Raw genomic sequence first — 230686 nt, forward strand, 5'->3', positions numbered from 1 at the left:
CTTCCCACAAGCACGTTTCATCTTCATAGATGACGGCATAACTTTTCCCCATAGAAACATCTAAAGCTAGTACATAAGTCATATTATTCCTCGCTTTCTTTTGTATTGAAAGACCATCACTGCTTCATTTCGTGTCTTATTTCCTGTACTCGGACTCATGGTCCCACATACTTAAACCTGATTTAGAAATGACAGTGAGGGAGCTCAGTTTTTGTTTCGGACTCATAGTCCCTGAGGCTTCAGTCGAGCTTCCTTTCACCCTTACTATACCTCTATAAAAGAAAAATAGTAGGTAAAAACCACCGTCGTGGTCTTTACCTACTAATCTTAGTATGTTTTCTTTTCGTATTTCAATGAAAGTATCGTGCATCCTTTTTCAAGACAAATTTCCTTGTGGATATATACAGTCTTTTCATTATCTGATTCATGGATTATAACAAGTCACACAATCAATGCTCTATTTCTTATTGTAACGGACGCATAGTAGGAAATAATAAAACATCGCGAATAGATTGAGAATCTGTTAAAAGCATAACAAACCGATCGATTCCTATTCCTAAACCACCCGTTGGAGGCATTCCATATTCTAATGCTTCAATGAAGTCTTCATCAATTTGCTGCGCTTCATCATTACCTTGTGCACGTTCTTGCATTTGTTGTTCGAATCGTTGTCTTTGATCGATTGGATCATTCAATTCACTAAAGGCATTCGCATATTCATTGCGAGCAATAAACAGTTCAAAACGATCTGTAAAGCGTGGATCATCTTCACTTTTCTTTGCTAAAGGAGAAATTTCAACCGGGTGTCCATAAATAAATGTTGGCTGAATTAATTTATCTTCAACATAGTATTCAAAGAACTCATTCACAACATGGCCAAATGTGCTATATTTTTCCATGTCTATATTGTGTTCTGTTGCTAATTTCCGTGCTTCTTCATCTGACATTTCTTTTCTGAAATCAATGCCGACATATTCTTTGATTGCATCTACCATATGCACGCGATCCCATGATGATGAAATATCAATTACGTCATCACCGTAACGAATTTTGCCTGTCCCCATAACTTTTTCTGTCACAGAGCGAATAAGATCTTCAGTCAAATCCATTACGTCATTCATATCATGATACGCAGTATACAATTCCATCATTGTAAACTCTGGATTATGCGTCGTATCAATTCCTTCATTTCTAAATACTCGTCCAATTTCATAAACTTTTTCTAGTCCACCTACAATTAATCGCTTCAAGTGGAGTTCAATTGCAATACGTAAATATAATTCCATATCTAGCGCATTATGATGTGTAATAAATGGACGTGCAGCTGCCCCACCAGCAATATTATGCAAGAGTGGTGTTTCTACCTCCAAATAATCTTTTTCGTTTAAATATGTTCTGATTTCTTGAATGATTTGGCTCCGCTTGACAAATGTATCAAAACTTTCATCATTACTAATTAAATCCAAGTAACGTTGACGATAACGTTGTTCTACATTTGTTAGGCCGTGGTATTTATCCGGTAATGGGCGTAAAGCTTTAGTGAGAAAAGTCATTTTTTCCGCTTTAATTGAGACTTCGCCTGTGTTTGTTTTCATAACTGGGCCTTCTATTCCTACAAAGTCACCTAAATCAGCTGATTTAAATACTTCATACATTTCATCGCCCACAGTATCTTTGCGTACATAAATTTGTATACGCCCCTTGCGATCTTTGAGATGAGCAAAACCAGCTTTTCCCTTACCACGCTTAGTTACTATTCTTCCTGCAACGATCGCTCTCTCTTCTTTTTCAGCAATCTCTTCCTTGGTAAATTCATCAAATTTATCATGTAACTGTTGAGACAAATCGGTTCTTTCAAATCTGCCGCCGAAAGGATCGATCCCCTTATTTCTCAAATCTTCCATTTTTTCACGACGTACAATAAGTTGATCATTTAAATTTTCTACTGGTGTATGCTCTTGAGTCATTCTCTGTTCTCCATTCTTAGTTAATTTTTTCACTTCTTTTTATAGCAATCAATTTTTCTTTTGATTGTTTTGCGAAATCATCCATGATCTTCGTCGTATCTATCAGACTAGTCGTTCCATCCATTCTCTTTGCAACTTTCGAATTCGTTTCAAACAACACTTTACTTGTATTAAATACCATCTTATCTGCTGACTGATCCTATTTTTGAAGTTATCCTATTATTCATAACGGTTCAAGATTCAGTATAGTCTTAACTTTCCAAAAAGAAATTGTGGAAAACTCACTACCATCTTATCCATCGCCGTTTAGCGATCTTTTTTGCTCAAACTTTTGCAACAGCTAAAGTAATTTCTACTACATACGTATCTTTCATTTTACCATATCCTTTTTACTCTATAAAGACTATTTTGTCAACCTTCTTATTTTCTTGAGGTGTTTTTGCTTTTTTAGAGACTACACTATAGACAATCAGAACAATAAAAAAGGAGACCGGAGTCCCCTTTTAACTATTCGATGATATTGTTTCCTTTTATGTTTTTTTACTCTTCGGAAAATAGTGGAGTAGATAAATAACGTTCCCCATTATCTGGAGCGATGGTCACTGTTTTGCTATTTCGGCCTAATCTTTCTGCTATTTTAATGGCTGCTGCAACGTTTGCTCCTGCAGAAATACCCACCAACAAACCTTCTTCTTTTGCTAAGCGTCTTGCCATTTTCAAAGCTTCATCACTTGTAATTGTAATCACTTCGTCATAAATAGAAGTGTCTAAAACATCTGGAATAAATCCTGCCCCAATACCTTGGATTTTATGCTTCCCTTTTTCTTTTCCACTCAAAACAGCAGATTCTGCTGGTTCAACTGCGATAATTTTAGTTTCAGGATTATTCTGACGCATTACCTTTCCTACTCCTGTAATTGTCCCACCTGTTCCAACGCTTGCCACAAATGCATCCGGGGCTTCTCCATTCAAAGCATCTAATATTTCTGGTCCTGTTGTTGCTACATGCACAGCAGGATTGGCTAGATTTTCAAATTGTCTTGCCATAAAATATCCAGGTTGAGACGCTATTTCTTCAGCACGAGCACCCGCTCCGTTCATCCCTTCAGATCCTGGAGTCAATTCTAATTTAGCCCCATACGCTTTCATTAGATTGCGTCTTTCAGTACTCATGGTATCAGGCATAACAAAAATGGCTTTGTATCCTTTAGCTGCCGCGACCATTGCTAAACCTACCCCAGTATTTCCGCTGGTAGCTTCAACGATTGTATCCCCAGGATTTAATTTCCCTTCTTGTTCAGCTACTTCGATCATATTTAATGCAACACGGTCTTTGATACTGCCTCCAACGTTAAATGATTCTATTTTGACGTATATTTCGCCAGCATTAGCTGGAACAACATTTCGTAAACGAAGTAATGGTGTTTCTCCAATTAATTGAGCTACAGAATCTACTACACGCAAATTATTTTTTCTAGTATCTACCACTTTTTATTCCCCTTTCAGTACTTACCACATTTCAAGTTTAGTTTTTTCTTATTTCTATTGCAAGCAATATCCATTCTCAGTCGTTTTCAAGTCTCGCAAATAAAGATCCTATGCCATTAAGAACAGGCATAGGATCTAACATATCATTTTGCGCTAATTGAACTATCTACTTTGTTTTTTTATTTGTTCAAGTTCCTCTTCATCAAAATGATATTTTTCACCACAAAAATGACAGACAGCTTCTGCTCCTTGATCTTTTTCAATCATTTCGTTTATATCTGCATCAGGTAATGTCACCAACGCTTCTGCAAATCTCTCTTTGGAGCATCCGCAATGGAATTGAACAGGAAGTGTTTCCAATATCTTAGAATTCCCTTTTCCTACTAGTCTATCAAGAATTTCTTCTGGTTTTTCTCCACTATCCATTAGTTTTGATACCAGTGGGATGGATTGTAATCTTTCTTCTAATTCATCAATAGTGCTTTCCTCTGCTCCGGGCATAACTTGAATCATGAATCCTCCTGCTGATTTTACGGTTTCGTCAGGATTCACCAATACACTGACGCCGACAGCAGACGGAGTCTGTTCTGAAGTTGCCATATAGTACGTGAAGTCTTCACCAATTTCACCACTGACCAGCGGTACTTGTCCGGAAAAGGGTTCTTTCATTCCTAGGTCTTTCGTCACTGTTAGTGAACCTTCTGTCCCAACAGCGCCTTTAACGTCAATTTTCCCTTGATCGTTTAGGGGTAAACTCACATGCGGATTCACGATGTACCCTTTCACCTGACCTTTGCCATTACTGTCAACGACAATATACCCAACAGGTCCGTTCCCTGTTAATCGAACAGTTAATTTTTCGTCTCCCTTGAGCATGGCACCTAACATAATGCTTCCAATCATTGTTCTTCCTAAAGCTGCCGTAGAAGCACTCCATGTATCGTGCCGTTCTTGTGCTTCCCTAATTGTTTCTGTTGCATCTAAAACATAAATACGTAATTGTCCCTCATACGCAACACTTTTTATTAAATAATCTGACATCCAAAGCATCCTCCCATTTCGTTTATCCTATAAAAAACAAGGAAGGGTCAAGACACGGTGTCTCGACCCTTAACCTTTACCTTCTTACTTCAAAGAATCTTCGTCGTTGTCTTGTTTTGATTCTTGATCTGATTCTTTATCGCTATTTTCTTCTTCCTCAGAATGTTCGTAAAATTCTTCTCCACCCTCAATACCTAAATCCTCTTTCACTTTTTTAACTGGATTGGATTCATCGGTATCGTCACGTGATTCATCAAATTTTCGTTCGCGCTCTTTTTCTTTTTCTTCTCGTGACTGTTTGACTTCATCAAAAGAGGTTCCCACCTTTTTAGCTTCTTCTTCACGAGGAAATTCTCTTTTTTTATAGTCTTCAGCTGTTGGCATCTTGCCATCTTCGAATAGAGTCTTGATTTGTCTTTCATCAAGTGTTTCTACTTCTAAGAGTTTTTCGGCAATTAATTTATGTTGTTCTTTATGCTCTTCTAAAATTCGTCTTGCTTCATCATGTGCTTCGTTTAAGATGCTCAATACTTCTTGGTCAATCTGGAACGCAAACTGTTCGGAATAAGCTTTGGATTGAGAGTAATCTCTTCCAAGGAACACTTGTCCCCCACCTTCATATTGAACAGGGCCGAGTTTCTCGCTCATTCCGTATTCAGTAACCATACTACGTGCCAATTGAGTAGCTTGTTGGAAGTCATTGCTTGCTCCACTTGATTGAGAATCAAATACCATTTCTTCAGCAACACGACCACCTAACAGTCCCACAATTTGTTCAAACATTTCTTTTTTCGTCATCAAGAAACGATCTTCTCTAGGCAACATGATTGCATAACCGCCCGCACGACCTCTTGGAACGATCGTAACTTTATGAACGATTCGTGCATCATTTAATACCATTCCGACTATCGTATGTCCTGCTTCATGATAGGCAACCATTGAGCGCTCGGTTTCGCTGATCACGCGGTCTTTTTTCGCTGGTCCAGCAATAACACGATCATGAGCTTCGTCTAAATCGACTTCTTCAATCACCTTATTATTTCTTCTAGCCGCAACTAAAGCTGATTCATTTAGCAAGTTTTCTAAATCTGCTCCCGTAAACCCTGGAGTTTGTCTCGCAATAACTTTTAAGTCTACATCATCAGATAATGGTTTGTTTTTAGCATGAACACGTAAAATAGCTTCCCGACCTTTAACATCTGGTCTACCCACCATAACTCTACGGTCAAAACGACCTGGACGTAATAAAGCAGGGTCTAATACGTCTGAACGGTTAGTAGCAGCAATGACGATAACTCCTTCATTTCCTGTAAAGCCATCCATTTCAACTAACAATTGGTTAAGGGTTTGTTCGCGTTCATCGTGTCCACCACCCATTCCGGCTCCACGCTGGCGACCAACCGCATCAATTTCATCAATAAATATAATAGATGGAGAATTTTTCTTCGCATTTTCAAACAGATCACGTACTCTACTAGCTCCTACCCCAACAAACATTTCCACAAATTCCGAACCTGAAATTGAGAAGAATGGTACTCCTGCTTCTCCAGCTACAGCTTTTGCAAGCAATGTTTTCCCTGTTCCGGGTGGTCCCTCTAATAAGACACCTGCGGGAATGCGGGCACCAAGATTAACAAATCTTCTTGGTTCTTTTAAGAATTCTACAATTTCTACCAATTCTTCTTTTTCTTCGTCAGCACCGGCTACATCTGAAAAACGTACTTTGCTCGTTTTTACATCTGCTTCTTTGGCTTTAGACTTGCCGAAATTCATAACACCTCGGCCGCCACCACCACCGGCTCCACCTTGTCCTGCTTGACCCATCATAAAGTAGATGAATCCAACAAAAAGTAATAAAGGCAAGAATGAAATGAGTAATGATCCCCAAATACTTCCTTGATCTTCAGGTACAGAGGTAATATCCACACCTTGTTCTTCGGCTAATCGATTGATTTCACTTACTACAGAATCATTTTGAAGAATTGCTGCTGTGAATTGATTTGTTTCACTTTCAACTGTACCAAATATACTAATATTTTCTTCAGTCTCTACTTGGATTTCTTCTCCATCACGATACTCGCCTGTAATAACATAAACTCCAGCTTCTGGCTGAATAGTAAATGTTTTGATTCGGTCTTCTTCTAAATGTTGAACAAACTCGCTAGAAGAAATTCCTTTAGCTTGTTCGGTATTATTCCCACCGGTTGCCCACGAAGCAATTCCGATGATGGCAATAAAAACGATCACATAGAAGAGGCCATTTTTGAAAAATCCTTTTTTCATGTCTGTCCTCCTGTAATTTCTCTGGTATTTTTAAATAGCATAAATAAAACAAAATTCAGTATACCATATTTGACCTTGCTTGACTATTTATTTATCTTGATAAATTTCTGTCTTGAGTACCCCTACATAGGGCAAATTTCTGTAGTTTTCAATATAATCAAGACCATATCCGACTACAAATTTGTGCGGCACATTAAAGCCAACCCAGTCAGCTTCCATTTTGATCACTCTACCGCTTGGCTTGTCCAAAAGTGTCACGATTTTCACAGAAGCTGCTTTTCTATATTCAAACATCTTCTTTAAATAATCTAATGTTCTACCAGTATCTATGATGTCCTCCACAAATAGAACATGCCGACCCTCTACATTCGTGTCTAAATCTTTAAGGATCTTCACTTCCCCAGATGACTCCAATTCTGTGCCATAACTAGAAACGTCCATGAAATCAATTTCTAGGTAAATCTCCATTCTTTTAATCAAATCAGCCATAAAAGGCAATCCACCTTTTAAAACACCTACCAATAGTGGGTTTTTATCTTTATATTCTTCAGTTAATATTGCTCCTAATTCAACAACTTTAGCTTGAATCTCTTCTTCCGAAATCAAAATTTCTTTTATATCATTATGCATGTCAATTTCTCCTTTTTAAGAGTCACTCCGTTTAGCTTCATAATGGAGTATGTAGTGTATTGTATCAGTTTCTGGCTGAATAGACAACGCTGATTCTTTGATTCCCGCTACCCAAAGTATAATCCCATTTTTGTCCGTTACTATTGGGACTCTTTCCCTTTTTTCCACAGGTATCTTTTTATCAATAAATATTTTTTTTACTTTTTTTGTGCCCGTCTCTTTCCCTTTTAAAGACATGCGATCACCAGTCCGTCTATTTCGGACTGTTAATGGCAAAATGATATCTTCGGGATTCACATAAATACTGTGAGAAAATGGAGAAGCAGGTAACATAGACTCTTCTGAAGAGTAAAGGCCCATTTTCCCTCCATTTGGTAAGGAAATTGTTTCGTCAAGATTGAGCGTCATCTCATAATTTTCAACTTTTTTTCCATATCCAATAGCTGCTGTATGTTTTTTGAAATAAGCCCATTCATAAGACTTTTGAATAATTAAACTCCCTGGAAAATCAACTTGACTATTAGGACCACTTTGAATAAGCCATCGTCTAATTTGTTCAATTTGACTTGATTTAAATGTTCGATTTTCTCTTTTATAATAATCATTCAATAAATATAATAAAATTTGCCTCTGCAAGGCAGGTGAATGTTTTTCAAACCGTGGAAGAAGCAGCTTTTCTTGACCGTTTTCCACTGCGTGACATTCTTCCAAAGCTTCCTTAACAATAGGAGAAACGAGCTCCAACACATCTTGTAGATCTTGTGCAAATTGAACGATGTGTTCTTCCACGTTCGGATTTTCCTGTTTAATTAGCGGGATAATTGTATTTCGATAACGATTTCGGGTATAACTTCCACTGATGTTCGTTTCGTCTTCAAAATACATTAATTCTTGATGATTCGCATACTCATACAACTCTTCTTTTGTGTAATTTAATAATGGGCGAATGAGTTTGCCTCTATTAAAAGATCGAATTCTATTTATTCCAGTTAAACGATTAAACTGACCACCTCTTACAAAGCGCATTAAGATTGTTTCTACTTGGTCAGCGCGATGATGAGCAGTTACCAAAAATTGAGCGTTCGTTTGAAGCATGATCTCCTCAAAAAAATCATAGCGAAAAGCTCGAGCGGCTTCTTCCATGCCTGCTTGTGGGTGTTTTTTTTTAGACCATTTCTTTGAATAAAAAGGGACATCTCTTTTTTTACACCATAAGCTTAATTCGGCTTCTTCCTTTGCCGAAATTGGACGCAATTGGTGATTAATATGCGCAACAACAACCTGTGGCCTTAGATTTTGAGGCAAATTTAAAATCAAAGAGAGTAAACTCATCGAATCTACCCCACCCGACACAGCTACAACGAGATTGGTCTCTGTATTCCAACTTTGATCTCTTTTACATTCTTGATTGAATTTTTCCTGTAACTGCATGAGCTTTCCCTCATTTCATCCGCTTCTTTATTAATGATTTAATAAAAAAAAAGGGACTCAGACTGACCGAGACCCCTTTAAAATTGATTGTTTACTTTACAGTAAAGCTTTAGTCGCGACGACCTCCACGACCTCCACGTTTATTTTCGGTGCTTCTTTTTAAGGACGTAAGACGATCTTCACTATCCTTTAAGAAAGAACTCATCAATGAGTCAAAATCCTCTTTTTTATTTCCTCCACTGCTTCGATTACCTTGTGAAGGGCGGCTAGCTGGACGATAACTACTTCCAGATTTCCCGCGATCAGTAGTGGTTGCTCTCGGTTTAGATGGAGCAGCTTCAGCTGGTTTGTCTTCGGCTTTACGTATAGACAACCCGATTTTCCCATCATCCCCTATACTTAATACTTTAACGGTGATAACTTGACCGACTTCTAATTCTTCGTTTATATCTTTGATATAGCGATCAGATACTTCACTAATGTGAACAAGCCCTGTTTTACCTTCTCCTAAATCAACAAATGCACCAAAATTTGTAATCCCAGTAATTTTACCTTCTACTTTATTTCCAATTTCAATTGACATATTAACTAGTTTTCCTCCCAAAAAAAATATAGATTAAGTATACCACGCATCTCTAGATTAGAAAAGACTACTTAGTTAATTTCGTGTATCTTATCAAACACCCTCTTATTCAGCCTTTTCTTTCGCTTCTTGAGTCACTTCAACAAATTCAGCTGTTTTATCATCTGGGAAACTAAAAACTATTTCGTTTTCTTTTGTCATGTAATATTCACTTCTTGCTAATTTAACAATGTAGTCTTCATCTTCTAATAGGTTCGCATAATAATCTAAATCATCTTGATACTGTTTGACAGAAGCAAGTTCGATTTTTGCTTCTCCTTTTTCAGTTGTTAACTCATCTACTTTGTTGTTATTGTCTAGAATTTTACTTGCTAGAAAGATAATAAAGAAAAAACCGATAGAAAAAATGAAAAGCGCTCTTTTTTGAACTGTACGTTTTATTTTACGTTGTCTATGCGCTTGAAGAGTTTTCTCTTTGATAAACTCATTATCTAAGCGGATGATTTCCGCTATTCTTTCTTTCATCAATCTTTATCACCCTTCCCTTGAAAACATAGTCTCATTATAGCAATATTAAACAACGTTTGTCTAACAACTTCTTCGATTTTTCACAATAATTTTAATCGCTTTCATTCGCATAGGATTCATCAAGAATAGTATACAACTCTTTCACTTCTTCTTTTTTTGTCGAATCCTTTATTTTTTCAACTTTTACTGTAATTGTTTTATTCCCAAATTTGATTTTGATTTCATCATTTTCTTTTATATTTGTAGAAGATTTCGCTGTGATACCATTCACTTCAATGCGTCCTTTGTCTGCTATTTCTTTTGCTACAGTCCTTCTCTTTATGATCCTGGAGACCTTTAAAAATTTATCTAATCTCATTATTGCTTCTCCTTCCTTTCTTTTCGTTTGATTTCTTGCCACAATTTATCAACTTCTTCGGGGGTAGTAGCTGTGATACCGTCAAAGACATGTGGATGCCGTCTTTTTAATTTGTTGTTTAGAGTTTCTATTATATCTTCCATAAAAAAGTATCCTGTTTTTTCTCCGATTGAAGCGTGATAAAGTACTTGCATTAATATATCGCCCAATTCTTCTATCATGTTTTCAATATCCTCAGATTCTACAGCTTCTTTAAACTCCTGAGTCTCTTCCAGTAGGTAGGGCACTAATGATGTGTGACTCTGTTGCCGAATCCATGCATCCCCATTTTCTCCAGTGATTTTATCCATATTATCTTGGAGCATAGAGAAACTTTTAGTTCTTTTCTCCATTGGAAGAGGCGGAATATACAGGGACAGAAGATTGTATATGCCCTCTAGTCTATCTAGTTCGTAAAGAGGAATCCAGCGAACAGTTTCCTTTTTCCCTCCTGCTTCATTTACTAGTGCAACTAAAAAATCATCTGGATAAATTTCCATTAAAGATAGTTTTACTTCGCTTGCAATATAATCATTAAAAACTTGCATGATGACAATTTGCTGACTAGAATTGATTTCATCAGGATTTAAGTCAAATGAATCAAGCAGTTGAAACCCGTCAATTGGGTCTTTTTTTACTGCTTGAAATAAATCATCCAGAAAGCTCTTTCCTCCTAAAATATTAACTTTCACATCATTCGGTTGGGATAAAAGTAGCTGCACCGTTTTTTCAGCAACCATCGGATGGCCCGGGACAGCATAAACAATATCTTCTGTCTTAGTACGTTCCAGTAGATCTTCTACGATTGCTTGGTAAACTTTGTCAAAGTCTTTTTCTTCTGCTTCATAAAATGAATCATAGAAATGAAAGTGAACACCTTCATTCTCCAGTTCTTCTACAGCCGGATGCAATTTTGTTCGTGCAAAAAGTTTTTTGTCTGTTTCTTTGAGTAATCGGTATACATTCAAAGGCATTTGATCTAAGTTGCTCGGACCCAGACCTATTATTGTGATTTCATTCATTTTTTAAATCCTTTCACTATTTTTTCCCAAAAGGCAATCGGATTCGCTCTCTTAGCTATTCTTTACTTCCCATTTCCTTATCCACTTGGAACTGACTGATATTTTTTGAAAATATGAGGAGATAATCCATCCAACTCGCAGATTCCATCTGTGGTCGGATTTTTAAGATAACCGATAGTTGTTTATTATCCGTATTCATATCTACTTTCAAGGGAATGTCTTGTAAAGCTTTAAACACTTCTTGAAGAGGTAATTGGCTGGTTCCTACTTCCGAGAATTTCACGAACAACGATCGTTCAGTCCGTTTGATTGTTTCAATCAAAGCTTGCTCGCTGTACATTTTTAGTAACCCTATATTTAATAAATCCGTTACTTCTTGAGGATAATCTCCAAAACGATCAACTAAATCTTCTTGGATTTCCCAGTATTCTTCTTCGGAACTGAATTCCCTAATTCTCTTATAAATTTCAATTTTTTGTCTTTCGTCTTCAATATAATTGCTCGGAATATACGCATCTAATCCTAAATCGATTTCAACTGTCGTTTTTTCTTTTGGATTATCGCCTTTTTTACGAGCGACAGCCTCAGACAACATTTGCGAGTATAAATCAAACCCAACAGAATCGATAAATCCATGTTGTTGTTTCCCCAACAAATTTCCTGCACCACGTATGGACAAGTCTCTCATAGCAATTTTGAAGCCCGATCCTAGTTCCGTAAAGTCTTTGATAGCTTGCAACCTTTTTTCGCTTACTTCAGTTAACACTTTACTCGGTTGATACATAAAATACGCATAAGCAACACGATTACTACGTCCTACTCTTCCACGCAACTGGTAAAGTTGCGAAAGCCCCATATAATCAGCATCTTCTACTAAGAGTGTATTCACATTGGGCATGTCCACACCCGTTTCAATGATGGTGGTGGTAACAAGTATATCGTATTCACCTTGAACAAATTCGAAAAGCACATTCTCTAATTGTCCCTCACTCATTTGGCCATGGGCATAAGCGATACGCGCCTCAGGAATCAATTGTTGGAGTTCATCTACTCTTTTTTCAATTGTGGCAACACGATTATAGAGATAAAACACCTGCCCGTTTCGAGCAATTTCACGCTCAATTGCTTCACGAATAGCACCTGCGTTCATTTCCATTACATAAGTTTGAACAGGATATCGGTTAGCTGGTGGGGTTTCGATAACTGAAAGATCTCTTACCCCTAACATAGACATGTGCAGCGTCCTTGGTATAGGAGTAGCGGTCAGTGTCAATACGTCCACTTCTTCTTTTAGTTGCTTCAATCTCTCTTTGTGTTTTACTCCAAATCGCTGTTCTTCATCTACAATGAGCAACCCCAGGTTTTGAAATTTAACATCCTTTGATAAGACGCGATGTGTACCTACTACAATATCCACATAACCTTTTTCTATTCCTTTAAGGGTTTCAGTTTGCTGTTTACGGGTTCGAAAACGACTTAGCAATCCTATCCCTACAGGAAAGTCCTGAAACCTTTCTAACATTGTTTCGTAATGTTGTTGAGCGAGAACAGTTGTTGGAACCAGAAAAGCAACTTGCTTTTGATCTTGTATTGCTTTAAAAGCAGCTCGCATAGCCACTTCTGTTTTACCATATCCAACATCCCCTACGATCAGTCTATCCATAGGTTTTGCTTTTTCCATATCTCTTTTTACTTCTTCAATACTACGTAGTTGATCTTCTGTTTCTCTATATGGGAAAGCTTCTTCAAATTCTTGCTGATAACCGTTATCTTTTGAAAACCCATATCCGACTTCTTGCTCTCTGATTGCATAAAGCTCAATTAATTCATCGGCAATATCTTCGACGCGACTTTCAACCTTGCGTTTAGTTTTAGCCCATTCTGTACCACCTAATTTGTTGATACGTGGAGTTTTCCCTTCAGAAGCCACATATTTCTGGAGTAAATCCAATTGAGTTACGGGTATGAATAATTTAGAATCATTTTTATAGACTATAGAGAGATAATCTTGGTGTACCCCATCCACTTCTAATGTTTCCATACCCGTATACCGACCGATACCATGGTGGATATGCACAACAAAATCGCCCGCTTTTAATTCAGAATAACTCTTTAGCCTTTCGGCATTGGACAGATTTGTCCTTCTGACCTTCTTTTTCTTTACTCGATTAAACAATTCTTTTTCTGTTATAACAGCTAATTTTTCTTCTGGAAGCTCGAATCCCGTTTGTATTGTACTTGGTATAACTTGTATTTCTCTTTCTTTGATGTCTCCATTTTTCGAAAGCTGTGCTTCCATTTCAAAATCCTTTAATGTTTGTTGTACCTTTTCGGCTCTTTCATCATCAACAGTCATAACAACGACTGTATAGTTTTGCTTTTTCCAACGATCCATTTCTGTTTTCAACAAATGCATTTGGCCAAAAAATTGTTGCATTGCTCTAAACTGAAAAGGATGAATGGAGTCAAACCGTAAATTCCCCATGCCTTTTTGAAAAATTGCAAAGTAAATCAGATTCTGATTTACTTTTTTAATTTCAGTACGAAAATCATTTGAAAAAATTTGGGTGGAAAGAATTCTTCGATCTTGAAGTCGGCTGGCAACCCACTCGGATTCTTCTTCTTCCAATCGTCTATTTGTTTCTATTATACGCGGGTATTCATCTATCAATACAATGGAATCTTCACTTAAGTAATCCACAATAGACGAGTATTCCGGATAGATAAAATCGACAAACAGACCTAAATCGTCATGCATCTCTCCTTCCTGCATCAAACGGATCATTTCATTCATATATTGAGAGAGCATTTTTTTTTCTTCATCTGTTTTTATTTTTTTTAATTCTTTGGCTAAGCTTTTTTCTAAGTTGAGTGCTGCGTTTTTCAATAACGATGGCGAATAAATTTGCTCAGAAGCTGGAACAATAGTTATTTCTTCAATGTTTCTTATTGAACGTTGTTTTTCTGCATCAAAAAAGCGTAATGAATCAACTTCTGTATCAAATAATTCAATACGAACAGGGTTTTCTTCCGTTAAAGGATAAATATCGATAATTCCACCGCGGATGCTGAACTCTCCAGGGGAAGCTACTATTTGTTCTCTGGCGTATCCCATCTCAACTAAGTGAGTCAAAAGATCGTGTGGTTCTACTTCTCCACCTATTCTGATTTTTAATTGAGCATCTTCAAACAAAGTTTTGGGTGGTAAAATTTTTCGTAAACCAGCAACAGGTGTAACCACAATTCCTGGTTGATTGTTTATGATGAAATTGAGTGTCTCCACTCTTTCTGCACGGGCTTCCGGAGAGGCAAATGCCATTTCAGCATGGATCATTTCATCAACGGGAAATAATTTGACTTTTTCTTCTGGAAGAAGCCCCATCAAATCTTCGACTAACTGATTCGCATGAAACAAATTTTGAGTAACAACCACAATTTGTTTCTCTTTTCGTTCTACTAGTGAGGCCATAAATACAGTACGAGCAGACCCAGATAGTCCCGTGATCAATTGAGTAGTAGCTTGATCCATATTGTCAACAATTTTTTGGACTTGAGGCAATTGTCCAATGTATTCTGTTATAGTTCCCACAGTCCTCCTCCTTTCCTCGTTAATTAAACTTCGTCATTGTGTCCACAAAACTATGTTGATCTATCCAGTAAGTTAAGGCTTCCGCACTTTGCTTAACAGAACTTAACATCTCGTCATGCGTATTTTTCAAAAAGGGGCTCAATACATGTGAAACTACCGATTGATTCGTTAGCGGGCGTCCGATCCCTATACGAATACGGTTAAAGTTTTGCGTTCCAATGTGCTGAATCACACTTTTTATGCCATTGTGTCCACCCGCGCTCCCTTTTTGTCTTAGCCGTATTTTACCTGTTGGAAGATCCATATCATCATATATAATGACTAAATCGCTCACTTCAATATCAAAATAATCCATCAAAGAACGAACGGCTCTTCCTGAGTCATTCATAAAGGTCTGTGGTTTAACGATTATTACTTTTTCATTTCCAATAAATCCTTCTCCGTAAACTGATTCAAATTTCGTCTTATTTAGACCGATTCCATGTTGATGAACAAACTCGTCTATTGTGATAAATCCAATATTGTGTTTTGTTTCTCGATACTTAGCACCTGGATTTCCTAGTCCAACAATCATTTTCACCATATATATACCCCTTTAGTTTTTCTTTCCACCAGAAAAAGCTGAGCAAAGTTTTTGCCCAGTTTTTCTCTTTTTATAGTTATTTAGGTAAAAGTATACCATAATGAGGTCTAAAAAACCTGACTCGATGACCCGGTTAACAATTCCCTATTAGGTTTTCTTTATAAACTGTGCTTGACAATTGGGACAAGTAATTTTGACCTTGTTTTTTCCTTTTGGCACTCGTATTTTTTGTTTGCATTCAGGACAACTATAGTATTTATATATCTTTCTCTGCATCCATTTGATTTTTAGTGTGTTGAACACGTTCCCCATTTTTTTAGATTTACGTTGGACTTTCCCTTTCACTTTCCGGTAAAACTGTAATTCTTTGTATCGTCCCAGGTGATTGCGAGACAGTGCGCGCATGTAAGCATATATCATTAACGTGAATCCAACTGTTGAAAATAAGGTGATTTGAGTTATCAAGGCACTTAACATGAAACCTGCGCTGGAATACATCAAGAATTTAGAAAAAACATCGAATCCGTAGCGACCACGCATGAATTCCATGACTTTCTCTGCACTTTTTAGAAATTTTGTCTGCACTTTCTTTCCTACTCTCTTTTAAATATCTTTAATTAATTTTATGCATTCTACGCCATCTTCTATAAACCGAGTAGAGTTTTGTACATATCCTATTTTTTCATAAAAAGGAACAGCTGTCATTTCACCATGAATGAGAGACTGCCGGCACCCCGCATCCTTACCTATTTTTTCGATTTCTTCTACAATTACTTTACCTAACCCTTTTTTACGTTGCGAAGCTAGGACTGCAATCCTTCCTGGACGGATCACTCCCCCTTTCATGGAGTATCTTCCCGTTGCAATCGGATGATTTTCGTCATAAATGACAATATAATTTGGTTTTTTTTCGTCTACTGAGTCAAATTCTTCTTGAAGAGCAATTCCTCTTTCCACAACAAAAACTGCCATTCTTACTGAAAATGCCCCAGCTTGATTCCATATTTCATTTCCAAGATGTATTTTCATTTTTTTCGCTCCTTTAACCCTAATTATAGATAAAATAAGCGGAAATTAAAGAGAATGTTCAAAAAAAGCTCACTTCAACTAAGAAGTGAGCTCTTTCCTGAATTAGTCAGTTTTTATTGTTTTGGTTCCAAATCTTCTATTGAATCAATATCCATATAAGTTGGAACAACCATTCCGATTTTTGCTCCTGTTAAATTCGGACCTAAATCTACTAGATTTTCTTTATGATTGTTTAAGAAAGCCTCATGAGTGAGAGGTAACCATGCAGCTAATGATGCATCTGCTTCTTGAGTTGCAAGAGCTTCAAACATAATTGCTGGATCTACAGTAGAAACTTTAACTTCAAATCCGTGACTTTCAAGAACATTTTGAATCACAGAGGCAGAAGAACGTTCAGTATCCCATGGTGTCGACACCAAAGAAATAGTTTCACCGTTTCCTTCTTCAACGCCTTCAGTCCATTCAGTTACGATTTCTTGATTGTCATCTATCCAGTTTTGAGCAGCCACTTCAAAGGAAACATCTTGTGCCTCTAGCATGACGCTTTCCATATCTGAGGTTTCCCACTCAAATGCATCTAAAATTTGAACTGCATTCGGCATATCTTCTTCAAGTCCTAATCGGGTAAGTGTATTAATTCCTTCAGATTCGCCCATTGCATTTTTAGGATCTTCTAAATATTTCAAATCATATTCTTGGAACATCCAGTGAGGAGTCCACCCTGTTACTATGATTGGTTCTTCATTCGAATATGCTTGATCAAGTAAAGTAACCATTCCTGCTGTAGAACTTTCATCTAACTCCCAACCTTCTAAGTTGTCGTACGCTTCAATCGTATCATGAGCTTTAGCTGTAGTACCTGCGCCAGGCTCGATCCCTGTAATAGTGTAATCTAGTTCTTCACTTATACTTGCTCCATCACCATTTGAATCTGCTTCTTCACCATTTCCACAAGCTCCTAGTAACAACGCTGCTGAAACACCCATACTTAATTGCAATTTTCTTCCTTTTAACATCCAATTCCTCCTATTTTTTTAACTATACATACTATCTGTGATTCGCGATTTGCTGTAAAAATTTCCGCTTAGTAAAATTTGTTATTCACCCTAATCTTTTTAGCACGAAAAAGCAAATGAGTGAATTCTCATTTTTTCTTAGTTGAAATTCTTGGGATTCTGTCAAAATCCCGGCACGACACACTCTTGCCGAAAAAACTCACTTTCATAACCCTATCACACATAACCAAACCATGCAAATTTACGATACTTTCATTAGCTTGTTCTTATGTTACGGATGTTATATTATGAATTTATTATCCCGGTAATTGAATAAAAAAGCCAAATTGTTGTGATTGGAAAATCCTTTATATATAATCATGGTAGAGCTTACAATTCATAAGGATCGGAGGGTAGCGTTTCGCATTTTTATTCGGTTTAAAAAATCTTATGCAAGATGAGGAGAAATAGCATGAAAAAAATTGGTGTATCCATTTATCCAGCTAAATCAACATTTGAAGAGAATAAAAGGTATCTAGATCAAGCGAAAAAGTATGGCTTTTCAAGAATCTTTACAAGTCTTTTAGAAATTGAAGGAGATACTCAAGAGGTCATCGCTATGTTTAAAGAGATTATTCGCTATGGAAATTCGATTGATATGGAAACCGTTTTGGATATCAATCCAAATTTATTTGGACAGTTAAATATCAGTTACGATGATTTATCTTTTTTCCATGATATGGGGGCATCAGGAATTCGATTGGACCTGGGCTTTAGCGGTGCGGAAGAATCTTTAATGTCAAAAAATAACTATCAACTCCAAATTGAAGTAAACATGAGTAGTGGAACTAATTATATAGATCAAGTAATGAGTTTTCACCCGAATATAGAATTACTTACTGCTTCCCATAACTTTTATCCTCAACGTTATTCAGGATTAGCTCAGGATCATTTTGAAAGAACTACTCAACAATTCAATCAACACCGATTGCATACTGCGGCTTTCGTAACATCCCAAGAAGGAGAATTAGGTCCTTGGCCAGTACAGTCTGGACTTTGTACGCTTGAAGCCCACCGTGATTTACCTATTGCTACCCAAGTTAGTCACTATCAATTAATGAATTCGATCGATGATTTACTGATTGGGAATGCCTTTGCCTCTGAAGAAGAACTAGAAGCAATGTCTAAAGCCTTCTTTAGTGCACATCCTCAAATTCCGATTCAGTTTAATGACCAGGTATCAGCCGTAGAGAAAGAAGTCATCTCAAAAGAAATCCATCAATATCGTGGTGATCGGTCTGCTTACATGATTCGTTCGTCTCAAACAAGAGTCAAGTATAAAAACAGTGATTTCAGTCCTCATTCTACAGGTCCGATCGCTAAGGGCGATGTTCTTATATGTAACGACACCATGGGTCAATATAAAGGTGAAACACAAATTGCTTTAAAAGAAATAAGCGACGACGGGTCTCGAAATATCGTTGCTAAAATCCCCGCAGAGTCTTTATTTTTACTTGATTATGTCAAACCTTGGTCTACCTTTGTTTTTGTAGAAAAATAAATATAATTTAATGGAGGTCAGTGTATGTTAGAAAAAGTTGAAGCTTGGGCAGCAAAGGTTGCCGGGCAACGCCATTTAAAAGCATTACGTGATGGAATCGTTCTAGCTATGCCTTTAATCATAATTGGATCTGTTTTTCTAGTATTGGGAAACTTACCTATACCTGGATATATTGAATTACTACAAGAATTAGGAATTACCGCATGGTTTGGAAAAATCGTCAGTGCCTCATTCGGAATTATGGCATTGGTTGCTGTCTTTGGGATCGCCAACAGTTTAGCGCGTGATTACGATGTCGACGGCATCTCTTCTGGTATCATTGCCATATCAGCTTATATTCTGGTCACTCCCGATTTAATAGCAGAAACAGGCTCAGGAGTAAATTATACTTATCTTGGAAGTACTGGACTATTCGTAGCTATCGTCGTGGGCCTCATTTCAACTGAAATTTTCACATTCTTCATCCGTAAAAATTGGATCATTCGGATGCCTGAAGGTGTCCCACCGGCAGTTAGTCAGTCTTTCGCGGCACTTTTACCCGGTTTTATGGTTATTCTTTTCTGGGCGGTAACCTATATTCTCCTCGAGCTTTTGGGAATTGAAAATATACATGATTTGTTAACGAATACTTTAGGACGTCCATTGAGCTTCATAGGCAGTAGCATCTGGGGAACGCTATTCATGGTCGGTTTGAATTCTTTCTTTTGGTTTCTGGGTATTCATGGGGCGAATACAACAAATCCTATTATTCAACCCGTGTGGCTTCAAAATACAGATGCAAATCGGATGGCATTCGAAGCTGGTGAGGAATTACCAAATATCATCACGAATGAATTCATGTTGAATTTTGTCTGGATGGGTGGTGGCGGCGCCACTATTGGTTTAGTTATTGTGCTTTTCTTCATGAGTAAGAGCAAACAGAACAAAGCAATGGGTCAACTTTCATTCTTTCCTGGAATCTTCAATATTAATGAACCCGTCCTGTTTGGTCTACCAGTCGTATTAAATTTCAAATTACTTATCCCTTTCATTTTAGCTCCAATGGCAACAGCTCTAATTACTTACTACGCAATGCTTTTAGGCCTTGTAGCAAAACCTGCAGGGATCGTTGTTCCTTGGACGATGCCCCCCATCATCAGTGGTTATTTAGCAACCGGTGGCAAATTGAGCGGAGCTGTTATTCAAGTAATCACAGTCACCGTTTCAACGATCATATACTATCCTTTTGTTCGCTTAACTGATCAGGAAAAATATAAAGCAGAACAAAAAACTGATGACTCAGCATCTTAAACTGTCCTTCTTGTCTTCTATGTTACATTGTTGTTATCTGACTTTATGAAAAGGGGGAGCATATGGAAATTCAATACAATCATGTCCGTGAAAAAAGTAGAATCTTCGCTGAAACCGATTCAGGAGAAACAGTTGGGCGTATAGAATATAAGGAAAGTTCAGACAATACATTCACTATTCTTCATACTGTGGTAAATAAAGAATACAGTGGCCAAGGAATTGCACGCCAGCTAGTTGATCATATGGTAGCCTTTGCCCGAGCTGAAGACAGAAAAATCATTTCTGAATGTTCCTATGCTAAACACGTTATCGATAAAAATCCCGAATACCATTCAGTAAAGTACACTAAATGATGTTATTCAAAAAGCGACTCTTCAAGAAAAACTTGAAGAGTCGCTTTTTGTTTTTATTTAACTTCTACATCTAAAGACAAATCTTTCCCGTTTGATTCAATTACATTTTTGTACCAGTAGAATGATTTTTTCTTCGAACGTTCTAGGGTACCCTTTCCGTAATTATCTCTATCTACATAGATGAATCCGTAACGTTTTTTCATTTCGCCTGTACTTGCACTTACTAGGTCGATACATCCCCAGGTTGTATACCCCCATACTTCTACTCCATCTTTGTTAATTGCATCACGCATAGCTTCAATATGCTCAGCTAGATACTTGATGCGATAGTCATCTTCTACATAACCATTTTCATCTGGTGTATCTACTGCACCCAATCCATTCTCAACGATGAACAGTGGTTTTTGATAGCGATCGTACATTGCATTCATCGTGATCCGCATTCCTAGTGGATCAATTTGCCATCCCCATTCGGAAGCCTCAAGATAAGGATTTTTAACTGTGCCCATTAAGTTTCCATCTGTAGCATCTTCTTTTACAGGTTCAGCAGAAGCAATACGGGAAGCATAATATGAAAACGAAATAAAGTCGACTGTGTTAGCTTTCAATATTTCAGCATCCTCTGGCTCCATTTTTATTTCTACGCCTTCTCTTTCCAACTCTTTTAATGCGTAAGCTGGATATTCTCCTCGAGATTGTACGTCAATAAAGAAGTAGTTTTCACGGTCTTTCTGCATTGCTTCAAACACATCTTCTGGTTTTGGTGTCAATGGGTAATATTGACCCGCTGCAAGCATACATCCTACTTTATTTTCAGGATCCACTTCATGTGCTATTCTTGTAGCAATTGCACTAGCAACTAATTCATGATGAGCTGCTTGATACTTTACTTGCATTTCATTCTCGCCTTCTTTGAAATACAGACCGGCTCCCATAAAAGGTGCATGTAGAATCACATTTATTTCATTAAAAGTTAACCAATACTTTACTAAACCCTTGTAGCGGTTAAACAATACTGTTACAAGATTTTCATAAAAGTCGACCATTTTACGATTTCTCCAGCCACCATATTCTTCAATTAAGTGCATCGGAACATCAAAGTGAGTAATGGTAACCAATGGTTCAATATTATGTTTATGGCATTCTTTAAATAAGTTTTCGTAAAATTTTAGTCCTTCTTCATTCGGCTCTTTTTCATCACCTTTAGGAAAAATCCTTGACCATGCAATCGATAAACGATAGGTCTTGAATCCCATTTCTCCAAATAAAGCAATGTCTTCTTTATAGCGATGGTACATATCAATAGCTTCTTTAGCAGGATAAAAATGATCTTCATCAAATTCAATATGTTTTTGCTTCCCTGTTATAATTGGATAACGATCTTCTCCAATTGGAACGACATCGACGTTAGCTAATCCACGTCCACCTTCATCGTATCCACCTTCACATTGGTTAGCAGCTGTTGCTCCCCCCCATAAAAAACCTTTAGGAAATCCTTTTGTTTCTATCATATTATTTGTCCTCCTATTAATTTTTGGTTAAAAAAGCAAAATGTGGAAACCTTTTCATTAACTGTCAAATTTTTTAACTCGCTCTAAAATTTTATACAATTAATGAAATTAATTTTCAATTTGACCAAATCTTACCACAGGAACATTTTTCCTGCAAGCCTTTTCTTTACTTATGACTCTCGTTTAGAGTCGAATTCCGGTATTTTTTTTGGTACACTATTACAGAAAAAAGAAAGGGAGGCCATTATGAACTGTAAGATTTGTCAATCTCCTACCATTGAAAAAGTAGACCCTCATCACGGGACTGTTTTTCATGAATGTAGTGCCTGTTTATTTATCAGTCGTGATTCCACAGCTTATATTAGCCAGGAAGAAGAGTTCCAAATTTACGAGAATCATAATAATTCAATCGATGATCCTCGCTACGTCGATTTTTTTATGAAATTTCTGACAGCAGCTGTTTTCCCTTATTTAAAAAATGATCAAAGACAGGCTCTTGACTTTGGGAGTGGTCCTTCACCTGTCTTGGCTCAATTAATGGAAAGAGACTTTGAATTTCTCTATACACTCTATGACAAGTTTTATGAGCCCGATCCACATTATTCCAATCAAAAATATGATTTGATCACCACGACGGAAGTAGTCGAACATATTGCTGACCCTATTCCAATTTTCAAAGAGCTCACATCCTTACTAAAAGAAGATGGAATCTTTGCTGTGATGACTTTGTTTCACAAAAAAGATCCGGAAAAATTCTTTGGATGGCACTATATGCGTGACTTATCTCATGTTTCTTTTTTCACTCCTGAAGCAATGGAAATTATCGCTGAAAAATGTGGATTACAGATCATCTACTGTGACAACTATCGCTATACAACGTTCAAAAAGAAGTAACTTTTTAAGAAGAGGGGACAACTGGTTTTTTAATGCGGATTTTCTCCCCCTAAGTTGTTTCCGCATCAATGACTACAGCATCATGAAATAGATATCGGCTCTAGCTTTTAGAGTCCGTTACAAAAGAATTAAAAAGAGTAGAAGCTAGAACAAAAAAGTTCCGGCCTCTACTCTTTTTAATAAAGTGTTACCGCTAACAACGCTAACGTCATTCTCATTTCAAGAGGAAAGTGCTAAAGTGAATTGAGTAATGTTAAAACAAATCCCACTCTGCTGGGTATTGCTGAAGTTTTTTATTGTGATAGTAAATAAATAAGCTAATGTATAAGGAGGAAAGTGATGAGGCAATGGATCAGATCCTGGTCTGATTTGTTTCTCCAATAATTATGAAACTAGCTATACTACCTTTAATGAGCACACTACTACTATTAGCGTCCTGTTCTTCACCCGAGACGAAACAGGAGTCCTTTGATCCTTTTGAACAAGAAAGTTTTACCCTTTCTCCAACAGAGGGAACAATTCGTGATCACTTTGTCATAACCGTTGAAAAAAAACTACTGAATGACACTGTTGAAGAAATCAGTATTGATGCTCAAGAATTAGGTATTGAAGAACCGTACATAATGGATCTAGAATTAAATCAATTTTCATTAGCTGTTTCTGATACTATCGGACCCGGTGAAAAAACAATTACACTTACCGTTTTGGATACTGCCGGGGATAGCATATCTTATTCGGATTCTGTCCTGATAACCGAATCGGATAACCAGCAGATGGACGATTTTGATTGGGACGAAGCTGTCATTTACTTTGCGTTAACAGACCGTTTTCACGATGGTAATTCAACTAATAATGACCCTCAAAATATTGGCTACGATCCTTCCCATTTGGAAACCTATCACGGCGGTGATTTTCAAGGACTGATCGATAAAATGGAATATTTAAAAGAACTGGGTGTGAACACGTTATGGATAACACCTATTGTTGATAATATCGACTGGAATTTAAGGGGACAAGTTGGTGACGATCAATACGGTTATCATGGCTATTGGGCCAAAAATTTCACGCAACTGGATGAGCATCTAGGAGATATAGAAACATTCAAAAGATTGATTGATACAGCGCATGACCATGGAATAAAGTTGATGGTAGATGTCGTGTTGAACCATAGCGGATACGGTTTGAAAGAAATCGATCAAAATCCAGCTATAGAAAACTTTCCGACAGAAAAAGAACAGCAACGGTTTGCAGGCATGTTGCGACTAAATCCAATTGTTGATCACCCTATAGAAGGGGAGCTCTCCGGTCTTCCCGACTTTCGAACGGAAGATCCTGCTGTCCGTCAGCAATTGATTGAATGGCAAAGTGATTGGATCGAGCGAACCCGTACGACGAGTGGAAATACGATTGATTATTTCCGAGTAGATACCGTAAAACATGTAGAAGATACAACTTGGAAAGCCTTTAAGAATATGCTTGTTTCCATCCAACCTGACTTTAAAATTTTGGGAGAATATTATGGTGCAAGTTTGAACGATACAGGAGGCTATTTATTGGATGGAGAAATGGACAGTTTACTCGATTTCGAATTCAAGCATTTAGCGGCTCAATTTATTAACTGGGACGTTGAGGGAGTGAACGAAGAATTGATTAGACGGAATGAAACGATCGACTCCACTCACACTTTTGCGCAATTTTTATCTAGTCATGACGAAGACGGATTTTTATATAGGTATGCCGGTCACGATGAAAGCAAATTAAAAGTAGCGGCTTCACTACAATTGACGGCAAAAGGACAGCCTGTAATTTACTATGGTGAAGAAATCGGGCAAACTGGAGCAGCAGCAGGAAATATGGACGAGGGTGAATATGGAGAAAATCGTTATGATTTTGACTGGGATAAAATAGAAACAAATGATTTGCTTGATCATTATAAGCAGTTGCTGTCAATTCGCAAAAAACATTCACTCGTATTTGCAAAAGGAAACCGGTCTACTGTACTTGGGAGTAACGATGAAGGGTATGTTGTTTTTTCCAGAGAATTTGAAGGAGAAAAAGTAGTGGTTGCCTTGAACACTAGAGAAAATGCTAAAAAAATTAGTATCCCGTTACCAGAAAACACTTCTGGAAAATGGACAGATAGCTATTCGAACATTTCTTATTCATCCGATAAAGTAGGTGCAATTGAATTCCTACTACCGGGTCGTCAAGATGGAGGGACCGCTATTTTAGTAAATGAGGAATGAAACATTGCAAATCATGATCAAGAGCTATGAATCCATTCCAAAAAACCCCATTAGCTTTTTTCAAGCTAACGGGGTTTTTATGTATAATTATTCTGTGGTTAAAGTAATCGGTTCTACTCGACTCAGACCTTCAATATCTATATCTGTCTGTCCAGCTTCTAGCGATTCATCAACTGCTAAATAAATTTGTTTTTCTTCCAAAACAGCAGAAACGTATTCAAAGTCACCTGCATCGGTTAACTCTAATTCTTCCGTTACTTCTCCGTTTTCTATTACATATAAAGACTCTGCATTTTCGACATATCCTGTGATCGTTGCATTACCTGATTCATCTGCAACAGCTGTATATCCTTGTTCCATCCATGAAACGCCGGAACTAAAATCTAAAGTAGGTTTAGGTGCTTCATCATTTTCTGAATCTTCTTTAATTTTATTAATAATGTCATTTGGATCTTCTACTTCTGATTCGGCTGTTACCGATGTGTCCATTTGTGCGGTTGTATCTTCCCCTTCTTCTGTTGCAGTATCTTCACCACAAGCAAAAAGAGTTAAAGAAACAAGAGCCAATGGGCCCACTAATTTTTTGAACATGATACATCCCTCCATTTTTCTATCGACTAAATTATAGCACAATAAGAAAGGAGGAGCTTACAAAACCACTAGAAAATGTTTTTTTTTTACTATTCTCTCATATACATTCATTATACTTTAATAAATACTTAGAATGAAAGTTTTTCGGGCTCTGGACCATATTTGTTCGCTTTAGAATCTCCTGAACGGATAAGGAATATAAGCAATGCAATTTGTCCAAAAATGGGAATGAAAAAGTATAGTAAGTGCCATGCGCTTCGATTAGTATCATGCAAACGCCTGATCATCATACTTGCTGATGGAATGATCAGAATAAGCACCCAGACAAAAGCGACTTTTTCTATAAACGGAAACAGGGTACCAAATAAATTGAGTGTAAATTCTAATCCCCACAATACTAAATGAGTCATCCAATAAACAGACGGGCTTGTTCTTCCTTTAAATTTGAAGCTTTTTTTAAAAAAACTTAGAAATAAATGCTTGGCCACGATGTTCTTCCTCTCTTGATTCAACTGAAACCATTGTACCAAATCCTATACAAATTTGTAACCGGATTATTGATCTTGATCTCCAAAAACCGAATTACGCCATTGATCTACTTATATGATTTCTCATCTCTGATTTTTTCTACTTCTTCGGCAGGATTATCCGGTTCATTCTGAATTCTTCTTTCTTCCGTATGATACTGTATTGACTCAAGCAATGGAATCAGGACCGCAGCTACAAAACCAGCAGCAAATCCATTATTATACAAATTTACTCCTCCGTGTAAAAAAGAAGTATTCGTTACAACGGATAGATGTATCGCTCCTGCAACCATCCCAACGAGCATTCCGTATTTCCCGGCAATCGGGGCAAGCGTGGTGCCAAATAAACCAGCTATCATGATAGCAGTACTGCTCATATCATACTGATTTAAAATACCCATAAGAGAGATTCCAATTAATATGGGCAATACATTTTTTACATGCTTTCCAAAAGCACCAAATCCCACTACAGTTAAAATACCTCCAATTACAGGTCCATTCAACTCCCCACCGTGAAAGTAGACATACCCTAAAGATACATAACCTAAAAATGCCATATTGATCAGTGTAATTCTAAATCCATCCAAATCAATAAAATCAGTAGAAAGTTTTCCAGATCGCTGCAACAATTTTTTGTATCCCGTTAATGACCATGAATTCATAATCAAACCTACAAGAAACATTATTGTAAACAAAAAAATTAACAGTGGGTATAGCGAATCATTATAGCCTTCTGCCAAAAGTGAAACAAGTTCTATGTCATAACCAAAAGCCCGAATAATAGAGGTGAAAATAGTTCCCACTACTCCACTAGTAAAACCGACATTATAGACACTATATCCTTCTGTAAAACGAACACTGTGATTTGCTAACGGAGGGAGAATAAATCCGACCATAAACCCTACAGTACTACCTAATAGAATTCCGAGAGCCAGTGGCAAATTCAAATTAAAAGATATTTCACTTACCAGAGGTCCTAAAGCAGTTCCAAAAAGAGCAGATAATAATGATTTTTCTGCAGGCATTCTGACATATTTCGCGTAAGAAAATGCTCCTAAAACAATTGGCATAGAATTATATAAATTTTTTCCAAAAAAAGCAAAAGCCGAAACTGTCAACACACCTGCAATCACTGGTCCGTTAATTTTCGCTTTAGTCAATCGGACAATACCTATAGCATGGAGAACCATCAAGGCAGAATTGAAAAAAGTAGCTCCAACACTCGTTAATGCGAAATAGTCCGTGATCAGGTTGGCTGGAGAAATTAGAATGGTCCACTGACCATGAAGTATTTCAGAAGGCGAATTAAATAAAAAAGCAACGGCGAACAAAAAGAAAGCGTATGCAATCAAAAACAAGACTTTTGTGTTTTCGGAAATTAATCTACCAATATAAATTTGGTTCAAACTGGTTTCTCTTTGCTTCACGCAAGCCCCCCTTTATTCTATTGTGTAGCAATTTTATATTCATCTAAATTTTTATTATAGTTTAGATAGTATAACAAAAAAAAATCGTCATGAAAACACTTTTTTTAGAGTCTGTTTACTTGCTACTGGACTCCTTTTTTATACTTTACTATTTTTATGATTCACTCTTATATAATCTCAATCAACAGAATCCGATTAAACTAGACTGCAAGAAAACTGATCGATTCCCTTGATTTTGTTTGTAGACGTTGCTACCTTATTCCTATAGAATATATAGTGGAGTCTTTAAAAATCTTTCTCCTGATTTAGTAAACTGAACCATGTCTTTCAAAGTAGGTGGATTTTTTGAACAAACAATTTCCCATTTTTTCTTTTTTGAATAAAGAATTATTCTCTCATATATCTTTTAGCTTAGTGAGTATGGTCGGCTTATCTTTTTACATTGTTGTAGACACTTTATTTATAGCCAATGGAATAGGAAAAGATGGCTTGGCTGCTCTCAATATAGTCATTCCAGCTTATAACGTTATCAATGGCATAGGGATTCTATTGGGTGTAGGAGGGGCTACACTTTTTTCTATCAATCGAGCACGCAGTCAACATATAAAAAGTGCCACTTATTTTACTTTTTCTCTATTGCTCTCATTCTTAATTGGATTGGTATTTACATTCGTTGGGAGATCCTTTTCAGTAGAATTAGTCCGTCTATTAGGCGGTACTGGTTCTCTCGTTCTCATGGCTGCAACATATTTGCGAACATTTCTTTCTTTTTCCATTTTTTTTATGTTAAATCAAGTAATGATCAGTTTTCTGCGGAATGATGGCAACCCCAAGCTGGCAATGATTGCGATGATTACGGGGAATCTTTTGAATGTCATTTTAGATTATGTATTTATCTATCTTTTTTCTTGGGGAATGTTCGGGGCAGCCCTTGCAAGTGGACTGAGTCCTACGATAAGTACTCTTCTTACTCTTCTGCACTTCTTTCGCAAGAATCACCATTTGTCCTTTGCTAAACCAACAAGCTTCTTTTCCACACTTAGAGAAATATTTTCTTTTGGATTCCCTTCTTCATTTACGGACTTCTCATCCGGGTTGGTCATTTTTTTGTTCAACAGTGTATTTCTTACCTTATCCGGAAACACAAGCATTGCTGCATACGGGATCATAGCAAATTTATCATTAATTGCAGTTGCTTTATTTTCGGGGATCGGACAAGGACTTCAACCATTACTAAGTAGAGAATACAGCACGGGCAATCATAAAAACAGCAAATATCTCATCAAAACTGTGCTCTTTATAAGTATGGGAATGGGACTCTTTTTTTATTTAGCCGGAGTTCTCTTTACAGATACTCTCATTACTTTTTTTAACGCTGAAAATAATTTAGAATTATATTCAATTGCTGAACGAGGCATAAACTTGTATTTCCTTGCATTCCCAATAATGGGTATAAATATAGTTGCTATTTCTATCTTTTCAGCTACTGCTAAACCACGGCATGCATTCTTTTTATCCCTCATGCGTGGTATCGTAGCCGTTGTTCCTCTCCTGTTCATTTTATCAGTTTTTTTGAAAATGGACGGTGTTTGGTTAACAGTTCTGATGAGTGAATTCATTACTCTTTTCTTTACAATTTCTTTTCTGCATCCTTTGATTAAGTGAACCCTAAACATACTGTCGCTTTTTTCAAAAGGAAAGTTTTCCTTTTGAATTTTTTTTGGTATACTTTTAGAGGGTATGGAGAACAAATTTAGCTTTTTTCAATAATCGAGGCAATTGCATGAAGATATTAAAAAATGTTATTCAAAAAAATGATTTTATTTTCCATCATTTTTTTGAAACAAATTTATTTTATGAACTTAACAGTGAGGAACTGGACCGCTTTTAGGCGGCTCTTTTATTCTGTTTTTATTTATACTTAGGAGTGAAAAAATGAAAGTAGATTTTTACAACTTAACCAAACAAGACTCTTTGTTTAATAATATGGTTGAGGCAATGATTATTCATAAAAAACCAGAGCAGACCTTAGAAAATTGTCTGCAAACGTATACAAAAAAGGATATGTTAGTCATTGCTGAATATCAGGCCGCATCTGTTAAAAAAAGTTACCCCAAGGCAGATGTAGCTGCCGATTTGTCAGCTCATATGATTTCTTTATTTAAAGATGCTATCCCATATTTGACTAAAGATGAAACGGATATTCTTGAGTCCTTGTCAGAAAATACTTCTTTTGAGAATATTGAGAGTTTACCTTATTCTTTACGTACTTTATATTCTTTCATTCTCAATGGGATATTGTATTTATATTATTCAAACGGTACATTCTCATTAGTTTTTCCAGAAGAATTAAAAACACTCTACACTAATGAAAGTCATAAACAAGAGGTTAGCAAAAGCCTCTTGACAAACCAACAGTTGGACACATATTTAGTTGCTTTCACTAAGCTATATGGCGTGTTCGACTTGGATCATCTTCATTCAGTCTGGAATCGCAATCACAAAGATCAGCTCCTCACACTTGAAGATATTCAAGAAAAAATTGTAGAACTTGCCAAACGTTCAGATATTTATTCTTTATCTTATAAATTGGTTTTTTCTACCCACTATCTTGATATTTACCAAGCAAAAAAGCTTTACCAAGAAGCCCGCGGTTACCGTTACTTCACACCAAAAGAAGTATACATTCGTAAATGGGCCGAAGAAGAAAGTAATAAACGGTCAACTTACTTCAAAGAAATGCAAAAGTTCCTGCAAGAGGTCGTTCCAAATAAATTAGTTGATAAAATGGCTCATTCTATTGCGATAAGCTGTAAATTTGAAAATCAACTACAGGATGTACTAAACGAACTTAAAAATGCCTATCATTTCGAATTTCTAACTCAAGAAGAGATAGAAGCTTTTGCCGGACGATACATGGCTTTAGCAAGTAATACTCGAAAATGGATTTATCGTGGGCATACACCTATGGAAATTAATCGATCTAAAAAAGAGAAGAAAGCTTCTCAACCATTAGACACAAGTCAACCTGTTCATGTACCAAAAGTAGGAAGAAATGATCCTTGTCCATGTGGCAGCGGAAAAAAATACAAAAAATGTCATGGCAGATAATATTCTTAGCGTACAAGACGAGTTTAGTTTTTTGAAATGGTGAGAGTACCTTTGACACTATTGAGAAACCTTTATTCCTGTAGTAAAAAGAGCGTGAGTCAAAAGGCGTTCAGACTCGAATAGAGCTCCGTATACTCTATCCATAAGTTGCTGAAACATACCGACTATGGCATTGTGAAGCGGATGTCGGGTCTGCTTTTTGATGCACGTTTTTGAAAGAGAAGTTCGTTAAATGAGTAGAGGCTGGGACTTTTGTCCCAGCCTCTTAACTATATTCTTTTACTCTATTTGAAAAAAATTATTCCATACTTTTGTGAACGGGTGCAGGTGATAAAAAGCTGGCTATACTTGCAAATACCGGCAACGCGATGGAAACAAGTAATATCTGATTGTAACTACCTAAATAATCATAAGCCACCCCATATGGGAATGGTCCTAGAGCAGAACCAATAACCATTGCTGCCATTGTCAATCCTCTAATTTTACCTAAATGCATCCTGCCAAAATAGTTCGGCCATAAAACACCAGTACTTACCGTATCAAATGCCATGAAGAATCCTTGTAAAATTGCGAACCCGATCAGATAAATATCATTATTAGCGAATATCAACAGGAAAATAACTCCTGCATAAAGTATATAGTTAAACCCTTTCACTATATGAACAGGGACTCTTTCCACTGTATAGCCAGCAAACACCGTGAGCACCATTTGAGTAATTGCAATCGTACTCAGTAAGAAAGCAGCGAATGTGGCTCCATATCCTTTCTCACCGATGATCGAAACGATATGGAAAGTGATAGCTGTATTTAATAAGGATGGCACAGCCGATACAAATAACATCAGCCAAAATGATCGTGTTTGTTTTGCCTCTTGCAAAGTCCAGGAAACAGCCTCCGAGGCAGGTTTCGCTTTACTTTTATTCAGTTCACTTAATTTTTCAGCCCCATCCGGTAACAGCCCAATATCTTCAGGTCGGTTCTTCATAAAGAAGAACGCAATTGGAAGAAGAATGAAAAACATCATTGCCGCCCAAAACAACCAAGCTATAGAAAGGCTATAGTTTTGAATAAGATAATTATTTAAGGGAGGGATAAACGCCGCACCCATTACCCCACCGTAAGATATAAAAGACAAAGCTCGGCCTCGCTTAGACACAAACCACTGGGGAATAAGTACGTTTGGTATCAGAGTAAGTGATCCTTGACCAAACATTCGAATAAATAGGAATCCGATAAGAATCATCCAAGGTGCTTGGATCATGCTCATCCAGATCAACGTAAGTCCAAATAATAAAGCCACCGTTATAGTTGCTTTGCGTTGTCCTTTTTTATCGATCAAGTTTCCGACAACGGGCATAAAAAATCCAGATATCAATGTTGCAATCGAGTAAAAACTAGATATTTGGCTTCTGCTCCATCCGAATTCTTCAATGTAGAAATCTATAAAAATAGAGACCGAATAAGTTTGGCCGGGTCCCGAAAAGAAAATGCTCAAGGCACCAATAAAAACAATGATCCATCCATAATAAAATTGTATTCCTATTTTTTTCATAACCGTCCTCCGTTTTTTGCATTCTAAAAAATCATACGGGAAACCACTCCATTCCACAAGGAAATTCGTTTTTCCAAACACAAAACCTTGTCTGCTTTGAAGATAGCAGACAAGGTTTTGCATATATCCATTGATTTTTCGTGTTCACACTATTTTGTGTCCCCGTGTTCACTGAACCATTGTTCGATTGCCTCTAAGCGTTTCATGCGCAAATTAGGTAATCCATTTCGCGATAGACCATGGCTAGATTTTGGAAATGTCATCATTTTTGTCTCTATTTTCTGGCGTTTCATTGCGATATAAAATTGTTCCCCTTGTTCAAGAGGGCAACGCAAGTCTTCCTGACCGTGTATAAGAAGCAATGGGGTTGTTGCATCTTGTGCATAAGCTAATGGCGACATTTTCCAGAGAGCATCTGTATCTGTTAAATCGGCTCCGAGTTGATAAGGGACGAAGAACGGTCCTATGTCACTCGTTCCATAAAAACTGATCCAATTTGAAATCGACCGTTGCGTTACGGCTGCTCTAAATCGATTCGTATGTCCGACGATCCAATTCGTCATGAATCCTCCATAACTTCCCCCTGTTACAAAGAGTTTCTCTCTATCGATATTTGAATGATCGGCGAGCACAGCGTCCGTTCCTAACATCAAATCTTCATAGTCTTTGTCACCATATGCATTGAGTATGGAAGCTACAAATTCTTGTCCATAACTGTTTCCGCCGCGTGGATTGATCATGATCACGCCGTAACCTTTGTGGACTAAAGTTTGCATTTCATGGAAAAATGTTTCCCCATAAGCCACTTGCGGTCCTCCATGAATATAAAGGATAGCTGGGTGTTTTTTTGTATCATCGACTGGAGAAAGATACCAGCCTTCAATGTCCCAATCGTCTGCACCTTTGAACCAGAATCGCTCAGGTTCAACTAACTGATGGGAGGCCATATACTCTTCATTTGGATTGTACAAAGAGCGCATAATCGGATTTGCCAAATCTATTTCAGCTAACTCACTTGGATTTGAAAATGTTGAATAACCGACTACCAATTTCATGGAATTTCTGTCGAGTGATGCATCTGTTAGATGGACAGGTTCATCAAATAATAGCTCCTGAGCACCCTGTATTTCCCCTTTATAGAGTTGCAATTTCCCCTGATGGGAGACAGGATAAAGATATGTTTTATCTGTTAACCACTCGATTTCTACTCCCTTTGTTTGTTGTTGAAAATCTCCAACGAGGACATCTCCAATTTCTCGATCCAATTCGGTCGTCAGACAGCTAAGTTGATTCGTCTGTAAATTATATCCGTATATTTTCGTTTGAGTAACAAAACCATAAGTATAATCATGTCCCGCTAATAGCAAGTAATCTTCAGAAGCATTCATCGCGCCATAACTAAATTCACCGTGTGGTATACTTTCGGATAAAGAGCGTTGTTTTTTTGTTTCTGTATCCAACCAGTAAACCGTTCCTCCAAAATCCCATTCATCTTCTTTGTTTCTTTCATCTGAAATGATTACAAAACTTTCATCTTTTCCTACATAATTTAATTGGACAGATTTTTCTGTTTCATATATTAATTCACTGCTTTTTGTAGACAGCATAATTTTTTTGAGCTGGAATACTTTTTCTCTATCTAAAATTCCCTGACCATCCAATTTATACGTTACTTCATCATATATTGCTGGTTCTGGAAGCTCTTTTTTTTCTGAATCTTTTTCTTTGTTTTTGGTAGATTTACTTGTCTGAAAGTAGATACTCGAGCTATTTGGTGTCCATTTAAAAGATTGGACACCCTCTTCTTCATCTGTTAAGGAAAAAGCTTTTCCTCCTTCTACAGACATCACTTTCAATTGCATTTTCTTTTCTGTTTTTTCATTAGATAAAAAAGCTAACCATTTTTTATTCGGAGATAATTGAATCGCTGTATTAACTGAGCCAGAGTCTCCCCATTCCTTTCGTTTTTTTGTTTGCTTATTCAAGCTAAAAATTTTGGTTTCATACCGGTTCTTTTCTTGATTTATCTGTGTCTCTAAATAAAAAATCTCTTTATCTCCACTTACAGGTTGAGAAATGTTTTTTAACTCCATTAAGTCCTCTTTAGTAACTGCTCCCACTCTATCTCCTCCATTACACTATTTTTCTCCTGTTCAACTCATAGTAGTATCATTTTCTCATTTTCTCATTTTTCATTCTTTTGAGCAAGTTTCTTTTCAAGACTGAAAGAGTTTAGAATAGCAGAAATTTGATATTTATGAGAAAATACAGTCAACGAAATAAAGAAACAAACAGTGGTCCGGTTCCTAATAGTAAACGGGGTGTATACGAATGCATATTGGAATGATCATTCAGTCATATAGTGGAAACACATTAGACGTTGCCAATCTATATAAACAAGTATTAGAAAAAAACAATCACCATGTGACATTGGAAGTGATCACTACAAAAAATAAAAATGCACAGGGAAATGAACCGATCGAACTAAATCACACACCTGATCCTTCACTTTACGATTGCTTGATTTTTGGAGCTCCAGTAAAGGGATTATCTCTTTCACCGATCATGATAGCATACTTGACTAAAATGCCTTCATTAAAGAAGAAAAAAGCTGGTATATTTATTACGGAATACCTACCTTTTGCTTGGATGGGTGGAGCTAAGTCCTTAGACCAACTATCTCAATTAATTGAAGAACACCAAGGGACAGTTGTTTATAAACACGTAATCAATCTTGAAACTCGCCGTCAACCTGAAAAGATAATCGAGTTGATTGCCCGTTGTACTGATGATTTTTAATTTTCAAGAAATTTTCAGAAAATAAATGATTTTGCCTTTTTGATTCTCTAAAAATGGAGTATACTATATTTGTCAGAATAAAGGAGGAACTACAATGGAACTTCAGAAAAATCGCAAACATCAAAAGATCATATTAATTGGGGATGGTGCAGTTGGTTCTAGCTATGCTTATTCATTAGTTAATCAAAATATCGGTCAAGAATTGGGCATTATCGACGTCAATCGAGATAGGGTCGAGGGCGACGTGATGGACTTAAATAGTGCATTAGCTTTTACTGCTCCCAAGAAATTGTATGCCGCTGAATATGAAGATTGCCATGACGCAGACCTAGTTGTTTTAACTGCAGGTGCTGCTCAAAAACCTGGTGAAACTCGTCTAGACTTAACTGAAAAAAATTTATTGATTACTAAACAAATTACCAAAAAGGTTATGGAAAGTGGATTTGATGGAATCTTTTTAGTTGCTAGTAACCCTGTAGATATTTTAACTTATGCAGTATGGAAATATTCTGGTCTTCCTTCCAATCGCGTAATTGGCTCGGGAACTTCATTGGACAGCGCCCGTTTCCGTCATGAATTAGCTAAGTTATTAAACGTAGATGTTCGAAATGTTCACGGATATATATTAGGCGAACATGGCGATACAGAATTTCTCGTCTGGTCCCATGCGAATATTGCTGGTCTGAATATCACTGAATGGATTCGAAACAATCCTGAAATCAATGAAGAAGCCCTTGTTGATATTTATTTTTCTGTACGTGATGCAGCCTATAGAATCATAGAGAAAAAGGGAGCTACTTTTTATGGAATCGGTGTTTCTTTAGCAAGGATCACACGTGCAATCTTAAACAACGAAAATGCGGTGCTCCCTCTCTCTGTTTATTTACAAGGAGAGTATGGTGAAGAAAATATATACATTGGAACTCCGGCAATTATTGGAAGAAATGGTATGGAAAAAGTTATTGAAATCCCTCTAAATGATGCAGAAAAAGATCGAATGGCTCATTCTGCTGATACTTTGAGAAGTGCTATCAAAGCTGTTGCAGAAAGAAATACAGAACTCAGTGACTTGCTTCCTATTTAATCTAATGACATTCTAAAAATCAGATGGACTCTATTTCACTAATCATATACAGTATATAAATTTCTTGTCCTAAAAAAAACCAAGGATGAACAATGGAAGTAAAATTCCCTAGTTCACTCTTGGTTTATTTTTTGCATTTCTATCCGTACTAATCGTTTCACTAAGTCTGCATCAAATTTTATTCCTGCTTGGTTCATTAGCAGGTTTTGGACTTCCTCCGCTGTTTTTCCTGATTCTAGCGATTCTATATAAAATTCAAGTAAGCTTAGAATTCTTGAAGCAAGTGGGATTTCTTCTCCTATCAATCCTTCCGGGTTACCTGATCCATCTATATATTCATGATGATACAATACCCATTTAGCAAAAGGTAAATACTCATCTATATTTTTTATCAATGTAAACCCTGAAACAGTATGCTTTTTCAACCACTCATTAGATTGTTCCCTCGACAGTTTTTGTTTTTCAGGAAGGACTATTTTACCGATATCGTGAAAGAGAGCTGCTTTCTCTAAATTCTCAATTTCATCAACAGTCCATTGTAAATCGATAGCCATTGCGACCGCTAGTTTCCCCATCCGTTGACCGTGCATATGGGCTTCTTCTTTCCCATCCTTGAATGGGGAAAAGATATCTGTGTGTATCCTTTGAATCAGTTGTTTTCGACTAGTCAGCTTGTTCATGTACATTTGCTGATCCGCCCGATTCATAACTGCTTGAATATTTTGCTTCGAACTAGTCTTTGTAGCCGCACCGATAGCAACCGATAAATATATCGGGAACCGTGATAACGAATTGCATTCGTCCTCAATGTCCATCATTAGTTTGGCAGTTTCTTGCTTAGAAGTATTTGGAAGCAGTAACGCAAACTCATCTCCTCCATAGCGGCAAAATATGCCTCTATCTCCAGCACGATCATGAATGATTTTTGCGATCGCAATTAACAGTTCGTCTCCTTTTTGATGACCAAAGACATCATTAGTGAATTTCAATCCATTCAAATCAAAGTAAATAATTGAAAGCGGAAAACAGTTCTTTTTATTCCACTCTTTTAATTTTTCACTAAAGAAACGGCGGTTGTATAATCCGGTTAACATATCGTGTGAACTTAGGTAGTCAATATCTTTTTTCCGCTTCTCTTGATCTGTGATGTCTCTACCGGAAGCAAATATCTTATTGTCATGGGTACTTGCTTTCCATTCGATCGAACGAATTCCCCTTTTTTTTGAATGGTAGTGATTTATGAAAGATCCCTTTCTTTTTGTTTTTAAACCAGCAATGATTTTTTTGGTTTCTTCTTTATCTTCATCCACTATAAACTGCATAAAAGACTTCCCTAATAAGTCCTCTTCTTTATATCCCAAAATTTTCTTCCACGTTGGATTGGCCTTTAGAATATTTCCATTTTCATCAGAAATAGCAAATAGATCCATTGTGACCGAAAAAAATCTTTCGAGTTCTTGCTTGTGCTTCTTTATTTGCAGATTGGATTCGTAAATCTCGTTTACATCGTGTACTACGCCAATTATCTCGATGACCTTCTCATTTTCGTCCAGGACAGGTTCAGCTTTCGTAGTGAACCACTTCCATTTTTCATTTAGTGTTTTCAATCGAAAGTTGACTACTTCCTGTTTCTTCTTACTTGCCAGAAGTTTTTGAAAAGAACCTTGGACTTTTATTTTATCTTTTGGATGAATAAAATCCGAAAAATACACTTTTTCTGCTTTTACAAGATTAGAATCGATGACTTTTTCCCATCTTGGAGAAACAAATTTCACTTCTCCATTAGAAGATATCCGATAAACTAAATCATACGTATTTTCGATCAATAGCTGATATTCCTTACTTTCTCTTTGGGCTTCCTTTTCTACTTCTCTTAAATGTGTGATATCTCGATGCGTCCCGAACATCAATAGCGGGTCTCCATTTTCTGACCACTCGACAACAATTCCGCGGTCCTCGATCCATATCCAATGTCCTTTTTTGTGTTGCATCCGAATTTCTATTTCATAGACGCCCTCTTTTTTCTCAAAAACGTTCTTCAATTTTTGTTGAACGCGATCCTTATCTTGCGGATGCAGAAACTGATAAAAGGTGTGAATGGATATATCTGGGAACTCATCTAATGAATAGCCAATGAGCTGGGCCCAGCCTTCATTATAAAAAGATTTTCCAGTCTCTACGTTCCACTCCCAGGCTCCCATGCCTGTTTTTTCAAAAATTTCTTTGTATCTTATCAGTTTTGGGGGGGACACTTGCTTAGAGTTTTTTGTTCTCGAATCCCTGATCCTTCTGTTTATCATTTGGCTAGAGCGCTGACTACTCGATGTGGGACCGCCCTTCTCTTTAAAAGTTTTTCGTTTGAATCGAGAGTCTCTTCCATTACTCATCCCCAGTTCCCCCTTCAGTATTGTTCTGTCCTATTTATTCTATGTAAAGCGAAATAGACCGAGGATTAGCCGTTTTGTATTTGGCTGGGATCTCCCGGTCATTTTCTATAAAGGAATAATTACCTCTTCTTCAGGGCTTTCTTCTGAATTGATGGCTTTTATTTCTATAATCAATCGATGTGGAAGGACTACCGCCGTATCTCCAGGTCGACTTATCCAGCCTTTTCTTACACCCAATTGGTCTGGACTGTTGTCTTCTTTATTTCGTATGCGTGTTCCATCTACCTCGATCACGTTATATTGGTCTTTTGACGGGTAAAGCGTGAACTCTTCATGCACAGTATCTTCCGACAATTCCACACTGTATACTTCTTCACCGTCAATAGAAACGATTGCAATAATACGTGCTTCTTCTCCAATGGATCGAGACTGCACCCCGTATACAATATGAGGAATAAAAGAGGCAACCATCAACGTCACTACGATTATAATATCGAGTATTTTGACGAGTTCGAGCTGCTTTTTAATTTTTTCAAACATAGGCATTCTCCATTTGTAAATAAGCTCGCCTTCTGCAGAAAGCGAGCTCTAACTTAGTTTACATTTATTCTATAGTTTCTTCTGAATGAGCCACAAATTTCTTTTCAAATAGCGGACTTACAGATTTATTTTCATGAATTCGCTTGATCGCATCACCTAGTAGTTCTCCAACACTGACTTGAAGAATTTTGTCAATCTGCTTTTCTTCAGGAAGATAGATTGAATCTGTAACGATCAGTTTTTCAATTGCTGAATTTTCTAATCGTTCAATAGCTGGTCCTGACAATACAGGATGTGTTCCACAAGCATAAACGTGTTTAGCCCCTGCATCCTTCAATGCATTTGCTGCTAAAGTTATCGTTCCAGCAGTATCAATCATATCATCGATCAATACACAAGTTTTCCCTTCAACATTTCCAACAATGTTCATGACTTCCGATACATTTGCTTTTGGCCTTCTCTTATCGATAATAGCGATAGATGATTTTAAAAATTCAGCCATTTTACGTGCCCGTGTTACTCCACCATGATCTGGAGAAACTACAACCACATCATCTCCACACAATCCGTTATCTAAAAAGTAGTTAGCTAATAGAGAGGCCCCAAGTAAATGATCCACTGGGATATCGAAAAACCCCTGAATCTGAGAAGCGTGTAAGTCAAGTGTGAGAATCCTATGCGCTCCTGCAGCAGTAAGCATATTAGCTACTAATTTCGCTGTAATAGGTTCTCTTGAGCGTGCTTTCCTATCTTGACGAGCATAACCATAATAAGGAATAACTACATTAATTGTTTTGGCGCTAGCACGTTTTAAGGCGTCAATCATGATCAATGTTTCCATCAAGTTGTCATTGACTGGTGCTGATGTCGATTGGATAACATACACATGATCTCCACGAATACTTTCTTCGATGTTAATACGTATTTCTCCATCACTAAATTTAGTTACTGCAACATCCCCTAATTCGACACCTACGTCTTTTGCAATTTCCTCTGCTAAAGGTCTATTTGAGCTAAGTGCAAACAACTTCAATTTTGGATCGGAATAATTTTGTGTCATGATGTCCTCCATGTCCTTTTTTAATTAATTCATACTACCTTTTATCCTATGCAAGATTGTGAAAAAAAGCAATAGTTCACAAAAATTTTTCCATTTATTCTCATTTATGTGGCATATTTTTGAAATAATCTTCTTTATTCACTTGTCTTGCACGTGCGATAGCTAAGGCTTTCGAAGGTACGTTATCTGTGATTGTTGAACCTGCTGCAATATAAGTGTTCTCTTCGACTGTTACAGGAGCAATTAAATTTGTATTGCATCCAATAAAAGAATTATCTTTCACAATGGCTTTATGCTTATCTTTTCCATCATAATTCACAAAGACAGTTCCACAGCCAACATTGATATTCTCACCCAATTCTGCATCGCCCACATAAGTTAAATGACCGATTTTGGTGTTTTTCCCGATGCTAGCTTTCTTGATTTCTACATAATTTCCTATATGGACGTCCTCTTTTAAATCTGAACCCGGACGTAAATGACTATTTGGACCAATGTCTGATCCATTTGCTATGGTAGATTCTTCAATTGTGGAGCTAGTAATGGACACACCATTGGCAATACGACTATCACGAATAACAGAGTGTGCACCAATGAAGCAATCTTCTCCGATAAGAGTCTTTCCTTTTAAATAAACATTTGGCTCGATCACAGTATCTGCACCGATTTGTACATCTCTTTCGATGTAGGTTGCTACTGGATCTATAATGGACACACCATTTTTCATATGCGCATGGTTGATTCGGGCCCGCATTACTCGATTCGCTTCAGCTAATGCCACACGATCATTTACACCAAGCGCTTCTTCTTTATTTTCCAATTGATAAGCGGAGACTATACCGCCCTCATTTTTCAGGATTTCGATTACATCCGGGAGATAATACTCTCCTTGTGCATTCTCATTTCCAACTTTTTCTAACGTTGCAAACAATGCTTCATTGTCAAAGCAATACGTTCCTGTATTTATTTCTTTTACAGCAGCTTCTTCTGTTGACGCATCTTTTTGCTCAACGATTTTTTCCACTGCCCCCGATTCTCCTCGGATAACTCTTCCATATCCTGTAGGGTCTTGTGCATATGCAGTGAGGACCGTTGCTTTCGCTTTGTTCATTTCATGGTGCATGGCTAGTTGATTCAATGTATCGGCTGTTAGTAAAGGAGTATCTCCGCATATAACAAGCGTAGTTCCTTGTTTGTCAGCCAGTTGCTCTTTTGCTTGCATCACCGCGTGAGCCGTCCCTAATTGTTCTTCCTGTATAACATATTCAGAACGCTCGCCTAAGTACTCTTGTACTTTCTCCGCGCCGACACCGACCACTGTCACAATTCGGTCCATCTTAGCCTCTTCTGCTTGATCCACTACATGTCCCACCATTGGCTTTCCAGCAACGGGGTGAAGGACTTTATACAATTTTGATTTCATTCGCGTTCCTTGACCAGCTGCAAGAACTACGGCATATTTTGGATTCATCTAATTCTCCTTACTTTTTTTTTACGAAATTTCTCACTCAAACTCTTTTAATAATAGCCCACACCGATGCTCTTTTCAAGACCAATCACACCGAAATCATGCATCTCTTTACTCTGGTTCTTTTTGTAAAAAATTCCCCGGTTTCACTTGGATCGTTTTATCCGCCACGCTGACATCTTCGATCAATAATAGCGAGCGATAATTGTGTACTGCCCGCTTACCGTGAAACACACTTTCTGCAAATACTGTGGCTCCAACTAGCTCAGCTTCAAATTCTTCAATTAAACTACGCATACCATTTAAAGTACCGCCGCCTTTCATAAAGTCATCCACAATGACCACACGGGCACCTTTTTTCAAACTTCTACGTGAAAGCTCCATTTTTTCTACACGCTGAGAAGAACCGGACACGTAATTCACACTTACGGTAGCTCCCTCTGTTATTTTAGAGTCTTTGCGCACGATAACAAACGGAACATTTAAATAATTCGCTACTGTTTGTGCGATAGGAATTCCTTTTGTTGCTACGGTCATTACTGCATCGACCTTTTGATCAATAAATTGACTGGCAATGATTTTCCCTAACGGTTTCAATACTTCCGGCGAGCCTAACAAGTCGGATAAGAAAACATAGCCACCTGGTAACAGTCTTTCCGAATCAGATAGTTTTTCACAAAGCCATAAGATAAATTCTTCTGCATCTTTTTCACTCACTTGTGGGATGTAGCGGACTCCTCCTGTAGCACCAGGAACGGTTTCGATCAGTCCGATATGTTGTTCCTTAAACGTTCCTTTAATAATCGTTAAATCCTCACTAATTGAAGATTTCGCTGCTTCATATCGTTCTGAGAACAATGTCAAAGGAATCAATGTATGGGGATGTTCAAGTAAATAGTATGTCATATCGATCATTCGTTCACTTCGTTTATATTTCACCTAGTTCACCTCTTCTACTTTTTGATTCACATTTGTGCATACGGATTCTTTCATTTCTAATTATACGCTTTTAAGGGCAAAAGTAACAGACATTTGCCACCAACTTTAACAGAACGTTCGTATTTCCTCTTTATATTTCGCCAATTCAGCTCTGCACGATAAGAAACTGCTTCCATATATATTTTAAAAAAACACGGACTTCTTTAAAAAGTGCAAAGAAGTCCGTGTTTTTTCTGATTTCTATTCTGTGCTTATGCTTTCTTACTTGCAAACTGTTTAAATACGGTCACAAATATAAAAATACCAATAAAAATAAGCGCGATGGTGGCACCTGGAGGTGTTCCATAATAGTAAGAGACGACAAGCCCTGAGAACATCCCGATCAAGGAAATTCCAATTCCATAAAGGATGACCCCTGTGAAGCTTTTACTTAAGCGCAAGGAGATCGCTGCCGGAAGAATCAGGATCGCTGAGACAAGTAATGCGCCGAGAATCGGCATGATCAAAGCAATCGTCAACCCTGTCAACAAATTAAATAAAATGGACATCCATTTTATAGGTAATCCTGAAGTAAATGCTGCTTCTTCATCAAACGTCAACACGTACATTGGTTTTCTAAAGAAAATATATAACAGCAGAATGAGGCTCGTCAAACCGGCTATCATATATACTTGTAATGATGTGATCGTGACGATCGAACCGAATAAATATTGTTGGATGCTGACAGTAGAGCCTCCTTCATTCAGACTCATTAAAACGAGTGCGACAGCCATACCACCAGCCATCAGCATGGCGATTCCTACTTCGGAATATGTTTTATAAATCAGTCTCAAGTATTCAAGTAAAACAGCAATGATTGCTACGACCAATAAAGTAGTCAATGTGGGATTGACCCCTAAGAGGAAACCTAGGGCTACCCCAGCAAGAGAAACGTGAGAAAGAGTATCTGCCATCAAGGATTGTCTACGTAAAATCAAGAACAGTCCAAGTATGGGAGCTGCCAGTGAAATCAGCAGGGATGCTTGGAATGCTCGCTGCATGAATCCATAGAGAAACATCTCCACGGTGACCCCTCCTTTCTCACCAATTGAATTTGTTTATCGGCATATTTTTTGATTTCGTCATGATCGTGTGTCACCATGAGAATACCTTTTTTATGAACTTCACTATTGTGTTTCAGTAATTGATAAAATTCTTCTCTCGATTGTCGATCCATCCCCGTAGTCGGCTCATCTAATACGAATAAATCAGGATCGGTAGCAAAAACACGCGCAATCGATATGCGCTGTTTTTGTCCTCCCGAAAGTTCGCCGATTTTTTTGTGTCGCATTTCCCACATGCCCACAGATTTCAAAGCTTTTTCTACATGGATTTCATCTTCTTTGTCTAAACGCTTGAACCATTTCCCTCTTGGATAACGTCCAGAGCGCACCAATTCTAATACTGTACTTGGAAATCCCGCATTAAAAGATGCAACTTGCTGCGGGATATACCCGATGATCAGTTTTTCTCCTGCTTCATTTCTAGTAGCTAGGTGAACGTTTCCTTTAGTCGGTTTTAATAAACCGAGTATGTTTCTTAACAGAGTGCTTTTGGCTGCGCCATTTTCACCTGTCAGCATTACAAATTCACTTGGATCGACCGTAAAGGATATATTTTGAAGTACGGGTTCATCTTCGAAATGAAAGGATAAATCATCAACTTCAATATAATGCATGTATTTCCCTTCTTTCTCCTCTATTATTCATTTAATTGACTCAAGGCAGCCAAGTTTTCGCGCATGATACTCAAATAATCCATTCCTGCTTCTCTTTCAGCGTCTGTTACACCTTCTAATGAATGCAATCCTTCTGCTTTTACACCTGCTTCTTGTGCAACTGTTTCGGCAGTTGTGGAGGCCGTGTTTTTATTATAAAAGACCGTTGTCACATCTTCTTGACGAATATATTCGCTTATCTCAGCTATACGAGAGGGATCTGGTTCTATCTCGGTAGACAATCCTGAAATAGATACTTGTTTTAACCCATAACGTGCAGCTAAATAGCCATATGCATCGTGTTGCGTCACAAACGTGTTATTATCTAGATCACTTAAAGTCGTTTCAAACTCTTGATGCACTGTTTCTAATTCATCAATAAAAGTAGCTGCTTGTTTCTCGTAAATAGCTTCGTTTTCTGGATCGGCTTCAATGAAACCAGCTTCGATCGTTTGGACCATCTCTTTGGCGAGCACGGGGTCTAACCAAACATGCGGATCAAACGTGTGGTTATGTTCATCTGCTTCTTCTTCTTCGTGATCGTGCTCATCCTCATCGAGCAAGTTTGTTCCGGACATTTCTTTTAATTCAATGGACTCAGAAGCTTCAACAACAATAACCTCTTCTGATTCGATCGCTGTTAAAGTATCTTCTACCCATGTTTCCATATATGGACTACTGTAAATAAATAAATCTACTTGATTTAATTTTGCCACATCTTGTGCACTGGGTTCAAATCCGTGTGAATCCGTTCCTGCACTGATCATTAAAGATACATCAGCCAAATCGCCTGCGACTTGTTTCGAAAATTCGTACACAGGATAAAAAGTTGTCATGACTTCTAATTTGTCTTCTGAATCCACTCCGTTTTCAATTTCATCATCTTCGGATTGTGCACCACAGCCCGCTAGGATCATTCCCGCAGAAATACTTAAAACTAATTTAAGACTTTTATTATTTTTCATTCTGTTCTCCTTTGGCATTTATCTATTTTTCTGTCTAAATCGTAACGATTACGATTTACGAATTCTAGTGTAGCATGCCTTTCCTCTTTCCGTCAACAGTTGATTCTTAACTATTCAATAAAAAGAAAGACTTCCCTAATGGTATGCAGATTATAAACTGCCCACCATAAGGGAAGTCGCACATGTTTTTCTGCTCATCACCTATTTCAGTGTCCGAACTAGGTAGACTTCATCACAAAATCCTTTTAGCCCATTCACAACACGTTTTGCTCGTGAATGATGTTTGCATAACCCATAAATGGTTGGCCCCGTTCCACTCATCAACGCTGTATCAGCACCAAATTTCAACATTCTTTCCTTTATCTTTTCAATTTTAGGTTGTTGAAGAACCGATATCCCTTCTAGAGCATTGCCGGCACGTTTAACTAAATCAGTATAACTTTGTGCTTCAATGGCCTCTAAAATTGCTTGTGTATCAAAATGCGGCAGTTTTTCCACTTCTAAGTTTTCAAAAACTTTCCAACTGGATAGTCCTTTATGGGGTTTGACTAACACTACCCAACAAGGAGGAATATTTTCTATTAATTCGATTTTTTCACCCCGACCTGTAGCATAAGCCGTTTTTCCATACACACAAAAAGGGACATCTGAACCAATTTCTTCTCCCAGTTCTGCCAGCTGATCAAGTGAAAGATCCATCTCCCACAGACGATTTAGCCCTCTTAATGTAGCTGCAGCGTCACTACTTCCTCCACCTAGACCCGCAGCAATCGGGATATGTTTTTCAATATGGATAGATACGCCCTGTGTTATTTTAAACCGGTTTTTCACTAACAAAGCCGTTTGAAAAACTATATTTCGTTCATCGTGCGGCATAAAGCTGCTATCTGAAGTTAATTGTATCGTACCCTCTTCTTGTAGTGTAAAAGTAAGCCAATCTGCTAAGTCGATTGAAGTCATAATCATTTCCATCTCATGAAACCCATCCGAACGCTTACTCAATACGTCTAAAGACAAATTGATTTTCGCAGGTGCTTTTTCGATTATTTCCATTTTGATCCTTCCTTTTTTCTTCTTATCTTCACTATAGCGAGTCTTTGGGTGAAAGAAAAGAGATACCTTTGAAAAATAGATTGTTTTTTTATTTTGTATTCGCAGCTTGATCACTAACAGGGCGACCCCGATGTTGGGAATTTTGCCATTTTTTTAGGTTCAGCACCCCAATCACCCCAGCGAATTAAGCAAAAAAAAATAACGCAGAGGTCACGACCTCGCGTTATTCTCTTCTAAATTTTTAGTTAAATGAATTCAATTTCAACGGAATGTGTCAATACGTCTGTGTAACTGTAAGAAACTCGTTCAAAAGAATTCTCATCTTGATTAAGTTTCACAACGAACACTGCAGGATAAGTTTCGGTTAATATTCCTTTTCGTTCTGTTTTCTTTTTCCGACCGGTTTGCGCTGTTAACATTATCTCTTTACCCAACATTGTATCGAGCTGATGTTTTATTGATTGTAATGTAATTGGCATCGTTAGTCTTCACCTCACAGATTATGAACTTAGTATACCATACATTTCAGAAAAATTAAAGTATAGCACAAAAAAAAGTGCACATCAATATAAAATGACCGACCCGGTGAATAAATTTTCCTTATTTTTTTGATTTAGTGCGCTAATGTCCCGTTTAGCAAAGGCATTGGCCAATTTACCGAATTCTTCAATCGTCAAAGTTTCTCCACGGCGAGAAGGATCTATCTCTGCTTCCTCTAGAGCAAGGACCATCTTATCTTTCGTTTCTGTATCTTTACCATAGGCAGCTTGTAAATTGTTCCAGATCGTTTTTCTTCTTTGAACGAATGCATTTCTTACTAACTGAAAGAATACAGGAGGTTCAGATAATAAAACGGGTGGGACATCTCTCTTTGTTAGATGGACAATTGCCGATTCCACATTGGGCATCGGATTAAAAACCGTTTTGGGCACCGTAAAAGCGACCGCCGCCTCCATATAATACTGAACAGCAATGGATAATGACCCGTAGGCTTTTGTCCCCGGTTTAGCTGTGATCCGTTGAGCCACTTCTTTTTGCATCATAAAGACCATTTCATCAATAGGTAGGTCTGCGTACAGAAATTCAAATAAAATAGGCGTCGTGACATAATAAGGCAGATTTGCGATGACCACTAACCGTTTTGCATCGGGCAATTCCCGTGCCACAGTTTCCTTGATGTCAGCTTTTAAGATATCATCATGGATCACAGTCACATTTTGATAGGGGGATAACGTATCCTCCAAGACAGTCAGCAAACGTTCGTCGATTTCAAATGCCAGCACATGCTTGCCGTGAATCGCCAACTGTTCCGTTAAGGCACCTATGCCTGGCCCGACTTCGATCACATTCGTCTGTTTGTCTACATTTCCGGTTCGAACGATTTTATTGAGAATATTCGTATCCACAATAAAATTTTGCCCCAAACTTTTTTTTGCACCCAAACTATACTTTTCTAAGATTTCTTTTGTACGGCTAGGTGTTGAAATAAATTTTTCTCCCATAGATTTCTCCTTTATTCTCTTTCCTTATCCGCTTCGTCCCTAGCGTCAATTGCATGCAACGCCTCACAGACGTCTACTTCTTTAAATCCAAACATATTTAGCCGCTTCTCTAACTGTTTCCCATTTACATAGCCGATTCGCAAAAAATCTCCCAATCGTATCCGTCTCTCTTTGGAGTTTGGTTGCCCTGTTAACCCTTTTCTCAGGAGAAAACCTTTCGTAATACGATCAGCTGTTTCTCCCGCTATTTCTTCTTGATAAACACCCTCTAGTGCCTTTTCAATAGCCTTTTTAGAAGCATGTTCGATACCTAAACTTCCTTTATGCTTCGGACGAGCTTCCGCTTGGGATAAAAATGCATGTTTGACACCCGGGACCGCCTGAGAAATAATTTTGCGGATTTTCTCGCCGGGAAAATCAGGATCCGTGAAGACGATGACACCCCTTTGCCCTTGCGCTTTTTCAATTAAATGGAGTATGCCATTGTCTATAGCTGATCCCCGTGTTTCAATCGTGTCTGCTTCAAAAAATTGCTTTATTTTTTTTGTATCATCGCGTCCTTCAACGACGATTATTTCTTTTATCTTTTTCAACTGGATACCTCTTTTTTATTTTGCTTTCGTGAATAGTTTCAAAGCATTTTCCGTCGTTTGCTTTCCTATTTCTTCTAAAGAAACTTCGCGTAAACGAGCAATTTCTTCAGCCACATAACGAACATATGCCGGTTCATTTCTTCTTCCACGATAAGGTGCCGGGGTCAAGTAAGGAGCATCGGTTTCAATCAGTAATTTGTCTTTTGGGACTGCCTTGGCTACTTCCTTGACTTCGGGTGCATTTTTAAACGTAACAATGCCATTCAGCGAAATGTGCATACCTAAGTCTAAAAAAGCTTCCATCCAGTATGTGTCTACATTAAAACTATGCATGATACCGCCCATATCTTCTACATGTTCCTCTTTTAAGATACGATAGGTATCTTCCGTAGCTTCACGCATGTGAATGCTGACAGGAAGTTTTAGCTCCTTTGCTACACGCATTTGTCTTCTGAATACATCGTGTTGTACCGATTTGGGGGCTGAATCCCAATAATAATCAAGACCCATTTCACCCATTGCGACGACTTTTGGTAATTGCAGTTGGGTGACCAGCTGTTCTTCTATTTTATCTGTATACGTTGCGGCCTCAGTAGGATGCCATCCAATAATACTATAAATAGAATCATACGTATTGCTCAATTCTAAACTCTTTTCAATTGTTTCCGTATCAAACCCTACTACTGCCATCCGACTGACTTGCAACTCTTTGGCATGTTCAATAAGCGTTGCCGCTTCTGGAAACAACTGCGGAACATTGAGGTGAGTATGTGTGTCAAATAACATTCGCTCATTCCTTTCGTGATAAACAGAAAGAGCCAGGATAGTCCTAGCTCCGTCTGTTTATTGGATTCTACTGCTCAGTAACAGGAGAAGCTTGTTCCAAATAATCCCTGTAGTTTTTTACGCAACAGACGAACCGTTTGGCATATTTTTCGGTGCTTCTATAATTTGAAGATTTCCTTCAGCATCTTCAGCCGACAAGATCATTCCCTGGCTGATTTCTCCCCGCATTTTACGCGGTTTTAAATTTGCGACAATGATTACTTTCTTTCCGATCAATTCTGCTGGATCAGGATACCATTCAGCTACTCCGGATAGAATTTGACGTTGTCCTTTATCCCCTGCATCCAAACGGAAGTTCAGTAGCTTGTCTGCATTCTCTACGGGTTGGCAATCAATAACTTCTGCCACTTTTAACTCCATGCGGTCAAATACATCGTATTTGATTTGTTTTTCTTTTTCAGAAACTAATTCCGTTTCTTCAGGATCCCAGACTTCTTCCACTGTATTGCCTCCCATTTGCTCTTTGATATAAGCGACTTCTTCCTCTTTATCTAATCGAGGGAAAATAGGTGTTCCTTTTTTGATCACTTGGGCCCCTTCAGGGAAACTACCGAACGCTAATTTCCACGCTGCTAAATCATCATTCGTCAAACCTAATTGTTTGGCCATTTCAACAGGTGCTTGTGTAGTAAAAGGCTGCAGCAATGTAGCCACTAATCGTAAACTTTCAGCCAGATGATACAAAACACTATTTAATTGGTCTGCTTGTTCTTCCTCTTTGGCTAGTACCCATGGTTGTGTTTCATCGATATATTTATTTGTACGGGAAACATAGGCCCAGATAGCCGCTAAAGCAGAACTGAATTGCATAGCTTCCATTTTTTCTTCGTACTCTGTTACTGTATTTTTTGCTAATTCACTTAATTCGTGGTCAAACTTCGTCACATTCCCTTGATAAGCAGGAACGGTCCCGTCTACGTATTTGTTCATCATTGCGATCGTACGGTTCAACAAATTACCAAGGTCATTCGCTAAATCATAATTGATACGCGCAACAAAATCTTCCGGTGTAAAGACACCATCACTTCCAAACGGTACTTCGCGCATCAAATAATAACGCAAAGCATCTAGTCCATAGCGTTCGACAAGCATCTCAGGATAGACAACGTTCCCTTTAGATTTCGACATCTTGCCATCTTTCATCAATAACCAACCATGTCCAAATACTTTTTTAGGTAACGGAAGATCTAAAGCCATCAAAACTACCGGCCAAATGATCGTGTGGAACCGAACGATTTCTTTACCGACCATTTGAACATCAGCTGGCCAATAGGTTTTGAATAAATCGTCATTGTCAGTTCCATATCCTAAAGCCGTAATATAATTCAATACCGCATCGATCCATACATAAATGACATGCTTGGGATTATCCGGAACTGTTACTCCCCACTTGAACGTGGTCCGAGAAACGGCCATATCTTCCAAACCTGGTCTGATAAAATTATTTAGCATTTCATTTTTGCGGGATTCAGGTTGAATAAAGTCTGGATGTTCATCATAATACTGAACTAAACGGTCAGCATACTTACTCATTTTAAAGAAATAAGATTCTTCTTTTATAAGTTCGACGGGATGTCCACTGTCTGGAGATTTTCCGCCAGTGACATTTCCTTCTTCGTCTCTTTGGACATCTTCCAATTGTGTTTCTGTATAAAAAGTTTCATCCGGAACGGAATACCATCCCTCGTATTCGCCTAGATAGATATCTCCCTGTTTCAGCAAACGCTGAAATACTTTCGCAACAACTTCTTCGTGTTGTTTATCCGTCGTGCGAATAAAGGCATCATTACTGATATCAAGTGTTTTCCACAACTTTTGAATATCCTTAGCCATTTGATCCACATATTCTTGAGGAGAAACATTTAATTCTTGCGCTTTTTGTTCAATTTTTTGTCCATGTTCATCTGTCCCTGTTAAATAAAACACATCAAAACCCATCAAGCGTTTATAACGTGCCATCACGTCACATGCAATAGTTGTATAGGCATTTCCAATGTGCAATTTTCCACTTGGATAATAAATCGGAGTGGTAATATAAAATGTTTCTTTAGCTTCCAAGTTTTTGCCTCCTAGATTCTTTCGGCTGTTTATTTATCCATTTTATGTCATACCTACCCATTATAGCACAAAACCAAGAAGGGAAAAACGGCCCTTCTTGGTTTTGTCATAGAATTTTCAATTCTTTTAGCGCTTTATAAATCCCATCATTGTTGGCTGTATCGGCAGTTAAATATGCTGCATTTTTAGCTGCTTCATGCCCATTCCCCATAGCAACACCTCTACCTACAAATTTCAGCATTTCTACATCATTCAGTCCATCACCAAAAGCTACTGTTTCATCTGAAGTGACCGAATACACAGTCAATATTTTTTCGATTGCTGCTGCTTTTGACATACCTTCCGAGATCACATCCATGCCAAACCGATTTGCACGTGTAAAATGAAGATCAGGGAATTTGGAGCGATAATGAGCATCTTTTTCTTCCTGAGCCTGAATAATAACTTGATAAATGGTTTTATCTCTGTAAATCTCTTCTTTTACCGCTCTATGGCGAACTTTACGTGCAATTTGAAAAATGATTGTCCCGGGAATGAATTCACCTATTCCTCTCAAGACTTTTAACAATGAGCCACGGCGCATAATTTGAGCAATAGAGTTTCCAAGAATTTCATCTTCTGTACATAAAACTACTCCATCTTTTTCTATAGCTGCGAATTGGACAAGTTTATCTACCGTTTCATATTCTAGAGGATTTTTGTAAAAGACTTTCCCCTCTAACATAATATACTGGCCATTCATTGCCACAAAGCTATCGATTTCCAATTCTTTTCTGATTTCCTCTAACAACACGGGTGCTCTTCCCGTCGCAATGATAGGAACGATCCCTTTTTCTTTCAATTGTCGTATAGCCTTTTTCGTTGAAGAAGGAATTTTATTTTGCTGTGTGACCAATGTTCCATCAATATCAAAGAAAATTAATTTTACCATGTTTACTAGACAGCCTCTTTTCCATTTCGATAAGAAAAAAACTCAAAATTTCCTTCTCTCTTTTTTCTTCTTTAAAACAGACGAGTTTTCACTCCGCATTGATTCACTCTCCTCGTCCAATTCCGTTCCTCTTGCCTTTTTTCATTCGTATATATCATCTGGATTTGCCCAAATGATTTCTGTGATGGCTTCTAAAATAACTGGATGTAAATCAAGAGCGATCAGTGCAGAAATTGCCCGAGAACTTGTCGTTGCTTTCCTGATGGCCGAATATATTTTTTCTTTTAGTGCGATCGATAGCTGGGCTTGATCAAGAAACTCATACAAATCTCTACGGTAATCATTTCTACACATCCGCGTTTTATTTAACTGGATCGTATAGTCTGTTTCTACTGGCATCTCCGGTATTTCTAAAGTATACACTCCTTCGTGGCGAGTGATCGTCACAGGAACTTCTTCTTCTTCCACCCAGACAATAGGATCTTCACTTATTTTAAACCCGACCAGCGAAAGTTTGAACTTCCGTTTTACTGGTAGAGAAGAGAGATCCCCTTCAGGGGCAGAAATATGGATCGTGGCGAATTCCTCTTCTCCATGCCACTTCATGCTTATTCGTGTGATTGCTTTTTCTGGATCTTGTCCGCCCCCATCATCTTCTATCAAAGAGAAGCTTCCATTTGATCCGGCAAAAATCCGAATATCCATCTTTTTAGGATTAGTCAATGCATTCTCATATGAATGGTTCATGGGCACGATCGCTCCAGTTTTAGCCAGCACAGGAATCGTATCTAACGGACGGAACATATCTAGTTTACGGTCACCCTCATAAACTCTTCCGTTGAAGAAATCTAACCACAGTCCTTCCGGTAGCCACATTTTTACGTGAGCCATTTTTGCTTGTTTATTTATCGGTTTCGTGATCGGTGCCACAATCAGCTGTGTCCCAAAATAATATTGATTTTCTACCTGATAGGCTTCATCCGTCCAAGGGTGATGATAATACATTGGGCGCATCAAAGGTAAATTATCCGTATGGTTTAATACATTCATTGTATATAAATAAGGAACCAATTGATGCCGTAAGCGTAAGAATTCCCGCACAATAGTTTGTGCATTTGGTCCATATCGCCAAGGTTCTTTCCCACTAAAATCTCCATTTTGGCTATGCAGACGATTGATGGGAGAAAAAACTCCAAATTGGACCCATCTGACATACAATTCATCATCTTTCGTACCAGACATGTGTCCACCAATGTCATGACTCCACCAACCATAGCCAACATTAGATGCAGTGGCTGTAAAGTACGGTTGGAATGCTAATGTATCCCAAGAGGAGACAGTGTCCCCGGAAAAACCGATAGGATAGCGATGCGATCCTAGTCCTGCATAACGTGAGAATATCAATCCGCGCTGTCCATTGCGCGTTAAATCCAAATAATGGTAATGATTTAACATCCAAAGCGGATCCAATCCTTCTACTTTCGTTATCGATCCTTGTTGCCAATCGATCCACCAGAAGTCTACACCTATTTTTTCATGTGGATGATGAAGAAAGCGAAAGTAAGCATCCATGAAATCAGGGTCAGCAATATCGAATTGAATAGGATCTTCATTTGCACTATCGACACCTAGTTCTTCAGCCATTTCTTCATAAGCTGCTTCATACGGTTGCACACCATTTGCAGGATGTAAGTTTAGCGTTGTCCGTAGTCCCTTCTTTTTCAACCACGACAAAAACTCTTCTGGTTCTGGAAATAAATCAGTATTCCATGTATATCCAGTCCATCCACTTCCGTATTCAGGTGGAACATCTGTCACATGCCAGTCCATATCTAGAACCGCCACTGAAAACGGATAGCCATTTTTCTCAAATTGATAGATCAACTTTTTATATTCTTCTTGAGAATACGGATAGTAGCGGCTCCACCAGTTTCCGAGAGTGTAGCGCGGAAGAAGTGGCGGGGATCCTGTTAGTTGGTAGTAATCCCGAAGTACACTGAAGTAATCACGTCCATGTCCAAAGAAATACATATCAACAATATCTTTTTTGCGTTCGTCTACCCAACCATTGCCGTTCAAAATCATTGAACGACTATCGTCAAAAATGGCATAGCCGTTTTTATTCATTAATCCTTCCTCTAATTCGATCTCCCCATCCGAAAAATCGAGTGTGCGGGCAGTCCCTTTCAATGTTTCAACGTCTTCTCCATAATACCAAGTCGAATGATACAAACTATAATTCCCTAATGCTTCAGCACGAAAATTATGCTTGGTAAACCCGCCTTTTTCTTTTTGGAAAATGATGTGCACGAAAGATGTAATGATTTCAATATATTCTTCCGATTCTTTTAATTCGAATTCAGGTACAGGAAAGTTTCTGTTTAGGACCGTCTGTGTTGCACGATCCTCAAATGATCGTGCTGGATCGTATTCTAAACGAATCAGCCGGTTCGTTAAAACCGTAAAACGATAGTTTTCCCATATAACCATCGCCTCTCGGGAAGCTTCAGGAGACGCATCGAGTCTTTTTGCTTTATCAATCGGTTTATCCATCTGGATCATCCTTTCTAATAAAAGCTTGCTAACTTTATAGTATCATATTCTTCCGTATTTTTTGATTAGAAACCCTGAGAAGTGCATATCATCTAAAAAAATCGGCCCTTCTTTCTTTTCACTTGCAGGAGACAAAAAAGCCAAACGAATTGAGCATTCGCTTGGCTTTTTTTTACTTCTCTACTACTTTATCGCCGATTTCAACAAAAGGAGCCAATTCAAATGCATTGGCTTCGATCACATAAGCTGCTTCACGATAAATTTTACTGATACGTCGCGGTCTGACATTTTCCATAACTGCCAGGACCTCATCTGCACCATTAAAAAAAACAATGTCAATGGGGAAGTGCATAAAAAATGTGTGCACACTCGTGCTCGGAACAATTTTCAATCCTGTTTTTTTACTGAGCGTTTTTTTTCCCAATAAACCCTTTAATCGCCCAAAGAACGTTTGAGCTACAAGAAGCTGTTCGATCAATACTGTCTCAGTAGTTTGATTGATCAGCTTTGTGGTACCGTAATCAGCGCTCACTTAATAGATCCACTCCTTCATCTCGTTCTTGTATATCCGTGCTTTCGGCGTAATAGTGGAATACAAATGAACCGGTTGTAAAGGTTTCTAAATCGTGTAATTCGCTTGATGTATAAATTTCCGAACCCAATCGGAAGATCCCTGGACGAGTAGTCCTTAAAATAACATCGGATAGAGGTAACTGCTTGACTAACGCACGGTACCCATCCCAAAATTTCCATCTTCCGTCCTCATAAGAACGATGCAAAATAATTTGGTATTGGGAGGTCGTTTCAGGAATGATGAAATCAGCTTCTTTGTCCTCTTCATCAAACGAAATGATGACTTTTTTCTTCCTTAATCTTCCTACATCCAGTTGTTTTGTCGTACCTACTTGTCCTTTATAGCGAGAAAAGTATTCTAATCTGCCAGTTACCAATGTCTTGGGGTGGACAAGTACAGCATGTAGCAAATAGCCTATAAAAATAAGCACAAGGGGAACTGCAAGGACAAATACGATCCACGAACGATTATTTAAAATCCAGATCGATCCCATTCGTCCCCATTCTTGAAGCCGATTATTCGCTCGCAATTCAAATGAGAGCGTACTTTGAGACAATTGGATCAATTCACTTTCAGAGCGAATCCTTACCGGGATATTCATACTCCCTTTAGCTAAATCTTCGTTCAATTGAATCGTGATTTCTTCTTTCCACGTTCCATTAGCCGGGACCTGGATCGATTCGTTTAAGACTGTTCCAAATCCTGAATCGATTGAAATATATAATATTTCATTTTCGTAACTTTTATTTTCAAAAGCGATCGGCAAGTTAACTGTTGAACCAGGAACCCCATGAATCGAATCCACTGTCACAAAGGGACGAATATTGTTGGAGTGGTTCACTTGGAATGTACTCACTTCTTTTTCGATTGAAAAAGGCTTCCCATTCATCTGGCCACTAGCCTCCATTACCGCTTCGACTGTTCCGCTTTTCACTAAATTAACGTATCCTGTATAAATGCCATCAGCTTGGTGGATATCGCCGTGATTGCGCAAGCCATCATCACTCAACTGGACCATTGAAGTCGTCCCATCTTCATGATGGAGATACAAACGGACCGAATCAATACCAATCGTTTCTGATTTTTTTACAATAGTTCCATTGTATTGTAGGCGTGTACTCACAATGATGTCTTCTCCATATTTGAAATTGGAAAGTGAACTTGGGAAATCTGTTTTGATGATGGGCAAACTTGAAATAGAGATTCTCGTTTCTTGTTTTGCAATCACTTCATCTTCGAATAGAACTCGCACTTCAGTGACATGATTACCTGTTAGATAATCCTGGTCGATCTCTCCTGTAAATTGTTGGACCTCATTACCATATAGTTGGGTCTTTACCACATCTTTGCCATTTTTCACTAATGCAGCTTCCACAATGGCTCCTTCAGGTATATCCCCCGTAATATGTACCTCAAACGGTATGTTATCTAAGCGATTGTATTGTTGCTGGGTGCGTGGGGAAACAACTTCGAGAGTTAAATTCGGCGCTGTATAAGCAAGTACATTTACTGCTGTTTCTCCTTTGATGTCAAATGTCCATCTTCCTTGGGAAAGATAGCTTTCTGGTTTTAATTTGAATAATGTGTACTCAGGTGTCTGCACTTGATCGAATAGTTTTCCCAGTGGTACTGTGTCTGCGTTCAGTTTAGGTGTTACCGTAAAATTCGGATTTTCGCTGGCAAATAAAATAGCTGTTTCCCTTTGGTTACTGCCTAAGTCGATGCTTACTGATTCTTGAGCTTGGGTATTCTGCACAAATTTTTTGATTTCCTCTTTTTGTTGGAGTGTGTTTATCCATTCAAACCAGGTGATCCGCATTTGATGTGCCGTGTTCACGCGCTCCAGTTTCCCATTTGTCATTTCCACTATGGTTTTTGTCTCAGCTGAAGGTTCGTCTGCAAAACCTACCGCGTACACGCGAATTTGATCTGCCGCTAAAATCTCTCCTTTTTCTTGTGCGGTTTCAATGGTAAAAGCCTGTTTACCTGTTTCAATTCCTGCATCTCCATCTGTGAGGAGTAAAACGACCTTCAAAACCCCAGGCATCGTCATTTCGGATAATTGCGCGTGTGCCATTTCGATAGCAGCTAGATAATTCGTCTTGCCTTCGTTGTCTATATTATCAAACCGATTCGTTTTCAATCGTTTCAGGTTTTCAGCGGATCGAACAGCCTGCATTTCAAATTGCTCCACAGCTTCGCCATTGAACGATACAAACCCGACGTGATCTTTTTCATTCAAATTATTTAAAATAAAAGAGAAGGCTTCTTGCTGCAAGGCAGCTCTGCCGGCTTCATTCATGCTTTGGGAAGTATCCATTACAATCGATACTGCTACATGGTCGTGTGTCGTTGCTTGAACTTCAATTGGAGAGAAGAACAAAAACAAAGAGAAGAGAGACAAGTAAGAAACAAGCTGAGTCAACCAATTATTTTTCATTTTTTCTCCCTCCTCATAATATTTGGAATAAGTTGATCAATGCTGGACCTAAAATCACGACGAATAATGCCGGGAAAATCAGGAAGACCATTGGAAATAACATCTTTACGGGTAATGTATTGGCTTTTTCTTCTGCCCGTTGTCTTTTACTGCGGCGAATGGTTTCAGACTGAATTTTCAATACCGATCCCATATTGGTACCCATTTGTTCGCCTTGGATGACAGCAGAGACAAAGTTTTGAACATCATCTATTTTTGTCCGTTCGGCTAATCCACGTAATGCTTCACTTCGGGAACGTCCATTGACCATTTCGTTTAATGTGCGCTTGATTTCATCACTCAATGGGCCCCGCATTTTAGAAGCCACTCGTTTGAGAGCCGTATCGAAACCCAACCCAGCTTCCACACTGACATACAATAAATCCAAAAAATCCGGGAGTTGCAGTTGAATAGCTTCTCTTTTTTGCTGTGCACGAACGCGTAAATAGGAACGCGGCAATTGTATACCGATCCCCAATCCGACTATACTCATCAAGATGGCCAAGCCACTGTTTTGTCCGCGGATCAAAAAGAAAATCCCCGCTCCAAAAATTATCCCTGTGAGTGTCTGCAGTGTAATTAAAGCTGAAACTGTTAGTTTTCTGGACACGCCGCTAGTTTGAATGAGTTCTTCATACCGTGTTTGAAATGTTTCAGGTGTGATACCCGAAAGCGCCTTACTTATCATTTGAAAAACCGGGGCCACAAACCGTTCATAGAGTGACCCTTCGATATAACCTTCTTCGTGGTGAGTCTCTCTTTCTTTCTGGTATTGAAAAACGGCTAATCGATTTCTCGTCTGCTTTCTCTCTGCAAAGAAAAGAGTATACGTAAACACTACGAAGACAAAAACGACTACAAAAATTCCTATGTATAAAATCAGTTCCATCTTTTACGCTCCTCTCTACACTTTCATGTCTACCATCCGGACTAGAATGAATATACCGGTAATTAAAATCACTAGCGCGCCACTGACCAGCAACAACCCGATCGTCGTTGTAAATAATACACTCATGTATTCAGGGTTCATCAGATATAAAACAGCTCCCATCGCGAAAGGCAATAGGCCCACGACCCATGCGGAAATTCTTCCCTGGGCTGTCATCGTTTTTATTTCTGCCTGTAATTGCATGCGTTCGCGAATTGTTTTAGCTAAAGAATCTAAAATATCCGCCAAGTTCCCCCCTACTTGCCGTTGAATAAACACAGCTGTTGTCAACATTTCAATGTCTGGGTGGGGATTGCGCTCCGCAAAGTTTTCTAATGCGGCTTCCAACGACTTTCCTAAGCGATTATCCCGTAAGATCTTCGAGAATTCTTCTGAAATGGGATCCCCTAAATCACGGCTAGCCACATTCAATGCCTGTGTAAAACTAAACCCAGCCCGCAAACCATTAGCTAATAAATTAAGCGCCTGTGGTAATTGCTTATTTAATTCTTTTTGCCGTTTACGCGCTTGTGCACGTAAATAATACCGGGGGATGAAAAGCCCCAATAAGGAAATAACAAAACTAAGTAAAGGAGAAAAATTTAGTAGAAACACAAAAGCGAAGACGACCAACGCAGATACAAAGCTCACTAAAACATACTCTTCTGGTCGGATTTTCACGTGTGATTGTTGGATCCTGACGAGTAATGATCGATAAAAGCGACTATCTTGTATGCGTGTCATGAATGAACGATACTCTCTTTCACTTTCCAATTGTTCTATTTCTTCCACTTTCTGTTCCGCAGATCGATTTCCTTTTTCTTCTTGAAACAACCGTCGCCGAACGACCATGCGTTCAGCAAAAAATAGAGTATACACAGAGAAAATAAAAAGAAGACTTGCTATAAAAATGATGCTGATCATCCATCCAGTCATATCTTCTCTCCTCTCTACATTTCTGGTTCAGTAAAAATACGGGTAGACAATTGTTCACCATTGTCTTTGATTTGTTTCATAAATGCCGGGACTACCCCTGTGGGAATGTGCCTTCCGATAACTTTTCCGTTTTTATCTACACGTTCTTGCTCAAAGACAAATAAGTCTTGCAAGGTGACTGTTTCACCTTCCATGCCGGTCACTTCACTGATTTTCACGACTTTACGTGTGCCGTCCATCATGCGGTCTACCTGAACGATCACATCGATAGCGGAAGCTATTTGTTCCCGAATGGCACGTGTAGGCAATTCCATCCCCGCCATCATGACTAACGTTTCCAATCGAGATATGCAATCTCTTGGTGAGTTGGCATGGATGGTCGTCAAACTTCCGTCATGACCAGTATTCATCGCTTGAAGCATATCGAGTGCTTCGCCACTTCTGACCTCGCCGACTACGATCCGGTCGGGACGCATGCGCAATGCGTTTACAACTAAGTCGCGAATGGTCACACGTCCTTTCCCTTCGATATTCGCCGGGCGCGATTCAAGGGTCACAACATGTTCCTGCTGCAGTTGTACTTCAGCAGCATCTTCGATGGTAATGATGCGTTCATCCCCGGGAATAAAACTGGATAAAGCATTTAGTAAAGTCGTTTTCCCACTTCCGGTCCCCCCCGAAACAAGCATATTCAGCTGACCTCGAACACCTGCTTTTAAAACCGTTGCCATCTTCTTGTCTAAGGTTTCAAATCCAATTAAATCCTGCACGGTAAAAGGATCGGCCGCAAATTTTCGAATGGTGATCACCGGTCCGTTAACGGATAGAGGGGGGATGATCACATTGACACGCGAGCCATCTGGTAAACGAGCATCGACCAAAGGAGATCCTTCATCTACTCGTCTGCCCAAAGGGGAAATGATTTTATCGATGATCCGCATCACATGAGCATCATCTTTAAAAATGATATCTGTTTGCCGGATTTTGCCCATTGTTTCGATAAAAATCAAATGGGGGCCGTTGACCATGACTTCATTCACAGCTTCATCTTGAAGTAATTCTGTGATGGGGCCAAAATCAAATATTTCATTCATGACATTTTCTTCAATGTATCCTTTATCGGCTTGAGAAAGATACACGTCTCTCTCGCCTAATGTCCGATTTAAAATGCGAATGATCGTCCGGCGGATCTGATTTTTTTCTTCGTCGTCCCCTCCGACCATTTCATCGGTAATTTCATCGATCACCAGTTGTAAAACAACTTCTGTGATTTCCGCAAGCTCTAGTCGTTTCGCTTTTGAAATGGTTGGTTCGTTGGTCGTGAGAGTGGTCTCTTTTTTCTTCGAATCTGTTTGTTGGGTGGTTACTTTAGAAAAATCGAACGATCTATAGTCCATTGTCTTTCTCTCCTTAATGTAGTCCTTTTCCGCCAACATCCATTACGAGTTTGCGTGCAAGAGATTTGATCCGCTTGCTGGCACTAGACTTTGGAAGGTGCATGATCAGGGGGTATCCTTGGTTCAAGGATGGTCGGACATGTTTCAAATCTTCGGGAATAGTTATATAGACAGGTTTTTGGAGTGTCTTTTTGATATCATTTACACGAATCGTATTTTTCCGGTTGACCTGATTTAAAATCAGTTTGATGTTCTGTTCAGGATACTCCAAATCTTCCAGTACCCGTAAAACCTCTTTCGTATGTTTGATGAGCGCCATTTCCGGTACGGTCATAAGTAACAAGAAGTCTGCATTCGACAGTGCTGGTGCCGTGTTTTCAGTAAATCGGCTTGGCATTTCAATGATGACATAGTCGTACATCGTCTGGAGAATCCCGATAACTTTATTGGTTTGTTCCGCCGTGATGTACTGATCTCCAATATAATTTTGACTAGCCGCCAGAACATCGACCCCTGAATCATGCCGCGTGATGTAGCGCTGGATCAAGTCGGCGTCCATTGTTCGAATGTCTTCTGCTAAATCGACTAGTGTCAGTTTCGGAAAGATATCTGTCGCCAGAGGTATTGCACTGAATTCTAAGTCTAAGTCCAGAAGGATCACTTTGGAATCGTCAAATTCTTGACTTAATTCAACAGCCAGATTGACTCCTAAAAAGGTCCGCCCGACTCCTCCTTTGGCGCTGAAGATACTAAAAATTTTTCCTTTAGAGTCATTCAGTTCTCGATTTCCTCGGGATGCTTTCAGTCGCGTAGCTTTTTCTTCGAGTGACTGGCTGATACGGGAAAGTTTTTCGATTAGTTCTTCTGGTTCGAAATTTTTGGGTAAAACGCCTTTTGCTCCGGAAGCAATCACTCGGTAAAGGGATTCTTCCGTCACATCTTCTTCCATTACTAACGTAATAGCGTTTTGATAATCTTTTCCTATTTCAGCGGCTACTCTATAAGTGTCTTCCACTTCTGTTCCAACCAATACTACGTCGACTGTTCGGTTGTCTAGCAACTGGCGGGCATCCGGGAGGTTGGTATAGCCTCCTAAAAGGGACACGTACTCCAGATTAGAAGCAACTGAGGCAATTAAACTGGTTTCTTTTGAGTCTGTTCCAATCAATAATAAGTAAATATCGCGCATCTGTTACTCCTCCTCTGCATTCGTTTCTTCAGCTGGTTCAGCTTCCGGTGTTGATTCTGGGACGGTCTGTTCCACTTGGTTATCTCCTGGATTACGCAAGGTGTACGTAAAGCTTCCATTTGCTCGCGCCAAGGCTATTTCTTCTGCCATTTCGGGAGAAACGAGTAGGGTCAGTGAAGTGGTCACTCCTGATCCTTCCGTTTCGGCTGGTGGCATTGCTGGGCCCACTTGTAGAATTTTAACATTTTGAAATTGAGTTTCGATTCTGTCGTCTGCAGGTTCTTCTTCGCCCGGATAGTACACAAGCACATCGATGCGGTTGCCTTCTTTCAAGTATCCACCTACACCGGATATTTCGTCTACCGGTACAGTCACGGCACGCATACTTGCTGGGATACGGTAGGCCAATGCTTCACCAACGTTCCCTTCAGTCACGATCCGGCCTTGCAGGACTTGTTCCCCAGCGAGAACGTCGGTATTGGTCATGCCTCCCACGACTTCACTGATCGTGCGATAGGCCTCTGAGTGGGCTGTTTGAGCCGGTACGGAACGCATCTCGACCATTTCTTCCGTCACCACTGTATGTTGCGGGATAAGTTGTTTTACAAAAACCACCTGTTCCACTTCAGGAGGGGCGACGGGTTCTTGCCGGATACTTTCTATGTAACTAAAAACGCTGATGGTAACGATCAAACTGAAAAGCAATGCCAGCCCCCATACTTTCTTGTTGTTCATACGTGTCTTTCCCCTCTCTTATTCGATCAATTGAATGTTAATCTCTTCATCTCCACCACCGATATCATTCCCGTTTAGATCGACCTTACGACCAGTGAACTGACCGACCAATGAATCCCGCGGTATATTTCTAGGGTAATCAAACTGACCACTTGCTTGGGAAGGAGATGTGATTTTTCCTAAGTAAACATTATCCTCAAATACATAGTTACTCATATTGTTTATACCAGTTCCGTTCCAAGTAAAATCTTCTACTCGATATTCAGCAAAATACAAAAGCTCTCCATTGGCATTTCCACCATTATCTTTTAGCGGTGCAAGAACCGCTATCAATCCGCTTATTGATTTTTTTCTTTCCCATTCATCTTTGTCTTTATTTCTGTCCACTATCGATTGAATTCCGTTCTGGATATAACTTGCGTGATAATAATTATTACTATTTTGAGCTTTTAATGGATCATCAAAATCGCTTAGATTTAAACCCCGACTCCCAGATAGAATATGGTTCACATGATTTTGATCACTTATTCTGGATATATCGGGTATTCCCCATCTGGCTGAATCAACATTCCCTGTCCCTCGCGATTCATCCTTGTCAAATATGTAAGCTCCACCACTACTTAGATATTCACTTTCGAGAACAAAAAAAGGAAATACTTTCCCTGCTCCAAGTCCTCTGCCTCCAGCTTTGTATTCATAGGCTGCTTTTGCGGAGGCTTGGACGGTACGTGTTTTATCTGAAAAGGTTGCTGAAAAGGCCATGGGGACGGTTGCTTCTGTGATGACTTGGATAAACGTTTGTCCATCTACCTCTCCGAGAGAAACTTCTACTACAGTATCTGCTTCGTTTAAGAACGCATACTCGCGGGCAATTGTATTCGCTTCTTCCAATGGAATGGCTCGATTTTCTTTTAATCCCAATGCCATCTCTTTGGCACCTGCTAAAGCAGCGGCATCGGCTGCTGTTTGCATTTGTGTTTTTTCAGCGTATAACATTCCGACATCGACACTCAAAGCTGCAAATCCAAAGAAAACCACAGGAATGAGGATGGCAACGAAAGGCAGGATACTTCCTTTTTCTTCATTTATAAATGTATGCCACAATCCTTTTAATGAAAACTTTCGCATAAAAGTTCCTCCTTATTCCTCTAGCCGCATAGTCGCAGATGCCGAGAGCGTATACAAATCATCCATAACATCGAATAACCCTGTCAAAGACGAAGCTTCTACCTCAACATAAACGGTCGCTTCTTCTTCATTATATTTGATTGTGATCGTAGGATCGCTAACTGAACTTGGCAAGGAATTTGCAACAGCAGTGTCTACTTTTTCCTTACTCACGTTCTCTGCCATCATGACCACGCGAGTGCGGGCACCTTCTCTTGCGGCGGCAGTGACCTGGGTTTGTTGGTGAAACAGCCAACTAAATTCCATGATCCCCACAATGAGTAACAATAGAATCGGCAAGATCAATGCAAACTCCACCATCGATTGTCCCGATTCTTCTTTCTTCCAACCTAAATGCTTCATTTACATTCACCTTCTTCTTCTAAAATAACCCGTTGCCAGTTATGTTCAATAGCACTGCCAGAACCGTGCCCAGTGTGATCGCACCTGCATAGGGAATGTATTCTTGTTCTGTAAAGATTTTTTGATCAGTAAATTTATTATACCATTCTAAAAACGATTGTTTCTTAGTTTTCAAGTAAAGAAAATAAAAAAGTGGTTTGAGTAAAACAAACCCGATTTTTTTCATTAAAACCCATAAACGACCTTTGATAGCCATGGTTACGATAGCAATGACCCCACCGATGGCTGCGATATAAAGAATCGCTTCCGCTGTTAAGATCCAGCCCAACATCGATCCAATCGCACCCATCAACTTCGCATCGCCTGCCCCCATAAATCCGAGTGCAAAAAAGATGAAAAAAACACCCAAACCGATCCCAAAACCGGCCAGACTGAAAACCAAGCCGGATAAGCCAGCAGTGAGCAGATGATACAGCACCCCAAAAGCTAAAAAGGGAACGGTCAGTTTATTCGGGATCCGTCGTTCTTTAAAATCATAATAAGACGCCAAAGCCAGTAAACTAGCTAAAGCTATGTAGAGAACTACTTTCATAATAAACTCCTTTAAAATTGATCTTACCTTTAAAAAAAGCCCCCAGGAAGGGAGCAAAAATATATATTTTAATGGACCTATTGGTAATTATTATAGTATTAAGATTACTCTCCAGCAGCAGCAGGATCAACTGTTACATCAGCAGCATCATCAATATTTCCGAATACATTTTCAAACAATTCAACAATTTTATCTCCTGCAAAGGCAAATACGGCAACAGCTATAACTGCGACTAACCCAATAATCAACGCATATTCAACTAATCCTTGTCCTTCTTCTTCGTTCCAAAATCTTTTTAATAAATTCATGTGTTTTTCCTCCTTTTAGTATTGCTTCCTAATTATAAAAAACATTTGTTGAGAGTTCAATTATAATCAACCAATCAATATAAGGTATATAAATGCTGGTATGTTAAGATTTTACTAGGATGAGCTGTTCATTTCCTGACGCAAACAAACTAAATGAGATTTTTCTAATGTTGGTTCGCCTTATATACGATTACCATTAGCACATATTAAACATTTGTCAAAGATGTGAATTTAAAATAATATTTGTTATATAACTTTATAATTCGCTTTTTTTCGTTTTTGTATCCGTTTTCTTTCCGTTTTCATTTTTTTGCTAATTTCTTGCGAAACATTGACATCCATTTTAGAATTGACTATACTAAGTGGAAATTCAATATAATTAGACGAAGAACAAACGCAGTAAGTTTATTGGTCCCTATTGCAGAGAGTCGGTGGATGGTGCAAATCGACAGATACTAATAAGCTGAAATACATTTGGGAGTCTCTGTAAACAGCGTTGCCTACGTTACAGGTAAGAGTGGAATGCGCTGCATTCAAACTGGGTGGTACCACGGAAAATTTTCGTCCCAATGAAAAGATAAAATCTTTTCATTGGGACTTTTTATTTGCAGTCAACTACGAGGAGGAAAAAAATGAGTATTTTAGAAGAATTGCATTGGCGCGGAGCCGTGAATCAACAGACTGATGAAGACGGATTAAAAGAACTGATCGCTGAAAAGGAAATCGCTTTATATTGTGGGGTCGACCCGACTGGTGACAGCATGCATATCGGACACTTGATCCCCTTCATGATCTTAAAGAGATTCCAGTTAGCTGGGCATAAACCGGTTATTTTGATTGGGGGAGCGACTGGTTCGATCGGAGACCCAAGTGGTCGTACCTCTGAAAGAACGCTTCAGACAATGGAACAAATCAATCAGAATGCTGAAAAATTAAAAGTCCAAATGAAGAAATTGTTCAATGCCGGTGAGGGCGAGGCGATCCGTTTGGTCAACAACCATGATTGGTTAAAGGATCTATCATTGATCGATTTCTTGAGAGAATACGGGAAAGAATTCAATATCAATACCATGTTAGCAAAAGATGTCGTGGCTAGTCGCTTAGATTCCGGCATTTCTTTTACGGAATTCACTTACCAAATCATCCAGTCCATTGACTTTTTGCACCTCTACCAGCAAGAAGATGTTCAGCTTCAAATCGGTGGGGCGGATCAATGGGGCAATATAACTGCCGGATTGGATCTTATTCGCAAGAAAGAAGGTCCTCAAGCAAAAGCCTTTGGGTTAACGATACCGTTACTGTTAAAAGCAGATGGAACGAAATTCGGAAAATCTGCCGAGGGGGGAGTCTGGCTAGACCCTGAGAAAACAAGCCCGTATGAATTTTACCAATTCTGGTTGAATCAAGATGACCGCGATGTGATTAAATACTTGAAATACTTCACTTTTCTTTCGCAAGCAGAAATTGAAGCTTTGGAGGAAAAAGTAGCGACTGAACCGCATAAGCGAGAGGCTCAACGGACATTGGCGCAAGAGATGACGCGCTTTGTGCATAGTCAGGCAGCGTTAGATGAAGCGGAATTGATCAGCCAGGCACTCTTTTCCGGAAATATTCAGGAGCTGACGGCCGATCAGATCGAACAAGGTTTCCAACATGTTCCCTCTTCCACTGCACCAAGAGAAGAGCGGAATTTGGTCGAGTTTTTAGTCGATGTGACTAAAATCGAACCGTCTCGTCGCCAAGCACGCGAGGATATCAAAAATGGTGCGATCCGCATCAAAGGCACGCAGATCAAAGATGTGGATCACATCGTAAGCGCTGCGGATAGTTTTGATGATCGCTTCATCATTGTCAAAAAAGGAAAGAAAAAATATTTTCTGGTCCAGTTGGAAGGGTAATAAAAAAAGAGGAGGGTGCTGAAAATCCAGCGCCTTCCTCTTTTCTATTGGTTCTTTAATTGAATAGTCCCCGGATGGCTTCGACGATTTGTCTGAAGAAGTTTCCGATCCGGTCTAGCACTCCGCTGTCTTCTGCTTGTTGCCAGGCATCTCCAAAGCGATCGCGTAAATTATTGGACAAGTTTTCCAGTTGTTCTTTTACCTGTTGGGAATCGATGGCTCCAGTTTGTTGGTAGCGTTCAAAGAATGCTAGGAGTTGATCGATTTGTTCTTGTGAAATGACATTTTGCAAATCATTGTTTTCTAGAGCTTCATTGATGATACGCTCAATATCTTCTCGTGTTGCTAATTCATCTTGACGTTCCCGTAATTCTGCCAGCTGTTGTTTGATTTCCACGATGGCCTGGTCAAAACGCGACGTGTCAAATTCTTCATTGCCTGCATTTTCCTGGGCAATGTCGTTGGTCGTTTCCAATTCCTCCTGGGCAACTTCCATCCGGTCCTGGTCTAGATCCTCACCATTCACATCAAAAGCTTTATAAATACCCGTCAAGGCACTTTCACCTGTTACGGGGCGGATGCTAGCAACCATGATGGTCACATCTTCGACACCAGCGGTAATAGCCGCATTGGCATATTGCTCTTCAGTGATCTCGGTGATATCGTCGGGTGTTTCAATGATGACGTTCACACCTTCACCGGCATCTTCACGTTGGACCAACACAGAAGAAATCATACTGGCTGTATTTCCCGAACCGGTGTTTAAATAATTTTGTAGATCTTCACCAGTCACATCTACACTGGCTACATTATTTTGATCATCGATACCAAGCAAATCAGCAGTTTCCTGGATTTGGGCTTCATCTAGTCCGCCTCCGTAAACATAGGTCGGTAATCCCCAGGCTTCATCAACTACACTCGTATCGATACCATCTGCTGCATGGACTGATGTCAGCGGAAGGAAAAACATTCCACTTGCCGCGATCAGCACACTTACTTTTTGTTTGAATTTATTCATCTATTTGTTCTCTCCTTTTATTCTTGTTGTGTTGAAGAACAAGAATAGTGTACCACCAAAAAGTTAAATTTCTCATAAATCTAAAAAACAAACGGGGCAAAAAGCAGTGACCTTGAAAATTTGGATCGAAGAGCAGCGTGAACTTGCCGTTTGACTCCCTCTTAAAGAGGATCACTGGAGAAATAGAAAGAAGCTAGGGCATTTCCCCCAGCCTCGCTTTGAATAGAAAATCAAACCATTTCTATTGCATCTTCTATTGCCAGTTTCCCTGTGACTAGATCAAACGATTTTCTGAATGTAGACTCTTGGTTTAAACACTCTACGATTGTTTTAGCTACGTCTATACGTGGAATACTTTTCTTCTCGCTTTTCAATGCATCCTCACCTACAGCAATTTTTCCTATAGCCTCTTCATTTGTCAACATTCCGGGACGAATGATCGTATAATGCAAATCTGAGAGAGTCACCATTTCATCTGCATAATGTTTGGCTACATAATAAGATTTCATTTCTTCATTCCATAGTTCGCGGTTATCCGCACCATAAGCACTGACCAGAATAAACCTGTCAATTCCTGCTTCTTGAGCGGCTCTCATTGTTTTTACAGCTCCATCCAAATCAATGAGCAATGTTTTATCTGCTCCAGTCCCTCCGCCTGATCCAGCTGTGAATACGACTGCATCACATTTCTGCATGCTTTGCGCAAGTATTTGAATAGGGTCTTCCAGATCTCCAACGACTGTTTGAACCTCTAATTTGTCGAACTTTTCCTTTTGTTCTTCTTTGCGGATCATTGCTACGGGAGTATACTGATTTGAATCTTTTAACTCTTTTGTCAGTAGTGTACCGATCTGACCGTTTGCTCCAACAATAAAAATTTTCATCTAATCTACTCCTTTCTTCCTATACTACACTGTATCAAAAACAAAATTAAAGCTCCAAGTAAAACGCTCATTCATTCCATTTCCGCGGACTCCACAAAGATCCATCCAACTCTCCTTGCATTTGTTCGATACGATTGCTTTGTTCTGCAATGTGTTCTTTTAAAGCTAAAATCAGTGCTTTTTGTTTGTAATCTCTGCTTTCTTTAAATAGTTTCTCTAATTCTCCTTGGATCCACTGGGCCTCTTCCATCAATAATCCTCTCCCTCTGCATCCAACAACATCGCGAGTTCGTCAATGGCTAAGCGGTGATCTTCAACTATCGACAACGCTTGTTCCAATATGAACCAACCCTCAGTGGATATTGTCGTTCTATTTGTCTCTTGGACTTGTTCCACAAGCCAGTCTTCCCTTTTCTTCAAACTATCCGGATGTTGGCGGGTCAGGTATTGTTGATACTTGATCAATAAACGCATTCGATCTCGCTCACTTAAGTAGTGAAACTGATAAATAATGAGTGGTTTTACATACTGCATGTCCAATTTATTGGCTAAAGCCCTTAATGGCGCTACCAATTCATTCACTGTAAAGCCTTCACGCCCACCTGCCTGGTATTCTGTTTCTTTGATCCCGACAGAAATAACGAGACCAAACTCTTTTCCAGTTAGATTCTTTTGTTTTCCATAAGCAAAATCTTCGGTCAAGACCTCATCTTGCCACTTTTTTAACAAAGACGGCGTACTATACCAATAAAAAGGAAATTGAAATAGGATCCGGTCATGTGCGAGCAACATTGCTTGTTCTTTTTCTCGATCGATTTTCCCGTCTGAATAAAGTGTATCCAAATGGCGAACTGTTATCGCAGCTGAGGAGGGAAGAGACTGCAGTAAATATTGTTGACTTCCTGAATCTTCAATTTCTGGATGGGAAATTAGCAGTAATGTTTTCATTTCTGGCTCCTTTTTAATACGGTCGATTCCTTTTTTTTAACACATAAGGGATAGCTTCCATTTCTTTTTTTGTTAGGATGAAATCATCGATGTGCAGGCTTTCTTGTATTCGTTTTGAATTTTCCGATTGGGTGAGTACACTTATTTCGCGTTGAATAAGCCATTTATAAATCACTTGGATAGTCGTTTTTTGATAGTGTTCTGCAATCATACGTAAATCAGGATCATTGATAAGGTGCTGGCTTCCTCTTCCAAGAGGACCGCGTGCTATTGGCAGAATGCCTTCTTGTTTCAAATAACGGACCAGCGAGTATTGCGGCATTTCTGGATGGATCTCTATTTGGTTCACCATCGGTTTGATGCGTGCATCTTTCATCAGTTCCTTTAAGTGTTTTTCCTGAAAATTACTTACGCCGATTATCCGTATCTTTCCTGCATCATATAAGTCTTCCAAAGCTTTCCAGGCTTCTTTGTATTGTCCAACTGGCCAATTGATCAGGAATGCATCGATATAATCCGTTTCTAATCGTTCCAGTGTTTCTTCTACCGATTTTTGTGCATCTTCATACCGATAATCCGTATTCCATAATTTATACATCAGAAAAAGGTCTTCTCTTTTGACGTCTGTGTGGTGCAGTAGTTTGTTCAACAGTTTTTCATTTTTATGGATGGTCGTTGTTTCAAATAAACGATAGCCAGATCCTAAAGCACTTTCTATGGCTGATGCCCTTTCCTTTTCTTCTGACTGTTGAAAAGGCGGCAACGTTATACCCATAGCCGGAATCATTCTTCCATTCGCTACTTCAAATTGCAATGCAGTCTTCATGACCGGTCATCCTTTCCTATTCCTCTCTATTATAAAGGCTTATCTGTTTTTTTTCGAATATATTCAATCAGAGGAACACGTTCCACTAATTCCACTTCTATTTCTACTGCTTCTAGCAGGCAACCAAAATAAGCTGACAGTTTTGCTTCACTAAAAATCGGAAAAATTATACTGAGTGGACGGACTCCTGATTGGATGATGATCCGTAAAAAATTGCGTTGCATTTGGACACGATCGGATTCGATCAGTTTAGTCGTCCAGAACTGAGGAGTCGTTTCCGGTCGCACAATTGTGAGTAAGAGAGGATAGTAGCCACGAGGAGAAAATTGTGTATAAATAGCGCGTGGGATCGTTTCAATATCCATTTCCCACACGACCATTTCTTTTGGTAAGGAAAGGCCTCGCTGTTTTTCGAATTCTGTCAATAGAAAAGGACTTTCTGGAATGATTTTTTCACTGAGTCCAATAACTGCTATTTCGGGCAATTCATAATAGTTTTCTTGAAAGCTTCCATCAGTATTATATTGACGGGTGAGCACTTCGAATGAATCAGCGAGGGAATGATTATTTTCCGTAGCACATTTATCCGAGATAAATTCTGTGACATATTTTAGAATGGCTGTAAATTTCTCCTGCTGTTCGTCTTCTAAAATGAGCGGTTCAAATCCGGGTAAGTACTCGATGAAACGGGGCCATGCTTTTTTTCCTCTGAAGAGGATACCACTTTCTTTGATCGTCCGATACTCTTTCTTTGAACAATCTTCCCTATCTTCATAAGTAAGATGGATGCCCGTCTGATAAGCAATTCGTTCAAATTCTGGACGTGTCTGATCATAGTAATCCCATAATAACATTTCAAAGAAATAAGCAAGCTCCTTTGTGTCCCGATAAACTACTAAGCCTTTTGCATCTTCCTCTTTCCCCCAGACAGACACATAAACGGGGCTCGAAGCATCCGGTAACTGAATGGCAAAAATATTTTCTTTCGAAAATTTCTCCCACGGTTTAAGCTTGTAGATTTCTTTACTGAATTGATATAAAGATGCACGTGCATTTTTCATACTCTGCGCCTCTTTTCCTAAGACATACCACTTTCTTCTATTATCTCAATAAGTTGAAAAAAAGAGAAGAAGAAGGTGTTTCTATTTGACAATTGTTTTAATTCCTCTACAAGAAAATGGATGCGTCTTCTCTACATGAGTCGAGACTGGAACAAAAGTCCCAGCCTCGACTCACTTCACGTTGGTGTAGGCGATATCGATCCGCATTAGCTATTACTGCTTCGCCAGTTTACTCGTAAAGCAGCCGAATCGTTATTCAGATCTGTTCACCTTTTGTCCCGCTATTTCATTCTTCTTTATAGGGTTCATATTTAAAGAGTTTTGTTGCTTCCACTGCCTTTCGCCAACCTGCATACAAGTGATCTCTTTCAGGCTTGGAGATAGTGGGTGTAAAGGTTGCACTTTTTGCCCAATTGGCTTTGATTTCTTCCTGGTCTTTCCAGTAACCGGTAGCTAATCCAGCTAAGTAGGCAGCCCCTAAGGCAGTCGTTTCCATTACTTTTGCTCGTTCGATCGTCAGCCCAGTGATATCCGCTTGAAACTGCAACAAGAAATCATTGTTTGAGGCCCCGCCATCTACCCTCATCGTGCGCGTTTCAATTTTAGAATCTCCCTTCATCGTCTCCAGTACATCCCTCGTCTGGTAAGCTAACGATTCTAAAGTAGCTCGGACTATGTGTTCTTTTGTTGTTCCGCGTGTGAGGCCAAATATTGCTCCACGTGCATCTTGATCCCAATGGGGGGCACCTAAACCTGTAAAAGCAGGGACGACGAAAATATTTTCCGACGACGAAACGGCCCGCGCGTATTTTTCCGAATCCGCAGCCTCTCTAAACATACGCAATCCATCTCGCAACCATTGAATCGCTGATCCTGCAACAAAAATACTTCCTTCAAGCGCATAGGTCACCTCTCCATTCAATCCATACGCGATCGTCGTCAACAATCCATTCGCTGATTGGATCGGCGTTTTTCCCGTATTCATGATGATGAATGCGCCCGTTCCATATGTGTTTTTTACCATTCCCTTTTCAAAAGCCGTTTGTCCAAAAAGTGCTGCCTGTTGGTCACCGGCAATGCCCGCAACTGGAATACTTTCGCCAAAGAAATGTGTCGGAGTAGTGTAGCCATAAATTTCTGATGATGACCGAACATCTGGCAGGATCCGTTTGGGGATATCTAAATTAGACAGTATTTCTTCATCCCATTTCAACGTATAAATATTGAACATCATCGTCCGGCTCGCATTGGAATAATCCGTAGCGTGAACGGTTCCTCCTGTCAACTTCCATAACAACCACGTATCGATCGTTCCAAAAAGCAATTCCCCTGCTTCAGCTCTTTTGCGGGCTCCGTCAACGTGATCGAGTATCCACTTGATTTTTGTAGCTGAAAAATAAGAGTCAATAATCAGACCTGTTTTTTTCTGAATCAGGTCTTTGTGTCCTTCGGCTATCAACTGATCTGCAATACTGGCTGTTTGTTTGGATTGCCATACAATGGCTGGGTAAACGGGTTTTCCTGTTTGCTTATCCCAGATGACCGTCGTCTCTCGTTGATTGGTGATCCCGATGCTATCAATATCAGCTGGTTGCAATCCCGCTTCGATCAACACTCCCGCAATGACTTGCAACGTTTTGATCCAAATTTCATTTGCATCATGTTCCACCCAACCTGGTTCAGGAAAAGACTGCGTTATATCTTTTTGTGCACTCCATTTCAATTCGCCCTTGTTATTGAAAATGACCGCGCGCGTACTCGTCGTTCCCTGATCAATAGCCATTATGTATTTTGTCATATAGATTCCTCCTTGATTGCAACTACCTTCGTGCTTCCTTATTATTGTATACGATTTCCTAACAAAAAAGAACCGCTTCTCATTTTATTTTGTGCAAAACCTTTTAGAAAAAACGCTTCTTGAACTATACTATGGATAGAGAAAAAAGATTGGAGGGAATGTGATGGACATATTTTTATGGATCGTCGTCCTCAGTTTGTTCGCTCTTAGTTTTATGGGTCTAGTTTTTCCCATTTTACCATCTGTACTTGCTGTATGGGGTGGTTTCTTAGTTTACACTTTCTTCATTAATTCTCAAGCGTTATCTCCTTTCTTTTGGATAGGAATGATTGCCTTAACGTTTATATTATTGATAGCGAATGTTTTAGCGAATCAACTGGCGGTAAGAAAATTTGGCGGCAGTAAATTAGGAGAAAAAGTCGCAGCGGTTTCCGTTATCGTAGGAGCCTTTATCTACCCACCGATTGGTATGATCGTTCTTCCTTTTGTGGCTGTTTATTTAATCGAATGGGTTCAACGAAGGAATCCGAAAGAGGCTTTGCAAGTTGCTACTGGTTCGTTGATCGGCTTTTTTAGTGGTCAAGTTGCTGAAGGGCTGATCCAAGCAATTATGATCGGCTGGTTCTTTCTTAGTATCTGGCTTTAGCCACATTTGAAAATTGGGAACAATTTGTAGACGAGAGTATTTTCTCAGCTGCAAATTGTTTTTTTTACTATGACAAAAAAACCATTTTTAAAAAAAGAAAGAAAGAGTTTTGAATTTTTCACTCTTTTGCCTTTACAAAATATACCTTAGGGGGTATAATTGGAATCGTTGAGTTACAAAAAATAAAGTACCACCAGGAGGAATTTATGTTTTTTAGTCGTATGCCTTCCATTTCTACCAAAGAATTGGAACAAAAACTATCCGAAAAAATAGAACTAATAGATGTACGTGAAACAAATGAATTCGCAAATGGACACATTCCACGTGCCAAGAATATTCCTCTAGGAAAGATCGATAAGTATAAACCAAATGGTACGGTTTACGTTATCTGCCAGTCAGGTATGCGTAGCAAGCGTGCTGCTAAAATATTAAAAGCAAAAGACTGTGATGTAGTGAATGTCAAAGGCGGCATGTCTGCATGGTCTGGTAAAACCAGAGGAGGAAAATTATAAACATGAAAATCGTTATAGTTGGAGGCGTCGCTGGCGGAATGTCCGCTGCTACTCGCTTACGCCGTTTAAATGAAGACGCAGAAATAATTGTATTAGAAAAAGGCCCTTATGTTTCTTTCGCAAACTGTGGCCTTCCTTATTACGTTGCACAAGAAATTACAGATCGCGAAGAATTGCTCGTTCAAACACCCGAAAAATTAAAAAATCGATTCAACTTGGATGTCCGCCCAAATAGTGAAGCGGTAGCGATCGATGGCGACAAAAAAATGGTTCGTGTGAAATCGCTAGATGAAGAATACGAGTTGCCTTATGATAAATTGATTCTTTCACCTGGTGCACGTCCTTTTATCCCACCAGCAGCTGGATTAGAAGAAGCTTCAAATATCTTTACTTTACGTTCTATTCCTGATGTAGATGGTATAATGGCATACATTGAAGCACATCAACCGAAAAAAGCAGTCGTCATCGGCGCTGGCTTTATTGGTTTAGAAATGGCCGAAAGTATGGTCCACCGTGGTATCGAAGTGACTATTGTCGAAAAAGCACCGCATGTTCTTCCTCCGTTAGATGAAGAAATGGCCGCTTACATCTCTAAAGAACTCGAAGCGAACAATGTAAAACTCTATACCGGTCTGTCAGCACAAGCCTTTGAAGAAAACGGGAAATATGTTGTTTTGGAAAATGGTGAGCGTCTTGAGAGCGACATTACCTTAATGTCTGTCGGTGTTCAACCGGAATCGACCCTTGCCCAAAGCGCAGGTGTCAAAGTAGGCATGCGTGGCGGAATTTTAGTGGATGATCAGTATGAAACAAGCGTAAAAGATATCTATGCTGTTGGAGACGCGATCATTGTCAAACAACAGATCACGGGTCAAGATGCTATGATAGCACTAGCTTCTCCTGCCAACCGTCAAGGAAGACAAGTTGCCGATATCATCAGTGGCTATAAGCGTACAAATAAAGGGAGCATCGGAACGGCGATCGTCCGCGTGTTCAACCAGACAGCTGCTTCAACTGGATTAACTGAACGTCAATTAAAAATGAGTGAAATTCCTTATCAAACGGTTCACGTTCAAGGAAAAAACCATGCGGGCTATTATCCAAATGCAACAGATCTCCTGTTAAAAGTCCTATTCGATCCAAAAACTGGTAAAATCTTTGGTGCACAAGCTATCGGAGCAGATGGTGCAGACAAACGGATCGACATCATCGCTACAGCGATAAAAGGGAACTTAACTGTTCATGACTTACCTGAATTAGAGTTTACGTATGCACCACCATTCGGTTCTGCTAAGGATCCTGTCAATATGGCTGGTTATGCTGCGTTGAACGTATTAGAAGGACATTCTGATACTATCCAATGGTATGAATTAGAAGACCTTATTAAGGATGGCTGGTTATTGCTGGATGTTCGTGACGAAAAAGAAGTCACCGAAGATGGCCGCTTGAAAAATTCGCTCGTTATTCCATTAAATGAATTACGTGATCGTTTAACTGAAGTGCCAACTGATAAAAATATTATTGTCAGCTGCTTTAGTGGCCAAAGAAGTTATATCGCTGAACGTTTATTGAAACAAAAAGGCTACACGGTTAAAAATCTTGACGGTGCATTCAGTCTATATAGCACTGTCCAATCAGAAAAGGTGGAAAAATAAATGTATAAATCAATTTCAGTACCCGAATTAGAACAAAAATTAAAAAAAGAAGAGGTCGTTGTTTTGGATGTACGTGAAACTCACGAACACCAAGCCGGACACATTAAAGGTGCACAATTGTTGCCTCTTAGTGGATTCCCCGAAAACATTAACGAATTAAACAAAGATACTGAATACCACGTAATCTGTTTTACTGGATCACGTTCAAGCATGGCGTGTGAATATTTAGGGAATGCGGGTTACAATGTAGTTAATGTGATGGGTGGCATGTCCGCTTGGCGCGGTGAAACAGTTTAACCGTACCCTATTCACATAAAAAAAATCAAGGAGGAAACACAATGGATATTCAATTCAAAGTAGAAACAAGTAAAGATTTTGCTTCCGCAATCGCTGCACTTAAAGAAGAAATGAGTCAATACGGTTTTGGTGTGCTTTGGGAAATGAATTTCAAAGATAAACTCCAAGCTAAAGGGCTTGATTTTGATAAAAACTTCCAAATAATGGAAGCCTGCAATCCTAAGCAAGCAAAAGTTGTTCTCGACAAAGACATTGAAGCTGGGTATTTCTTGCCTTGTAAAGTAGTCGTGTATGAAAAAGATGAAAAAGTCTTTGTAGGAATGTTACGTCCAACGTTATTGATGGATATGATGGATGTGGCCGGACTAGAGGCTATTGCTCAAGAAGTCGAAGAAGACTTGAAAAAAGCAATCGAAGCAGTAAAATAAATAAGAAGATACTAGTAAAGAAGAATCGGATTTTTCCGGTTCTTCTTTTTTTATATGATCATACGCCTCTGATCCCTCAAAATGAACGTGCGGCAACATGTGAACAAACTCGAATAGAGCTTTGCGCAAGTAATAGCTTTTCCGGAAAATCAATGGTGAGAGCTACTATTGCAGCAACCGTTTGCTGTCGATAGTTGAAAAGATGCAGAAACATTCTGGGGCACTATACCTATTTTCTTCACCGGCCTCTCTTGTATTTGTTTCGTGCGGGTATCATCACTCGCTCTCACACTAACCTTTAACGGAGCCAGATAGTTTTAGAATTTAAAAGTTTCTATTTTAAATGACACCTAATCGGACTTATTTGTTATCCGCTGTCTTTCCATTGTTTTTGGATGATTTTATAGAAATCCATTAACAGGCACTGAGTTGATTTCGACTGCTGAAATCTGATTTAAGAAGCTTTTTTCTTTGCTTTTTAATTTTTGTTTAGTGTAAGTTAGACATATACAGACCGTCATTGAGACCAACGAAATGAGGGGGAAGAACATGAAGATCAACTTTCAAAAAGAATTTGACCGTAGCTTGATCCGTGCTATTTATGGAAAGCCTGTCCCTCATGTTTCATCTCTTGAATATAATTCGAAAAATGTTAAACAATATACGGCTTTTTTCTGTATTCCTGGCGAAAAATTTGACGGCCATCAATTTATAGAAGATGCTTTGACACGAGGAGCCTCTGTTATTATTGGTACACAATCACAACACTTGAGGCACCTTTCTTTTCGCTATCCCGAAACGACTTTTATACTCGTTTATGATGTAAAATATTTTATGGCTCGCTTTTCTGCTGTTTTTTATAACAGTAGCTATACCCACCTCTCGACCTTTGCCGTAACAGGGACAAATGGAAAAACAACAGTCGTTTCCTATATCCGTTCATTATTAAATTATTTAGGTGTTCCAACTGGCTCGATCGGGACCGCAGGCATATGGGACGATCAAATCAAACTCGATCTCAATCACTCAACACACACGACCCCTGAAGCCCCGGATCTGCACAGAGCTCTGGACACTTTTTATACACAAAAATTGAAAGCGGTTGCAATCGAAGTGACTTCTATTGCTCTTGAACAACAACGTGTTGCAGATATGCTATTTGATGTTGGGATCCATACGAATTTGACCCCTGAGCATCTCGATTTTCATTCTTCTTTTGAAGAATATAAGCAAGCTAAGTTAAAACTTTTCCGACAGGTCAAAACTGCAGTCGTCAATTTGGATGATCTTGGAATGGCACAAGATATTTTGCATTCCTTTGAGGGGCCTCTCCTGACCTATAGTTTAATACAAGAAGCAGATGTAATGGCTCAAGCTATTGAAACTAGAAAAGAAGGTACTGATTTCGAACTGCGTATCCATGATTTTTCTGCTCAGGTTCACTCTCCTATTTACGGAGCATTTAATGTTTCCAATTTATTAGCAGCTATCTGTGCTTGTCTACAATTAAATATCGCACCTGCTTTACTCGCAGAAGCTGTGGAGGAGGTTGGAAATACAGCGGGACGCTTTGAGGTTTTTGACCATTACGCAGACTATACACTCATTTTGGACTTTGCTCATACACCCAGCGGATTGGAAAGCGTTGTGAAAACAGCTCAAGACTTACCGCATAATCGGCTTATTTTACTGATTACAGGCGTTGGGTTGCGAGATCCTAGACAGCGCCCTCAACTAGCCAGGGCAGTTGAAGGAAAAGCAGATGAAATTATTGTCAGTGTTGACCACCCTCATTTTTTTGACAGGCAGATGATTGCCGATGATGTATTAAAGGGATTTCAAGGTGCTAAAAGGAATGTTCAAGTCATCTTACAGAGAGAAGAAGCTATTCATGCTGCTCTTTCTCAAGCTCAAGCGGGTGACATTGTGTTGCTCACTGGTCTTGGTTCAGGTGGGTATCAAGTGATTGAGGGACAGAATATTCCTTATTCTGACGAGGAAGTTATCCAACGTTATTTTCAAGAATAACATTGGCTAACTTTTTTTTACTGTTCATTCTTATCCTAATTTTACTAAGTTGGCAGTCGTCCATTTCCGAGACGGCCCAGACTGATTTTATCTACTAACCTTTTTCACCCAAAGGAAGCACATCAGAGGTTTACAGGGTGGCCCATTCCTAAACAAAAAAACTCACCAAAAAACACTCTCATCGTTTCTTGGTGAGTTCAACTGGTCTTCTCGAATCAACTGGTTCACTTTACAGTATTGAGTGTCACTCTACCAGAGCGTTTACCTTTTTCATCTGTTTACCCACCCAGAGTAACATCCTGGTTTTGGTACCAATGGAGAGCTTCATAAAGTTGCTCTTTTTTGTAATCCGGCCAATATTCCTCCAGAACATAAAAGTCGGAGTAGACCGATTGAATTGGTAGAAATCCGCTCAGGCGCCGTTGGCCTCCCCAGCGCAAGATCAGATCGATACGCGAGATATCTTTTGAGGCAATATGATTTCCCACATTGCCAGTGATAAGGGTCTCCTCATCGTTTAAAGCCTGATTCAAGTCCCAATCCCATCCATAATTGACAAGAAAGTTCACTTTCATCTTTCCCTCGCCAAAACGTGTACGAGTCGTATAGGGTTTCAATTCTTCCGGAAAAACTTTCGAATCGGTATTCCCTATCACTAGCAGGTCGGCATCGAGTTTTTGCAGTTCGCGAACGGAATCCACACAAGCCTTTTGAAATGCACGTGCTTGAAGAGAGGGACGTTTCACATTATCCATCGTAAAGCCATAGAAGGTCATCTCTTCGACGCCCAGTTCTAGGCAAGCTTCATAGAGTTGAAGTCCAGGCCCGACGCCGTGACGGTATCCCTCTTGCTTCTGCATCCCGTGAGAGGTTGCCCACCGTCGGTTCCCATCGGGGATGACACCTATATGTCGTGGTAGTCGTTTAAATGTTTTCATAGTGATGTCCTTTCTTTGACGAATTAAGTATCGACTCTCATTTCACGGAGAATTACAAACAAAACCCGATTTCAACTCCTTTTAAATGGCAATTTAACTTAAAAAAATCAGTCAAGATTTAAATTCACCACTTTCTAACATGCATGACCTCATCATATCTATTATTTCGCTAAAAATCAATTCTAGTACTCTATCTAAGGAAAAGCAGTCTTTTTCAATATAGTTTCCTTTTTAAAAATATAATATAGAATTATATAAACACTCAGAAGAATATTTTCACTTATCAGTTGTTTTCTAATAAAATTAAACTGAATCACTATCAAAATAATCTATCTTCATGAGATCTTTTTATCTTGTGTTACCTAAAACCTAACTCTATACTGTATGACTAGCTTTTTTAGCAATATAATTATTGGTTTAGTTAGTAAAAACTGGGAGTAAAAGCTAAATCAGCTTTTACCCCCAGTTTTAACAGATTTTTAATTACCACTCAGCAATAGTGCCGTCATAATTTTTCCATTTTGGATTGGTCCACACTAACCCCTCTTGAGAAATTTCATCTATGAGTTCTTCATTAAGTTCCAGTCCTAGACCCGGCTTAGTTGGAAGATCTACAAAACCATCTTTATACTGGAAAACTTCTTTATTATGAACAAAGTCTAATAAATCAAAACCTTTATTGTAGTGAATGCCTAAACTCTGCTCTTGTATGAACACATTCGGAGTACAAGCATCAACTTGTAACGTTGCAGCTAAAGCAATTGGTCCATAAGGAGCATGTGGTGCAACAGCTACATCGTAAGCTTCAGCCATCGCTGCTATTTTCTTGGTCTCTAAAATACCACCAACTAAAGCAACGTCTGGTTGAATGATGTCGATACTGCCTTGATTGAAGATGTTTTTAAAAGCCCATCTACTATACAAGCGTTCTCCAGTTGCTAGTGGTGTAGCTACATGGTGTGCTATTTCAGAGAATGCCTCCTCATTTTCTGGAAGTACAACTTCTTCTAAAAACATAGGTTTCAAAGGTTCAAGCTCTCTAGCCAATACTTTTGCCATCCCTTTGTGTACTCTACCATGGAAATCTACGGCAACTTCCATTTCATATCCTAATTTTTCCCGTATAGAAGCAAATCTGTCGACTACTTTTTGTACTTCTTTAAATGAGTCGATATAATGCAATTCTTGAGTGGCGTTCATTTTAACAGCTCTGAACCCTCTATCATATCTATCCATAGCTTCAGTCGCTACATCTTCAGGCCTATCGCCTCCAATCCATGAATAAACTTTTATGTTATCACGTGCAGCTCCACCCAATAATTCGTAGACAGGAACATTAAAATATTTCCCTTTAATATCCCATAAAGCCATCTCTATTCCGGATACAATTGTTCCATTAATTGGTCCACCTCTAAAGAATGAGCGGTGAAGTTCTTGCCATAATCTTTCAATCTCAAAAGGATTTCGACCAATAATTCTATTGCCCATTTCGTAAGCACCAGAGACGACCATCTCTGTTTTCGTACCTGATATCATTTCTCCCCAGCCATCAATGCCTTCGTCTGTACTAATTTTTATAAAAATCCACCGCGGTTTGACCTTGTAAACTTTAATATCTGTAATTTCCATTATATATCCCCCATCAAGTAGTTATGTTGACTGCTCTCCCATTTCTAATTCTCTTTGTTCTCTAACTTGCTTCGATTTAGGTTTCATAACTTCAAAGTAATACCAGAAAATCCCAATGATAACTATCATCGTAGGAAGCGTAACTAGTAACGGACCAACAAAAGCAAAAAATACTAAGAAACTATGTGTTAAGCTTGTTGCTGAAAATGATGAAATCAATAGAGCGCCACCAGCAACAGCTACTTCAATACCTACAGAACCTGCAAGGTCAGTAAGGATAGGGGCTGTAATCGTACCTGCATATAAAATTGCAGCACTTGTTGCTAATCCCAAAATAATATTCTTGAAAAAATTCCCCCGTGTGAGCGCAACGATTAAAGCAATTCTAAAAGGAATAATCGCTAAATCAGCGAAAGGTAACATTCTATTTCCAGGCAAAATAAATGCGAGTCCAATGGTCAAAGGAATTAAAATTAATGCAGTTGTAATTACATCTTGGTTTCCAACTACAACTGCTGCATCTAGACCAATAAACAATTTTCTGTCTTTGAATTTCTTTTGAGACCAGTTTTGTGCTGCTTCAGAGATGGGCATTAATCCTTCTACAAATAAAGAGGTCATTTTAGGAATAATGACTAATACCGCAGCCATACTTACACCTAATTGTAGTGAAGTAGTGACATCGTATCCACCTAATAATCCAATAGCTGATCCTAAAATTAAACCTAGAACCATTTGATCTCCGAAAAACCCGAGATATTTTTGAACATCTTTAAGAGTAATATTAATTTTCTTTATTCCTGGAATTCTATCTAATAGCCAGTTTAAAGGCCAAGCAAGCACCAACGTGGAGGTTGCTGACACTGTTGGTAGAGAAACTCCCGGAATACCAAAGAATTTTTCAATCATTGGCTGCGACCAATCAGCTATTTTAAAAGTTGTAATCGCCATAACAACTGAAGCTCCAATCCCAAGCCATATATTTTTTGTAACATAGTGAACCATTATTCCAACAATAGCCATATGATGATAATTCCAGATGTCTACATCTAAAGTATTTGTTGTCCTAGTTAACAGCATGAGAATGTTTACTGCAAATATTGAAATAACAATAAACACAATGATAGGAGAAGACCAGGTGACAGCTGCTATAGAGCCCCAGCCTACATCTAGAACATCTAAATTAATACCAATATTATCCACCATTGCTTGAGAAGCAGGGCCGAGATTTGAAGCCATGTAATCTAGTAATAATCTAATCCCGGCAAACCCAATCCCTAATGTTAAACCAGATTTAAATGCTTTGCCTAATTTCAAGCCAAAAAACAAGCCAATAACAGTTATAACAATGGGCAACATTACTGTTGGACCAGCGCCAATGATCCAATCGAAACCTGACATTATTGCATCCCACATAATTTTTCCTCCTCAGTCTTTTTTTATTTTAAATAGCTCAAAATCTCTTTTAAGGTCTCTTCTTTACCAACACCAGTTAATAATGATAATCCACCTACCACGGGAGTTTTAACTTGTCCGCCAAATTGTCCAGTTGTTACAACTAAATCATAATCGTCTCCTTTTCCAGGAACCTCCATTAATTTACATTGTTCGGTCTTAATATTTATTCTTTCATTTTCTGCATATTCTTTTATTTTTGAAGCTACTACTGTTGATGTTGCAATTCCATTTCCACAAGCTACTAAAACTCTTTTCATTTTAAATTCCTCCTATTTTATTCTTGCTTTTGATATAAATATGGCTCTAACATTTCTAAAACTCCACTTTTATTCGAAGTGTTTACAATTCTATTTGTTAATTCTTCATTTTGAATGATAGTTACTACCTTTTGCAACATTTCTATTTGTCCATGTGGTTCTTTAATAGCTAGCATTATAACCATTTGGACACCTAACTCAGTTTCTGTATTTTCCATTGAGTTAAAGAGAACTGGCTTCTTTAATATTCCAATCGCTATCGAGGTCTCATTCACTAAATTGTTATCTGCATGAGGTATGGCTATGTTCACTCCTGGTGAAGGTAACCCAGTGGGGTAAACTTTTTCTCTTTCTAAAATAGCTTGTTGATATTCAGCTTTTACTAAATCTCGTTTACATAACTCTTCTGAAAGAAATAAGAGTACCTCTTCTTTTGTATTTAAGTCTAAGTCTATAAAAACCAAGCTTTTGCTAAGATCAAGATCCATAATGACTTTCCTTTCTTTATTTATTGATGTTATTCTTTTCTTCAAAAGAGTTCAAAGATTTCTTCAAGTTCTTTATATCTTGGTTTATTATATCCTCTTTATTAAATATTCCGGAACCAATCCCGACAAAGCTTGCACCGTTTTCAAAAAAAGCATAAGTGTTCTCGGCAGTTATTCCTCCAACAGCCATCAGAGGAAGTTTCCCTAATGGCGATTGGACATCACTAAAGAATTTGTACCCTACTGTTCTTGCTGGAAAAACTTTTATAATATCTGCTCCATTTGTTTTTAACTCAACTATTTCAGAAGGTGTCATAGCTGCTGGCACAACAATTATATTGTTATTATTACAATATTTTATAACCTCTTTTTCCAGTTTAATAGGAGATAAAATAAATTTAGCGCCTGACTGAATCGCTCTTTTTGTATCTTCAAGATTTAATACTGTCCCAGCACCAATATGAAATTTACCGCCATACTTATTAGATATTTTCTTAATCGTTTTAAATACATCTGGTGAATTTAAAGTAATTTCAAGTGCATACTTCTCTTGTTTGTTTTCTTCTTCTAATAATTGTATTACAGTATTTACCTGTTCAAAATTATAGCCTCTTAAGATAATCGTAACTTTTGGAAAATTACTCTCTGTCATTTTTCAACCTCCCCTCTCACTTTATATTAAGCAAATACCATGCCAACTTTTGGCTCAAATTGTATTTTTTGTCAAAATGGAGTATATCTCTTGGGGAGAAGTTGCAGATTGAAGGTTATCTATAGTGTCTTTGCTATAGATAACCTTGTATAAGTGTTCAATTTCTTCAGTATTTTTTTCGGTAAGTGCAAGCATAAAAATTATGTCAACATATTGATTGTTTTCCCATATAATTGGTTTGGCCAATTTTGTAACCACTATGGCTGGATTTGTTACAAATTCACCTTCCCCATGTGGAATCGCAATTCCTCCTTCTAAATAAGTGTTTCCCATTGTTTCTCTTTTATAAACACTCAAAGAATAATCGAGATTTACATCCTCCTGTATTTCTAATTGAGTCACCATTTTGTCAATAACATCATTTTTCATAATAAATTTCTCTTCTACATATATAGAATCTAAATCAATCAAATCTTTTAATGGGTTTTTAGGTATGATCAATTTATCCTTTTGTATTATGTTAATCAGCTTATCGCTATCGTTAAATAGTGTTTCTGCTGACATAAACGGAACATTTTCATAGTTTAAATTGACTGTTCCAATGATGGCTATAATTTCTTTTGATTGCGATATCTCATCTAATTTACTAAAGGTATCTTTACTTGAAAAATAACCGACAGGAAGAATTTCAATATTATCAGGAATGCGTTCAATGGACGTTTCAATATAGTTTTTTAGTACTTGTGCAGCTCCCTCACCTGTTAAACAAAGGGTAATGATGGCTTTTTCTTTTTTTATAGAATCAACAAACGTACTTCCTGTCAAAAATTGTTTTGTATCAATATCTTTTGCAATATCTTCTAGCGTATCTTCGGGTAATAATGAACGTCTGACTGATTCAATTACCATTAGGGTATCCACTCGCCCTATAACACGGACATCAATACCTGTACGTGCAGTTATAATATCTCCAAAAAGAATTAAAGAACCCATATCCGCTAATATTATAACCCCTTTTCCTTGATTAGCTTTTTCTATGATAGGCAGTGTTTTTTCTAACATTAAATTAGGTGAGTCTGTTAATCCCATTTCCAAACCGATAGCATGAGTTACACCTAGCAACTTATTTGCTACTTCTGCCATCCCTTTAGCAACATGGCCATGAGATAAAACAACGACTCCAATTTTTTGAGTATTCTTTTGAACACTTCCTTTAAAGTTTTTCAGGTACATTGCTATAAATCCTACTTCATCTTCAGATAAATCCACGTTGAATTGTTGGTCTATATATATTTTGATACGGGTGGCTACTTGAAACTCTTCAACATACTTATGTTTTATATTGACTAAATTAGGATTTTTTGTTCCTTTATTTAATAAGAATCGATTTATAGCCGAATTTAAATGAATTGATAATGGGAAAAAAAGATTAGGATCCAAGTTAGAAATATATTTTTTAGCAATTTCAAAGCTTCCTTTTGCTGCATCTATTGCCTTTTTCCCGATGACATTTTGTAAAATTTCATGATTCATCTCTTTGTTATTAATTACTTTTGATAACCGTTTCATCTCGTTATCTAGTTGTTGGCTTAAGACTTTATTTATTTGATTTATAGTATAATCTTCTGATCTCATTGTGTTATAGGTGTTTTCAATGTAATCATAAATAGTCGTCGTTTCTAGATTACTTGGAGAATGAACTAATTGTTTGTTATCACTTTCATCAATAAGTAAATCATCTAAACTATACGAGTATACTTCTGTATCAAAGTAACTCTTATTGATAATTTCGTCCATAATAAATCGCGGTAGGTCTTGGAAAGTTACTAATACATTTTTTTGAAGATTTAAAGTGGACTGTAGAAACCCTTTAGCAGAAGTGGCTTGAATATCACTTTTTAATTGCCCTATATTACCTTGACAAGAATAAGATAAAAATGACTTTATTACATCTCGTTTAATTTTAAATGGTTTTCCCACGCGTTTACTTTCATCTTTAAAAAATAATTCAATAAACTCAAATCGTTCTTTAATGGTTCGCTCGTGGTACCCTGGCAAATTAATTGCTATTGGGATTCTTCGTCTAAAAGTCAATAACAATGCCTCTGAAGGATCTTCTGTTGTAGCTCCGATTAGTAGTAAATCACTTGAGTGGGTAAGTTCTGTTTCTCCCATCCTTCTGTAAAGTTTTTGATCTAACAAATAAAATAAAATCTCCTGTCCTTCTGGTGGTAATCGGTGAATTTCATCTAAGAACAGAATTCCTTTGTCACAAATTTCTACCAATCCTTTTTTATCTTCACCTGCACCGGTAAATGCACCTTTAGTATGACCAAATAGTTGAGAGAGTAATAGCTGTGGATTATCGGCATAATCAGCGCAATTTAAAATTTCAAAAGGAGAATTTTCATTAAAATTAGAAGTTGTTTTAGCGTACTCATACATATTTTTTGCTAAAAAACTTTTCCCAGAGCCTGACGGACCTGTTATAAGAGTGTGTAATCCTCTGGGAGGGTAGAGTACAGAAGCCTTTGCTTGATTTATTTGTGTTTTTAAACTTTCGTCAACTCCTATTATTGTATTGAAAGGGTTATATTTTTTATCCGCAACCTCATTTTCACTACTAAAGTTGCTGTCCATAATTTCTTTTTTCAACTTATTAACAGAGGACCGAGCAATTTTAAATCCACGCTCATTTAATAATTCAGTCAACTTTCGTTCAGATAATTTTGAGTTGTCTGTTAAAATATCAATAATCTCTTTTTCAATGATTTCTGCCCTTCTATCGCGAGAATCTGAAATAGAATGTTCTATTCTTAGCTTAGTTACTGTCTCTCTTGAAGTGTTTAGATAATGTGCTAGCTGACTATCTGTGTATGGATTTTTAGGGTCTTCTTCTTTGATTAATTTTTTTAATTTAGTCAACATAAAAAACAACTCCTTTAATTTTTGTTCCTTATAGTCTATTTTTTGATTTTAATTATTCTACTGCTTCAACCTTTCTATTTGTCAATCCACATTCTCACCATAATATATATATAAATATCCATACCTTGCCTTCAATTTATTACTCAATTCTATTACATTTAATTAACACTTAAAACCTACACTAATAACGCGACTAAGGCAATACTCTTTATAGATTCAACTTAAAAAGAGTATCGTGAACAAGGTATGCTTGAAACAATACACACTTAAAAATTAAGTTTTATCAATTTTCACATCTTCTATCACATAATACACTAATTTAATTATTCGTACTTTTCTACACTGTTTAAAGTACTTTTATAATTTTCCATATAAAATAATCATTCTATCCAATTATTTTATATGGAAATTTTACTGACTATAAATATATTTCTATTAAACCTTTCTCCATGTCCACTTTCTATCATTATTTGATTCAATTGCGGCTTTTCTAATCTTTTCATAGACCTTTTTTATATTTCTAACTATACATGTTCAAGTATTTTGACAATACTATTCGTAATTATTAAATCTCTTTAATCCATAATACTCAACTTATAATAGCAATCCTTGTCTTTTTGCAAATTCTCGGTACAACAAATGGGAATCGATCAACTCAAAATGCGTCCCGATTCCAGTAATGCGTCCCGATTCTAAGAAAATAAGCTGATCTGCTTCGATAATGGTTGACAGCCTGTGGGCGATTATCAGCGTCGTTCGCCCTTCCATCAAGCGTTGTAGTGCTTCCTGCACATGCGCCTCGGAACCACTGTCCAAATTGGAGGTCGCTTCGTCTAACAACAGAAGCTCAGGGTCGTTTAATAGCGCTCGTGCAATGGCGATTCGCTGACGTTGACCACCGGAAAGTTTCATGCCCCTTTCTCCAACAAGCGTTTCGAACCCATCCGGCATCTCCTCGATGAACGGAAGGGCATTTGCCGCCTGCGCCGCGTTCTGGACATCTTCCATTGAAGGCCGAGTTTCCAGTCCAAATGCGATATTATCTAAAATCGTCCCACTTAACAACGGACTCTCCTGGGACACATATCCGATCCGCTTTCGCCAGTCGGATAGTGCAATGTCTTGAATGGGTGTCTCCCCCATGAAAACATTTCCCTTTGTGGGTATATAAAAGCGTTCCAAGAGTGAGAAAATCGTTGTCTTTCCTCCTCCACTCGGACCAACAAATGCCGTAATGGTCCCGGGTCGTACCTGGAATGTGACATCCTTTAGTACTTCTTTACCCGATTCATAAGCGAAATCGACCGACTCGAAACGCAATGCACCTTTGGGAACGACACTCACCCCTTCAGTGCTTTCACTATCCATATCGAGGATCTGCTGAATCCGTTCCGTTGCCCCGATCGCTTTTTGAAAAATCGTAAACACTTGAGTCATCCGTGCAAAGGGGAGAACGATTTGGAACAATAAGAATATAATCGCGACGAGTGTTCCTGCACTCAATAGACCTTTCGACACTTGAGACCCGCCATATCCGAGAATGATGACGACTATACTCATCATTACAAAGGTCATTACGGGGGATATGATCGACTGGATCTTTGCTTCTTTCAAACCGAATAAAAATAAGGACCGGATCGCTTTCTCCCCTTTCTCACCTTCATTGGGTTCTGCCCGATAAGCCTTCACTAAACGGATATCACCCAACACCCTACTTAGGTGACCGGAAAATTTCGCCATTTCTGCCTGAGTTGCTCGTGCAATCTTATAGGTGATTTTGCCGAGCGGCAAGATGATGGCAAAACTTATCGGTATGCTGATAAGCATGAGGAGCGTGATTTTCCAATCCAAATAAAATAAAATTCCCACCGCACCCACAATGGATATGATCCCTGTGATGAACGACACGAGGTGTTCTGACACGAGTCGTTTCAATAATGCTGTATCTTGCGTGATTCGACTCATCGTCTCCCCTGTTTCATTATCATCGTAATAGGAAACAGGCAATCTAAGAACTTTGCTCCATAATTTGACACGCAAGTCTGCAACAATCGTTTCTCCTACGTAGGCCAACAGATAAAGCGAGATCCCTCCTAATATTGCCTGGACGACAAAAACAGCGAATAAAAACAATCCTGTTTTCCAGCTAAAAGATGCCATCGTTAGAGAATCTACCAATTCTTTTGTAACAAGCGGAATAACTAAACTCGCACCGGTTGAAAATAAAGACAATACCAGTGCGATCATCATCCTGCCTTTTGGCCAATTGAATTGATTCAATAAAGAGAAAAATTCCTTCATCGACTTTTTAGTGTTTACTTCCGTTTCCATTCCAGCGCCTTCTTTCTCTCTATTTCTTGACCATTTTTTGTTTTGTCAGTTCTTTCAAGAAAAGCTCATTTTATCTATTTAGTCTGTTTCGCTATACGATCGTCCCCAGCTTGAAAAAACTATTTTTCCTTTAGTAATTAGTAAATAGAGAGGGTCTAGCTAGTCACTCTCCATTTCGCTTTGCTTGAATCCACGTTTTTTTCTATGTAAAAACACTTCCGTCATGGCATTTTCTTGATTATACCATTTCGAAAGTGTTTTATATTGTCTCATTTTTTGTGTTAGCCGATCGATCCTATCTACTAAGCTTTGTTCTTTTGTTTATTCTTCTATAATTTATTGATTCGTCCTCTCGGCTTTCCACAAACCATAGAGAGCGATACTAAAAGCTAAGGCCGCCGCTCCCAATGAATAACCACCAATGACATCTGATGGGAAATGAACGCCCAGATAGACCCGACTGATGCCTACGAGGAAAATGATCAGCCCCGCTACAATTGCTGCCACAAGCTTCTTCACTCTTCCTTTTCCTAATTGCACAAATAAGAAGACTAGCCCACCATAGACGACCAATGAACCCATTGAATGGCCACTTGGAAAAGAGTAGCCCCCTTGTTGAATCAACTGTTCTATTTCAGTCGGACGTTCCCGTTCAAGTAAATATTTAAACAGTTGATTGAGCCCACCTGCACCTAAAGCTACAGTTAGGACATACCACACTGCCAATGCCTTTTCTTTTAATATAAAATAGAGATACCCCGTAATTCCCATGAGGATCACAACACTAGCTGTTACTCCTCCTAAATGCGTGATCCACGTCATTATAGGATTTAAGAAAGGATGTCGATTTCCCACTATTTCCATCCCGATTTCATCATCGATCCACCCAAGCAGTCCCCATTCATACAAGCTCGCAATAGCTAAAAGAACAAAAGGAATCACAAGAAATAGCCCTAGCCAAACCATTATTTTGGGTCTGAATACATTTTCTTTCTTCCAATTCATTGTTTCACGTCCTTCTGTTTATTATTCAGTATACAGATAATCTTGTCTCTCTATCAATCGTTGTGCTTATTTCATACTAATCTATTGTATTTAGTGCTATACTAACTGTGTTTTTAAAAATTCATATTACTATTATAAGGAGTTTTTTTATGTTGACAAGTCTCGCACTTATATTTTTGACTGGAACCGCACTCGGCGGAATATTTTCTAAAGTAGGCTTGCCTCGTTTAATTGGCATGTTGCTGACCGGCATGCTTCTTGGGCCCTTTGCGTTGAATCTGTTAGATGAGAGTATTTTATCTATCTCAAGCGAATTAAGAGAGCTAGCATTAGTCATTATCTTGACACGGGCAGGGTTAGCACTCAATACAACGGACTTGAAGAAAATTGGCATCCCCGCTTTTTTAATGGCTTTCATCCCAGCACTATTTGAAATTGCGGCCATCGTACTCATTGCCCCTCTATTATTTGACTTGACCTATATAGAAGCTGCCTTGATGGGGACTGTAGTAGCTGCCGTTTCACCTGCTGTGATCGTGCCCAAGATGATCAAAATCAAAGAAGAAGGGTACGGGCAGAAAAATCGTATCCCCCAATTGATTTTGGCAGGAGCCTCCTTAGATGATATTTTTGTCATTGTCTTATTCTCTTCCTTTTTAACAGTAGCTAGTGGATCCGCCGGTTTTGAAGCGTCTCAATTTTTAGAGATTCCGGTAACGATTCTTCTTGGTATTGTCTTTGGATTTAGTGTCGGAATGGCGTTGGTCTATTTTTTCAAAAAAGTACATTTACGCGACTCGGCTAAAGTGATCATCATTTTAAGCTTATCGTTCTTATTGTTGGCTTTTGAAGATCAGTTACAAGGCTTCTTTTCCTTTTCAGGATTACTCGCCATTATGAGTTTAGGTGTGACCTTGAATCAGTTTTATCCTGTTCTCGCAGTTCGTCTGGAACAAAAATACAATAAAATTTGGGTCGGAGCAGAAATTCTGTTGTTCGTTTTAGTCGGCGCCACAGTGGATATTCAGTATGCTTTAGCCGCAGGATTCGCAGCCTTCATTCTGATCATGGCTGCACTCGTTTTTAGAGCCATTGGTGTTGCTTTGAGTCTTGTTCCGTCTGCACTCTCAAAGAAAGAAAAACTGTTCACGATCATTGGGTATATGCCAAAAGCTACCGTACAGGCGGCTATCGGTGGCGTCCCCTTAGCTTACGGACTGGAAAGTGGAAATACGATCTTAACTGTAGCTGTTTTAGCCATTTTGATCACCGCTCCACTAGGGGCATTTGGGATCGATTTACTCTATAAACGATTATTGGATTGATTTTTTGCTTTTTACCGCTTTTTTCCTTTGACAATTGCCCATTTATTCGTTAGAGTATATCAGGGACGAAAATTTATATATGTTTAGTATGAAATTGTTCGTTTTTAACCCTAATTCGCTAACGAAAGAGGTTTTCTATAAAATGAAAGTATTTGATTATGAAGATATCCAGTTGATCCCAGCAAAATCCATTGTTCGTAGCCGTTCTGAATGTGATACATCTGTTCAATTAGGAAATAGACGCTTTGCATTGCCGGTCGTACCTGCTAATATGCAAACCATCATTGATGAACCCTTGGCTATTTGGTTAGCCGAACGTGATTATTTTTATGTCATGCATCGTTTTGAAGAAGAAAGACGCTTTAACTTTATCAAATCAATGCATGAAAAAGGCTTATTTGCTTCCATCAGTTTAGGCGTAAAACAAGATGAATATGCTTTTGTGGAAATACTGAGAGAAGAAAATTGTCTTCCAGAATATATCACCATCGATGTGGCACACGGTCATTCGGTGCTGGTTCTCGATATGATCGCACACGTAAAAAAACACTTGCCAGATACGTTTTTAATTGCGGGAAACGTAGGGACACCTGAAGCTGTTCGTGAACTGGAACATGCCGGGGCAGATGCGACCAAAGTGGGCATCGGACCTGGGAAAGTCTGTACAACTAAGTTAAAAACCGGTTTCGGTACCGGTGGTTGGCAACTAGCAGCCTTGTCTTCTTGTTCAAAAGTGGCTATGAAGCCTTTGATTGCTGACGGAGGTGTCCGAACACATGGTGATATCGCTAAATCGATTCGTTTTGGTGCTTCCATGGTCATGATTGGATCCTTATTTGCCGGACACGACCAAACTCCGGGAGAAATTGTTGAACATGACGGCCAGCTTTACAAAGAATACTTCGGAAGTGCTTCTCAATTCCAAAAAGGGGAAAAAAGAAACGTCGAAGGAAAAAAAATATTGACACAATACAAAGGGGATATCCAATCTACCCTACAAGAAATGAAAGAAGACTTACAATCAGCTATTTCTTACGCTGGTGGGAATGAAGTCGAAGCCATTCGTAAAGTAGATTATGTTATCGTAAAAAATTCCATTATGAATGGGGAACAATACAATGCTAGCGGGATCGATGTCCCTTCTAGCTTTGCCTCATCCAACTTCCAAGATAGTTTGAATGACTGATCCGATTTACTGCACAATAAAGCTGAATCTTTTAAATGGACTTCTCTCCGTTTAAAAGATTCAGCTTTATTTATTCATCAATTCAAAATAAATGAGGAGTATAAAATAACCAATCACCACAAGCAGTGCAATGAATACTACATAAATAGGAATGTCAAAAAAATAGTACACTAAAGCAAGCCCTGTAAACATACCCAATGGGTAATAGAGAAAATGCTTTGGGTCGATTTCAGGCATCCGGTCCCCTCCTGTTATTGTAACTCTGTATTTAATCGAAAGAGTAACTGCTGTCCCTTTTGATAAATTGCATCAAATGGAGGAATGATCTGTGCTCCTTGACTAAATCCGAATACATTCATTTTCCAACACTGTTCCGATTCGATATAATGAATAGAGGCCATAGGCTGAACAAGTTGGTCTCCTGTTATTTTAAATGAGTACACGACGGTTTGATCTGTCTGATGCTTGCTGGCCAATAAATCTTTGAGTGAATAGAAAAATTGATCGATTTCTTCCAAATGCTTGACTAAATGTGATTTTTCATTTGTTAAGTCGGCTTTATTCTTATTATTAAACTGATGAATGAGAGGGATAAATTCTTCATACATATGAATGATATCTTGATAACTACCTTTCTTATCATGCGGTTTAGATACAAGCGCTACTGTCCATCCCACTTTTTCATTTTTAAAATCAAAGTGAAAAGGATGCTGGCAAAAATAAAGTTTGAACCCTTTTGGATGCCTTGTAAAGGAATATTCGTGATCATACTTTTCGACTGTTCGTTCGATCGCCTCAATAAGAAAAGGGTGTTGTTGATTTTTCACTATCTCGACCTCCTTAGACTATTCCTTGTCTAATTTAGTATACAAATTGCTACTCTTTCTTTCAATCAATAGGCCTTTTTGAAATAGTGCTCCTTGAGTCAATTCAGTGTTCGCGCATTCTGTTGATTCTTAGTATAATGAACAAGCAAAGAAAGGAGCTCTTATATGACAACCATGGATATATTGATCGATTTGCAATTGCGTTTAAAACCTTTTTTACAAAAAGATACGACGGGGCATGATTGGTACCACACTTTGCGTGTATACAATACTGCTCTACAGCTTAGTGAAGAAGAGCACGCAGATAAATTGATCACTGGTCTCGCTGCTTTATTGCACGACGTAGCTGACCATAAATTTGGTTATACGGATTCTGATCGTGAACGGATTCTAAACGACTGGTTATCTTGTTACTCTCTTGATGGATCCATTACAAAGGAAGTAATATACATCGTAAACCATATTTCTTTCAAAAGAGGAACGAACACACATAAAATGCAAACGATTGAAGGAGCGATCGTTCAAGATGCTGATCGTTTGGATGCCATTGGTGCTGTTGGAATTGCACGTGCTTTCGCTTATGGCGGTTCTGAGGATCGACCACTCTATGATCCTGATGGAAAGACTGTTGATGAACAAGGTACGATCGGACATTTCTATGAAAAACTCTTACTGCTGAAGGATCGGATGAATACGGAGGCTGGCAAGAAACGTGCCGACCATTTCCACAAAACCATGGAGACTTTTCTGCAAGATTTTTATGCTCAATGGGATGGCGAAGATTTGGATAAATAATAATAGCCAGTTGTAGTCCAGTATGAACTACGACCGGCTATTTTTTTGAAAACTATTTCATTCAAACTATTGCTCAATAAAATTTTCCATCCCAGCTAAAAGTATCTCCACGAGACAAATCACCTGTTTCAAACCCTCTTTCAAACCAGTACATCCGTTCCTGGGAAGTCCCATGAGTAAAACTGTCTGGAACTGCATATCCCTGCGCTTGTTTCTGGATACGGTCGTCCCCGATTGCAGCTGCGGCAGTCAGCGCTTCTGCATAGTCTCCATCCTCTAAGTACCCCATCCCTTCAGCATGATGTGCCCAGACACCGGCTAGATAATCCGCCTGTAGCTCAAACCGGACAGATAAAGCATTTGCATCGGCCTCTGTTAGTGTTCCTTGTGCTTTTCGAAAATCCTTTGTGATCCCTAATTCTGTTTGCACGTGGTGTCCCACTTCATGCGCAACGACATATGCCATTGCAAAGTCTCCTGGCGCATTGAAGTTATAGCGTAGGTCATCATAAAAACTTAAATCAATATAGAGTTGTTTGTCTGCGGGGCAGTAGAAAGGCCCTGTTGATGATCCTGCGACTCCACAAGCAGATTGGACTTGCCGGTTGTAGACAACTAGAGTAGGTTCTGTATAAATCGATCCATTCTCTTCAAAAATAGTCTGCCAAACATCTTCTGTATCAGCTAATATAACCGAAACAAAATCATATAATTCCTGTTCTGCGGCTGTCGTATAGTGTCCCTCAGTAGTGGGCGGATCGTTCACCTCTGTTGGTGCTTGTGTTTCTATCCCTCTAAAATTTCCGCCCAATACAGAAAAAAGCAAGAAAAGAATGATTCCACCGATTCCACCAACACCCATCATACTACCTGCTAAACCACCTCTGCCACTGCGCCCTCTTCGGTCTTGTACGTTTTTACTTTTCCTCCTGTCTTTCCATTTCATTTGGACGTCCTCCTCCAAGAACCGTTTGTTCTTTAAGTTTAGCACGCTTTCCCGCTATTTAGCCTGTATTTACTCCTCTAAAAGTGATGAAACGTCTGCCATAGTTTTATGTTTCGTTTATTTGAGATGTAACCACAGTCAACTTTTGAAAAATGAGTCCCCTCCGTGATTCTGTTTTCCATTTCTTCTCTGCTTCATAATCTACGTAAAAAATCTGACTTTCAAAAATATAGTAGCCAAATACAAAAAAGGCTAGAAGTTTACTCCCCCCAGCCTTTACTTATTTTACGAAAATTGTTTTCTAAATCACTTTCTTCTTTCTACTTTAATAGTGCGCAGAAATAGCTTCTACAAACTCTTTATAGTGACGGGCGTATGGATACTCCTCGGAACTTTCATTCCCGAGAAATTCAACTTCATTTTTTGAAGGTTCATATCTAAATGAAATATTCCCGCTTTGGCCCTCTTCATCTGACCAGTACACTGCCCCTCTATTTTCTACTAAAAATGTAACCTCATCTATTGAAATAGGACTATTTTCTATTCCTTCAGTCTGCTGCCGCTCAATCGTATCTTCAACCGCATGCCGTTCTTCCGCATCTTCAATGGCCTGCACGACAATTGTCGCGACAGTTGCCAGGACAACAACAAAAAAAGACAAGATGCCCAGCCATTTGATCAATTTTTTCATTTATCTTAACTCCTTTAGTTTAGAGTTCAGCCTGCCACTTCATTTGTTTATCTTCTGGTCTTCTTTATTGATTTCTTCTTGGCTCTCTTGTAAAAACTGTTCTTGGTCTATTTTAGGAACCATTGAACCACCTGTAGCCCAAGCAATATGTGTCGCCTGCTGTAATTTTTTTGTTAAGCCTTGTTTCTCTAAATAGGATCGTCCTGCCTTTGTTTTCAACAAACGGGCTGGACCGGAAACGCCGGCTAATGCTGCCGGTTCAAGAAAAATGTTTTCTGTGTCATGCAAGGCTTTGAGCAAGATTTTAAATTCGCTTTCGGCGACTGTATACCCTCCACTGAAGAAAGACTGCATAATTTTTGCAACCAAACCAGAAGTTCGCGGAACCGCTAATCCATCCGCGACCGTTAACGATCCCAACCCGAGTTCATTAACAGAAATATTGTCGTATTCTTCGGTCAATAACCCCACGAGCATACTAGGCATTTCCGTCGGTTCAGCGAAGAAACAATGGACGTTATCTCCAAATGCCTGTTTCATCCCAAATGTAATGCCACCTGGTGAGCCGCCGATTCCACAAGGCAAGTAGACGAACAATGGATGGTCAGCATCCACTGTTATTCCCTCCTCGGCTAATTGGGCTTTCATTCGGTAACCACCAGCTGTGTAGCCTAAAAAGAGTTCCTGCGAATGTTCATCATCCACGAAATAACTTTTGGGATTTTGTTCTGATTCTGCTCTTCCTTTGGTGACAGCTTCGGTGAAGTTTGTCTGGTGTTCGATCACTTCGACACCTTTACTTCTCAGAAAATCTTTTTTCCATTGTTTGGCTTCTGCAGACATGTGGACCGTTACGTTGAAACCCAGTTCGCTCCCCATTCTCCCGACGCTGATTCCTAAATTCCCTGTTGTGCCCACTGTGATATTAAACTGAGAGAAAAAATGATGGAATGCTTTTGTAGCAAAAACACTATAATCTTCTTCCTTATCTTGAAGCAGACCTTCTTGTAAGGCTAACTCTTCTGCGTGTTTTAAGACCTCATAAATAGCACCGCGTGCTTTGATCGTTCCCGCAATCGGAAGCAAATCGTCTCTTTTTAAGTAAAAATCACCTGTGATCGGTTGATCGTATCGGTTCTCAATGTATCGTTTCATTTCTTTTAATTGTGTGATCGGTGATTCGATGATCCCCTTTGCTTTTTCTGTTTCAGGAAAAGCTATTTGAATAAATGAAGCGAAGCGTTGCAATCTGGCTTCTGCATCCTCTACATCAGCAAATGAAAAATGTGTATTATCCATAGCCTCACTAAAAGGCATATATGATGGATTCCTCCAAAACATTTCCTCTGAATGAGCGATCGCTTCTAATTCAGGAAAGCGGCTGGTCCATTTCGATTGTGATTGATTCGTGTAGTGTTGATTCATTTTGCATTCTCCTTACGTACATTATTCCGCTACATGCTGTGCATTTCCTGATTATTGTAGCACAATTGCAGCCTTTGTTTAACCTAGATTAAAACTTTCATATTCTATTTTCTTTTCTTACGTTATAATGAAGTGTACATTCTACCAAACATACATTTCACTTACTGAATACCTTTAAAAATATGCTTTAGGAGGACGTTGAATGAAACCCGTCACTTTTCAAGTTGCCGATATACTCGATGTCTGCATCGCAGCTGGTCGAGTTATGCTAGCCAATGGAGCGGAGACTTATCGTGTAGAAGATACACTCCAACGTATTGCCAAAAGTTATAATCTTCATTATGTAAATGTCTTTGTTGTTCCTACTGCCATTATCCTCACCGTTCAAGGAGAAGATGGACAGGACCATACCGAGCTATTGCGGATGACTGAACAACAGACAAATTTGGAAAAAGTTGCTCTGGTCAATAATCTTTCAAGGCAATTAGCGGTTTCTCCCTATTCTCCTGAGATTGCCAAAGAAAAGATTCGAGAGATAGAAGAAGATTCACACTTTTTCAGTGAAACGCAACGCTTGATCGCCGTTTCCATTGCTTGCGGTTCCTTTTCATTGCTTTTTGGAGGCGTCCTAGCCGACTTTATTCCTGCCACTATCGCAGGCGGTGTAGGTTATCTCGTATATACAAAAATTGAAAAGTTGATCCATGTAACTTTTTTTGCAGAAATGGTGGCTTCTTTCCTGATCGGCATACTCGCTCTTGTATTTACCTCTCTGCAGTTCGGACAAAATTTAGACATGATCATCATCGGCGGCGTGATGGGCCTTGTTCCCGGAATGGCTATCACTAACAGCTTCAGGGATTTGATGGCGGGACATCTACTCGCAGGCATATCCGTTGCTGCCCAAGCTATCTTAACAGCCTCAGCCATCGGCATCGGCATTGCGCTTGTCCTGACTTTTTTATAGAAATAAGGTCGTGATTGAAGCTTGACCAATATACCATGATTTTTACAAATAGAAGCTTCATAGATATGGAGGTAATATAGTGTTCGAACAATTTATTCCTTTTTTGGCTAGTTTCTTTGCAACAATGGGTTTTGCTATTTTATATAATGCTCCCGCACGTACGATTATCCCTTCCGGCATAGCAGGAATGACCGGCTGGTTTATTTTTGATTATTTTTTAACCTTTTCAGAACTCGGTAACTTTTTTGCTTCAGGCATAGCCTCTTTTGGTGTAGCCATTATCTGTCAATTACTTGCGCGACAATTCCGGATGCCCGTTATCGTCTTTAGTATTCCAGGAATTATCCCGTTAGTTCCCGGCGGTGCTGCCTATACGATGATGCGTGCACTCGTTGAAGGTAATGGAGAAATGGCGCTTCACTTTGGAACCCAAACATTCTTGGTTTCTGGTGCCATTGCACTGGGTCTTTCATTGAACAGTGCGCTCTTTCAAATTATTCAGCCTTATTTCTTTTATCCTCGTAATAATAAACGACCTTAATAACATAATAAAAAGGGTTGCGACTATTGTCGCAACCCTTTTTATTAGATAAGATAGCATATGTTTCGATTGTGCCTTCAAGTACTCCTAGTAATTCAAACTTTTTCCTAGAAATAAAGCATTGGATTTACAGTACGTCCATTTTTATAAACTTCTAAGTGCAAGTGTCTTCCAGTGGAGGCTCCCGTACTCCCCATAGTTCCAATCCTCTGTCCTTGAGAAACAGTCTGTCCTACTGAAACTCTCAAGTCACTTAACATATGAGCATAAAGTGTTTGTACTCCATTACCGTGGTCTATTTTTACGTAATTTCCCCATCCTGTATTACTATATACCACTCTTACAACGCGTCCACTTTGGGCCGCTACAATTGAAGGAGCTGTTTTAGCGGATGAAGCCCAGTCTACTCCAGCGTGTAAACGATAAGTCTTATAAATTGGATGTAAACGGTATCCATATCTTGATGTCATTCTTCCAGAAGTTGGAAAAATAAATCCAGTTGAGTTCGTTGGTTTAACTTCCGGTTTTGGTGTTGGTGCTGGTTCTGGTTTGATTTCTGGTTTTGGTTTCGGTTCTGGTTTTTCTTCTTTTTTGATATTCACTACTGATGCAGCAGCGACCGCTTTTTCTTCTGCCTTTTTCTTAGCTGCTTTTGCGGCGGCATTTTCTTCCGCTCTCTTTTCAGCTAATATACGTGCTTTTTGGCTCGCTTCTTCTTCAGCTTTTGCTTCTGCTAAAGCTTTTCTTTCCGCTTCTTCTTGACGAGCTTTTTCTTCAGCAACACGGATCTCTTCTTGACGAGCTTTTTCAATTTCGATTAATCGTTGTTGCTCTGCTTGCATTTCTTCATCTAATTTACTTGATTTTTGAGCTAGCGTTTGTTGTTCAGAAATAAAGGTTGCCTTTTCTTCAGCTGTCATTTCAAATTGATTAGCTACTTCATTGATGCGGTCTTCTAATTGTACCCGTTGACTAGCCAATTCTGTACGATCCGCTTGCATTTCTTCTTTGATTTGTACAATGGCTTCTTTTTCCTTTTGAACACTTGTTTCTGATTCTTCCACTGCTAATTGGTCATTGATTTGTTCTGTCATGATCCCTCTATTAGCAGAAACAATTTCATTCACCATTCCCATTCTCCCGATCAAGTCACTTAGACTTTCGGAGGCAACGACGATATGTACCATATTGGTCATATTTCCTTGTGTTTGAACGGCACGTGCCTGATGTTGCAATTTATCTTCACGATTAGCAATTTGTTCTTTCAATTTAGTGATTTCAGCTTGTAAGCGACTGATTTCGGTATTTGCTTCTTCAATTTTAATTTCTTGTTCATTTAATTTCAGCATTATGTCATCAATAGTTTCTTGGATGCCTCTTACCTCTGTTTCGAGTGAAGCTTTTTCTTGGTCCAATTGATTCATTTCCTGATCGCGTGTTTGAATCAGTGAGCCTACTTCATTTGCTTTATTCTCAATTTCTTGTTTTTCTTGCTTCATTTCTTCTAAAGTTTGAGCACTAGCGGTTTCAAGTGGAGTGACGATTGAGCCGGTTGACAGTAACATGAAAGTAAGTAATCCAACTGTAAGTTTCTTTTTCATTGTGTCCTCCTGTATATCTATTATTGCTTAAATTAATTATAATATTTAGCTTATCATTATATTTATTTTATCTTTAAATGCGTTTTTTCGGATAAACTCATCTTAACATAGGTATACAGAAATAAAGATTTTAATTGTGTTACAAATTGAATACGAACTGTTATCTAAAAGGTTCTGTGACAAAAAAAAGACAAGTCTCTGACTTGTCTTTTTTTATTCTCCATTAATTTTTTATAAAAAAATTGGATTCATTTCATACGCTCACCAATTTAACATTTATTAACTCGGTTTAAAAATACTGTTCCCTTAATAAAAATTATATCTTCGTATTTTTTTATTTCGCAATTTGAACAAAACAGGATTAAGAATTGCCAGAGCAAAAACCGCTAGAAATAAATAGAATGATAAAGAGTCTGCGTCCATTATTAAATCCGTTAGCATTTGGTTTTCTGTGTAAAACAAAGCACCATTCACTGCAAATGCAAAAACAGATAACAGTAAAATAGTAACAAAATTAATTTTAGATGAACGAGAATGTCTATGAAGCGAAAGACCTAAAACGATCAACTGAAAAGCAATTAGTACATATAAAACCAGTCTAAATTCTGTGAAAAGTTCTTCCATAATATTCGTTCCACTCCTTCAATTTTGATTGACCTTTTTAAAACGAAACCCCTGGGAAAGCGGATGTAGCGCTTGTACCAGCTGTGTTGGGTCTAGTTTTAGATTCAAATAACTTTCTTCATCATTCGGATGTAAAATAAAAGGCATCCGCTGATGGATTGCTTTCATTTCATTCGTTGCTTCTGTGGTGATGATGGAGAATGTCAATACGTTTTCCCCCTCTTTATTGGGGTAACGCTGACAAATACCCGCCATAGAAAAGATTGGAAGGTTTTCCATTTCTATTGTAAATTTTTCCTTCTCCTTTGTTTCCTCGTTAACTTTCCATTCAAAAAACGAGGTGGCCGGAATAATACACCGTTGTTTTTCAAACGGGACTTTAAACGTTTTTTTATCCAGAATTCCCTCTATACGTGCATTGATCAACGGTTTTTTAGTAAATCCAGGAGTGAATCCCCATTTCACCGGGTAGAATTTATGATTGGGCAATAACACGATGGGAGAATGGGTGGGGAAAATTTCTTTTTGTTTTTCAAACGAGTCCACATCCCACTGTGTATTGTATCTTTTTTCTAATTCTTCTGGTGATGCTTCCAACGAGTAACGTCCGCACATAATATCCTCTCCTTTACTTATGTACTATTAAATATACATAAACCAAAATAAGACTGGTACGAAAACTGCCGGAACAAAATTCATGATTTTCAAGTTCGTGACCCCTAGTATATTTAACCCCAATGCAAATATCAAAATGGAACCAATCGCATTGATATCTTGGATCATGGGATCCGTTAGAATCGAGTCCAATACGCCTGCAAATAATGTGATGCTCCCTTGATAAGCAAAAACTAAAAACCCTGAGAATAGTACGCCTTTTCCTAAACTGGATGCAAGTACTAAGCTAGTTACACCGTCCATCACTGCTTTTGTGTAGAGGATAGAATGGTCTCCCGTCAGTCCGCTTTGTAAAGATCCTACAATGGATAATGCTCCGACCGCCAAAATCAAACTTGCCATCACGAATCCTTTCGAAAAAGAAACATCTTTATCTTTTGAAGGGAATTTTTCCTCTAATTTCTGCCCCAAATGGAGGATTTTAGCATCTAAATCAATGATTTCTCCTATAATCGTCCCCAATACTAAGGATAAAATAATAGACAATGTATTTTGACCACTGAATAATCCAGTCATCCCAATATACATCGCACTCAATGCTAATGCTTGCATCAGTGCCTTCTCTAGTTTTTTAGGTAGGCCTTTGTTAATAAAGAGCCCGATTGTTCCACCAACGAAAATTGCTATTGTATTGACAATGACACCTGTAAGCATCTCACTCCTCCTTTCCTGACGCATTCCTTTCTATTATATAGGAGGAAAGTAACTAGAACAATTTTATTTTTCAGTTTTTTTGTTTAAATACCCATCTTCATTGCAAGGTCTAACTACAGAGAACGAGTATCCCCTGCCTCTACGATGGAAGTGGGTACAAAGACAACTAACTGTTTGCCCGAATACACAAATATACTCGCTCAGGAAATCCAAAAAAACAACTCGTGTATACTTATGCACCCTGTCAAACTTTTTATCTTTGTTAAAGACCACTAAGCAATCCGTGAAGTAATTGGGTAACGAACCCACTAATCTTACCCCGAACGGTGCCTCAGCTATAGCTTTACATGTTGATTAAAAAAATCCACTAGTTAAAGTGAACGATCCCAAATCGATACCACGAGCTAAAGCTGATAAAAATCCGAAACGTATAAAAGCATACAGTTCAGTTTCATTGTCTGTTTTATACGTTTCCAAAAAACTATTCCTCCAACTTTCATTCTGTTCCTCGCTTTCTGTTGTTTCCACCTTATGTACATTTACACAAAATATTTGTTGGAACTCTAGCTCTTTTATTTTATGGCCTACTGTCCATTAAAGCAACTGATAAAATCAACTGACTGATGATCACGGGGAGATTTATTGTTGCTATTTCTTTTTTGTCGTTGCTTATCTTTCACCCTTCATACACTAAAATGGTATACTTTATCCATGAGATGCTTCAGATTCTTCAGTCAACAAAGGAGGACGGATTCATGCAAAAAACTATGCTTGACACCTATCTTCATCCCTTTCCCCGATCTTTTTGGAGAGAAGAACTACTCCCTCACTATCCCACACTTGACTCGAATACAGAAACTGAGGTAGGGGTAATCGGTGGAGGAATCGTAGGGATCTTAACTGCGTATCGTTTAGCAAAACAAGGAAAAATAGTCACCTTGATTGAAGCCGATCGCCTTTTAGAAGGAGTGACCGGACATACCTCAGCAAAAGTGAGTATCCAGCACGGCTATTTGTATTCCGATCTAATTCAATCGATTGGAATACAAAAAGCAAAACTTTATGTGGAAGCCAACCGAGACGGACTAAATTATATAAGCGAACTTGTCGAAGAACTTTCAATCGATTGTGATTGGCAAGAAAAAGAGTCCACTATTTATTCTACTACTTCCCAAGGAAAGAAAAAAATCCACAAGGAGTTGTGGGCCTATGAACAACTTCAGCTTTCCGCTACGTATTCAGAAGGATTATTGCATGATCTTCCCCTACCAGTGAAGAATGCACTTACTCTTTCGAGACAAGCTCAGTTTCATCCTGTGAAGTTTCTAAAACGGATACTCGAAGAATTTGTAAACCTAGGCGGCACGATTTACGAAAACACTCGTGCCACCCAAGTTTACAAGGATCCCACAGTAGTGCATACCAACACGGGCCATACATTGATTTGTGACAAAGTTGTGGTGGCCTCCCATTATCCTTTCAACGATTTCAATGGATCGTATTTTTCTAAATTGAGTATCTCTCGTTCCTATTCTGTCGCGGCCAAACTGGCTGGACCGGTTCCGCAACGAATGTATCTGAGTGTCGATCTTCCCAAACGCTCTATGCGTCCCCTGTCCATCTCGCCGGATGAACAATGGCTATTGATTGGTGGAGAAACTCACCCGACAGGCAAAAGCAAACAGTCTACCCAGGAACATTACCGTGCCTTAGTCGCATTCGGTTTAAACAATTTCCGTTTAGTTGAAGCACCTTTTCACTGGTCTTCACAAGACATGACAACTTTAGATTTGGTTCCTTATATCGGGCAAATGACTAAGCATTCCAGAAACATCTTTGTGGCAACAGGAATGAATAAATGGGGAATGACGAATGGCGCGCTAGCTTCCCAATTGATCACAGATTTGATTTGTGAAGAAGAGAATCCTTACACCACTGTCTTTACTCCTCTTCGCACACCTTTCAAACAGAAAAGCATTCAAAACTTCTTCAAGAAAAATCTGTCTATTCCCAAAGATTTCTTTCCTGATTTGACAGAAAAGAGAGAGTTGACTCTTTCAGACTTGAAAGTTGATGAAGGAAAAAAAGTGACCCATCAAGGAAAAATTTTAGGTGCATACAAAGATCCAGAACATCAGATTCATTTGATCCATCCTCATTGCACCCATATGGGGTGTAGCTTAAACTGGAATAATGCAGAACGTTCTTGGGATTGTCCTTGTCATGGTTCACGTTTCTCTTATACAGGAGAAGTGTTGAATGGACCGGCGACTAACCCCTTAAAAAATGAATAGAAAAACTCCTCAGTGCACTAATTAGCTCTAGGAGTAAGGAGGCAGAAGATGATACGATTTGAGAATGTTTCAAAAGAGTACACGGTAGGAGAACCTGTAGTGTCCGATTTTTCACTAGAAATAAAAGACCAGGAATTTTTTGTTTTAATTGGACCCAGCGGAAGCGGCAAAACAACTACATTGAAAATGATCAATCGATTAATTTCATTAACTAATGGATTTATTCGGATAGATGAAAAGCCGATCAGTGACTATAACTTGCAAGAATTGCGTTGGAATATTGGGTATGTTCTTCAACAAATTGCTTTATTTCCCAATATGACTGTTGAAGAAAATATCAGGGTCGTTCCAGAAATGAAAAAATGGGATAATAAGAAGATGCATCACCGGGTCACTGAACTTCTCGAAAGTGTCGGCCTAGATCCGGAAAAATATCGCCACCGGAAGATATCCGAACTCTCAGGAGGCGAACAACAACGAATCGGTGTGTTGAGGGCTCTAGCAGCTGATCCGGATATTATTTTAATGGATGAGCCTTTTAGTGCGCTTGATCCTATTAGCAAGTACAATTTACAGCAAGATGTTGTCGAACTACAAAGAAAACTTAAGAAAACCGTTGTCTTTGTCACACATGATATGCAAGAAGCTATCACTTTAGCCGATCGGATTTGTTTGATGAATCATGGGAAAATCGAACAAATCGGAACGCCGGATGAAATCTTAGCACATCCAAAAAATGATTTTGTTAAAAAATTCCTACAAACAGGGCTTCCAGATTACAAACAGCCCCAAACGGTTCAATCCATAATGGACAAAGGATTTTATTCTTCCAGCATTGAGGGACAAAGTTATACGGAAACAATATCATCAACGGCTAAATTGAATATACTTCTTCCGCTATTGGCCCAGCAAGCAGTCGTCGGTCTTTTAGATGAAAAGGGAGAAGTCATCGGGTTGTTGTCACAAAGAAATTACATTGAATATCTCGCTCAAGAGCAGCAAGGAGGTACACAATGAATACACTGATCACAACATTTCAAGAACGTGGTGGTGATTTGGTTCAAGCGCTGATCGAGCACATGCAACTTTCGTTTATTTCCTTGCTGATTGCCGTTATCATTACCATTCCCTTAGCTATTTATTTAGTTCAACATAAACGTGTTGCCGAACCGATCATACAAGTAACAGCTATTTTTCAAACGATTCCTTCCCTAGCATTGTTGGGTCTATTGATACCAGTGGTCGGGATCGGGACCCTTCCTGCTATTATCACGCTTGTTGTCTATGCGCTTCTGCCCATTTTACGCAATACCTATACTGGGCTAGCGGAAATTGACCCCGCTATTAATGAGGCGGCAGATGCAATGGGAATGAGTCACAGACGTAAACTCCTCAAAGTACAAATACCGATTGCAATGCCCGTTATCATGGCAGGGATTCGAAATGCTATGGTTTTGATCATCGGGACTGCAACGATTGCCGCTTTAATTGGTGCGGGTGGTTTAGGTAGTCTGATTTTACTCGGAATCGACCGAGGAAATAATGCACTCATTCTGCTTGGAGCGATCCCTGCTGCTTTGCTTGCGATTGTATTTGATTATATTTTAGGCTATTTCCAACGGATCCCTTTCAAACAAACGGGAATTATTTTAGGTTTTGCCAGTTTGTTCATCGTCGGATTTATCGCCTATCCATTTTTTACACAAGAGGATAATGAATTAGCAATTGCAGGAAAACTTGGTACTGAACCAACTATTTTGATCAACATGTATAAAGATTTAATTGAGCAAGAAACAGACTTCACCGTTTCCTTGGAACCCAATTTTGGAAAGACGACTTTCCTATTCAACGCTATTCGTTCAGGAGATGTCGATATCTATCCTGAATTCACCGGAACCGTTCTGGCAACCTTCCTAGAAGAAGAGGCTGCTGAAAACAATGCTCGCGTAGTTTATGAGCAAGCGCGTGATGGCTTAGCTGAACAATACGATCTGGCCTTGCTTGAGCCGATGGAATTCAACAATACCTATGCTCTGGCAGTTACTTCTGAATTAGCTGAGCAGTATGGTTTAGAAACCATTTCCGATTTAGGATCGATTACAAGCGAAATCAAAGCAGGTTTCACTCTTGAATTTACTGACCGTCAAGATGGTTATCTGGGGATTCAAGAGTTGTATGGAATCAACTTTGAAAGCCTTCAAACAATGGAACCACAACTGCGTTACCAGGCAATAGACGAAGGAGACATCAATCTAGTCGATGCTTACAGTACCGATAGCGAATTGGTCCGATACGATATGGTCGTTTTAGAAGATGACCTAGAATTGTTCCCACCTTACCAAGGAGCTCCTTTACTGCTGCAAGAATTGATCGATGAAAATCCTGAGATCCAAGAAGCCTTAAATCTTCTAGGCGGTAAAATCACGGATGATGAGATGCGTGAAATGAATTACGCTGTCGATGTCGAAGGAGATACACCAGAAGAAGTTGCAGAAGACTACTTGCGAGAACAAGGGTTACTTACCGAATAACACTACTTTGATAATAGCCCTTCAACCTGTGGAGTAGATACAAAAAACCAGAAACAAGTCAGTCTAGTTAATAGACTAACGCTTGTCTCTGGTTTTTTTTACTACACACGAATGGCAGCCGTACTTCCTTTAGTCGTTTTTTCTACTTCAATATGTGCTGGTATTCTTGTTTTGAGTTCTTCCACGTGAGATATCAGTCCAACTAGACGCCCACGATCATTTAATTCCATCAATGTTTGAATGGCGTTGTCTAAAGAATCCGAATCCAATGTACCAAATCCTTCATCTATAAATAACGTATTCACTGTCACTCCACCATTTTGATTTTGAATGACTTCGCTGAGTCCCAATGCCAATGCGAGCGCAGCTTTGAAGGTTTCCCCGCCAGACAGCGTGTTCACGCTCCGTTCTTGACCAGTATATTGGTCGAATACATTTACCTCTAATCCTTGAGGACCAGCGCCTTTTGCTTTTGTCTGTTTCTTTCTTAATTGGTATCGTTTATTTGTCATCTTTTGAAAACGATGGTTTGCTGCTTGTAATATTTCTTCAAAATAAATCCCTAAAACGTAACGTTCAAAGGAAACATAGTCTGTTTCTTTGGATCCATTTGCTAATTCAGATAGATTCCCATAAATACGGAAAGCTTTCTGTGTGGCTGCTTCTTTCTTTAACCATGTTTTTAGTTCACGTAATGCTTTCTGATTAGCGTCAGTTGCTGCCACATAGAAATCTCTTTCTGCTTCCAGTTCGGTTTTTCTTGTTTTCATAACTGCTTCTCTTGCTGCATAGATATCAGCTGATTCTAAGCTTCCCTTTACGGGTTTCTCTTTGCTATGCGCCTCTTTTTGATGAGCGTGCGCATAGGCTTCTTGTCTGAACCGGCTCGCTTCTTTTTCCCACTCATCAGCTGTTTCTTCCCCCAACAGGAACGTTTCGAAGGGTTCACCCAGAGCTAATTCAGCTTCTTTTTCAGCAAATTCCGCTTCAGCTTTTTCTGCTTTTTCTTTTTGGTTCTGGAGACTATCCTGAAGTTGCTTTTTAGTAGCTTCAATACTGCTTTGTTGTCTTTGCAACGCTTGGATTCGTACTTGTTTTTCGTCATACTCCTTTTGAATGCGTGCAATTTCAATTTCCAACTTTGTTCGTTTTTCACGAACTTCTGTAACTTCTTCATGCATTTGCCTATTACTTAATTCCTCTATTTTTTCTTGTAACTCGTTCAAGTGATTTTGCATCCCTATAAGTGTTGCTGATGCATTTTCACTTTCTTTTTCTTTCTTTCGTTCCTCTGCATTTAACTGGTCAAACTGTTTTTCCAGTGTCTCTTTTTGAGAAAGTTCTTGTTCGATTTGAGATGCTTGCTCAGAAAGAGTTGTACATTCTCTTTTTTTCCTCTGGAGATCCCCTTCTTGTTCTTCCCTGGCTTCTGTCAGGGTGACCAAGGAACAATTCAACTCTCGTATTTTTTCATCCAACTCTTCCTTAAGTGTACTGATTGTCGCTGTCAATTGATCAAGTTGTTGTCTTTCCCTATTGCGCGTTTCCTCATAAACTTTCAATTCTTCTTTTGTGATCGTCTCTGGAGTCACAACGGCTACCTGTGGATGATCAGTTGATCCACAAACAGGACAAGGCTCCTCACCTTCCAACTCTTTAGCTAAAATCCCCGCCAGGTTCCTGTTGTATTCATGATAGTGTCGATCAAACTGTTCGTTTGCTTCCCCATAAGCTTCTTGAGCTAGTTTCCACTCATTTTGTCTCATTTCCACTACTCTTTTTTTCTTTTCAGCATCCTGAAACTCTTTTTGCTTCAGTTCCAGCTTTTCTTGCTCATTTTCTGCTTTCATTATTTCCGTTTTAAGCTGATTCCAAAGCTCTTTCTGTTTTTCTGTTTCCTCTTTTTGTTCTGCAACTTCTTGTTTTTCTGTTTCGATTTCTTTAAGCCGCTCGCCAAGTTCTTTTCGTTTCTTCTCTAACCTTTGTTTTTCTTCACTAATTTCTTGTTGTTTCCCTTGGTTTTTCTCTATTTCCTCAAACCTATTTTCCTCTTCTTTGAGTGCTTGCAGCAGTTCTCTTTTTTGGTCTACTGTTTGAAAAGCTTCTTGTAAAGCAGCAAACGTGTTCTCTTCTTTTGCAAGGTATTCTGCATTCTCTTTTTCTTCATCAATTGTGTTCTGCAAGCTTTTGATCAACCGTTTTTTTTCGCTCACATTTGCTTCAATCGTATCGTGCAGTGTTTTAAGTTGCTGAGCTTTTTTATGTAAGCTCACGTGCGTTTCTTTTACTGAAATGGCTCCTTCTCTAGCAGCCAATTCTTTTTCTTTGGATACCAAAGCCTCTTCTTTTGCTATCCATTGTTGAATGGCTTTAACCTCTTCTAACACTTTTTCGGTTTGCACTTGTCTTTTTTTGATAGCGGTCAATGATTCAACTTGTTTCTGTACTTCTTTTTCCAACTCACTGACGACGTCAGCCATACGTTCTTCTTTTATTGCCAATTCGAGCGATTCATCTCCATTGGATTGTATGCCAGTCATCACTTGTGTGAGAGCGTGCATCGTTTCTTTGTGTTTATCATCTAACACTTTTTTCTTTTTTTTCAACCGTGTTTGAAACAACTCGAAAGGAGACGTTTGAAAAATATTACGAAAGATTTTTTCTTTTTCTCCGCTGTCGGACTCCAGCATTCGCTTAAACTCTCCTTGGGGGAGCATCACGATTTGACGGAATTGTTCGTATTCTAATGAGAGCAATGCTTTAATTTCATCATTGGCTTCCTTGATTTTGGTGGTGATCCCATTAGGATGACGAAACTCTACTTCACTCATGTATTTTTTTGTTTTTCCTTTTGCTTTGGCCGGTCCGCTTTGTGCAGGTGACCGTCTGATAAAGTATTCTTTTCCAACTAACTCAAAAGTAAGTTCCACATAGCATAATTCTTGATCGGTTGAAAATTGCGATTTAAAAGCATCTTTGTCTCGGCTATCTCCACTGGCATTATCGTATAAGGCGTAGGCAATAGCATCAAAGATAGTCGTTTTCCCTGCTCCAGTAGGTCCGCTCACTAAAAATAATGTTTGCGCATTAAATAAACGGAAATCCAGTTCCACTCTATCTTTATACGGGCCAAATGCATTCATGACTAATTTGATCGGTCTCATTTATAGTTCCCTCCCGATTTCTTCAACAACTTCTTTTACTGCCTGTTCACTTTCTTCATCCAATTCTTGCTGCTTATAGTAAGCAAAAAAATCCTTGAATAACTCAGGAACGGATTTGTTTTTCATCTGCTCGCGGTTCAATTGATCTTTTTCTTCATTTGATTGAACTGTTCGTCTATATTCAAGACTCATAGCATATGGATAACGTTTTTTTAGTTGATTCATTGCATCCATAACATATTGTGTATCTTCCAATTCGATGAATACATAATCAGAAGATTGGTTTTGTAGTAACTCTTGAAAGGTCCCACGAACTACACGCATATCCCTGAACGGTTTAAGCGGTATTGATTCTGAAGTTATCCCCTCTTCCTCAATTGTTACGATCCGCACCTGTTTTTTATGCAGCACTTCCGATTTAGAGTACTTTAAAGGTGAACCGCTATAACGAACTTGCTCTCTACCTACTTTTTGAGCTTTATGTAAGTGTCCGAGAGCAACATAATCAAATGCATCAAATAAATGAGCATCTACATATTCGGCCGTCCCTATTGTTAAAGGGCGCTCTGAGTCAGAAGTTTCGACTGAATCGATACCATTATTTACTATATATCCATGGGCAATCAAAATATTTACAGCCTCAGGGTCCCAGTCGGCTTTTATTCGTTCCATTTGTTTTTGGGTGGCATCTTCTAGACTATGAATCGTATCGTCTTCCAGTAAATAGCGAATAGTTGCCGGATCTGCAAACGGTAGCAAATAAAAGTGATTATTTCCTATTTCAATTTTTCGCGTGACTTCTTTTACTGTCCCTTCAATAAACAATTGGCTTTTTTCTAATAGTTGCGCACCATATTCTAACCGTTCATTACTATCATGGTTTCCTGCAATTACTAACACAGGTACATGCATTTCCTGAACAAGAGTTGTGAGTATATTATTTGCTAAAGTCACCGCATCTTTAGGGGGAATGGAACGATCATATAAATCTCCAGCCATGATCACTACATCTATTTCTTGTTCTTTTACAATCGTTAGGAGTTGGTTAAATATATATTCCTGATCTTCTAACATAGAAAATTCATTGACGATTTTTCCAATGTGCCAATCAGCTGTGTGTAAAATTTTCACATCGATTCCCTCCAAAAAGTTTGTTTCTTTTATTATACGCGAGACCGCAGTAAATTTATATCACGTCTGCCATTCCTTAATGAATTTTTTTGAAAGAACTCTTTGAATTCTCTCTTGCAACGCCACTATATCTAGTGGTATTATTAATAACAGACAGCAAAACTATACTACATATAGAGACAGGAGATCTGACTCATGGAAGGAGATTACCAAGCCGTGATTGTATTAGCGGGTATGATTGGTGCTGGAAAAAGCACCATTACCGAACTTATCTCAAGCGAATTAAACAGTGAAGCGTTTTATGAAAGTGTTGACGATAATCGCATTTTAGAAAAATTTTATGCTGACCCAAAAAGATGGGCTTTTTCACTACAAATTTATTTTTTAAACACACGTTTCCGTAGTATCAAGCAAGCTTTGACCCATCAACACAATGTATTGGATCGTTCGATTTATGAAGATGCTCTTTTTACTCAAATCAATTTTGAAGATGGAAATATGAGCGATGCTGAAATGGAATTATATATGAATCTATTAGATAATATGATGGAAGAATTAAAAGGCATGCCCAAAAAAGCTCCTGATTTATTGATTTATCTACGTGGCTCTCTGGATACTCATCTGGAACGTATTAAAAAACGTGGACGTTCATACGAGCAAATTGAAGACAATCCAGAATTACTCAATTATTACAAAAAATTGCATGGACGTTATGATGATTGGTACAATTCATACGATAAAAGTCCCACACTTATCTTAAATATTGATAAATTGGATGTAGAAAACACTGCTGATAGAGAATTCATCCTGGAACAAGTAAAAGCTAAATTACCACAAACTTATCAAGTAACATACTGAAAATGCAAATGACCGCACCCTAACACTCAGTTGGGTGCGGTCTGATTTTTTGCACGAAATAATGAATTTAATTGCTAGAAAACAATTGAAACACACAATAAAAAAATTCGTTCTGCTTTCAAAGCAAAACAAATTCTGCTAATCTACCCCTAGATAGACTAACAGAATTTTTTACCGTCTACCGAATGATCAATACTTGCCCGATACTGATCAAACTTGGATTGGAAATATTGTTCAAAGATACGAGTTTACTGACCGTTGTGTTGTATTTCAATGCAATAGCGTATAATGTGTCACCGGCTTTGACCGTATACGTCGTCGTTGGGGTCGTAGTTGAACTCGACGGAAGTTTGATGACTTGCCCGATACTGATCAGACTTGGATTGGAAATATTGTTTAACGAAACAAGCGTACTGACTGTTGTGTTGTATTTCAACGCAATAGCGTACAATGTGTCACCGGCCTTGACCGTATACGTTGTCGTTGGGGTCGTTGGCGGTGTAGGTGAACTCGACGGAAGTTTGATGACTTGCCCGATACTGATCAGACTTGGATTGGAAATATTGTTTAACGAAACAAGCGTACTGACTGTTGTGTTGTATTTCAACGCAATAGCGTACAATGTGTCACCTGCTTTGACCGTATACGTCGTCGTTGGGGTCGTTGGCGGTGTAGGTGAACTCGACGGAAGTTTGATGACTTGCCCGATACTGATCAGACTTGGGTTGGAAATATTGTTTAACGAAACAAGCGTACTGACTGTTGTATTGTATTTCAACGCGATGGCGTACAATGTGTCACCGGCCTTGACCGTATACGTTGTCGTTGGGGTCGTTGGCGGTGTAGTCGAACTCGACGGAAGTTTGATGACTTGCCCGATACTGATCAGACTTGGATTGGAAATATTGTTTAGAGAAACAAGCGTACTGACTGTTGTGCTATATTTCAACGCTATGGAATACAACGTGTCGCCAGCTTTTACGATATAAGTGGATGAACTACTTGTACCTCCGACTAAATCAGCAACTGTCACAAAACGATAACCCAATGCTCTCAAGCGCGAAATCATTGTTGGCAAAGCTTTCACTGTCCCAGTAGCTCCTTGGCCAGTGTGCATCAGAACGATCGCACCTGGAGTAATTCTACTCATGACACGTTCAACGATCGCATCGGAAGAGTTTCCTTGCCAATCTAACGTATCGATGGTCCACATTACGGAATACGTGTATCCGGCATCTCCGACTCTAGAAAGAACAGTGCTGTTATATGCACCATAAGGAGGTCTAAAGAACGGTTTAAGTTCTTTGCCTGTTAGTGAACGGATGATATCTTCTGTACGTTTTAACTGGCTGATGGTCTCTGTGGCAGATATTGTAGTGAAGTCAGGATGAGAATAGGAATGATTACCCAGATGGTGTCCTTGACTAGCGATCGCCTTGATCGAAGTAGGGTGGTGCTCTGCTCCAGACCCGGTCAAGAAGAAAGTAGATTTTATATTTTGGCTCTGTAATACTTGAAGAATACCACTGATATTGGTTCCATCTGCACCATCATCAAATGTTAGCGCGACTACCTTTTCGCTCGTTGAACCTTTAGATAAGGTTTGAGCGGGTGCCGCAGATACTATTGAAATGAAAGGGGATAGAAACAAACCGAAAAATGTGAATAAAAGAAATAGACTATAGAGTAAACGCTTTTTATTTTTGGCCATTTTTCTCACCTCATTTCTTTAGCGGCTTTAGTTAAGTAGGTAAACGGTTTCATTATGTGCAAACTAACTTAACTGACTATGCAAAAAATCAGAATATAAAAGGGAGTTATCTCTATCTTTATTATACTCCGAATAAAAAAGAATGCCTATTGATTTAATTCATTATTACCGTTTATCCCATTTTTAAGTTAATATTGTGCTAAGAAATGATTTATTTACAATTAGAAAAGAGGATCACAATTATGAATAACATGGACACTCCCGTTTTTTATGCCACATTACCCACTCCGCAAGGTACCTTATACGTGGCGGCTACCACTAAAGGACTTTGTTATGTAAGTTCTTTTTATGAAACAAAAGAAGATTTGATTGCTTTTATAGACAAAAAAATCCCTTCCCCACTTTTACAGCAAAGCGAGGAAGAAATGCAGATTTATTTACAACAACTACAGGAATATTTTGAAGGAACACGACAAACCTTCAGTCTTCCGTTAGATTTGAGAGGTACTGCTTTTCAAAAAAGTGTTTGGATGGGTTTGAATAGTGCCCCATACGGTAAAACAAAGGACTATGAAATGATTGCTAAAAAAATCAATCACCCTACTGCCATTCGTGCCGTTTCAAGTGCTATCGGCAAAAATCCTCTAACCATTGTTTTACCTTGTCACCGTATCATTCGAAAGAATGGTGAGCTTGGCGGATATAGAGGAACTCTTGCTATGAAAAAATTCCTGCTTCAACACGAAACTGACCATCTAGATAACTAAAGCTTCATAGCTCATAGTCCTCTATTTCGTCTACAGAATCGGAAGACTCTGTTTCTCTTCGAAAAAGCTCAATAACATAGTGCATTCTTGCTTCTTCTCCTTCAAATAAGTAGCGTTCCCAAGGAGAAAGTTCCATGTATAAAGGCATGACTGTTTGGGGAGCCAGTACACCGAAATCACTTGGAGATAGGTGGGTGGTATGCAATTTGATCACTCTATCCTTGACCGAACGGATACTGATTTGAAGAAATTCATTTGTTACGCTTTCTTCCGTCCGGTTAGCTACCAGCAAAGCAATGTATGTTTTTCCACGGTCTTCAAATAGTACAGAAGATAGATGGACTGTAACTAAATCAGGTACTGTCCCCTTCATAAAAGAAGGGGCTCGAACCTCTGTTTCTAATTCGACTAAAACAGGATCGTCCGAAAACTCCCGTAAATATTTTCGTTCCTGTTTTTGGGGAACAAAAAGTAAGGGGTCTTCTTTTTTTGTGTCCACTGAAATAAAGGGCGGATATGTTAGAAAAGATCCTATTCCTTCTGGTGCGGGTGACAAAAGTGTATTTTCTTTTGCTTGTCCACTTTCTGGGATAGGAGTCGTACTGCCGCAGCCAGCAATAAACCATAAACTAGTAAATAAAATAACGATTCTTTTCAATTTCTCCCTCTTTCTTGATGATTATGATCTTACTTAGTATACAAAGAAGAGAGGGATAGGAGTAATAATATGCTCACCTTATTCTTCTATATCAATCAATTGTATTTCTGCATCAAGTGGCTTCCACTCATCTGTTAAGTTATCAGGTTCTAATGTACCTTCGTAAACCGTCTGACCTGTATACAAGTCCACAACAACAATCGTAACATCTTCTCCATTTTGAATAGATTTAGTGCTGACTAAATAGAGCAAATCATTTGTGGCAGCTGCTCGCATCCCTCTCTCAACGTATTCGCCATTAAAGTTTTGCATTAGTGCAGCTGTCAACGGAACACTAAGAGTCGTTTCCAGTTTATTCGTTTCAATGTTGAATACACGCACCGTGAATCCGGCTTCTTCTTTTTCAATCAGATAAAGTGTCTCTCCCTCATATATTTGCTGAGTAGGAGAATCTATCCATTCTTCCTTTATATCCAGGATGGTATGCCGATTATCTTTGCTGTCATAATTCGCAATTGAAGTCAGCGTTTCCCCTTCATTCTCATGATTGATCAAGAATAGATTATTTTCTTTTTGTTTATAGTCTTCATCTCCATTGATTGAATTCAAGGCCGAGACATTTGTCTCTGCCGGAAATTCGGTAGCCGGAAATTGCGTTAAAAAAGGTTCAGCTGATACAATTTTTTCAGTTTCTAAATCGATCTGATAAACAAACAGCTCTACCGCAGTCGTGTTCATTCCATCTTCCCATTTGTTCTCACCAACGTGAGTAAGAAATAATATCAATTTATTCTCTACGACTTCTATCGATTCTAAGTAGCTGTATTCCGCAGGATTATCTAAAGGAAGATTGAACGTATATTTTTTTATATCTTCTGATTCTTTATTAAATTTTTCTACTTGGATAGTAGTAGAAGTCGATTGTTGCTTCTCCCAATCCACACTTGCCTCGACTATCGTTTCGGGTGTTTCTATCAGGAAATTGCCATAATTTTTACGTTTTACAAAGTTTGGATAATTCTCATATAATCGTTGAAAAGAGGGATGTGCATAAAAAACAGTATCCATTTGATAGAGGAATGGAAAGTCTTCCTCATACAGCGTCTCTTCTCCTTTTTGGATGAAGTTTGTTTGATTGTATTCATTATCGGGTTGGTAAATCGATCCGACAAGTTTTAACTTTTCTACGTATTCTTTATTTCCACGACTGGTTACATAAGAAAAAGTCGGTTTTTGATTATGTGTGGCTTCCACTGAAAAATAATGCCAGCCAAAGGCACTCACAAATAAAATTATTGTAAGGAGAAGCAGTCCGTATCGTTTCATATTTATAATCCTTTCTTATTTACACTGTAATTTTTTTGGTGAGTAAAAAGTTGCTGACGAGTATGGATAGTCCCATCAGAACGATCCCCATGATCGAAAACCAAAGAAATGTTTCACTGTTTGCAAAAATTATTCGGGTGTATAGTTGATAGATAGCCGGGGAGAAATAAATGAACAAGGATAGTCCAGCATAACCTGTAGCTAACAAAATTCCCTTCAGATGAAAACTTCTTTCAAATAATATCAACGTGAACAGCACCATCAGGACCATCAATCCTGTTAAATAGGCAAAAAAGAAAAATGGCAAAGTTTTTGGAAAAAGGAACACCATGAACGCTCCTTGTTCAATTACTTGGGCAATAGATTGTACTTGAGTAAATTCTTCTGAGATGATCAACGGAATCAGCCACTTGTATACATGTAAAAATAAATACTGGCTACTGACTAACCCTAATACGGAAAGAAATATCGTGAATAATTTCGCAAAATAAATAGACATCCGTTTTGCAGGTAACAACAATAACCGATAAATAAATGTATTTTTCCCTAGCCAGTCTCGATACCAGATAAATACGCTATAAAATAACAATGCTACTATTCCCAACATTATCGGTGCAACAAACCACAGAGAGTATGTATAGTTTAGTAGATCAAAATGACCTAATTGGGATAGAATTCCTTGCGTGGAAACTCCTTCTTCTTTGAGCATTTCCACTTTGGATAAGTAACTTCGGCTCTGGAAAAACAACCCGACTCCTTGAATAGTAAACGTCAGTCCGATCAAACTGAGGTAGCCTTTTTTAAAACGATTAAATTCAAATGCCAATAATTTTAAAAATATATTCATGTTATTGATACACCTCTCTCATAACGTCAACAACGGATTTCCCTTCCGTTTCTCTCATTTCTTCTGTATAAAATTCCCGCACGACCTGACCATCATCGATCAACACCACTTTATCCACTAGTGTTTCAAAATCAGTCAAGTCATGTGTCGTCAATAACACACCGCGATCTTCTACTAAATGGCTACTGAACACGGAAAGAATTTGTTCCCGGCTAAATAGATCAATGCCTGAAAACGGTTCGTCCATTAACAAGTAATCTACATCTAGAGCCAATCCCAGCAACATATTCACTTTTGCTTTATTCCCTTTGGATAAATCTGAAATCCGCTCTTCTTTTTTTATTTTGAAAAATGTCAATAGATCTTCTGCCCGTTTTGGATTCCAGGATCGATAATAGTCTTTCATAAAATCCATCGATTGTTTGACTGTCATGGAAGGCATCATTGTGAGCGTATCTGGGATGAACGTGATATCTTCATAGCGCTCGCTTGTAAGTGGTTTGCCGTCTATCTCAACCATACCTCCATTTAGTGGAGTTAAATTCATTATCCCCTTTAATATCGTCGTTTTTCCCACACCGTTCACACCGATAAGACACGTGATCTCCCCTTTGTGCGCTTGAAAAGATATATCTTTGAGAACGTGTCGTTTTCCATATTTCTTTTTCAATTGTTTTACTTCAATCATCCGATTCACTCGCTTTCCCATTTACTTGATAACGTCTGCTCAATTCTTCTTGAGCTTCCTCTAAAGGAATGCCCAGAGACTTTACTACCTCGATAAATTGATCGACTGCCTCTTGAATCAATTCCTGTCTTACAAAGCTAAACTTTTTAAGATCACCCGTCAGCTTACTCGGCATATTTTTTCCTGTATGCACAAGATCTTCCTCCTCCATCAATTTATAGGCACGCTGAGCTGTATTCGGATTGATCCCGAGCTGACTCGCCAGTTCTCTACGGGAAGGAACTTCTTGACCTGGTTTGTATTGTCCGTTGGCCATCTTCTCTTTAAATTGACGTACTACTTGTAGATATAATGGATCGCGACTATTGAAAGTCTGCTTCATTCTTGCACCTCGCTTTTATTCTGCTCCAACTGTATTACGTTCTTAATACAACCTTCCAGTGTATTATATGGTTAATACAGAAGAGTGTCAAGAATTTTTTTGATCTAATTGATACAAAATCAATACAAAAAAAGACAAGCAGAATATCATTCTCAAAGTAAGTTTGATTGCTCACTTTGAAAATAGCTGCTTGTCTTGGTAACTATTCAATTGTGTTAAGAAATCGAATAGTTTGGAGATTCTTTTGTTATTTGAACATCATGCGGATGCGATTCTTTCAATCCTGCACCTGTCATTTGAATAAACTGGGCATTTTCTCTTAACTCTTGAAGGCTTGCGGCTCCCACATATCCCATTCCTGAACGCAGCCCGCCAACCATTTGAAAAATAATATCTTGAACACTGCCCTTATAGGCAACGCGTCCTTCGATTCCTTCTGGCACCATTTTATTGGCTTCGGTTACTTGACTTTGGAAATACCGATCACCCGAACCTTTTTTCATTGAGCCCAAACTGCCCATCCCTCGATATGTTTTAAAGCGACGGCCTTGATAGATTTCAAATTCACCAGGTGATTCATCCGTCCCAGCTAACATGCTGCCCAACATCACCGCATGTCCGCCTGCAGCTAAGGCTTTAACGATATCTCCGGAATATTTGATTCCGCCATCTGCAATAATGGGTTTTCCAAGTTCACGTGCTACACTTGCCGCTTCATAAATAGCAGTGATTTGGGGTACACCTACACCCGCAACTACTCGTGTTGTACAAATGGATCCCGGGCCGATGCCCACTTTCACTACATCTGCACCTGCTTCAAATAAAGCACGCGTCGCTGAAGCAGTCGCCACATTCCCAGCAATTAAAGTAACATTCGGGAAAGTTTCTCTTATCTCTTTCATCTTTCGAATCACTCCAGCACTATGACCATGAGCTGTGTCCACAATAATTGCGTCCACATCAGCTTGTATTAACGCACGCGCTCTATCAAAAGTGTCATTTGTGATCCCAACAGCTGCCGCTGCAAGCAAACGTCCATGTTTATCTTTAGCTGCATGAGGATACTGTTTAATTTTTTCGATATCTTTTATTGTGATAAGCCCACTTAAACGTCCTTCAGCATCGATCAACGGAAGCTTTTCTATTTTATGTTGTTTTAAAATCTCTTCTGCTTCTTTGAGGGAGGTTCCCTTGGGGGCAGTGACCAATTGTTCCTTTGTCATTACTTCTCCAATAGAGACGCTAAAATCAGTAATAAACCGCATATCACGATTGGTTAAAATCCCCACTAATTTTTCATCTTCTAATGTGTTGACAATCGGTACCCCACTAATATGATAACGGGACATCAATTTTTCAGCTTCCATCACGGGTTGCTCGGGAGTAAGGAAGAATGGATCGATAATGACACCACTTTCTGACCGCTTCACTTTACGCACTTCATCTGCTTGTTCAGCGATAGTCATATTCTTATGAACTACACCCAAACCACCTTGGCGCGCCATAGCAATAGCCATATTGGCGTCGGTCACTGTATCCATACTTGCACTTAAAATAGGCACGTTTAAGATAATATCCTCAGATAATTTGATACTTAAATCCACATTGTTTGGTAATACATGACTCTCAGCAGGTATTAGCAACACATCGTCAAACGTAAACCCCTTTTGTACAAACTTCGTTTCCCAATTTCCCATTCTTCAATAGCCTCCAATTTTTTACTTTTAATTTTTAATTATAAACCTATCAGAGAAACACCCTAGGCGTCAAGCATATTTCTTTATCCTTTGTAAATTCTCATTCCATTATTCGCTTTGTATACTGATCTTAAAGATATCCTCTTGTTGATCCAGATAAAATAATTCTTCAAACAAAAAAATCCCCGCTTAGATGAGCAGGAAAGTTTCTGTTTTTCGATTAAATTAATGTACCTTTTATATTTAATTTTTTCTTCAAATAGAATTTTAGTCCAAAAGCAATTGCTCCAATAATCAATGTAACGGTTCCTGGCAAGAATACATTAATTGTTGGCGGAATCAACGCACTGGTTAATGTCATTAAAATGATCCATACAAACATTGATGCTATAGAAACGAGTAAATAGCGAATTAATCCGCCTTTTTCTCCTGGGACCGGAGCATTTTTTGTTATTGCAAGAACAACCCCTCCTCCGATTAGGAAGTTTAGGAGCAACGTGATCAATCCCATGCCCCCAGCTTGAGGATCTCCCCCAAACACAGAAGATAATCCTGTAACTAACGCAAACATACCTCCAAGAAGTAATGACCCATCTAAGTATAGTTTCCAGTTTTCTGATGGTTCCCCTTTTTCTTGTTTACGTTCAACTGGAGAAGCAATCAATTCATTCGAGCGTTCAGTAACGGTCCCATATAATTGACGTGCAGTGACCCCTTTATTTTGTTCAGCCACGATTTCTTTTAACATGTCATTAAACACAATCGTTCTTTCTTCTGCGGTCATGCCCGCGATTTCCAAACGACGATTTAATTTCACCATATATTGTCTGTTTTTATTCGTTAATTTCTCAAACAACGCAGTATTTTCTTTTTCCATTGTTTCCATTTCGACTACCGTATCATTCACCTTTTTTTCAGTCTTCACCTTCTCGCCCCTCTCTAAACATTTTTCAATTAATTGCATTTGCCGATTTATACATTGAAGCGGAAAAGTAAAACGTCACCATCTTTTACAATATACTCTTTCCCTTCGGAACGGTAAAGACCTGCTTCTTTCGCGGCTTGAACACTTTCATATTTATCATAATTTTCAAATGAAATAGTTTCCGCACGGATAAATCCTTTTTCAAAATCGCTGTGAATAACGCCAGCTACCTGTGGTGCTCTCATGCCTTTGTGGAAAGTCCAGGCTCTAACTTCTTGTACACCAGCAGTAAAAAAGGTTGCAAGACCAAGCAAATCATACGCTGAACGAATCAGTTTATTTAGTCCTGGTTCGCTGATACCCAGGTCTTCCAAGAATAATTTTTTCTCTTCATCTTCTAATTCAGCAATTTCTTCTTCAATAGCAGCAGAAATAACAATGACCTCTGCATTTTCTTCATCAGCAATTGCCTTTACTTGTTGCACATATTCATTCTCTTCGGGATCGGCTACATCTTCTTCCGCAACATTAGCCACGTATAGGACTGGTTTACTGGTCAATAAGAAAAATGAACGGACGATGGGCTCTTCATCTTCATTAAATTCCAACATACGGACCGGTTTTCCTTCTTCTAATACCGGTTTGATTTTTTCTAACAAAGCGAGTTCAGCTACAGCATCTTTATCTTTTGTTTTTGCAATTTTAGCTGTCCGAGCAATTCTTTTATCTACGGACTCTAAATCTGCAAGTGCTAACTCTAAATTGATCGTTTCGATATCTTCAACGGGATCGACTCGTCCACTTACGTGCGTGATATTCTCATCGTCAAAGCAACGGACGACATGACAAATAGCATCTACTTCTCGAATATTGGCTAAAAACTTGTTACCCAGTCCCTCACCCTTGCTGGCACCTTTGACAATTCCGGCAATATCTGTAAATTCAAAAGTCGTCGGCACAATTTTTTTAGGGTTGACCAGCTCTGCTAAGCGGTCCAATCGTTTATCCGGAACTTCCACGACTCCCACATTGGGATCGATAGTAGCAAATGGATAGTTGGCTGCTTCAGCTCCGGCTTTAGTAATGGCGTTAAATAAAGTAGACTTTCCTACATTTGGTAATCCTACAATTCCTGCTGTTAATGGCATAGACTTTCTCACTCTTTCTTCTCTAATTTATTCTGATTCTTTAGCTTTGACTTTTTTCAATTTCTTTTCAAAATCACGTCTTGACATGAGCACTATATGATTACATTTATCACAACGTATTTTTATGTCTGCACCCATTCGGATGATTTCCCAATGATTGGCTCCACACGCATGTGGTTTTTTCATCTCGACATAATCATGTAAATCATAGTTTTTTTCCATTAGTTTTCTCCTTTTGCTTGGATATTCAGTTTCTTTAAGAGTCTAATTGAATATCTAACAATTCAAGTATTCGGGTCAAATCCTCTGTTGAAACATATTCTATTTCTATCTTCCCTTTTTCTTTTTTATCACGAATGACTACACCCGTGCCAAATTTATCCATCAACCGTTCTTCGCTTTCACGGATATAAAAAGGTTTTTCTTGTGTTTTTACTTGTTTTTCTTTTTTTGGTTCATTCATTTGGATAACAAGCTGTTCCAATTGTCTGACCGTCAGGCTCTCTTTGATAGCTTTCTTAGCTAGTGTAGCCATCTTTGTTTTGTTTTTTAAAGAAAGCAACGTTCTCGCTTGCCCCATAGACAATTCATTGTGCTGCAATAACTGTTTGACCTCGTCAGGCAGACCCAATAACCGAAGATAGTTGGCAATATACGGTCTGCTTTTTCCTAATCGCTTAGCCACTTCTTCTTGCGTCAATCCAAGTTTGTTCATTAATAAAGAATAGGCTTCAGCTTCTTCTAATGAAGTTAAATCTTCGCGTTGCAAGTTTTCTAAGATAGCCACTTGCATCATCTTTTCTTCGTCAAGTTCACGGACGATTGCAGGAATGGTTTCTTTCTCGGCTAATTTAGAAGCACGGAAGCGTCGCTCTCCGGCAATGATCTCGTATCCCTTGACAGAAGATTCACGCACGATGATCGGCTGCAGAACGCCGGTTTCCTTGATTGATTCCGCCAATTCCTCTAAAGCAGTTGGATCAAAATTTCTTCTCGGCTGATACGGATTTGGGCGAATTTCAGTCAATGGAATCTGCTGAACACGTTCATCTTTCGACTCAACATCTTCTAATTCAGGAATATCTCCAAAAAAAGCATCGATTCCTCTGCCGAGTCCTTTACCTTTTTTATTCACCATTTTGACTCACTTCCTTCGCCAATTCTTGATAGACTTGGGCCCCTTTGGATTTCATATCATAATCAATGATCGATAAGCCATAACTTGGAGCTTCAGACAAACGTACATTTCGAGGAATAATGGTTTTATAGACCTTTTCACGAAAATATTTCTTCACTTCTTCTACTACTTCGTAGCCTAAGTTAGTCCGTGCATCTAACATTGTTAACAATACACCCTCAATTTTGAGGTTTGGATTAAAGTGTTTTTGCACTAGACGGACGGTATTCAACAATTGACTGAGTCCTTCTAAGGCATAATATTCGCATTGTACTGGAATCAAAACAGAATCACTAGCTGTGAACGCATTGATCGTCAAGTGCCCAAGTGATGGTGGGCAATCGATAAGAATATAATCATAAGATCCAGCAACTGTATGAATAGCTGCTTTTAAACGTGTCTCTCTAGCCATTAAAGTCGTTAACTCTACTTCGGCTCCAGCCAATTGAATGGTCGCAGGAGCTACAGACAGGTTTTCTCGACTAGAATCTTGAATGACATCTTCTAGGGGGGTTTCATTGATCAATACATCATAGATATCTTGACCAACTTCACCCTTACGGATGCCTAGTCCACTCGTAGCATTTCCTTGAGCATCCATATCAATGAGAAGTACACGTTTTCCTAAATGAGCAAGAGAAGCACCTAAATTAACAGTCGTAGTGGTTTTACCTACTCCGCCCTTCTGATTTGCAACGGCAATAATACGTGCCATACTTTATCCTCCATTTTTTGTTCGAGTTTACTCGGTTCTATTTTATCGGTTTTTTGTTTGGCAAACCTGGTTTCCTCGGATACTTATTCGGTGTTTCTTTTCTTTTTTCAATCATTACGATATGTCTCTCTCCGGCATCGTGCGGAAGGACAAAAGAAATATCTTCAGTTAATTTACCACCAAGTAAAGTGATCGCTTTATTGGCATCTTGTAATTCTTCCTCTGTATTGGCAGCTTTCATAGCTAGAAATTTCCCGCCTTTTTTTACTAAGGGCAAACACAATTCGGATAATACACTCATTCGCGCAACCGCTCGAGCCGTCACAACATCAAAGCTTTCACGAAAGGCTTTATTATGCGCAAAAATTTCTGCTCGATCATGATAAAGGTGTACACCCTCAAGCTTTAATTGAGTTGTTAACGCTTCTAAAAATTTTATCCGTTTATTCAATGAATCGACTATCGTAATACTTATTTCGGGATAAAGTATTTTTAGGGGGATACTAGGGAACCCAGCACCTGAGCCTACATCGCATAGACTGTGGACCCCTTGACTAAAATCTACGTATAATCCCGCAGTCAACGAATCATAAAAATGTTTTAAATAGACTTCTTCTTTTTCGGTAATCGCAGTTAAATTAATTTTTTGGTTCCACTCCTGTAACAACTTCAAATAATCAGCAAACTGCTTCATTTTTTCTTCCGTAATCGGCAAGCCACGTTTTTGAAGTTCAGCTTTAAATTCTTCCGGATTCATATTCCAAAACTCCTTTATAGCTTTACGTGAAACATTTTTGTTTCACAACACATCTTTTTTAACTCTATATCAAATAACTACTAAATACAATGGTTTTAAGCAATTTTTTACTATAAGAATAATAAAATAGAGCGTTGATTTATTTCCCTCGAATGAGTACTCTGTTCTTAATTGAAATATAGATAAAATGATTGTTGACCCACTTATTTGAGTGCTTTCTGTGAGGTCAAAAGGGTAAATAAATTGCACCTTTCAATTACACATGATATGGTGATCACAAAGAATAAGGAGGGTATTTCATGGCCAATATGACAATTAAAACAACGACCGAGTCTAAAAAGGGATTTAAGGTAACGGCAACTTCAGGGAAACACGAAATAATCATCGATGAACCTATAGGCATGGGCGGAACCGATAAAGGAATGAATCCTTTAGAAACTCTACTAGCATCCTTAGGAGGATGTAAATGTATTACTGCTAGAGCTTATGCAAAACCCCACAACATTAATTTAAACAACATTCGGATCGATTTCGAAGGAGATTTTGATCCAGATGGTTATTTAGGAAAAAATCCTGAAGCTAAAATTGGATTTTCCAAAATTGTTTCTCATTTCTACGTCGATGCTGATAATAGTTTAGAAGAGATCAACGATTTCATCGAATTTGTTGATAAAATGTGTCCGGTTCAAGATACATTAGTTAACCCGGCACAATATGAACATAAAGTTCATTTAAACGAATAATTTTCCAACAATCTAAAAAAGAGCAATCGCTTATATAAATGCGATTGCCCTTTTTTAATTTAATGAAATCATCCCATGTATTCTCCATTTTTTGTTAAGTGTGTTCTTTGCAGTTCATTCACTATCACATGAACACTTTCTTTTGAGACATTCGTATTTTTCACGACTGCTTCGACAACGTCTTCCATTAACTGTTGTATTTGTTCCTTTGTGCGTCCCTGCAACAAATCGATCCGTACGTATGGCATAAAAATCCTCCTTCCCAATTTTTAGCACTATCTTTTCTTTTAAACAAGTTACTTGAAAAACATTTTTCTATTTTCATTTAGCGGAAAATCCATCTCTTAGCAAACTTTCTACCATGAATCCTGCTTTACGATATATAAGAACAGCTCTTTGTGTCCTTCATCTATTATTGCATGTAGGCCACACATATAAAACATAAAACACCCTACACTTTTTCCATTTATAGTTTTCTCTGTCTACATACTTTTTCCCTGATCATTTTCCCTTCTGTTTTTTCCGAAACAGTATTATTGAATGGAAAAATCATGATAGTAAGACGAAAATGAGAATTTGATTAGTGAAAAAAACATTTGTGTTATTGTTATTTATTTCACAAACTAGTTGTTTCAGTTTACGCATTGTTGATTAAACCAAAAATGTAAGCGTGAAACAAAAGGTTGCTCACTTTTCTCACCTCTTATTTTTATTGTGAAATAAGTAACAAACAGTTGTTTTTGTTTGAAACACCCTCTATAATTGGTCTTGTGAACAAGATAACAAATCCAAGGGGGAGTCAAGATGGCTACAAAAACAACTGAGAAAAAAGATAAACAAGTTACAGAAGACGCACAAACAGTCGTAAATACATTAACTCAAAGAGGTCTAGAAGCTTTAAGTGTACTCGAAACATTTAATCAAGAAGAGGTCGACCATATTGTTCATCAGATGGCCTTAGCTGCAGTTGATAAACATATGGATTTAGCTAAATTGGCTGTGGAAGAAACTGGCCGTGGCGTTTACGAAGATAAATGCATGAAAAATTTATATGCTTCAGAAAATATTTGGCATGTAATCAAAAAAAATAAAACCTGTGATATCATCGAAGACAATGAAGTCGATCAAATTATAAAAGTAGCTGCTCCCGTCGGTGTGGTAGCCGGTCTCATACCAACTACCAATCCAACTTCTACAACGATCTTCAAAGCTATGATCGCAATTAAAACAAGAAATCCCATCATCTTTTCTTTCCATCCAAGTGCAGAAATTTGTTCAATCGAAACAGCTAGAATTCTATATGAAGCTGCTATTAAAGCCGGAGCTCCTAAACATTGTATCCAATGGATCGAAAACGGCTCAATGGAAAAAACAGCTGGTTTAATGAATCACCCAGATGTTGCTGTTGTTTTAGCAACAGGTGGTTCTGCAATGGTTAAAGCAGCTTACTCAACTGGAAAACCAGCCTTAGGCGTTGGACCCGGAAATGTCCCTTCTTATATCGAAAAAAGCGCTCCTATCAAACGTGCAGTAAATGATATCATTGTTTCTAAAACATTTGACAATGGTATGATTTGTGCTTCTGAACAAGCTGTTATCGTTGACAAAGAAATCTACGCTGACGTCAAAAAAGAATTTTTAGCACGAAATGTATATTTTGTGAAACAAGACGAGTTAAGTGCATTAGAAAAAGTTATGCTGAATGAAAATAAAACAGGTGTAAACGCAAAAATTGTAGGTATGCATGCACGTGGCATTGCTGCTTTAGCTGGAATCAAAGTCCCTGAAACAACTAAAATGCTTATTGTTGAACTTGAAGGAGCTGGTCCTGACTATCCATTGTCACGCGAAAAGCTTTCTCCTGTCTTGGCAATGATGAAAGCTGAATCACATGAACATGGTTTTGATTTATGTAAAAAAATGCTCGATTTAGATGGTCTTGGGCATTCTGCAGCCATTCATACAAGAGACAATCAATTGGTAGAAGAATTTGGAAAACAAATGAAAGCTTGTCGTATTTTAGTGAATTCTCCTTCTTCACAAGGTGGGATCGGTGACTTATATAATCACAACATCCCATCACTAACCTTGGGTTGTGGAACTTATGGTAGAAACTCTGTTTCTCATAATGTTTCATCATTCGACTTATTAAACATTAAAACAATTGCGAAAAGGAGAAATAATATGCAATGGTTTAGATTACCAGATCGTATCTACTTTGAAGAAAACTCAATCCGTTACTTGAGAGACATGCGTGACATAGAACGCGTCTTTATCGTTTGTGATGATGGAATGATGAAATTGGGTTATGTCAATACGGTTATCGAGCAATTGAAACAACGCAATAATCGTATTGCTTACACTATCTTCTCTGATGTGGAACCAAACCCTTCTACAAATACAGTAAATAGAGGCGTAGAAAAAATGAACGACTTCCAACCGGATACTATTATTGCTATCGGTGGAGGATCTCCAATGGATGCTGCGAAAGCTATGTGGTTATACTATGAACATCCAGAAGCTGACTTCTTTGGAGCAAAACAGAAGTATTTAGATATCCGCAAACGTACCTACAAAATCGATCCTATGTCTAAAGCAAAATTAGTCTGTGTGCCAACAACATCTGGTACAGGATCTGAAGTTACACCATTTGCCGTTATCACAGACAGCGAAACACACATTAAATACCCACTAGCTGATTATGCTTTAACACCAGACGTAGCGATCATCGACTCACAATTTGTCTACAGTGTACCTAAATCTGTTGCGGCTGATACAGGTATGGACGTATTAACTCATGCAATCGAATCTTATGTTTCTGTTCTAGCAAGTGACTATACCAAAGGATTAAGTTTACAAGCTATCAAATTAGTCTTTGATCACTTACGCAACTCTGTCGAATACGGAGACGAAGAATCTCGCGAAAAAATTCACAACGCTTCAACCATTGCCGGTATGGCATTCGCCAATGCCTTCCTTGGAATATCTCACTCCATCGCTCATAAGGTCGGCGGAATTTGGGGATTGATCCATGGACGGACTAATGCAATCTTACTTCCACACGTTATTCGCTACAATGCAATCGACCCGCAAAAACATACGATGTGGGCAAAATATGAATACTTCAGAGCACATGAAGATTATGCAATGATTGCACGTTACTTGGGATTTGCAGGAAATACAACCGAAGAATTAGTTGAATCGCTTGCAACAGAAGTAAACAAATTAGGCGAGGATGTTGGTATCAAAATGAGCTTCAAAGAACAAGGTGTCACAGAGGAACAATTGAAACGTGACGGAGATCGCCTTGCAGAATTAGCATTTGAAGACCAATGTACAACTGCCAATCCAAAACAACCCTTAATTAGTGAATTAAGAGAAGTCCTCAACCAAGCTTATTACGGTGACACAAACGCAAAGTAAAGAGTCACCTTCTCCAAAGAAAAAGCCCACCAAAATTTATTTTGGTGGGCTTTTTCTCTATCAAAAACTTTTACCTTATTTTTCTTTTTCTTCTAACTCTCTAAATTTTTTCGCTGTCTGGCCCAAAGCGTCTATCCAAACGCCCTTAAATCCACTTTTTTCTAAGGCAATGATCCCTTCGATCGTCGTTCCACCCGGACTAGAAACCTCATCTCGTAGTTGGGCAACATGCTTATCCGACTGCAACACCATTTCTGCGGATCCTTTTACAGCTAATGCTGCTGTTTTATACGCTAAGTGGCTAGGCATTCCTAAGTGCATACCTTCTTCTGCCATCGCTTCGATCAACATATAAATAAATGCAGGCGCAGATCCAGCCAGAGATCCGACTGCCGCCATCCATTTATCTTCTACTTCAATAGCCACTCCAAAGCTGTCAAACAACCCCAGTATCCTTTCCTTTTTATCTAAAGGAAATTCATCTGGAAAAGCAATTCCCGTTACACCAAGCCCTACTTGTGAAGGCGTATTCGGCATCGTCCGGACAACATAGGCCGGTGATCCAAACAACTCGCGCAGTTGTGGCAACGTGTAGTTGGGCGTTACGCTGATAAAGACTTTATCCGTCAGATCCAGCTCTTTGATTTCTGTTGAAATGGTGGGGTAACTCATTGGCTTCGTCGCTAAAAAAATCATTTCACTATTTTCGGCTACTTCTTGATTACTTTTAGCAAGACTGATACCATAAATTTGTTTGAGCCTATTTCCACTTTCTTCTGTCCTGGTACTCACGACAATGTCTTTTGGATCGATAGTATTTTGAGTTACTATTCCCGCGAGCATGGCTTCACCCATATTTCCACATCCAATAAACCCGAGTTTCTTCATTTTATTCTTCCTTTCTTTTCCTCTATTGTGTTAGTATAAACAAAAAAGCGAACAGAAAGTAGGGGGAATCATATGTGGAGCATTAAAGCTTTTGATGACTTGACTGTAAAGGAACTTCATGCAATTTACCGAGAACGTGTGGCTGTTTTTGTTGTGGAACAAACTTGTCCTTATCCAGAAGTCGATGACCTCGATTTAAGAAGTCTGCACATTTTCAAAATGGAAGCTGGACAGATTCAAGCCTATGCAAGGCTGATTATCGAACCTACCAAAGTAGCAATTGGACGTGTCCTGGTTCAGCAATCCCAAAGGGGCACAGGATTAGGTGATGAACTATTAAAACGTTCGTTGGATTATATCCTGACCGAACATCCAGACAAAAAAATCGAACTGGCTGCCCAAACTTACATTCAATCTTTTTATGAAAAGCATGGTTTTCAAAGCGTTGGCGAATCTTTCCTGGAAGATGACATCCCCCACATTCAAATGGTTTATGTAAGAAAACCTCACTGAACAAAGCAGATCGATTCATACTATTTCATACAAAAAAACACCCTGATAAATTTGGGTGTCCCATCGTTTATAAATAACAGTGACAGAATTTCACTAAAAATTCTGTCACTGTTATTTTCTTTATTTAATATCGATTTTTGTAGAAGGTTTAGTCTCTGAATCATGTTTAGGTAGTTGGACTGTCAAGACCCCATTATTAAAAGAGGCTGAAATATCTTCAGCTTTCACATCTTTCAACAAGAATTGACGGCTATAGTGACTGGATTGTCTTTCTCGGCGAATGTAATTTCCTTTTTCATCGGTTTCATCTTTTCCAGATTCATGAGAAGCAGAAATAGATAACACATTGTCATGGTAGTCTACTTCAATATCTTCTTTTTCCATACCAGGTAGATCTGCCTCTAGCAAATAACTATTTTCTGTTTCGCGAATATCAGCCTTAAATGCATTTGAACGGGAGAACATGTCATCAAATGAAGAATCAAAAAAGCGTTTACCCATATCCCAAAAGTCACGATTAGATGGAAATAATTCATTCATATTTTTCACTCCTTTCTTTATAATTTAGTTTCTTCTATCTACTGTTAGTTTAACACCCGGTCCTTAGGAGTCAAAAGAAACACCAACGATTTCCCTCTTCACAATTTTCCCAGTTCAGTGAAATTTGTGAAAATCATCAAAGAAAACAGTCTGTTTTAAGTGACATCTTCTTTCTATGAATAGTTTATCTATCCATCATTATACTTTTAATTCTTTTGTTCTTTCAAAAAAGATATTATTGATTGTAACCATAATACCCATTATCATTTTTCCTCATCCTTTTTTTATCGTTAAATATTACTCCTAATATTTTCGCATGGGATTGTTCTAACAACTCTTGGGAATGAAAAACATCTGTTTTATTAGTAAAATCTTGCTTAATAATCAAAACGGTCCCATCAACTTTAGATCCCAATATTTGTGCGTCTGATACAGGTAAAATTGGTGGGGCATCAAAAAATATGAAATCATATTTTTCTTTCAACCTTCCTATCACCGATTCCATTAAATCCGAACCTAATAGTTCGGACGGATTCGGAGGCAATGGACCACTGGTAAGTATATCGAGATTCGATTGATTTGAATGCTTTATAACCAAGTCCAGAGGGATAGTTGAATTTGTTAGTAAGGTGGTCAATCCATTGACATTATTCAGTTGAAACATCTGATGAATACTTGCATTTCGAAGGTCTGCATCGACTAATAGCACTTTCCCTCCTTGTTTAGCGAAAGAAATTGCGACATTTGCTATAGTAGTTGTTTTCCCTTCATCCGGAATTGATGATGTGAATAGGATCGTTTTAATTGGCTTTTCAACCATTGTGAATTGAAGATTCGTTCTCACCGTGTTAAATTCCTCAGAAACCGTTGAGTGCGGGTGAGTGAGTGTGATTAGATTTTGAGAACTTTTTCCCTTTTCTACTTGTTGATTAAACATAATTTTAGCTCCTCTCACAATTATTGCCTATTTAAATGGCTACTGCTAATGCGATTGCCCCTATCCGATTCTACAGGTGCATTAATTTCTGGATTTTTGATTACGGTTTGAATAGAAACTTTTTCATTATTTTTTATTGAAGATATACTGCCCAACCGTAACAAGTCTAATTCTTCTGTGATAAACTTCTCATCATGTACTTTAGTATCCAGCATTTCACGTAGAAGAATCACAGCGATACCTATAAAAATCCCAGATATTGCACCGATGACACTATTAAATAATATATTGGGTGAAACTGGCTCGTTATTAGAAACAGCAGGTGATAATATTGCAACATTGTCTATATTCATAATGTCATCTATATTATCTTTAAAAGTTATGGCTACTAAATTTGCTATTTCAGCACTTCTTGCTGGATCCGTATCGATTACTTCAATTTCAAATATTTGAGAGTTTTCCTGAATATTAACTTTGATTTTCTTTGAAAGCTCCTCTTCAGTCAATATCCCTGGTATAGCTTCGATTACTTGACTTAATACAACAGAATCACTTATGACATCTCGATAGGTATTTATCAACTGAATATTGGTTTCTATTTCTTGAATATTCACATTTTGTTGTCCATTTAAGTTACGACTTACTAGCATATTTGTTGAAGAGGAATATTGGGGAGCCATAAAGTAAGCACTAATTGAATACGCCGAAAAAAATCCAAATAAGAAAGTGAAAAATAAAATATACCATCTTTTTTTTATTAATTTTATAAGTTCTATAAAACCTATTGTCCCATTCATATGCTTTTCCTCCTTAATATTCGTTTCTTTTTATTTTTGAGTCCTTAGTTTGATTGGATTGCCGTTGTCTTTCGTATAAAAAAAAGTAAGTTTTCATTCCTACTAGCATCCAAAACAATCTGGAATAATTAAATGAAATAGCCAACGAGCTAACAAGAAAAATAAAAAACATTTCATTCACAATTTTTTGCTGCTTTGTTTCATTTGAATGATTTGTTGATGATACCATAACGAAAAAGTAAGCTAATATTACGCTTGTTATCAACAGTCCCCATTCTGCTGCTATTTGAATATACGTATTATGAGCTAAGTTTGCAGTCCTATTGATTTCCCTTGCTAAAGTCAAATAATTATCACCGATGCCTACTCCATTTAGTGGTGTACTTTTCATCACTTCCAAACCAACTTCCCACTGCAGTCCCCTACCCGATCCATCTTGAGAAACGGCTTCTTCAAAGTTCGTCAGTAATAATAGAACTCTTCCTATTGTAGGATACTCTTTAGAAATAGTTTGTAGGAAAGGTAGCAAACTAACGGTTATAAATAATGTTGAAAGAGAAATGATTGTACAGAAAAGTAGTACGAGCAGTACCGTGTTTTTTCTCATTTTTTTCCTCGGTAATTTATGAACTAGTTTTAAAACCAAGAAACCGGCCAAGGTTATAAAACCTGTTTTGGACCCGGAAAGCAATACTGAGATTATCAAGATAGTTACGCTACTGTATCTCAAAAACTTGTTCGGGATTTTTATTCCTAATGCAATAGACAAAGCAGCAATTTGAATAATTGAAAAATAATTAGGATCGTTCATAAATCCAGTTAGTCTAGTCTCACCAAACAATAGAATATGTGATAGAAAGGGGACAGGATACACTAGCATAATAACAATTCCAAGGCTTCCTACAAATACTGAAAAAATCAAAAAGTATTTTAAGAAAACTTCTAAAAGGTTCAACCTGACCACATGAAAAGCTAATATAAAATATAAAAATAATGTGCATATTTTTATATAGTCTCGAATAACGCCTACATTAGAAATTGGCATCCCATATTCTCTGGGAATAATAAAAACAGAGTTTACAATTAATAAAAATGAAAAAACAAAGAAAAACAGTAAGTAATAAGAAGGGAAAAACAATTGGTTCTTAACTAATAATAAAATAAAGGCAATCACCATTATGATGTCTGCAATGGATAGATTCAATCCAAATAAAACGTTCGATTGATTTAACAATAGCCCCACAAACATGATGGTTATTTTCAAACTATGATTACTCTGATTCTCTTTAAGTGCCAACTCTTCCAAAAAAATCACCTCCATTTACCTAAGATAATTTCTTTATCCTTTCAAAATATAAACCTTAAAACTATTTTCTTCTTGCTTAGAAGCAAATAATACTGAGACTTGTTTTATGGAAAGTATATGCATTTCAATTAATTGACTTTTCATGAACTAAATACTTGAATAAATAAAAAATGCTGATCAATTCTTTTTTATAAAAATACAGTGATATACATAAAGTAACTGAAATGGCTAAAATTGTAATTTGCAAAGCGTAGAGAATCCAATAACTGAATGTACTTAGTTCATATGAAGGTAACCATTGTGCAATTAAAATCGTTACCGCTGAACTAAAGGAAAATACAAGTATTTTTTTAATGAACGCCTTTATACTAAGATAGATAACTTCATTAGATAAATAATAAACTTCGCTTAAAGTTCTATATAACATTGCACTGAAGGTCCCTATGGCTACTCCAGTCAGGCCGAACCGTAACACGAAAATAACAGAGACAATAATATTTATGACTGCCTCGATGATTGCAATATTTCGAGTTTGTCTAAAATGTCCTGCCGCTTTAATAACTATATTATAGGGATTACGGATACAATAGATTGCTTCTGCGAGAATAAGAATTACAGCAAATTCTGGTCTTATATAATTAACATCGTAAATACCTGAAGTATAAATCTTAATAAAGGGGATAATCAAGATACCCGTTGCCGTAAACATAATTGTTGTGATTGCAAAAATTAAAAATTCATATATTTCAAAATTTCCTTTCAATGATTCTTTTTCTTGTTTGGCAATTATATTTCCAAAAGCCGCATCTACTCCTTGAGAGAATAAATAGACGATATTGCGGACACTTGCGACAACCATATAATAGACAGCGTAGACAGACACTTCTTTAATATTAGTAAATATTGTTAATAATGTAATGTCTGTATTGATATGAACGATATAGGCTACGTGATGTCCGAATCCATCCCATTTTTGTTTTAAAGCAGTTTTATCCGGTGAAATATCCCTAATTAAGTGATAATGGTTCTTCACGTACCATTTCAATAAAAATGGATGCAAGATATAAATGAACAGCATACTTAACATAATGATATGAAGAGATACTCCAGAAACTATAAGAAAAATTGTTAAACCTGTACTCGCTAAAACTGTTATCAGCTGAAATATATCTGTGATATATTTTTTTTGACTTGCTTCGAGTAGGATCTGATAAGTGATTCCCAAATAATATCGGAAAAACATATTGACACCCATTATGACAACTAAGGAGAGTGTAAAGACAAAGTCAAATGATTCCTTTACAAAATACGGATAGATCAGTGCCAAAAGAAATAGGTAACCTACAAAAAAGTAACCTACAAATTTAAAGAAATTTTGAGTAGCCTTTATAATAGAACTTATTGCCCTTTCATTTCCATCCGCCAATGGCTTATACAAAGCAGCTCGAATTACTCCTCCTAGACCGGCTTCCATTATCACCATATACGCTAGAAATTGAGTAATCGATGCTATTAAACCATTTAGTTCAGACCCAAAATACTCTAACATTAGGCGCGGCACCGCAAAACCGGTCAAAATAGTCACAGCAAGCAGCAATCCAGAAGATAAAATACTCTTAAAAGCTTGTTTACTGCGCATATTACACCCCCCCTTTCCAATACGTTCTTTTCAATCGGTTATTAATTTTTATCATGGTATTAGTTATTTCGTTAACTAACCTTTTTGTAAAACAGGTTTTGCTTCTAGTTTTTTTTCTGAATTTACTACTGATTTTGTATTCATTTGAATTTCATTATCGGTAAGTATTTCATTTGAATAATGTAACAATGCTGCTTTTACGATATGATCCTCTTCATTTTCCAAACTGGTTAAAAATTCAATCGCTTCGGGAATAGAGCCTTTAACTGCTCGACCAACAAAAATTTTATCGTATACTTTTACTCCTGTTTTTTCAGATCCTACCAGCAATTCCTCATATAATTTTTCCCCTGGTCGAATTCCCGTTTCCACAATGGAGATTTCACTATCAGAATATCCATATAATTTAATCATGCGTTTCGCTAAATCTACTATTTTGACTGGTTTCCCCATATCCAACACAAAAATTTCTCCACCTTGCGTTAAGGTACCTGCTTGAATAACTAAGCGACTAGCTTCAGGTATCGTCATAAAATACCTCATCATTCGTTTGTCAGTCACTGTTACTGGCCCCCCTGATGAAATTTGCTCGCTGAATAACGGAACCACACTTCCTCTACTTCCCAAAACATTTCCAAATCGTACGGCTGTAAATTTGGTTTTCCCTGGTTCATTTAAAGATGTCACGATCATCTCCGCAATTCTCTTCGTTGCCCCCATAACATTAGGTGGATTTACAGCTTTATCCGTAGAAATCATTACAAAAGTATCAACGCCTACTTCTTTTGCTGCTTCTGCCATATTTTTAGTCCCGATAACATTGTTTTTAATTGCTTCATATGGATTTGATTCCATCATAGGAACATGTTTATGAGCAGCGGCGTGATAGACCACATCCGGATTAAACATTCTCATCACTTGCATTATCCTTTTCTTATCCTGGATATCTGCTATGATCGGAACGATATTTATCCGATTAACGTAAGCTTTGTTTAGTTCCCCTTGAATTTTATAAATCGAATTTTCTCCATGGCCAAGAAGAATGAGTTTTTGAGGATTCATTGAGCATAGTATCCGACAAATCTCAGAACCTATTGATCCCCCAGCTCCGCTTACTAATATGACATTTCCTCGGATATTTTCCTTTATCATTTCCGTGTCCAACGTTACTTCGTCTCGTCCTAATAACTCAACTATATCTATTTCTCTAAACCTTTGTACCGATAATTTACCTTCCATTACTTCTTCTACTGAAGGTATCAAATTGACTTTTGTCGTTGTTTTTTTGCATATTGAATAAATTCGTTCCAAATCTTGCGACTTTAATGATGGAATGGCAATGGAGATTTGATCAACCTTTTTTTCTGCAACTATTCTTGGAATAGATTCCGTATTTCCTATGATAGGAACCCCCAGTATTGTCTTGTGTTGTAAATAATACTCATCATCTACCACTCCAATAATTTTTAAATTTGGAGAGTTTTTCTGAACTTGCTGTATAAATAATTTCCCCCCCTCACCAGCACCTACAACTAATGTATTGATTTTATTTGACCCCTTGAACTTCATTCTTTTCTTTTGATGTTTTTCATAGACTAATCGTATGAGAACATGTTCTCCAAAAACGAGTAAAAGAAATAACATATAAGAAACAATAATAAATCGAATACTGATCGTTCGATTAGTTATTAATCCAATCAGCCCTACACTTGTAAAACTAATTGATATAGTCAAAAATATTCTAATCATATCTTTCAGACTCGTATAGCGGTATAAACTGGAAGATATCTTTAGAAAAACTGTCATAGCTGTATAGAGCCAAAAAACATTGAGTATAAAATAGAAATAATAATTGATGGGTAAATCAACATACGGAACCAGAATAGTGTACGTAACAATACCAGACAGAATTAGTAATATTAATTCCAAACCAATTACACTAAATGTCTTAATATATTGTGATACTTTCATCAAAACCACTCCCAAAATTCGAGATAGTATAACACTGAATTATATCTATAAACTGATATACTTCTTAGATTTGCGATAGAGATACTATCATATTAATAATCTAGTTGATTTTTGAATCGATGATCTGTTGAGAGGAAAAGTTTTCAACCATATATTTTTCATATATATCACTCATCTGATTATTGACATTTTGAATTTTGTACGGGGAAATAAATCGGGTGCTCCTTTTTCCAAATTTGGTACGTAGTCTATCATTTTGGATCAACCTGATTATCTTATCTTCTAATGTTTCATAATTATCGATTTCTACAATATATCCATTTACACCATTTTGAACAAGGTCCCTATTCCCTCTACAATTCGTAACAACTAGTGGCAGTCCAATAGCCATGGCCTCCATTACATTAACAGGTAGTCCTTCTCGCCGAGATGTCGAGATAGCGATGTCAGAAAGGCTCATTAAGTTTACAATATCCTTGCGATAACCTAATAAATGTACTTGTTTAGTTAACCCCATTTGATGGATCATATTGGAATAACGAGTATGATCATCCCCGTCTCCCACAAGAAGTAATTTAGTTTGAGGGAATTTTTCAATTAAAGTTTTCATCATATTTATGGCTTGCGTTTGATTCTTGTTTTTTGAAAGCTCCGCCACATAAATCAATAGAATATCCTCTTCTGAATAACCATATAGTTCTCTTAGATATCTTCTATAATAGTTTGATGTCGGTTTAAATTTTTCGAGATTTATTCCTACTCCATTTACCAATTCAATTTCATTCATTTTAAAATGCCTATTTATAGCGTTATGATAATCTTCTGGATTGATTGTGATCAAGTAATCCGTATACGAAGAAAGTAATTTTTCAACCGTGTAAAAAATAAGCCAATTTTTTACAGGTGCTCCTTTAAAAAAATGAAATCCGTGAGCAGTATAAATCACTTTTGTCTTTCTATTATGCGTATATCTTGCGGCAAGTCGTCCTAATACTCCTCCTATTGGCGAGTGGCAATGAATAAAGGTGTAATCTTCTTGATGAAGAATACTTTTAATTTTTTGATAGACCGATATGTTGCCAAAAGAGAACGGTTTTCTTTGGATCGGTACATCGAAAACTTTAATGTTATTTCGTTCCAGTTTTTTCTTGAACTCCATGTTTTTTTGAAGCATTTCATTATTCGGATCTTGGAAGTTGGCCAAGACATGTACCTCGCAGCCCTTGTTCTGCAACAAAGAAATATTCTCCTGATTAAAGCTTTCGATCATAGGCGATATGGAAGCTAATAATAACACTTTGACTTTTGTCAATTAGATTACCTCCTATCTAGTTTTGAAGTAACTCAAATTGTCTTACGTTGGACTTTTGCTCGCATACCCTTTTGCTTGTTCCAATTGAATACATAAACAGGTTTACGGTTACTATTAAATATTTTTTTCATTTCTTCGACAACTCTTTCTTGATCAGTCTCAGACATATTCGTCCCCGATGGCAAACAGAGACCTGTTTCAAACAATTTTTCACTTATTACTTCCGAACTGAGAGGGTGTTTATAGAATTGACAATCAGAAAATAATGGTTGCATATGAAGGGGTTTCCATAAAACTCGTGTTTCAATATTCACGGACTCCATTTTCAACATAAATTCTCGCGGGCTAATACGATACTCGCTTAAGTCGATCGTTAATGTAGTTAACCAGCGGTTCGATGTCGTCTGTTTTAATTCTGGCATAAAATGGATACCTTTCAGTTGGTTCAATTCTTGTTTATAATAATCAAAAATTTCCCTTCTACGTTCTACTCGCTGATCTAGCACTTCAAGTTGTGCACGACCAATCCCAGCGCTAACATTGCTCATTCGATAATTGAAACCGACTTGCGAATGTTGGTAATAAGGAGCTTTGTCTTTTGCTTGGGTAGCTAGAAATCTTGCCTGATTTACGATTTCTTCATCATTTGAAATTAATGCCCCTCCACCAGAAGTTGTAATGATTTTGTTCCCATTAAATGAGTAAATACCAATTTCACTTAATGTTCCACTTTTTTTATGTTTATAGGTCGAGCCTAATGATTCAGCAGCATCCTCAACAATCGGGACAGCAAATCTCCGGGCAATATCATTCAATTCATCCATTTTTGCGCTTTGTCCGTATAAGTTTACTACGACTATAGCCTTTGGTAATCGATTCCTTATTTTTGCTTCTTTCAGCGCCAATTCTAGCGCCTCTGGTGACATATTCCAGGTATCCGGTTCGGAATCAATAAACACGGGTTCTGCTCCTAAATACAAAACCGGGTTAGCACTCGCTACAAAGGTAAAAGTGGAAACAAAAACAGTATCTCCTTTACCCACGCGAAGTGTAGCTAGTGCTAAATGGATTGCTGCAGTACCGGAACTAGTGACCAAAGCACCTTTTACATCAGAATAGGTTGCTAATTCTTTTTCGAATAAATTCACATTGGGTCCTAAAGGTGCGATCCAGTTTGTCTCAAACGCTTCTTTTATATACTTCATTTCATTTCCAGACATGTGAGGAGGCGACAAATAAATACGATCAGTCATCAGAATTCTCCTTTCTGTACTCTCTGCCTTTTTATGCTGCTGAGAATCAGTTTGCTTCTTCATCCGATATTCCGCAAAATTTTGGGTAGTTTCATTACCCGCTTCAATGATATCGCTTCCTTTTAAAACTTTTTTAATAGTCAACATAGTGATTTTCACGTCCAAACTAAATGACATATGAGAAACATAGTAGCTATCCAGCTCGAACTTTTCTTCCCAACTCACTTTATTTCTACCATTTATTTGAGCCCAACCGCTTATTCCTGGTTTAATACAGTGTCTAATTCGTTCCCTTTCAGTATAATGCGGTAGATATTCTTCCAATAATGGACGGGGACCAATGAAACTCATATCTCCTTTTAAAACATTAAATAGTTGAGGTAATTCATCTAAACTTATTTCTCGAATAAAGGATCCTATCCTTAACATTCTTTCAGAGTCACTTAGTTGGTTCCCATTTTTTTCAGTTTCGACTTTCATGCTACGGAACTTATAAATAGTAAAAAGTTGTTCGTTTTCTCCAATTCTGGGTTGTTTAAAAATAATTGGACCATGCGGATCTTCTAATTTAATTATGATGGCAACGACTAGAAGAATCGGGGAACTCAAAAGCAACAGGAGCCATGCAAAATAAAAATCAAGGTGTTTTTTCCATCTATAATAGTTCACTTTCTCATCCCCCTTTCTATCTAATGACTATCAATATCCTGTAGACCTGTTCACTCTTTCTATTGATTTATTGTCTGTTTCTACGCTTACACAAACCGTTCATGTCGCAACAATTTTAAAGCCCTTTGAGGAATCAACCCGACAATTAAAGGTTTAACAACATATGGAAATCCAGAAGGTAGCAGACCTAATTGTTTGAATCCAGAATATCTCACTTTCATTTCATCAAAGCGGTAGCGATAAAGACGACGTTTAAAAGTCGCTGCGTCTTCTCTATATAACAACAATGGCTCAAGTATATTTGCTCCTTTATAGTCTTTAGCATAAAATCGCATAAATAAATCATAATCTTCTGCTCGAAGAGTAGCTTTATCGACTCTATAACCACCTAATTCATCTAATACTTTTTTACGAATCACTATACTAGGATGAACAAATTGAGACGTTTTTAAGAAGTCTTTTTTCCCTGGAATCTCTCTTACATTTCTCCGTCCCCAAATTCCCTTGTCATCGAAGAGAAGAACGCTACTTCCTACCAAATCTATTTCAGGATGTTTTTGCAGATAATCTACTTGCACTTCTAACCGGTTGTATTTAGCTATATCGTCTGCATCCATACGTGCGATGTACTCTCCCATTGCTTCTCCTAAGCAACGATTCAGCTAGTAAGCTAACCCCTTGTTTGATTTATTTGTGAGTATAATCAGTCTATCTTTCCATATTTCTTGGTACGTGGAAGCAATAGTTAAGGTTTGGTCGTGAGAGCCATCATCACATAATATAATTTCAAAATCTTGCAGGGTTTGCGCCACTAAAGAATCCAGACTGTCTTTTAACGTTTTCTCACAATTATAAATGCCCATAATGATTGAAACTTTCACGGCAGTTCCTCCTCGTTTATATTATTTAAACAAATTTCAAAAGCACTTAATAAGTTATTCTTGAAACGGGAGATTTGGCTCTTCTAAGTGGGAAACATCAAAACGATAAGCTGGAAAAAAGGATGTGTCAAGTTGATCGATATCCACACTAAATCGTTTTTGTATCAATTTGTTGTATACATCCTTGTGATGAATTTTTTTACCGATATAGTAATTATAATTACTGTTTTTAGCAAATCTTTTTTTGAATTCATAGATACCATCTTCTCCCTTGTGACCTCCTCCTAAGAGATAATAGGAGACATTTTTTTCTTTTAATTTTTTTATAGTTTCTATTGTTACATTGACAAGCGGACTGCAATCGTAAAACCCAGCTTTGGTACCTCCTAAAAATGCATAAGCATAAACCTCATCGTACAACATCAATCCGCTCGCAATCATAGTCCCTCCCATAAAAACATGTGTGTAAAAAAAATGATTTTTTAATTCTTTGTGTATATTTTCAAGAAATGATCGATCAAAATAATAGTATTCATCCGCATTGTTCCGATCCATTGTTGAGTAATAGATTTCCAAAAAATCATCTAGATAGTCTCCTGTTTCATCAAAGACTATTTCCATACCTTTTTCTACATTCTTTTTATAGTATCTTAAAATTCTTTTCGAAATATCTATTTCCAATGGATCATTTATGTCTCGTATTACTTGTGGCCCAACATTGACAATTTCTCCATTAAATCTTGAGCGGACATCATCGTTTTCGATAGGGTGAAATCGAACGAATTCTGAGACGATATTTTCTTTAACACAATAAGTTGAGAATGCTTCTAAATAATCTCTTACAAGTTTATTTTTGTCTGAAGTCGAGATGATCACTGGACCACCATACCCATATGGTGTGAAAATATCATAATATTTTTGATCGTCAATTTTATAAGGGATTTCTTTTTTTATAAACATGTTCGTTATTTCTCCATATTGATTTTTAAAATAAAATGTCTCTGTAGTAGCTTTCTCATGTGCTTCATATAATTTCCCATATTTTTCATTAAAGTAAATATTCATGGGAAGTCCTCCTTAGTATATGCATATAAAAGCCATTATTTTTACTTTCCCGGTGTGTTTATATGTGGTAGCAATTGATAAAATTTGATTAGGAGACCGGCTATCACACAATATATTTTCACAACTTTGAAACGTTTGATCAACGAATAAATTTAATTATTTTTTGCCGTTTTCTCTCAAATCAGATACTTTAGCAAATTCCATGATCATATCCCTAATTACTCTTAAAAAGAGAGCGAATTGGCTCTTCAAGCTGTGTGATATCCGCACGGTAAACCGGGAAAAACGATGTGTCAACTTGATCAACATTCATCTTAAATCGTCTTTTTACCATTTTTTTATATACATCATTGTGATGAATTTTTTTACCGACATAATAATCATAGTCACTGTTTTTAGCAAATTTTTTTTTGAATTGATAAATGCCATCTTCGCCCTTGTGGCCACCTCCTAATAGATAATACGAGATGTTTTTTTCTTTCAACCTTTTGATCGTTTCGATTTCAACATTGACGTTGGAATTACATTCGTAAAATCCTTCTCTGGTACCTCCTAAAAATGCATAAGCATAAACCTTGTCATATAGTATCAGTCCACTCGCAATCATAGTTCCGTCCATAAAAATATGTGTGTAAAAAAAATGATCTTTTAATTCCTTATGGATATTCTCAAAAAATGATCGCTTAAAATAATAGTATTCATCAGCATTATTTCGGTCCATTGTTGAATAATAGATTTCTAAAAAATCATCTAGATAGTCTCCTGTATCATCGAAGATTACTTCCATTCCTTCTTTGATATTTTTTTTATAGTATTTTAACATTCTTTTTGAAATGTTTTTTTCTGATGGCTCGTGCAAATTTCGTATTATTTGTTTTCCAATCCTTTCAACTTTTCCATTAAATTTTGATCGGATATCGTCGTTCTCAATAGGATGGTATCGAACAAATTCTGAGACAATATTTTTTTTAATACAATAACTCGAAAATGCCTCTAAATAATCTCTTACTAATTTATCTTTATCTGTGGTGGACATAATTACAGGGCCACCAAATCCATATGGAGTGAAAATATCATAATATATTTGCTTATCGATTTTATAAGGAATTTCTTTTTTCAAAAACATGTTTGTTATTTCCCCATATTTATTTTTGAAGCAGAATGTATCAGTAGTAGCTTTTTCATGTGTTTTGTATAATTTCCCATATTTTTCATTAAAATAAAGGTTCACGGAATTCCCTCCTTTATATGCAGTCAAAAAACATTTACATACAGTTACTTGTGAGTTTGTTCTATGATTTTCCCAGCGAAAAAGCATTCTGGAAATAGTGGCACGCTAGATTAAGTACTCTCCATTGACTTGTTATTTTTTTTTTCATTTAGTTGATAACTATTTCAACAGTCTGTATCGTTCTTCCGTTCTTATCACTGATACCCTACTAATTTTTCTGAGGTATTAACTATCTCTTCAGAATTTTCATTTTTGTAAAAAAACTCATAAATTTAGAGTGGCGTACTATGGAAATGTATTTTCAGATGATGGGTTGGGGGCCTTATGTGAAAATTTTTAATCGTGGGATTGAAAGAGGGGAAACTATGGATGTATTTCTGCAGATTTGAAAAATGTTAGTGCTTTTTTTATTAGTGGCGTCGGTTAAGGTTATCAGATGGTATCCATCTGATAACCTTTTTTCTTTCCATGTTTTTAATAATAAATCGAGTAGAAGCTCTTCCTGTTTTCATTACGATAATAACTAGCTATGACACACAAAGTTACATCTTCTTTTACTTGGTTTTATTGATATGCTTATTTCACTTGAAAATTATATTACTAAAGAATCGCTTCTATGATAAAGATCGACCAAAAAATAGTTCTTTTTCACCTCAAAAATCACTATATATTTGTACGTATCTATTCTTTACTCCACCAGGTTTCATTTTCCAAAATACCGCTTACATTATTTTCTTTTTAACTCCTTATCAATAATGGGTATAAGAAACTAGAATAAATTATTTTGGGAAAGTTTATACTGAATAGTAGGAAGTTTTTGTAAAGATTCTATAGGTGAGTATTACAAGAAGGGGATTCAAATGGGGATGTTTCACTATTGCTTTTAAAATATTATCGCGGATCTAACTAAGTATAAAATAGTAGGAAGGTAAAACATGAAGGAGATAGATTTTTGTGAACAAATATCTATTTGAAGATAAGAATGGAGAGGGATGTTTAGAGTCTTTGTCAACTGTATTATAACATGTGTTTTTTTTAAAAAAACAATACGCACGGATTTCACTGATTTTAGAGTGTGTTTGACTAGGGAGTATAGAACTGAAAAACATTTCTGTGCTAAGTATTCTCAAGTGAGTTTTATTAAAAATCGATTGTACCTAAGAATGCAAATGGGCGGTCAGTCTTCTGATTTCCTACATTCTTTTTAAAATGATTATATGCATAGTTGTATTATAACTAAATTGAATTATATCTGGAAAGAATTGACTTGAAACTCGCAACATTTTCTTGGATTATTATCCAAAGAACAAATTATTACAAAAATCACTGTACTTCTAACGTCTCATTGTATTCAGTTTTTGTAAATAAAAAACAGACTATTCCAAATGTTCTCCTATATTTAACTCTGTTTTTTTGTTTCCAAAAATTTACAGAGATAAATGAACATTGAAATAGCCTATCATATCAGATGGTCCCTACTGGGCTCGAACCAGCGACCCCTACCTTGTCGAGGTAGTGCTCTCCCAACTGAGCTAAGGAACCTTTTTTTTAATACCTTTCTAGTATACGAAAGTTTGCATCTTTTGTAAATAGCTGACCAAGATAAAAAATTATATTTATACACATTCCGATTTTTAAGTTAAAAAAACATCTGTTATCTATTTGTTTAAAACAATAGCCACCAACCTACTTTCTATAGTATACTGAGCATGAAACTTAACCTATTGTATACAAACACACTGCACGATGGAAGGACTCTATTATGAACTCAGATGCGTTAAATAAATTCTATAAAAATTCTCTTACTGACAAATTAGATAGCTTACTTTCTGCTGAGGTTATTTCTCAAGCGGACTATCATTTGCTTTCAGAAGACAAACTTGGTTTAACCGACGAGGTAGCCAATCATATGATTGAGAATCGTATAACCAACTACACTTTACCATTTGGTTTAGGTTTGAATTTTTCTATCAATGCTAAAGATTATGTTGTTCCTATGGTCACTGAAGAACCATCTATCATTGCTGCAGCAAGTTATGCTGCTAAAATCATAGGTTCAGCAGGAGGCTTTCAGGCTTCTGTTTTAAAAAGAGAGATGACGGGGCAAGTGGCTTTGAAAGATGTAGTGAATGTGGAAGAAAAAATAGCCATCCTGACCGACCATCTCCCAGACATTCTTACCCGGGCAAACGCAAGCCATCCTTCTATTGTAAAGAGAGGTGGTGGGGCAACATCTGTCACTGTTCGTCACTTACAGGAAGAAATCGCAGGAGAGAAGATAGAGTTCTTAGTTGTGTATGTTTCAGTTGATACAAAAGAAGCTATGGGTGCAAATATCATCAATACAATGATGGAAGGGATCGCTCCTTACTTGGAAGAATTAACTGGCGGAACTAGTTTATTACGTATTTTATCAAATTACGCAACCGATTGCCTTGCAACGGCTTCAGTGACCATTCCCGCACATCGCTTGCAAACAATGACATTGTCCGGAGAGGAAATCCGTAATCGGATCATAGAAGCGAATCGATTCGCCCAAATCGATCCTTATCGTGCAGTGACGCATAATAAAGGCATTATGAATGGCATCGATGCGGTTGTCTTGGCCACTGGGAATGACACGCGTGCAGTAGAGGCTGGTGCTCATGCATATGCTGCGCGAGATGGCCATTATCGTTCCCTCACGACATGGGAATGCAATACCAGGGGTGATTTAGTCGGGACATTAACTTTACCTCTAGCTGTGGGGACAGTTGGCGGTTCGATCAGTATTCATCCAACTGCTCAATTTTCCCATCGTTTGCTCGGTGATCCGTCTGCTGAAGAGTTGGGGGAAATCATCGCTTCTGTAGGTCTAGGGCAAAACTTCTCTGCCTTACGTGCACTGGTTACAGAAGGTATCCAAAAAGGACACATGGGTCTACACGCCCGTTCTCTAGCTATCAGTGCTGGTGCAACCGGTGAGGAGATCGATCAAGTAGCTGCTAAACTCAAACAGGCACACTATATGAACTTAGATACTGCCAAAAGTCTGTTAAAAGCTATTCAACAATAAGTTTAGTGAAAAAGGAGAAAAAAATATGATCAAGGAATTTCAAGAATTTATTATGCGTGGAAATGTTTTAGATTTAGCCGTTGGGGTCGTTATTGGAGGAGCTTTTACAGCCATTGTAAATGCTTTGGTGGAATTCATTATCACTCCTGTTGTTGTTGCTCTTTCTGGTGAGGCATCGGTTGAAAATTTAGCTGTATCTATTGGTTCTGCGACTATTCAATACGGTCAATTTATTCAAGCGATCATTGACTTCCTTATTATCGGGTTGGTGTTGTTCTTATTTGTGAAGTTTATAAACCGCTTTAAACGGAAACAAGAAGAAACAGCAGAAGTTGAACCAGAAATTTCTTCTACAGAAAAATATTTGCGTGAAATTCGTGATGCTTTAGTCGAAAAAGAAACAGCTCTTCCAAGTAATTTAACGGATAAAGATTCTTCCATTTAAATTTAACCAAGAAAGAGTCACCTTTTCATATTGAAAAAGGTGACTCTTTTTTATTTTGTTTTTAGGTGAATTGTCTTACAAGAACTCTCCTACTGTAACTGAACCACAACTACCGATCCTCGTTTTGGAACCTTCTGGTATCCTTCATCTTGCATTTAATTACCTTTTCGTATAATAAAAAATGGAGCTAGGAGCTTTAGAATCATCTAAAGATTCAGTTAGTGGCCTCCTCTTTTACTCTGATAATTATTTTCCCTCTCACATGACCTGTTTCGCTCAACTCATGGGCTGCTCTCAGTCCTTCTTGCGAGAAGGGATAAACTCTTGAAATAACAGGTTTTAATCTTTTTTGCACTAGCCACTCATGAAGTTGTTCGAGCGCTTCTTTTGTCGGTTTCATTGAGAAGTATTGCGCCTCATAATTTTTTACATCAACAAATTCACTCGGATCTCCGGCAATGGACAGGAGTCTGCCTTTGTTTTGGATGAGAGACAAGCTTTTTTCCAAGACCCTTCCTCCTATAGTGTCAAAGACGAAGTCGATGCCTGTTAACACCTCTTCGAAGTCTTCCTCTTCATAATCAATGGGCTGATCAACGCCCAGTGATTGAAGCAGCTCCTGATTGCTGCCGCTCGCCGTGGAGGCGACCCAGGCTCCTTGAATCTTAGCTATTTGAACGGCGAGCGTCCCGACACCACCTGAGCCAGCATGGATCAGTACCCTCTCTCCGTTTTTCACTTGTCCTCGTCTGACGATTGCTTCATAAGCGGTTTGTCCGGTCAACGGAACGGCTGCGGCTATTTCAAATGAGAGAGTGTCGTCCAGCTTCACGGTTCTGTCTGGACGGACTGAAACGACTTCCGCATAGGTTTTGGATCCGTTAGCCATCACGCGATCTCCAACTTCAAATCCAGTAACGTCAGAACCTATTTCAACCACTCGTCCGGCAATATCTCCACCGACGATCAGCGGTAAACTGCCACCGAATGATCCTTTTCGTCGTTTAATATCGATTGGATTCACACTCGTTGCATACACTTCAACAAGCAGGCGATCCGGTTTCAATTCTGGTTTGTTGGCTTCTTTCAACTTCAATTGTTCTGCTCCACCAAACTCTTCTATAATTATCGCTTTCATTTTATACATACTCCTTTAGCCTTTTCTTCTGTATACACTGGTCACTGCAAGCTACATTTGCTCTTCGATTCGCATAGATCCATATCAAAGGAACCGTTTATGCGAGCAAGAGACTTTTCTCACTGATATTTAGGGAACCAAAATGATACGATCCTGTTTCTTCATAAATAAAATAAACTGAATTTTTAAACAAGTTGGACTTATTTCAAAATATAGCTTATGAAAGGTCAGGGGAGTTGGCCGATCTACTATTAGAATGCATCCCCAGATTCATTCTATTTGATCTGGGTCTGAAAATGATTTTAAGCTTGCTATTACTTCTTCATCATCTACTTGTGGAAAATGACTATAATAGGCTCCGACTGCACCTAGAAAAACTTCTGGAACGTCTACTGCCACAACCTGATCAACTAAATCTAACAACTCATGATACGTATCCCTCGGTATGATAGGGACGGCTACAATTATTTCCTTGGCTTCTTGTTTCCTGACAGCCTCGATCGCCACTTTCATTGTTAAGCCCGTAGCGATCCCATCATCTACTATAATAACAATTTTGTCTTTGAGTGATCGTGGGGAAAGCACTTGTGAGTATTTTTTCCGCCGGCTTTCCATCGCTTTACGTAGTCGACTAATTTCCTTGTTTATCCATTTTTGATCTAGCCGATCGATTACGATTGTGTTTAAAAGGGGGTCTCCGTATTCTGATACTGCTCCTACAGCATACTCAGAATGAAGAGGATGACCAATTTTTTTCGACAGAACCATGTCAAAGGGCAGGTGATATTTCTCCGCGATTTCTAACCCTACAGGAATACCTCCTCGCGGCAAAGCCACCACAACAGCATTATCTGTATCTGTTAGCTGGAGAGCTGAGGCCAGTTGGGTTCCCGCATCTTTCCGATCAATAAATCTCATTGTTATCCCTCCTAGAAGAAGTAACTAAGCAATATGATCCACTGTCTATTTCCCCTCTAAATTTCGCATTTAGTATAACATGAATAAAAAATTCCTAATATTAGAACGGTTTAGTCTATTTTAAATCACCGTATGCACAAAAAGCCCGCTCTCATTGCAGTAGCAACCTGCAAAGTTTAGAGCAACGTTATCTATGTAACCGCAGAGCCAACGGGATTACTCTCTTTGGAAAGTCGGTTCTCTTGAACAACTGACTGATCGTTATTCTTCACTTGTATAAAACAAAGAGCCCCTTTTCCAAAAAGAAAAAGGGGTTCTTTGTTTTATACGCATGACTCTCTAAACAATACTCCAAAGGCAGACGCACTTTTCGCCTCCTGAAGCCTTGCCGTCGTTGTTTCCAACGCAAATACTTGCTTGCTTTATTCGAGTCTACACACTTTTTATTTTTTCATGTACTGACGAATATCATCTGCTATTCCTGCTAAATAAACAGGACCGGGATCTGTTTGTCCATCTAATTCACGAGTAGATCCATCGATCGGTAAGGCGTCTTCAAACGATGCCTCGTATTCTTCAATGGATAACTCCCTGCGATCATTTAACATTTTTCCATGTTCTGTTGTCAGTAATTGTTTTTTGTAATTTGGTTGCAGTGTCCCACTGAAGAATTCACCTACTGCACCTGATCCATAACTAAAGAGTCCAATCCTGGAACCTGCTGGTAATTCTTCGCCTTGCTCTAAAAGAGAAAGTAAGTTGAGGTAAAGGGCACCTGTATAAACATTACCTACTATACGATTGTAGACAATACTCTCTTCGTAGTGCCTCTCTAAACGCTCTTTATTTTCTGCGGTGGCTGATTCTAATACAGCACCCAAAGCTTTTCTTCCCATTTTTGTATAGGGAAGGTGAAAACACAAAGCTTCAAAGTCGTCTAATGAGCGATTCGTTTTTTCTTGGTAGTCTTTCCAGACACGTAGAAAGAATTCAATATACGCTTGATTAGAGAATTTTCCATCAACTTTAGCTTTATCAGAATACAGGGGACGCCAAAAGTCCATGATATCGCTTGTATACATGGCGCTAGTAGGGTCAATGGCCAATATGCGCGGATTTGCACTGATCAATAAGGCAACCGCTCCAGCTCCTTGTGTTGGCTCTCCACCTGTATTCAATCCGTATTTTGCGATGTCTGATCCGACCACCAATACTTTCCTATCCGGATTCATCGTGATGTGACCCATGGCCATTTGGATTCCCGCTGTCGCTCCATAACAAGCTTGTTTTAATTCAAAGGCTCGTGCTTGCGATTGGATATCTGTTAAATGATGGACCCATACGGCTCCAGATTTTGAGTGGTCCACGCCAGATTCCGTTCCAAGCAATACCATGTCGACTGCATTTCTGTCTTCTTCATCTAAAATTTTCAAAGCTGCATTCGCTGCCATGGTAACAGCATCTTGTGTGAGCGGTGCGATGGCCATTTTATCTTGTCCAATACCAATCGTATATTTTGCTGGATCTATTTTGCGTGCTTCAGCTAGTTTTTTCATATCTACATGTATGTGAGGTGTATAAAATCCAATTTTATCAATTCCAATATCCACAACTATTCCTCCTCAAGGCTTCCTTCATTCCTTTACTTTTATTTAGTATACGCTTTGTTCTTTAAAAAAAGATTAAGATAATTTTTTTTCTGGTTCAGAGTATATTATTTTGCTATTTGTAACGCTTTCGTTATAATGATGGAAGAACGTACTAATGATTAAAAGGAGGAAATGAAATGCCCGGTTTTGTAAAAGGTGTTGTGATCGGAGCCGCTTTAGGATTATTATTAGCTCCTAAATCAGGTCAAGACTTACGTGATGATTTAATGAGTAAAATGAATGAATCAAAAGGAAGAGCAAAAGATTATTCTGGTGTTGCACGCGAAAAAGGTTCAGATGTTCAACGTACAGCTAAAGAAGCAACAGAAAACATCAAAGTGACCTTAAAAGAAACAGCAGAAGAAATGAAAAGCCAAATGAAACAAGCTTCCGAAAAGATTCATCAAGAAGCAGATAAAGTAAAAACAGAAGCACACGATACGAAAGAAGAAATGGATCAAGATGCTCCTTCTACAACTGCATAATGTAGATCAAGAAAAGACCACGGAAGGATTTCTTCCGTGGCCTTTTCTTTTTTAACTTACGATTCTCTTTTGACAATTTCTATCCCTGCACTTGCAGATAAATCGTGTATGGCTGTCCCTTTTTCCTTATCCGTAAAGATGATCTCCACTACACCGGATAAGCCTTCTTTGATCACTTGATTCATTTCACCAATAACAGGGGCAATTAATTCACCCGCCTCTGTTTGACGAGCATAAATTTCTAAGCGTGCTCTGCTGTTTTCCAAAATATACGTAACCTCTTGTTCCGTGCCCGTTACTTTTTCTATTGAAGAGTCAGTGTACGTAGCAAATCGATATTCCTTCCCCTCATGACGGAAGTTACAGATAAACCCATAGAAAGACGTGAAGTGAAAAGGGATATGTGCTTCTGAAAAGAACAGGCTCATTGTCGGATCAGCAAAGTGATTACTTTGGATCCAGACATACTCCTTTGGAAAAGACGTGCCCCAATCTTTTTCAACATAACCTTTGCCCCCATCAAAAGAGATCGCTTCTTCAAATATCCGCATGTTCCCCTTTAGTGAATGATTCATGCTTAAGATCCCGTGGTAACACTCCATCTTCGGAAGATAGCTAAACGGACCCATAATAGTTGGTTGACTAGCGGTTGTTTCTATCGGTGTCCATTCGCCAAACTGGAGCTGTCCCTTTATATCGACTTGCTCATCTTTTAAATCGACCTGAATAAATTTTTGGGTAAATATATTCCCTCCTATTTGAACACCAAAAGGCGACTCTACAGCAACAAATTCTTCTACTGCATACCGTTTAAATCCCGTTTTCGTCTGTTTGTGGCCTTTTTCATCCGTATGCACAACAATATATTGCACAAAACTGTGCGGATCTTGCTTAGTTAGACTAATGCCAGGAATCAAGGATAAGGTGGTTTTTTGATCAGCGGTCACCTGTTTGTAATACCACCCTTCAAAATAATTCTTTTTCTTCCCTTTTCCCTGAAAGACAATGGGATTCTTCACTTTTTCAAACATATATTTCCCTCCTTTTCCTCACTCTCTTTTAGTATAGACAAAAATAAAGGATGAGCCTATTTTATCGCTCACTCAAACACAAAACACACCCCAAACAAGAGTCTATTGACTCTGTTTGGGGTGCGTTGCTTTTATCGTGTAGGTATTTAAATGAAGAGGTTCATGTTTGAATTAGTTGTGTCGCCGATATAAGCAGCAACCCCACCAAACTCTACTCCATCGATCAATTCTTCTTCTTGAATACCCATTAGGTCCATACTCATGGTACAAGCGACCATTTTGACGCCCATTTTTTGTGCTTGAGCAATCATTTGCGGTAAGGAATCTACATTGTGTTGTTTCATTACTTTTTGAATCATTTTTGTGCCCATTCCACCCATATTCATTTGTGAAATCGGTAATTCATTGACATTGCTTGGTAAGAACTTGTCGAACATTTTAGCAAAGCCTGTTTTTTTCAATTTAGGACCGTTTTCTTTCTTAAGAATATTGAGTCCCCAGAATGTAAAGAACATAGTTACTTCTTTACCATAAGCAGCCGCACCATTTGCAATGATGAAAGAAGCGATCGCTTTATCAAAATCGCCATCAAAGACGACCATTGTTGCGCCATCTTTTGCTTGAATCGGAGCAGGAGCTGTCTCTGCTGTGTTTCCAGGTGTGTTCTCAGCTGAAACACGGCCTTTAGCGAGATGAGCTTTCACAATTTTTCCATCTATTTCTGATGAAATCAAGGTGTTGTTCGTATTTTTTGTCCATGCTTCGATATCTTTCAAGAAACCAAAATCGCTTGCTTCAATATACATTTCTTGACCAGTTTCCATTGCATCGATGGTTTCTTTCACTTTCAAGATCGGGCCTGGACATTGTAGTCCGCAAGCGTCGACTGTAATGACATTTTGTTTGGCTTGTGTATTGATCTCGCTATTTGGCTGATGATTCAAATTCACTTCAGCTACCTCTTTTTCTGCTTCCTTGGGTTTAATTTCCACATAAGCAGTTTTATAGGTTTTATATCCGCCGTCTAGATTTTTTACATCGAAGCCGTTTTGCATTAATATACGAGCTGCGTTGTAACCGCGGTGCCCTACTTGACAGTAGACATATACCGTTTTATCTTTTGGCAATTCGTTCATGCGTTCACGGATTTGGTCTAGCGGAATATTTACCGATCCGGCAAGAGTCCCTGTAGCTTGTTCGAATTCTTCTCGAACGTCTAAGAATAATGCTCCGTCTGCAATGAGTTGATCCACTTCGTGCCATTGGAATGAGTGTACAGTTCCTTTTAAGAGGTTGCCAGCTGCATAACCCGCAATGTTCACTGGATCTTTTGCTGAAGAATAAGGCGGTGCATATGCTAATTCTAAGGTTGGTAAATCAAATATTGTTGCATGTAATTTCATTGCCGTTGCAATGACATCGACACGTTTTTCTACGCCGTCCATCCCGATTGCCTGAACACCATATATTTTTCCTTCTGGTGAGAAGAGTAATTTAATGTCCAATGGAGAAGCTCCTGGGTAGTATCCTGCATGAGAATTTGGATGGATATGAACAACTTCATAATCTAATCCTAATCGTTTCAATGTTTTTTCATTGTTACCTGATGAGGCAACAGTCAATTGGAAAACTTTCGCTACAGAAGTTCCTAATGTTCCTTCATAAGAGATGTCTTCTCCATTAAAATGGTCAGCTAGAATTCTGCCTTGACGGTTTGCAGGCCATGCTAGAGGAACCAATGTCGCTTGTCCATTGATGAAATCTTTGACTTCGATCACATCTCCGATTGCATAAATATCTTCTGCACTCGTTTGCAACTGTTTGTTTACTACGATCGATCCACGTAGTCCGATTTCTAATCCAGCTTGTTTGGCTAATTCACTTTCAGGTGTCACTCCGATAGACAAGATGGTCATATCTGATGCGACTGTTTTTCCACTGCAGAGACGAATTTCTTTGCCGTTTTTTTCAAAAGAATCGACACCATCATTCAATACTAAGTTGACGCCATACAATTCGATATGACTATGGATCAATTGCGCCATTTCAAAGTCGACTGGTGCCATGACCTGATCAGTCATTTCGATAACGGACACATCTAAACCGAGTTCATGTAAGTTTTCCATCATTTCTAATCCGATGAAACCTCCACCAATGACAGCTACTTTTTTCACTTGATTATTTTCTACATATTCTTTGATAGCATCCATATCCGGTATATTTCTTAATGTGAAAATATTATTCGCTTCATTTACTCCTTTAATGGGAGGAGCAATCGGACGTGCACCGGTAGATAATACTAATTTGTCAAATGTTTCTTTATAAGTATTGCCTGTTTGATGATTTTTGATCATGACACTTTTTTCATCTTTATCTATACTGATTACTTCATTGAAATTGCGAACGTCCAGATTGAATTTTTTAGACATCCCATCAACTGTTTCTAAAAGAAGTGAGTCTCTCTCTTTGATGGTTCCACCAATGTGATAAGGCAGACCACAGTTTGCAAAGGAAATATATTCCCCTTTTTCTAATAAGATGATTTCGTCTTGTTCATTTAAACGTCTTAAACGAGCTGCGGCAGTGGCTCCACCAGCAACCCCTCCAACAATAATAATTTTACGTGACATACTGATCCTCTTTTCCTTTTTTAAAAAGTTTGTGAAATATTTACTTTACCATTATACCTATACGGGTAAGAGTATGTCAATAGTTTTTCTTTATGTAAGTGATTCCACTCACAACTCTTTGAAGCCAATGGACTTCTGGCTTTTTCAGAAAACTGGATAGTTATTATATGCACCTTTTAGCCATTTCAGAATGATCCTTGCTATAATAAGGTATAAGTAAAAATTTAGTTAAGAAGGTGACAAATGGAAGCGACTATGTATTTGACGGAGCTGGAAATACAGTTCAAGTATATTTTAATTGGGAATAAAGCCACTATCGAATTGGCAGTTGATCACACTGACGTATTAGTCAATGCAGATGGAGATTTGGATTGTCCACTAGACACTGTCCTACGAAAAAATGATTATTCTCTTACTCATCTAAACGAGTGGCAAGCCAAAGTCATACGCTTTGTAAAAGTTTTCCGCAATCAAGAAGAAATCATCCACGAAATTGTTTTAAATCAGAATCTGTAAACTAAAAAAACAAGCTCCTTCATGGCAGACTGTCTGTCTACATGAAGGAGCTTTCTTCGCTTATTTAACTAGAATAGTACTCATTCCAATAACTTTTGGGGTTCTGTTCAGCTTCTTGCCAGATAGTCGTTTGATCGATCAGTTGAAATAAATTTTTAGCCTCTTCTTTTTTTTGCGCAGCTTCTTTTTTATTTTGCAATTCTTCTAAACAAACGGCTTCTTTGATAAGCGCGATACCTAAAAGTAGCGATGGTGTTTTCTCTTTTGCACTTTCTGTCAATTCACTAAAACAGTTGAGTGCCTTGGTGTATTCTTTTTCATTTAACAAGCACGTGCCGATTTGGAACAAAAAAATTTTTTTTAGTGTAGCTGCTTCATCAAAATCAGCATATTGAGTGAGTTTTTTCAGTACTTGCGCTGTTAATGACTGCGCCGTTTCGACAGGAAAAACATACAGTATCCCTGCAAGTAAATACATTTCAGATAGATACCATTCTTCAATATTTTCTAATCTGTCCCAAACTTTTTGGGCAAACTCTTTTGCTGACTCTGTTTTGTTCGTGGTCAATAGCACTTCATAGCCACGACAAATATTAACAACATCTAAAATCAATTGATCGTATCGCTTTTTCAAGAACTCTTCTCCACGTTGAATGATATCTTTTACCATTAAAAGAGTGGGTGCGATCACCACTTGCTTATAATCTTTAAATAGTGCCTCTTTTTCATTCCATTTGTATCCATTTAAAATATACAGAAACTCTTCATGACTCATGTCCATATGATCCAATATTCTTAAGTACTTTAAGACATTGGGATTGATCTCATCTAGTTCAAATTTCGTATACGTAGAACGCGACATGCTATGATCAGAGATTTGTTTTTGTGTATAAGCTTTATCTTCGCGGATTTTTCTAAAAGTTGATCCCATAACAGATTCTGTTTCAGGCATTTTCATCCTCCTCCATGCCTTCTTCCCATTATATTTAAACGGAAGTAGTCTCAAATAGTATAGCACATGTCGGTATCTATTTTTTATTTACGTTTCCAAAACTACCCACAAAAAAGTGGAGTTTTTCCTATTCAGGATAAACTCCACTTTGCACTATTATTATTCTACTTCAATGGCCACTTTTTGAATTCTACCTTGTTCTACATATACCATCAATATAGCAATATCCGATGGGTTTACGCCACTGATACGACTAGCCTGCGCAATCGTTTCGGGTTGGATACGCGTCAACTTTTCAATAGCTTCCGTTGCTATTCCATTGATGGCTGAATAATCGATATTCTCTGGAATCCGTTTGTTTTCCATCCGTTTCACTTTATCAGCTTTCCGGATCGCTTTATTGATATACCCTTCGTACTTGATCGTGATTTCTACTTGTTCTTTCACTTCTTTAGATAACTCTTTTCTTTCGACAAATTCCATGACATCATCATATTTCACTTGGGGCCTCTTCAAAAAGTCATAAGCTACTATTCCATCTTTTAAAGGGGGTAGATTCTTGCTTTCTAAAAATGATTGAATCTCTTCAGTTGGCTTCAATCGAATGTTTTTCAATCTTTCTAGCTCAATTGCTGTCTGTTCTTTTTTATCTAGGAAAAATTCAAAGCGTTCCTGTGATAGCAAGCCTAAATCATGACCCATTTGTGATAAACGGTAATCCGCATTGTCATGACGCAATAACAACCGATATTCTGCACGTGAAGTCAATAGACGATACGGCTCATTCGTTCCTTTCGTGACCAGATCATCGATCATGACACCAATATAACTATCACTGCGTTTCATAATAAAGGGTTCTTTTCCTTGTACGGATAGGGCAGCATTCATTCCGGCGATCAGACCTTGTCCGCCTGCTTCTTCATATCCAGAAGTCCCATTCATTTGACCAGCAGTAAATAATCCTTTAACCAATTTTGTTTCTAAAGACGTCCTCAACTGATAAGGCTTGACTACATCGTATTCGATCGCATAGCCGGTTCGCATCATTTGAGCATCTTCCAATCCAGGAACTGAACGCAGCACAGCTAACTGGACATCTTCCGGTAAAGAAGAAGATAAACCTTGAACGTAAATTTCATCCGTATCTCGCCCTTCAGGTTCTAAGAACAACTGATGACGTGGTTTATCGCTGAACCGGACAACTTTATCTTCGATCGACGGACAATAGCGTGCACCTACTCCCTCTACGATCCCTGTGAACATCGGAGCCCGATGTAAGTTTTCGCGAATGATTTCATGCGAATTCGTGCTCGTATAGGTCAAAAAACAGGAAATCTGATCTTTTAAATAGACACTATCCGGTGTTTCGAAACTAAAGTGATGAGGCTCCTCATCCCCCGGTTGTTCTTCAGTAACAGCATAATTTATAGAATTTTTGTTAATGCGGGGCGGTGTGCCGGTTTTAAACCGATCCAGCTCAAAGCCTAATTCGAGAAGGTTTTCAGATAACTTGATCGACGGTTGTGAATTATTCGGACCCGAAGAATATTTTAGCTCTCCGATAATGATTTGTCCGCGCGAAGACGTTCCAGCTGTGAGTACAACCGCTTGGGACCGATAAATCGCGCCTGAATTCGTAATGACACCTTCTATTTTTCCATCTTCTACGATCAATTCATCGACGATCGCTTGCTTTAAATCAAGGTTCGGTGTTTGTTCGATGGACTTTTTCATTTCCTGCGAGTACATATTTTTGTCTGCCTGGGCACGTAATGCCCGCACAGCTGGACCTTTGGCCGTATTCAACATCCGCATCTGGATGTACGTTTTGTCGATATTGCGGCCCATTTCGCCACCTAAAGCATCGATCTCTCTTACAACGATTCCTTTAGCTGGTCCTCCAATAGAAGGATTACATGGCATAAAGGCGATCATATCCAAATTGATCGTGACCAATAAGGTTTTGCTTCCCATACGCGCAGCGGCTAAGGCAGCTTCTGATCCTGCATGCCCAGCTCCAACAACAATGACATCATAATTTCCTGCTTCATATTGTTGCATAGTCTATCTCCTTTTCTTTATCGCTCTTATTTTCCTAAACAGAATTGACTGAAGAGTTGCGTGATCAGTTCATCCTGGACGCTGTCCCCCGTGATTTCACCGAGATAGTCCCAAGCTCGAGTCATATCGATTTGAACTAAATCGACTGGCATGCCACTTTCGATGCCGTCAATGACTTCTTCCAAAGCTGTTTCGGCGTCTTGTAATAGGGCAATATGCCGAATATTGGAAACATACGTCGCGTCTTTTTCACCTGTTTGACCGGAGAAAAATAAATCGGCGAGTTTGTTTTCGAGTTCGTCTAACCCTGCCTGGGTAACGATAGACGTTTGGATGATACTTTCTTTGTCTACTAAACCTTCAAGCTCCGGTATGTCTACTTGTGTTTCTAAATCCATCTTATTTAATATAATGATGCGGTTGTGGTCTTCAGTGACTTTGATCAATTTTCTATCTTCCTCAGTGAGCGGCTCACTTTGATTGAACACCAGAAGGATCAGATCGGCATCGGCCAATGCCTTGCGGCTTCTTTCGACACCAATTTTCTCAACGATATCTTCCGTATCCCGAATTCCAGCTGTATCGATCAACCGTAGCGGGACACCTTTCACGCTGACATAATCTTCGATGACATCGCGTGTCGTCCCTGCAACTTCTGTCACGATCGCTTTTTCTTCTTTTAATAAGACATTCAGCAAACTGGATTTCCCTACATTCGGTCGCCCAATGATCGCCGTAGCCAAGCCTTCTCTTAATATTTTTCCTTGACTAGCTGTGTCCAATAGTTGGCGAACTTGTTCTTTCACTTCTTTAGCTTTTTCAACTAAGATCTTGCTCGTCATCTCTTCGACGTCATCGTATTCAGGGTAATCGATATTCACTTCCACTTGAGCGAGGGTGAGTAATATTTCTTGGCGAAGATTCTTGATCAAGTTGGATAGATTCCCGTCGAGTTGTGTGACAGCCATGTGCATCGCTTTATCCGTTTTAGCACGAATGACATCCATAACGGCTTCAGCCTGAGACAAATCGATCCGTCCATTCAAAAAAGCTCGTTTTGTAAATTCACCCGGCTCTGCTAAGCGGCCCCCAAACTGCAATACTGTTTGCAGTACTTTGTTGGTTGCCATTACGCCCCCATGGGTGTTGATCTCAACAATATCTTCTCGCGTGTAAGTTTTGGGTGCTCTCATTACTGTTACCATGACTTCATCGATCTTTGTATTTGTTTTGGGATTCACAATATTTCCATAATGAATGGTATGCGACACTTGTTCGCTTATTTTTTTGTTTCCGAGTTGATACACTTTATCCGCAATCTCTAAGGCTTCATCGCCACTGATCCGAACGATCCCAATTCCGCCTTCTCCAGGAGGGGTAGAAATCGCCGCAATCGTATCAAATTCAATTGACATATAGGTTCCTCCTTCATTTTATCCACAAAAAAAAGCGCCTGGTCCACCCTTTGAACAAACAGATAGCCTGTTTTCCGTTCATTGGGCAGAAAAGCACTTTCACTACTTTACTACAGTAAATTATATCTTTATTCTATCTTATCTTGGGAAACTTCATTCACTGAAAATCATATAGCGAAACGAGCTGGATGTCAACTCTTTTACTTATTTATTGTCAGAAAATTTGAACGATTTTTGACAACCCTTCCTCTATTCGATAGACTTCTTTGATTACTATGGTAAACTATTGAAAGAATCGATACAATAAAAGTGTAGTAAGATAATTGAAAGAAAGAGGATCAAGAAATGAGTAAATTCAATGAAATATTCTATGATATCGAATCGGCTATTTTGAATCAGGAATACCTTCCTGGTGATCTTCTACCGAGTGAAAATGCATTAGCGAAATACTACAACGTTTCACGTGAAACAATTCGAAAAGCCCTCACGCTTTTATTAGAGAATGGGTTTATTCAAAAGAAACAAGGCAAAGGTTCTATTGTATTGGATACCAAACGGTACAATTTCCCCATTGCTGGCCTGACAAGTTACAAAGAATTGCAACAATCTCAACACATGTCTAGTGAAACGGAAGTATTGACGAATGAACGGTGCACGATCCCCGAAAAAATCGCTTCTATTTTAACTATTCCACCCGACACGCCCGTCCATTACATCATGCGCTTAAGAAAAGTAGATGGAGAAGGCGTTATCTTGGATAAAGACTATTTGCTAACTTCCGTCATTCCCGAGATGCCTACAGCAGAAGCAGAAAATTCATTGTACGATTATATTGAAAATACAATGAAATTAAAAATCGGCTATGCACGCAAAGAGTTTACTGTTGAGTCCGCCACAAAAGAAGACAGAGAGTTTCTCGCTTTACATGGTGATACACATGTGGTCGTCACCAGAAGCGATGTCCATTTAGAAGATACGACTTTATTCCAGTATACTGAATCGCGTCACCGCCTCGACAAATTTAAATTTGTCGATTTCGCCCGTCGTAGAGGACCTGTGCAGTATTAAGAAGTTTAAAAAGACCAGAGAAACTTTCTTCTCTGGTCTTTTTTAGATTCTCTACATTCTCTTACACACTGAAACAAGAGAATGACACTCTACAAATCAGATGGTTAACTATTCGTTTATTAATTGTCTTTTTTTATATCGATCACGTTGTAACTACGCGTATCAAAGCGATTACGGCTCTTCGAATACTCCATCGGCCTTCCATCTTTCAAATAGACCACTTGTTCAACCTCTAGTACAGGATCACCTTCCCGGCAGTTTAAATACAGAAGATCATATTCCTTTGGCTTGTCCGCATGGATCTGGCGAAAAGCTCCACCAAATTCTAGGCCTAACTCGCCTTTTATATATGCATATATAGAAGACTCTGCATGTTTCCGAGACAACCCTGGGACTAATTTTGCAGGCATATATGTTTCTTCCAGTATGAGTAAATCGTCGTCTACACTTCTTTGACGCACAATCTTATAAACCGGTTCATTTTCTTCGATCATTAACTTCTTTTGGATCAAAGGCGTAGGGAACTCAACAGCAAATTCAATTGATTTGGACACTAGCTTGCGTCCTTTCATTTGAGTAGATAACCCGTCATATTCATCCACAGCCGAATCGCGCTCATTTCTCAGAGCCGTTTTAGTAACAAAGGTTCCTGCTCCTCTTTGACGGTATATGAGTCCTTCCATTGCTAAAATATCTAAAGCTTTTTTTATCGTCATCCGGCTCACACCAAACGCTCTTGCTAAAGAATTTTGATCAGGGATCATAGAATCTATCGGGTATTCTCCAGAGTAAATACGCTCCCGAACTTTATTTGATATTTCTTCATACTTAGCCATATGATTCCCTCTCTCTTCTTTTATGCATATTTCTTCTAGTTTATCGAAATTTGTCTAAAAATAATAGTCTTTTTTGCTTCATACACGTGTTTCTTTATGTAGGTGTGTTGTAAAATGAATTGCAACACTCAGTAATTTCTAAAAATACAAAAAGACATGAAGATTCGTTATACTTAAATCACCACAAAATAAGCAAAGGAGAATCTTCATGTCCACAGGTAATTATAACACAAATCAGACTCGATCATTTACTCATTTAGATTTTAAAGAAAGACAGCTGATAGAAAAATGGTTAAATGAAGATGTTAATAAAGCAGAGATAGGCAGACGCCTTGGGCGTAACCGTTCCACAATTCATAGAGAAATCAATCGAGGAAAAGTAGAACAAATCAAACAGATCAATGGCTATAATAAGAAAGTCACTGTGTACTATTCAGATTCCGGTCAATCTATTTATGAAAAACGACGAGCAAAGAGTGTCCGCAAAAAGATTGTTTCTTTCTCGAGCGCTTTCTTCTCTGCGCTGGAAGATGCCTTCACAAAAGGGTGGTTTAAAGGGAAACAGCGTCTCTACAACATAAAGACATTCATAGCCCTTTATAGAAAAAAGCATCCTGTAGAGAATATACCAACGTTTAAAACCGTCTATTCTTATATACGTCAAGGTCTTTTGTCTATCAAACCACATGACTTACCTGTCATGTATCGTCTGAAACCAAGAAAAAACCAACATAGTAACCCTAAGGGCAAAAACAAAAGAATCCTAGGTGCCAGTATCACCGATCGTCCAGAGGACGTATTATCAAGAGAAACATTTGGACACTGGGAAGCTGATCTGGTTAAAGGGAAGAAAACGAAAAATGAACCGGCAATCATTACCTTGGTGGAGAGAAAAACACGCTATGCCATTACTAAGAAAATCAGCGACTATAAAAGTCAAACGGTTAAAAATGCCTTTGAAGAGATTCTAGCAGATAACCCTAACCTATTTGCTTCAATAACTTTTGATAATGGTTCTGAATTCTCCTTAATGTCTGAACTCAATACAGACGTATATTTTTGTCATGCCTACGCATCCTGGGAACGGGGCTCAAACGAAAACTTCAATAAACTGTTGAGGGAATTCATCCCTAAAGGAAAATCCATCCATCTTTTTTCAGAAATGGATATCGATCAAGCCGCTCAGGCAATCAATAAAAGGATTAGAGAAGTGATAGGGCTACGTTCATCAGAAGAGTATTTTCAACAATGCAGTATTTAAAATTTTTCTTCCCCTAGGGGAAGAAGTAAAGAGATTTAAGTTCATCGAATCATGTAACAGAAAGTGTTGCATTTAACTTTACAACTCAAGGTTTCTTTATGTATATAGAAAAAGGATCTGAGAAGTATACTCAAATCCTTTTACTTTTTATATCATAATTTTTTATTCAGTTTCTGCAACCGTAGATGATACAGCAATATCATCACGTAAATTTGCTTTATCTAAAGCTTTCAAGAATGGGAACCAGATAATTCCAACTATCACTACATCGATCAATTGCAATACTCCACCCATCAGTGAGTTAGTTGCTAGCGCTCCATTAAAGAATAATGGCATGGTCCATGGCACAGCTACTCCTGTTGGAATCGGGAAAATTCCTGCAGACATCATAGCATAGTTGAAACTAGTAACCGCAATGGGTGCTAGTACCCACGGAATCAAAATTGTCGCATTTAAGACAATCGGCATACCAAACGTTACAGGTTCATTCACGTTAAATAGACCGGGAGCTAAAGCTAAACGACCAACATCTTTTAATTGACGACTCTTCATGACAAAGGCCATCATGATAACAACGATCAGTGTCATACCCGATCCACCCATACCAACTGTATAGATTTCTATAAATGGTTTGGTAACGATATGTGGCAATGTTTCTCCAGCTTCAAAAGCTTCGAGGTTATCAAGCATCAATGTATTCCAAATTGGATCCATAACAGAGTTTACGATAACTTGACCGTGCAACCCAAAGAACCAAAGAATTTGAACAAAGAAGATTGCAACTAATGTTGCAGGTAATCCACTACCCAAAGCTGTTAAAGGTTGTTGAACAGTTGTAAAAATCAAATCATGTAAATTTGTATTCATTACAGCATTCACAAAGGCATTCAATAAAGTAAAGGAACCCAATGTAATAATTGCAGGGATAACAGCTGAGAATGAACGAGCAACCGCACTTGGAACTTGTTCTGGCATTTTGATCGTTAAGCCGCTCTTCGTTAGACGAACATATATTTCAGCAGCAATAAACGAAGCAATCATGGCCACGAACATTCCTTGCGCACCTAACCGCGCTGTTGTCAGTACGCCCCCTATTTCTTCACCAGCTTCTGTAAACATGGTAAAAGGGGTCACGATAAGGAAAGAAGACAATGCTATAGCTCCACCAAATACAGGATCTTCTTTATATGATTGACTCAAATAATACCCTATACCAAAACTGACAAAAATTGCCATAATAGACATCGTTGCATTTTGACCATTTCCAAAGAGCGAACCCAACGTTCCCTTTAACTCGTCACTAAAGAATGGAAGGTTATTGATTACAACGATCAATGATCCAAACATTGTCAGTGGAAAAGCTAACATAAAGGCATCACGAATGACAAGCAAATAACGATTTTGACCTAATTTCCCGGCAACAGGAAGTAATTTTTCACTAATACTATCAATTAATTTATTCATGTATGTTTCTCCTTTTCTCTATCTCTCAATATGGAACAACTACAGTATTCTTACATTATTACAATTTTATTCTTCATCAAAACCATTTTCATCAGAAACTTCTTTGAACCAATGACCACTCTTCTTAATCGTGCGAGCACCTTCATTATCTAAATCTACAGAAATAAATCCATAGCGGTTCTTATAAGCATTCGTCCAAGACCAATTATCCATGCAAGTCCACATATGATATCCTTTTACGTCGCTACCTTCTTGAATTGCTTGATGAACATATTTTAGATGGTCTTTCACAAATTCGATTCGATAATCATCTTCGATTACACCATCTTTGTTAATGAACCGTTCTTCGCCTTCAACACCCATTCCGTTTTCAGAAATGTAACAAGGGATATTCCCGTAATCTTCTTTTAAATTTATGAGTAAATCATAGATTCCTTTTTCATAAATTTCCCATCCACGATAAGGATTCATTTTACGTCCAGGCATTTCAAAATTATCAAAATAATCATCTGGCATTGGCCCTGTAGCTGCTTTCACCTTGGATTCTTTGGCTTTGATTCTGCGTGGCTGGTAATAATTTACTCCTAAAAGGTCCACTGTATTTTCTTTTATAATAGCTAAATCACCATCTTTTACTTCAGGTAAATGGTTGATATTTTTTAATAAATCAATTAAATCAGCAGGAAATTCTCCTTTGACAGCAGGATCTAAGAATGAACGATTGAAGAATGCATCCGCAATTTCAGCTGCTTTGACATCCTCTGGATTATTTTCGTCACGAGGATAACTTGGCGTTAAATTAACGATAATTCCGATTTCTCCATCTAGGTTCATTCTCTTATAAGCGGCAATAGCTTTTGCACTGGCCAGTGCTTCATGATAAGCAACTTGAACCGCTTTTTTCATATTCACTTCTTCAGGGTAGTGGAATTGATATAAATATCCACCTTCTACCGGTACGATCGGTTCATTGTGTGTAAACCATTTATTTACACGATCTCCAAATAATTCAAAACATGTCTTTGCATATATTTCATAGGCATCTACTGTTTCTCTATTATTCCATCCACCTTTTTCCTGAAGAGCCATTGGCATATCAAAATGATATAAATTTATAAACGGTTCGATACCGTTTTCAATTAATTCGTTAATATACTCATTATAAAAAGCAACTGCCTCTTGATTGACCTCTCCCACCCCATTTGGAATCAGACGACTCCACTGGATAGATGTTCTAAATGAATTGTGTCCGGTTTCTTTCATTAGTGCTATATCTTCTTTGTAGCGTTTATAAACATATGAAGCGTTATCCGGTCCTATTTGATTAAAGAATCGTTCGGGTTCTTGATCGTACCAATGATCCCATAAGCTTTGACCTTTTTTATCGCCTTCAAAAGTACCTTCTGTCTGTGGTCCACTAGCGGCTGACCCCCACCAAAAGTCTTTTGGAAAAGTATACTTCATAGTAGCCTCCTTTAATTTAAATGTATAGTCTTTTAACATAAAAGAGTATACAACGAATTGGAATCGCTCGCAAGTCTTTTTTTTGAAATTTTTCTGCCGGTTGATCTGCTTTTTAGAATTCTTATGAAACCCCCATTAACTGCCAGAGTCACTCTTCGCTCGCGTTCAATGGTTTGCGCAACACTCGCTTGCCTTTTTACGCCCAGTAAAATCAGTTACGCTTCAGGAATGAAAAGAAGTGAACGCACCTACAGTCAATTAGCACCTAACCTTAATGGTCTGAAAAAAATGAGTACAGAGGGATAGAAAGTGATGTAATTTAAGTAGAATCAAAAAAAGAATCCCTTGTGTAAAAGATTCCGGATACATGATTCTATTAATTTTACGATTTTAGTTTTTTGAATTCTTTGATATAGGTAAGCCATGGTATTCTTTCGTTCATCGTAGATTCTCTTTTTTACTTTTGGCTCGAATTTTACAAAATCCTCATTTTATTACCCAACTAATTGTAAGCTACCCATTATCTCAAACTGAAAATTTATACATATATATATGAGAAATGAATAATAAAATTACCGAGATTATATTAAGATTTTGTCACTCTTGCCGATAATACTTATATGTAAAAGATTAACAACATATTTAAATAGTTTAGATTAAAAAAACTCAATAAATAAAATTGCAGAACCAATTAATAATACTGCTAATCACACAAATTGACTTGTGTGAAGTATATCAATAAAAACTTCTAGAGTTAGTGAACAAGAAAAGGGGTTTGCATTTGTATCAGATGAAGTAAATGCTGTTGATAAAAATGTGTTGCTTTTAAATATACGAAGTAACAAATATATATATAGTTGTATCGGAATAAATTAAAATAGGTAACATTATATTAATTTTACTAACTAAGGAGGAATATAATTGAATAATCAGGTTCCTGAAAAAATTACACCAAAGAGAGCCCAGATGAATACCATTAGAAAGTATGAACTGTTGCCAGAGAAGAAGTATAGACTAAAATTGTTTTTTTTGTTAATTATAGACGCATTAATAATATTTACTTACAGGAATTTAAAGCTAGAAGGTTCAGCCAGCGTACCTATTGATATAAATATTAGTGAGATAAGTAATATTATTATAGCTGTAGTTATCTATACTATGCTTTTTATAGGATTTTTTATTGCGTATTGCATTGTAAGGAATATATCTAAGATATTAAAAGGTGTCCTCGGTGGTGTAAAGTTTATAATTAATATGTTAAATCCATTTTATTCTGGAGGTAGAACTTATAAAAGTAAAAATGGGAAAAATTATAAAAAATATCTGCAGGAAGAAACGGAACGGGAAAAAAAACAAGGGAAATCTGAACCATTCTTATATTTTAGGGAAACCTTTATAGGTAAGAATTTTAGAGGATATCTACTTCTACTGCATGTGTTGTTCTATCTTGAATTTTTAACGACGGCAACATCTGCGGACATTTTTCGCTCGTTTAATATATATAGCATACAATTTATAGTAACTTTCATACTGTATGTTTTATTATCAAAAGAACCTGTTAGAACTAAAAAGATATCCGAAATGCATTTGAAAAAGGCTTTTAAGTATTACTGTGGTCCCAATGAAGAACCTTTAAGTGACTCAGAAAAAGAGACATTTGATGAAAACTTTAAAGTAAGTATTAATAGACGGTCTTCCCATAAAAAAGGGTATTTTAAAAGCGGAATTTATCATAACCAAGAGTTCCACTATACAGTGCACGTACATGTATTAGATTTAAAATTAGGATTTCGTTACCTTCTTATTTATACAAGTAACAGCAATTACGAATACTGGGATATGTCTAAAGGTATAGAAATACTTACTCAAAAAGGCGTATATACGTATGATTAGGGAAGAAAAAAGCGTGAACTTTAGACGATATATTATTTAAAAATAATCTAATTAAACATTAGAACTATATGTCGTTAAGTATAAATTTTTAATAGAATCAATTTTGTCAAAATCTAACATATGACAAACTTGTTAAAACAATTATAGAAATTGATACGATTAAGCAGAGTAAGTTTCACACTTTGTCTTTTTTGTTTTGATTTTTTATATTTCCATAATATTTAAAATAAAGTGGCCACCAAACAAATTATCAGGTCAACATTTAATCAATTATAATACTTCAGTACTTAAATCTCATTCTTCCATCTGTTCACTACAAAAATCAGCATAATACAGACCACTATAAGTAGGTTAAATTATCTTCTAATAAATGTCGCCTTTCCCGCTCTTTACCGACATTCATTTGCTTGGATTTATTGTAATGTCCACATTCAATCGGTTGCGGACACTTACTTCTGATTCTATTGTTAAGTGTTCACATTTACATCATTTCTGGACACTTGGATGAGATACTTATTCTCACTATCGCTATCATAGCTTTTCGCCATGCAAAGAAGGCTCAGCGGATAGCTGAGCCTTTCATTCTAGTTTAGTTTATTTTTTCTTCACGAACGCAATCGTTTCATATGGTTGCAATTCCAATGATTTTTCGAGATTTCTTTCTGGATGATTTCCTATCAAGTGAGAAGCTCCTTGCAACCATTCTTCTGGAACTTCAAACAACGCAATTTTTCCATAAAAGTTATTCACCACCAGCACTTCGTGTCTCTCATCTTCACGCAGATAAGCGTAAATACTCGCATGATCTAATTGAATGGCGCGATACGTCCCTCTGGAAATTACGGCGTATTCTTTACGGAGCTGAATCAACTGCTTATAGTAGTCTCGGATCTCGTTGGAAAGTTTGCCGCTTTTCACGTTGATCGTCCGGTAATTCTCCGGAACTTTCAACCAGGGTTCACCAGTTGTAAATCCTGCATGTTCACTCTCGGCCCATTGCATAGGTGTCCGACTATTGTCACGTGATTTTTCCCGGATCACTTCCAATATTTCTTTTTCATCCCACCCATTTTCTTTCAATTCCCTATAGGCATTTTTTGTTTCAATATCCACATAGTCGCTAATGTTTTCATAATTCGGATTGGTCATGCCGATTTCTTCTCCTTGATAAATATACGGCGTTCCCCTTAACAAATGGATCGTTTGAGCCAGCATAGTAGCCGTTTCAAAAGGATAATTCTTTGGATCGCCAAAGCGACTGTTCGACCGTGGTTGGTCGTGATTGTTCCAGAAGAGTGCGTTCCATCCATTCCCGTCTGACATTCCTGCTTGCCATTCATCTAATATCTTTTTCAATTCCTGGAAATCAAACGGCATAATCGTCCATTTCTCCCCATCTTTATAGTCGACTTTTAAGTGATGAAAACTGAAGATCATGGATAATTCATTTTGCTCCGGATTAGAATACTTGATCCCGTTTTCAACTGTAGTCGAACTCATCTCCCCTACAGTAATGATGTCATCGTACTGCCCGTATGTTTTTTCATTTAATTCTCTGATAAACTCATGTGCAATAGGGCGATCTGTATACAAATACTTCCCGACACCATCCGTGGCATCGATCAACTCTTCATCTTTCCCGATCAAATTGATCACATCGAAACGGAATCCTTTTACGCCTTTTTCCAGCCAGAACTTTACGACTTTGACCATTTCTTCTCTCACTTCAGGATTGCGCCAGTTCAAGTCTGCTTGAGTTTCATCAAATAAATGCAAATAATACTTGCCCGTATCTGCAAAAGGAGCCCACGCAGGCCCGCCAAATTTTGAGACCCAGTTAGTTGGATAGCTTCCATCTTCTTTCGGTTCTCTTAAAATGTAATAATCCTGATACTTTTTCTCACCTGCTAACGCCTTCTGGAACCATTCATGAGCCGTAGACGTATGATTCAATACCATATCCAACATCAAATCCATGCCCCGTTTTTTCGCTTCTGCTAGTAGGTCATCAAAGTCTTCCATCGTTCCAAACATCGGATCGACCGAACAATAATCTGCCACATCGTATCCATTGTCATTTTGCGGAGACTGATAAAAAGGATTCAGCCAAATCATGTCGACCCCTAAATCAGCTAAATAAGGCAACTTTTCACGCACCCCGTTTAGATCCCCCATCCCATTTCCAGTTGTATCCTTGAAAGATTTCGGATAAGCCTGATAAATAACTTTATCGTGAAATTTTTCCACCTTCTACACCCTTTCTTTTATTGAATAAAGAAAGACCGAGACCTGTAAAGTGTCTCAGCCTCTCACAATGGTTGACGGAACTGATTAGCTTCCCAATTTTGGAATAGGAAGGTTATCATTTTTATATTCAGTTAAAATTCCGCGTTTTTCAAATACTACTGTTAGTGTAAATGGTACAACAATAGCCACTAACATTGCAATGGAGAACATCAACCAACTTCCGTCTTGAATAGACAAAATTCCGGGCAACCCTCCGACGCCAATCGAGTTGGCTGTGATGTTAAATGTTGTGGAAATCAATCCTGCAATAGCCGACCCAGTCATTGCTGCTACGAATGGGTAAACATATTTGATGTTGATCCCAAACATTGCAGGTTCCGTAACGCCCAAGTAACAAGAAATGGCTGCAGGGATAGAAATTTGTTCTTCTTTTTTATTCCCGCGGTGGAGATAAATGATTGCGAGTACGGCAGAACCTTGAGCGATATTAGATAAAGCAATCATTGGCCACAAGTTTGTTCCACCAAAGTCAGCGATCAATTGTAAGTCGATTGCGTTTGACATGTGGTGCAGACCAGTAATAACCAGAGGTGCATACAAGCCACCAAAAATGAATCCGAACAACCAACTAAATGATCCAGTTAATCCAGCATAAACGACAGTGGAGATCCATGAACCGATTATCCAGCCAATCGGACCTAAAATCAGGTGGGCAGCTAGAACAGCCGGTACCAAAGCGAATAATGGAACAAAAATCATTGAAATCGCTTCAGGGATCACTTTTCTCAGCCAGATTTCTAAGTAAACAAGTAAGAAACCAGCTAACATTGCAGGAATGACCTGTGCTTGGTAACCAATCATTTGTAATTGTGCAAAACCAAAGTCCCACACTGGAATATCAGCAGCAGCAGTACCTGGAGCAGCGTACGCATTTAATAGTTGTGGAGAAACCAATGTGATCCCTAATACTATCCCAAGGATCTGAGTGGTCCCCATTTTCTTTGTAATACTCCAAACAATTCCTACAGGCAAGAAATGGAAAATAGCTTCACCGGGTAACCATAAAAATGCATTTACACCTGACCAGAATTGTGATGATTCAACGATCGTTCCACCTAAAGAGTCAAATTGGACCGCTTCTAAAACGTTCCGGAACCCTAAAATCAGCCCCCCAACAACAATGGCTGGGATCAATGGTGTGAAAATTTCAGCTAAGGTGGCCATGAGACGCTGGATCCAGTTCATGTTTTTTTTCCCAGCGGATTTCACATCGTCTTTTGAACCCCCTTCAATTCCAGAAAGTGCAGTAAATTCATTAAAGAACTCAGCAACTTTGTTCCCTACTATGACTTGAAATTGACCCGCTTGTGTAAATGTTCCTTTAACAGACGGAATATCTTCTATCGCATCCTTATCTGCTTTACTTGGATCATTCAGCACAAAACGCATGCGTGTAGCACAGTGAGTGACAGCAGAAACGTTTTCTTTTCCGCCAACGGCTTTTAACAGAGCCTGAGCATCTTGCTTAAAATCAGCCATACTTTTTCCTCCTTTTTTAACTTGTATATACAAGTTATGTACAAGTTAACTGTACACCTTCTTAAAAAAAATGCAAGCGTTTTATACTCAGGTATTTCCATCTCTTTGTTTCCACTATTTTCACTTATTTCAAAAATTCGCTCCGCATATCGCCCACTAAATAAAGAGAGCCGAATACCATACACACTTCATCTTTTGGGATCTGTGTACGGATGTATTGTGCTCCTTCTGCCGGTGTTTTGAAAAAGCGGCTCTTTATTCCCTCTTTTTCTACCAACCGTTCCACCGCCTCAGCATCAAAAGCTCGCTCTGATTTCGGCGCCAAAAAGAGCAAACTTTTTGCTTTTCCTTCCATCAATGCAATCATTTTTTCATATTCCTTGTCTTCCATTGTCCCAATAAGAAAATGAAGCACCTGATCAGGAAAGAGCACATCTGCATTTTCTCTCAACATTTCAACACCTTGTAAGTTATGTGCCCCATCCAATAAAACCAGCGGCTCCTCACAAACTTTCTCTAACCGTCCCGGCCAAAAAGCAGTAGCCAATCCCTCCCGGATAGAATCGATCGTCACCGGCCACCCTTTATCTTGCAATACCCACATAGCTTCGAGAGCCGTCACCGCATTATATACCTGATGTATTCCTAGCATCTGTATAGCCCATTCGTCCGTTCCTTTATACGTAAATCGCTGCCCGTCTATAGAAGAAGAAAGAATGGTCAATTGAGCGGGATCGACAGGGATCCATTTTGTCTCTTTCTCCCATGCTATTTCTTCAACAATGGTTTGAATACTTTTTGAAAAAGGATAGGTGACGATTGTGCCTGACTTTTTGATGATACCTGCCTTCTCCTTGGCGATTTCTTCAATAGTGTTGCCTAAAACCTTCATATGATCCATACCAATAGAGGTGATCACAGAAACTTCTGATTGAGTGATCACATTTGTAGCATCCAATCTTCCCCCGACACCCGTTTCTAAAATAACGATGTCTACTTCCTTTTCTTTGAAATATAAGAAGGCTACAGCGGTTAAAATCTCAAAAGCATACAACTTTTCTCCCAACTCTTCTTCGACTTGGCCTACATATGGTTCAACCAATTGCGTAGTTTGAATAAATTCTTCATCTGTGATCTCAGCACCATTGATCTGTAACCGTTCGTTGATTCTTTGCAGATGAGGAGAAGTAAATAAACCTGTGTTCAATCCACTTTTCTTCAAGATAGAGTCTACAAAGGCTGCAGTCGATCCCTTCCCATTTGTTCCAGCTAAATGAATAAATTTGAGCTCTTTTTGAGGATCTCCTATTTTCTCCATCAATAGTCTCATCCGATTTAGATTTTCTTTTCGTCCGTTTCCCCTATTCGTGTTGATCAATGAAATAACTTCCTGCATATCCAACTAAAACACTCCTTCAAATTTGATCGTATCTCCACTATACCGTATATTATTTTTAATTTTCCTATAAAAGCTTTTTCCTTTTGAAATATAATTTCTGAGTGTTTTTGTTGAATTTTATAAAAGTCTATTCTATACTTATACTATCAAAGGTGGAAGCGTTACCAATAGTCGCTGGGTTCTTTTCCTCTATACCCATCTCATCTAAAAAGCGACGAACTTTTCACCGCTATTTTCATCTCGTTTGATACTCCCGCATTATTTTCCCTACTCACTTTTCATCTTGTTTACCCACGTTTTTTTGTCATACCCTGCTTTGTTACTCTTCTTCTCATTTCTTCCTACTTAATTTCCAAAAAAACCTATAAGGAGGTGGCGTCTCTGAAAAAACCTATTGCCCACACTAAGATCACACACTCATTGTCTTTATAGTTAATGGAGGTGTATAGGATGTGAAAACACAAAAAAAGCCAGTGCTTACTCATTTTATCACGCTTCTTTTCCTTCTGTTTCAATTCATTCAATTTATCCCACTGGGTTTAGTTTCCTCTATCACAGCTTCAGCTCAAGCCGCTAATACAACTACTCTGTTTTCAGATGGTTCCGGTTCGAGTAATGCAACATGGAGCGCGAGTGCAGATGGAAAACAAATCAATTGGTCTGTTACTGTGAATCAGAATGAAACAGAAAAAGAAGCCTCTCCTTCAGTTGAAATTAGTATTCCTTCAAATGTCGGAGAACCTAAAATTGTAAGTGCATCTTTAAATGGCACAAATTTAAGTGGTGTAACCTTCTCATCAGTCAATGGACGCTACGTATTTAATCCTCAAACATACTCGACCACAGCACAAAAACTTCAAGTTGAATTTATCACTCCAGTAAGTGATAGTTCCTCCACCACTCTCGCTTTTTCCTTAGGTAGTAACATTAAACTACAAGAAAGCCCTTCTCCGTCTTCGTTAAAAGCTATTTCTGTTCACAATCTATTTGCACAATTAGAAGCTGAACGTTTAGTTGCTGAAGAAGCCGCTGCCGAAAAAGTTGCGCAAGAAGAGGCTGAACGTGTAGCCGCTGAAGAAGCTGCTGCTGAAATAGCTGCACAAGAAGAGGCTGAACGTGTAGCCGCTGAAGAAGCTGCTGCTAAAATAGCTGCACAAGAAGAGGCTGAACGTGTAGCTGCTGAAGAAGCCACTGTGCAAGAAGAAATTATTGAGGAAAAAGTAGAAGAACCAATCACTGAAGAGGATATTTCAGAAGATCTTTCATCTGAAGAACCTGTTCAACCAACAGATGGAGAAGACGCTATCGAAGAGATTTTACCTGAATCAGAAAACAAAGAAGAGCCTGTTTCAGAAGATGTACAAGCTCCTTTAGTAGATGAAACGGAAGAGAATTCCCAAGCAGTTACTCCTAATGTAAAAGAAGAAATGACTGACTTCCAAACAATTGAAAAAGCTGCTGTTACTGCTGAACCATCTGATATTTCAATACTATCTGGTGGCAGTTATACGATCGATTTCTCTGCATATGATCCTGATTACTATGATTTTAAACTCCCATTAAATTACCCAACGCCCCCTTCTGGACGTGCTGAAGATCCTATGCCTGGTGCAAATAGTGCGCATACTGTGGAATCATTGCAACCTCGTAACTTAGCATTGGGTCAAATCGTTCCCTTTGAAGCTGAAATCACAGTAAGTGGAACGACCTCACCTGAGGATGGCACCATTATCTTTACTGCCGGATGGGATACAGTCACTACAAATGGATCCGATTTTGGTTTTGATCCAGACTACAAAGTATTTGCTGCCTTCGTTGATACGCTGTCTCCATATTCAATCGATCCCGACGGTAATGCTACCGTTGCCATCGTTGGAAACGAAGTCGTTGGAACGGAAATTCAAGGAACGTTTGAAGTATCCGGACTCAATGATGGAGATACTATTATCGTAGAGATGTGGGTAGTTCTCAAAGATTCATTGCCGGATAAAGTTGGAAACACTGTACAAACACGCTTGATCAGCGGAGAAACCAGTACAGGAGATACCGTCAATACAGGTAATCAAACCGTTCCGTTAAATCAATCCGGACAATTCACATCTGTAGAAGCGGATGTAAGCATTATTAAATCAGATGAACCAGATCCATTGTATTCAACTGAAACACTAACTTATACGATCACAGTAACAAATAATTCTACGGATACAGTTGCTAATGGAATTGTCGTTGAGGACACACTTGATCCTTTCGTTACTTTTGTCAGTGCGAGTGATTCTGGAGCGCATATGACCAGTGATCCTGATGGTAGTGGAGGTGTGGTTACTTGGCCGGCATTTGCTTTAGAACCGGGCGGATCGAGAGACTTTACATTGACCGTAACAGTTGATGAAGATGCTCCGACTGAAACATTCTTAGGGACAACTTCTGACGACCGTGGTTCCGCTTCGGATATACGTTTGGCTACTGCAGACTTATCGAACGTTGTGATCATTGCTTCACTGATCACCAGTGACCCAAATCTTGCGAATAATATGTGGCAAGAACCAACCAACGTGCTTCCTCGGATGTCTGTCGAAGCTAGAAAAATTTGGGTGGGTGGCCCAGAAGAAAGCCACCGTGCTGTTACACTAACACTTAGCCGTACGACAGATGATATAAACTATGAGATCGTCACGGTCACCCCAACCATTACAGATGAAGATGAGACAAATCATAGTTTCGATTATCTCTGGAGTGGTCTACCTCAATATGATTCACAAGGAAATGAATATTCATATAAAGTCACCGAAGTCGAAACGATTGAAAATTATAAATCCACAATTGTTTATGACACTGAAAATGATATCTGGCTAGTCACAAACACCTATGAAAGTCCAAAAGAACCCGTGAATGCTACCAAAACATGGATCAATGGACCAGAAGATAAACCAACGATCTACTTCCAACTCTATCGTCAAATCGGTGAGGGAACCCCCGAAGCCGTGGGCCAACCTGTTTTAGTAGACGATGTACAAAATACAGGGACCTACTCTATCCCAGTTTATATGGGTGAACATGACGTTTACGATACTAATGGTGTCGCTTACACCTATTATGTAGAGGAATCACCTGATTTGGATGATTATATCACTACGGAAAATGGCTTACTGGTTACAAATGAATACACCATCCCTCAAATGTCGATCGCTGGAACAAAATCTTGGTTCAATGACACACAAGCCCATCGCCCCGACTCTTTGACTGTCACTCTCTACCGCATGATTGCTGGAGGAACTATAGAAGAAGTTACTTCCACAACAACAACTGCGAATGAAAACTGGGCTTACGATTTTGGAGAACAAGATGCCACAGATATCAACGGAATAGCTTATAACTACTCTATTACTGAAAGCGTCCCTACAAATTACATTGAGGACTACGCAGAAGCCTACTATATAGAATCTGAGTTGCAACTTGATGTATCCAATACACTTGTAATGGGCGATCTCTTCATCTTGAAAACAGACATGCTTGGTAATCCAATAGTGAACAACCCATCCGAATTCAAGCTCACCCGTATTCTCCCCGAAGTTCTAGAAGAGAATCAATTCACACTCACACAATCCACCAATTCATCCGGTCACTTGATTTTTGAAGACTTATTAGCAGGAACTTATCTCCTAGAAGAATTAACAGCTCCTAGTGGATTCAACTTACTTGAAGAAGATTTAACTATTGTTATAGAAAAAGGTGAAAATGGAGAAACAATTGTTCGAATGGACGAAACGATTATTACAGAAGAAAATCCATTACTCATCAAAAACAAACCTACACAAACTTTGCCTTCTACAGGAAGCATGGGCACAACCCTCTTCACCGTTTTAGGTATCGCGTTGATGGGTGGGACATTATACGGTCTCAGAAAGAAAAATAGAAAAACAAACCAATAAAAAAGTAAAGGAGAGTTGAAGACAATGACTAAATACAAAGCAAAAATTATAGGCTTGTTGATGGGACTGATGATGATTCTATCCGTTCTTGCACCTACAATGGCAATGGCATCTGTTGTACCATCAGATAATGCTCGTCCAGCAACTGGTGATCTAATGATCCACAAAATTCAATACAACGGGCCTACAGCTCCGGTTATTACCAACAATGGACTGGAACTCCCATCACTTCCTGCAGATACTAAACCTCTTGCAGGAGTCGAATTTACACTATATCAAGTCGACGAGGATGCTGTTCTACCTATAGACACCACTGGAATGACTGCTTATCGAGTAGAAACTTCAGATTCTGATGGCTTAGCAGACTTTCTGGAATTACCAGCCGGCCGCTACTATGTCGTAGAAACTGATTATCCATCCGGTGTCGAAGAATTTAGTGATCCCTTCCTCGTCGATGTACCCATGATGCATCCTGATGGGGACAGATGGAACGAAGTAGTTCACGTTTATCCTAAGAACCAATTAGTCTTAGGTGCTGTAGAATTGACAAAATGGGCAGAAATGGTAGATGGACCAGTACTTCCTGGGGCCGTATTCAGTTTATTCCACGCTGAAGATGATTCTTTAGTACAAAGCGGATTAACAACTGATGAATACGGAAAAATATTTGTAGGTGAACTTGAAGTAGGTAGCTACTATTTCATGGAAACTGCAGCTCCAACAGGATACGGATTAGATCAAACGAAGATTCCTTTTGAAATCACATTAAGTAATCATGCTTACAATGACGACGGTTTGATTTTAGATGAAGTTCTTTCAGTCGAACTAATCGACTATGACTTACCAGCCATTGAAAAATTTGTAACGGAAATAGATCGAAAAGTTGATACTGCTGATTACTTTGAAGAAATCACTTGGATAATCAGACCAGAAGTACCAACTAACATTGAAACTTATAGTTCCTTCAAAATTGTCGATACGTTTGGAGATACACTCACTTATTTAAATGATATTTCAATAACAGGTGATGGTGTGGCAATTGATGTTGCTGATTTCACTGCATCTGGAGTCGCTTTGAACGATGAAGGTGGTACTTTGACCATTGACATTACACCGAGCGCACTTGAAGGTGTAGATGAGTTATTGATAACATTTAAAACACATATCAATGAAAATGCAGTTATGGGAATAGATTATGAAAATAATGTCATGTTAGAATTTAATAACGGATTTTCCGCCTATACTGCTGAAGAAGAAGATGCTCCTTACGTTCATACTGGCGGTAAACCATTTGTCAAAGAAACTAAAGCAGGCGAAGGTTTACCTGGAGCAGAATTTGTTATCTATAAATTGGTAGATGGCGTCAAACAATATTTAGATAGCAATCATGACTGGGGCTTGATGGGAGATGCACACCCATTTGTTTCGGATGGGGATGGCTACTTCGAAGTGAAAGGTTTAGCTTACGGAGATTACTATTTACATGAAACAAAAGCTCCTGAAGTTGATGGCATTCAATATCAATTGCTTAACAATGATGTACCATTCACTGTGGCTGCTGACAGTTTCTATAGCGACCCAACAAGCATTGAGCTTCCAACTGCTACGCCTACTGCTATTCGCGCTAACATCGTAAACAGTCCTGAGATCAATCTACCTCAAACAGGTGGTATGGGCACGTTAGTATTCAGTCTACTTGGTTTAGGATTGATGGGCTCTTCAGTCAAACTCTATAAAAAAACATCCAAGAAATAACTTCAATCGTTGATCCTCAGGGATGGGACTCCTGTCTCATCCCTCTTCTTACATACACATCTTGTATGAAACAAAAGAAGGGAGGGATTCCTCTTGAAAAAGTTCCATTTTTCTAAACCTTCTATTTCCTCTGCTTTACTCCTTATTGGTTTTCTCATCGGTCTTTCCATCTTTCTTTACCCCGTTGTCACTCAGATTTATTCTCAAATGAACCAAACTCATGTTATTGATGTCTATCAAGATTCTTTAAATGATTTTACTCAAGAGGACTTAGAAGAAATAAAAGATAAAGCTTCTGAATATAATCAGTCTCTAACTGGAGAGACTTCTTTCATAGAAGATCCTTTTGCAGAAACAGATGAAGCTGAAGTCTCTGCAATGGACGTAACAAGTTCTTTTAATGTCTTTACGGATTCTTTGGGGGAAGTCCTTGGATATATTGACATCCCTGATATAGAAGCTTATTTACCCATATATGCTGGTACAAGTGATGCTGTTCTTCAAAAGGGCATCGGGTTATTTGAAAATACTTCCTTTCCTACTGGTGGCGGAGGAACACATTCCGTTCTTACCGGACACCGAGGGCTTCCCACTTCAAAGTTATTTACCGATTTACCAGACGTGGCTATTGGAAATGTATTTTATTTGCATGTATTAGATGAAGTTCTTGCTTATGAAGTAAAAGAAACCCAAGTCGTCTTACCTTACGAGACAGATCACATCGCTATTCAAGAAGGAAAAGACTTGGTTACATTGATTACTTGTACCCCTTACATGATCAATACTCATCGCTTACTTGTCACAGGCGAACGTATCCCCTATACACCTGAAGAAGAATTAGTATCTTCTAAAGAAACTGATTTACCTCTCTCACCTCTTATCACCATATTCCTTCCAGCGATCATCCTACTGACTCTTTTGATCTCCTTTATCTGGTATCAAAAGAAAAAAAGGGGAGTGAATTTAAATGAATAAAAAAAATCTGTTTGCTCTCTTTATTTTTTTGATCGGTCTAGGACTGTTTCTTTATCCTACTATTTCTCATTATGTTAATGACTATTCTATACACAAAGAAATCGAAGAATTTCAATTAGTGTCTGCTGAACCCTTGAATCCTGGGGAAAAAGAATCATTATGGAAAGATATGGAAGAATACAATGATTCACTAATCGGAAATGAAAACAATGCTGTTCAAGATGCATTCACTGAAGAAGTAGTTGCCTCTAATCCCTTTTATCAAGTCGAAGACGGAGAAAAACCAATCGAAGCTGAAATTGATGCAGATCAAACTTTTGATGTTCATTCTTCTCTTGCATCCAGTCCTTTTTATTTCGTCATTCGTATACCCAAAATCAACGTAGAGTTGCCCATCTATATGGGTGCGAGCGATCAGAATCTCTTAAAAGGTGCTGCTCAAATTACAGGTACCTCTCTCCCACTTGGTGGAGCAAACACGCATTCTGTTATTGCGGGACATCGAGGGACGTTGAATCACCGAATGTTTTTAGATTTAAACAAATTAGGAGCTGGCGATACCTTTGAGATTCAAACTTTGGATGGACTGTTAACCTATCGCGTCACTGGGAGTAAAGTCGTTTACCCCAATGAAGTAGATACCTTACAAATCAAAGAAGGAAAAGATTTGGTTACACTGGTCACTTGTTTGAAATATCCGATGAATTATAAACGATTACTCGTTTATGGCGAGCGTGTCGATTAACAATAAAAAGGTAGCGGCTGGGAAAAATTCCCAACCGCTACCTTTTTTACGGATCAACCTTTTACTACGGTAGTTACAGAGCCATCTTCATCAAATAGTTTATCGACATTCTCTAAAGAAGTAATGATGGCTTTCCCTTCTTCTGTACTCTCGACAAATTGAATAGCTGCTTCAACTTTTGGAAGCATACTACCGGGAGCAAATTGATTGTCCTTAATGTACTCGCGCAGTTCGCTAGTACTTACCGTTTCTAATTTTTCCTGATTTGGTTTATTCCAATTCACATAAATATTATCTACTCCTGTGAGAATAATGAGGTAATCTGCCTCAACTAATTCGCTTAATTTTGCGGCAGCAAAATCCTTATCGATTACGGCTTCTATACCCTTAAATCCTTCTTCTGAAGCAACAACAGGAATACCGCCGCCTCCAGCTGAAATGGTGACAACATCATTATTTATCAAACTTTCGACAATAGGATATTCTAAAATATTTACAGGTTTGGGAGAAGGCACTACTTTTCTCCAGCCTCTGCCTGCGTCTTCAATAAAAGTGCCCTTGCCATTTTTCATTTCTTCCTCAGCTTTTTGTTCTGATAAAAATGGACCAATCGGCTTAGATGGTTTTTTAAATGCTGGATCATCCGGTGATACTTGCACCTGTGTGATCAAAGACACTACTTGTTTTTCAATATTATTCGCTATCAGTGCCTCTCTCAATGAGTTTTGCAACCAATACCCAATACTTCCTTGGGTCATTGCAACACAGCTATCCAATGGTAGCGCCGGATTCTCTTTTGAATCAGTTCCTTGCTGTTGCAGTAAGAGATTCCCCACTTGCGGCCCATTTCCATGTGTAATAATCAACTTATGTCCCTCTTTAATGAAGTTCACAAGGTATTCACTTGTTTTTCTTAAAGACTCTTTTTGAGCTTCTGCAGTAGGAACGTCAGATAAAATCGCATTTCCTCCCAAAGCCACCACAATTTTTTTAGGCATAGTATTTTCTCCTTTGCAATTTGTACAGTACCCTATCAAACTAATAACTTCTTAAAACAATAGATAGTCCATACAGAGTATCCCAACCAGAAGTATGACCATACTCAGTAATATCTTTGATCACTCTATCCAATTGTTTTTCATTACCCTCTTGAACAACAGTCATAAACTCAACAAATCGAGAACTTGTATACCCAGACAATAAAGCTTGATAATAAGCCTGACTCACATCCGTCGTATTGTTCCGAGCAAGAGACTCTTTCAAGGAATAATACCATTGCAAAGAATCTTCTAAAGAATATAGCATCATATACATACCCATTAGAATATCATCTCCGCTAGGTGTTAACCCTTTTCCTCTTCCTACAAGGTAATCAAATAGTCTTTTATTTGTGGCTGTATTCTTAAATTCATCTCGGATCACGTCGCTTAGAATGTGTTCATCGGCAATATTTAGACCCATTTTATTTTCTATATCCAACTCTTCTAATTTTGTGCTCACTTTTTTTAAGAAAAATGGCTCTGCAGTCTTTATCAATGGAATGCGACAATTAAATTCTGTGAAATTCTGAATAGTGACTTTCAAAATTCTGTATTGTGAATAAATCATCATTTTTTCTTTGTGAACAACAACCTTATTTCCAATTTGGAGAAAAGCGAGGATTGTTTCCATGTCAGTTTCAGATATTCCAAATCCGAAAGCAGAAATCCCCAGCTCGATCTTTCCAAAGTGAATTAATTTTCCTTGAAGAATTATATTGAAACTGCTCTTAAAAATTGAATGAATTTCTCCCATACCGGTATTTAATAAATCATGGGACAAAAAAGTGCTTTTTATCCCATGATCCACGCTAAATATATGATTCGTGATCATAATTTATCCGACTGAAATTCCCATTTTTCCAGCATATGCAGTTAAAGCTTTTTCAAAACAAGCCAATGGGGCTTTTACAGTTCCGGCCCCTACTTGTCCCAATCCTGCAATTTTATGAGCAATACCGGTATTGATCACAGGGGTTATTCCTGTTTCTACTACCTTGCGGATATCGATCCCCAATGAAGCACCTCGGAAATCCCAAGTTGGAATCGTCCAATTAGGGTTTTGAGAAACACAAATTTCAGACATCTCATTTGATACTCTCAATGCATCGCCAAATCCACCGGCACCTACGAAGCGAGTTACTCCTGGAGCTGCTATAATAGCCATGCCACCTACGCCAACTGTTTCAGCAATAGCACTATCTCCAATATCAGGATTAGCATCTTCTTCGGAGAACCCTGTAAAATACAATCCATTTGGCGTATTAACAGGAGCTGTAAACCACTGATCTCCCATACCACTAATACGGATACCAAAGTCTTTACCGTTACGGGTCAATGCTGTCACAATAGTACCCTCTTCTAGTTTACGAGCATAATCAGTGATCGCTTTTCCTGTAGCCATCATAATATTCAAAAAGAATTGATCTGTTTTGGCTAAAAACTCTATTACATCTTTTTTATCTTTTTCATCAATAGCTAGTTGAACAAGAGTTGGGGTAACCTCTTTAAGGAAAATAAGTGATGCAGCAATGTTTCTTTGGTGGAACTCATCTCCCATTGTGATTGCTTTAGCTACGATTACATTCAGGTTTAGTCCACCCTCTAAGTTTCTTATTGCTTGTCCTAATACTGGGCCAAGGACATCTCTCATCCATAATAATCTATCAACAACTTCTTGAGAATATGCTCCAAAACGGAGAACTTTGCCGATACCTTCGTTTAAAGTACAGTACGCTGTCGTATCGTCTTCTTTATTCTTCACAACTAACACAGGCATATTTCCAGAAGTGATACCTCCCATTGGACCTACAGCATCAACGTGATGACATGGAATAAAGGTTACTTCCCCATTTTCAAGTTGTTCTCTTGCTTCTTCTTCACTTTTTGCCCATCCTTCAAATAGACTCGCTCCTACACACGATCCTTGCATCGGTCCAGTCATTTCGTTGTACTGAATAGGAGGACCCGCATGTAATAATACTTTCCCATTTAATTCTTCAATCACAGAATTAGCAGGAACAACATCCGTCAAGAAAGGCTGCGAGTTTTTCATGCGAGAAATGACTTTATTATTTGATTCATCAATTTCATTGGCATGATCAGACAGACGATTCAAAATGTTAATTAATTTTTTGTTTCCCCCTGCCATTGGCTTCCAATCATACTGAACAGCTTTTCCACCATGTTTTTCAATTGATTCAGTAAAACTCTCTAACCCAATATTGATTACTTCGGGAACGCTATTGAATAGACTATCAACTTTAGCACTCAGTTTAGGGAGCTGCATTTTTGTCCCAGTATATTCTTTAACAATTTTTCTTTGCTCTGAAAATTCTTTGCCCATTAATTTTAATGCTAATTGAACAGCACGTGCGTTGCTTTTTTCTACTAATACACCCGCTTCTTTCAAAAGAGAAATGCTTTCTTCATAATTTTGAGGATCTAGATTGGTTCCCACAACGGTACCAATAATTTTTAGCGGCGTTCTTTTTTCTTTCGCATTTTCTAAAACTTCTTCTATGACCGGTTTTAAAGCCGATGCCATATCTGGATGTGCACCGTATCCTAAAACGATATCCAACAAAATAATTCCTGTTGTTTCGTCACTTGCGGCTTCTCGTATTTTTTTGATTCTAACTTCTGGATCGATCATTGGATGTGGTTTTCCTTGTGTATAAACGTCATCCCCCAAATCCATGATTTCAAATCCTTTAGTGTTAAGAATATACCCCTCTTTTTTGGTTAATTCACCTAAATCTAAGGCTTCTGAAACAAGCATTCCTGCTTCGTTAGCTAATGTACCGCCAGAATATAACCCTTTGACCGTTGTTTTTTCTGAAAAATCAACAGTTACCGTTGTATCGATCGGACTGAAATAAGAATCTTTGACTTTAGTACCATTGGCCAAATCAATAGCTATGTTAGCCGTTTCTTCTAAGGTATGTGCCAAATAGACATTACCAATATGACTTTCTGGGTTCTCTCCCAAGAAAATTGCAACAACCGGTTTGGAAACGGCTTGTAACAATTCCATTACTTCATCACGCACTCTTTTTGCAGGCGGCTTGGAGATTACCACAATAACTTCTGTAGGCTCATGATTTTCCAGACCAATGATTGCATCTTTCATCGTCGTTCCACCAACTTTTTCATGAAGGTCACGTCCACCTGTGCCTATAGCATGCACGACGCCTCCACCTAAACGCTCAATAATAGTAGTGACTTCTTGTATTCCCGTTCCTGAAGCTCCTACGATCCCAATATTTCCTGGGTTGACAACATTTGTAAATGCCATCGGAATACTTGAAATGATTCCCGTCCCACAATCAGGTCCCATGAGTAATAGACCCTTTTCATGTGCTTTATTTTTTAGTCTTACCTCATCTTCTAATGAAACATTATCACTAAAAGAAAATACATGGAGACCTTTGTCTAAAGCTTTCTCGATTTCATCTGCAGCATACGTTCCTGGAATTGATATTAAAGCCATATTACTATCTGGAAGTTGCTCTAAAGCGCCTTCCCAATTTCGTACATTTTTTATAGAATCGGTACTTCTCTTAACTGAAAGATCATTTAAAAAATTATCGATTACTTCTAATACTTTATCTACTAACTCTTTATCTTCTGTATCCACCACGATCACCATATCATTTGGAGTTGCATTCCCTACTTCAGGAGTATACAAATCGGCTGATTGAAAAATATCTTTATTGGCGTCTGTTCCCATCATTACCTGACTCTGATTAACTCCATCAAGAGAACTAACTTCGTTAGTCAAAAGCATTAAATTTATTGAATCTTGATAACTATTTTCTTTGATCACTGTATATAACATTTAATTGCCTCCTTTGTGTTACGCTCATTATAATACGCGTTGTTTACGCATACATTGCAAAGAAACACTAAATAATAGGTTTATTTTTATCCCCTATGGACAATTACTTTTAAATGGGCCATTATTATAATTAGAAAAATAAAGAAAGTAGGTTTAGTATGTCGATCGATATGGAAAAAGTACTTCACTATCCAAGTTTAGAGAAAGCTATATTATTATCAGAAAATGCTGGATTAAAAAATGAGGTTACCGGAGCAATGGTCATGGAGGCTTTAGATGTATCTAATTGGGGCCGACCAGGATTGATCCTATTTACGAGTTATTACGCTTTTGAAAACATTTCAGAAAAAGAACTGGAAGATTTTTTCAAAAAAGCTAAAGAAATCGGAATTGCCGGTTTTGTAATAAAAATAGATCGTTTCGTGGATGAAGTTCCACCTGTTTTTATAGAAAATTGTATAGAGAATGATATGACTCTCATACAAATTGGCAAGCAGACAAGATACGAAAAAATTATAAATGAGATTTTAGAATCTATAATAAATAAAAATGCTTATATTTTAAAAAATTATTATGCTATTCACCAACAATTTGTAAGGTTGATGATGACTCAATCAACTATCGATGAAGTGTTAAAAAATTTAGAAAATCTAATTCATCTGCCCGTCACCTTAATTGAAAAAGTTGATAATATAAAGATCGGAACAAAAGAGAGCCTCCATGAATATACTGTAGTTAAAAAAAATGCATCTGCTGAAAAACATTATATGAATATCAAATATTATGAGTCTACTGTTCGATATGCTTTTAGTGAAGAGGAAGGATTGATTTATTGTATTCCTGTTCCTAATTTAGGTTACGAAGAATATGAATTGATTATCCACGTACAACATAAACAAATTAGCGACATTGATTTAGTCGCAATTGAAAATACTGTTCTTGCCATCCAGACTGAACTTGTAAAAAAATATGCTTTAAGTCAACAAAGGCAAGCGCGGTTGAATGAAATGGCCTCAGACTTACTACATGGTCGGCTAAATAATCCCGAAGATATTAAAGATACCATTCACTATTTAGGATTAAAACAAGACATGGATTATAATATTATTATCTTTAACTTTGAAACAAAAAAAGCTAACTTAACTGACTCTATCTACACTCGTTTTACGGACTCTCTAATCAATCATACAAAAATTGAGTTCCCTGATCGACTCTATGTCAATAGAAAACACAACCTTATTTTAATTACTCCAACTCAGTCTCTACCTGCACAGGAGATGAAGCGGAAAATCAAATCAATTTTTAATAAGATCTTCACGAATAATTTATTTGACAAGGTCAATATTTATACTAGTATGAGCAATACTATACATTTAAATGAACTAGCATCAGGATATAAACAAGCAATAAATGCGCAAAAAATTTTAGAATTAATGAACGAAAACAAAAAAATAGTAACTTATGCCGACTTGGGTATTTATCAATTGTTTGTCAATACAGATAACTTAAATACATTAGAACAATTTATCCCTCAAAAAATCTGGAATTTAAAAGAAAATAATACTGAATTATTACACACATTAAATGTATTTCTGGATGTGAATCAAAATTACTCAGAAGCCTCACAATTGCTATTTGTTCATCCAAAAACAGTACGTTACCGAGTCGACCGTCTAAAAGAAACCTATCAAATAGATTTTCATAATTCAGACGAATTGCTCCAATACAGCATAGCTTTAAGATTATTAAAATTATTGCCCGAAAAATTTAATCAAGGAGAATCAACATGACGAAATTTCAACCGACTATCTTTTCTTATGATACGATTCAAGAAAAAGATATCCCTTTATTTTTCTTTCCTGCTAAAAATAACAGAAAAAACAAAACACTTATTTATCTGCATGGTGGCGGGCTCATTTATGGTGAAGCAAATGACTTGTCAGATGTGTATATTGAAAAAATACTTGCTGCTGGATTTGATTTGATCACACTAGCTTATCCTCTAGCACCTGAGGTGAAAATAGAAACAATAGTAAGCTCGGTAATCACCGGCATAGAATGGTTTCAGAAGAATTACGAAAAGAAACTCAACTTATCTGACAATGGATTTGTTCTTTTCGGAAGATCTTCTGGAGCTTACCTTTCTTTATTAGCTACCTCTAAACTTCGTTTTAAGCCTGAAGCACTGATCCTTTTTTATGGATACTATTCATTAAAAGAAGCCAGTTTCCATGTACCTAGTCGGTATTATTTAACACATACTCTTGTCAAAGAGGAAACGGTAAATAAATTGATCGAAAAGAATCCCAGAGTGAACGGCTCTAAAAATATACGTTATTCCATTTATGTACACTATAGGCAAAAAGGAACATGGATAAAAAATATTATGGATCCCACATCTGAATTAACAGATTATTCTCTTTCAAAAGAGCAATTAAAAGAAATGCCTCCTTCTTTTATAGTAGCTAGTAGGAATGATCCTGAGATACCCTTTTCTCTATCGAAAAAAATGAATAATCTAATTCCACTTTCTCGTCTAGAAGAAATCGATTCTACTTTGCATGATTTCGATCGTGTAGATATTATAGGAAAAGGAAGCCAGACCTATGATCGGTTCATCAATTGGTTATGTGATGGTAGTTATTAACTCTTCATATGTGAATACAATCGAGAGTGGGGCAAAAAACGTTCAGACCCGAATAGAGCAACTGGAGCGGATATTCGAAAGATAGTCGTAGACTATCGAAGAGTATCCGTGAAGTGGCTGTCGGGTCTGTTTTTTGGAGCGCATTTGGGAAAGTAACGTTTGGGAAATGATTAGAGGCTGGGACAAAAGTCCCAGCCTCATCAACTTTCTATCATTTTTTACGCAATTTCAGCTTTTGGTGTTTCTTTAGCCATTACAGCAAAGATTATTAAACCAACAACCATCAATCCTGAAGCCGCATAAAATCCTATTTGCATCGATCCTACTGTATCAGATAAATATCCAGTTATATAAGGAGCTAGGATTGCACCTGACATTCCTATAAAGTTATAGGCACTTAAAGCAGTACCCAAAGCTCTACGGGGAGCATTTTTACTTACATAAGCTACCAAAATAGGATCTATCGCTAATTTACCTGTCAAACCGTAAACAATCAACATAGTGATCAATAAAGTCCGATTAGTAACAAAGGCAATTAAAAATACGGATACAATCGCTATTGGCATTAAAATATAAACTAATTTTTTTGTACTTCCTAGCTTATCAGCACGACTTGCAAAAAAGAGTGCTCCAGGAATAGAAGCCCACGGAACAAGTGAAGAAATGAAACCTACACTAGATCCTACAAATCCTCTCTCTTCAATTAGAAACGATGGCAACCAAGTTAGGATAACAAAGTTAGCATAAATACTTACAAAACAAAGAATAAATACTGCTAATAAATTTTTATTTGAGAATATTGCACCTAAAGAAACTTTCGGTTGATTACTATTATCTTCGACTGGAGTATTGTCCTGAGCATCCGCTTTCGTTTGATCTTCAGGGCGTATTACTTTTTCTTTTAAAATAAAGTAAAATAGAAGTCCAACGATCACCGTTGGTAATGCCATCATAAAGAAAGGTTGGCTCCAATCTCCACCTTTTTCCAAAACTAAATAACTTGAGAGAAGGTAACCACCAGAAGTACCAAAAGCCATCCCACTATTAATAATTGCAGTTCCTAATGTTAATCTTCTTGTTGGAATAGCTTCAGTAGACAAAGCATATTGTGGGCCATAATAAGATCCCTGTCCAATGCCTGCCATTGCACGAATAATTAAAAACATGACGAATGATGAAGCTAGGCCACTAAAAAAGGTCATAGCTCCAAAAAGTAAGAACCCACCCATGATAACTAGCTTCCGACCTATTTTATCACTTAAAGCTCCAAAAGGGATTTGAGCGGCAGCATAGGTAAGAAAGAAAATACTATTTGCTAGTCCTAAATCAGCATTACTAAGGCCAAACTCTTCACCTATCACAGGCATAAGGGGATTGAAAATAGTTCGTGTTGCATACATCAGTATCCATCCAAAAAAGCTTAACATGACAACACGAATCCAATATTTTTCTGAAACGGGCATTGCTTTACCATTATTCATTCTATTCACCTCTTATATTTATTGTCCCTTTTCCATCCTAACAGCTTGTAAAAAGGATTTATTTCAGTATAACCGCTTTCATTTCAATAAAACTATGATTCCTCCGCTCAACCTCCTTCTTTACTCTTAACTAATTCTAGCGAATAATTCTTAGAAATTCTTTATCCAATATGACTAACATATTCCATAATGATTATCGCTTATGAGCATTCTGTTTCTCTATCGATTTTTTCACAACTGGATCAACACTTTAATAAGTCCCCATATCCCTAATCCCAAAGTAGTTAATACTGAGATGCTTCCTAAGATGTTTTGTAAAAGATTGTTTTTGTGTTCACCCATTAACTGTTTATTATTTGCTCCAATCATCAATAAAATTGCAACAAATGGGAGGAAAAAACCACTATTTGCTTGAGCTAGTAAAATGATTTGCGTTGGACTCGTTCCGAACATAGCGAAAATTGTCCCGAAGACAACGACTGATCCACCTGCTAATTTAGCTTTTGATCCTTTTTCATCCCAGTGAAATATGCGAGAAAAAGTGACCTTCATAACTAGAGGGGTCGCAATCGCACTAGATAAACCTGCAATAGAAATACCTATATCACCAAAAATTCTAGCATATGATCCCAAAATAGGTTCCAGTTGCAAAGAGAAAACAATCGGACTATTAACATTTGTCCCCGTACCGAATAAAACTGTTCCACTAGTAACAACGATTGCAATCGTCACTAGAGCGCCGATAAAGACATTTAAATTAATATCAAACCTAGAGTCAGCTAAATATTTTTCGCCCTGCCATTTTTCTGCACTGGTAATAGAATGTAAAATCAAATTGATTCCTATTAAAGTTGTTCCGATCAATGCAATTGTTGCTATGGCAGAACCCTCCGGCATAGTGGGTATAAATATTCCTTTTAGAACTTCACCGATGTCTGGTTTGACAAACAACATAGTAAATACAAAAATGATACCCATACCGCTAACAAAAATTAACATCATCTTTTCCAATGTTTTTGCAGTACCTTTAATTACTGCAATCAATGCCAGTAACCCTAAAATTAACGCAGAAAACCATTGAGTGAAACCTGTTGCATCAGCTAAACCAAGTGCACCTCCTATTAAATTTCCAGCTTCGAACGCAAAAGCTACTGTAACAACGGTCACAATAACAAGGATTTTTACGAAATAAGCCCAGACCTTTGATCGAGGAAATGATTCTATCGCCGCTTCAACTATATCTTTATTTGCAATAATCCCTATTCTAGATGCCATTTCCATCAATATTGCTAATGAAATACACGAAAAAACAACAGCCCACAATAAATCATACTGATAATTCACACCAGCTAATGTTGCTGTAGTTATTGTCCCGGGTCCAATGAATGCACTTGTCACTATAGCTGCTGGTCCAAGGTTTTTGAGTCTGCTTTTTAACGATCTTTTTTCTTTCACATACAATACTCCCCTTCTAAATTCATTTAATACGAATATATTTGAAGGTATAAAAATTGTTATCACACTATAAATAAATTCTTATTCGTTTCTTCTACTTATTCGATACCAAAATTTTATCAAATTATTTTTTATCCGGAAAGGGCTTTCAAAGTAAGTATTTGCTTTTTTTTTTAGACATTTCAGTACTTGTTTTTTTTTTCAAAAAAAAGACCCTCAAAAGCATGAGTAATTGTACTTTTGAGGGTCTTGCTATTTTTTTAAATAAATTTCTTTCGTGAAAGTTCTACCACTAGATAGCGATGTGGATCTTTCCCTTCAGAATGTGTTTCAATTCCTTTATCTTCTGATAAGTAACGATGGATCTGTTTTCTTTCAAAAGAAGGCATAGGCTCTAAAATGACCGGTTGTTTCGTCTTTCTTACTTTATCAGCTGTCCGTTTGGCTAATTTTTTCAGTGTCTGTTCTCTTCGTTCACGGTAGCCTTCAGCGTCAACGATTGCCGTAATTTTAGAATCAGCACGTTTGTGCAATTGTGTCTGAACAAGCATTTGTAAAGCATTTAATACTTTTCCATGACGTCCAATCAACATACCTGCCTTTTGGGAATAGATGGTGAAGGTGACAGTATGATCTTCCATTTTATGTTTAACAGTTGTATGTGTAGCCCCCATTTGATGGGCAATAGATACAATATACTCTGCTACATCCTCAATAGCTTGCTCATCTATTCCATCCTGTTTTTCTTGGACGAGAGCATCTTTTTGAACTTCTTCAGGAATCTCCAGATCATCATCTATCTCAGCAGTTTTTGTTCCTTCTTTTAAAGGAGTAACTTCTTCCTTTTGAGCTGTTTTAATATCTTCTTCTAAGTTTTCTATTTCTTTTTCAATCTTGATATCTGTTGTATCTTTTGAAAAAATATCATCTAATTCAATTTTAGAATCTTTACGACGAACAGTAACTACCGCATCTCTATGTCCAAAACCTAAAAATCCTTTTTTACCGTCTTCAACAATATCTATTAGGGCCTCATCTTTTTTCATACCTAAAGCTTTTAAGCCTTTTTCAATTGCCTCTTCAGTTGTAGGGGCTTGGGCAGTGTATTTATCTATCACTCGTATATTCCTCCATTCCTTTATCGCGTCTATATTAGTCATTAACTATTTTATCACGAAAAAAGATAGAAAGTAGAAAAAGAATTATTTTTTCACATTTCTTTTTGTTTTTTGCGCTCTTCTCAAGGCCCGTTTTCTTTGTCTCTCAGCCTCACGCATTTGTTCTTCTTTTTCTTCTCTCTCTTTTCTAATTTTAAACGGGTTGTTTAATGCCATTGTCTGCGCAACAGAAGCAGCATTACTCGTTACAAAATAGAGAGCTAAAGCACTTGGTAAAGTCATACTGATGAACAAAATCATCAACGGAGCAATATAAGTCATTAAGGCTCCACCTTGTTGCTGAGCACTAGCCATGCTTGTTAATTTAGAATTGGCTAATGTAAACAAAGCAGCTAATACAGGCAAAATGAAATAAGGATCTGTTTCTCCTAGGTTTACCCATAAAAAGTTTCCACTACTTAAGACTTCAGTCCGGCTGATTGCTTGATAAAGAGCAATCAAGACTGGCATTTGAACAACTAAAGGCAAACAACCCATATAGGGATTGACACCCGCTTCTTCATATACCTTAGCCGTCTCTTCTTTTAACTTTTCTTGCGTTTCGGTATCTTTCGAAGAATATGTTTGTTTTAAATCTTGTAACTTAGGATTTACGTCTCCCATTTTCCGCATACTTTTTGTTTGGAAATGAGTCAGTGGTAAAAGAATAATACGTGTGATCATGGTAAAGAGAATAATACCAATTCCATAATTTCCTCCGAAAAATTCAGAAAGCCAAATGATTGTGCGAGAAAATCCGTATATGATTCCTCCATCCCAAAACCCTGTACTGTCAGCTGTAATAGGTTCTGAAGAACAGGCTGAGAGGAACACCATTACCGCAAGTAAACCAACTGTTAAAAGCAATCGCTTATGTTTTTTCACAAAGATCCCCCCTTGTTAACCTATTTACTTATTCAGAAAAAGGAGTGGCTTGTATCTGTTTAACCAAACACAACCACTCTTTTTCTTAAATTAATTTTGCGAGTTTGCATACATGTTGCAAACTACTTTTTACTTCATTCATTGTCATGGAAGCTGCTGGTTTCCTGGCAATCACTATAAAATCTACGTCTTTTTTAAGCATATCCTTCATTTCGGATAAACTTTGTCGTACTTTTCGTTTTACAGCGTTACGTACTACCGCATTTCCAATTTTTTTCCCTACCGAAATACCGACTCGAAAGTGAGATTGGTTTGGTTTATTTAAAACGTAAACCACAAATTGACGATTTGCAGTCGATTTTCCTTGATGAAATACTTCTTGAAAATCAGCTTCTTTTTTTACTCGATAAGCTTTCTTCACTCACTCTCACACCTTTAAAAATACTCCTGCTTAGCGTCTAATTCCAATCTATTAGTTACACTTTTCGTCTGTCTCTTGATGTAGTGAAGATATAACTCTATTGAATAGATTAAACAACTAACTAAAAGAAAAAAAAGACCACTGAGACGGTCAGTGATCATGCAGACAATACTTTTCTACCTTTACGGCGTCTACTTTGAATTACTCGACGACCATTTTTTGTACTCATTCTTTTACGGAAACCATGAACTGTTTTACGTTGACGTTTTTTTGGTTGATAAGTTCTTTTCATAATTTAATTACACCTCCTGAAATCTTGACTGGCTCACTCTGACTATTTTGCTTAGACAGACTTTGTCATTATAAAGAAAAAGAGAGCACTTTGTCAAGCTAATGTTAAATCATCTTTTTTAATAATATAAATGTGAATACCTCGGTAATGTTTTAAATCCTTATTTCTCCGAACGTTCCCTTTTTTAAAAGTTTATCCACAATTGTATTAGAAAGATTCTTTCTTTTATTATCTTAACATTTATCCACAACCTTGTGTAAACTTTCGCTTTCTATTTTTTTATCCACCGGTTCCTCCACCTCCTTATCCACAATCCAAAGGCTGTGGACTTCCCCGTCTTTTTATTTTGTTAGCTTTGTGGATAACTAGTTTTCGCACCTTCACAAAAGGCTCTGTTTCTTTTTGTTTATCCACAATCTAGCTTTACGAGTTTTCCAACTCTAAGTTATGCACATCTCCCCTATGAGTTGTGGATAACTTTAACCACACCCTTGGGATTATTTATGCACACCTGAAATAATCTGTGGAAAACTTCTTTCATGCGTGCTAAAATAAAAAAGCACCCTTTCAAAGGAGGAAAATTATGAACGATTTAACATCCGCATGGAATTATTTACAAGAACAATTTCAAGAATCATTATCCAAAGTCAGTTTTGATACTTGGATTTCAAGTGCTTCAATCGTTTCCCTTTCTGAGCAAACTATTTTAATTGAAGTCCCCTCCTCTTTGCATAAAGAATATTGGAAGAATAATTTGGCTACACGAACAGTTGAATTTCTATATGAGTTTTTAGGTAGAGAGGTCACTCCTACCTTTATTACAAAAGAAGAACAAGATGCGCGCAAGGAAACCAGTTCATTAAATCAAGAAGTGAATTCTTTACCCAGTTCAAAACGTCCGAGTCCATTAAATGATAAATACACTTTCGACACATTCGTTATTGGAAAAGGTAATCAAATGGCTCATGCAGCTGCTTTAGTGGTTGCGGAGGAACCGGGAACTATTTACAATCCTCTCTTCTTTTATGGGGGCGTTGGATTGGGAAAAACTCACTTGATGCACGCGATCGGTCATCAAATGTTGAGTCTAAGACCAGATGCAAAAGTAAAATATGTTTCAAGCGAAAGTTTTGCAAATGATTTTATTAATTCCATTCAAAATAAGACACAAGAGCAATTTCGAAGAGATTATCGCAGTGTCGATTTGCTTTTAGTGGATGATATTCAATTTTTTGCAGATAAAGAAGGAACGCAAGAAGAATTCTTTCATACATTCAACGCCTTATATGATGAAAGAAAACAAATTGTCTTAACAAGTGACCGATTACCAAATGAAATCCCTAAACTTCAAGAACGCTTGGTTTCTCGCTTTGCATGGGGATTATCCGTTGATATTACCCCTCCTGATTTAGAAACACGCATAGCCATTTTGCGTAAAAAAGCAAACGCAGAAAGGCTAGAGATCCCTAATGACGCTTTGAGTTATATTGCTGGTCAAATTGACTCGAATATTCGTGAACTTGAAGGAGCTCTAGTTCGCGTACAAGCCTATGCTGCTATTGAAAACAATGAAATTACAACCAGTCTAGCCGCTGATGCATTGAAGAGTATGTTACCGAACTCCAAGAAAAAATCGATCACCATACAGTCTATTCAGCAAGCAGTCAGTAAATTTTATCAAATTCCTATCAGTGATTTAAAAGGTAAAAAGCGTGTGCGTTCAATCGTTATGCCTCGTCAAATAGCGATGTACTTATCGAGAGAAATGACTTCCTCTTCTCTACCCAAAATTGGTCAAGAATTTGGTGGCAAGGATCATACGACAGTTATTCACGCTTATGAAAAAATTGTTCAATCAATTAAAAATGATGCACAGTTGAAACAAGAAATTGGACAAATCAAAAAAACTCTCTCATAAAAAACGAGAGAGTTGGACTTTTTCGTATTTTAGTGTGAAAAGAAGTCTGTGTATAACTGTGCTATTTGTGCACAACTTTTTGAACAGGTTATACACAAGTGGATAACCTTGCTATGCAAAGAATTTTCCTGTTCTCCACAGTATCCACAGGCCCTACTACTATTACTAGTATTACTCTATAAATATTAATACAATAAAAATTCTGTTATACTATCACTATATACTGATTATCGGAGGGTAAAAAATGAAATTTACAATAAAACGTACTGTATTTTTAAAAAGTTTAGCAGATGTACAATTAGCTATTTCTTCTAAAACGACTATTCCTATTTTGACAGGAATAAAACTAGAAGCGAATGATGAAGGATTAAAATTAGTGGGTAGTGATGGAGACATTTCTATAGAAACAACTATTTCTTCTACAGATGAAGCAGCAGAATTGGTAATCGAATCTACCGGAGCAATTGTTTTGCAACCTGCTCGTTTTTTCAGTGATATTGTTAAAAAATTACCAGATGATACCTTTACCCTAGAAGTATTGGATCGTTTTCAAACTGCCATTACATCATCTTCTTCTGCATTTACGATAAATGGATTAGATGCAAACAATTATCCTAGATTGCCTGAAATCGACTCACAAGAGGCTTTCAAACTACCTGTTCGTTTATTTAAACAAGTAATTAAACAAACTGTCATTGCGGTATCTTCTCATGAGAGCCGCCCCATTTTAACTGGGGTCAATTTGACGATCAATGAAAATCAACTAAAAGCAGTCGCAACTGACAGCCATCGTTTAAGTCAAAGAATCATTCCTTTAGAAACAGATCAGGGAAAACAATACAATATAGTGATCCCTGGAAAAAGTCTGCAAGAACTTTCACGGATTTTAGATGATCAATTAGACGATTTTGAAATGTTTATTACAGATAACCAGGTTTTATTTAAAACCACCAATACTTTTTTCTATTCTCGTTTACTTGAAGGCAATTATCCGGATACCTCTCGTTTGATTCCTGAAAATTCAGCAACCCAAATCACACTAGATGCGACAACATTCTTAGGAGCCGTTACAAGAGCTTCTCTTCTTTCGCATGAAGGTAAAAATAATGTAGTCAAATTAACTGTTAAAGATAATAGTGTAGAAATTTCGGGGAACTCTCCTGAAGTCGGAAAAGTTCAAGAACAAGTTGCCTTTAATTCAATTAAAGGAGAACCACTAGAGTTATCTTTTAATCCTGACTATATGAAAGATGCATTAAATACATTTGGACCAGCAGAAATAACGTTACATCTTATTTCTCCACTCCGTCCATTTGTTTTAGTACCTAGTGAAGACAATCGTGAGTTTATTCAATTGATCACCCCGATTCGCACAGCCTAAATAATACTAAAAACCTGATATAGTGTTTGCTCTCCATTTATTTAAGAGGTGAAAGAATCTTGAATAAATGGAGAGTTTTTTATTTTTTTATGAAAATTTCTGAAAATAGCATTATTTCTTTAACAGCTTATTTTTATCGTTTAAGCTATTTTAATCAGAGCAAAGGGGTTTAGTCGAATCTATGACAAAACTCACTGTAACTACCAAATTTCAGACTTAGTTTGATAAAATATGGTCAATGAAGTATAATAAAGGTACCAAATAAATAATTTGCGTGGACAAAAAAATCCACGCTTATTTTATTGAGGAGTCGAAAAAATGGAAACAATAATTTATATAAAAGAGGAGTTTATAACGTTAGGTCAATTTTTAAAACATGCGAATATTATTCAGAGTGGAGGTATGGCGCGTCCATACTTAGAAACTTATCCTATTTTTGTTGATGGAGAATTGGAAAATAGACGAGGAAAAAAACTCTATTCAGGAACAATTGTTGAAATTCCTGAAGAAGGTAAATTTATTGTGCAGACAGCGCTTGACAATGAGCCGGAAATTTAATGTTTTTAGAGGCGATTGAACTTAAAAATTATCGAAATTATGAAAAAGTGGAAGTTTCTTTTTCAAATGGAATAAATATTTTTTTAGGGGAGAATGCGCAGGGAAAAACCAATCTGATGGAAAGTTTGTACGTATTGGCTATGTCTCGTAGTCATCGAACAACAAACGACAAAGAATTGATTCGCTGGCAAGCTGATTTTGCTAAAATAAGTGGCCGAGTGCAAAAGAAGAATAGTTCTTTCCCATTAGAGATAGTGCTTTCCAAAAAAGGAAAAAAAGCTCGATTTAATCATTTAGAACAAAAAAAATTGAGTGACTATATTGGTCACTTGAATGTGATTTTGTTTGCTCCTGAAGATTTGTCTTTAGTCAAGGGATCGCCTTCTGTGAGAAGAAAATTTCTTGATATGGAAATGGGACAAATGAGTGGGATCTACCTACATCATTTGGTTCAATACCAGAAGATTTTAAAGCAGCGGAATCACTATTTAAAACAAATCAAACAAGGTAGAAAAGTGGATGAAGTTTTTCTGGATATTTTGACTGAACAACTTTCTCTTGAAGGGGCAGAAGTTCTAAAAGAAAGGTATCGATTCACAAAAAGGTTAGAAACGTGGGCTCGACCCATTCATAGTGAAATTTCTAGCCATAAAGAAGAATTGACCATTCATTATCAAAGTTCCGTTAGTGTACAGTCTGAAACAGATAAAGATCAACTCTTTACAGATTTGATCAACAATTTTAAAAAAATCAAAAAAAGAGAACGTGAACAAGGGACAACTTTAGCAGGTCCTCATCGCGATGATATGCTTTTTTATGTTAATGAAAAAAATGTCCAAACATATGGTTCGCAGGGGCAACAACGGACGACAGCATTAAGTATAAAATTAGCCGAAATCGATTTGATGAAAGAAATGACAGGAGAATATCCTTTATTGCTTTTAGACGATGTTTTATCTGAATTAGATGATGAGAGACAAACACATCTACTCAAAGCAATTCAAAATAAAGTACAAACTTTTTTAACAACCACCAGTTTAAGTGGAATTAAACATAAACTGATCGATGTCCCAAAGATTTTTCGCATAACAGATGGTCAGGTAGAAATGGAGAGTGAATAAGCGTGGTAGATGAAACATTAAACAGAGCAGAACTAGCGAGAGAATATGACGCCAGCCAAATTCAGGTTTTGGAAGGTCTTGAAGCAGTTAGAAAAAGACCGGGAATGTATATCGGGTCGACAAGTGCAGAAGGCCTACATCACTTAGTTTGGGAAATAGTAGATAATTCTATCGATGAGGCAATGGCTGGATTTGCGGATACTATTCAAATCATTATTGAATCAGATGGAAGTGTGACAGTTATAGATGATGGACGTGGAATCCCTGTAGATATTCAACAAAAAACAGGTCGTCCTGCTGTAGAAACAGTTTTCACGATCTTACACGCTGGAGGAAAATTTGGCGGTGGAGGGTATAAAGTATCTGGAGGATTACACGGAGTTGGTTCTTCTGTTGTTAATGCTCTATCTGAGTATTTGGAAGTCAGCGTGCATAAAGAGGGGAAAGTCTATTCTCAACGTTATGAACGTGGAGCCGTAGTTACAGAACTTACAGTAACCGGCGAAACTGAACGTCACGGAACAGTCGTACATTTCATGCCTGATACAGAAATTTTTAAAGAAACAATTGAATTTGATTTTAATAAATTAGCTATCCGTATACGTGAATTAGCTTTCTTGAATCGTGGCCTTAATATCTCTATTGAAGACAAAAGAGAAGGGCAAGAAAAAGTAAAAGCTTATTATTATGAGGGTGGGATCAAGAGTTACGTTGAACACTTAAATAAGACTAAAACAGTTTTGTATGAAGACCCGATCCACTTAGAAGGCGAACAAGAAGGGATTACTGTTGAAGTAGCTTTACAGCATACAGATGGCTACCATACATTGCTTATGAGTTTTGCTAATAATATCCATACGTATGAAGGTGGTACGCATGAATCAGGATTTAAGACAGCTTTAACTCGTATACTCAATGACTATGCCAGAAGAAAAAAGATACTTAAAGAAAATGATGAAAACTTAACAGGTGAAGATGTTCGTGAAGGCCTAACGGTTGTATTAAGTATCAAACATCCCGATCCTCAATTCGAAGGACAAACAAAAACAAAATTAGGAAATTCTGAAGTACGTACGATAACGGATCGACTTTTTTCTTCCCATTTTGACCGTTTCTTAGTTGAAAATCCGTCAATAGCAAAGAAAATAGTGGAAAAAGGTATTCTTGCAGCAAAAGCAAGAATGGCGGCTAAACGTGCGCGGGAAGTAACACGAAAGAAAAGTGGTTTAGAAATCAGTAACTTACCGGGGAAATTGGCCGATTGTTCTTCCAAAGATCCAGAAAAAAGCGAAATTTTTATAGTTGAGGGAGATTCTGCGGGAGGTTCTGCTAAACAAGGACGATCACGTAAGTTTCAAGCTATTTTACCGATTCGTGGGAAAATTTTGAACGTAGAAAAAGCTTCTTTGGACAGAATTTTGGCCAATGAAGAAATACGAGCATTATTTACAGCAATGGGAACTGGTTTTGGTGAAGAATTCGAAGCAGCGAAAGCACGTTACCATAAATTGATCATTATGACAGATGCGGATGTAGATGGAGCTCATATCCGGACCCTATTATTGACTCTGTTTTACAGGTTCATGCGTCCAGCAGTAGAAGCTGGATTCGTGTATATTGCGCAACCTCCTTTGTATCAAGTAAAACAAGGTAAAAAAGAAGTTTATCTAGATACGGAGGCAGAACTGGAAGAATATCTCAAATCTATTCCGGCAAGTCCAAAGCCTTCAATCCAACGGTATAAAGGTTTAGGAGAAATGGATGCTGAACAGTTATGGGACACAACAATGAATCCTGAAAACAGGAGACTGCTGCAAGTTACAATCGATGACGCAATTGAAGCAAATGAAGTATTTGAGATGTTGATGGGTGAAACTGTCGAACCAAGACGTCAATTCATTGAAGATAATGCAAAATATGTTCAAAATATCGATATTTAAATATTGGGTGCATGTAAAAGGTCAAAGAGGAGGATTTTAAAAGAATGGCAGATGAATACTCGAATGATCAAAGGGTAGAAGGTATTAATCTATCAAAAGAAATGCGTAATTCATTTTTAGAATACGCTATGAGTGTTATCGTTTCACGTGCATTACCAGATGTCCGAGATGGATTAAAACCTGTTCACCGCAGAATTTTATATGGTATGAACGAATTAGGTATCACTCCAGATAAAGCACATAAGAAATCAGCTCGTATTGTTGGGGATGTAATGGGGAAATATCATCCTCATGGAGATAGTGCTATCTATGAATCTATGGTGCGTATGTCTCAAGACTTTAGTTTCCGTTACCCTTTAGTAGATGGACATGGGAACTTTGGTTCAATAGATGGCGATAGTGCTGCAGCAATGCGGTATACTGAAGCCAGAATGAGTAAAATGGCAATGGAAATGTTACGTGATATTAATAAAGATACCGTTAATTATCGCGATAATTATGATGGAAATGAAAAAGAACCCGTTGTCTTACCAGCACGTTTTCCTAACTTATTAGTGAATGGTGCTTCTGGAATTGCAGTAGGAATGGCAACCAATATTCCTCCCCACAATTTAACTGAAATTATTGATGGGTTACGTATTTTGATGGAAAATAGTGAAGCAACTACAGCGGAATTGATGGAAGCTATCCCGGGTCCTGATTTTCCAACTGGCGGAATCGTTTTAGGAAAGTCAGGAATTAGAAAAGCTTACGAAACAGGGAGAGGATCTATTCAAGTTCGTGCAAAAGCGACCATAGAAACCCTCAAAAATGGCCGTGAGCGGATTCTTGTACATGAACTGCCCTATCTAGTCAATAAAGCGAAACTAGTCGAGAAGATAGCTGAATTAGCTCGAGACAAACGTATTGAGGGCATCACGGATTTAAATGACGAATCAGATCGGGATGGCATGCGTGTCGTAATCGATGTGAGAAAAGACTCTTCAGCGGGAGTTATTTTAAATAATTTATATAAGCTGACACCGATGCAAACCTCTTTTGGTTTTAATATGCTTGCTATTGTCGATGGTATTCCTAAAGTTCTAGGATTAAAAACATTTTTAGAAAAATATCTTGAACATCAAGTGGAAGTTATCACGCGAAGAACGCGCTACGATAAACGCAAGGCAGAAGCGCGTGCGCATATTTTAGAAGGTTTGCGTATAGCATTGGATCATATTGATGAAATCATCTCCATTATTCGTAGTTCCAAAAACGGTGAAGAAGCTAAGGGGACATTAATTGAGCGTTTCTCTTTATCAGAACGCCAAGCACAGGCTATCTTAGATATGAGAATGGTACGCTTAACTGGTTTGGAGAGAGATAAAATTGAAGGTGAATACCAAGATTTGGTCTCTTTGATTTCTGATCTTGCTGATATTCTTTCTCGACCAGAGCGAATAAATGAAATTATTTATACTGAATTAATTGAAATTCAAGAAAAATTTGGAGATGACCGTAGAACTGAATTGTTGATTGGGGAAGCCTTGAGTATTGAAGATGAGGACCTGATCGAGGAACAAGATATAGTTGTTACACTTACTCATAATGGATACATGAAACGCATGCAAGTTGATGAGTTTAAAACTCAAAACCGTGGAGGACGCGGGGTAAAAGGAATGAAAACAAATGATGACGATTTTGTTGAAACCTTGGTCACCTGCTCTACGCATGATTTATTATTGTTCTTTACCAATACTGGTAAAGTATATAAAGCAAAAGGATACGAAATTCCTGAGTACGGACGCACAGCGAAAGGGATTCCAGCAATCAATTTCCTAGGAATCGATCCAGGAGAGAGTATTCAAGCAATCATTAATATGCGTGGTGAAATAAGTGAGGAAGAACAATTATTCTTCACTACCCGCAAAGGGACTGTGAAACGAACAGCATTCAATCAATTTGCCAATATCCGGACAAGTGGTCTAAAAGCAATTGTACTGAAAGATGACGATGAATTAATTGATGTAACATCTACAAACGGGGATCAACACATCATCATTGGGACACATTTAGGTTATGCTGTGAGTTTCCACGAAAAAGATGTCCGCAGTATGGGAAGGTCAGCTACTGGAGTACGAGGAGTTCGTTTGCGAAAAGATGATTATGTCGTAGGGATGAGTATTCTCGATCCTGATTCAGAAGTATTAGTTATAACAGAAAGAGGTTACGGGAAACGTACACCAGCTAAAGAATACAATATTCGTAGCCGTGGTGGTAAGGGTGTTAAAACTGCACATATAACAGAAAAAAATGGACCCATCATTGGGTTGACAACCGTTACTGGTGAAGAAGATATAATGTTAATGACAGATGGTGGAGTTATTATCCGTTTCCAAGTTGGAAATATTTCCAGAACAGGCCGTGATACTCAAGGCGTCCGTTTAATAAGAATTGAAGAAGGCTATAAAGTCTCAACATTAGCAGTTGTTGAACCTGCTGATGAGGAGGAAGAAGGGATCAAAGAATCCAATTCTGAAGAAGCCGTATCAGAATATACAGAGCCCCTTGAAAAAACAGAAGAATCAATCGAAAAGGCCGAAGAAAATCAAGTAGAGGAAGAATAAGAAGTGTGAAAGTAGGGCGAAGTTTAAGGTCAAACTTAGATTGATCCTTGCACAAAACGGGAGAGTATGATAACATGTTTTGAAGTGAGTAATCTATTAAAACATAGAATACTCTCCTTGCTCTTCTCTCTTAATAGAAGGGCCAAAGTCCATAAGGAGGTGACAGTCAAAGATGAGTCAAACAGCTAAATACGAAATTTTATATATTATCCGTCCAGATATGGATGAAGCATCAAAAAAGGAATTAGTAGATCGTTTTGATACTATCCTTAAAGATAACGGAGCTGAAATTACTGAATCAAAAGACTGGGCGAAACGTCGCTTTGCATATGAAATCAAAGGTTTCCGCGAAGGAGTTTATCATTTAGTTAAACTCAGCGCAAACGATGCACAAGCAATCAATGAATTTCAGCGTCTAGCTAAATTCAGCGAAAGCATTTTGCGTCATATGATCGTCCGCGAAGAAGACTAATTAAGTTCCATTGTTTCACGTGAAACAATTTAAGGAAGGAGCAGAACAGTTTGATAAATAATGTTGTACTAGTTGGAAGATTAACTCGAGATGTTGAATTACGCTATACGTCTAACGGCACTGCCGTTTCAACTTTTTCAATAGCTGTAGATCGTCCATTTACGAATGCAAGTGGAGAAAGAGATACAGATTTTGTAAACGTTGTGGCTTGGAGAAAAACAGCAGAAACAGTTGCAAACTTCACACGTAAAGGTTCATTGATTGGTGTTCAAGGACGTATTCAAACACGTAACTACACAAATGCAAATGGACAAAAGGTTTATGTGACAGAAGTAGTTTGTGAAAATTTCTCGATGTTAGAACCTAAATCCGTTACTGAACGTCGTGCGCAACAAGCAGATGGAAATTCCAGCAATCAATCGAATAGTACCAATAATGTTAAACAAAATTCTGATAACAAAGCTCCTGGAAATCAAAACTTTCCGAATTTCGATAGTGATCCATTTGAAAAAAGTGGAGATCCAATCGACATCTCGGATGACGACTTACCATTCTGATTTATTTGTAAAAGGAGGATAATGAAATGGCTCAACAACGTAGAGGCGGAAAGAAACGCCGGAAAGTTGACTTTTTTGCAGCGAACCATATTGAACATATAGACTACAAAGATGTTGATCTTTTGAAACGTTTTATTTCTGAAAGAGGCAAGATCTTACCACGTCGTGTGACTGGGACGTATGCTAAAAACCAACGTAAATTAACTAAAGCAATCAAACGTGCGCGTATTATGGCATTATTACCATTCGTAACTGGAGAATAATAGAATAAAAACAAAAAAGAGGGGCTTGGATAGCGATTTAATCCAGCTCCTCTTTCTTGTTTTTTAGGAGTTCGTTTTTTAAATTGTTTCACGTGAAACAATTTAAAAAAACTTTTGCTTGCTTAAAAAAGTATAAGTAAAGAGGTAAATATGAAATGTAGATTATCCCTCTTAATCATGTTAAAATAAGGCTAATGCTTGAAGCGAGAAAAGGAGAAAGTATGAATAAAAATATATCTGATGAGAAACTCCCGAGGTTTATTGATAATCAAAAACTAAGAAATATGGGAGTTATTTTTTTGATCGCTCAAATTTTTGCGATTTTGTTTAGTTTTTTTGTAAGTATTCCTCTCGGTTTTATTCTCGTGCTTTTGTTTATTCTATCTTTACTATTTTTTAAAAATGCAAGCGAAGAATTCTTTTATGAAATCAATCAATATATTTTGAACCTTTCTTACCGCATTAAAAGAGGAGAACAAGAGGCGTTGATAAAAATGCCGATAGGGATCTTAATGTTAAATAATGAGGGTGATGTTGATTGGGTGAATCCTTATATGTTAACAGAACTTTCAGATAACGAAATAGTAGGACGAAAGTTAAAAGATATTGATGAGGATTTATACAGAGAACTTGAAAATGTTAAAGAGACAGATATGTATACAATAAGATGGAACGAAAAAATATATCAGGTCCATGCTCAAAATGATATTCATGTAATCTATCTTATGGATGTTACAGAGTATGCTCAAATCAAAGAGAGATATGAAGAAGATCGGCCGGTTATCGGTTATCTTTTCTTTGATAATTACGATGAACTGACACAAGGATTAGATGACCGTGCTGTATCCAGCTTTGATAACATGCTGACAACCTATTTATCAAATTGGGGAAAACAACATGGAATATTTTATAAGAGAATATCCGACGATCGTTACTTCTTATTAATGGACCGCAAAGAATTGAGACGTATGGAAAACGAGCGCTTCAGCATAATCGACAACATACGTGAAAGAACTTCTAAGAGAAATCTTCCATTAACAATTAGTATTGGTCTCACTTATGGAAGTGCTACATTTGATCAGCTAGCAGATTTAGCTCAAAACAACCTTGATTTAGCATTAGGACGTGGTGGTGACCAGGCAGTTGTCAAACCAATTGATGGTGATCCTCGTTATTATGGTGGCAAAACAAATCCTATGGAAAAAAGAACGCGTGTCCGTTCAAGAATGATTAGTCAAGCAATGCAAGATATAATGCTTGAAACTGATAATATTTTTGTTATGGGACATAAAAATCCTGATATGGATGCGATTGGTTCTTCTTTAGGGATCCAACGGATTGCAAAAATGCATCACAAAGCCTGCTGGATCGTTATTGATAAAGAAGACTTAGGTGCAGATGTTACCAAGCTAATGGCAGAAATCGAAAAAGATAGTCAAATTAGCCGATATATCATATCGCCAGAAGTGGCAGAAGAAATGGTAACACCGGAAAGCTTAATTGTTCTGGTTGACCATCACAAACCTTCGATGTCGATTGCTCCAAATTTACTGAAGAAAACGAAGAAAAATATGGTCATTGATCATCACCGTCGTGGCGAAGAATTTGTTGATAGTCCATTACTAGTCTATATTGAGCCTTATGCATCCTCCACAGCTGAATTGATTACTGAATTATTTGAATATGTCCCTACTGAGGGAGACCCCATCAATAAAATCGAGGCAACGGCACTTTTGGGAGGAATTATTGTTGATACAAATAATTTTTCGCTTCGTACAGGTTCTCGTACATTTGATGCGGCTAGTTATCTCCAATCGGTGGGTGCGAATAGTACCTTGATTCAACGGATGCTAAAAGAAGATCCTGAAGTATATTTAAAACGAAGTCATTTAATAGAAACAATGGAATTCGTTGAAGAAAACTATGCAATCGCCCATGGAAATGAAGATGTTCTATATCATCCAGTAGTAGCAGCTCAAACTGCGGATACGATGCTTGCCATGACGAATGTAGAAGCCTCTTTTGTTATTACTAGAAGAGATAGTAAAACTGTAGGCATCAGCGCTAGAAGCCTAGGGAAAATAAATGTGCAACGTATTATGGAAAAAATGGGTGGTGGTGGACATTTGTCTAATGCAGCCACACAAATTTCAGATCAATCAATTGAAGAGGTAAAACAGCAATTGATCGATGCTTTACATGAATATAAAAATAATTAATTAACAGGAGGAATTTTTGATGAAAGTTATTTTTTTAGAAGATGTTAAGGGTAAAGGTAAAAAAGGTGAAATAAAAAATGTGGCAGATGGTTATGCAAATAATTATCTTTTAAAAAATAATTTGGCAAAAGAAGCTACTCCTGCAAGTGTAAGTGAATTGCAAGCAAAAAAGAATGCAAAGAAAAGAGAAGAGATTGAAATAAAAGCTGAAGCTCAAGAGATAAAGGGAATTCTTGAAAAAGAGGAAAATGCAATTGAGATTCACACAAAGTCTGCTGAAGATGGAAGATTGTTTGGCTCTGTCACTACCAAGCAAATAGCTCAAGAGGCTAAGAGACAGTTGGGAATTAAATTGGATAAAAGAAAAATAGATATGAAGGTCCCCATGCGTACAGTAGGGACTCAAAAGATGGATGTAAAGATTCATCCAGAAGTTACAGCAGAGATTACTGTACGAGTTTTACCTGAAAAATAAGAATAAAGAAAGGGATTGAGGCAAATAGCATCAATCCCTTTCTTCTTATAGATTTTTAAAAAAGAACAAGTGTTCGCGTTAATTCTATAGCATTTTATGGGAAAATTAAGTAAAATAAAAGATGAAATAAGGTATAATGAAGAAATTGAATTGGATTGACTAAAGTTTTTCTGGAAAGGAAAGAAAATTGTGGTAGTAGAAGCATTTCAAGATCGAATTCCACCTCAGAACATTGAAGCGGAACAAGCAGTATTGGGATCCGTTTTTTTGAATCCGGATGCTTTGATTTCAGCTATGGAATTTATAGAATCAAGAGATTTTTATCGCAGAGCCCACCAATTGATTTTTCAGTCAATGGTAGAATTGAATGAAAAAAATGAAGCGATTGACGTGGTCACTATAACCAATGCCCTCGAATCGAAAAAGCAGATAGAAGATATAGGTGGAATGCCTTACTTAGCCGATTTAGCTGTAATCGTGCCAACTGCAGCGAATATTGAACATTATGCTAAAATAGTAGAAGAAAAATCTGTTGTGAGGCGACTCATAAAAACAGCAACGGATATAGCCACTAAAGGTTATGAAGAAGGGGATAATATTCCCGATTTGCTGGATGAAGCAGAAAAAAACATTCTTGAAGTCTCCGAAAAAAGGAATAAGAATGGATTTACTCCAATTGCTGACGTTTTAAATCGATCGATTTCTCAAATTGATCAATTGTATCAGAATAATGAAGATATTACTGGATTGTCTACCGGATATAAAGCATTAGATCAAATTACTGCTGGTCTGCATGATGATGAATTAATTATACTCGCTGCTCGACCAGGTGTAGGGAAAACAGCTTTTGCATTGAATGTTGCTCAAAACATAGGTACGAAAACAAATGAAACAGTGGCTGTATTTAGTTTAGAAATGGGAGCAGAACAATTAGTTAACCGTATGCTTTGTGCAGAAGGAAGTATTCATGCTTCCCATTTAAGAACCGGAAATTTAACTGAAGAAGAGTGGCAAAGTTTGATTGTTGCCATGGGGAGCTTATCTAAAGCAAATATCTACATCGACGATACACCGGGTATTCGTACCGCAGAAATTCGTGCAAAATGTAGGCGATTGAAACAGGAACAAGGAAACATAGGGTTAATAGTCATAGATTATCTGCAACTCATTGAAGGATCAGGTCGTGAAAGTAGACAACAAGAAGTTTCTGCGATTTCACGGCAACTAAAGAAATTGGCAAAAGAATTGTCAGTACCTGTTATTGCTCTTTCTCAATTATCGCGTGGTGTTGAACAAAGACAAGATAAACGTCCCATTTTAAGTGATCTAAGAGAATCTGGATCAATTGAACAAGATGCTGATATTGTAGCCTTTTTATATAGAGATGATTATTATCGAAAAGAAGAAGGCGAAGAAGAAGTGGAAGACGTTGGAGAAGATAATGTAGTGGAAGTGATCGTTGAAAAAAACAGGAGTGGTGCTCGTGGGACTATAAAATTACTCTTTGTTAAAGAATACAATAAGTTTAGTTCGTTGGCTTACTATCCAGAAGATCAAATTCCAAATTAAAATTAACTTGGAATAAAATTAATTTGAATGGTATACTAATTGGGTAATAAATAGGGTTATTAGCTCAGTAGGTAGAGCAGCTGACTCTTAATCAGCGGGTCGGGGGTTCGAATCCCTCATAACCCATACCCAAATCACTATTAGCCTTTATTTTTTCTTGGACAGCTATCCTGGAATCAATAAAGGTTTTTTTGTATTGACTCCAGGTGTGCAGATGAAATGTAGGCTGAGGAAAATATTTTATGTTATGATAAGAGTGGAAAATTTTTATTAGAAAAACGAAAAGTAGAAGAGAGGAAGTATGGAAATGGTCGAGTGGTTTTTAAATGCCAGCCCAATGGTACAAGCATTGTTAGCAACATTATTTACGTGGGGCATGACAGCTTTAGGAGCTGCTTTAGTATTTACTGCTAAAACTTTCAATCAAAAAATTATGGACGCTATGTTAGCTTTTGCAGGTGGAGTTATGATCGCGGCTAGTTTTTGGTCACTTATTTCTCCTGCTCTTGAAATGGCTGAAGATGGTCCCTTACCTCCGTGGATACCTGCAGCTATTGGCTTTATGTCAGGTGGTTTATTTTTATGGGGAGTAGACAAACTATTACCGCATTGGCATCCAGAAGAAACAGATGAAGGTCCAGAAGGGATTCATCCGGAAAGTTTTCGCCGGAGTACTTTATTAGTATTAGCAATTACATTGCACAATATTCCTGAGGGTCTCGCAGTCGGTGTTGCATTTGGTAGTTTGGCGTATGGAAATGATTTGGCTCAAGTAGCCGGTGCTGTAACTTTAGCGATCGGGATGGGAATTCAAAACTTTCCAGAAGGAACGGCAGTCTCTATGCCATTGAGAAGGGAAGGCATGTCAAGAGGAAAAGCCTTTTGGTATGGTCAATTATCTGGAGTCGTAGAACCCATATCTGCCGTACTTGGTGTATGGTTAGTCACGGTTATGGAACCTTTATTACCTTACGCATTGACATTTGCTGCCGGAGCCATGATTTTTGTTACGGCTGAAGAAGTTATTCCGGGCTCACAAGAGAATGGGAATAAGGACTTAGCAGCAATATGGTTAATGATCGGTTTTACAGTGATGATGATATTAGATGTGGCTCTAGGGTAGAAAAGAATGCTCTCCAAAAATGAAAAGAGATAAGTGATTTTTAAAAAGAAGAGAGTGGGACAAAAAACGTTCAGACCCGAATAGAGCTCCGCATACTCTATCCGTAAGCCACTAAAGTGTCAACGAATACAGCAACTGGAGCGGATACTCGAAAGATAGTCGTAGACTATCGAAGAGTGTTCGTGAAGTGGACGTCGGGTCTGTTTTTTGGAGCACGTTTTAGAAAGGAATGTTTGGAAAATGATTAGAGGCTGGGACTTTTGTCCCAGCCTCTTCCTACGTTTAGTCAAGGCAAAAGATTTTAGTCAGTAATAAAATCAAGGATTTCTACTGTAGTAATACGTTGTTGCTCTTCTCCGGAGATTGTTGCTACGCCATCCCCCTTCTGAGGACCATAATCACCGAACTGAGCGTGATTCCCACCATCTATGATTAATTGCCTTAAATTGTTTGATTCATCTGCAAACGAAGTGTAATTGTCTTTATTGAGTATCAAATCGCGATTCCCATAGATAGATAAGACGGGTAAATCTATAGTAGAGAAATCTTTTGTAGAATAGGCACCTAAAAGAATCACTCCTTCAAATAAATGAGGTCGATCATAGGCTACTGAACTTGCCATTGCTCCTCCCAAGGAATGGCCCCCAATGAACCATTCAGTTATATTTGGATGATCAGTCATGATTTCTTCAGCTAAATCAGCATTAAAGACTGCCAAATTGAAAGGCATTTTGGACAGAAATACAGTAATATCTTCTTCGACCAATCTAGATAGAAGAGGATAATAAGCTTTTTCCTCTACTTTCCCACCTTGATAAAATATAAAACCCCTGTTGGTTTGTTCCATTGTTGAAGAAAGCAATATATAATCGTCTTCTTCGACTAATTGAATAGAAGCATCAGTTGGTGAATTTAGAGCTGCAGAAGAAGGCTCGTAACTGGATGATAAATAATAAAAAAGGCCTCCCAAAATGAGGAGCAATAAAAGGAATAAGAGCCGTAATAATTTCTTGGTTTTCATTTTCACCTGTGTTCCTCCTAATAAAAAAAAGAGCGGCTTAAAATGTTAAAGCCACTCTTTATAAATATGAAAGCCAGTATCTAGCTTTCAAACCCCATTTTTATTTGCGTATATCTCTCATATGAGAGAGAGTCTTGACATCTTCTGATGAAATTTTAAAGTCTAATTGTTTATTTTCAATAATTCTTTTTTCATGTGTAGATTTTGGAAGGGGAAGAGTCCCGCGTTCCAAGCAATAACGGATAGCCAATTGTGCGACAGTTACGTCATATTTTTTAGCCATTTCCTGTAATTCAGGATCATCTAATAATTCTCCTGTAGCAAGCGGAGAATAAGCTTCCACCAAGATATTATGTTTTTTACAAAATTCAAGCAATTCTTCTTGATCGCGACCAATATAGAATGGTATTTGGTTTACCATTGGAACAATTTCACAGTTATCCAGTAAAGCCTGTATATCAGAAATTGAAAAGTTTGAAACACCAATAGAACGAATTTTTCCTTCGTTATATAATTTTTCCATTGCTTTCCAAGATTGAATATTTTCTTGAGTACAATCTTTTCCAATTTCATTCCAAGGCCACGGAGCATGGATAAGATATAAATCCAGATAATCTAGTCCTAAATTTGTTAGTGTTTCCTCAAAAGCTGAAAGTGTTTCCTCGTAACCCTTGATCTGAGCAGGTAGTTTACTTGTCACAAATATATTTTCGCGGGGTTGTTTGCATTCTCTGATAGCTTTTCCAACATTTTCTTCATTATGATAAGCAAGTGCAGTATCAATGTGTGTATAGCCATTTTTAAGGGCCATCATGACAGCGTCGTAAGCTTCCTCATTGGGTATTTGCCATGTTCCAAAACCAATTAAAGGAATCTCCACATCATTGTGCATTACAAAAACATTTTCTTTCATCATTTAAAAAAATCCTCCTTATAATCTGTTTGATACAAGGTTTAGTTTAGGTCAAAAGGATAAAAATGTAAACGATTTAGTTTTATGCAATGATAGAAATAAGAAGAGAAAAAAACGATAGAAGCAGAGTGACCCCCAGTAGCAGTGTGAAATGAAGGATGAGTCTGAATTTCGGGACACTGTTAAAAAAAGGGCTGCTCAAGCAAAAAGAGAGACCACGACAGTTGTCGCAGCCTCTCTTTTTGCTTGAACAATCATTTCAGCTGATTAGTATAATCTAAATGCTCAAATGTTTTAGATTCTCCAATAGCTACTAAAATATTGTCTTTAGTAATACGTGCATTCGGATCAACGTTTACGGACATAGAATCAAACTTGCTTTTTTTCATACCAATAATATTAATTTTGTATTTTTTTCTTAAATCTAAATCCATCAATGTTTTACCCACCCATTTCATAGGGGGTCTGAACTCAATGATAGTGTTCTCATCATCTAATTCAACCACATCCAGAATGTGATTGCGCATCAAATTCCGAGCAACTTTATCACCCATTGCTTTTTCAGGACGAATAACTTCACTTGCTCCGATTTCTATAAGGATTTCCTTAAAAGATTTATTTTTTGCTTTAGCTATTATGTGAGGGATGCCTAATTTACGACAGTTTAATACACCTAACACGCTTGCTTCTAAATTAGAACCCGTACCGATAACTGCGACGTCTACTTTTTCAAATCCAATTGATTTAAGCAATTCAATATTTCTGAAATCGCCCTGAACACCTTGAACTACGTAGGGTTCTATACGTTCAACATCTACAAGATTTTTGTCTACAGCGATGACATCGTAGTCATTTTCACCTAACTCTTTTGCAATGGTAGATCCAAATACACCTAATCCCAATACACCAATAATTTTATCACTCACAACTAATCTCTCCTAACCAATTAATATATTTCCAGAAGTATACACTAAATCTTTCTTTTTCTTTTGTCGCATTCCAAGGGCAGTAAAGATTGTGATGGGCCCGATACGTCCGATCAACATCATTACCATAATAACGGATTGACTCATCCGCGATAACGTAGGCGTTAAGTTTGCAGTAACACCAACGGTTCCTAAAGCTGATACGGCTTCAAAAAACAAGTATTCAAAAGGAACATCCGGATCGAATAATGCCAACAGGATCAATCCCATAAATAAAACTCCCAAAAACACACTGACAATAACCAATGCTCGTCGGATCAACTCGATTGGAAGGCTATGATTTTTATAATTGACATTTCTATGTCCCTTCACTTCAGAAGAAACTAATTTCGTTACCAAAGCAAAAGTAGAAGTTTTGACCCCTCCAGCAGTCCCACCAGGAGAACCCCCGATGAACATTAATATACAAAAGATGATTAAAGTGGACAGGCTAACAGTTGTAAAGTCTATTGTTCCAAAACCAGCTGTTCTCATTGTAGTAGATTGAAAAAATCCAGCTTGAAATTTACCGGCAATGGATAATTTCCCAATAGATTCAGGATTATTCCATTCAATTAATAAAAATAAGAAAGTACCGATAAATAGAAGCACACTCGTCCAGTTTAAGACCAAACGAGAATGGAGAGAAAGTTTACGGTATTGTTTTTTCCACCCTTTCATATTTCGATCGATAATAAATTCTTTGAGATTCCGTGCGACATCAAACCAAACTGAAAAACCAATTCCCCCCATGATGATTAAAAAGGGAACGGCGATATTAATAATGGGATTAGCCACATAAGGTTGTAAACTTAATGTACCCAAATTATCAAAACCAGCGTTATTAAAAGCAGATGCAGCAAGATATAAAGAAGTAAAGAGTCCTTTTCTCCATCCCATTGCAGGAACAAAATGGAAAGCGAGTAAAGTCATACCAATTAATTCAATTAACAGCGAATAACGGATGACTGACAGAAGAAAACGTTTAAAGTTAGTTAACTTATCACGATTTAAAGCCTCTTTTAGAGTGATTTCATCTTTAATACTCACACTTTTACCAAACTGCATGATGACAGCGGCAACGATCGTAATCAAGCCAAGACCACCGAAGTGAAACAAGAAGAGATGAATAAATTGACCAAATAATGAGTAGGTATGAGCCACTGGTACTGAATATAAACCTGTTACAGCGACCATAGAAACTGCAGTAAATAGATGATCAAAGTACGTCGCCGTAGACGTCGGTATCTGACTTATTGGGAGCGACAGAATTATTGAACCTATTAACGCAGCCGATATGAAACTTACTATGATTTTTATAGGAACCGGTAAATTAGTAAACTTTTGTAAAGCAGTTTGCATCAGAATGATCCTTTCTTCTTATGAGGCTTGTATAATATGTAATTAGTCAGATTATTTCAGTGAAAATTTTCAAAAAGGGGAAACAAACCCTTATTATAGACTGTTTTTCTAAAATGTAAACCAAATAGTAATAAAAAGTAAAAAGAGTGATTCGGTATAGGGATCTCTCAGAAGAATAACTTGTAGAAGAGCGGAGCTATTTATTTGCCGGAAGTATTTATAAAAGGTAAAATGAAGGATAAACAAATTAGAACTACAGATTAGTTTCTAAAGATTGAGAGGATTATTATGGGAAACGGAACGATGATGCAGTATTTTGAGTGGTATCTAGAAAATGATGGAAAACATTGGCAACGACTAAAAGACGATGCTATACATTTGAAAGAAATGGGAATAACAGCAGTATGGATTCCTCCCTGTTTTAAATCAACGAGCACAGATGATGCCGGTTATGGAATTTATGATTTATATGACTTAGGTGAATTTGATCAAAAAGGATCAGTGCGCACAAAATATGGGACGAAAGAAGAATTAATAGAGGCCATTAAGGCGCTCCACGAACAAAATATTCATGTATACGCAGATGTGGTCCTCAATCATAAAGCGGGAGCAGATGGAACAGAAAAATTCTATGCGACCGAAGTCTCACGAGAAAATAGAAAAGAAGAAATTAGTGATCCCCATGAAATCGAAGGCTGGACTTTCTTTGACTTTCCCGGTAGAGATGGGAAGTATTCTGATTTTGAATGGCACTGGTATCATTTTTCAGGGGTCGATTATGATGATGTCACCGGAGACGATGGGATTTTTCGTATAGAAGGAGAAGGTAAAGGATGGGCTCCAGATGAATCAGTCGGAAACGAATTCGGAAATTATGATTATTTGATGTTTGCGGATATCGATTATGGGCATCCGGAAGTTGTCGAGGAAACAAAAAAATGGATTTCCTGGTTCATTAAAGAGACTGGGATCGATGGCATTCGTTTGGATGCTGTCAAACACATCCGGCAAGATTTTATTCACGATTTGGTTGAACATGTGCGAGCTGAATTTGGGGAAGAGTTCTTTTTTGTTGCTGAGTATTGGGAACAAGATCCTAGCGAATTAGAACAGTATCTTCAAGGAAGTGAATTTAAAATTTCTTTGATGGATGTGCGTTTCCACTATGCATTATCTAATGCCTCTAAAAAAGGTAATGAATTTTCACTTCCTCAATTATTTGATGGAACTTTATATAAAGAGTATGCGGAACAAGCAGTGACATTTGTGGATAACCATGATTCACAGCCGGGTCAATCGCTAGAATCACCAGTAGACGATTGGTTTAAACCGATAGCTTACGGTGTTATCTTATTGAGTTCATACGGCTATCCAACAGTTTTTTATGGGGATTATTATGGATTGAAAGGACCCGACACACAAGAGCGACATCAAGAAACTATTGATAAACTACTAAAAGTACGCTGTAAATATGCATATGGAGAGCAAACGAATTATTTAAATCATACGAACTGTATTGGCTTTACTCGTTCTGGGGATGAACAGCATCCGGAAGGTTGCGCTGTGGTTCTGTCTAACAGTGAAGAAGGGTTTAAAAATATGTTTGTCGGGGAAGAAAATGCGGGAAAAATTTATTATGATTATTTAGGGCATCACGAAACAGAAATTGAAATCGACGAATCTGGAAAAGCAGATTTTCCAGTTAGTGCGGGATCTATTTCTGTATGGATCAAAAAGTAAGTAAACAAAAAAAGTCTTGGGATCAGCTAAATCAGCTGACCTCAAGACTTTTTTTTGGATTAAAGTGGTTTACTATCTAATTCGTTATCTTCTAATGCTTCTTCTAATGAATCAGAAGGGACGGTTTCATCTGTTTGTGGCTCGTAAGGGGTGTCTTTCACATCTCCTACAGCAGCTTCTGTTGGATCTAAGGAAGACTGGTCCATTTCCTCCTGATTGCTTATAGGAGAAGAGTCCTCCTGCAAATCTTTCTCAATTTCAGAAATCGTACGGGCTAATTCGTCTTGTTTGTATCCCATTTCTTGATCTACCTCGTGTATGGATGATTTAACGTCATCCATCAATTCCCGTACTTTTTGATTTCCTTCATCTTTCATTCTTACTCCTTCATCTTTCAAGTCTTGCCGCAATTCTTTTCCCGATTTTGGTGTAAAAAGCAAAGCTGCACCTGCGGAAACTACGCTGAGTAATAGAGCTTTTGACAAACTTACTTTTGGCATATTATTTCTCCTTTCCATTTTCACGATAGTATTTACTGACGGTAACGATTTTTTTGTTTAGCGACAGTTTTTTGTGTTACTTTTTTCATACGTTCAGCCTTTAATGGAATTTCTGTTTTTACTGTGTATTTAGCACGCTCAGCAAAAAATTTAGAAACCTCACTACTTTGACCTTTCAAATCTGAAAGTGATTGACCGAATTCTGTGGTTTGTTGCGATAGAACGGTAAAGTGTTGCTGACTCTCTTGAAATCTACTAGTTAATCCTTCGACACGTTCCTGAATGGTCTGTACACGATCGGTCAATATATCCGATTCATGTGTAAAATGATTCAGTTGATCTTGAATAGTATCTTGAACAGTTGTTGCTTGCTTCATCGTTCTTTTCATCCGGTTAAAAGCCAGGATTCCTCCGACGATCAGCCCGACAAGTGCTAGTCCAACGATGATCAATGCAATGATGTACCCTAACGGCATAGCTCGTTCACTCCCTTTAATCAAAATAGGCCAGGATTTGTGCCTACTCGTTTATGGTATCTATTCTAACAATACCATTTATTAAAAAAAGCACCAAACAAAAAGAATGGAGCTTCTATTCAATTGAATGGACAAAAAATAGGGTAGAGCTTCCTATTTCTGGAAAAGCAAGATCAAACAAATTACGAATCAGTTCTGAAAACAATTTCATCTTTTGTAAAATTAGGGTGGAAGTACGTAGGAGAAAAGAGTACACTATATCTACATGAAAATGGATAGAATCGAATCCAGAGATCAGGAGGAAAGCAAAGGGTGAATCATTCACAAGAAGTTACGCAGAAAGAGAATATTTTCCATTTATGGGCTGCTGCAACAGGAAGTATCATTCCTTTAGAAGAAGTTCCAGACGATGTATTTTCTCAAAAGATGATCGGGGAAGGCTATGCCATTATCCCAGCTGGAGGAAATGTCCTCTCTCCAATAGAAGGTAAACTGACAAATGTCGCAGACGCCCATCACGCATATTATATTGAGAATGATCAGGGCTTTAAAGTGTTGGTTCATGTTGGTTTGGATACATTAATGTTAGATGGAGAAGGATTTCATACTACATTACGGTCTGGAATGCGTATAGAAAAAGGCGATACATTAGTAGAGGTAGATTGGTCACTGCTGAAAGATAAAGGATATAATACGGTTATTTCTATTGTTGTGATCGAAAATGGTCAAACGGCCTATAATTATGAACTGAATCCGGAAGCCGATGCTGTAGTAGGCGAAACAATTGCTTTAACATTTCGTAAAAAATAAAGAGACACTTCCCCTCAATCGAGCAAAAATGCTCTTTGGGGGGCTGTTTTAATATCTGTTGACGTGTATAAAACCGGGTCATTTGTTGCTTTACACCCCTGTGTTTTGTATAATACAAGGTGAGCGAGTTTGACTTATTTAAATAAAAAATAAAGAGAATTCCTGAGGAGGGAACATCTTGAAAAAAATATTAGTCGTTGATGACGAAAAACCAATTTCAGATATAGTGAAGTTTAATTTAACAAAAGAAGGGTACGAAGTTTATACTGCTTACGATGGAGAGGAAGCCTTAGAAGTAGTGAATGAAGTTGTGCCAGATTTAATTCTTTTAGATTTGATGTTGCCAAAAATTGATGGCTTAGAAGTTTGCCGTCAAGTACGCAAAGATCACGATATGCCGATCATCATGGTGACGGCAAAAGATCAGGAAATCGACAAGGTCCTGGGTCTAGAATTGGGAGCGGACGATTACGTGACCAAGCCATTTTCAAATCGGGAATTGGTTGCCCGTGTGAAAGCCAATTTACGTCGGCAAGGACAGCCGGCAGCGCCTGTTGAGGAAGTGCCGGAAAACAATGATATCGAAGTCGGAGCACTCACCATTCATCCAGATGCTTATATTGTATCGAAGCGTGGAAAGTCTATCGAGTTAACGCATCGGGAGTTCGAATTGCTGCATTATCTAGCGCGGCATCTTGATCAAGTAATGACACGAGAACATTTACTGCAGACGGTTTGGGGTTATGATTATTTTGGGGATGTACGGACGGTAGATGTCACTGTACGTCGTTTACGGGAGAAGATTGAAGATGCACCTAGTCATCCAACGTGGTTGGTAACAAGACGAGGAGTCGGTTATTTTTTGAGAAATCCTGATCAACAGGAGTCATAAACTATGAAAAAAATACGAATTTATCAATCGATCAATACGAAAATTGTATTTGTGATCGTCATGTTGCTGATTTTCGCCCTGCAATTAATCGGGGCGAATTTTATTACCCAATTAGAGAGAGAATCTGTTGAGACTTACCAAAATGATCGGCATACTCAAATCGATTTTTTGGAGTCTACGATCCAACCGTTGCTTTTAACCGATCAAAATGGAACGGATGAAGAAATAGATATCGAGACAGAAGTATCTTCTTTATTGGCAGAATTTTCAGGAAATGGAATTACGGAAATTCAATTGGTAGGATCCGATTCTTTTGTGTTGGGAACGAGTGATTCAACTCAACAGACACTGGTCGGACAGTTATCCAATGATACCGATATTCGGCAGGCACTAGTTGTTGGAGAACGCGTTACACGTCAATACGTAGATCCAGGAACGAATACCAGAAGATGGAAGATCGTGGCTCCAGTGATTGCTGATGGGGAAGACCAAGCTATATTGGGCGCCATCATGATGGAAAGTAATATTGAAGCTGTGTACAATCAAGTATCCGATATTACATGGATATTTTTGAACTCCTCTTTGTTAGCCATTGTTTTGTCATTGATTTTAGCTAACATGGTTTCCCGGGCATTGACAACTCCGATCAAAGAAATGCAGAAACAAACAGAAGCAATTGCTGGGGGAGATTATTCAGGTCAATTGACTGTTTATGGTGAGGATGAACTCGGCCATTTGGCTTTGTCGATCAATGATTTATCCAATCGTGTATCGGAAGCGCAGGAATCGATCGAATCGGAACGGCGTCGCTTAGATAGCGTTCTTACACATATGACGGATGGCGTGATCGCTACCGATCGTAGAGGGAAAGTCGTTATTGTTAATGATATGGCTCAAACAATGTTAGAGATCCAGGCAGAAGATGCCCTCGGTCAGAATATTTTGACGCTGTTGCGTGTGGAAGAAGAAGTGACCCTACGAAATATTTTGGAAAATCAAGAAGACTTAATGATTACGGTGAAGAGTGAAGAATCGCCTACCATTTTACGCGTATCCTTCTCTTTGATTCAAAGAGAATCCGGCTTTATTAGTGGAATGGTGTGTGTGTTACATGATGTTACGGAACAAGAAAAAATTGAACGGGAACGCAAAGAATTCGTTTCGAATGTATCACACGAATTGCGTACACCCTTGACAAGTATGCGGAGTTATTTGGAAGCTCTAGCTGACGGTGCTTGGAAAGATCCTGAAATTGCACCCCATTTCTTAGAAGTCACCCAAAGTGAAACGGATCGCATGATCCGGATGATTCAAGATCTCTTGCATCTCTCACGAATCGATTCAGGACGCAGTCACTTGGAATTGGAGATTGTCAATTTAACGGAACTGATCCATCACGTGTTCAGCCGCTTTGAAATGCTCTTGAATTCTTCTGAATACAAAGAAAAAAATTATCAATTGAAATTAGAATTGTTGGATGAACCGGTATGGGTAGAAATCGATGCAGACAGGATCATTCAGGTATTTGACAATATTTTAAATAACGCAATCAAGTATTCGCCTGACGGTGGAACAATTTCTGGTAAGATGCGTATCATCCAAAAAAGAGTGATCATCAGTATTTCTGACCAAGGAATGGGTATTCCCAAAGCAGATCTACAAAAGATATTTTCTCGTTTTTATCGTGTCGATGGCGCACGTTCCCGTGCTATGGGCGGGAGTGGTTTAGGTCTAGCCATATCAAAAGAAGTGATTGAACAACATAGTGGAAGAATTTGGGCAGAAAGCACTGAAGGAAAAGGAACGACGTTTTACGTCTCGCTTCCATTTGTGCCTGTTGAAGAGGAGGAATGGGAATGACGATCGATCATATTCGGAGGATAATACTCGCCATCGTCATCCTTGCGAGTCTGATATTGAGCTGGCTGACATGGTCTGCAGGCCGTTTATCTGAAGTTGCTGAAACATCTGGTGGAGTAAGTGGACCTGCAGTAACTTTTACGCGTGATCTTTCCAGTGTCTTCGGACCTACACAAATTGTTTTTCATGATGATATAGAGAGCATTTATGCGACTACAGATGAATCGGTTTTTTCTTTGATTCAAGACAGCTATGGTGAATGGGAGTTTTCATCTATCGAAGATCCGCAAACTATGACAAATGAAGGATATATGAATCGGCTCATGAATGAGAATGCAGTCGAGTTAGTATTCGATGGGGACATCTCGTTTGGATTATATGAAAACTTATTCAGAAATGTTCCATCTGATTTTGAAAATCGGACATTTAATCGAATAAGCATTTCTAGAACGGATCCAAATCAGGTCAATTTTTATAATGTGACTTCAAATACCTATTATTCTGTTGAATCAGAAGGAATTGAAGAAGGATTCGTTCGAAGTTTGCAAAGTGTTGAAGGAACGACCTATTTACAAGTTGACCCCATAGAATTGGGAGATAAGGTAGTTTATTTACCCAGCACGCAAACAGAAATTCCTTATAAAGAATACTTTATCGAGCGGTTACCAAATAGTTTATTTGTAAATCGGTTCTTCGCAGATACATCTGAAGTGGATGTACGTAGAACAGGGGATGTAACACGCTACATCGATTTAGTTTCTGAAATGCGTATTGATGAGAATGCTAACATTATTTCTTATACGAGGCAGCGGTCAACGAACGAAACGATGCAACTATCTGATCGCCTAAGAAATAGTTATCAAGAAATGACCTTAGTGGAAAATTGGACAGAACAAACGCATTTTGACGGATTTTTTCCGCAAAGTAATCTAGCGACATTTCGTCGCTATGTAGGGGGGCTGCCGATCTATAGTCCGAACGAAGAAGGATTGGTCCAAATCAGTGTTGTTCCGAATGGTCTAAATTATTTGAGGGTACCTTTGAATGTGGTTCAAACGCCTCTTGCCCCTGTGGGTGATGCTCAGATGAAAGAAATCATTCCGGGAAATGAAGTGTTGACTCGTATTGAAGAGACTGGGTATAAAATTGAGGACATAGATAATATTCGACTAGGTTATAGATGGAAATTGAGCGACGAATCTAGTCAGGTTGTTCAGTTTGAACCAGAATATTATCTTTATGCAGAAGGTAGCTGGCTTACGCTCGAACAGTTCGTTGCTAGACAAGGAGGTTCGGCTCGTGGACTTTAAACGAATAGAGATTATTTTTCTCTTGTCTTTTTTATTGTTGGATATCTTTTTACTGAATAGTTATTTTGATCGTACGAATCTGAACTACGCGACTATTGGAACAAATCAGGTCAATCTTGTACGAGAAATGGAAAATCAAGGAATCTCTTTGCCAGAAATGGTAGAACTGGAAGAAGAATTATCCTATTTTCAGGTCGAAGCACACACACTGCTGGAAGATCAATCTGATGAGTTGAAAAATCAAACGGGTACAATTAATGAAGTAGGCACGCTTTACAGTAGTATTTTATCAAATCCGCTTGCATTGTCTGACAACGAAGATGAACTGACAGAAGCAGATAGAGCCATGATAGATGCTTTTGTAAATAGTGAAAATATTTTGTATGGCGAAGAATATGCATTTTTTGAATACCTACCAAATCAAAATAAAATCATTTATAGTCAATTAGTTGAAGGGATCCCGATTGCAGATGGAACTTCTAGTATCACTTTTTATATAGATAATACAAATGAAATTATTTCATATGAACAGACGTATGCTGGGGAAGGAACGATGCAAGGTTCACCTGTTGAAACAATTACAGACAGAGAAGCGGTAGAAATGTTATTTCAAAATAATGAAATTCCGCGCAACTCGATTGTTTTCAAGCCACGTTTGACTTATTATCGGACACTTAGTTTAGAGGATTTGAGTATGTATGCCCCAAGTTGGTATGTGAAGATCCAAAGTAGTTCAGGTACTGAAATTTTACGTGTAGATGCTTTAAACCACAACATTATTACCGGTTTACCTTCTATCCCATCTGCACCTGAACCGAAACCTGACAGCGAAGAAAACATGGATGAAAATGACGATGAAAATGCTGAAACAGAGGATTTAGGAAGCATAGAAACGACTGCTCCTGAAGATTCACACTCTTCTGCACACGTAATTTTACCAGTCATTTAATAGAGGAAAGTGTTAGCGAAAAAAGCCATTGGAGGAAAATAAGCCAAATTTATTTTCCTCTTTGTAGCTTTTTTCGTTTTTGTGTTTTCTATGAAGAATCGCTCATAATGGTAGGATTTTAAGGCGATTTATTGTAAAATAATGGAGAGTTTAAGAGGAGAGGAATCGAAAAAATGCTTGAACAACAATCGAACGGGTTGCGTATCAGTATCCTAGCTAGTGGAAGTACTGGCAATATTACATACGTTGAATCTGACAAAATGAAACTTCTCATCGACTGTGGTATTAGTGGGAAAAAAGCAAAAATTTTATTAGATAAGATCGGTCGCAAACCCGAAGATTTAGACGCCATCCTGGTGACCCATGAGCATGGGGACCACATCAAAGGCGTGGGAGTGATGGCTCGTCGCTATCAGCTACCTATTTATGCCAATAAAAAGACATGGGACGAGATGGAGAAAAAAATTGGCAATATTGATTTAGAACAAAAGTTTTTGTTTGAAATGGAACAGCGCCTTACTTTAGGCGATATCGACATTTCCAGTTTTGGAGTCTCCCACGATGCGGTCGAACCGCAATTTTATACATTTGAAAAGGATTCGAAAAGGTTCGTGATGCTGACCGATACGGGATACGTGAGTGACCGCATGCGAGGGTTGGTTTCCAATGCTGAAGCGTACTTATTTGAGGCTAATCATGACTTGGGTATGCTACGGATGGGGAAATATCCATGGTCATTAAAACAGCGTATATTAGGTGACAAAGGTCACTTATCGAATGAAGATGGTGCCTTAGCATTGGCAGAAGTAATCGGCGATCGAACGAAACAAATTTATTTGGGTCATCTTAGTAAAGAAAATAATTTAAAAGATATCGCTCACTCTACGACGGAAGACATTTTGCTCCGTAAAAACAAAGCGGTTGGGTATGATTTCTTTGTAGAAGATACCGATCCAGAAGAACCAAATGCATTGTATACACTTTGATCATAAGCGTAAAAGGAAAGCTGGGGCAAAAGTCTCAGCTTTTTCTTATTTCATGATTTTTGCTTTCTAAAACGTGCTCAAAAAAGAAGATTCGATAACCACTTACAAAAGAGTATGTGGAGCTCTGTTCGGATCTGAACGCTTTTGTCCAGTTGAAAAAGCTTTGCGATCTCTATTTGAATTAAAATTGTGCTAAACTAAAAGAGAAGAAAAGTTATAAATTTTTCAAATTTTTTTCATATTTTTCAGCTATTATTTAAGTAGAGAGAAAGAAAGGAAATGAGCATCAATGAAAAATTGGAAGCAGTTTTTAAAAGCAATGCTGACCCTATCAACGGTAAGTATAGTTATTGCCGGTTGTGGCTTATCCGACTCAGGACCTGAAAGTGATTCAAGTACAACAAAATCAAATAATCAACCAACTGAAATTTCTAAAATGCGTGTAGATGTTTCTTCCGGAATAACGGATGCGGTAGAAATTGTCGATGAAGCCGTTGTTTCTGTTATCAATCTCCAACAAGTTGATTATTCTGAATGGGGACTTGGGGGAATGGATGCAGAAGAAGAGGAAGATTTGCAACAAGCCGGAACGGGTAGTGGGGTCATATACAAAACTTCTGGTGAAAAAGGCTATGTTGTGACCAATTACCACGTTGTCCAAGACTCTGATGGAATAGACATTCTATTCAAAGATGGGAGTAGGGAATCAGCCAAGGTAATCGGAAGTGATGAGTGGACTGATTTAGCTGTCTTAGAAATTTCTACAGAAAACATCAGTATGGTTGCCGAATTTGGTGATTCAGAAAACTTGACTGTTGGGGAACCAGCTATTGCGATCGGCTCTCCTCTGGGAACAGATTTTGCTTCTTCAGTTACTGCTGGAATCATTTCTGCAACCGAACGAACAGTTCCTGTAGATACAGACCAAGATAACCAAGCGGATTGGGAAATGACGGCAATCCAAACAGATGCCGCAATTAATCCGGGAAATTCAGGAGGGGCTTTGATCAATATTGCTGGCCAAGTCGTTGGGATCAACTCTATGAAAATATCTACGGATACAGTAGAGGGGATGGGGTTTGCGATTCCGGCAAATGATGTGGTAGACATTGTTAATCAGTTAGAAGAAAGTGGTGAAGTGATTCGCCCCGTTTTAGGAATCAGTTTGATCGATGTCTCTATGATTTCGGAGCAACAACAAGAATCGGTACTCAATTTACCCGAAGATTTAGATGGGGGAGTTGTAGTGCAGCAAGTCAATGAAGGTTCGGCTGCAGATGTGGCTGGTATGCAGCGCTACGATGTGATCGTAGAATACAATGGTGTGAAAGTGACAAACAGTATTGAATTGCGTAAAGAAATTTATAAGACTGAAGTTGGAGAAGAAGTAGAGGTAAAATATTATCGTGGTGGGGAGCTAGAAACTACCCGATTGATACTGACAACGAGTGACACAATGATATAAAATAGAGAAAAAGGAAAGTGGCAGTGGCTACTTTCCTTTTTTTTTATAACTAAAGCTCAGAGTAAAAAAATGGCATGAGCAATCACTAGAGGAAAGACTTCCGGGATAACTAAAAACTTATAGGGAAAGTCCACATGTGGACAAGAGAAAAATAATCGCAAGAAAAACTGTGGATAACTATTGTGAAAGCTTAAAGAATGGGATGGAAAATCGGGAGATAAGTTATCCACATTTTCAAAAGAGACTGTGGATAAATTTGTTTTTTAAGAAATGAAATAGCAGAGTAACGTTGATTTGACAATGTTTTTTTGCAAAAAGGCAAGTCGTTTAGAGGGGAGAGAAAATGTTGATAACTATAAACTTATTGAAAAATCCAAACACAACATGTGGTGACGAACAAACTTTCTACCGCTAAATACGGGATAAAAATTGTGGGTATGTGCATAACTCCTGTGGATAACTTGTGAGTCGTGGGGGATAACTAAAGAGTATTGTGGGAAACTATTTTTGGTATACTAAATGTGACCATATGGAGGAAGGAATGACAAGATGAGTATTACGATAATAAGTGTAGGGAAATTAAAGGAAAAATATTTAAATAGTGGGATTCAAGAATATAAAAAACGGTTGGATCGGTATACCGCTATGAAATTGATAGAAGTTCCAGATGAAAAAGCTCCCGAAAATTTGAGTGAAGCGCAAATGGAAGAAGTCAAAGAAAAAGAAGGGGAACGAATCCTTGCAAAAATCGGACAAGATGACTATGTCATCACATTGGAAATAGAGGGACAGCAACTGACATCAGAAAAGCTAGCGAGTCATCTCGATCAATTGGCTACATACGGGAAAAGTAAAATCACATTCATTATCGGCGGTTCTCTAGGCTTGAGTGAAAAAGTGAAACAGCGAAGTGATTTTGCTCTATCTTTTTCAAAAATGACATTACCACACCAACTCATGCGACTAGTCTTACTTGAACAAATTTATAGGACTTACCGTATCAACCGGAATGAACCGTATCATAAATGAATGAGGTTTTTTATTAAATTGATTGTATTCTTTAACTTAAATGTCAGGTCGTAGATTAATGAGATTCTAGAATATTTATGATAGTCGTCAAAATAAAACAAATAGTTCAGAATTTTCTGGTTAAGAAGTATAGCCAAGTGATTCTCATTTAATTATTCGTGTTTGTTTTTTTATTTCAAATGGAGAACCGCTTGTTCAGCAAAGATAGTTTTTTTAAGAAGGTTAGGCTAATACGTAGGACCAAACTGCAGGGAAAATTGCCATAGTTGGAGAGACAAGTCAAGTTGCTGTCTAGAGTGAATTATTATTAAGAAATACAAAATGTAATATGGCCAAGTACGGAAGAAGATTTGACAATCATTAGTAACAGAAAATTGACACCTCACTATGTAAGGCTGATCTGGTTAATAATTATCTTACGTAAGTATCTAGGAGCGATCAAATAAAATATTTTTATTTCGATATTCAGAGAAAGCCTCAATCTGTATCCCATAAAAAATCTGATCAAAGCTTCCCTTAAATAGCGAACTTCATAAGAAATTACATGTTCATCTATATGTTGTATTAGCTTAGAATATTTTTCATAAGTAAAATCATAAACCTAACAACCTGTGTCTCGTATTCTGTGATAGTAATGGTGATGTCAGCAAAGAACCACAAAGATTTTTAATTGGTCTTAAGCTTTGTAGTTGTCAGTTTCCCCATAATAATATGGGATATTTTTTTACTTTTGATAAGTTGACAAATATATATTTATCAAGTTGGGATTAATTTATTTTTAGAGTGGTATAATTATTTCATATATTACGGGATTTAATAATATTCGCAAGAATTACATAGAGTATAGCAGGGTGAATTAGCTTTTATATTAGATAGGAGGAAAAGTTAACATGGAGAGAGGAAATGTATTAGTGATTGGAAATTCTGGAGTAGGAAAATCAACTTTGATAAATTCTGTTCTTGGAGATGAAATGGCGAAGACTGGATTTGGTTCTTCTGGTACTACGGAAAAACTGGATATATATGAAAGTGAAGAATTTCCTTTTAGAATTATCGATACGGTGGGCTTTGAACAATCATTAGTTAAACAATTCAAGGCGATTAATGCAGTAAAAAAATGGTCGAAGGACAGTATTAAAGATGGGAAAGAAAATACTAAAATCAACCTAATTTGGTTTTGCATTGATGGAACATCGAGTAAGTTGTTTCCAGAGACTATCAAGAATCTTTCAAGAGCAACTGCAATGTGGAAGACTGTTCCGATTATCGTAGTTATTACGAAATCTTATTCTGTTCCTGAGAGAGCGGAGAACAAAAAAATGGTATATAATGCCTTTGCAAAACAAAAGAAATATTCGAAAAATCTTAAACATACTATTCCTGTAGTTGCATCCACTTATGTACTTAATAATACTGCATTTGCACCTCCTGAAGGGATTACAGAGCTAATTGGTACGACAAATGAATTGATGCCAGAAGGAATAAAAGCTGGGGAGAATGATGTTTACAAGTTTAAATTAAAGCGGAAAAAGGCTCTTGCACAAAGTGTTGTTGGATTTTCAACTACGTCCGCAGTAACGGTAGCTGCCATCCCTGTTCCATTTTCTGACGCATTGTTATTGGGTCCAATTGAACTGGCACAAATAAAAGCTCTTGCCCAAATATATGAAATTGACAAGAGCAAAGAATCAAAAAAGTTTATAAATTCGATTGTTGAAGTAGGGACAGTTAGCGTAGCTGCGAAAGGTGCAATTAGCTCTTTAAAAGCTATTCCAGGGATTAATATAGCAGCGAGTGTGCTAAATGCTATAATTGCGGGTGCAATTGTTGCAGCAATTGGGGAAGGGTCTATTTATGTATTTGAAAAAATTTATACTGGAGAAAAAAGTATTGAAGATATCGAATGGGTAAAAAATGTAATGGAATCTAAACTATCGTCTCAGTTTATAGAAAATGTAACGGAAGTTGTAGAAAAAATGGCGAAGACTGGTAATACTAAGAATGTTGGTGAAATAATCAACTGGTTGTTACCTTTAAAGATCAAGGCAAAAGTATAAAACACAAGTTAGGTAAAGAAATAGGACAAAAGAGCAAGACAAACTATGTTATAAGATAGTTGTCTTGCTCTTTAGGTTAGCTTTCAGTATAAATACTAATAGCAGACTTGAATTCCACTGATAAGAGATAATTGTATTATACTGAGTATATTGATAGAAACGGTATCCCTAACTTTGTTGAAGCTAGTAAATAACCGCAAGGACATATGTCACACAGACCTGTACAGTAAGTATTTCTATAAAAAATGAAAGACAGTTAATAGTACTTCATACTACTAACTGTCTATTTAAAAGGGGCTAAAAAAAAATGAGGCCAATGCAATTTGAACCGCCGACGGATCATTAT

196 protein-coding genes, 2 tRNA genes, 3 pseudogenes and 1 other annotated feature (1 of these 202 cut by a window edge) are annotated in these 230686 nt (G+C 37.9%); of the genes and pseudogenes, 67 read left to right on the forward strand and 134 right to left on the reverse strand.

Annotated elements, in window-relative coordinates; translation table 11 throughout:
* Nucleotides 1-464: 464 nt before the first annotated feature.
* From lysS to H626_RS0102940, 16 genes are all read right to left on the reverse strand, one after another.
* Nucleotides 465-1967 carry a lysine--tRNA ligase gene (lysS, locus tag H626_RS0102865; protein ID WP_027107997.1) on the reverse strand — a complete coding sequence of 501 codons (1503 nt, stop codon included), beginning with the start codon at nucleotides 1965-1967 and terminating at the stop codon, nucleotides 465-467.
* A gap of 16 nt (nucleotides 1968-1983) precedes the next feature.
* Nucleotides 1984-2148: a hypothetical protein gene (locus tag H626_RS11415; protein WP_156883226.1), complete on the reverse strand. Its 165-nt coding sequence runs from the start codon at nucleotides 2146-2148 to the stop codon at nucleotides 1984-1986.
* A gap of 359 nt (nucleotides 2149-2507) precedes the next feature.
* The gene (gene cysK, locus H626_RS0102875; protein WP_027107998.1) at nucleotides 2508-3455 is read right to left on the reverse strand and encodes a cysteine synthase A; all 948 of its coding nucleotides are present in this window, start codon (nucleotides 3453-3455) and stop codon (nucleotides 2508-2510) included.
* A gap of 162 nt (nucleotides 3456-3617) precedes the next feature.
* The gene (gene hslO / locus H626_RS0102880) at nucleotides 3618-4496 is read right to left on the reverse strand and encodes an Hsp33 family molecular chaperone HslO (RefSeq protein ID WP_027107999.1); all 879 of its coding nucleotides are present in this window, start codon (nucleotides 4494-4496) and stop codon (nucleotides 3618-3620) included.
* Between the two features lie 84 nt (nucleotides 4497-4580).
* Nucleotides 4581-6779 (reverse strand): ATP-dependent zinc metalloprotease FtsH, encoded by a 2199-nt coding sequence (gene ftsH, locus H626_RS0102885; protein ID WP_027108000.1) that lies wholly within the window; start codon nucleotides 6777-6779, stop codon nucleotides 4581-4583.
* An 87-nt stretch (nucleotides 6780-6866) separates the two neighbouring features.
* On the reverse strand, nucleotides 6867-7409 hold the full coding sequence (gene hpt / locus H626_RS0102890; RefSeq protein ID WP_027108001.1) for a hypoxanthine phosphoribosyltransferase: 543 nt from the start codon (nucleotides 7407-7409) through the stop codon (nucleotides 6867-6869).
* Nucleotides 7410-7424: 15 nt separating this feature from the next.
* Nucleotides 7425-8840: a tRNA lysidine(34) synthetase TilS gene (gene tilS / locus H626_RS0102895; RefSeq protein WP_027108002.1), complete on the reverse strand. Its 1416-nt coding sequence runs from the start codon at nucleotides 8838-8840 to the stop codon at nucleotides 7425-7427.
* 109 nt (nucleotides 8841-8949) lie between these two features.
* Nucleotides 8950-9423, reverse strand: a complete 474-nt coding sequence (locus tag H626_RS0102900) for a S1 domain-containing RNA-binding protein (protein ID WP_027108003.1) — start codon at nucleotides 9421-9423, stop codon at nucleotides 8950-8952.
* A gap of 105 nt (nucleotides 9424-9528) precedes the next feature.
* Nucleotides 9529-9948 (reverse strand): FtsB family cell division protein, encoded by a 420-nt coding sequence (locus tag H626_RS0102905; RefSeq protein ID WP_035618420.1) that lies wholly within the window; start codon nucleotides 9946-9948, stop codon nucleotides 9529-9531.
* 94 nt (nucleotides 9949-10042) lie between these two features.
* On the reverse strand, nucleotides 10043-10309 hold the full coding sequence (locus H626_RS0102910) for an RNA-binding S4 domain-containing protein (protein ID WP_027108005.1): 267 nt from the start codon (nucleotides 10307-10309) through the stop codon (nucleotides 10043-10045).
* Nucleotides 10309-11370 carry a MazG nucleotide pyrophosphohydrolase domain-containing protein gene (locus tag H626_RS0102915; protein WP_027108006.1) on the reverse strand — a complete coding sequence of 354 codons (1062 nt, stop codon included), beginning with the start codon at nucleotides 11368-11370 and terminating at the stop codon, nucleotides 10309-10311. The genes H626_RS0102910 and H626_RS0102915 overlap by 1 nt, the downstream gene beginning before the upstream one ends.
* Before the next feature lie 55 nt (nucleotides 11371-11425).
* A complete protein-coding gene (mfd, locus tag H626_RS0102920) occupies nucleotides 11426-14899 on the reverse strand; it encodes a transcription-repair coupling factor (RefSeq protein WP_051237794.1) in 3474 nt (1157 codons plus the stop codon).
* A gap of 79 nt (nucleotides 14900-14978) precedes the next feature.
* Complete coding sequence (gene pth, locus H626_RS0102925) at nucleotides 14979-15539, reverse strand: aminoacyl-tRNA hydrolase (RefSeq protein ID WP_027108008.1); 561 nt, start codon at nucleotides 15537-15539, stop codon at nucleotides 14979-14981.
* A gap of 150 nt (nucleotides 15540-15689) precedes the next feature.
* Nucleotides 15690-16127: a zinc ribbon domain-containing protein gene (locus H626_RS0102930; protein WP_027108009.1), complete on the reverse strand. Its 438-nt coding sequence runs from the start codon at nucleotides 16125-16127 to the stop codon at nucleotides 15690-15692.
* Nucleotides 16128-16145: 18 nt separating this feature from the next.
* Complete coding sequence (locus H626_RS0102935; protein WP_027108010.1) at nucleotides 16146-16571, reverse strand: GNAT family N-acetyltransferase; 426 nt, start codon at nucleotides 16569-16571, stop codon at nucleotides 16146-16148.
* Nucleotides 16572-16684: 113 nt separating this feature from the next.
* On the reverse strand, nucleotides 16685-17587 hold the full coding sequence (locus tag H626_RS0102940; protein WP_027108011.1) for a glycine betaine ABC transporter substrate-binding protein: 903 nt from the start codon (nucleotides 17585-17587) through the stop codon (nucleotides 16685-16687).
* A 451-nt stretch (nucleotides 17588-18038) separates the two neighbouring features.
* Between H626_RS0102940 and H626_RS0102945 the strand changes: the two genes are divergently transcribed.
* The 3 genes from H626_RS0102945 to H626_RS0102955 all read left to right on the forward strand — a co-directional run bounded on the left by H626_RS0102945 (nucleotide 18039) and on the right by H626_RS0102955 (nucleotide 20770).
* Nucleotides 18039-19127, forward strand: a complete 1089-nt coding sequence (locus tag H626_RS0102945; protein WP_027108012.1) for a DUF871 domain-containing protein — start codon at nucleotides 18039-18041, stop codon at nucleotides 19125-19127.
* Nucleotides 19128-19151: 24 nt separating this feature from the next.
* Nucleotides 19152-20417 carry a PTS cellobiose transporter subunit IIC gene (gene celB, locus H626_RS0102950; RefSeq protein WP_027108013.1) on the forward strand — a complete coding sequence of 422 codons (1266 nt, stop codon included), beginning with the start codon at nucleotides 19152-19154 and terminating at the stop codon, nucleotides 20415-20417.
* A 62-nt stretch (nucleotides 20418-20479) separates the two neighbouring features.
* Nucleotides 20480-20770: a GNAT family N-acetyltransferase gene (locus tag H626_RS0102955; RefSeq protein ID WP_027108014.1), complete on the forward strand. Its 291-nt coding sequence runs from the start codon at nucleotides 20480-20482 to the stop codon at nucleotides 20768-20770.
* A 53-nt stretch (nucleotides 20771-20823) separates the two neighbouring features.
* On the opposite strand, the gene H626_RS0102960 is transcribed toward H626_RS0102955, so the two are convergent.
* Nucleotides 20824-22281, reverse strand: coding sequence for a 6-phospho-beta-glucosidase (locus tag H626_RS0102960; protein ID WP_027108015.1), 1458 nt, complete (start codon nucleotides 22279-22281; stop codon nucleotides 20824-20826).
* 246 nt (nucleotides 22282-22527) lie between these two features.
* Between H626_RS0102960 and H626_RS0102965 the strand changes: the two genes are divergently transcribed.
* Nucleotides 22528-23175, forward strand: coding sequence for a class I SAM-dependent methyltransferase (locus H626_RS0102965; protein WP_027108016.1), 648 nt, complete (start codon nucleotides 22528-22530; stop codon nucleotides 23173-23175).
* Between the two features lie 410 nt (nucleotides 23176-23585).
* Complete coding sequence (locus H626_RS10475; RefSeq protein ID WP_169449771.1) at nucleotides 23586-25421, forward strand: alpha-amylase family glycosyl hydrolase; 1836 nt, start codon at nucleotides 23586-23588, stop codon at nucleotides 25419-25421.
* Nucleotides 25422-25508: 87 nt separating this feature from the next.
* Here the strand turns inward: H626_RS10475 and H626_RS0102975 are convergent, their stop codons facing one another.
* The 3 genes from H626_RS0102975 to H626_RS10480 form a co-directional block, all read right to left on the reverse strand.
* On the reverse strand, nucleotides 25509-26012 hold the full coding sequence (locus tag H626_RS0102975) for a hypothetical protein (protein WP_027108017.1): 504 nt from the start codon (nucleotides 26010-26012) through the stop codon (nucleotides 25509-25511).
* 128 nt (nucleotides 26013-26140) lie between these two features.
* Entirely contained in the window at nucleotides 26141-26500 is a 360-nt protein-coding gene (locus H626_RS0102980) for a DUF805 domain-containing protein (RefSeq protein WP_027108018.1), read from the reverse strand.
* A gap of 107 nt (nucleotides 26501-26607) precedes the next feature.
* The gene (locus tag H626_RS10480) at nucleotides 26608-27966 is read right to left on the reverse strand and encodes a DUF1576 domain-containing protein (protein WP_051237747.1); all 1359 of its coding nucleotides are present in this window, start codon (nucleotides 27964-27966) and stop codon (nucleotides 26608-26610) included.
* Nucleotides 27967-28311: 345 nt separating this feature from the next.
* On the opposite strand from H626_RS10480, the gene H626_RS0102990 reads away from it, so the two are divergent.
* Both H626_RS0102990 and H626_RS11785 read left to right on the forward strand, forming a co-directional pair.
* On the forward strand, nucleotides 28312-29631 hold the full coding sequence (locus H626_RS0102990; protein ID WP_035618424.1) for an MATE family efflux transporter: 1320 nt from the start codon (nucleotides 28312-28314) through the stop codon (nucleotides 29629-29631).
* 1359 nt (nucleotides 29632-30990) lie between these two features.
* Nucleotides 30991-31077, forward strand: a pseudogene (locus tag H626_RS11785) (SEC-C metal-binding domain-containing protein); the annotation flags it as partial.
* A 298-nt stretch (nucleotides 31078-31375) separates the two neighbouring features.
* Here the strand turns inward: H626_RS11785 and H626_RS0103005 are convergent.
* Both H626_RS0103005 and H626_RS0103010 read right to left on the reverse strand, forming a co-directional pair.
* Nucleotides 31376-32629, reverse strand: a complete 1254-nt coding sequence (locus tag H626_RS0103005) for an MFS transporter (protein WP_027108021.1) — start codon at nucleotides 32627-32629, stop codon at nucleotides 31376-31378.
* 149 nt (nucleotides 32630-32778) lie between these two features.
* Nucleotides 32779-34749, reverse strand: coding sequence for a S9 family peptidase (locus H626_RS0103010; RefSeq protein ID WP_027108022.1), 1971 nt, complete (start codon nucleotides 34747-34749; stop codon nucleotides 32779-32781).
* 211 nt (nucleotides 34750-34960) lie between these two features.
* Between H626_RS0103010 and H626_RS0103015 the strand changes: the two genes are divergently transcribed.
* Both H626_RS0103015 and H626_RS0103020 read left to right on the forward strand, forming a co-directional pair.
* A complete protein-coding gene (locus H626_RS0103015) occupies nucleotides 34961-35428 on the forward strand; it encodes a flavodoxin family protein (RefSeq protein WP_027108023.1) in 468 nt (155 codons plus the stop codon).
* Nucleotides 35429-35522: 94 nt separating this feature from the next.
* On the forward strand, nucleotides 35523-36512 hold the full coding sequence (locus H626_RS0103020) for an L-lactate dehydrogenase (RefSeq protein WP_027108024.1): 990 nt from the start codon (nucleotides 35523-35525) through the stop codon (nucleotides 36510-36512).
* Nucleotides 36513-36625: 113 nt separating this feature from the next.
* Here the strand turns inward: H626_RS0103020 and H626_RS0103025 are convergent, their stop codons facing one another.
* The 27 genes from H626_RS0103025 to H626_RS0103155 form a co-directional block, all read right to left on the reverse strand.
* A complete protein-coding gene (locus H626_RS0103025) occupies nucleotides 36626-38899 on the reverse strand; it encodes a PAS domain-containing protein (protein WP_027108025.1) in 2274 nt (757 codons plus the stop codon).
* A gap of 105 nt (nucleotides 38900-39004) precedes the next feature.
* Entirely contained in the window at nucleotides 39005-39439 is a 435-nt protein-coding gene (locus H626_RS0103030) for a NusG domain II-containing protein (protein WP_027108026.1), read from the reverse strand.
* Nucleotides 39440-39503: 64 nt separating this feature from the next.
* Complete coding sequence (locus H626_RS0103035) at nucleotides 39504-40499, reverse strand: ribose-phosphate diphosphokinase (protein WP_027108027.1); 996 nt, start codon at nucleotides 40497-40499, stop codon at nucleotides 39504-39506.
* Between the two features lie 100 nt (nucleotides 40500-40599).
* Complete coding sequence (glmU, locus tag H626_RS0103040; protein ID WP_027108028.1) at nucleotides 40600-41970, reverse strand: bifunctional UDP-N-acetylglucosamine diphosphorylase/glucosamine-1-phosphate N-acetyltransferase GlmU; 1371 nt, start codon at nucleotides 41968-41970, stop codon at nucleotides 40600-40602.
* Between the two features lie 108 nt (nucleotides 41971-42078).
* The gene (gene purR, locus H626_RS0103045) at nucleotides 42079-42906 is read right to left on the reverse strand and encodes a pur operon repressor (protein ID WP_027108029.1); all 828 of its coding nucleotides are present in this window, start codon (nucleotides 42904-42906) and stop codon (nucleotides 42079-42081) included.
* A gap of 251 nt (nucleotides 42907-43157) precedes the next feature.
* The gene (locus tag H626_RS0103050; protein ID WP_027108030.1) at nucleotides 43158-43970 is read right to left on the reverse strand and encodes a metal ABC transporter permease; all 813 of its coding nucleotides are present in this window, start codon (nucleotides 43968-43970) and stop codon (nucleotides 43158-43160) included.
* Nucleotides 43916-44623, reverse strand: coding sequence for a metal ABC transporter ATP-binding protein (locus H626_RS0103055; protein WP_027108031.1), 708 nt, complete (start codon nucleotides 44621-44623; stop codon nucleotides 43916-43918). The genes H626_RS0103050 and H626_RS0103055 overlap by 55 nt, the downstream gene beginning before the upstream one ends.
* Before the next feature lie 23 nt (nucleotides 44624-44646).
* The gene (locus tag H626_RS0103060; RefSeq protein WP_027108032.1) at nucleotides 44647-45627 is read right to left on the reverse strand and encodes a metal ABC transporter solute-binding protein, Zn/Mn family; all 981 of its coding nucleotides are present in this window, start codon (nucleotides 45625-45627) and stop codon (nucleotides 44647-44649) included.
* Between the two features lie 201 nt (nucleotides 45628-45828).
* Nucleotides 45829-46680, reverse strand: a complete 852-nt coding sequence (gene ispE, locus H626_RS0103065) for a 4-(cytidine 5'-diphospho)-2-C-methyl-D-erythritol kinase (RefSeq protein WP_027108033.1) — start codon at nucleotides 46678-46680, stop codon at nucleotides 45829-45831.
* 245 nt (nucleotides 46681-46925) lie between these two features.
* Entirely contained in the window at nucleotides 46926-47159 is a 234-nt protein-coding gene (locus H626_RS0103070; protein WP_027108034.1) for a Veg family protein, read from the reverse strand.
* 84 nt (nucleotides 47160-47243) lie between these two features.
* The gene (rsmA, locus tag H626_RS10485; protein WP_051237748.1) at nucleotides 47244-48182 is read right to left on the reverse strand and encodes a 16S rRNA (adenine(1518)-N(6)/adenine(1519)-N(6))-dimethyltransferase RsmA; all 939 of its coding nucleotides are present in this window, start codon (nucleotides 48180-48182) and stop codon (nucleotides 47244-47246) included.
* An 11-nt stretch (nucleotides 48183-48193) separates the two neighbouring features.
* Nucleotides 48194-48775 carry a ribonuclease M5 gene (gene rnmV / locus H626_RS0103080; protein ID WP_027108035.1) on the reverse strand — a complete coding sequence of 194 codons (582 nt, stop codon included), beginning with the start codon at nucleotides 48773-48775 and terminating at the stop codon, nucleotides 48194-48196.
* Between the two features lie 15 nt (nucleotides 48776-48790).
* Nucleotides 48791-49561: a TatD family hydrolase gene (locus tag H626_RS0103085; RefSeq protein ID WP_027108036.1), complete on the reverse strand. Its 771-nt coding sequence runs from the start codon at nucleotides 49559-49561 to the stop codon at nucleotides 48791-48793.
* Nucleotides 49562-49678: 117 nt separating this feature from the next.
* Nucleotides 49679-51679, reverse strand: a complete 2001-nt coding sequence (gene metG / locus H626_RS0103090; protein WP_027108037.1) for a methionine--tRNA ligase — start codon at nucleotides 51677-51679, stop codon at nucleotides 49679-49681.
* 106 nt (nucleotides 51680-51785) lie between these two features.
* Complete coding sequence (locus tag H626_RS0103095) at nucleotides 51786-52610, reverse strand: Cof-type HAD-IIB family hydrolase (RefSeq protein WP_027108038.1); 825 nt, start codon at nucleotides 52608-52610, stop codon at nucleotides 51786-51788.
* Between the two features lie 141 nt (nucleotides 52611-52751).
* Nucleotides 52752-55163 (reverse strand): glycoside hydrolase family 31 protein, encoded by a 2412-nt coding sequence (locus H626_RS0103100; RefSeq protein WP_035618429.1) that lies wholly within the window; start codon nucleotides 55161-55163, stop codon nucleotides 52752-52754.
* Between the two features lie 172 nt (nucleotides 55164-55335).
* A complete protein-coding gene (locus H626_RS0103105; RefSeq protein ID WP_027108040.1) occupies nucleotides 55336-55695 on the reverse strand; it encodes a DUF192 domain-containing protein in 360 nt (119 codons plus the stop codon).
* Nucleotides 55685-58177, reverse strand: coding sequence for a VWA domain-containing protein (locus H626_RS0103110; RefSeq protein WP_027108041.1), 2493 nt, complete (start codon nucleotides 58175-58177; stop codon nucleotides 55685-55687). The genes H626_RS0103105 and H626_RS0103110 overlap by 11 nt, the downstream gene beginning before the upstream one ends.
* Before the next feature lie 13 nt (nucleotides 58178-58190).
* A complete protein-coding gene (locus H626_RS10490; protein ID WP_051237750.1) occupies nucleotides 58191-59105 on the reverse strand; it encodes a type II secretion system F family protein in 915 nt (304 codons plus the stop codon).
* A gap of 15 nt (nucleotides 59106-59120) precedes the next feature.
* The gene (locus tag H626_RS10495) at nucleotides 59121-60080 is read right to left on the reverse strand and encodes a type II secretion system F family protein (RefSeq protein ID WP_051237752.1); all 960 of its coding nucleotides are present in this window, start codon (nucleotides 60078-60080) and stop codon (nucleotides 59121-59123) included.
* 14 nt (nucleotides 60081-60094) lie between these two features.
* Nucleotides 60095-61477: a TadA family conjugal transfer-associated ATPase gene (locus H626_RS10500; protein ID WP_051237754.1), complete on the reverse strand. Its 1383-nt coding sequence runs from the start codon at nucleotides 61475-61477 to the stop codon at nucleotides 60095-60097.
* Between the two features lie 13 nt (nucleotides 61478-61490).
* Nucleotides 61491-62666 carry a CpaE/TadZ family protein gene (locus H626_RS0103130; RefSeq protein WP_027108042.1) on the reverse strand — a complete coding sequence of 392 codons (1176 nt, stop codon included), beginning with the start codon at nucleotides 62664-62666 and terminating at the stop codon, nucleotides 61491-61493.
* 3 nt (nucleotides 62667-62669) lie between these two features.
* A complete protein-coding gene (gene cpaB / locus H626_RS0103135) occupies nucleotides 62670-63401 on the reverse strand; it encodes a Flp pilus assembly protein CpaB (protein ID WP_027108043.1) in 732 nt (243 codons plus the stop codon).
* A gap of 18 nt (nucleotides 63402-63419) precedes the next feature.
* Nucleotides 63420-64529: a pilus assembly protein TadG-related protein gene (locus H626_RS0103140; RefSeq protein ID WP_027108044.1), complete on the reverse strand. Its 1110-nt coding sequence runs from the start codon at nucleotides 64527-64529 to the stop codon at nucleotides 63420-63422.
* Nucleotides 64530-64541: 12 nt separating this feature from the next.
* Nucleotides 64542-64931, reverse strand: a complete 390-nt coding sequence (locus H626_RS0103145) for a TadE/TadG family type IV pilus assembly protein (protein WP_027108045.1) — start codon at nucleotides 64929-64931, stop codon at nucleotides 64542-64544.
* 19 nt (nucleotides 64932-64950) lie between these two features.
* On the reverse strand, nucleotides 64951-65523 hold the full coding sequence (locus H626_RS11155) for an A24 family peptidase (RefSeq protein WP_051237757.1): 573 nt from the start codon (nucleotides 65521-65523) through the stop codon (nucleotides 64951-64953).
* Nucleotides 65524-65627: 104 nt separating this feature from the next.
* Nucleotides 65628-65831, reverse strand: a complete 204-nt coding sequence (locus tag H626_RS0103155; RefSeq protein ID WP_027108046.1) for a Flp family type IVb pilin — start codon at nucleotides 65829-65831, stop codon at nucleotides 65628-65630.
* A gap of 377 nt (nucleotides 65832-66208) precedes the next feature.
* Nucleotides 66209-66403 (forward strand) — a binding site (T-box leader).
* 60 nt (nucleotides 66404-66463) lie between these two features.
* Between H626_RS0103155 and tyrS the strand changes: the two genes are divergently transcribed.
* A complete protein-coding gene (gene tyrS, locus H626_RS0103160) occupies nucleotides 66464-67729 on the forward strand; it encodes a tyrosine--tRNA ligase (protein WP_027108047.1) in 1266 nt (421 codons plus the stop codon).
* A 55-nt stretch (nucleotides 67730-67784) separates the two neighbouring features.
* Here tyrS and H626_RS0103165 read toward each other — a convergent pair whose 3' ends face one another.
* From H626_RS0103165 to glpK, 7 genes are all read right to left on the reverse strand, one after another.
* The gene (locus tag H626_RS0103165; protein WP_027108048.1) at nucleotides 67785-68747 is read right to left on the reverse strand and encodes a DUF1002 domain-containing protein; all 963 of its coding nucleotides are present in this window, start codon (nucleotides 68745-68747) and stop codon (nucleotides 67785-67787) included.
* Between the two features lie 230 nt (nucleotides 68748-68977).
* The gene (locus tag H626_RS0103170) at nucleotides 68978-69631 is read right to left on the reverse strand and encodes an SDR family oxidoreductase (RefSeq protein ID WP_027108049.1); all 654 of its coding nucleotides are present in this window, start codon (nucleotides 69629-69631) and stop codon (nucleotides 68978-68980) included.
* A 67-nt stretch (nucleotides 69632-69698) separates the two neighbouring features.
* Nucleotides 69699-69881 (reverse strand): hypothetical protein, encoded by a 183-nt coding sequence (locus H626_RS0103175; protein ID WP_027108050.1) that lies wholly within the window; start codon nucleotides 69879-69881, stop codon nucleotides 69699-69701.
* On the reverse strand, nucleotides 69881-70579 hold the full coding sequence (locus tag H626_RS0103180; protein WP_027108051.1) for an NAD(P)H-dependent oxidoreductase: 699 nt from the start codon (nucleotides 70577-70579) through the stop codon (nucleotides 69881-69883). Before H626_RS0103180 ends, H626_RS0103175 begins: the two co-directional genes overlap by 1 nt.
* A gap of 13 nt (nucleotides 70580-70592) precedes the next feature.
* Complete coding sequence (locus H626_RS10510; RefSeq protein ID WP_051237758.1) at nucleotides 70593-71405, reverse strand: aldo/keto reductase family protein; 813 nt, start codon at nucleotides 71403-71405, stop codon at nucleotides 70593-70595.
* Between the two features lie 29 nt (nucleotides 71406-71434).
* Nucleotides 71435-72466 carry a DUF7309 domain-containing protein gene (locus H626_RS0103190; protein WP_027108052.1) on the reverse strand — a complete coding sequence of 344 codons (1032 nt, stop codon included), beginning with the start codon at nucleotides 72464-72466 and terminating at the stop codon, nucleotides 71435-71437.
* A 286-nt stretch (nucleotides 72467-72752) separates the two neighbouring features.
* Complete coding sequence (glpK, locus tag H626_RS0103195) at nucleotides 72753-74264, reverse strand: glycerol kinase GlpK (protein WP_027108053.1); 1512 nt, start codon at nucleotides 74262-74264, stop codon at nucleotides 72753-72755.
* A 163-nt stretch (nucleotides 74265-74427) separates the two neighbouring features.
* On the opposite strand from glpK, the gene H626_RS0103200 reads away from it, so the two are divergent.
* From H626_RS0103200 to H626_RS0103225, 6 genes are all read left to right on the forward strand, one after another.
* Entirely contained in the window at nucleotides 74428-74910 is a 483-nt protein-coding gene (locus tag H626_RS0103200; protein WP_027108054.1) for a DUF456 domain-containing protein, read from the forward strand.
* 206 nt (nucleotides 74911-75116) lie between these two features.
* Nucleotides 75117-75422 carry a rhodanese-like domain-containing protein gene (locus H626_RS0103205; RefSeq protein WP_027108055.1) on the forward strand — a complete coding sequence of 102 codons (306 nt, stop codon included), beginning with the start codon at nucleotides 75117-75119 and terminating at the stop codon, nucleotides 75420-75422.
* A 2-nt stretch (nucleotides 75423-75424) separates the two neighbouring features.
* A complete protein-coding gene (locus H626_RS0103210) occupies nucleotides 75425-77077 on the forward strand; it encodes an FAD-dependent oxidoreductase (RefSeq protein ID WP_027108056.1) in 1653 nt (550 codons plus the stop codon).
* The gene (locus tag H626_RS0103215; RefSeq protein WP_027108057.1) at nucleotides 77078-77374 is read left to right on the forward strand and encodes a rhodanese-like domain-containing protein; all 297 of its coding nucleotides are present in this window, start codon (nucleotides 77078-77080) and stop codon (nucleotides 77372-77374) included. It abuts the gene before it with no gap.
* A gap of 41 nt (nucleotides 77375-77415) precedes the next feature.
* A complete protein-coding gene (locus H626_RS0103220; protein ID WP_027108058.1) occupies nucleotides 77416-77802 on the forward strand; it encodes a DUF302 domain-containing protein in 387 nt (128 codons plus the stop codon).
* Between the two features lie 549 nt (nucleotides 77803-78351).
* The gene (locus H626_RS0103225) at nucleotides 78352-79830 is read left to right on the forward strand and encodes a UDP-N-acetylmuramoyl-L-alanyl-D-glutamate--2,6-diaminopimelate ligase (RefSeq protein ID WP_027108059.1); all 1479 of its coding nucleotides are present in this window, start codon (nucleotides 78352-78354) and stop codon (nucleotides 79828-79830) included.
* A 278-nt stretch (nucleotides 79831-80108) separates the two neighbouring features.
* Here H626_RS0103225 and H626_RS0103230 read toward each other — a convergent pair whose 3' ends face one another.
* From H626_RS0103230 to H626_RS10515, 9 genes are all read right to left on the reverse strand, one after another.
* The gene (locus H626_RS0103230) at nucleotides 80109-80768 is read right to left on the reverse strand and encodes an undecaprenyl diphosphate synthase family protein (RefSeq protein ID WP_027108060.1); all 660 of its coding nucleotides are present in this window, start codon (nucleotides 80766-80768) and stop codon (nucleotides 80109-80111) included.
* 483 nt (nucleotides 80769-81251) lie between these two features.
* Nucleotides 81252-82397 carry a galactonate dehydratase gene (dgoD, locus tag H626_RS0103235; RefSeq protein WP_027108061.1) on the reverse strand — a complete coding sequence of 382 codons (1146 nt, stop codon included), beginning with the start codon at nucleotides 82395-82397 and terminating at the stop codon, nucleotides 81252-81254.
* A 21-nt stretch (nucleotides 82398-82418) separates the two neighbouring features.
* The gene (locus tag H626_RS0103240) at nucleotides 82419-83813 is read right to left on the reverse strand and encodes a PTS galactitol transporter subunit IIC (protein WP_035618434.1); all 1395 of its coding nucleotides are present in this window, start codon (nucleotides 83811-83813) and stop codon (nucleotides 82419-82421) included.
* Nucleotides 83814-83836: 23 nt separating this feature from the next.
* Nucleotides 83837-84112: a PTS sugar transporter subunit IIB gene (locus H626_RS0103245; RefSeq protein WP_027108063.1), complete on the reverse strand. Its 276-nt coding sequence runs from the start codon at nucleotides 84110-84112 to the stop codon at nucleotides 83837-83839.
* Between the two features lie 17 nt (nucleotides 84113-84129).
* Nucleotides 84130-84600 (reverse strand): PTS sugar transporter subunit IIA, encoded by a 471-nt coding sequence (locus H626_RS0103250; protein WP_027108064.1) that lies wholly within the window; start codon nucleotides 84598-84600, stop codon nucleotides 84130-84132.
* A 16-nt stretch (nucleotides 84601-84616) separates the two neighbouring features.
* The gene (locus tag H626_RS0103255; RefSeq protein WP_027108065.1) at nucleotides 84617-85252 is read right to left on the reverse strand and encodes a bifunctional 4-hydroxy-2-oxoglutarate aldolase/2-dehydro-3-deoxy-phosphogluconate aldolase; all 636 of its coding nucleotides are present in this window, start codon (nucleotides 85250-85252) and stop codon (nucleotides 84617-84619) included.
* Nucleotides 85253-85306: 54 nt separating this feature from the next.
* On the reverse strand, nucleotides 85307-88180 hold the full coding sequence (locus tag H626_RS0103260; protein WP_027108066.1) for a sigma 54-interacting transcriptional regulator: 2874 nt from the start codon (nucleotides 88178-88180) through the stop codon (nucleotides 85307-85309).
* A gap of 594 nt (nucleotides 88181-88774) precedes the next feature.
* Complete coding sequence (locus H626_RS0103265) at nucleotides 88775-90511, reverse strand: ABC transporter ATP-binding protein (RefSeq protein WP_027108067.1); 1737 nt, start codon at nucleotides 90509-90511, stop codon at nucleotides 88775-88777.
* 336 nt (nucleotides 90512-90847) lie between these two features.
* Nucleotides 90848-91516 carry a phosphatase PAP2 family protein gene (locus H626_RS10515; RefSeq protein ID WP_051237760.1) on the reverse strand — a complete coding sequence of 223 codons (669 nt, stop codon included), beginning with the start codon at nucleotides 91514-91516 and terminating at the stop codon, nucleotides 90848-90850.
* A 149-nt stretch (nucleotides 91517-91665) separates the two neighbouring features.
* Here H626_RS10515 and H626_RS0103275 point away from each other — a divergent pair, with 149 nt between their 5' ends.
* Together H626_RS0103275 and H626_RS0103280 are read left to right on the forward strand one after the other, a co-directional pair.
* Complete coding sequence (locus H626_RS0103275; RefSeq protein WP_027108068.1) at nucleotides 91666-92841, forward strand: cation:proton antiporter; 1176 nt, start codon at nucleotides 91666-91668, stop codon at nucleotides 92839-92841.
* A 142-nt stretch (nucleotides 92842-92983) separates the two neighbouring features.
* Nucleotides 92984-94027, forward strand: a complete 1044-nt coding sequence (locus tag H626_RS0103280) for a GMP reductase (protein ID WP_027108069.1) — start codon at nucleotides 92984-92986, stop codon at nucleotides 94025-94027.
* Between the two features lie 66 nt (nucleotides 94028-94093).
* Here the strand turns inward: H626_RS0103280 and H626_RS11420 are convergent, their stop codons facing one another.
* A complete protein-coding gene (locus H626_RS11420) occupies nucleotides 94094-94264 on the reverse strand; it encodes a hypothetical protein (RefSeq protein ID WP_156883228.1) in 171 nt (56 codons plus the stop codon).
* A gap of 14 nt (nucleotides 94265-94278) precedes the next feature.
* Nucleotides 94279-94854 (reverse strand): hypothetical protein, encoded by a 576-nt coding sequence (locus tag H626_RS0103290; protein ID WP_027108070.1) that lies wholly within the window; start codon nucleotides 94852-94854, stop codon nucleotides 94279-94281.
* A gap of 165 nt (nucleotides 94855-95019) precedes the next feature.
* Here H626_RS0103290 and H626_RS0103295 point away from each other — a divergent pair, with 165 nt between their 5' ends.
* Nucleotides 95020-95649: an HD domain-containing protein gene (locus tag H626_RS0103295; protein ID WP_027108071.1), complete on the forward strand. Its 630-nt coding sequence runs from the start codon at nucleotides 95020-95022 to the stop codon at nucleotides 95647-95649.
* A gap of 73 nt (nucleotides 95650-95722) precedes the next feature.
* Here the strand turns inward: H626_RS0103295 and ypfJ are convergent, their stop codons facing one another.
* The 3 genes from ypfJ to H626_RS10520 form a co-directional block, all read right to left on the reverse strand.
* Nucleotides 95723-96595 carry a KPN_02809 family neutral zinc metallopeptidase gene (gene ypfJ / locus H626_RS0103300; RefSeq protein ID WP_027108072.1) on the reverse strand — a complete coding sequence of 291 codons (873 nt, stop codon included), beginning with the start codon at nucleotides 96593-96595 and terminating at the stop codon, nucleotides 95723-95725.
* Between the two features lie 325 nt (nucleotides 96596-96920).
* On the reverse strand, nucleotides 96921-97286 hold the full coding sequence (locus tag H626_RS0103305; protein ID WP_027108073.1) for a hypothetical protein: 366 nt from the start codon (nucleotides 97284-97286) through the stop codon (nucleotides 96921-96923).
* Nucleotides 97287-97325: 39 nt separating this feature from the next.
* The gene (locus tag H626_RS10520; protein ID WP_051237762.1) at nucleotides 97326-98711 is read right to left on the reverse strand and encodes a D-serine ammonia-lyase; all 1386 of its coding nucleotides are present in this window, start codon (nucleotides 98709-98711) and stop codon (nucleotides 97326-97328) included.
* Between the two features lie 202 nt (nucleotides 98712-98913).
* Between H626_RS10520 and H626_RS0103315 the strand changes: the two genes are divergently transcribed.
* Both H626_RS0103315 and H626_RS10525 read left to right on the forward strand, forming a co-directional pair.
* Complete coding sequence (locus tag H626_RS0103315; RefSeq protein ID WP_027108074.1) at nucleotides 98914-99678, forward strand: threonine/serine exporter family protein; 765 nt, start codon at nucleotides 98914-98916, stop codon at nucleotides 99676-99678.
* 79 nt (nucleotides 99679-99757) lie between these two features.
* On the forward strand, nucleotides 99758-100219 hold the full coding sequence (locus tag H626_RS10525; protein ID WP_211221941.1) for a threonine/serine exporter family protein: 462 nt from the start codon (nucleotides 99758-99760) through the stop codon (nucleotides 100217-100219).
* Between the two features lie 107 nt (nucleotides 100220-100326).
* Here the strand turns inward: H626_RS10525 and H626_RS0103325 are convergent, their stop codons facing one another.
* The 5 genes from H626_RS0103325 to H626_RS11685 form a co-directional block, all read right to left on the reverse strand.
* Nucleotides 100327-101820 (reverse strand): peptidoglycan DD-metalloendopeptidase family protein, encoded by a 1494-nt coding sequence (locus tag H626_RS0103325; RefSeq protein WP_027108075.1) that lies wholly within the window; start codon nucleotides 101818-101820, stop codon nucleotides 100327-100329.
* A gap of 306 nt (nucleotides 101821-102126) precedes the next feature.
* Complete coding sequence (locus H626_RS0103330; RefSeq protein ID WP_027108076.1) at nucleotides 102127-102444, reverse strand: hypothetical protein; 318 nt, start codon at nucleotides 102442-102444, stop codon at nucleotides 102127-102129.
* An 18-nt stretch (nucleotides 102445-102462) separates the two neighbouring features.
* Nucleotides 102463-103059 (reverse strand): SOS response-associated peptidase, encoded by a 597-nt coding sequence (locus tag H626_RS10530; RefSeq protein WP_051237764.1) that lies wholly within the window; start codon nucleotides 103057-103059, stop codon nucleotides 102463-102465.
* Between the two features lie 27 nt (nucleotides 103060-103086).
* Entirely contained in the window at nucleotides 103087-103773 is a 687-nt protein-coding gene (locus tag H626_RS0103340) for a DUF554 domain-containing protein (RefSeq protein WP_035618437.1), read from the reverse strand.
* A 354-nt stretch (nucleotides 103774-104127) separates the two neighbouring features.
* A complete protein-coding gene (locus H626_RS11685) occupies nucleotides 104128-104250 on the reverse strand; it encodes a hypothetical protein (RefSeq protein WP_281170654.1) in 123 nt (40 codons plus the stop codon).
* A gap of 278 nt (nucleotides 104251-104528) precedes the next feature.
* On the opposite strand from H626_RS11685, the gene H626_RS0103350 reads away from it, so the two are divergent.
* The 3 genes from H626_RS0103350 to H626_RS0103360 are packed head-to-tail and all read left to right on the forward strand — an operon-like array spanning nucleotide 104529 to nucleotide 108598.
* A complete protein-coding gene (locus H626_RS0103350; RefSeq protein WP_211221942.1) occupies nucleotides 104529-106067 on the forward strand; it encodes an FAD-dependent oxidoreductase in 1539 nt (512 codons plus the stop codon).
* A gap of 48 nt (nucleotides 106068-106115) precedes the next feature.
* The gene (locus H626_RS0103355) at nucleotides 106116-107084 is read left to right on the forward strand and encodes an ABC transporter ATP-binding protein (RefSeq protein ID WP_027108079.1); all 969 of its coding nucleotides are present in this window, start codon (nucleotides 106116-106118) and stop codon (nucleotides 107082-107084) included.
* Nucleotides 107081-108598 carry an ABC transporter permease/substrate-binding protein gene (locus tag H626_RS0103360; RefSeq protein ID WP_027108080.1) on the forward strand — a complete coding sequence of 506 codons (1518 nt, stop codon included), beginning with the start codon at nucleotides 107081-107083 and terminating at the stop codon, nucleotides 108596-108598. Before H626_RS0103355 ends, H626_RS0103360 begins: the two co-directional genes overlap by 4 nt.
* A 101-nt stretch (nucleotides 108599-108699) precedes the next feature.
* Here H626_RS0103360 and H626_RS0103365 read toward each other — a convergent pair whose 3' ends face one another.
* Nucleotides 108700-111762, reverse strand: a complete 3063-nt coding sequence (locus tag H626_RS0103365; RefSeq protein ID WP_027108081.1) for an SbcC/MukB-like Walker B domain-containing protein — start codon at nucleotides 111760-111762, stop codon at nucleotides 108700-108702.
* Entirely contained in the window at nucleotides 111763-112893 is a 1131-nt protein-coding gene (locus tag H626_RS0103370) for an exonuclease SbcCD subunit D (RefSeq protein WP_027108082.1), read from the reverse strand. It lies immediately after the preceding gene.
* Between the two features lie 195 nt (nucleotides 112894-113088).
* Here H626_RS0103370 and H626_RS0103375 point away from each other — a divergent pair, with 195 nt between their 5' ends.
* Nucleotides 113089-113751, forward strand: coding sequence for a deoxynucleoside kinase (locus tag H626_RS0103375; protein ID WP_027108083.1), 663 nt, complete (start codon nucleotides 113089-113091; stop codon nucleotides 113749-113751).
* 178 nt (nucleotides 113752-113929) lie between these two features.
* On the opposite strand, the gene H626_RS10535 is transcribed toward H626_RS0103375, so the two are convergent.
* Nucleotides 113930-115462, reverse strand: a complete 1533-nt coding sequence (locus H626_RS10535; RefSeq protein ID WP_084140145.1) for a LysM peptidoglycan-binding domain-containing protein — start codon at nucleotides 115460-115462, stop codon at nucleotides 113930-113932.
* A gap of 242 nt (nucleotides 115463-115704) precedes the next feature.
* Between H626_RS10535 and H626_RS0103385 the strand changes: the two genes are divergently transcribed.
* Complete coding sequence (locus H626_RS0103385; protein ID WP_051237766.1) at nucleotides 115705-116229, forward strand: methylated-DNA--[protein]-cysteine S-methyltransferase; 525 nt, start codon at nucleotides 115705-115707, stop codon at nucleotides 116227-116229.
* Between the two features lie 4 nt (nucleotides 116230-116233).
* On the opposite strand, the gene H626_RS0103390 is transcribed toward H626_RS0103385, so the two are convergent.
* From H626_RS0103390 to rsmG, 12 genes are all read right to left on the reverse strand, one after another.
* On the reverse strand, nucleotides 116234-116887 hold the full coding sequence (locus tag H626_RS0103390; protein WP_027108085.1) for a hypothetical protein: 654 nt from the start codon (nucleotides 116885-116887) through the stop codon (nucleotides 116234-116236).
* Nucleotides 116888-116965: 78 nt separating this feature from the next.
* Entirely contained in the window at nucleotides 116966-118213 is a 1248-nt protein-coding gene (locus H626_RS0103395; RefSeq protein ID WP_027108086.1) for a hypothetical protein, read from the reverse strand.
* Nucleotides 118214-118232: 19 nt separating this feature from the next.
* Complete coding sequence (locus H626_RS0103400) at nucleotides 118233-119060, reverse strand: hypothetical protein (protein ID WP_027108087.1); 828 nt, start codon at nucleotides 119058-119060, stop codon at nucleotides 118233-118235.
* A 1-nt stretch (nucleotide 119061) separates the two neighbouring features.
* Nucleotides 119062-119748 (reverse strand): ABC transporter ATP-binding protein, encoded by a 687-nt coding sequence (locus tag H626_RS0103405; protein WP_027108088.1) that lies wholly within the window; start codon nucleotides 119746-119748, stop codon nucleotides 119062-119064.
* Entirely contained in the window at nucleotides 119741-120130 is a 390-nt protein-coding gene (locus tag H626_RS0103410) for a GntR family transcriptional regulator (RefSeq protein WP_027108089.1), read from the reverse strand. The genes H626_RS0103405 and H626_RS0103410 overlap by 8 nt, the downstream gene beginning before the upstream one ends.
* Before the next feature lie 215 nt (nucleotides 120131-120345).
* The gene (guaB, locus tag H626_RS0103415) at nucleotides 120346-121827 is read right to left on the reverse strand and encodes an IMP dehydrogenase (RefSeq protein WP_027108090.1); all 1482 of its coding nucleotides are present in this window, start codon (nucleotides 121825-121827) and stop codon (nucleotides 120346-120348) included.
* 220 nt (nucleotides 121828-122047) lie between these two features.
* The gene (locus H626_RS0103420) at nucleotides 122048-122752 is read right to left on the reverse strand and encodes a DUF1129 domain-containing protein (RefSeq protein WP_051237768.1); all 705 of its coding nucleotides are present in this window, start codon (nucleotides 122750-122752) and stop codon (nucleotides 122048-122050) included.
* A gap of 47 nt (nucleotides 122753-122799) precedes the next feature.
* Entirely contained in the window at nucleotides 122800-123900 is a 1101-nt protein-coding gene (gene ychF / locus H626_RS0103425; protein ID WP_027108092.1) for a redox-regulated ATPase YchF, read from the reverse strand.
* 27 nt (nucleotides 123901-123927) lie between these two features.
* Entirely contained in the window at nucleotides 123928-124122 is a 195-nt protein-coding gene (locus tag H626_RS0103430; protein ID WP_027108093.1) for a DUF951 domain-containing protein, read from the reverse strand.
* 34 nt (nucleotides 124123-124156) lie between these two features.
* The gene (locus tag H626_RS0103435) at nucleotides 124157-125038 is read right to left on the reverse strand and encodes a ParB/RepB/Spo0J family partition protein (RefSeq protein WP_027108094.1); all 882 of its coding nucleotides are present in this window, start codon (nucleotides 125036-125038) and stop codon (nucleotides 124157-124159) included.
* Entirely contained in the window at nucleotides 125028-125792 is a 765-nt protein-coding gene (locus tag H626_RS0103440; protein ID WP_027108095.1) for a ParA family protein, read from the reverse strand. The genes H626_RS0103435 and H626_RS0103440 overlap by 11 nt, the downstream gene beginning before the upstream one ends.
* Before the next feature lie 37 nt (nucleotides 125793-125829).
* Complete coding sequence (gene rsmG / locus H626_RS0103445; RefSeq protein WP_027108096.1) at nucleotides 125830-126549, reverse strand: 16S rRNA (guanine(527)-N(7))-methyltransferase RsmG; 720 nt, start codon at nucleotides 126547-126549, stop codon at nucleotides 125830-125832.
* A gap of 299 nt (nucleotides 126550-126848) precedes the next feature.
* On the opposite strand from rsmG, the gene H626_RS0103450 reads away from it, so the two are divergent.
* A complete protein-coding gene (locus tag H626_RS0103450) occupies nucleotides 126849-127292 on the forward strand; it encodes an OsmC family protein (protein WP_027108097.1) in 444 nt (147 codons plus the stop codon).
* Between the two features lie 68 nt (nucleotides 127293-127360).
* Here the strand turns inward: H626_RS0103450 and H626_RS0103455 are convergent, their stop codons facing one another.
* Nucleotides 127361-127540, reverse strand: a complete 180-nt coding sequence (locus tag H626_RS0103455) for a 2-hydroxymuconate tautomerase (RefSeq protein ID WP_027108098.1) — start codon at nucleotides 127538-127540, stop codon at nucleotides 127361-127363.
* A 556-nt stretch (nucleotides 127541-128096) separates the two neighbouring features.
* Between H626_RS0103455 and adhE the strand changes: the two genes are divergently transcribed.
* Entirely contained in the window at nucleotides 128097-130715 is a 2619-nt protein-coding gene (gene adhE / locus H626_RS0103460; protein WP_027108099.1) for a bifunctional acetaldehyde-CoA/alcohol dehydrogenase, read from the forward strand.
* A gap of 75 nt (nucleotides 130716-130790) precedes the next feature.
* On the opposite strand, the gene proC is transcribed toward adhE, so the two are convergent.
* Nucleotides 130791-131603, reverse strand: a complete 813-nt coding sequence (proC, locus tag H626_RS0103465; protein WP_027108100.1) for a pyrroline-5-carboxylate reductase — start codon at nucleotides 131601-131603, stop codon at nucleotides 130791-130793.
* Between the two features lie 72 nt (nucleotides 131604-131675).
* Here proC and H626_RS0103470 point away from each other — a divergent pair, with 72 nt between their 5' ends.
* On the forward strand, nucleotides 131676-132116 hold the full coding sequence (locus tag H626_RS0103470) for a GNAT family N-acetyltransferase (protein WP_027108101.1): 441 nt from the start codon (nucleotides 131676-131678) through the stop codon (nucleotides 132114-132116).
* Between the two features lie 120 nt (nucleotides 132117-132236).
* Here the strand turns inward: H626_RS0103470 and H626_RS0103475 are convergent, their stop codons facing one another.
* From H626_RS0103475 to H626_RS0103535, 13 genes and pseudogenes are all read right to left on the reverse strand, one after another.
* Nucleotides 132237-132656, reverse strand: a complete 420-nt coding sequence (locus tag H626_RS0103475) for an Hsp20/alpha crystallin family protein (RefSeq protein WP_027108102.1) — start codon at nucleotides 132654-132656, stop codon at nucleotides 132237-132239.
* Between the two features lie 235 nt (nucleotides 132657-132891).
* Nucleotides 132892-133593 (reverse strand): CpsD/CapB family tyrosine-protein kinase, encoded by a 702-nt coding sequence (locus H626_RS0103480; RefSeq protein ID WP_027108103.1) that lies wholly within the window; start codon nucleotides 133591-133593, stop codon nucleotides 132892-132894.
* A 20-nt stretch (nucleotides 133594-133613) separates the two neighbouring features.
* Entirely contained in the window at nucleotides 133614-134390 is a 777-nt protein-coding gene (locus H626_RS10540; protein WP_051237769.1) for a YveK family protein, read from the reverse strand.
* Nucleotides 134391-134403: 13 nt separating this feature from the next.
* Entirely contained in the window at nucleotides 134404-135696 is a 1293-nt protein-coding gene (locus H626_RS0103490) for an O-antigen ligase family protein (RefSeq protein ID WP_027108104.1), read from the reverse strand.
* A 124-nt stretch (nucleotides 135697-135820) separates the two neighbouring features.
* A complete protein-coding gene (locus tag H626_RS0103495) occupies nucleotides 135821-137335 on the reverse strand; it encodes a polysaccharide biosynthesis protein (protein ID WP_027108105.1) in 1515 nt (504 codons plus the stop codon).
* 75 nt (nucleotides 137336-137410) lie between these two features.
* A complete protein-coding gene (locus H626_RS10545) occupies nucleotides 137411-139306 on the reverse strand; it encodes a nucleoside-diphosphate sugar epimerase/dehydratase (RefSeq protein ID WP_084140148.1) in 1896 nt (631 codons plus the stop codon).
* Between the two features lie 100 nt (nucleotides 139307-139406).
* Entirely contained in the window at nucleotides 139407-140618 is a 1212-nt protein-coding gene (locus H626_RS0103505) for a glycosyltransferase family 4 protein (RefSeq protein WP_035618442.1), read from the reverse strand.
* A 32-nt stretch (nucleotides 140619-140650) separates the two neighbouring features.
* Entirely contained in the window at nucleotides 140651-141871 is a 1221-nt protein-coding gene (locus H626_RS11425) for a DegT/DnrJ/EryC1/StrS family aminotransferase (RefSeq protein WP_156883232.1), read from the reverse strand.
* A 132-nt stretch (nucleotides 141872-142003) separates the two neighbouring features.
* Nucleotides 142004-142540: pseudogene (locus H626_RS11430) on the reverse strand (sugar transferase); the annotation flags it as partial.
* 86 nt (nucleotides 142541-142626) lie between these two features.
* A pseudogene (locus H626_RS10555) lies at nucleotides 142627-143403 on the reverse strand (glycosyltransferase).
* A gap of 72 nt (nucleotides 143404-143475) precedes the next feature.
* Complete coding sequence (locus tag H626_RS10560; RefSeq protein ID WP_051237771.1) at nucleotides 143476-144486, reverse strand: GNAT family N-acetyltransferase; 1011 nt, start codon at nucleotides 144484-144486, stop codon at nucleotides 143476-143478.
* 214 nt (nucleotides 144487-144700) lie between these two features.
* A complete protein-coding gene (locus H626_RS10565; protein WP_051237773.1) occupies nucleotides 144701-145717 on the reverse strand; it encodes a GNAT family N-acetyltransferase in 1017 nt (338 codons plus the stop codon).
* Nucleotides 145718-147186: 1469 nt separating this feature from the next.
* A tRNA-Val gene (locus tag H626_RS0103535) sits at nucleotides 147187-147259 on the reverse strand.
* A 217-nt stretch (nucleotides 147260-147476) separates the two neighbouring features.
* Here H626_RS0103535 and H626_RS0103540 point away from each other — a divergent pair.
* Both H626_RS0103540 and mscL read left to right on the forward strand, forming a co-directional pair.
* Nucleotides 147477-148772 (forward strand): hydroxymethylglutaryl-CoA reductase, degradative, encoded by a 1296-nt coding sequence (locus H626_RS0103540; RefSeq protein ID WP_281170656.1) that lies wholly within the window; start codon nucleotides 147477-147479, stop codon nucleotides 148770-148772.
* Nucleotides 148773-148797: 25 nt separating this feature from the next.
* Nucleotides 148798-149217, forward strand: a complete 420-nt coding sequence (gene mscL / locus H626_RS0103545; RefSeq protein WP_027108108.1) for a large conductance mechanosensitive channel protein MscL — start codon at nucleotides 148798-148800, stop codon at nucleotides 149215-149217.
* A gap of 214 nt (nucleotides 149218-149431) precedes the next feature.
* On the opposite strand, the gene H626_RS0103550 is transcribed toward mscL, so the two are convergent.
* The 3 genes from H626_RS0103550 to H626_RS0103560 form a co-directional block, all read right to left on the reverse strand.
* Nucleotides 149432-150355: an NADP-dependent oxidoreductase gene (locus tag H626_RS0103550; protein ID WP_027108109.1), complete on the reverse strand. Its 924-nt coding sequence runs from the start codon at nucleotides 150353-150355 to the stop codon at nucleotides 149432-149434.
* Nucleotides 150356-150625: 270 nt separating this feature from the next.
* Nucleotides 150626-151273, reverse strand: a complete 648-nt coding sequence (locus H626_RS0103555) for a phosphoribosyltransferase (protein WP_027108110.1) — start codon at nucleotides 151271-151273, stop codon at nucleotides 150626-150628.
* Nucleotides 151274-151716: 443 nt separating this feature from the next.
* The gene (locus tag H626_RS0103560) at nucleotides 151717-152883 is read right to left on the reverse strand and encodes a hydroxymethylglutaryl-CoA synthase (RefSeq protein WP_027108111.1); all 1167 of its coding nucleotides are present in this window, start codon (nucleotides 152881-152883) and stop codon (nucleotides 151717-151719) included.
* A 176-nt stretch (nucleotides 152884-153059) separates the two neighbouring features.
* On the opposite strand from H626_RS0103560, the gene H626_RS10570 reads away from it, so the two are divergent.
* Nucleotides 153060-153407: a YtxH domain-containing protein gene (locus tag H626_RS10570; protein WP_051237775.1), complete on the forward strand. Its 348-nt coding sequence runs from the start codon at nucleotides 153060-153062 to the stop codon at nucleotides 153405-153407.
* A gap of 56 nt (nucleotides 153408-153463) precedes the next feature.
* On the opposite strand, the gene H626_RS0103570 is transcribed toward H626_RS10570, so the two are convergent.
* Both H626_RS0103570 and H626_RS0103575 read right to left on the reverse strand, forming a co-directional pair.
* The gene (locus H626_RS0103570; RefSeq protein ID WP_027108112.1) at nucleotides 153464-154438 is read right to left on the reverse strand and encodes a tocopherol cyclase family protein; all 975 of its coding nucleotides are present in this window, start codon (nucleotides 154436-154438) and stop codon (nucleotides 153464-153466) included.
* A 146-nt stretch (nucleotides 154439-154584) separates the two neighbouring features.
* The gene (locus tag H626_RS0103575) at nucleotides 154585-157068 is read right to left on the reverse strand and encodes a CoA-disulfide reductase (RefSeq protein ID WP_027108113.1); all 2484 of its coding nucleotides are present in this window, start codon (nucleotides 157066-157068) and stop codon (nucleotides 154585-154587) included.
* A 243-nt stretch (nucleotides 157069-157311) separates the two neighbouring features.
* On the opposite strand from H626_RS0103575, the gene H626_RS0103580 reads away from it, so the two are divergent.
* Complete coding sequence (locus tag H626_RS0103580) at nucleotides 157312-157584, forward strand: hypothetical protein (RefSeq protein WP_027108114.1); 273 nt, start codon at nucleotides 157312-157314, stop codon at nucleotides 157582-157584.
* Between the two features lie 64 nt (nucleotides 157585-157648).
* Here H626_RS0103580 and H626_RS0103585 read toward each other — a convergent pair whose 3' ends face one another.
* From H626_RS0103585 to mnmE, 3 genes are all read right to left on the reverse strand, one after another.
* Nucleotides 157649-158536, reverse strand: a complete 888-nt coding sequence (locus H626_RS0103585) for a helix-turn-helix domain-containing protein (protein WP_027108115.1) — start codon at nucleotides 158534-158536, stop codon at nucleotides 157649-157651.
* A 159-nt stretch (nucleotides 158537-158695) separates the two neighbouring features.
* Nucleotides 158696-160597 carry a tRNA uridine-5-carboxymethylaminomethyl(34) synthesis enzyme MnmG gene (gene mnmG / locus H626_RS0103590; protein ID WP_027108116.1) on the reverse strand — a complete coding sequence of 634 codons (1902 nt, stop codon included), beginning with the start codon at nucleotides 160595-160597 and terminating at the stop codon, nucleotides 158696-158698.
* 26 nt (nucleotides 160598-160623) lie between these two features.
* Complete coding sequence (gene mnmE, locus H626_RS0103595) at nucleotides 160624-162012, reverse strand: tRNA uridine-5-carboxymethylaminomethyl(34) synthesis GTPase MnmE (RefSeq protein ID WP_027108117.1); 1389 nt, start codon at nucleotides 162010-162012, stop codon at nucleotides 160624-160626.
* 345 nt (nucleotides 162013-162357) lie between these two features.
* Here mnmE and treR point away from each other — a divergent pair, with 345 nt between their 5' ends.
* A complete protein-coding gene (gene treR, locus H626_RS0103600) occupies nucleotides 162358-163080 on the forward strand; it encodes a trehalose operon repressor (protein ID WP_027108118.1) in 723 nt (240 codons plus the stop codon).
* Nucleotides 163081-163199: 119 nt separating this feature from the next.
* On the opposite strand, the gene H626_RS0103605 is transcribed toward treR, so the two are convergent.
* Nucleotides 163200-163916, reverse strand: a complete 717-nt coding sequence (locus H626_RS0103605) for a GntR family transcriptional regulator (RefSeq protein ID WP_027108119.1) — start codon at nucleotides 163914-163916, stop codon at nucleotides 163200-163202.
* Nucleotides 163917-164124: 208 nt separating this feature from the next.
* Between H626_RS0103605 and H626_RS0103610 the strand changes: the two genes are divergently transcribed.
* Nucleotides 164125-165177 carry an IS30 family transposase gene (locus H626_RS0103610; protein WP_027108120.1) on the forward strand — a complete coding sequence of 351 codons (1053 nt, stop codon included), beginning with the start codon at nucleotides 164125-164127 and terminating at the stop codon, nucleotides 165175-165177.
* Between the two features lie 162 nt (nucleotides 165178-165339).
* Here the strand turns inward: H626_RS0103610 and celB (H626_RS0103615) are convergent, their stop codons facing one another.
* Both celB (H626_RS0103615) and H626_RS0103620 read right to left on the reverse strand, forming a co-directional pair.
* The gene (gene celB, locus H626_RS0103615) at nucleotides 165340-166641 is read right to left on the reverse strand and encodes a PTS cellobiose transporter subunit IIC (protein WP_027108121.1); all 1302 of its coding nucleotides are present in this window, start codon (nucleotides 166639-166641) and stop codon (nucleotides 165340-165342) included.
* Nucleotides 166642-166707: 66 nt separating this feature from the next.
* Nucleotides 166708-168105: a glycoside hydrolase family 1 protein gene (locus H626_RS0103620; RefSeq protein WP_027108122.1), complete on the reverse strand. Its 1398-nt coding sequence runs from the start codon at nucleotides 168103-168105 to the stop codon at nucleotides 166708-166710.
* Between the two features lie 921 nt (nucleotides 168106-169026).
* On the opposite strand from H626_RS0103620, the gene H626_RS0103625 reads away from it, so the two are divergent.
* Nucleotides 169027-169998 carry a hypothetical protein gene (locus H626_RS0103625; protein ID WP_027108123.1) on the forward strand — a complete coding sequence of 324 codons (972 nt, stop codon included), beginning with the start codon at nucleotides 169027-169029 and terminating at the stop codon, nucleotides 169996-169998.
* Nucleotides 169999-170592: 594 nt separating this feature from the next.
* On the opposite strand, the gene treC is transcribed toward H626_RS0103625, so the two are convergent.
* The 3 genes from treC to H626_RS0103640 all read right to left on the reverse strand — a co-directional run bounded on the left by treC (nucleotide 170593) and on the right by H626_RS0103640 (nucleotide 175180).
* Entirely contained in the window at nucleotides 170593-172245 is a 1653-nt protein-coding gene (gene treC, locus H626_RS0103630; RefSeq protein WP_027108124.1) for an alpha,alpha-phosphotrehalase, read from the reverse strand.
* Between the two features lie 84 nt (nucleotides 172246-172329).
* A complete protein-coding gene (gene treP / locus H626_RS0103635; RefSeq protein WP_027108125.1) occupies nucleotides 172330-173784 on the reverse strand; it encodes a PTS system trehalose-specific EIIBC component in 1455 nt (484 codons plus the stop codon).
* 124 nt (nucleotides 173785-173908) lie between these two features.
* Complete coding sequence (locus H626_RS0103640; RefSeq protein WP_245570072.1) at nucleotides 173909-175180, reverse strand: bifunctional folylpolyglutamate synthase/dihydrofolate synthase; 1272 nt, start codon at nucleotides 175178-175180, stop codon at nucleotides 173909-173911.
* 455 nt (nucleotides 175181-175635) lie between these two features.
* Here H626_RS0103640 and H626_RS0103645 point away from each other — a divergent pair, with 455 nt between their 5' ends.
* From H626_RS0103645 to H626_RS10575, 4 genes are all read left to right on the forward strand, one after another.
* Nucleotides 175636-179112 carry a Cna B-type domain-containing protein gene (locus H626_RS0103645; RefSeq protein WP_027108127.1) on the forward strand — a complete coding sequence of 1159 codons (3477 nt, stop codon included), beginning with the start codon at nucleotides 175636-175638 and terminating at the stop codon, nucleotides 179110-179112.
* Nucleotides 179113-179136: 24 nt separating this feature from the next.
* Nucleotides 179137-180867 (forward strand): SpaA isopeptide-forming pilin-related protein, encoded by a 1731-nt coding sequence (locus H626_RS0103650; RefSeq protein ID WP_027108128.1) that lies wholly within the window; start codon nucleotides 179137-179139, stop codon nucleotides 180865-180867.
* Between the two features lie 93 nt (nucleotides 180868-180960).
* A complete protein-coding gene (locus H626_RS0103655) occupies nucleotides 180961-181842 on the forward strand; it encodes a class C sortase (RefSeq protein ID WP_051237777.1) in 882 nt (293 codons plus the stop codon).
* The gene (locus H626_RS10575) at nucleotides 181835-182587 is read left to right on the forward strand and encodes a class C sortase (RefSeq protein ID WP_035618546.1); all 753 of its coding nucleotides are present in this window, start codon (nucleotides 181835-181837) and stop codon (nucleotides 182585-182587) included. The genes H626_RS0103655 and H626_RS10575 overlap by 8 nt, the downstream gene beginning before the upstream one ends.
* A 53-nt stretch (nucleotides 182588-182640) precedes the next feature.
* Here H626_RS10575 and arcC read toward each other — a convergent pair whose 3' ends face one another.
* The 3 genes from arcC to H626_RS11265 are packed head-to-tail and all read right to left on the reverse strand — an operon-like array spanning nucleotide 182641 to nucleotide 187465.
* Nucleotides 182641-183585, reverse strand: a complete 945-nt coding sequence (gene arcC, locus H626_RS0103665) for a carbamate kinase (protein WP_027108130.1) — start codon at nucleotides 183583-183585, stop codon at nucleotides 182641-182643.
* Nucleotides 183586-183625: 40 nt separating this feature from the next.
* Entirely contained in the window at nucleotides 183626-184459 is an 834-nt protein-coding gene (locus H626_RS0103670) for an oxamate carbamoyltransferase subunit AllH family protein (protein ID WP_027108131.1), read from the reverse strand.
* Nucleotides 184460-184462: 3 nt separating this feature from the next.
* A complete protein-coding gene (locus H626_RS11265) occupies nucleotides 184463-187465 on the reverse strand; it encodes a bifunctional FdrA/YlbE family protein (RefSeq protein ID WP_027108132.1) in 3003 nt (1000 codons plus the stop codon).
* Nucleotides 187466-187623: 158 nt separating this feature from the next.
* Between H626_RS11265 and H626_RS0103680 the strand changes: the two genes are divergently transcribed.
* On the forward strand, nucleotides 187624-189255 hold the full coding sequence (locus H626_RS0103680) for a PucR family transcriptional regulator (protein WP_027108133.1): 1632 nt from the start codon (nucleotides 187624-187626) through the stop codon (nucleotides 189253-189255).
* The gene (locus H626_RS10580) at nucleotides 189252-190112 is read left to right on the forward strand and encodes an alpha/beta hydrolase (RefSeq protein ID WP_051237780.1); all 861 of its coding nucleotides are present in this window, start codon (nucleotides 189252-189254) and stop codon (nucleotides 190110-190112) included. Before H626_RS0103680 ends, H626_RS10580 begins: the two co-directional genes overlap by 4 nt.
* Nucleotides 190113-190330: 218 nt before the next feature.
* Here H626_RS10580 and H626_RS0103690 read toward each other — a convergent pair whose 3' ends face one another.
* From H626_RS0103690 to rpmH, 6 genes are all read right to left on the reverse strand, one after another.
* Nucleotides 190331-191593: an MFS transporter gene (locus H626_RS0103690; RefSeq protein WP_027108134.1), complete on the reverse strand. Its 1263-nt coding sequence runs from the start codon at nucleotides 191591-191593 to the stop codon at nucleotides 190331-190333.
* Between the two features lie 231 nt (nucleotides 191594-191824).
* Nucleotides 191825-193048: an Nramp family divalent metal transporter gene (locus H626_RS0103695; protein WP_027108135.1), complete on the reverse strand. Its 1224-nt coding sequence runs from the start codon at nucleotides 193046-193048 to the stop codon at nucleotides 191825-191827.
* Nucleotides 193049-193308: 260 nt separating this feature from the next.
* Nucleotides 193309-194166, reverse strand: coding sequence for an RNA-binding cell elongation regulator Jag/EloR (gene jag, locus H626_RS0103700; protein ID WP_051237781.1), 858 nt, complete (start codon nucleotides 194164-194166; stop codon nucleotides 193309-193311).
* 84 nt (nucleotides 194167-194250) lie between these two features.
* Nucleotides 194251-195090, reverse strand: coding sequence for a membrane protein insertase YidC (gene yidC / locus H626_RS0103705; RefSeq protein WP_027108137.1), 840 nt, complete (start codon nucleotides 195088-195090; stop codon nucleotides 194251-194253).
* A gap of 85 nt (nucleotides 195091-195175) precedes the next feature.
* The gene (rnpA, locus tag H626_RS0103710; RefSeq protein ID WP_027108138.1) at nucleotides 195176-195511 is read right to left on the reverse strand and encodes a ribonuclease P protein component; all 336 of its coding nucleotides are present in this window, start codon (nucleotides 195509-195511) and stop codon (nucleotides 195176-195178) included.
* Nucleotides 195512-195668: 157 nt separating this feature from the next.
* Nucleotides 195669-195803 carry a 50S ribosomal protein L34 gene (gene rpmH / locus H626_RS0103715; protein ID WP_027108139.1) on the reverse strand — a complete coding sequence of 45 codons (135 nt, stop codon included), beginning with the start codon at nucleotides 195801-195803 and terminating at the stop codon, nucleotides 195669-195671.
* A gap of 583 nt (nucleotides 195804-196386) precedes the next feature.
* Between rpmH and dnaA the strand changes: the two genes are divergently transcribed.
* The 14 genes from dnaA to H626_RS0103785 all read left to right on the forward strand — a co-directional run bounded on the left by dnaA (nucleotide 196387) and on the right by H626_RS0103785 (nucleotide 212005).
* Complete coding sequence (gene dnaA, locus H626_RS0103720) at nucleotides 196387-197721, forward strand: chromosomal replication initiator protein DnaA (RefSeq protein WP_027108140.1); 1335 nt, start codon at nucleotides 196387-196389, stop codon at nucleotides 197719-197721.
* Nucleotides 197722-197965: 244 nt separating this feature from the next.
* Nucleotides 197966-199102, forward strand: coding sequence for a DNA polymerase III subunit beta (gene dnaN / locus H626_RS0103725; protein ID WP_027108141.1), 1137 nt, complete (start codon nucleotides 197966-197968; stop codon nucleotides 199100-199102).
* Nucleotides 199103-199420: 318 nt separating this feature from the next.
* Nucleotides 199421-199660, forward strand: coding sequence for a S4 domain-containing protein YaaA (yaaA, locus tag H626_RS0103730; RefSeq protein ID WP_027108142.1), 240 nt, complete (start codon nucleotides 199421-199423; stop codon nucleotides 199658-199660).
* Nucleotides 199660-200781, forward strand: coding sequence for a DNA replication/repair protein RecF (recF, locus tag H626_RS0103735; protein ID WP_027108143.1), 1122 nt, complete (start codon nucleotides 199660-199662; stop codon nucleotides 200779-200781). The genes yaaA and recF overlap by 1 nt, the downstream gene beginning before the upstream one ends.
* 2 nt (nucleotides 200782-200783) lie before the next feature.
* Entirely contained in the window at nucleotides 200784-202721 is a 1938-nt protein-coding gene (gene gyrB / locus H626_RS0103740) for a DNA topoisomerase (ATP-hydrolyzing) subunit B (RefSeq protein ID WP_027108144.1), read from the forward strand.
* A 44-nt stretch (nucleotides 202722-202765) separates the two neighbouring features.
* Entirely contained in the window at nucleotides 202766-205327 is a 2562-nt protein-coding gene (gene gyrA, locus H626_RS0103745; protein ID WP_027108145.1) for a DNA gyrase subunit A, read from the forward strand.
* 172 nt (nucleotides 205328-205499) lie between these two features.
* Entirely contained in the window at nucleotides 205500-205799 is a 300-nt protein-coding gene (gene rpsF, locus H626_RS0103750; RefSeq protein WP_027108146.1) for a 30S ribosomal protein S6, read from the forward strand.
* A gap of 50 nt (nucleotides 205800-205849) precedes the next feature.
* Nucleotides 205850-206356, forward strand: a complete 507-nt coding sequence (ssb, locus tag H626_RS0103755) for a single-stranded DNA-binding protein (RefSeq protein WP_027108147.1) — start codon at nucleotides 205850-205852, stop codon at nucleotides 206354-206356.
* Between the two features lie 26 nt (nucleotides 206357-206382).
* Nucleotides 206383-206619 carry a 30S ribosomal protein S18 gene (gene rpsR, locus H626_RS0103760; RefSeq protein ID WP_027108148.1) on the forward strand — a complete coding sequence of 79 codons (237 nt, stop codon included), beginning with the start codon at nucleotides 206383-206385 and terminating at the stop codon, nucleotides 206617-206619.
* Between the two features lie 221 nt (nucleotides 206620-206840).
* Nucleotides 206841-208838, forward strand: coding sequence for a DHH family phosphoesterase (locus H626_RS0103765; RefSeq protein WP_027108149.1), 1998 nt, complete (start codon nucleotides 206841-206843; stop codon nucleotides 208836-208838).
* A gap of 19 nt (nucleotides 208839-208857) precedes the next feature.
* Nucleotides 208858-209313, forward strand: coding sequence for a 50S ribosomal protein L9 (rplI, locus tag H626_RS0103770; RefSeq protein ID WP_027108150.1), 456 nt, complete (start codon nucleotides 208858-208860; stop codon nucleotides 209311-209313).
* A 189-nt stretch (nucleotides 209314-209502) separates the two neighbouring features.
* Nucleotides 209503-210882: a replicative DNA helicase gene (dnaB, locus tag H626_RS0103775; protein WP_027108151.1), complete on the forward strand. Its 1380-nt coding sequence runs from the start codon at nucleotides 209503-209505 to the stop codon at nucleotides 210880-210882.
* Between the two features lie 53 nt (nucleotides 210883-210935).
* Nucleotides 210936-211008, forward strand: a tRNA-Lys gene (locus H626_RS0103780).
* A gap of 181 nt (nucleotides 211009-211189) precedes the next feature.
* Complete coding sequence (locus H626_RS0103785; RefSeq protein WP_027108152.1) at nucleotides 211190-212005, forward strand: ZIP family metal transporter; 816 nt, start codon at nucleotides 211190-211192, stop codon at nucleotides 212003-212005.
* Between the two features lie 301 nt (nucleotides 212006-212306).
* Here the strand turns inward: H626_RS0103785 and H626_RS0103790 are convergent, their stop codons facing one another.
* From H626_RS0103790 to H626_RS0103805, 4 genes are all read right to left on the reverse strand, one after another.
* Nucleotides 212307-213026, reverse strand: coding sequence for an alpha/beta hydrolase (locus H626_RS0103790; RefSeq protein ID WP_027108153.1), 720 nt, complete (start codon nucleotides 213024-213026; stop codon nucleotides 212307-212309).
* A gap of 100 nt (nucleotides 213027-213126) precedes the next feature.
* Entirely contained in the window at nucleotides 213127-213942 is an 816-nt protein-coding gene (locus H626_RS0103795; RefSeq protein ID WP_027108154.1) for an aldo/keto reductase family protein, read from the reverse strand.
* Nucleotides 213943-214193: 251 nt separating this feature from the next.
* Complete coding sequence (locus tag H626_RS0103800) at nucleotides 214194-214865, reverse strand: potassium channel family protein (RefSeq protein WP_027108155.1); 672 nt, start codon at nucleotides 214863-214865, stop codon at nucleotides 214194-214196.
* 12 nt (nucleotides 214866-214877) lie between these two features.
* A complete protein-coding gene (locus H626_RS0103805) occupies nucleotides 214878-216266 on the reverse strand; it encodes a TrkH family potassium uptake protein (protein ID WP_051237785.1) in 1389 nt (462 codons plus the stop codon).
* 288 nt (nucleotides 216267-216554) lie between these two features.
* Here H626_RS0103805 and H626_RS0103810 point away from each other — a divergent pair, with 288 nt between their 5' ends.
* On the forward strand, nucleotides 216555-218006 hold the full coding sequence (locus H626_RS0103810; protein WP_027108157.1) for an alpha-amylase: 1452 nt from the start codon (nucleotides 216555-216557) through the stop codon (nucleotides 218004-218006).
* A 59-nt stretch (nucleotides 218007-218065) separates the two neighbouring features.
* Here the strand turns inward: H626_RS0103810 and H626_RS0103815 are convergent, their stop codons facing one another.
* Both H626_RS0103815 and H626_RS0103820 read right to left on the reverse strand, forming a co-directional pair.
* The gene (locus tag H626_RS0103815) at nucleotides 218066-218506 is read right to left on the reverse strand and encodes a YtxH domain-containing protein (RefSeq protein ID WP_027108158.1); all 441 of its coding nucleotides are present in this window, start codon (nucleotides 218504-218506) and stop codon (nucleotides 218066-218068) included.
* A gap of 32 nt (nucleotides 218507-218538) precedes the next feature.
* Nucleotides 218539-218982 carry a DUF948 domain-containing protein gene (locus tag H626_RS0103820; RefSeq protein ID WP_027108159.1) on the reverse strand — a complete coding sequence of 148 codons (444 nt, stop codon included), beginning with the start codon at nucleotides 218980-218982 and terminating at the stop codon, nucleotides 218539-218541.
* 312 nt (nucleotides 218983-219294) lie between these two features.
* On the opposite strand from H626_RS0103820, the gene H626_RS0103825 reads away from it, so the two are divergent.
* The 10 genes from H626_RS0103825 to H626_RS0103870 form a co-directional block, all read left to right on the forward strand.
* Nucleotides 219295-219792: a PTS sugar transporter subunit IIA gene (locus H626_RS0103825; RefSeq protein ID WP_027108160.1), complete on the forward strand. Its 498-nt coding sequence runs from the start codon at nucleotides 219295-219297 to the stop codon at nucleotides 219790-219792.
* Between the two features lie 178 nt (nucleotides 219793-219970).
* Nucleotides 219971-220684: a response regulator YycF gene (gene yycF, locus H626_RS0103830; protein WP_027108161.1), complete on the forward strand. Its 714-nt coding sequence runs from the start codon at nucleotides 219971-219973 to the stop codon at nucleotides 220682-220684.
* A gap of 3 nt (nucleotides 220685-220687) precedes the next feature.
* The gene (gene walK / locus H626_RS0103835) at nucleotides 220688-222544 is read left to right on the forward strand and encodes a cell wall metabolism sensor histidine kinase WalK (protein WP_027108162.1); all 1857 of its coding nucleotides are present in this window, start codon (nucleotides 220688-220690) and stop codon (nucleotides 222542-222544) included.
* Nucleotides 222541-223854 (forward strand): YycH family regulatory protein, encoded by a 1314-nt coding sequence (locus H626_RS0103840; protein WP_027108163.1) that lies wholly within the window; start codon nucleotides 222541-222543, stop codon nucleotides 223852-223854. The genes walK and H626_RS0103840 overlap by 4 nt, the downstream gene beginning before the upstream one ends.
* Nucleotides 223844-224803 carry a two-component system regulatory protein YycI gene (locus tag H626_RS10585; RefSeq protein ID WP_084140154.1) on the forward strand — a complete coding sequence of 320 codons (960 nt, stop codon included), beginning with the start codon at nucleotides 223844-223846 and terminating at the stop codon, nucleotides 224801-224803. The genes H626_RS0103840 and H626_RS10585 overlap by 11 nt, the downstream gene beginning before the upstream one ends.
* Nucleotides 224804-224976: 173 nt before the next feature.
* Nucleotides 224977-225789, forward strand: a complete 813-nt coding sequence (locus H626_RS0103850; protein WP_027108164.1) for an MBL fold metallo-hydrolase — start codon at nucleotides 224977-224979, stop codon at nucleotides 225787-225789.
* A gap of 289 nt (nucleotides 225790-226078) precedes the next feature.
* Nucleotides 226079-227254, forward strand: a complete 1176-nt coding sequence (locus H626_RS0103855; protein WP_027108165.1) for a S1C family serine protease — start codon at nucleotides 226079-226081, stop codon at nucleotides 227252-227254.
* Nucleotides 227255-227803: 549 nt separating this feature from the next.
* Nucleotides 227804-228283, forward strand: coding sequence for a 23S rRNA (pseudouridine(1915)-N(3))-methyltransferase RlmH (gene rlmH, locus H626_RS0103860; RefSeq protein WP_027108166.1), 480 nt, complete (start codon nucleotides 227804-227806; stop codon nucleotides 228281-228283).
* An 890-nt stretch (nucleotides 228284-229173) separates the two neighbouring features.
* The gene (locus tag H626_RS0103865; protein WP_027108167.1) at nucleotides 229174-230340 is read left to right on the forward strand and encodes a GTPase; all 1167 of its coding nucleotides are present in this window, start codon (nucleotides 229174-229176) and stop codon (nucleotides 230338-230340) included.
* 307 nt (nucleotides 230341-230647) lie between these two features.
* Nucleotides 230648-230686, forward strand: the start of a protein-coding gene (locus H626_RS0103870; RefSeq protein WP_027108168.1) for a hypothetical protein. 564 nt of this gene lie beyond the right edge of the window; 39 of the gene's 603 nt are visible here — the first part of the coding sequence; it begins with the start codon at nucleotides 230648-230650; its stop codon lies off the right edge, out of view.

Source organism: Lacticigenium naphthae DSM 19658 (assembly GCF_000425865.1).
Classification (GTDB): domain Bacteria; phylum Bacillota; class Bacilli; order Lactobacillales; family Carnobacteriaceae_A; genus Lacticigenium; species Lacticigenium naphthae.

Coding starts and splice junctions, on each gene's coding strand:
- H626_RS0103855 (WP_027108165.1), top strand. CDS start 226,079: ATGAAAAATTGGAAGCAGTTTTTAAAAGCAATGCTGACCCTATCAACG.
- H626_RS11415 (WP_156883226.1), bottom strand. CDS start 2,148: ATGGTATTTAATACAAGTAAAGTGTTGTTTGAAACGAATTCGAAAGTT.
- ypfJ (WP_027108072.1), bottom strand. CDS start 96,595: ATGAAATGGAAAGACAGGAGGAAAAGTAAAAACGTACAAGACCGAAGA.
- H626_RS0103550 (WP_027108109.1), bottom strand. CDS start 150,355: ATGAAAGCGATAATTATAGAAGAGTTTGGTGGAGCAGAACAATTGAAG.
- cpaB (WP_027108043.1), bottom strand. CDS start 63,401: ATGAACAACAAGAAAGTATGGGGGCTGGCATTGCTTTTCAGTTTGATC.
- H626_RS0103365 (WP_027108081.1), bottom strand. CDS start 111,762: ATGAGACCGATCAAATTAGTCATGAATGCATTTGGCCCGTATAAAGAT.
- H626_RS0103325 (WP_027108075.1), bottom strand. CDS start 101,820: ATGAAAAAGAAACTTACAGTTGGATTACTTACTTTCATGTTACTGTCA.
- H626_RS0103255 (WP_027108065.1), bottom strand. CDS start 85,252: ATGACAGAGAGTAATTTTCCAAAAGTTACGATTATCTTAAGAGGCTAT.
- mnmG (WP_027108116.1), bottom strand. CDS start 160,597: ATGCAACAATATGAAGCAGGAAATTATGATGTCATTGTTGTTGGAGCT.
- H626_RS0103605 (WP_027108119.1), bottom strand. CDS start 163,916: ATGGCTAAGTATGAAGAAATATCAAATAAAGTTCGGGAGCGTATTTAC.
- recF (WP_027108143.1), top strand. CDS start 199,660: ATGTTTTTAGAGGCGATTGAACTTAAAAATTATCGAAATTATGAAAAA.
- hslO (WP_027107999.1), bottom strand. CDS start 4,496: ATGTCAGATTATTTAATAAAAAGTGTTGCGTATGAGGGACAATTACGT.
- glmU (WP_027108028.1), bottom strand. CDS start 41,970: ATGAATCCAAAATATGCCGTAGTTCTTGCAGCTGGTCAAGGAACGCGA.
- H626_RS0103375 (WP_027108083.1), top strand. CDS start 113,089: ATGGAAGGAGATTACCAAGCCGTGATTGTATTAGCGGGTATGATTGGT.
- H626_RS0103175 (WP_027108050.1), bottom strand. CDS start 69,881: ATGGAAGAGGCCCAGTGGATCCAAGGAGAATTAGAGAAACTATTTAAA.
- H626_RS0103275 (WP_027108068.1), top strand. CDS start 91,666: ATGTTGACAAGTCTCGCACTTATATTTTTGACTGGAACCGCACTCGGC.
- H626_RS0102910 (WP_027108005.1), bottom strand. CDS start 10,309: ATGAGATTAGATAAATTTTTAAAGGTCTCCAGGATCATAAAGAGAAGG.
- H626_RS0103555 (WP_027108110.1), bottom strand. CDS start 151,273: ATGAGATTTATTGATCGGAAAGATGCGGGAACCCAACTGGCCTCAGCT.
- proC (WP_027108100.1), bottom strand. CDS start 131,603: ATGAAGAAACTCGGGTTTATTGGATGTGGAAATATGGGTGAAGCCATG.
- treR (WP_027108118.1), top strand. CDS start 162,358: ATGAGTAAATTCAATGAAATATTCTATGATATCGAATCGGCTATTTTG.
- H626_RS0103025 (WP_027108025.1), bottom strand. CDS start 38,899: ATGAGTAATGGAAGAGACTCTCGATTCAAACGAAAAACTTTTAAAGAG.
- ftsH (WP_027108000.1), bottom strand. CDS start 6,779: ATGAAAAAAGGATTTTTCAAAAATGGCCTCTTCTATGTGATCGTTTTT.
- H626_RS10500 (WP_051237754.1), bottom strand. CDS start 61,477: ATGGACTATAGATCGTTCGATTTTTCTAAAGTAACCACCCAACAAACA.
- H626_RS0103200 (WP_027108054.1), top strand. CDS start 74,428: ATGGACATATTTTTATGGATCGTCGTCCTCAGTTTGTTCGCTCTTAGT.
- H626_RS0103865 (WP_027108167.1), top strand. CDS start 229,174: ATGGAGAGAGGAAATGTATTAGTGATTGGAAATTCTGGAGTAGGAAAA.
- H626_RS0103155 (WP_027108046.1), bottom strand. CDS start 65,831: ATGAATTTATTAAAAAGATTTTGGAACGAAGAAGAAGGACAAGGATTA.
- H626_RS0103450 (WP_027108097.1), top strand. CDS start 126,849: ATGGCCAATATGACAATTAAAACAACGACCGAGTCTAAAAAGGGATTT.
- rplI (WP_027108150.1), top strand. CDS start 208,858: ATGAAAGTTATTTTTTTAGAAGATGTTAAGGGTAAAGGTAAAAAAGGT.
- H626_RS0103440 (WP_027108095.1), bottom strand. CDS start 125,792: ATGGCACGTATTATTGCCGTTGCAAATCAGAAGGGCGGAGTAGGTAAA.
- rsmA (WP_051237748.1), bottom strand. CDS start 48,182: ATGGGAGAAAAATTTATTTCAACACCTAGCCGTACAAAAGAAATCTTA.
- H626_RS0103435 (WP_027108094.1), bottom strand. CDS start 125,038: ATGGTGAATAAAAAAGGTAAAGGACTCGGCAGAGGAATCGATGCTTTT.
- H626_RS0103340 (WP_035618437.1), bottom strand. CDS start 103,773: ATGCTTACAGGTGTCATTGTCAATACAATAGCAATTTTCGTTGGTGGA.
- H626_RS10510 (WP_051237758.1), bottom strand. CDS start 71,405: ATGAAGACTGCATTGCAATTTGAAGTAGCGAATGGAAGAATGATTCCG.
- H626_RS0103170 (WP_027108049.1), bottom strand. CDS start 69,631: ATGAAAATTTTTATTGTTGGAGCAAACGGTCAGATCGGTACACTACTG.
- H626_RS0103180 (WP_027108051.1), bottom strand. CDS start 70,579: ATGAAAACATTACTGCTAATTTCCCATCCAGAAATTGAAGATTCAGGA.
- H626_RS0103210 (WP_027108056.1), top strand. CDS start 75,425: ATGAAAATCGTTATAGTTGGAGGCGTCGCTGGCGGAATGTCCGCTGCT.
- celB (WP_027108121.1), bottom strand. CDS start 166,641: ATGAATAAATTAATTGATAGTATTAGTGAAAAATTACTTCCTGTTGCC.
- H626_RS11265 (WP_027108132.1), bottom strand. CDS start 187,465: ATGTTATATACAGTGATCAAAGAAAATAGTTATCAAGATTCAATAAAT.
- H626_RS0103790 (WP_027108153.1), bottom strand. CDS start 213,026: ATGAAAACCAAGAAATTATTACGGCTCTTATTCCTTTTATTGCTCCTC.
- H626_RS0103840 (WP_027108163.1), top strand. CDS start 222,541: ATGACGATCGATCATATTCGGAGGATAATACTCGCCATCGTCATCCTT.
- lysS (WP_027107997.1), bottom strand. CDS start 1,967: ATGACTCAAGAGCATACACCAGTAGAAAATTTAAATGATCAACTTATT.
- H626_RS0103850 (WP_027108164.1), top strand. CDS start 224,977: ATGCTTGAACAACAATCGAACGGGTTGCGTATCAGTATCCTAGCTAGT.
- H626_RS0103620 (WP_027108122.1), bottom strand. CDS start 168,105: ATGAAGTATACTTTTCCAAAAGACTTTTGGTGGGGGTCAGCCGCTAGT.
- H626_RS0103020 (WP_027108024.1), top strand. CDS start 35,523: ATGGAACTTCAGAAAAATCGCAAACATCAAAAGATCATATTAATTGGG.
- H626_RS0103430 (WP_027108093.1), bottom strand. CDS start 124,122: ATGGAAAAAAACTATGATTTACATGATTATGTCGAGATGAAAAAACCA.
- H626_RS10515 (WP_051237760.1), bottom strand. CDS start 91,516: ATGAATTGGAAGAAAGAAAATGTATTCAGACCCAAAATAATGGTTTGG.
- rlmH (WP_027108166.1), top strand. CDS start 227,804: ATGAGTATTACGATAATAAGTGTAGGGAAATTAAAGGAAAAATATTTA.
- rpsF (WP_027108146.1), top strand. CDS start 205,500: ATGAGTCAAACAGCTAAATACGAAATTTTATATATTATCCGTCCAGAT.
- H626_RS0103140 (WP_027108044.1), bottom strand. CDS start 64,529: ATGCGAAAGTTTTCATTAAAAGGATTGTGGCATACATTTATAAATGAA.
- H626_RS0103110 (WP_027108041.1), bottom strand. CDS start 58,177: ATGAAAAATAATTGGTTGACTCAGCTTGTTTCTTACTTGTCTCTCTTC.
- H626_RS0103805 (WP_051237785.1), bottom strand. CDS start 216,266: ATGCAAACTGCTTTACAAAAGTTTACTAATTTACCGGTTCCTATAAAA.
- mscL (WP_027108108.1), top strand. CDS start 148,798: ATGATCAAGGAATTTCAAGAATTTATTATGCGTGGAAATGTTTTAGAT.
- treP (WP_027108125.1), bottom strand. CDS start 173,784: ATGGCTGATTTTAAGCAAGATGCTCAGGCTCTGTTAAAAGCCGTTGGC.
- H626_RS0103070 (WP_027108034.1), bottom strand. CDS start 47,159: ATGCCAATTACATTACAATCAATAAAACATCAGCTCGATACAATGTTG.
- H626_RS0103305 (WP_027108073.1), bottom strand. CDS start 97,286: ATGAAAAAATTGATCAAATGGCTGGGCATCTTGTCTTTTTTTGTTGTT.
- H626_RS0103690 (WP_027108134.1), bottom strand. CDS start 191,593: ATGAATAATGGTAAAGCAATGCCCGTTTCAGAAAAATATTGGATTCGT.
- H626_RS0103260 (WP_027108066.1), bottom strand. CDS start 88,180: ATGTTGACTAAATTAAAAAAATTAATCAAAGAAGAAGACCCTAAAAAT.
- H626_RS0103820 (WP_027108159.1), bottom strand. CDS start 218,982: ATGCCGTTAGGGTACATCATTGCATTGATCATCGTTGGACTAGCACTT.
- H626_RS0103085 (WP_027108036.1), bottom strand. CDS start 49,561: ATGTTATTTGACACACATACTCACCTCAATGTTCCGCAGTTGTTTCCA.
- ispE (WP_027108033.1), bottom strand. CDS start 46,680: ATGGAAATAATCGAAAAAGCACCTGCGAAAATCAATTTGTCTTTAGAC.
- H626_RS0102905 (WP_035618420.1), bottom strand. CDS start 9,948: ATGAAAGAAAGAATAGCGGAAATCATCCGCTTAGATAATGAGTTTATC.
- H626_RS10495 (WP_051237752.1), bottom strand. CDS start 60,080: ATGACTGGATGGATGATCAGCATCATTTTTATAGCAAGTCTTCTTTTT.
- H626_RS0103205 (WP_027108055.1), top strand. CDS start 75,117: ATGTTTTTTAGTCGTATGCCTTCCATTTCTACCAAAGAATTGGAACAA.
- H626_RS10560 (WP_051237771.1), bottom strand. CDS start 144,486: ATGAATATTTACTTTAATGAAAAATATGGGAAATTATATGAAGCACAT.
- H626_RS0103575 (WP_027108113.1), bottom strand. CDS start 157,068: ATGTCACGTAAAATTATTATTGTTGGAGGGGTTGCTGGTGGAGCCACT.
- yaaA (WP_027108142.1), top strand. CDS start 199,421: ATGGAAACAATAATTTATATAAAAGAGGAGTTTATAACGTTAGGTCAA.
- H626_RS11155 (WP_051237757.1), bottom strand. CDS start 65,523: ATGAAAGTAGTTCTCTACATAGCTTTAGCTAGTTTACTGGCTTTGGCG.
- H626_RS0103410 (WP_027108089.1), bottom strand. CDS start 120,130: ATGAAGCAGACTTTCAATAGTCGCGATCCATTATATCTACAAGTAGTA.
- H626_RS0103650 (WP_027108128.1), top strand. CDS start 179,137: ATGACTAAATACAAAGCAAAAATTATAGGCTTGTTGATGGGACTGATG.
- H626_RS0103190 (WP_027108052.1), bottom strand. CDS start 72,466: ATGAAAAATGCACGTGCATCTTTATATCAATTCAGTAAAGAAATCTAC.
- dgoD (WP_027108061.1), bottom strand. CDS start 82,397: ATGGAAATTACAGATATTAAAGTTTACAAGGTCAAACCGCGGTGGATT.
- H626_RS10530 (WP_051237764.1), bottom strand. CDS start 103,059: ATGTGCGGACGTTACTCGTTGGAAGCATCACCAGAAGAATTAGAAAAA.
- H626_RS0103680 (WP_027108133.1), top strand. CDS start 187,624: ATGTCGATCGATATGGAAAAAGTACTTCACTATCCAAGTTTAGAGAAA.
- H626_RS0103405 (WP_027108088.1), bottom strand. CDS start 119,748: ATGATTGAAGTAAAACAATTGAAAAAGAAATATGGAAAACGACACGTT.
- H626_RS0103350 (WP_211221942.1), top strand. CDS start 104,529: ATGCAAAAAACTATGCTTGACACCTATCTTCATCCCTTTCCCCGATCT.
- H626_RS0102900 (WP_027108003.1), bottom strand. CDS start 9,423: ATGTCAATTGAAATTGGAAATAAAGTAGAAGGTAAAATTACTGGGATT.
- H626_RS0103145 (WP_027108045.1), bottom strand. CDS start 64,931: ATGAAGCATTTAGGTTGGAAGAAAGAAGAATCGGGACAATCGATGGTG.
- H626_RS0103480 (WP_027108103.1), bottom strand. CDS start 133,593: ATGTTTAATCAACAAGTAGAAAAGGGAAAAAGTTCTCAAAATCTAATC.
- H626_RS10520 (WP_051237762.1), bottom strand. CDS start 98,711: ATGAATCAACACTACACGAATCAATCACAATCGAAATGGACCAGCCGC.
- H626_RS0103670 (WP_027108131.1), bottom strand. CDS start 184,459: ATGATCACGAATCATATATTTAGCGTGGATCATGGGATAAAAAGCACT.
- dnaN (WP_027108141.1), top strand. CDS start 197,966: ATGAAATTTACAATAAAACGTACTGTATTTTTAAAAAGTTTAGCAGAT.
- H626_RS0103215 (WP_027108057.1), top strand. CDS start 77,078: ATGTATAAATCAATTTCAGTACCCGAATTAGAACAAAAATTAAAAAAA.
- H626_RS10490 (WP_051237750.1), bottom strand. CDS start 59,105: ATGGAACTGATTTTATACATAGGAATTTTTGTAGTCGTTTTTGTCTTC.
- H626_RS0103240 (WP_035618434.1), bottom strand. CDS start 83,813: ATGTGGGATGCAATAATGTCAGGTTTCGATTGGATCATTGGCGCTGGT.
- H626_RS0103765 (WP_027108149.1), top strand. CDS start 206,841: ATGAATAAAAATATATCTGATGAGAAACTCCCGAGGTTTATTGATAAT.
- rpmH (WP_027108139.1), bottom strand. CDS start 195,803: ATGAAAAGAACTTATCAACCAAAAAAACGTCAACGTAAAACAGTTCAT.
- H626_RS0103360 (WP_027108080.1), top strand. CDS start 107,081: ATGAATACACTGATCACAACATTTCAAGAACGTGGTGGTGATTTGGTT.
- H626_RS0103245 (WP_027108063.1), bottom strand. CDS start 84,112: ATGAAAAGAGTTTTAGTAGCTTGTGGAAATGGAATTGCAACATCAACA.
- H626_RS0103355 (WP_027108079.1), top strand. CDS start 106,116: ATGATACGATTTGAGAATGTTTCAAAAGAGTACACGGTAGGAGAACCT.
- H626_RS0103030 (WP_027108026.1), bottom strand. CDS start 39,439: ATGTTTGAAAAAATTAAAAAGCAGCTCGAACTCGTCAAAATACTCGAT.
- H626_RS0103470 (WP_027108101.1), top strand. CDS start 131,676: ATGTGGAGCATTAAAGCTTTTGATGACTTGACTGTAAAGGAACTTCAT.
- H626_RS0103785 (WP_027108152.1), top strand. CDS start 211,190: ATGGTCGAGTGGTTTTTAAATGCCAGCCCAATGGTACAAGCATTGTTA.
- H626_RS10475 (WP_169449771.1), top strand. CDS start 23,586: ATGAGCACACTACTACTATTAGCGTCCTGTTCTTCACCCGAGACGAAA.
- arcC (WP_027108130.1), bottom strand. CDS start 183,585: ATGCCTAAAAAAATTGTGGTGGCTTTGGGAGGAAATGCGATTTTATCT.
- dnaA (WP_027108140.1), top strand. CDS start 196,387: ATGAACGATTTAACATCCGCATGGAATTATTTACAAGAACAATTTCAA.
- H626_RS0103610 (WP_027108120.1), top strand. CDS start 164,125: ATGTCCACAGGTAATTATAACACAAATCAGACTCGATCATTTACTCAT.
- H626_RS10540 (WP_051237769.1), bottom strand. CDS start 134,390: ATGAATGGGACAATAGGTTTTATAGAACTTATAAAATTAATAAAAAAA.
- H626_RS10545 (WP_084140148.1), bottom strand. CDS start 139,306: ATGAAAGTATCACAATATATTAAGACATTTAGTGTAATTGGTTTGGAA.
- rpsR (WP_027108148.1), top strand. CDS start 206,383: ATGGCTCAACAACGTAGAGGCGGAAAGAAACGCCGGAAAGTTGACTTT.
- H626_RS0103225 (WP_027108059.1), top strand. CDS start 78,352: ATGAAGATCAACTTTCAAAAAGAATTTGACCGTAGCTTGATCCGTGCT.
- glpK (WP_027108053.1), bottom strand. CDS start 74,264: ATGACAAAATACATAATGGCTATTGATCAGGGAACGACGAGTACGCGC.
- H626_RS0103795 (WP_027108154.1), bottom strand. CDS start 213,942: ATGATGAAAGAAAATGTTTTTGTAATGCACAATGATGTGGAGATTCCT.
- H626_RS0103005 (WP_027108021.1), bottom strand. CDS start 32,629: ATGAAAAAAATAGGAATACAATTTTATTATGGATGGATCATTGTTTTT.
- H626_RS0102955 (WP_027108014.1), top strand. CDS start 20,480: ATGGAAATTCAATACAATCATGTCCGTGAAAAAAGTAGAATCTTCGCT.
- H626_RS0103315 (WP_027108074.1), top strand. CDS start 98,914: ATGAAACCCGTCACTTTTCAAGTTGCCGATATACTCGATGTCTGCATC.
- H626_RS10535 (WP_084140145.1), bottom strand. CDS start 115,462: ATGGCCAAAAATAAAAAGCGTTTACTCTATAGTCTATTTCTTTTATTC.
- walK (WP_027108162.1), top strand. CDS start 220,688: ATGAAAAAAATACGAATTTATCAATCGATCAATACGAAAATTGTATTT.
- celB (WP_027108013.1), top strand. CDS start 19,152: ATGTTAGAAAAAGTTGAAGCTTGGGCAGCAAAGGTTGCCGGGCAACGC.
- H626_RS0103095 (WP_027108038.1), bottom strand. CDS start 52,610: ATGGTAAAATTAATTTTCTTTGATATTGATGGAACATTGGTCACACAG.
- H626_RS0103330 (WP_027108076.1), bottom strand. CDS start 102,444: ATGGAAGAACTTTTCACAGAATTTAGACTGGTTTTATATGTACTAATT.
- H626_RS0103100 (WP_035618429.1), bottom strand. CDS start 55,163: ATGGATAAACCGATTGATAAAGCAAAAAGACTCGATGCGTCTCCTGAA.
- H626_RS0103570 (WP_027108112.1), bottom strand. CDS start 154,438: ATGTTTGAAAAAGTGAAGAATCCCATTGTCTTTCAGGGAAAAGGGAAG.
- guaB (WP_027108090.1), bottom strand. CDS start 121,827: ATGGGAAATTGGGAAACGAAGTTTGTACAAAAGGGGTTTACGTTTGAC.
- H626_RS0103060 (WP_027108032.1), bottom strand. CDS start 45,627: ATGAAAAATAATAAAAGTCTTAAATTAGTTTTAAGTATTTCTGCGGGA.
- H626_RS0103455 (WP_027108098.1), bottom strand. CDS start 127,540: ATGCCATACGTACGGATCGATTTGTTGCAGGGACGCACAAAGGAACAA.
- adhE (WP_027108099.1), top strand. CDS start 128,097: ATGGCTACAAAAACAACTGAGAAAAAAGATAAACAAGTTACAGAAGAC.
- tilS (WP_027108002.1), bottom strand. CDS start 8,840: ATGCAGTTACAGGAAAAATTCAATCAAGAATGTAAAAGAGATCAAAGT.
- H626_RS0102960 (WP_027108015.1), bottom strand. CDS start 22,281: ATGATAGAAACAAAAGGATTTCCTAAAGGTTTTTTATGGGGGGGAGCA.
- hpt (WP_027108001.1), bottom strand. CDS start 7,409: ATGCATAATGATATAAAAGAAATTTTGATTTCGGAAGAAGAGATTCAA.
- H626_RS10570 (WP_051237775.1), top strand. CDS start 153,060: ATGCCCGGTTTTGTAAAAGGTGTTGTGATCGGAGCCGCTTTAGGATTA.
- H626_RS0103475 (WP_027108102.1), bottom strand. CDS start 132,656: ATGAATGAATTATTTCCATCTAATCGTGACTTTTGGGATATGGGTAAA.
- H626_RS0103815 (WP_027108158.1), bottom strand. CDS start 218,506: ATGCCAAAAGTAAGTTTGTCAAAAGCTCTATTACTCAGCGTAGTTTCC.
- H626_RS0103295 (WP_027108071.1), top strand. CDS start 95,020: ATGACAACCATGGATATATTGATCGATTTGCAATTGCGTTTAAAACCT.
- H626_RS10575 (WP_035618546.1), top strand. CDS start 181,835: ATGAATAAAAAAAATCTGTTTGCTCTCTTTATTTTTTTGATCGGTCTA.
- H626_RS0103055 (WP_027108031.1), bottom strand. CDS start 44,623: ATGCATTATATTGAAGTTGATGATTTATCCTTTCATTTCGAAGATGAA.
- H626_RS0103015 (WP_027108023.1), top strand. CDS start 34,961: ATGCATATTGGAATGATCATTCAGTCATATAGTGGAAACACATTAGAC.
- H626_RS0103265 (WP_027108067.1), bottom strand. CDS start 90,511: ATGGAAACGGAAGTAAACACTAAAAAGTCGATGAAGGAATTTTTCTCT.
- H626_RS0103280 (WP_027108069.1), top strand. CDS start 92,984: ATGAAAGTATTTGATTATGAAGATATCCAGTTGATCCCAGCAAAATCC.
- H626_RS10580 (WP_051237780.1), top strand. CDS start 189,252: ATGACGAAATTTCAACCGACTATCTTTTCTTATGATACGATTCAAGAA.
- H626_RS0103165 (WP_027108048.1), bottom strand. CDS start 68,747: ATGAATAAATTCAAACAAAAAGTAAGTGTGCTGATCGCGGCAAGTGGA.
- H626_RS0103035 (WP_027108027.1), bottom strand. CDS start 40,499: ATGACACAAAATTATTCCGATCCAAAATTGAAGTTGTTTGCACTTAGC.
- H626_RS0102945 (WP_027108012.1), top strand. CDS start 18,039: ATGAAAAAAATTGGTGTATCCATTTATCCAGCTAAATCAACATTTGAA.
- mfd (WP_051237794.1), bottom strand. CDS start 14,899: ATGGATCAAGCTACTACTCAATTGATCACGGGACTATCTGGGTCTGCT.
- H626_RS0102940 (WP_027108011.1), bottom strand. CDS start 17,587: ATGTTAAAAGGAAGAAAATTGCAATTAAGTATGGGTGTTTCAGCAGCG.
- H626_RS0103220 (WP_027108058.1), top strand. CDS start 77,416: ATGGATATTCAATTCAAAGTAGAAACAAGTAAAGATTTTGCTTCCGCA.
- H626_RS0103585 (WP_027108115.1), bottom strand. CDS start 158,536: ATGCCTGAAACAGAATCTGTTATGGGATCAACTTTTAGAAAAATCCGC.
- H626_RS0103810 (WP_027108157.1), top strand. CDS start 216,555: ATGGGAAACGGAACGATGATGCAGTATTTTGAGTGGTATCTAGAAAAT.
- H626_RS0103400 (WP_027108087.1), bottom strand. CDS start 119,060: ATGAATATATTTTTAAAATTATTGGCATTTGAATTTAATCGTTTTAAA.
- H626_RS0103580 (WP_027108114.1), top strand. CDS start 157,312: ATGGAAGCGACTATGTATTTGACGGAGCTGGAAATACAGTTCAAGTAT.
- H626_RS0102975 (WP_027108017.1), bottom strand. CDS start 26,012: ATGTTCAAAAAATTAGTGGGCCCATTGGCTCTTGTTTCTTTAACTCTT.
- rsmG (WP_027108096.1), bottom strand. CDS start 126,549: ATGAATCCGGAAGAATTTAAAGCTGAACTTCAAAAACGTGGCTTGCCG.
- H626_RS0103395 (WP_027108086.1), bottom strand. CDS start 118,213: ATGAAACGATACGGACTGCTTCTCCTTACAATAATTTTATTTGTGAGT.
- H626_RS0103385 (WP_051237766.1), top strand. CDS start 115,705: ATGAATAACATGGACACTCCCGTTTTTTATGCCACATTACCCACTCCG.
- H626_RS11425 (WP_156883232.1), bottom strand. CDS start 141,871: ATGACTGATCGTATTTATTTGTCGCCTCCTCACATGTCTGGAAATGAA.
- gyrA (WP_027108145.1), top strand. CDS start 202,766: ATGGCAGATGAATACTCGAATGATCAAAGGGTAGAAGGTATTAATCTA.
- H626_RS0102965 (WP_027108016.1), top strand. CDS start 22,528: ATGAACTGTAAGATTTGTCAATCTCCTACCATTGAAAAAGTAGACCCT.
- H626_RS0102915 (WP_027108006.1), bottom strand. CDS start 11,370: ATGAATGAAATCACAATAATAGGTCTGGGTCCGAGCAACTTAGATCAA.
- H626_RS0103250 (WP_027108064.1), bottom strand. CDS start 84,600: ATGGATCTTGATCTTAGCAAAAGCTTGGTTTTTATAGACTTAGACTTA.
- H626_RS0103495 (WP_027108105.1), bottom strand. CDS start 137,335: ATGCGCAGTAAACAAGCTTTTAAGAGTATTTTATCTTCTGGATTGCTG.
- H626_RS0103130 (WP_027108042.1), bottom strand. CDS start 62,666: ATGCGCGATATTTACTTATTATTGATTGGAACAGACTCAAAAGAAACC.
- H626_RS0103640 (WP_245570072.1), bottom strand. CDS start 175,180: ATGCAGGAAGTTATTTCATTGATCAACACGAATAGGGGAAACGGACGA.
- ychF (WP_027108092.1), bottom strand. CDS start 123,900: ATGCCATTAACAGCAGGAATTGTAGGATTACCAAATGTAGGAAAGTCT.
- H626_RS11420 (WP_156883228.1), bottom strand. CDS start 94,264: ATGCCTGAAATCGACCCAAAGCATTTTCTCTATTACCCATTGGGTATG.
- tyrS (WP_027108047.1), top strand. CDS start 66,464: ATGAGTATTTTAGAAGAATTGCATTGGCGCGGAGCCGTGAATCAACAG.
- mnmE (WP_027108117.1), bottom strand. CDS start 162,012: ATGTCAATTGAATTTGATACGATTGCGGCGATTTCTACCCCTCCTGGA.
- H626_RS0102935 (WP_027108010.1), bottom strand. CDS start 16,571: ATGAAAATACATCTTGGAAATGAAATATGGAATCAAGCTGGGGCATTT.
- H626_RS0103230 (WP_027108060.1), bottom strand. CDS start 80,768: ATGAAAACATTTAAACGACTACCACGACATATAGGTGTCATCCCCGAT.